This is a genomic window from Steroidobacter sp. (assembly GCF_036402275.1).
Taxonomy (GTDB): domain Bacteria; phylum Pseudomonadota; class Gammaproteobacteria; order Steroidobacterales; family Steroidobacteraceae; genus Steroidobacter.
Genome location: NZ_DASWTF010000041.1, coordinates 1 through 230686, shown reverse-complemented (window position 1 = coordinate 230686; position 230686 = coordinate 1). Strand labels below are relative to the sequence as shown.

Here is a 230686-nt window from a genome sequence, read left to right as displayed (position 1 = left end):
CCGTTGCGGTCCGATTCTCGGAAGCGCTCGCGGAACGCTTGGGATGGAGCAACCCTCACCACTCTTCGAATAGCATGTCGTCGCCATAGTGAGCGATTCGCCACGATGACGGGACTATGGAGTCCTAACCGTCTTGCCTTCCAGCTCGGTGAGATCGTCGACCAGGCGCATGAGCGCTTCGCCCCTGCGGTCGGTACGACTCACGTCGGTCTTGTATTTTCCGTTCACCAGTAGGGTCGGCAGCTTGGTGACTCGATAGTGCTTCAACAATCGCTCGGCGTTGCGCAGGTGCATTTCGACTTCATTCGAGCCGTACGCGTTCATGAACTGCTGCGGGTCGATGCCGTGCTGCCTGGCAAATTCCAGCTGCATCTGCAATGTCTGCTGCTCGTCGCTCGCGGCCAGCCTGTTGCCCTGGGCATGGATGGTGTCGAAGATGATCCCGTGGAGATCGGTGCGGCCCAGCACCTGCAACGTATAAAACAATCGGGCGTGCTGCGGACCGAGGTCCCCCCAGAGAGTAGGAACGCGCTGAAACTCGACGTTCCGCTGCTTCTTGCGATTCCACAAGGTCACATGCGGGTCCATCGTGTAGCAATGCGGGCAGCCGTACCAGAAGAATTCCACCACCGTGACCTTGCCGTTCGCGCCCGCCATCCCGGCGAGCGGCTCAAAGACTTCGTAATGCGTGCCGGCCTGCCACCGATCGTGTTTGCCAACGACGAATTCCGTAACGGGCGTGCTGTCGACCGGGGCGCGCTCACAAGCTGTCATGGCCAGGACCAGTGACATACACAGCAGTGTTCGGCGCAGTCCCATGGCTATTCCTTCAAGCCGCCGACCAGCTGTTGATCCAGGCTTCGGTGCTCAAGTGATAAACTAACAGTTCGTTAAGCTCTTCGCGCATCCGCGACCGCGGCGCGGTCAACGCCGCCTCGACTCGCCGCCGATCAAGAAGTTGCTGCTTGACCAGGTGACCGTCCAGCAGCATCGCTTTGATGTATTGCAGATTCCGTTCCCCCACCCGATGCAGATAAGAGTCCAGTCCGGCCTTCCCCCGGCGAGCCACGATGCTCTTCGGCAAGTCTTGCGCGAACGCCTGGCGTGCAACAGCGCGATCCCTGCCTCCCGCCGCCATGAAATAGGTCGGAGTACGCAGGCAGACCTCCATCACCGGCTGCGAGAACAGCGGATGCACGCGTTCGGCCGCGACCAGGCGTTGCAGCGGATCGTAGTAAGCGAATGGGTGGGACATGGCCCCGACATGCTGCAGTTTGCCTTCAGGAACACCGTCGATCGAGCGCAGCCATGGGTGAATCCAACGCTCGTTCCCACGCACGGCGGCGACGACTTCAGGCCTCACCAGCGGCTGAGGACGCCCCATATGCGCCAGGGGATCGCATGGACGCCGCAGCAGGCCGCGCGCCCATCCCGACTTGAGCACTGACCAGACTGATGTTCGTTCGGCGCGCGCGACGTGTCCCGAAAGCCGCCACGCGCTCAGCAATGCTCGTGAGTACAGATAGTCACTCACAGCCAGCTCGCCCTGCCCCTGAAAGAAAACCTGATCGCCGCCGATACCCTTGAAAACGGCCGAAGCGCCGGTCCGCACGGCCAGTTCATTCTCGAAGCTGCCCTGCTGGACGGAGTATTGGTAAACCGCCGGGCGCGGACACTTTGCCACGCCCGAGAGTGCCTCCAATTTCACCGACGACGCATCGAGCTGCCGCTCGATGAGCTTGCAATCGAGGTGGCTTGCGGCCGCCCTTGCGAACCTACGCTCATCCGTGTCGGTCGCCGCATCGTGAAAGTAGTGCAGGCACGTGATCGACGGTTGGGACGGCGCCGTGCGCAAGCAGCTGAGCACAATCGAGGAATCCAGCCCTCCCGACAGGGAATGCACGATGCCCGGGTAACAGGATGCCCACGCCCAGATACATGCGCGCGTGGTACCTCGCAGCTCCTGGACCGCGGCGTCGAAGCTCTCGAAGGGCTGTGAGCGGCTGATCTCCACGGGATTCCAATACAGCAGCGAGCGCGTGGCGCCGCCAAAGTGATGTTCCACGCATTCGCCCGGCGCCACCTCCGCGACTTCGTCAAGGCCGGTCTCGCGATTCTGCAACCGCCAGTTGCACAGGTACGCCGCAACGAACGACCAGTTGATCGAAAACCTCGGCAAGCCAAGGTCGAGACAATCGGCGTTGGAGAAATAAATATTCACGCCCTGAATGGTGTAGCGGAAGCACGGCAAATGACCGGTCGGATCTCGCAGCACGTATGTGCTGCGAGACTCGGGCTCGTGCAGAAATGCGACGTAGCGACCCCAGTAACGATCGATCAGCGCTCGCCCGCCGGAGGCGACGATGGCAGCAGCTCGTTGCTGATCGAGCTCGACTCGCCGGGCGACGTGGTGCGTGACATCCGGCTTCTGGAAAAGCCGACCGAGTATGACGCCGCTCTGATCGGGCAATAGGTGAATCTCACCTCGGTCGTCCCGCTCACTCTTGTAAAAAACCACCGCGCGCGGTCCGATGTGGACACTGCGCCAACCGGCCAAGGCGCTCAACTTCGAGGTGAGCCGCCCGCTGGCCTGCGCGGCGGATTCCGACCCGTCGCAAACCAATGCTATGAAACGCAACATGCCGCATTCCCTGCCTTAGGCTGCCATGATGGGCGTATACACGGACACACGATCGAGGCTGTCATTGAGCAGCGTCTCGCCGTGCTGAATCCAGGAATGCGCCATGAACGACGGCGAGCTGCGTACGCCGATCACCCATTGCGGCTGCAATCCCTCGCGCAACAGGAAATAGAGCATCGCGAGCGAGTCGAACAGGCAGGCGTCGTACGCGTTGTATGTGAACGCTCGCATGCGATCAAACAGACGCGCCCATTGCCGGATAGCGAGTTCGTGCTCGCCTTCACGACGGATGGCCCTTGCCCGCCGACGGCGAACGTCGTCCACGATCCATTCCATCGAACGAAAGCGCAGATGGAATCGAGCTGCCGTCACCGCAGCGACGAACGACAGCAAATGTTTCAAGCGCAGCGGTATCTCGCCTTCGTCGGCCGTATCGATCGCACTATCCGCGGGCACCGCGACCGGCGGCGGCGTCAGCTCCTTGCCCTGCGAACGCTCGCTCGTGAGCAGACCTCGCTTCAGCATACCCGCCGCTATTCGATTTCCGGCCTCGGCCGTCGGCAACGGCGCTCCCGTTGCAAGCTGGGGCCAGCCGGCCACCAGGCCAGCAAGCGAACGCGCGCGGCTCGCTTCGAGCGCCAGGTATCGATCCGCTTTGAGATCCAGCAGAACCATGCTGCCGCCGCTCAAGCAGGCAAACGCATGCTTGGATAGAAAGTAGGCCGGCCCCGGCACGAGTCGCACTCCTGTGGATCAACGCCGGTAGCAGGCTGTGTGACGCCCCCTGACTAACGAAGGCTCAAACAGCGCCGACGCGGCGAAGAGGGGTGTGCAGCAGCCGAGGCTGCCGCACACGATAGTAAGGACTCAGAACCTGGATTATGGACAGTAGACGCGGCCCGGCTCGCAGTCGATCCCCTCGGTCCTCAGCCACCCGTCGCCGCGGGTCTCTTTGGACATTGTGCCGAGATCGATCAGATCATCCCCGTCGAGCATCGTTTCCGCCTCGACGATTCCTACGTCTTCCAAAGCATGTTTCATAGCAGTCTCCTTCCGTGTCCATTGCTACATTGGCGCCTGCGCGGAGCGCAGCAATCCGAGTATGCCTCGCGGCTCTCGGCGCTTGCAACGTCAACGATATCAGCGATTGAAACGATCCTTCGCGGCGGAACTGTCTCGTTCGGAATATATCAAGATATTTTCAGCGACCTTGCGGTCTACTGGGTTGGCCGGGATCTACTCCGCGCCAACACCGAGGTTGCAGGAACAGCGGGTCTTATCTCACACGGATTCGGACCGCAAGCGCAGGAACAGCGTGTAGCGCTTCGCCGCAGTGATCCTCGCAACTATCGACGGTCGGGAGTCGGCGGCTGGCATTGCCCATATTGCCCCCATTAGTCACTCAGCCAGGCGAGGTAGACACACGAGGTGTGCGTCACCTCACAAGTATCCGCACGGGTACTGCAGGAATAGACCCAATCGCTTCTAGGCGATGATCAGGTGAGCGGACGCTCAGGGCCGAGAATGCCCTCTCGACCGGCCGAATATTTGCTGGGCGGCGTTCATTCCGTGTTAAGCCGTTATTCTTGATCATCCCGCCACAACGTCGACAAGGAGGACGTCATGAGAAAGGTTTCTTTGTTTGCATTCGTGGCACTCGCGGGTTGTGCGGCAACGCCACTGCAACCTGGCGCCGAGATGGTCCGGGTAACGAACACAGAACCGGGTTCCGAATGCGAATTTCTCGGCGACATCACGGCAAACCAAGGCAATTCATTCACCGGTCCTTTCACAACCAACGAGAACCTCGAGACTGGCGCGCGCCACGATCTCAAAAACAAGGCTGCGGCCCTTGGCGGTAATCTCGTCGTGCTACTCACCCAACGCGCCGGCCAGACGGGTACCTTGGGTGAAATAAGCTCGGTCGAGCAAACAAACGTCACGTTGAGCGGAAACGTATATCGCTGCCCGACGTGACGCGCAGCGGTTTGATGTCGCTCGACTGGAAGGGTCCCGGCGCGTTTTTGTGGAACCTTGGGCATGTCACGTTACAGATCTCTTTGAAGACGCGCGCGGAATGTATATCGCTCGTCGCGATGGCTGCTTCCTTGCAAGGATTCCAATGGAGTCTAGTGCGGCTTTTGCCCCTAGGCACCTCGTTTCGATCACCTCACGTACACTCGGAATAGTTGGAAGCATCTCGCCTTCCGTGTACCTTCGGATGCACAATTGTGTGCCCAAAGGCAAGGAAGTACGCTTGTCCAGCAAGAGGCAGTCTTTGATTTTCTGCGCCGCTGCCATAGCGCTCCTAGCGATGACCTCGGCTGCGTGCAAGCGCCCTGCTCCCGAGTCCTCGGCACCCGCCATAGAGTTCCTGACCGACAACTTCGATCTTGATGGCATTGGCTGGATGTCCGAACAGGCGGACGAAAACGGAGTCGATCTAAACGTGAGCGGATTGTGCGCGATCGATAGAGACGTCGCGTTTCTTTTCGGAGGCGTAGGCGTTGCCGCCGGCACGATCCGCTCGTTTCTGCTGCGGACCGTCGATGGTGGCAAGAGTTGGCATGAGGTGATGTCCCCCGTACTCGGCAGCGAGTTGACCCATGTCGCCTTCTCGGACCATCAGCACGGTTGGGCGCTGGCGCTGTGGAGCGTCGAAGGACCCGGCACCATGCTGCTTTTCGGTTCCACGGATGGAGGAAAAACCTGGCGTCAGCTCACTGAAGTCCAACGATCGCAAGGCCACGCTGTACCAGACGGTTTTCCTCTGAGCATGACCTTCACAAGCGCGCTGAATGGTGAGATCGAGCTCGCCTATGAGGGCGAATCTACGTCGATCGACGACACCCGGGAGGAGATAGAAACGCTCGCATCTGACGACGGCGGCGTGACCTGGAGTATGGTTCGACGCGAAACGCGCAATCGGCTGCCGGTGGAGACACCGGCAGCGCATCACGACTGCGGCTTCGAGAGCACCGATTGGGAGCTTCATACGCGCGCCGCCGGTGACTCGATCACCGTTCGACGGTTCGACCGTGAGCAAGGCCATTGGCGCGTCGTGACGTTGCCACGACATTTCCAATACAAGCGAGGGCGTGTCCTATCCTCACCGTAGATCGGTGGGCCAATCCTAAACAAACTCAAAACATCCCGTTCGGATTGGCCGCTTCCTCAGGGAGGACCTGCAGAACATCCCAATGCTCCACAATCCTGCCATCCTCATCGAGCCGAAAGATGTCGATGCCGGCATAGTCGTGATCGCCGGGCCAATGCTGGAAGCAGTGGAGGACGACAACGTCGCCCTCCGCCACGGCTCGCTTGACGATCGCCTGCTTGCCGGGCCACTCGCGCGCCATGCGTTCGAAATAATCGATGAAGCCGGCCTTGCCAGTCGGGACGTGCGGATTGTGCTGGATGTACTCGGCGCCCACGTAACGCTCGATGGCTTCACGCGGCCGACAATCGTTGAACATCAACTCGTAGAAGGCAATTACGTTTGTCTTGTTCCGATCGAGGTCGGCCATTTTTATCTCCTGCCGCTCAGCGGGCCATTTGCTCTGCGATCCACCGGTCGATGCGCCGGTCGAGCAGGTCGAGCGGCATCTGAGCGCGGCCGATGATCGTGTCATGGAAGCCGCGGATGTCGAACTTGCTGCCCAGTCGATCCTCCGCCCGCTTGCGCAGTTCCTCCATCTTGATCATGCCGATCTTATAACCGGTTGCCTGTCCCGGCATGATGATGTAACGCCGCACTTCGGCGCGGATCTGACCTTCGGCGGCTGGTGAATTCGCGAGGAAATATTCGACGGACTGCTCCTCGGTCCATCCCTTCGAGTGCAGCCCGGTGTCGATCACCAGACGGATCGCGCGCCAGATCTCGGTCGTGAGGCGGCCGAAGTCGGAGTATGGGTCCTGGTACGCGCCCATCTCCTTCGCCAGCTTTTCGGTGTAGAGGCCCCAACCTTCCTGATAGGCATTGAGGTACAGATATTTGCGGAAGTTCGGGATGTCGGTCAGCTCGCGTGCGATCGCGAAGTTCATGTGATGCCCTGGCAACGCCTCGTGATAGGCGATCACCTCCAGCTGCGGGATCGGCATTGCCCGCATATCCAGGAGATGTGCGTAAAACACACCCGGCCGCGACCCGTCCGGTGTGGAAAAGTAGTAGTGCTGAGGCGCGCCCGCGACCTCCCGATACGCTTCCACGCGTTTAACGACAACGTCGGCCTTGGGCAGGATGCCGAAATATTTGGGCAACTGCTGCTTCATGAATGCGATGTGCGCCGTGGCGGCGTCGATATAGGCTTGCCGTCCTTGGTCCGTGTTCGGATAGTAGAAGCGGTCGTCCTCTCGAACGAATTTGAAGAATTCCTGCAGCGAGCCCTTGAAGCCGACCTTTTGTTTGATCTGCTCCATCTCGCCCTTGATGCGCGCGACCTCGTCGAGGCCGATCCGGTGCACCTGCTCCGCCGTCAGCTGGGTCGTGGTCGAGCTGGCGAGCACCGCTTCATAGAAGGCTTTGCCATTCGGATTCTTGCCAACGCCGGTCGCGACCGTATCGGCCTTCGGCAGTTCGGACTCGAACCAGGCGATGAGTTGATCGTAGGCCGGCTGCCACTGCTCGAGCAGCACCTTGCGCGCCGCGGCCTTGTACGCATCGGCTTTGGCGGAATCGATCTTGCCCGCATTGACCAACCCGTCCACTTTATTCTGGACGTCAGTCCACACCGCACTGTTGCCTTCGCCAGCAAACGGCGCGCCGGTAATGAGCGCGCGCGCCTGCGGGATCATCGTTTCATAGGAGAAGCGCGGCACACGCGAGCCTGCGGCCGCATTCAGCTTGGCGATGTCGAGAAGCTGAAGCTGCGCTCGCGCAATGCCGCCGATGCGAGCGATATAGGCGTCCATGTCGGCCGGCTCGTCCACGCGGTGGATCTGCATCAGGAACTGCGGGATCCGAGTGTGCGGCCCGTACAGCTGGTCGAAGACATAGACGTTGCGCTTGAACTTCGCGAGCGACGCGGCATCTTCATACCGATAGATCCACAGATCGTAGGAAAGCTGCGCGTCCGGCGGCAGCTTCGCCCGGTCGAACTTCGCCTTCAGCTCCTCGACCGACTGGCGCTGCCATTCGAGCGCACGATCTCCCGCCGCTTCGGACATGTCGTCGATCTTGTCATAGTCCTTCTTGTCCCCTGCATAGGCTCGCTCCATCGGACTCAGATCGAGCTGTTCCTCATATTTCTTATCGAACCACGCGTTGATGCGCTTGGTCTCGGCGTCCTGCGCCGCTGGCGCGACCGCAACCGGTGCCGGCCTGTTCGCCGAAACCGCCACGCCCGCGCTTGCAGACGCCAGCAGGGACGCGCCAATCAACAATGCCTTCGAAATACGCATTTAGAAGTTCACCCTCGCTCCGACCCCAATCGTCCGCGGCCGCAGCGTTGTCGCCGTCGATGCGCCACCGGCACGACCGAAATCCAGATACGGTGTCTCATCCAGCAGATTGTTGACATACAGCCGGTACTGCCAGTCGCCCCGGAACACGGTGAAATTCATATTCACGATGTCGTAGGAATCCTGGACCTGGGCCATGTTGGCGACGTTAGCCGAGCTCCCATCCGGATACGTCACGAGCATGGTCGTATCGAACTGACGCAGGCTCGAGTCGCGGTATTGATATTCGGCGCGCAAGGTCGCATCCATCGTGGCGCTCAACTGGAATTTGTAGTCGCCGTAGACGTTGCCCATCCACTCCGGCGTGTCGAGCACGGACTGCCCCACTTGCGCCGACACTCCCGGCGAGGATTCCGTGATCTCGGCGTCGGTGTAGCTCGCGGTGCCGCCCAGCGTCAAGTGATCTGTAACCGCCGCTTCGATGGCAAGCTCGGCGCCTTTGATCTCGGCGGCGCCGACGTTGCCGACGAATTGGAAGCCGCACGTCGGCAGGCCCACCTGCTGCTGAATCTTGCTCCAGTCCGTGTAGTAGACGGCGGCATTCACGATCGCGCTACGGTTGAGAATCTGATTCTTGCTGCCGACCTCGTACGTCCACAATGTATCGGGGTCGAAGCTGGCGGGCACGCGATCGATGCCGAGGCGCTCGAAGTCCGGCTCGCATAGCGGGCTGTTGGTGTTGAACCGGTTCGGTCCGCCCTGGCGGAAGCCCTTGCTCGCGGTCGTGTAGAGCATGTTGTCCTCGGTCGCGCGCCACGTCAGCCCCACTTTCGGAGTGAAGCCGTCTTCCTTGCTCTTCATGTTGTCGACGGCGCTCGGGCCGCCGTTGAACAGGCCATCGAAGAGGCCGTTCACAGTCTGCTCGGCCTCGAAGTAGCGCAAGCCCAGCGTCAGATCCAGGGTCGGCACGATTTCGTACGTCAGCTCGCCGAAAGCGGCGAACTGTGTGCTATCGGTGCGTTGATCGCCAAAGTAAGCGATATCGACGCCCACGCCGGACGGCAAGCCGGAGCCGACGGTGGTGACCGTCTGCAGCAGACGGTCCTCCTGATCGCCGTAGAACACACCGCCGACCCACTGCAGCCGGCCGCTGAACGCGTCGCCGGACAAGCGCAACTCCTGTGTGAACGTCTCGGTCACGGTATCGGAGCTGTTGTAAGAGTTGAGCGGCAGGAAATCCGGAACCAGGAAGCCGATGAACAACGAGTAATCGTTGTCCATGTCGATCTCGCGATCCACGTACGCGCTAATCGAGGTCAAGGTCGCGCCGCCGAAGTCATTGGTGATCGTCAGGCTGTAGACACCGACGTCATCTTTGGTCGGCGACGCTACGCGATCGGATGTCGCGAACTCCGGCAGATTGGTAAAGAAAGAGTCGGGGGAATCTTTGTCGCTCTGTTGATAGTACGCCGCCGGCACGATAGTAAGCGTATCGGTCGGCGTGTACTTGGCCGACAGTCGCATCGCGAGCAGATCGCGCTCGTTGATATCGTCGCGATCGAGCGTACTGAGCGTGGAGTAACGTGTCGGCTCGATCGGCGCGGGTGGCATTGTGGTGCTGCGTGTCCACACTTCCGTCTGAGCGTTGGGCACATTGTCGACGTAGCCGCCGGTCCTACGATAGGAAACACCGCCACGCAAGGCGAGCTTTTTCGCCACGAGCGGGATGTTCGCGACGCCTTCGGCCTCATAAGTCAGGTCGCCACTGCGGGTGCTTGCCAGGCCGGCCGCGGTCGAGAACGAGGTCTCGTCGATCTCCGCCTGACGGCTCACATATTTAATGGCGCCGCCCATGGCGCTGCCGCCATACAGCGTGCCTTGCGGGCCTTTCAGCACTTCGACGCGCTCCATATCGAAGAACGCCGGATCGATGGCGCCGGCGAAGCCGGTGGAGATGGACACCAGCGAGATGTCGTCGAGATACACGCCCACCGTGGGGCTCGACGCCTCGGTGCTGACGCCGCGAATCGCGTACCGGCTCTGGCCAGGCTCGACACCGGCGAACGAAACGCCGGGCACGCTACGCAAGAGGTCCTGGAACTGCGTGATGCCTTGTTGTTCGAGCTGCGCGCCGGAGACGGCGGTGAGCGCCATCGGCACGTCTTGCAATTTTTGTTCGCGCTTCTGCGCGGTCACGACGATTTCTTCCAAAGCGCCGGCGCCCTCCTGTGCCCGGGAATGCAACGGGAATGTGCTGGCGATGACCGCGGCGGTGGCCGCTGCCGCAAACTGGGAGCGAGTGTTCACTGGTTGACCTCGGGACTGGACTCCGGCACGTGAGGCGCCGATTTGTGGGTGTTCTGCGCAGCTTCGTAGGCGCGCCATGCCGAATCGACGACGGCGGCGCGAATTTGCTGAGCTTCCGCGGGCGTGATCAAACCAGCGAACGAGCCCATGCCCTTCGCTGCACGCACGCCCTTCAAGACGACGTCTTCGAACTGCTGGTGAGTCTCCGCGCTCATCCAACGCAAATCGGGAATCGCGCCCGGCCCTTCGTTGGCGTGGCAACGAGCACAGTTGCGCTTCAACAGGGCGTTGCCTGCTTCGATGTCGGCCGACGAGCCGAAGCGCTCGACAGCGGGACGCCGCACTGAAGTCTCCCGACGCAATTCAGCCGGCTTGGGCACGGCGCCACCGTCGAGCTTGAATGTGACGATGCGGCCGGCGTTGCCATATCTCTGCGCAGCCGTACCGACAGGATGCACACCGCCCAATGCACCACCGAAGCCGGCCATGACGGCCACGTACTGCACACCATCCAACTCGTACGTCATCGGCGCGGCCATGATGCTCGTGCCGATGTCGATCGCCGCGATGGGATGACCGTCGGTGGCGCGATAGATATGCAGCGCGCCGGTGGATCGGCCCTGAAACACGAGATTGCCCGACGTGGTCATCGCGCCGCCGCCATTCCAGATCGCATTCATCTGGCCGGCCCACTGGCCCGACGTGTCGACTTCCCACGCGACTTTGTTCGCAACCGGATCCCACGCGCGCAGGAACCCACGAATCGTCGTATCGGGTTGACCTTTCGCGAGCTCGGAGAGCGGCGGCAGATGTTTCGTGTGCTCGGACTCCAAGCCCCAATCGCCCGCCTGCTGCGCTGGGAATGCGTAGATCGCGCCGATGTTGATGCCGCCTTTGGCGTATACGTAAGGCGCATCCGGAACCCAGAACACCGCGCTCGCTTCCAACGCCGGGATGTAGACCAACCCCGTGTCAGGATTGAAGGCCATCGGGTGCCAGTTGTGTCCGCCCGATGGCGCAGGAAACACCAGCTTCGGTCCCTTGCTGTAATCGCCCTGCTCCGTTTCGATGGGTCGTCCGGTTTTCTCATCGACGCCAGACGCCCAGTTCACGGGGACATACGGCTTCGCGGACAGCAACTCACCGGTTGCGCGATCGATCACGTAGAAGAATCCATTCTTCGGCGCCTGCATGAGAACCTGGCGCGTCCGGTCGCCAATCTTCAGATCGGCGAGGATCATCTTCTGCGTGGCTGTGTAGTCCCACTGATCGCCAGGCGTGGTCTGGTAATGCCACACGAGCCGACCCGTTTTCGGATTGATGGCGAGAATCGAGGAAACATACAGATTGTCGCCGCCACTCGGACTACGCAGCTTGCGCGGATACAACGCGGAGTTGCCTACCCCGACATACAGGAGATCCAGCTTGGGATCGTAGGCCATGCCGTCCCAAACGGTGCCGCCCAGGCCGACCTCCCAACGCGAGTTGGGATCCCAGGTCTTCGCCGCTTGCTCCAGCTCGGGATGTTCGAACGGACCTTGCGCGCTACCGGGTACAGTGAAGAAGCGCCATGCCAACGCGCCAGAGTCGACTCGATACGCACTCACGTAACCACGCGCATCCAGTTCGCCGCCCGAGTTACCGATGACGACCACGTCGTCGGCGACGTACGGCGAGCCGGTGACGGTGTAACCGCGCTCGTGATCGACGATAGTGTCGACCCGCCAGAGCGCTTTGCCGTCTTTGGCGTCGAGCGCCGACAGTTGGCCATCGATGGATGCCGTGAACACACGGCCTTCGGAGAACGCGAGGCCGCGACTGACGATGCCGCAACAGACTTTGCTGGTAATGGCATTGTCGACCTTGGGATCGAACACCCAGCGTCGCTGACCCGTGCGCGCATCGACAGCATGCACGAATCCCCAAGGCGCACTGGCATACATCACGCCGTCGACGACGACCGGCGTCGACTCCTGACCGTGCGTGGTCGCCAGATCGTAATCCCAGGCGAAGCCGAGTCGCCCGGCATTACTCTCGTCGATCTGTTTCAGCGGGGAATGATAGGTCTGCGCGGCATCGTGGCCGCCCGTGAGCCAACCCGCGTCAGTCGATTGTGTGGATGGCGATTGCTGCTTCGAGCAGGCGGATGCCAGCCCGACAGCGACGATTGCTAAAGTCAAAGCTCGCAACATCAGGCGTCACTTCCGTGCCGGCAGCGGCACTTCCTCGTGAGCCGGCTTGTAGATGCGGCCTTCTTGAAGCATCAACCGGCCGTTGACGAAGGCGGTGCGAACTTTGCGCAGCGCGTTGAAATCCTCGTCGGGATTGCCGTCCACCACGATGATGTCGGCCAGCTTGCCGACCTCGATGGTGCCGAGCCGATCGCCCATGTGCATGATCTCGGCGCTGGTCTTGGTCGCGGCCACCAATGCCTCCGCCTTGGTGAAGCCAATCTGGTTGAAGGATTCCAGCTCGTTGATATAGGCGCCGGGCATGAATTCGGGATACTGGACGATGAGATCGAGGCCGATGCCCATCTTCACCCCCGCCTTACGCATCTTCTGCGCCATCGCAACGATCGTGTCTTCGTTGAGCTCGAAGCGGCGCGAGGTGGAGCCGTAATAGCCGCCGCTGTTCCGCTGAATGATGCGATAGGTGACCAGCGTGGGCACCGAAGCGACGCCGCGCTTGGCCATCAGCGCGACGGCCTTATCACTGCGCGGCAGCGGGTGCTCGATCGAGTCGGCGCCCGCCTTGATCGCCATGTCGATATATTGTGTTTCCGCATCGACGGTCACCGGCAACCCCAGCGAATGCGCCTCGTCGACCGCGGCGGTAATCTCCTCCTGCGTGTATTCGCTCGCCAGCTTGATCACGTCCGCTCCCTTGGCGAACTGGATCCGCACCGCTTCGCGCCACTGATCGGGACCGGAGGCGATCCGGACCATGGCATTCGGATTGCCGTTGGCGACTTCGGGATAGCCGCTGGTGATCGCGTGCAACGCCCCATGCCCGCCGCTTTGAGTGATCAGCTGGCCGGCCGTGAAGATGCGCGGCCCTTGGATTTCGCCCGATGCCTGCAATCTCTTCAGTACGAACGGCGCATCGCCATGAGACGCCACGTCGCGCACGCTGGTGACGCCCGATTGCAAATGGATGGCCATGCGGCGCAATCCGCGCATCACGGATTCCGCGCCGCTGGCGTTTGCATTTGTATAGACGCTCATGTCATTGACATCGAGAAAGGTCAGATGCGTGTGCAGATCGATGAGGCCGGGCATCACAGTCTTGCCGGCGATGTCATGAACGACTGCATCCGCCGGCCAGTTGGTTTCGCCGGGCTTCAGCACCGCGGTGATCGTCTTGCCCTGGACCACGATCGACGCCGGGCGCGCCGGCGCGCCCGTGCCATCGAAGAGCCGGCCACCCACCAGCACGAACGATCCTTTGGGCGCGTTATGCTCGGCCGGTTGTGGGATACGCAGTACCTCGTCCGAGGTCGACACAGATTTCGGCAGCCACTGGTCACGGTTGTAGAGCGGACGTGCCTGCGGACCATCGTCGTCCGCGACGGCGGACGTCGCGATCAGCGGAACCAATATCAGCAGTCGCAGAATCCAGGGAACAAACCGGACCATCATTCATCGTTTCCTTTTTGCTTCATTGATTTCACGCCTCAGAAGCGATAGTTCGCGGTGAGGCCCCACGTCCGCGGACGGAACGTCTGGATCAGCAGGCGCTCCGACGGAGCGAAGTTGAGCCTGCCGACAATGTCTCTCGAGTCGAGCAAGTTGTTTACAAACAGCGAGACATCGACCGCACCTTTGCGCACACCGGCCCTGGCGGAGACGAAGTGCTGATCGTCCTGGGGGGCGGTCGCCGCGTTGTAGCCCTGATTGCCCGGATTGCTGGTCTCCCAGTCGCTCTTGAAGTCGTACTGCACGTGGCCGTAGCCCCGCAGTGCGCCGGAGCCAAGAGATGTTTCATAGTCCGCGGCGAAGTTCGCGACCCAGGGCGTCGCGAGCCGGTCGCCCTTGCGGGAAATGATCGGCTTTGGATTCGTGGCCACCGCGGCGTACAGCGTGTCCTGGAAGGTCGTGTCCTGATAGCCCACGCCGAGATCGAACGTCAGACCCGCGAGCGGGTTGAGCGTGATCTGTGCGTCGAAGCCGCGACTGCGCGCATCTCCCAAGTTGTCGATGAAGACCGCGCCGCAGGGCAGGAGCGTTCGCAGCTGCTGTCTGTCACTCCAATCGACGTTGAAGACACTGGTCGAGATCGTCACGGCGCGTCCGAAGCGGCCCTTGGCGCCCAACTCGTAACTCCAGACGCTGTCCGGTTGGTACGACGCGGGAACCTGCGACATGCCAAGCGCTTCCAGTTCGCTCACGCACGTGCCCTCACCCACCAGCCTGTTGGCGCCGCCGGGACGGAAACCCTCGGCCGCGCTGGCATAGATCAGCCAGCTCTCGCTCGGCTCGTACTCGATGCCGAATTTGGGCGTGACGGGTGTTTCCTCCGCTCGGCCCAACGCTCTGTCGGGAATCCCGGCGAATTCGCTCGTGCCCACGAAGTCGAACTCCATTCGAGAGATACGGGCGCCGGCACTGACGGTGAGTCGATCCGTCAGCTTGTAGTCCAGATTCGCGAACGCCGCGTATTGCTCGTCGCGTGTTCCGTCGAAAGCTATCGAGAACGCACCGTCCGGCGCCAGAGGAATGGGAGTGCCGACCGGAAGGCCGAACAGCGGCGCAACCACATTGGCTGAGAACACGTCGGGCACGACCGCCGAGTCGCGCTCCCTCACCGTCTGACGCAGGTTCTGATAGTACAAGCCGAACACGTAGCTCAGTTTCGAATCCGCGGCCGCGTTCGATTGCAGCCGCAGTTCCTGAGTGAAGGATCGCTGCGTCATCCACAGATTGATCGTGCTGCGTTCACCGCCGTCGGGGAACTGATCGGAGAACAGCGTGCGCCTCACGCCGCCCATCCCGTCAGGCCGCAACAAAGCGGGACCATAGACGTCGAGGATGAAGGCGGTGCCGTCATCCCGCGAGACGACCTCGCGATCCATGTACGACGTGTTGCTGATCAGGCTGACGCCGCCTGGATCGTATTCAGCATTGAGCGAATAAAGAACGGTTTTGTCCTCGCCCCACGAGGCCACGCCCTCGCCGTTGGTGAAGTACGGCAGCGGCTCCCGCGTGGACCCGGGCTTCCAGGTCCAGAACTGATCGGTGTCGTCCCGATCCACTTTCTGATAGAAAACCGCGGGCGTGATCGTGATGTCCTCGCTCGGTTCGAAGCCCAGCGACGCGTTGCCGACCAGAACGTCGCGCGAGTTCGAATCCTCTTCGGGCGTGCCGCGATGGGCGTAGAAGGGAACACGGTCGATGTAGCCACCGTCGTGACGATGATAGGCGCTGGCGCGAAAGCCAATCTTGTTCTCCACCAGCGGCCCGCCGATCGCCCCACCGACTTCCCTGCTCCAGTCGCCTCCCTCGGTGATCCCCACTTCAGTCCGCGCCGACGCCGAATATTCCGTTAGCCCTGGCTTTGCCAGAATGAAACGCACCGCGCCGCCCATGGCGCCGGCGCCGAACAGCGTACCTTGCGGGCCGCGCAGAACCTCGACGCGCTCGAGATCGAAGAGCGCCGGATAAAAGTTGGTCGACACGCTGAGCGAGCGCACCTGCACCGGAGTTTCATCGATATAGACACCGGTCGTCGTCGCGCCCCAACGCGACTCGACGCCGCGGATCGAGATGTATTTGATGCCCGAGAAGCCCTGCATGATCGACAGGCCCGGCGTGATGCGAGCCAGATCCTCGATGCTCCGGACACCCTTCTGATCCAGCGATTCCTGCGTGTAGGCAGCCATGCTGATTGGCACATCGAGAATCGTTTCCGCGCGTCGCGTCGCCGTGACGACGATCTCTTGCAGGGTGCCGCTCGCGGCAGTTTCATTGGGCGACCTGGTCTGCGCCATCGTCAGCGCCGGACACACCATCGCCAATGCCGACACCCCCACGTTCACGAGTTGGTGAAGTGACATGCATCCCTCCCCATTTGCCGAGTTGTTTCTAAGTTTTGGTCTGATGAGCGTGGAACAACGAAAGATGCGGCCGATTCTAGGAGGGACCACGCGCGGTCGTTACTAATAAGGCTAATGTGTCATATAAGAGTTTCTGAAGTGCCGGCGAACACGACCATAAAGAAAACCCAGAAAGCAAAGTTCATGAAGGAACATTGCTAGCGCTAGCCCTCCTCGCCGCTCTGGCGCCAACGGTTGTGGAAGACGAAGTCCTGCAGCGGCCGTCCAAGAGTCCAGCCTTGCAGTTCGAGCATGGGCGCCGGATAGAACGTTTCTACGTGGCCGAGGCATAGAATCGCGATAGGCTTCGCGCCGGCCGGCATGTGGAGCAGGCGCGCCAGCTCCGCGGGCTCGAACAATGAAACCCAGCCCATGCCCAGACCTTCGGCGCGCGCCGCGAGCCACAGGTTTTGAATGGCGCAGGCAACGGAAGCCAGATCCATCTCCGGCAGCGTGCGACGTCCAAAGATGTGCCGCTCGCGGTCGTCCGCGAGCGCTGCGATCAGAACTTCGCCGCATTCGAGCACGCCTTGGACTTTCAAACGCAGGAACTCGTCGCTGCGCCCGCCGAGCGCCGCGGCTGTTGCCTGGCGCTCGCGCTCGACCAGCTCATGAATCTGAACTCGTAACGAGCGATCTGTGATTCTTATCAGCCGCCACGGTTGCATCAACCCCACGCTGGGCGCCTGGTGTGCCGCATGCAACAGGCGTCGCAACGTCGCTTCATCGATCGGGTCACTGCGGAAGTGGCGCATATCGCGACGTTTGGCAATGGCGCGATACACCGCTTCGCGCTCTGCATCGGCGAAGCGATGTTCTACTGAAGTACTCACGTCGCTGTATCCCACCCGCTGGCGCCAGCCAGCTAACGGTTGACCATGCATCGGGCACGACAACACTCCCGCGAGTCCGGCGCGAAAGTTTGTTTGTTCCTGTCGCTCGAGTTGACTCGAAGGCTCGATTTCTCGCCGAAGACAGCTCTCATGTGCTTGCGGACGGTAAAATTCTAGTTACCATCGGAGCCTCACGACAGCTAATAGCTCTAATACGGGCGATAACGCAGGCTAATGGCTATGACTACTCAGCTCGACATCGATCTGCTGCGAAACTTTGCCGCCATCGCCGAAGCCGGCGTCATGAGCCGGGCCGCCGACCGGGTCGGCAGAACCCAGGCGGCGTTGAGCCAGCAGGTCAAGCGGCTGGAGATCGCCGTCCAGCAGACGCTGATGATCCGGACGGGCCGAGGAATCACGCTGACGCTGCAGGGAGAACGGCTACTCCAGCACGCGCAGAAGATCCTGCGCACGCATGACGAAGCCGTCGCGGAGCTGATGGGCGTGAGCCTGTCGGGGAACATCCGGTTCGGCTGTCCCGACGACTACGCGCGAATTTTTCTGCCGCCCCTGCTGCAAACCTTCGCCCAGCAGCACCCGCAGGTATTCGTCGAAGTCATCTGTGCTCCGACACCCCGGCTGCTCGAAAGGCTCAACGACCAGGTCCTGGACATTGCCATCGTCTCGATGCCGGACAGTCCGCAGCGCGACCAATTCCTACGCCGCGAGCCCTTTGTGTGGGTCGGAGCCAAAGGAGGAACCGCGTTCAACCTGGACCCGCTGCAACTGGCATTGTCGGACGTGGATACTCTCGATCATCAGGCTGCGACCTCGCGGTTGGAGCGAGTTGGCCGCAGCTATCGCATCGCCTACGCGAGCGGCAGCGTCACAGGACTGACGGCTGTGGTTCGCTCCGGTCAGGCGATCACAGTGCTGACTCAAACGGCCGTTCCACCCGATCTTCAGGTGCTGCCGCTCTCGACCGGCTTGCCCAAACTTCCTTCCGTGGGAATTACGGTGAAGACCGGCCCTGCCAAGTCATCGAGACTGCTCAAGAGCTTTGAAGCTCACGTTCGCGCGGTACTCCCTACGTTGTGAACCTCTGAGCGGGTCAACACGGCTTGCACAAGGTTGTATATCGCTTGCCACGCTCGTAATAGTCGCGAGCGCTGTCTCGGATCAGCTGTCGCTCAGCCTCTGTGAGCAACCGCTGCGGCTTCGCCGGACTGCCGAATGCAAGATAGCCATCGGGAATGCGCGAGCCCCCGGTCACCAGTGAGTTGGCGCCGATCACGCAGTCACGGCCAACCACCGCTCCGGTCAGCACGGTCGCGTGAATCCCGATCAGGCTGTCATCGCCGATGTCACAGCTATGAAGCACGGCGCCATGCCCGACGGTGACGCCCTTGCCCACGCGCAGCTCGTATCCCGGATCTGTGTGAAGGATGCATCCGTCCTGGATGTTCGATCGTTCGTCGACGACGATAGCCATGTTGTCGCCCCGCAGGACCGATCCAAACCATAGGGTCACACCGGTGTGAATGGTCACATCGCCGATCAGAACAGCGTTGGGCGCGATGTAGTGGTCGGAGCCCAGCACATGCACGCGCTTGTCGGGCAACTCGTAGATCATGACGCGCGTATTCCGTGCATCAAGGCTTGAAAATCCTCGGGGAACTCCGCCTTCGCCGCCTCCCACTGAGCCTTGAAGCGTACCGTCGACAGCAGCGTCCACAGCACGCTCGAGCAGCGGAGCCAGACATCCTCGGGGATCGCGCCGCTCGAGTGGCCGCGATAGATTTCATACACCTGATGCAGCAACTCGAAACTCCTCGATTCGTGCTTGGTGGTAGGCGGCGCGGTGTTTGGAGCGAGGTCCTTGTGACCGAAGGCGAACTCGCGCCACAGCTCGATCTTCTCGATGAGGGCAATTGCTCCGGTCAGCGAACTCACTTTGGGCACGCGTCCTTTGTCGCGATGACTGCTGGTACTCGAAGATTAGGCCCGAACCGATCTGGCGGAATGTGATTGTTCTAATGGCGGCCATTAGCCCGCCTTATATGTCCCCGCGCCCATCGAACAGAACCAATCTTTCTTATCTTCCCCATTAGAGAGATTTATCTCGCGGCCTGATGTCCCGCGGTAGCATCGGCTGCTCGAATCCAGAGCAACCAAATGTCACAGTCCGCGGAGAAAACGAACACCGCTCCTGCCTCACCCTGCGTCGGCATATGCAAGCTCGATCGATCGAACGTTTGCATCGGCTGCGGTCGGTTGCTGTCCGAAATCGCCGCCTGGTCGCGTATGACGAGCGGGGAACAACGGAACGTCTACGAGCTCGCGGCTCAGCGCCTGAAACAGAACCGATAAACCACGAAGCCATTGCCCTGCTCCCCTGACTCACCGGAGGTTGACCGATGCGATCATTTCGTAGAGCCACGATCCTGGCGTTGAGCATTGCAGGCTGCCTGCACGCCTCGGCGCAGGCCGCCAACTACAAAAGCTGGGAGGAGATCGAGGCTGACCTGGTGGAGAAAAAAATGCTGCATCGGGAGGTCCCCATGCGCGATGGAGTGAAGCTGGACGCGAGCATCTATCTGCCGCGTGGCAAGGGACCGTTTCCGACGGTGCTGTGGCGCTCGCCCTATCTGCCGGACATGTTCTTCACGCCCGGCGTGATGCCGCTGAACGATTTGAACGTCGCGCTGCTCGAGAGCGGTTACGCCATCGTGCATTCGAACGAGCGCGGCCGCTATTGGTCCGGCGGCGAGTATGAATATCTGGCGAACGCCGGCGACGACGGCTACGACACGATCGATTGGATCTCGAAGCAGTCGTGGTCGAACGGCAAAGTCGGCACCTACGGCTGTTCGTCGACCGCGGAGAATCAGCTCGAGCTCAGCACGGCGGCACACCCGGCCCATGCCGCTGCTATCGCGTTGGGCCCAGGCGCCGGCATCGGCAAAATCGGCCCGTACATGGAGCAAGGCAATACGTTCCGTGGCGGCGCGTTGCAATTGCTGTTCGCCTCCTGGTATCGCGGACTCATCTTCCACGGCAAGTACGGCGACCCGCGCCCGCAATATCCCGAAGGACTGAGCGCGGAGGACCGAGAGCGCCTGGGCGAGACTTTTCGCCTCCATCCCAATCGGGGTGACTTTGGCACGTCACCTGGCTTCGACTACGAGAAGTACTATCGACACCTGCCCGTGCCCGATCTCAACAAGGCCGTGAACGGCCCGGTGACCGACTGGGATCGCTTCTCGAGGCGCACGCCAGCAGATCCGGCATGGAAGGACATCGCGCTGTCGAACGAAGGCGATAAGTTCGGCGTGCCCATGCTCTGGGGCTTCTCCTGGTATGACGTTAGCGTCGCCCCGAACGTCGCTCTCTACAACTACGCACGCGACAACACTTCGACGGACCGCGCGCGCAATGCCCAGCAGATGTTCATCGGCCCCACCTCTCATTGCATGATGGGCGGTGAAAAGCGGCATACCATGGTTGGCGATCGCGATCTCGGCGATGCGCGTTATGACTACATCACGCGCTACATGGAATGGTTCGACTACTGGCTGAAGGGCGTCAGCAACAACGCGCTGAAGCGCCCGAAGGTCGACTATTATCAGATGGGCGCCAACAAATGGGTGAGCAGCGACAGCTTCCCCATGAAGGGCACCAAGCTCGTCGATCTGTATCTGACCAGTGGCGGCAGCGCCAATACACTGCACGGCGATGGCGTCCTGAGCTTCGAGCAGCCAAAGCAATCCGCGGCGGACACGTTTGTCTACGACCCGCTGCGACCAGTACAGACGCTCGGCGGCGGTGCGTGCTGCATGGGATCGATCAAGGCCACCGGCGCTTTCGATCAATCGACCCTCGAAATGCGCAACGACATCCTGGTCTACACGACTCCCGAACTGAAGGAGGAGCTCACCGTCGCGGGCTTCGTTGAAGTAGAGATCTATGTCTCCTCGGACGCCAAGGACACGGACTTCACGCTCAAGCTCCTCGACGTGAATCCTGAAGGGGTCGCCTACAACCTGGACGACAACATCTTCCGCGCGAGATATCGCGAAGGTTACGACAAGCAGGTGTTCATGAAGTCAGGCGAGGTCTACAAACTGACGTTCGCGCCGATGATCACCGCGAATACTTTCAAGAAGGGACATCGGGTGCGACTGGAGGTCTCCTCCAGCAACTTCCCACGCTATGACCGCAACTTGAACACCGGCGGCAACAACTTCGATGAGTCCAAGCCGGTGATCGCGCGTAACAGCGTGCACCACTCCAGCAAGTACCGATCTCGCATCCGCTTGCCGGTGACACCCGCGGGGACGCGTTAGCGCCCCCGACTCAACGAGCCCGCTCGGCGCTCATTTCTTGCCGAGCGGGCTACGATGGTAGCCGTAGAGAAAATAGACCACCGCGCCGATGGCGGTCCAGATGGCGAACCGGCCCTGCGCCAGCTTGGGCAGGCTCGAGAACAGATACAAACATCCGAGCACCGCCAGCGGCCCGACCAGCCAGAGCGTCGGGCAGCGGAACGGTCGCTGACGATCGGGCTGGGCACGGCGCAGGATCATCACCGAAAGGCTCACCACGACGAACGCGAATAACGTGCCCGTGTTGGACAGCTCGGCGATTTCGTCGACCGAGAACAAGCCTGCCACGACGGCAACGAAGAATCCGGTCACGGCCGTGATGATGTGCGGCGTGCGGAAGCGTGGATGTACGTTGCTCAAGCGATCCGGCAGCAGGCCGTCACGCGACATCACGAAGAGAATGCGCGTCTGCGCGAATATCATCATCAGCACCACGGTGGGAAGCGCGACGATGGCCGCCAGCGCCACGAAATTGCCCACCGTCGGAAAGCCCAGCGTGCGCAGGATGGAGGCCAACGGCTCAGTGTTGCCGGCAAGCTCCTGATACTGAGTCGTGCCCACCGCTCCGGCGGCAACGAGCACATAGACGGCGGTGCAGATGACCAGCGACCCGATGAGTCCGATGGGCACGTTCCGATTCGGATTGCGCGTCTCTTCGGCGGCCGTCGACACCGCGTCGAAGCCGATGTACGCGAAGAAGATCAACGCGGCGGCCGCCATGACTCCCTTGGCCACGCCATCCTCTTCAGTGGTGCCGAACCCGTAAGGCATGAACGGCTGGAAGTTGTCCCAATCGATCTGGGGCACCGCGATGAAAATGAAAGCGCCGAGCGCCAGCATCTTCACAAACACCAACGCGGACGTGAGTCGCGCGCTCTCGCGCGTGCCGAAGATGAGCAGCCCAGTGACCGCCATTACGGCGCTGACGGCGATGATATTCACGCCGCCACCTTTGACGGCGAACACACCGGCTTTGAGCGCCAGGGGCAGCTCGATCCCCATACTTTGTAGCAGCCCACTCATGTAACCGGACCAGCCGACGGCGACCGCCGCGCCCGCAACGGCATACTCCAGTATGAGATTCCAACCGACCAGCCAGGCGACGAACTCGCCAATCACCACGTATGAATAGGTGTAGGCACTGCCCGCCACCGGCACCATTGCCGCCAGCTCAGCGTAGGCCAGCGCCGCGAAGGCACACACCATGGCCGCGATGACAAAGGAAAGTAGCAGCGCGGGCCCTGCACGCTCCGCCCCGACCGCGGTAAGAACGAAAATGCCGGTGCCGATGACCGCGCCCACGCCGAGCAACATCAGTTGCATCGCGCCGAGCGTCCGATCCAGACCCTTGCGTTCAGCGCCCTCGATACAGGCTTCGACCGGCTTGATTCGTCGATTCATCTATGGTCCCTTCCGGTCGTGACGCCACAGCACCTCTGCGCCGCGTTCGTGACGCGACAACACGCGAGCGATGACAAATAACAGGTCCGATAGTCGGTTCAGATAGCGAGTCGCTTCGGGGTTGACGCTTTCCTGCGCCAGCGGCGCCGATGCTTCCATCGTCACCAAGGTCCATACCCTGCGTTCCGCGCGGCGCGCGATCGCGCGGGCCAGATGGCATGCCGCCGCCATCGGGCCGCCGCCAGGCAAAATGAAATCCTTGAGCGGCGGCAGCGGCTCATTGAACGCATCCAGTTCCTGCTCCAGTCGTGCAACCTGCTCTGCGGTAATGGCGCGGCTGCCAGGAATGCACAGCTCCCCACCCAGATCGAACAAGTCGTGTTGCGCCTCGGTGAGACACGAGCTCACTTGCGCAGGCAGTCCCGGCGTCGCGAGCAGCACTCCGATGGCGCTGTTGAGCTCGTCGACCGCGCCATAGGCTTCGACACGCTCGTGATCCTTCGCGATGCGCTGGCCATCGCCGAGGCCGGTGGTGCCGTCGTCACCGGTGCGCGTATAGATCTTGCTCAACCGATTGCCCATCGCCTCCCCCCGTTCGCGAAGTGTCGCGCGCTATTTTTTGATCTCGGGTCCCAGCAGTGCGTCCACCGCCCCGTAAGGATCGAGTTGCTTGTCCACGACCTGCGACACGACGCTCTCCAGGTGCTGCGGATCCATGCGATTCTCGAGCTCACGCAGTACGCGCCCGCGCATCAACGCCTGGATTTCGGTTCGCATCGCGTCGGCGTTGCGTTGTTTCGCTTCCCCGCCGTTGGTCGCCCACTCGCGATGTTTCTGGACCGCGCTCATCAGGTCTTCGATGCCGTTGCCGGTATTGGAGGACGTCTTGATCACCGGCGTGCGCCAATCGTTGCGGGGCGTGCCGAGGTTGAGCATCTGAATCAGGTCCTTCACGGCCTCGTCCGCACCGGGCCGATCCGCCTTGTTGACGACCAGCACGTCGGCGATCTCGATGATGCCCGCCTTGATGGCTTGAATGTCGTCGCCGGCGCCGGGGATGGTCAGTAAACAAACGGTATCGACGACGCGCACGACGTCGATCTCCTGCTGGCCCACGCCGACCGTCTCGACCAGGATCACGTCGAAGCCCATCGCATCCAGCACGCTGACGACACGCCTCGTCGCACGCGACAGGCCACCCGACTGTCCACGATTGGACATGCTTCGAATGAAGACGCCGGTATCGAGATAGCGATCCCGCATGCGAATGCGATCGCCGAGAATGGCGCCACCGGTGTATGGACTGGATGGATCGACGGCGACGACAGCCACGCGCGGCACGATCTTGCGATACGCGGCCGTCAAGGTAGACACCAATGTGCTCTTGCCCGCGCCCGGCGGACCCGTAAAGCCCACCTTGATCGCCCGACCGGTGTGCGGATAGGTCGCGCGTATGATCTCAGCGGCGCCCGGTTCGTCGTTCTCGACGATGGACAGCAACCTGGCAATCGCCGCGGTTCGTCCTTCGCGAGCGGCCGCGAGCAATTCCTCGACGGTCTTCATTTCTTTACCGCGCGCTGCTTCGGCACTGGAACGACGGCCACACAAGTCGCCTTCACGGCCAGCACTGGCTCAGCGAGCACGTCCGCCGCCGAATCTTCCGGCGTCACCAGCTGCGCGACCTTGTGAGCCGTGCACTCGATCTGGCGCGAAGACTTGCCAGTAGTCAGCAGCTTCGCGCGGATTTCCACATAGTCGCCGCTGCGCACCGGCGCCAGAAATTCGGCGTTCATGGTGCGCATCAGGCCTTCGTCGCCGTCGTTCTGAATCAGTACTTCGGTGACCGCATCGCTGATCAGCTGCAGGATCCTGGCGCCGTCGACCAGACCGCCAGCGTAGTGGCCATCGGCCGTGGACATGCGCAAACGAATCAGACTTTGCATCGAAACCTCTTTGTCAAATGACGCCAGACGCGAGCGCCCGCTCGCGAACCACGCGACGCGCGATCTTGCCGATGCCCGTTCTGGGCAGCTCGGCGACGAGGTGAATGACCTTGGGGCGTTTGTAGTTGGCCAGGCGTTCCTGGCAGTAGCCTTTCAGATCGGCGGCGGAAACGGTGGCGCCCGACGCCGGAATCACGAACGCATGCACGGCTTCGCCCCATTCCTCGTCCGGCATCCCGACCACGGCGACATCGCTGACGCCCGGATGTGACATCAGCGCGGCTTCGACCTCGTTGGGGATCACCGTCATGCCGCCGGACTTGATGATTTCCTTGACGCGTCCCTTCAGTCGCAAAAAGCCTTGGTCGTCGAACTGTCCGATGTCGCCAGTCCGCATCCATTGCTCGTGCATCACTTTCGAGGTGGTCTCGGGGTCGTTCCAGTAACCGGCAAACATCGTGGGGCTGCGCGCGACGATCTCACCGCTCTCCGAGCAATACAGCTGAGCTCCCAGCATCGGTCGGCCGACGGTATCGATCTTTCTGAGATGATCCGAGGCGCTCAGCACCGTCAGGCACAAATGCTCGATCATTCCGTAGAACTGCACGAAGCGCACGCCGGGCATGCGTTCGAGCAGCGCCCTGATCAGCGGCTCGGGCATGCGCTCGGATGCATATGAGATCATGCGCAGCGACGGAGGAATCTCCGCCGGCGCATCTTTAAGAATGCGGCGTAATGTGGTCGGCACCGCATCGAAATGCGTGACCTTCGCATCCCGGACCGCGTCCCATACGGCATGCGAGTCGAAGTGCGGCAGAATCACGTGCGTCGCTCGCGCCAGCGTGAGCGGCAGCAGATGTTCCAGACAGGACGAGAACAGCGGCAGGAAATGCAGCGTCCGTTCTCCATCCGCGAGGCCCAGTTCCAGGCACATCGTCGTGGCCGTGGCCATCAGGCCGCCATGCGTATGCACCGCCCCCTTGGAGCGTCCTGTCGATCCCGATGTAAACAAAATGATAGCGGGATCGCTCGCCGCGACCGGTGTGGAATGTTTCAGCTTCCCGGCATTCGAGATCGCATCGGCATACGATTTGAATTCGCTGCCTGCCGGCGGCGCATCCAGACACAACACATGCTCGATACCGACCTCGCGAAGCGCGGCACGCGACTCGGCGACGAGCGCCGCCTGTGCCGGTCCGACGATGAGCACCTTCGGGCGTATCTGCGTCAGAGCTACGGCTGCATCCTTCCAGCTCCACCAGAAATCCACTGGCGAACAGATCGCGCCCAGCTGCGGCACGCCAAAGAACACTTCGACGAACTCCGGTCGATTGGTGGTCCACAGCGCCACCCGATCGCCCTTGCGCACACCCAACTCAGCCAACGCGCCAGCGAGGCGACAGGCGCGCTCGTGGACCACCGAGTAGGTCCAGCTCAAGTCACCGAAGACGACGGCTTCGCGGTCTGGATCGGATAATGCGGCGCGCGCCAGAATCGCATCCAGACGCGGCACGCTGCCGTGCTCGACTCTGTTCATTGGGCAGCGTGCCACTTACGAACGAAGTCGATGATCGTGCCCGTCGGCGTACCCGGACCGAACACTTCGCCGACACCGAACCCCTTTACTTTCGGAATATCCGGCGGCGGCAGGATGCCACCCATGACCACCAGCACTTCCTTGGCGGCCTGTTCGCGCAGCGCTTTGCAGATTTCTTCGGCGAAGTGCAGATGCGCGCCCGACAGGATGCTCAGTCCGAGCACGTCGGCGTCTTCTTCGACCACGGTACGCACGATCATTTCGGTGGTCTGAAAGATGCCCGTATAAATGACTTCCATACCAGCATCGCGGAAGGCGCGGGCGATGATCTTCGCGCCCCGATCGTGGCCGTCCAGTCCCGGCTTCGCCACAACCACACGCAGAGGCTTGCTCATGATGTTCTGATCTCTAGATAATCTTGATTAGTAAACGAGCGGCGCGCGGTATTCGCCGAACACTCCACGCATCACATCGCAGATTTCGCCGACGGTCGCCTGCGCTTTGATGGCGCGAACCACTGCAGGCATCGTATTGATATCGCCCCGAGCCGCAGCCTCGATCTCCCTCAGCGCGCTGGCGTGTTCGCCCTGTGCGCGTGAACGCCGGATTCCCTGAGTGCGTGCGATCTGACGCTCGCCCAACCCCGGATCGAGCACGAACGGTTCGAACGGCAGCTCGCCTTCGGGTTCGACCTGGATGTTCATGCCCACGATGTATTCGCTGTGGTTTTCCAGTGCGCGCTGGTAGGCGGCCGAGGCATCGGCGATCTGCCGCTGAATGAAGCCATCCTCGATCGACTGCACCATGCCGCCGCGATCCAGCACCTGACGAATCAGCGCCTCGGCTTCTTCTTCGAGCCGCGAAGTCAGCGATTCGACGTAGTACGAGCCGCCGAGCGGATCGACCACGTCGGCGACGCGGTTCTCCAGCATCAGGATCTGCTGAGTGCGCACCGCGATCTTGATCGCGCCTTCCGACGGAATCTGATACGCCTCGTCCTTGGAGTTGGTGTGCAGCGACTGCGTGCCGCCGAGAATCGCAGCCAGCGCCTGGACCGCCGTGCGTGCAATGTTGTTGTCCGGCTGCTGAGCGGTGAGACTCACACCCGCCGTCTGACTATGAGCGCGCATCGTCCACGAGCGCGGATCTTTCGCGCCGACCCAGTCGCGCATCATGCGAGCCCACAGGCGCCGCGCCGCGCGCAGCTTGCAAATCTCTTCGAAGAAATCGTTGTGAATGTCCCAGAAGAACGAAACGCGTGGCGCGACGAAGTCGGCCGACATGCCGCGCTTGACGGCTTCGGTCACGTAGCAGTGAGCGCCGGCCAGCGTGAACGCCAGTTCCTGCACGGCGTTCGAGCCGGCTTCGCGGATGTGATAACCCGAGACGCTGATGGGGTTGTAGCGCGGCATGGTCTTGGCCGCGTACTCCATCGTATCCACCACCAATCGTACGGCCGGCGCCGGCGGATAGATATATTCGTTCTGCGCCGTATATTCCTTGAGGATGTCGTTCTGGCAGGTGCCGGTGATCTTCTCCTTGGGCACGTTCTGCTCTTTGCAGACCACTTCATACATGCCGATCAGCACGAACGCCGAAGCGTTGATGGTGTAGCTGGTCGACACCTCGTCCAGCGGGATGTCCTTCATCAGCAAGCGAACGTCGTCCACCGTGTCCACCGCGACGCCGATCTTGCCGATCTCCGGCACGGCGATGCGATGGTCGGAGTCATAGCCGAGCAGCGTCGGCAGATCGAAGTCGGTCGACAGGCCGGTTTCGCCGTGCGCGAGCAAATATTTGTAACGGCCGTTGGTGTCCTCGGCGGTGCCGAAGCCGGCCACCTGGCGAATCGTCCAGGGCCGGGCGCGAAACATGGTGGGGTGCACGCCGCGTGTGTACGGATACTCACCTGGAAAGCCGATGTCCTTCGCGGGGTCGATGTTCTCGATGTCCGCCGGCGTGTACAGCTCGTTGATCGGGAGGCCAGACAGCGTGGTGAACTGCGCCTGGCGCGCCGGCATCTTTTTGAGACTTGCGGCGAGCGTGGTGCTCTTCCAGGTTTCCACGTCGGCCGACGCCGGCGCCGCAGCTGTTTTGCTTGGATTGTCCACTCGCACTCCCCGATCAACGAATTCGATTTGGCCTGCGGTCTATATTGCCGCCAGCTCCGAAGTAACGATAACTAATAGCTCTAATACGGGGGATAAGCCGGAATAATGGCGCGCATAATATTGAGCATTAATTGGCGAGCGTTAATTGGCGTCGACCACCGGCAGTAACACCGCGCTGGGCTGGGCCTTGGATCGCAGCACGCCGATCTCCGCCTTTTTGTAGTCGCTCGCCTTGGCGTTGAAGATATTGGGCACGAACGTCTGCGGGTTGCGGTCGTAGATCGGAAACAGCGTCGACTGGATCTGCACCATGATCCGATGCCCCGGCTGGAACACGTGGTTGACGTTCGGCAGCTCGAATCGATACTGCTGCGCCTTGTTGGCCGGAATCGCGGTGGGATGCTCGAAGCTGTTTCGATAGCGACCGCGCAGAATTTCCATGGCGATGGGCAGCTGGTAGCCGCGCATCTTCGGATTGTTCGGGTAATCCGCCGGGTAGACATCGATGAGCTTGACGACGAAGTCGCCATCGGTGCCCGTGGTCATGGCCCGCAGATCCACGACCGGCATGCCTTGCACGCTCACTGGCGATGTGAGCACTGGCGTCTCGTAAGTGAGCACGTCGGGGCGGCCGTCCGCAAACCGCTGATCCGCGATCGGCGCTTCGCCCCACGACTTCCACGAGCCTGCCGCCATGTTGGAGAACGGATCGGGAATGGGCCGCGGGATGAATGGCACCGGCTTGGCCGGATCGCTGACGTAGCTGTCTAGGTCCTTCGCGTCCGTGGTCTTCGAGCCGGGGGGCTGCTCGAACGACAAGCCGAAGTTTTCCCGGAGATAGAGCGGCTTCATGCCGGTGGCGCAGCCGCGCTCGCAGGCCGAGGGCCAATCGTTGAGGTGCTCCCAGCGATTCTCGCCGGTGTTGTAGACGGTGACGCGAGGCAGCTTGTGAGCCGGGCCGTCACGCAGATAGTGCTCCAGGAACGGCAGCACCATGTCGCGGTTGTATTGTCTCGCCGTGTCACCCTCCCATTTCAGCGGCCCCGCCTCGTAACCCGTGCCGTTGATCTGACTATGAAACCAAGGCCCCATGACCAGCCAGTTGTTGGCGGAGCGCCCTGCTGCTTTCTGCGCCAGCCACGCACGGCTCGCTCCCCAGATGTCATCCGAATCCCAGAGCCCTTGCTCCCACAGCGTCGGCACCGACGACGGTTTGGCCGCGAGCAGCTTGTCGACGGCCTGCTCCTGCCACATCGCGTCGTAAGCGGGATGAGCCATCGTGCGCGCCACCCAAGGCAGCTGATCGAACCCATATTTACGCGCATAGTCGCCGGCCGAGCCGGCCCGCAAGAATGTGTCGTAGTCATCGTGCGTATTGCGGGAGGCGTCGCCGCCGAGCCCCGAATAAATGCCCGCCTCGCGGCTGGCGGTCTGCATATATATGTAGGGCATCATCATCTGGCGGTAGGCGCCGTTGTGGAACCAGTCGTCGCCCATCCAACCATCCATCAGCGGGCTCTCGGGCACCGCGGCCTTCAACGCCGGATGCGGGTCCAGCAGCGCCATGGCGACAGTAAATCCCTCGTACGAAGACCCGATCATGCCGACGCGACCGTTGGTTTCCGGCAGCTGCTTGATCAACCATTCGATGGTGTCCCAGGTGTCGGTCGCGTGGTCGGTCGAAGTCGTGTTCAACGGCCCGCGCGCCGGCCACGTCATCACATAGTCGCCCTCGGAGCCGTACTTGCCACGCACGTCCTGATACACACGGATGTAACCCGCCTTCGCGAACTCCTCATCGCCGAGCTGCACGGCATTCACCAAGGAAGCGCTGCTGGACCGCTGCGATCGCGCCGATGCGTTGTACGGCGTACGAGTCAGCAAGATGGGAGCATTCCTCGCTCCCTTCGGCACCATGATGAAAGTTTGCAGCTTGACGCCGTCGCGCATCGGAATCATCTCCACGCGTCGCGTGTAGTCGCGCTCGGCGGGTGGCGCCTTGAACTCTTTGGGAACGTCGTTTCGCGAGAACGGCTCGCCTGGCTTCGACGGCGCGTCCGCCATCGATGTCGTCGTGAGCATGCAAGCCCCGAACACGGCGGCGATGCGAATGAATTTCTGCTTTAGTCGAGACGTACTCATGAGTCGTTACCCCGCGAATCCGAGACGGGCATGACGTTGTCGTTCAAGTTGCGGTCGATGAAGGTGAGATACGGATCGACGCCCGCGTAGACCGGCTTGCGCTGGGTGACGATCCGGATCTGCTGCTCGCCCGAACGGATCGGCAGGCGCTGCATCGACACTACGTTCTCGCGACCGAAACCGCTGTCGCCGGGCTGCGCGGTGAACACGCCGACATTGACGTGCTCGTTGAACTCGGCCTGCCGTTCGTTGCCCTTGCCGTCGGCATAGGCTTTTGCGGCATGGATGGTGATCGTCGTTTCGAACCGACCGTCGGGCAGGCTGCGGACCATCGCCTGCTTCGCCCGCAGGTCATAGAGCGTGATGCGATAGAACTGATCGAGGATCAGCTCGCGCTCCTCCGGCGTGCGGGCCAGCGCCAGCAGGCCGTCCACGAGGTCGCTCGACCGCGGATAAGGCGCGGGCTTGAAGCGATAGCGGTCGAGCAGGCCGCGTAACACGGTGTTCACGCGCTCTTCGCCCAGATGCTCCTGGAGCAGGTACATCACGATCGAGCCCTTGTTGTAGTGGATGTAGCCCTGCTTGTTCACGCGCGCGAGCGGCTGCTCGTCCGCCGCTTCCTTCCGACGCCCCTGCAAGTAGTAATCGTGCTCGTACTTGAGGAACTGCCGGATCTGATCCGGCCCGTAGCGATGTTTCATCACCATCAGCGCCGAATATTGCGACAGGGTCTCGGTCAGGACTTCCGCGCCCTGCACGTCCGCCGGCATCACCTGATGAAACCAATACTGATGCGCCAGCTCGTGCGCGGTGACATAGGCCAGGAAGTCGAGCCGCTGCGGATCGCGGAAATCCATGGTGAAGCCGGCCTTTTCCGAATAGCCGACGGTGCCGGGCGCGGAGTTCGCGCCGCCGCCATAGTCCGGCCGTTCGATGATGCGAGCGTAGGAGTACTGATACGGCCCGAAATTCTTGCGGTAGTAATCGAGCGAATCCCGCATCACTGCCAGCATCCGATCGATGTTCATCGGATGTTTGGGGAAGTAGTAGACGCTAAGCTTTACGCCGTCCGCATCGGCGGTTTTCACGTCGTAGCGCGCCGACTGAATCGTGATGAAGTTGAGCGTGGGAATGGGCGACACGAATCGCGCCGTCCGACGTCCGTTGGCGACACTGTCCGATACCCGCGCGCCCGTCACCACCAGCGTCTGATCCGCGTCTGTCGTGACGGTGATGTCCGTGTTGACGCGATCCACGCCTACATAGCTCCAGGCCAACGCCGCCTCATCTTCCAGCTGCGGCGTCGGCAGCTCGGGCTCGAGCCCATACTTGCGGCGCAGGTTGTTCCCCTGCAGGAAGCCCGAGCGGTTCATGCCCAGGAACGGGGCGAATCCCAGGTTGGTCAGATAGGCGCCGTTCGGCGCCGGCTGCGCGTCGAACTCGTAGGCCCGTTTGTCGCTCGGCAAGGTCGCCAGGCCGCGCTTTTCGTACACGCTCTGGAAGGTCAGGCTGCCGCTCGCGCCCGGCTGCAGCGGACTGTCGAACTGGTAGATGCGATGATTGTTTACTTTGTCCTCGTGCACCAGCTTCGCCCCGGGCACCGACACTGAGCGCAACGGCACCAACGGAATCATCATGCGGACGTGCAGCGTCTCGATCGGCACGGCGGTCGCATTCACGAAGCGGTAGCTGCCATCGAACCGCGCCACGCGGCGCGACGGCTGCAGATCGACGTCGAGCTTGATATCGGTCAACGTCGGCTGCGGCAACCCGACGTACTGGGAATATTCCTTCTCATAGCGGGCAAGACGGTTCTCCTCTTCCTCCTGACTGACGAAATGATTGAGGATGTTCATGTTGTAGTAGAGGAAGCCGGCCATGACGATCGTGACGAGCAGCGCGCTCGACAGGAACGCCAGCGGCTTGCCGCGCAACCGCGCCGGCAAGGTGCGCCACTGGCCGTCGAGAGTGACAGCGGTTCCACGGCGCCACATCAGATGGCCGATCACGACCAGGATCGCGGCGAACATCGTCCAATAGGTGCGCAGCCACCAGCCTTCGGTGCCGCCATAGTTCGCGCCGTTCATGTCCGACAGCGGTACGGTCACTTCCGCATAGTTGAGCAGCGGATGATTGAGCCCCATGCCGGCGAATACCGTGCCGGCGATGAGATAGAGCAGCATGATCCCCCAGCCGACGAACTTGTTGGGGCTGACGGCCTGGACCACGATCGCCAGCACGGAAATCTGGATCACGTAGAGCGCGCTGGGCGCGACGAACCAGGCGAGCCACTGGCCGAATTCGATATCGGTGAGCCCGCGCGCCCACTGGAACAGGATCGATTCCAGCAACACGACCGCCACGCACAGTACCAGCAGCACGCCCGCGACACCGGCGAGCTTGGAAATGAGGAAGGCCCAGTTGGGCAGCGGGGTCGCATCGACGATCTCGTTGAAGCGGCGCTCACGTTCGCGCCAGACGACCTCGCCGGCGAAATAGATCGCCATCAGCAGCGTGATCAGGACGGAGGCGCCGCGGACCCCGTCGACAATCGCGAACGTGCGCGGCCACATCGGCACGTCATAGAAGCGTCCGGCGAGGTTCAGCGTCGAGAACAGGTTGAGCGCCGAGACCAGAGCGAGCACCCAGAAAGCCGGACTCTTGAAGATCAGCTTCATCTCGAACAGCGTGCGCGTCCGGAGCTGATGCCAGGCTGCCCGCTCAGGCGTGTTGGCCGGCAGTCGATCGACGATTACTGGCGTGACCGCAGCCAGCTTCTGCTCGCGCGCCGCCTGGCGTTTGGCGTCACTCTTCGAGACGCCGCGTTCGGCGAAACGGAAGCGCCACACCGCGATGACGACTATCGCCGCGGAGATCGCCAGCCACAGCAGGCGATTGCCGAGCAGCAGCGCGTTCAGCTCCAGCGCCTGTGTGTTCGCCTGGATCGGCGTCAGATAGCGGATGCCCAGACTGTAAGCGATCGAGCCGAACGGTTCGAAATACGCCGCGACCGACAGGTCCGGCCATTTCCTCAGCATCGCGGTCAGCGCGAAGTAGCCGAACATGAACAGGATCACCGTCAGGTAGCTGTACGTCACCGAACGCGTCCAGCAGGCGACGGCGAAAAAGATCGCCGAGGTGATCAGCAGATTGGGCAGCGCGAGGACGAAGTAGCCCCACAGATAGTCCTGCACTCGATTCGGGCCGAGGAAGTCGGGGTTGACCCACGGCATGAACGTGCCGATCCAGATCGCCAGCGGCACCGCCAGGAACGCGACCGCGGCGCCGAGAAACGCGCCGCTGAAACGACCGAACATATAGGGCAGCTTGCCGATCCTGGTCGAGCGGATGATGCTGCCGAAGCCGGTTTCATCGTCGCGCACCACCACGTTGCCGACGAAAGCCGTGGTCACGAACATGAAGAACAGCGACATGATCAGCTGGATCTGCGCCACCGCGGTGGGCGCATTTGTATGGATGTTGCCGCCGCTGCCGAGGCGAATCGACTCCGCCGTGGTCGCCCCGAAGGTCAGCAGGAAGAACATGACGGTGGCGACCCAGAACACCGGGTTGCCCACCTGATAGCGCAGCTCGAAGCGCGCGATGGTATGAAACATCGGGCTGCTCCTTAGGCGGCTCGCTGCGAGGCGCGGCGCGAGTGCGCCAAGGCCGAGAGATAAACGTCTTCGAGGCTACCCTCCACCGCCGAGAAACCGTTGCCCGGATCCCGCTCCGACAGCACGTGCACGACGGTGCGCCCTGCAAACAACCGTGTCGCGATCACGTTGTATGCGGCCTTCATTTCATCCAGGCGGTCGCGGTCGATCGTCGTGGCCCAGACAGTGCCACGGCTGCGTTGGATCAACTCGCCCGGCGCGCCGTCAAGCTGGATGCGCCCGGCCGCGAGCACCGCCATGCGTGGGCAAAGGTCGGCCACGTCTTCGACGATATGAGTCGAGAGGATCACGACGATGTTCTCGCCGATCTCGACCAGCAGGTTGTAGAAGCGGTTGCGCTCCTCGGGATCGAGGCCGGCGGTCGGCTCGTCGACGATGATCAGCTTGGGATTGCCGATCAACGCCTGCGCGATGCCGAAGCGCTGTCGCATGCCACCCGAAAAGCCGGCGACCGTCTTGGTGCGAACGTTCCACAGGTTGGTCTGGACCAGGAGCGTTTCCACCGTGGCGCGGCGGTCGGCGGCGGACGTGATGCCCTTCAGCGACGCCATGTGATCGAGCAAGTCATAAGCCGAGACGCGCGGATACACGCCGAAATCCTGCGGCAGATAGCCGAGCGTGGACCGCAAGCGGCCCGGCTCGGTCAGCACGTCGATGTCGCCGAACCGGATCTCCCCTGCCGTCGGCGTCTGCAGCGTCGCGATCGTGCGCATCAACGACGATTTGCCGGCGCCATTGGGGCCGAGCAGTCCGAACATTCCCTTGCCGATGGAGATCGTCACCCCGTCCAACGCCCGGGTCCCGTTCGGATACACATGCTCCACGCCTTTCAAGTGCAACAACTTCGTCCCTCCCCCTCTGTCGCTCGAAATGTTTGCTCTAGTGGGCCGACGCCAGCGCGTACAAAAACTCCACGTACCCCATCGTCGCCTCTCTCATGCCGGCGATCTTGGGATGGTTACTGTCGATGAGATAGAACTCGTCCGGCGCGTGCGCCTTGCCGCCGTAGCCGAGCCCGAATTGATTGAACGGTTTGCGCAGCGGCGCGCCGGTGTAGATGTAGCCGGGATACGAGCCGGCGATGCGCGGAGTGATCGTATGAGGAATGTTTCGCTGTTCGAGGAATGCCTGCTCGGCTCGCACCAGTCCGCTCGTTTCCGAAGTTTCGGTGGGATCGTAGCCACCGCTGACTTTGATCTCGATGTCGCCGAAGCCGCGCTTCTGCAGATGAGCGCGCAGCTTCGCCTCACAGTCCGCGGCCGTCATGTCGGGCACGATGCGGAAATCCAGCTTGGCCGTGGCGCGCCCTGGAAGAATGGTCTTGCCGCCCGGGCCGGTGTAGCCCGCCACCAGACCCTCGATGTTCACGGTCGGCTCCGACGCCAGCCGCTCCATCGCCTCTTGCAGCGGCATGTCATTCATCCAGCGCTTGAGGCCCAAGGCCGACTTGAGCTCGGCGTCGGTGGTGCTCGTATTGAGCTTTGCGATCATGGCGCGTTGCCGATCGGTCAGCGGGCGATAGTGCTCATACCAGCCATCGATGGCCGGCGTGTTGCCGCCATCTTTGACCAACGTAGACAACGCTTCGACCAGACGCCACACCGGACTGTCGACACTGGCCTTCATGCCCGAGTGGATGTCCTGCACGGGGCCGCGGCCCCAGCGCTCGCCACTGGCGATCAGCTCGCACTCGATGACGCCCTTGGCGCCGAGGCTGATCCCCATCTCGCCTTGCTGGCCTTGCATCGCCGTCGGCATGAACACGGCGTCGGTACGTTGCAACTCGGCGAGCACTTCCGCATCGTTCAGCGCGTTGCGAAGGTTGGGTGAGCCAATCTCCTCTTCTCCCTCCGCGAGCAACGCCAGATTCACCGGCAACTCCACGCCGGCAGAGCGGAACGCGTGGATCGCGGCGAGGAATGTTCCTTCCGGCCCCTTGTGATTGATCGCGCCACGCGCGCGCAGCGCACGCCCCAACGCGTGATCGAAGAACACCGGTTCGAGCGGCGGTGACATCCAATCCGGCTCATCGAATTGTTTGACGTCGTACATGAAGTACAAGCCCACCGTGTGCTTCGCGCCGACGTCGAGCACGCCGAACACGGCAGGGATGCCGCCCGTAGCCACTCTGCGCACGCGCTTGAAGCCCGCTTCGGTGGCGAGCTGCATCATGTAGTCGGCGCCCTGCTCGATGTTGAGCTGTTCGGCGGCCACCGTGGGCAGACGAATCCAATCCTGGATGCGACGAAGCGCCTGTTCGTGTCCAGCATCCACCGCGCGCCTGATCTCTTTCAGCTTGCCGCGAGGGGCTGAAGCGAACGCCGCGGCGGATGACAGTGTCGCCGCGGAAGCGATTGCGCCCTTGATCAACGTGCGTCGGTCGAGGCGCAGGCCAGAGTTTTCGTTCGTCATTCCTATTCTCCCCACGCCTTCTCATACACGCGCAGCCAGTTCTCGCCGAGCACCTTGCGCACGTCCGCTGCACTCCAGCCGCGATCCAGCAGACCTTGAGTGACCTTCGGCAGCTCGACGATGGTCTCGAAGTCCCTGACCATGTCCCAGGGCCAGTCGCTGTAGACATCCGCCGGCCACATGTCGCGATTCAGGCCCATCGCGTCCAGGTCCTTCCGGCCGGTCATGAAATCCGGTCCGATGCCGATGTGATCGACGCCGACCAGTTTCTTGAGGTAGTCGTACTGGTCGAGATGCTTGTCCAACGTCGCCTGCGGCGAGCGCGGTACGCCGGCATCCTTCTGGGCGCGCGTATGAAAGTCGCTGACCGAGGTGAGACCGACGACGCCGCCCGTCTTGGCGATAGCTTCGATGAGCCGGTCGGAAATATTTCGTGGGTTGTCCGTCAGCGCCCTGAGGTTCGTGTGCGAACAGATGACCGGAACGCCTTTGGAGACGCCGACCGCATCGAACGAGGTGCGCTCGCCGGTGTGCCCGCAAACGTCCAGCAACAAGCGTTGCTTGTGGATCTCTTCCACGTAGCGATGTCCGGCTCGTGTGAGCGGCACGTCCGGATCCAGGCAACCGCCACCGAAGATATTGGTGTTGTTATAGGCGATGCTGCAGATCCTGAGGCCCAGCTGACGATAGGCGCGAAGATTGCCCAGCAGCCCCTGCCCGTTCGCGTCCGCTAGCAGCGCATCGGCGGACTGCCAGCCGGAGACATGCGCGATCTTGCCCTGCTGGTGCGCCTGTCGGATTTCTTTCACGGTGCCCGCCTGCACCAGCGTGTCGGCGTTCGCGTCGAAGAACGTATGGAGCGCGGCAAACGATGCGAGTCCGCCGACGCTCTGGTGCCAGCAGTTCACGCCGCCGGCCTGCAACATGCCGAGATATTCTTTGGTGAGCGCGGAAGGATCCAGACCGTCCACCACCAGCGTCGAGCGTTGCACGTTCAGCGCTTCCTGAAACTTGCGCTGATCGATCGAGGTGACTGCCGGCGTCGAGACAGCCTGGGACGCTGCCCCGACTGTCGGAGCCATGGCCGCCGCCGATAAAGTTGCAAGCAGGTACTCTCGTCGATTCAAGTTGCAGTCCCCACTGCGACGTGATCCACGTCACGCCTGAATCGATAGTAGCCACCTGGTTCGGTCCGGTGACTAATAGATCTAATGTCGATGATTAGCGCGGCTTATCGGCGGTGATCAGTCGTTCGCGCACCAGACGACGCGCGATCTTGCCAATGCCGGTGCGTGGCAGATCGGGCACGATGTGGAAAGCTTTCGGGCGCTTGTAACCGGTCAGACGCTCACGGCAGAACAACTGCAACTCGGCCTCCAGCAGCGACGCGCCTGGAGAAAGCGTCACGACGGCATGGACCGCTTCACCCCAATGTTCGTCGGGCACGCCGATCACCGCCGCTTCCTTGACGGCCGGATGACCCAGCAGGATGCCTTCGACCTCGGTGGGAATCACTGTGAGACCGCCGGTTTTGATCATCTCCTTGACGCGCCCGTCCAGCACCAGGAAGCCATCTTCATCGAACCGGCCGAGATCGCCCGAGCGCATGCCCTTGTTCGTGACCACTTGCGACGTGGCCGCTTCGTCCTGCCAGTAGCCCGCGAACAGCGTGGGGCTGCGAGCGAAGATCTCGCCGGTCTCACCCGCTGCCACCGGCTCGCCGTCCGCATTCAAAATATGAAGCTGCGTGCCCAGCATCGGCCGGCCGACGGTGCCGATCTTTCGCAGCTGATCCGCGGGAGCGCTGACCGTGTGGCAAAGCTGCTCCATCATGCCGTAGAACTGCACGAAGCCAACCTTGGGCATGCGTTCGATCAGCGCCCTGATCAAGGGCTGCGGCATCGGCTCCGATGCATAGGTGATCGTGCGCAGCGAGGTCGGCACGGAGGCTGGAGCAACGTCCAGGATGCGACGAAGCGTCGTCGGCACCGCATCGAAATGCGTGATTTGAAAAGCCTCCACCGCCTCCCATGCAGCGGATGCATCGAAGTGAGGCATGACGACGTGCGTACCGCGCACCAGCGTGAGCGGCAGAACTTGCTCCATGCACGAGGAGAACATGGGAAGGAAGTGCAGCGTGCGCTCACCATCGTGCAGGCCGAACTCGAGAGCCGCCGTCGTGGCGGCCGCAAGCAAACTACCGTGAGTATGGACCGCTCCCTTGGAGCGGCCCGTCGATCCGGACGTGAAGAACACCACCGCCGGATCGCTGAGTGCGACCGGCGTCAGGCTGCGCAGCTTGTTCGCCGCGGCCAGTTGTTTCGCGTACGGATGAAATAATGTTCCCTGCGCGCATTCGTCGAGGCATAGGGCACATTGAATGCCAGCTGCCTGCAATGCGTCTTCGCGCCCGGTGACGTGCGCGGCCTGCGCGCCGGCGACGATGAGTACCTTGGGGCGAATCTGTTCCAGCGCCGCATGAGCATCCTTCCAGGTCCACCAGTGATCCAGCGGCGAGCTCATCGCGCCCAGCATCGGCACGCCGAACACGATCTCGAAAAACTCCGCTCGATTCCCCATCCAGAACGCGACCCGATCGCCCTTCTGCACGCCTAGCGCGGCCAGCGCGCCGGCGAGGCGACAGGCGCGATCGTAAACCTCCGCGTAGTTCCACGTCTTGCCCTGAAACACCACGGCCGCGCGGCCCGGCTCCGATATCGCCGCTCGCGCCAGCAGTGCATCCAACCGCGGCTCGCTGCCGTACTCGTGCGCGCTCATCGGGTTTCGGCTCGCAAAACGCGGGCGCGAGGAGCCAACGACCGGGACTCGTCAACGTGAAACATTCACATCCATCCTCGGCATCTGTGCCGCTGTCTGTTCTTGGAGCATTCCTGAAGTTGCCGGATCTTATCCAGCCGCCGCGGGTGGCGACTCTAATAGCTCTAATACACGGCATAAGGCCCCATTAATCCTCGCCGGGCGCCGGGGACATAAGCCGGATTTATCCGGCCCATTACCCTTATTCGCTGTGCCCGAGCTTCCGCCCGTCTAAGATTTTCGACCGATCCTCAAATCGAGCTTCAGGGCTACAGGCAGCGTATGACCTCCGACAACCTTCCGTCCGAGCCTGGCAACGCCACGGTAGCCATGGCCATCGCCCGCTTCGTCGCGGCCCAAGGCGTCAGCCGCGTTTACACCTTGCCGGGCTCGCATGTGAAGCCCATCTGCAGCGAGCTCGCGCGGCTCGGTATTCACATCGTTTCGGCACGACATGAATGCTCCGCGGTCCACATGGCGCACGCTGAAGCGGACCTCACCGGACGCATCGGTGTGGCGATCGTGACGACCGGGCCCGGCCTCACCAATGCAGTCACAGCGATCGCGAGCGCCTATCTCTCGCGCACGCCGCTGCTCGTCATGTCCGCGCGCGTCCCCGATCCGCAGGCTGGCATGGGAGCGCTCGAAGAAGTTCCGCAAGCTGCTCTCGTTCGTCCCGTGTGCCGATACGTTCGAGAAATCTCCGATGCTCGTCACGTGCTGTCTGGCCTGCACATGGCGGCGACGATGGCCTTGGGCAACGACGGACCGCCTGGCCCCGTCTATGTCGACTTCACGCCCAATCTGCTCAAGCAGCCGATCTCGGACTGGCATCTGGATCCGCATTGGTTCAACGCCGTCGTCCGTCATGCGCGCCCACCGCATGACGAAAGCATCGCGCGGGCGGCACAACTTCTTCGCAATAGCCGCCGGCCGCTCGCGATTGGCGGGCGCGGTGTGCTGGGCGCTGGCGCTGCGCTGGAAAAATTCCTGGAGACGTCCGGCTCTTTGTATCTGGACACACGCGAGAGCCGCGGCGTGCTTTCGCCGGAGAATCCTTACTCCGTCCCCGCCCTGCGCGGCCGAGCCATCGCCGAAGCGGACTTGGTGATAACCCTCGGCAGACGGCTGGACTTCGAGCTGGCCTACGGTTCGGGCGCGGTCTTCTCCGAGTCCGCGCGCTTCATTCGCATCGGTCGCAGTGTCGAAGAGCTGTCCGAGAATCGCCGCGGCGACATCGAAGTTTGTGCCGACGTCGACGCAACGCTGCAACGTCTCGTGACTCTCGACGCCAAACCGTCCAGGCCCGATAACGCCTGGAAGGACGAGCTCATTGGTATGAACGTCGAAAAAACTCGCGCCAGGCGGCCCGCGCGACCCGCGGGCGCCGACGGACGCATGCATCCGCTGACGCTCATCGATGCGCTCAACCAAGTCACAGACGACGCAACCGTTAGCATCGTGGACGGCGGCGACATCCTGTCGTGGGCCCGCGTCGGTCTGCGCGCACACACTTATCTCGACCTCGGTCCGTTTGGATGCCTCGGGTCCGGGGCACCGTACGCCGTGGCTGCGGCGCTGACGTTTCCTTCCCGCAGAGTGATCGCTCTCATCGGCGACGGGTCGTTCGGATTCGGCGCGATGGAAATCGAAACTGCGGTGCGCACTGGCGCGCGTGCGCTGTTCGTCGTGGCCAACAACGATGCCTGGAACATCGAGCGCCAGGATCAACTGATCAAGTATCCCGACCAGGAGCTCGGGACGACGTTGTCGCCGTGCCGTTACGATCTGCTCGCGAAGTCGCTCGGCGCTTATGGCGAACGCGTCGAGCATGCCGAGGATCTGGCGGCTGCATTTGAGCGCGGCCTCGCCAACCTGCCGGCGGTCATCGACGTGGCGGTGACACGCGATGCCGTGTCACCCGATCTGAAAAGCGGACTGGCCAATGTTCCGCCGCTCCACGCAACCCAGAGTTGGGAAGACGCCGAGCGGCGCATGTTGGAGCGCTCGAAACAGGCGCGCGAGTAGATTCGCGCTTTCTTGCGGCGAGAATCAGCTTTTCTTCGATTCGTAGTTGTAAAACCCGCGACCGGTCTTGCGGCCGAGCCAACCGGCGGCGACGTGGTTGCGCAGAATGGTCGCCGGGCGATACTTGTCGTCGCCCAGATCCCGGTGCAGCACTTCGGCGATGGCCAGGCAGGTATCGAGGCCGATGAGGTCGGCCAGCTGCAGCGGCCCCATCGGATGATTGAGGCCGAGCCGCGCGCCGGCGTCGATGTCTTCAGCGGTGCCGACGCCTTCTTGCAATACGAAGCAGGCTTCGTTGATCAGCGGAATCAAAATGCGATTGACCAGGAATCCGGGCGCATCGTTGCTCGTGACCACCGTCTTGCCCATGGCCTTGGCGAGCGCGACGGTCGACTCGTAAACGCCGTCGGCGGTGGCCAACCCGCGAATGATTTCGACCAGTTGCATGACCGGCACCGGGTTCATGAAATGCATCCCTACCACGCGTTCCGGCCGCTGGGTCTGCGCGGCGATGTTGGTGATCGAAATCGACGAGGTGTTGGTCGCGAGAATCGACGCTTGTTTGCAGGCCGCATCGAGCTTGGCGAACAGCTGCTTTTTCAGCTCGACATTCTCGGTCGCGGCTTCGATGACCACCTCACAAGCCGCGAGAGCGGTGAGCTCACCCACCGGGGTGATCCGCTCCAGGATGCCGTCGCGCGCCGTCGCGTCGAGTTTGCCTTTTTCCACGAGCTTGTTGAGCCCGCTGGCAATCTTCTGTTTACCGGCGCTCGCCGCGGCCAGCGAGATGTCGGCCAAAGCCACCGAATAACCGCTTTGCGCGGCCACTTGCGCGATCCCCGCTCCCATTTGACCGCTGCCAACGACACCGATGGATTTGAACTGAGTCATGCTCGCTCCCGCGTAAATCTTGCTACGTGTACCCGAATGACCGACGCTTCAGACGATCATCGGCTCCTCGTACGCGCCCCAGATCTCACGAAGCGCACCGCAGATTTCACCGAGCGTGGCACGCGCCTTGACGAGCTCGATCGTCTTCGGCAGCAAGTTTACATCGTCCTTGCGCGCCTGTTCCTTCAACTCTTGCAGAAGCCGATGCACGAGCTGACTGTCGCGCTTCGCGCGCACCGCGTTGAGCCGTTCGATCTGCAGCTGCGTGCACTGCTCGTCGTACGGATGAATCTCCGCCTTGATCGCGCTGGCCTGCTCATCGACGTAGCGGTTGACGCCGACCGAGATTTTCTCGCCGCTGTCGATCTTCTTGAAAATGGCATAGGCGGAGTCCGCCAGCTTCTGCTGGAACCAGCCCTGCTCCACCAGCTTGATCGCGCCCCCCAGCTGGTCCACTTCATTCAGCACTTTCCAGATTTCCTGTTCCATGTCCCAGGTCAGGCGCTCGACGAAGTACGAGCCGCCGAGCGGATCGACCACGGAAGTCACATTGATCTCGTCCCGAATGATCTGTTGCGTGCGGATCGCCAGCTTCATCGCTTCTTCCGTGGGAATGGCGAAGGCTTCGTCGAGGCCGTTGGTGTGCATGCTCTGACATCCGCCCAGCACCGCGCCAAGCGCCTGGATCGCCGTGCGCATCAGGTTGTTGTGATACTCGACCTTGGTCAGGCTCATTGCCGCGGTCTGCGTGTGGACACGCAATCGCATCGATTCCGGCTTCCTGGCCTTGAAGCGTTCCGACATGACCTTCGCATAGACGCGCCGCGCCGCTCTGAACTTGCAGATCTGCTCGAAGAAATCCTGATGGCTGATGAAAAAGAACGACAGACGGGGCGCGAAATCGTCGATGTCCATGCCGGCGGCCAGCACCTCCTCGCAGTACGCGATGGTGAACGCCATGATGAAGGCAATCTCCTGGATGGCGTTGCCGCCCACATCCGACAGGTGATAGCCGCTCAAGCTGATCGGATTGAGCTTCGGCGTCGCCTTGGTGCTGTACATGATGAGATCGCGCAGCAACCGCACCGCCTGGCGCACGGGATAGATCCATTCTTTCTGAGCGACGTATTCCTTCAACGGATCGGCCTGCAACGTGCCCGCGAGCTTCCGCAGGTCGCAGCCGCGTTGCTCGGCCACGCTGATGAACATGGCGTAAATGACCCACGCCGATGGATTGATGGTCAGCGAGACGGAAATCTTCTCCAGGTCAATGCCATCAAACAGCCGGTCGATATCCTCGATGGTGTCGATGGCCACACCGACCCGGCCCACTTCGCCGAACGCCATGGGATCGTCCGAATCCAGGCCGAGCAAGGTCGGCAGATCGAAGTCGGTCGACAGGCCCGTCTGGCCGGTTTCGATCATGTATTTGTAGCGGCGATTGGTGGCCTCGGGATTGCCGAAGCCGGCCACCTGCCGGATGGTCCAGGGGCGGCCGCGATACATGGTCGGATAGACGCCGCGCGTGAACGGATAGGCGCCCGGGAAGCCCAACTCTTCGGCGGGGATGTTTTCAACGTCGGCCGCGGTGTAGATCCGTTGCAGTGGGATGCCGCATTCCGCCTGAAACTCGGAACGCTCTTCGGCTCTACCCTGCAGCGCCGCGGCAAGCTCCTTCTGCTCCCACTCCGCTTGTTTCTTACGAATCTCCGCGATCGCCGCTTCCGAGAAAAGCTTCATCTCTATCTCTCTTTGTCCCAGCCCAGCAACACGTTAGCGGCGGTCCGGGGGTCGGACTCCCGTTTCATCACGGCTTGCAGCTGCTGCTCGAGGTTCTTGGGACCTTCATCGAACTGTTGCTGAAACAGGTGCCGGGCCATGTTGAAGATCCGCGTCCGGCAGTTGTTACGCTCGCGCTCGGTCGCTTCGCCGCTGTCCCGCAGATGTTTCCAGTGAGCGTCGACGGTCGCCACCAGGCTCTCCATGCGCTCGCCAGACACCGAGCTGACCGCGAGGACCGGCGCATCCCACGCCGAACTGAACTTGTTCGAGCTCTGCAGTGTCTTGCCGAGCGCGAGCATGCCTTTTATTGCCGCCACGGTCGCCGCGGCTTCTGGCTTATCGGCCTTGCTCACGACGTGCAGGTCGGCGATCTCCAGGATGCCTGCCTTGATCGCCTGGATGTCGTCGCCGAGGCCCGGCGGCGACAGCACCACGACCGTATGCGCCGCGCTGACGATCTCGACTTCGTCCTGACCGACGCCGACGGTCTCGATGATGATGGGCGAGTAACCGGCCGCATCGAGAATGTCGACGGCTTGCAGCGTCGAAGGCGCGAGACCACCGAGATGTCCGCGTGTAGCCATGCTGCGTACGAACGCCTGGTTCGCTTCGGCCACCTCGTTCATTCGCACGCGATCGCCCAGGATGGCGCCGCCAGAGAACGGGCTGCTGGGGTCGACCGCAACCACGCCGACCTTGTGACCGTTGGCGCTGAGCGCCTTGATCAACGAAGCCACCAGGGTGGACTTGCCCGCGCCCGGCACACCGGTGATGCCGATGATGTGCGCTTTGCCGGTGTGCTTATAAATTTCAGCCAGTGCTTCCGAGGCTTCCGCGTAGTTGCCCTCGGCCCGCGAAATCATGCGGGCAACCGCGAGCCGGGAGCCGGCCAGGACCTGCGGTACGAGCTCGAGCGACGGGATATACGCCGGGCGCTTCGCTCTGTTGAAAAGAGCGACGCCGGTCATATGCGGCCACGAGCCTCGACCATTGCCGTGATGGTCGACACGATCAGCTCGGCCCGCGCCTCCTGCGGAATGATCACATCCACGCCGCATTCCTTCAGGTCATCGTAGTCCTGTTCGGGAATCACGCCGCCGGCAACGACGAAGATGTGCTCGGCATTGCTCTGCTTCAAACATTTGCACAGCTCGCGGAACAGCGGCACGTGCGATCCGGACAGCAGACTGACGCCGATCACGTCGACGTCTTCCTGAATCGCCGCGTTGACCACCTGCGACGGCGTCTTGTAGAGGCCGGTGTAGATGACCTCCATACCGGCGTCGCGCAGGATCCGGGCGACGACCTTGGCGCCGCGATCGTGGCCGTCGAGCCCCAGCTTGGCGACCAGGACGCGGATCTTATTGGTAGAGCGTGTTTCGGTTGTCGGCACGGGACGGCTCATGAAACTTTGCGTTGTCTGTTCAAAGGCACCACGGCGACGTCCTTGAACCTGGCGACCAGGAGGGGCTCGGGCAGCACCTGGGCCGCCGAATCGTTCGGATCGATCAATGCGATGATCTTGTGCGCCGTGCACTCGATGGTTCGAGACGACTTGCCGACGGACACGAGCCGTGCTCGAATCTCCAGATAGTCGCCGGCGCGCACCGGCGCGAAGAACTCGGCTTCCATCATTCGCGACAGCCCTTCATCGCCATCGTGTCGAATCAGCAGCTCGGTCACGGCGTCGCCAAACAACCGCACGATGCGGGCGCCATCCACCAAGCCACCCGCGTAATGGCCGTCCGCGCTGGACATTCGCAGGCGAATGACGCCTTCTAACTCGCTGGACATTCGTCTCCCCTCTGAGCAGTCACGAAGGGATCTTATCCGCGCGTCAACCCGCATCGACAGCTAATAGCTCTAATACGGGAGATAAGCTCACGTAATGGCCCGCGACGCCGCCGGCATAAGGCGGCCTTATGAGCGGCATTAATCCAATTTTCTTTCGCTCACAGGGTGGCTTGCCTAGGATCGAACAAACAACCACAGGGGACGGATGATGACGATCAACAGACGACGGTTCATGCAGGCAAGCTCAGCGGCAGTGGCCGCTAGCGCGTCGCTCAGCTGGGCTTTGCCCGCGCTCGGCAGCTCCAAGGACGTGCCGGTGCTCATGAAAGAGGCCGAGGACCTGTACGCACGCTCCATCGTCATCGACATGCTCGCCGACGAGTACCGGGACGAGACCGGCGTGAAGTTCATCAAGGATAGCGGCGTCACCTGTATCAGCACCACGCTCGGCGTTCGCCGGCCGGAGAATGCGCAGGGTGCGTACATGATGAATGCGTTCCCGCTCGATGCGGCCGTCGAGGACTGCGTCGCCTGGAACCGGTTCATCAAGGAGCACAGCTCGATCCTGGCGCCGGCGCGCAGCATGGGGGACATCAGGCGCGCCAAGCAGGAAGGCAAACGGGCCGTGATGCTGAATTTTCAGAACACGCCCATCGACGGGCGCCTGGAAAATCTCGACATGTTCCATGCGCTCGGCGTCCGCACCATGCAGCTGACGTACAACGAACGCAACGCCATCGGCGACGGCTCGACCGAACGCACCGACGCGGGGCTCAGCACTTTCGGCCTGGCAGTGGTCGAGCGCATGAACGAGCTGCGCATCATGGTGGACTCCTCGCACTCCGGCCATCAAACCTCGTTCGATGCGATCGAGTTCTCCAAGCTGCCGTCGATCTTCTCCCACACCAACTGCGCCGCGCTGAACGAGCATCCGCGCAACAAGACCGACGAGCATATCCGCAAGTTGGCGGCCAAGGGCGGCGTGATGGGCCTGACCACGGTGAATGTGATGGTCAAGCGCGATCTGCCGGTGACCATGGAACATTTCATCGACCACATCGACCACATCGTGAAGCTGGTCGGCGTCGATCACGTCGCCCTGGGCAGCGATACCCTGGTGCGCGGCTGGCCGACCGATCCGAAATTGAAAGATGAGTTCCTCGCCGCCTACGGCGAGCCGCATTTCAAGAACAGCTATCGCTTCCGTTATCCGTTGGGCACGGAAGGCCTGAACGACGAGCACAAGTGGAAATATCTCACCGCGGGCTTGATCAAGCGCGGCTACAAGGAAGAAGCCATCGTCAAGATCCTGGGCGGCAACTGGCTGCGAGTGTTCGGCGAGGTCATTGGCTAGCACTCTGGGCTGACACTCTGGGCTGACACTCTGGGCTGACCCTCTGGGGCAAACAGGGCGAGCCGCCTCGCAGGGCGGCTCGCCCCCGATGCTTTGCCTACTCCACCACTGGCAACAGCACCGCCGAAGGTTGCTGCTTCGAGCGCAGCACAGTGATCTCCGCTTTCTGGTAGTCCGCCGGCCTGGCGTTGAAAATGTTCGGTACGAACGTCTGCGGATTGCGGTCGTACAACGGGAACAGCGTCGACTGGATCTGCACCATGATGCGATGGCCCGGCTGGAACACGTGATTCACGTTGGGCAGCTCGAACTTGTACTGCTGCGCCTTGTTGGCCGGGATGGCGCTGGGATGCTCGAAGCTCTCACGGTAGCGGCCACGGAAGATATCCATCGCGATCGGCAGTTGATAGCCGCTGACGGCCGGATTGAGTGGATCCTTCTTCGGGTACACGTCGATGAGCTTCACGACGAAGTCGCCATCGGTGCCGCTGGTCATGGCGCGAATGTCGGCGATGGGAATGCCCTGCACGCGCACCGCCTCCGTTAGCACCGGTGTCTCGTAGACCAGCACATCGGTGCGACCGTCGACGAAACGCTGATCGTGCACCAGCCACTTGCTCCACGGCTCGTATGAATTGCCCAGCGCGCCCGGCGTCAAATCGCCGAACGGATCGAGCACCGGGCGCGGCATGAACGGCACCGGCCTGGCCGGATCGCTGGTATAAACATCGCCGCCGCTGGCTTGAGTCGGCGCATCGAACGACAAACCGAAGCTTGCGCTCAAATACAGCGGCTGCATCGCTTTGGCACAACCCTTTTCGCAAACCTGCGGCCAGGTCTCGAAGCGGTCCCAACGCTTCTCGCCAGTGTTATAAGCCGTGACACGCGCGAGATTCGCGGGCGGCCCGTCACGAAGATGCTCGTTCAAGAACGGCATCAGAATGTCGCGTCGATACTGGCGCGCGGTATCTTCGCTCCAGACCATCGGTCCCAGCGAGCTGCCATCGGCTTTGACCTGGTTGTGGTTCCAAGGTCCGAGCACCAGCCAGTTGTTGGCTTCGTGCCCTGCCGCCTTCAGCGCGCGCCACGCGCGATTCGCACCCCAAATGTCTTCCTGATCCCACATGCCTTGCGTCCACAGCGTCGGGATCTTCGAGGGACGGGTTGCGAGCAGTCTATCGAGGGCCTGACCCTGCCAATAAGCGTCATAGGCGGGATGCGCCATCGTGCGTGCGATCCATGGCAACTTGTCCAGGCCGTGCGCACGCATGTAGTCGCCCGTCGAGCCCGCGCGCAGAAACTCTTCGTACTTGTCGTATGTGTCGCTCGGCGCGATGACGCCTGCGCCACGTTGGCCCGTCTGCATGTGGACGTAGCCGAGCATGATGTTTCTAAACGCGCCGTAGTGAAACCAGTCGTCTCCCATCCACGCATCGATCAGGGGCCCCTGCGGTACCGAAACTTTGAGCCCAGGATGCGGATCGAGCAATGCCATGGCGGCGGTGAAGCCTTCGTAGGACGAGCCGAAGACGCCGACGCGGCCGTTGGACTCCGGCACGTTCTTCACCAGCCAATCGATGGTGTCCCAGGTATCGGTGGCGTGATCGGAGTCTGTCGGATTCAACGGTCCGCGCGCCGGCCACGTCATGACGTAGTTGCCTTCCGAGCCGTATTTGCCGCGCACGTCCTGGTAGACGCGGATGTATCCGGCCTTGACGAAATACTCATCGCCCGCCGGCAGCGCGCCGAGCAACGACGTGCTGTTAGCGTCCCGTGTCGAACGACCCATCGCATCGTACGGCGTGCGGTTCATCAGCATTGGCGCGCCACGCGCGCCCTTGGGCACGTAAATGATCGTTTGCAACTTCACGCCGTCGCGCATCGGGATCATCACGACGCGCTTCGTGAAATCCTGCGCTGGAACCCGGGGTCGGAAGTCGTTTGGGATGTCGTTCAAGCTCACTGGCGACGTGGCGAGCGCCCACGCCCCGGCGACCGCGATCACACTCAGCATCGTGGAACTCATCTGCTTCGCCTCCAAAAAATAGACACGGACGCGCAGCACCGCAGCCCGTGTCCGAGGGATCCGAGGGGTCTGGATTCTCAGATTAGAATGCCATATTCACATTGAAGCCGACGGTTCTCGGACGCAGCCGGTAAGCGCGTTGCGCGGCAAACACGTTATCCACCCAGGTGAAATCGTCGGCGTTGGCGGCGTTCTTCACGAACACGCCGACATTGATGCTGTCGAACCGGATGCCGGCGCTGAGATCGACCAGGCCATAGTCGCCCGCGGGCGTGCCCACCGCCTGAAACAGGCTGTAGTACTCGCTGATGTAGGTGTAATCGCCGCGCACGAAGCTTTCGCGTCCACCGATGTCGAAGCGCTTCTCCAAGGCCAGCTTGGCGTTGTATTCGGCCGATCCAGGCAAACGGTCGCCCTCCTCGCCGAGCCCTGGCGACGCTTCCGACAACGTGGCGTCGACCCAGGAGCCGGACAGCTCCAGGATCAAGTCGTCGATCACTTCGGCGGTGAGCTCGAGCTCCACACCCTGCGAGCGCGCCTCGCCGGCGTTGAAATACAACGCCGCGCCCTGGAATGCTGTCAGCGACGGCACGACGGGAATGCCTTCCCAATCGATCAGAAAGCCGGTCAGGCTGCCCTGCAGCCGGCCGTTGCCCGATGAGAACTTGATGCCGGCCTCGTAGTTGTCCACCGTATCCGGATCGAGCAGGCCTTCGGTGACCTGACGCTCGATGCCATCCCGAAACTCGATCAGCCCGTCGTTGTCCATGTCGTATTCGGGCAGGATCTGGCCTTGAAAGCGCGGCTCCCGGAACCCTTGCGACCATTGCGCGAAGGCGAACAACCGGTCGCTGAACTTATAAGATACATTGAACTTCAGGTTCTCGCCGTCGACGCTGGCCTCTCTGCCTTCCGTCCTCGAGGGCACGCCCAAGGTTCGCGAGATCGGCAGGGCCTGTTCGAACTTGAAGTAACGTACGCCCGCGGTCAACGTCAGCGGCTCGAAGGGGTTGTACGAAAGCTCGCCGAAGCCGGCGATCTGCTTCTGCGTGTTCCTGGTCTGACTTTGACTGAAGAAGGCGGAAGGCGGCGCTGGCGGCCGGCCGTTCCAACGAATGGCCACATCGATGTCCACCGTTCTGTCTTCGTAGTACGCGCCGGCGAGCAACTGCACGGGACCGGCGAAATCCGAGGTGAAGCGCAGCTCGTTGACGAGCACTTCTTTCTCGTTTTCGTTGTAGGAGCCGCTGCCCGTGAACGGCGCACCGAGGAACGACAGTTCCAGGTCGCTCGCGGCTTCGCTCTTGATCAGCGAGGTGGAGTTCAGGAAGTTACCCCAGCCCACGTCGTATTGGAGGACCAGGTTGGCGATATCCAGCTCCATGTCGACGTACTCGTCGTCGAGTCCCATCTCGCCGACCTTGACGCGAGTCTGCTGATAACGGCCCCGCAGGTCGGTTTCCACCTCCCGGAAGCCATCCTGCTCGATCTTCTGATTCATGTACATCAGGGTGGCGGAGAAGTCGCCGGTCGGTTGCCACAGCGCGGTGACGCGCGCGCCGGTATATACATCGCCGCCAACGTGATCCCGATCCTGCGCGAAGGCGCCTAGGTTCACCGCATCGGCCACCTGTGGGTCCGGATTGCTAGCCGCCACGTTCCTGATGTAACCCTCGTTGTCGAAGCGATACGCCGCCATGCGCACCGCGAATTTATCTTCGACCAACGGCGCGTTGACCACGGCTTGCGCCATGTAGTTCTGTCCACCCTCTCTGGCCGTCATGGAATATTCGGTGCCGATACTCCCTTCGACCTGTCGCAGGTTCGGCGCCTTGGGAATGATCCGGAGCGTGCCGCCCATCGTGCCCGAACCATACAGCGTGCCTTGCGGCCCACGCAGCACTTCGACGCGCTGGACGTCGACCATCTTGATATCGGCGTTGCCCGCCTGATTGCCATTCACCTGCGGGCCGAGGCCCGTCACCGGAACTTCGCCGAAATAACTGCCGACGGGAGAATTGGCATCGAGCTGCGAACCCAGGGCGATCCCGCGAATAGTGATGGTGTTCGAGCCGGCGCCACGATCCTGATAACTGACGCTGGGCAATGCGGCCAGATAGTCGTCCATGCCCACCAGGTGTCGCTTCTCGATGGTATCCGAGGACATCACGCTGATCGCCGCGGCCGTATCCTGCAGATTGGTTTCGCGCTTGGTAGCGGTGACGACGACTTCTTCGAGACCTCGCCGGCGCGAGCCTCCCGAGTCCGGCTCTGGTTCGGCGGCCCACGTCAGCGTGGACGCCGAACACGCGGCCACGGTCAAGGCACAAAGAGTCACGGACTTCGGCTGCACTCGCATCGCTTCATACCCCTTGTCGTTCTGGCAGCGATCCCCACAGGAGCTTGATAGCCTCTTCGGGCCTTTTCCGAGGTTGTTGCCGATTCTTAGCGAGCCGCGGCGAGCGGCGCTAACTAATTACGCTAATGAGACATATAAGCGACGCTGAACAGCAGGCCTGCTCCCACGGATAAGCAGGAGTTATCAATCCCATTATCAGAAATGCACACCGCACCCCGGTCTGTGTGCTAACAGTTCGTCACTAATCAACGCACACGAGGGGCGCTGACATCTATGACTGGACCGGTCGTTCGCCGCGCTGCCTGGGCAGTCGCACTGTTCTTCGGACTCGTTCAGCCGCTGCTCGCCCAGGCACAGACACCTGACAACTGGGACGTGACCAAGCCGCGCGGCGCTCCAAAGAAAATCGACTTCACCACCGCCGAAGGCACCTGGATGTCGACCGACATCACGCCCGATGGACAGTGGACTGTCTTCAACCTGCTGAGCCACATCTACCGGGTGCGGGCCACCGGCGGTGTCGCCGAATGCCTCACCCAGAACAGCGGGATCGCGGTGAATTTCCATCCGCGCATTTCGCCGGACGGCCGCACCATCGCTTTCATCTCGGATCGACAAGGTCAGAGCAACATCTGGCTGATGGACCTGGATGGCGGCAATCCTCGTCCGGTGACTCGCGACACCGACGCTCGTTACATGGAGCCGACCTGGTCTGCCGACGGCCGCTTTCTGGTGGCGAGAAAAATCGGCGCGGCGAAGCTGCTGGACGTCTCGATCGTGATGGTGCACCGGGACGGTGGCCAGGGCGCGACGTTGGTGAAAATCGACAACAACATGTATCCGGGCGGACCGAAGCTCTCCTCCGATGGCCGATCCCTGTACTACGAAGTCATCGCCGGCCCGGTGAACGGCTACTACAACAAAGCCGACGTGCTTCAAGGCGACGCTCAGATCCGGCGACTCGATCTGGTGACCGGTCGCACGGATCACATCACCGCCGGCCGCATTGGCCAGCAGGACCGCGGCTCGAGCGGTGGCGGCTACGCCGTGGAACCCTCTCCCGATGGACGTTATCTCGCTTTCGCGCGCCGCATGCCCGACGGCGTTCTGAGCTACAAAGGCAAGCTGTTCGGTCCGCGCACTGCGCTCTGGGTTCGCGATCTCGAAACAGGCAGCGAGCGCCTGGTCATGGATCCGGTCGAATATGACTTCGCCGAAGGTCTTTTGCCGGTCGACCAGTCGCTGCCCGGCTATCGCTGGACGGCCGACGGACAATCGATCGTGATCTCGCAAGGAGGCAAGATCCGGCGGCTGGATCTTGCGTCCGGCATAGTGAGCACGATTCCGTTCAGCGCGCGAGTGCAACGAGTCGCGTCCGAACGGGTGAAGCCGTCGATGCGCCTCTCGGATGGCGCGTTCGAAACAAAGTTTCCTCGCTGGCACACCGTGAGTCCGGATGGGCGGACGCTCGCGTTTCAAGCGGTGGGCCGGATCTGGCTCATGGATCTTCCAGCGGGCGCCCCCCGCCGCCTGACCCCCGAGTCGTTTCAACCGTACGAGTACTATCCCGCCTGGTCGCCGGACGGACGTTCGATCGCGTTTGCGACCTGGGACGAAAAAGAGCGCGGCCATTTGTTTGTCGCCGCCACGAGTGCCGGACCGCCCAAGCAAATCACAACGCAAGGAGGTGAGTACCTCGCACCGGTATGGACGCCCGGCGGCCAATCGCTCGTGGTGGCGCGAGGCGCGGGAGCGACCGCGCGGGGACAGGGCCTCGTCCGCAGTCAATACTGGGATCTGGTCGAAGTGGGGATCAAAGGCGATGGCGCTCGACCCATCGCGCGCGTGGCAGGGCTCATTCCGCGAATCTCGTTCGCTAATGGCCGACTCTTCTACTACGAGCCGGCCGGGGCTGCACAGTTGCTGGTCTCCGTGGCCGCGGACGGTAACGATCGCCGCGAACATCTCAAGGTCACGAGCGCCGGAGAAATCGCCGTCTCACCCGACGCGATGTGGATCGCCTTCACCTTGGGAAGCAATGTTTTCATCGCCCCGATGGCGGCGACGGGCTATGCGGGCGCGCTGCCTGAGATCGGCAAGTCGGGCGGCGCTCTTCCGGTTACACGGCTGTCCACCGCTGGAGGACTCTTTCCTCGGTGGCGAAACGCGCAGACGCTGACGTTCGGCAACGGCAATCAGTTTGTTTCTTACGACGTCGCGTCCAAGCGGACAGAACCAACGACCATCAAGCTCAGCGTCCCGCGCGATCTGCCCCGAGGCGCCATCGCCTTCACCAACGCGCGAATCCTGACGATGGAAAACCAGCGCGTCATCGCTCAGGGGACGATTGTCATTCGTGCGGGACGCATTGCCTGCGTCGGCGATTGCAGCACCGCTGGGGTGGAGCGAACCGTCGACCTGGAAGGCCGCACGGTGATTCCCGGCTTGATCGACCTTCACGCGCATCATCATCGTGAACAGGAAACGATTCAGCCGCCGCACGATTTCGAGACGGCGATCTATCTCGCTTACGGTGTGACGACGACGTTCGATCCGACCACCAGCTCGCTCAATGCCTTCCCGACCGCCGAATTGATCGAAGCGGGCGGCATGATCGGGCCGCGAGTATTCACCTCCGCCGAGTTCATGGTCCCTCGAGAGACTGCGTGGACCAACGTGTACGCCACGCCGGCCGAAGCCTTCGACGATGCCGCGCGTCGTGTGTCGTGGGGAGCGGTGGGCCTCAAAGACTATATGCAGCCCACTCGCTATCAACGCCAATGGGTGGTGGAAGCTGGCCGGCGCCTCGGCGTGATGGTGACATCCGAAGGCAGCCTGGACATCGATCACAAGATCAGCATGGCGTTGGATGGGCATACGGGATTCGAGCATGCGACCGGGCATGTGCCTTTGTACTCCGATTTCACCACCCTCCTCGGCCGTCTCGGCTCGGCGTACTCGGCCACGCCGTCCATCGGCGGTCCTGGCGCGTGGGCCGAAGAATTCTTCTGGCAGGAAAGCGACGTCTGGAAAGATCCCAAGCAGCAACGCTGGCTGCCATGGCGGCAACTGATTCCCCATACTCGCCGGCGTATGCTGCGGCCACCGACCGACTATTCCATTCCGTTGCTGGCGCAGGGGGCCGCCGACATCGTGGCGGCGGGCGGCATCGCTCCGATCGGTTCGCACGGCCAGCAACACGGCATCGGCTCGCATTGGGACACCTGGATCTACGCCGAAGCGATGGGCCCGATGGGAGCGCTGGAAGCCGCGACTCTGCACGGCGCGAAATTTCTGGGGCTGGAACGCGACCTCGGCTCGATCGCCGTCGGCAAGCTCGGCGACCTGGTCGTGCTCAACACCGATCCGCTCGAAAACATTCGCAACAGCGCCGACATCCGCTACGTGATGAAGGCCGGCGTGCTGTACGACGCCGATTCGCTGGATGAGCTCTGGCCGAGACAGCGCAGCTTCGGCGACTACTACTGGTACAACTCCGACATCTATCGATCGGACGTCCGCCCGATCGATTATCACGATCGGCAACGATAACGAGTCCTGCGATGAGCACTCTCCCCTACCGCCCGCTGCTGGCGGAGTCGCGTGCCTACAGATCGGCCAGCGACCGCAGGTTGTCTTCCGGGTATCGGTCCACGTACTTGTTATAGGGATCGAAGCCGATGAACTTCGGTTCGCGATCGACAACGACATTCAGTGTGTGTTTTCCGCTGCTCACTGCGTGACGCTGCAGGTACAGGACGGCGTCTTCGGTGAAGCCCGGCTTACCCGGCTCGGCGGTGAACACGCCGATATCGATCGCATCCTCCAGTGAAGCTTCCGTCTCCGCGCCTTTCTCATCCGCGTACAGCTTCCGGGCTTCCACATCGATGGCCACGTTCCACTTGCCATTGGCCAGTCGAGTGGTGCGACCGCCGGTGACCTTCAGGTCGTAGAGCGTGATCTTCTCGAACAAATCGCTGATGAGCTGTTGATGCTCGGGCGCCGCCTCGGCGCGCAGGCGCTGGATCAAATCTCGCGAGGTCGGGTACGGCGCGGGCTTGAACGCATAGTCCTCGATCAAGGCGCGCAGCGCGCGATTCACCGCTTCCTCGCCCATCACATCCTTGAGCAGATACATAACCAAGCCGCCCTTCTGGTAGCGGATGTGCGCCTGGTTCTCGACGCGCTCTAGCGGCACTTCGCCGATGAGATCGCTGGCGCGGCCACGCAGGTAGCTCTCGAGCGAAGCCTTCAGGAAGCGACGGATCTCTGCGATGCCGTACATCTTCTCCATGACCATGAGCGCCGAGTACTGCGCCAACGTTTCGGATAGGACGGTCTGACCTTGCATGTCCGCGCCGATGACCTGATGAGCCCACCACTGGTGCCCCGTCTCATGCGCCGTGACATACGTGATGTGATCGATCCGATCCGGTTTGGTAGCGTCGAAGATGAAGCCCGCGGCTTCGGAGTACGGCACCGTGCCAGGGAACGCCTGCGCGAAATTGGAATACGCCGGGAACTCCACGACGCGCAGCTGATGGAACTGATAGGGGCTGAAGTTCTCCGAGTAGTACTCGAGCGACGCCTTCATCGCCTTCAGCATGCGATCGACGTTGTATACGTGCGGCGGATGGTAGAAGACCGCCAGCGACACGTCGTTCCATTTCTCCTCCTTCACCGCGTAACGCGCCGCCTGGATGGAAAACAAGTTCTGAATGGGCGACTCGGTCTTGAAGTTCGAGATCCGCCGCCCGCCTTCGACCTTGGTCCAGACCTGACGGCCGGGAGCCACGATGACGTGATCCGCCACGGAGGACACCGTTACATCGGCGTTGATCCAGTCGCTGTCGTGCCTCAAATAATGGTGCGCGCGACCGCTGTCATCCTCGAGCTTCGGCGGGCGGATCTCGTCGGGCAAGCCGAGCTTGCGACGCACCGTCCGGTCCTGCAACAGGATGAGCCGGTTCGCGCCAAGCAACGGACTGATCTGCCAATTGTCGATGAACGTGCCATTGGCGACGACCCGCATCTCGTTATTGCTGTTGCGGAAGCCGATCTGTTCGCGCACCGTCTCGAAATGAATCTCGGTGCGCTGTCCCGGCGCCAGCGGCTCGTCGAACGTATAGATCCGATAGTTCAGGTCGGGGAGCTCGCGAGTCATCCGGGCGCCGCGCACGTTGAGCGACTGCATGTGCAGCTCACCCACCACGATCGGTCCGAGAAACAACTTCAGCTCGATCGCTCGGGGCCAGCCGACGTGCACCTCTTTCATGGGCGCATCGGTCTTGTTCTCGACCACGTAGTGGCCACGCGTCACCACCTTCGGATCGTTCGGGTAGATGTCGACGTTCAACTTGATATCGACGATGCGCGGTTGGACGACACTGTCCAACTGCAGGATCTGTTTTTCGTATTCCGCCAGCCACGCCGTGCTGTCGTTGAAGGTGCGGAATTCGTTGAGCACGTTGGTGTTGTAGAAGATGTAGCCGCCCACCGCGACCATGACGGCGGCGGCGCTCGCGATGGACCAACCGGCCGGCCCTTTCAGCCGCGATGGCAATCGCTGCAACCGTCCCTTCAGCGGCGACGAGGCGCCTCGACGCCATAGCGCGTACGCGAGCACGGCGAGGATGGCCGCGAACGCTGTCCAGTAGAGCCGGTACCAGGCCGCGTACCTGGCGAACTCACCCTGCCCGTTCATGTCGGACAGCGGCACCGGCGAATGACCGGCGAAGTGATAGAGATTGTTCTCGAAGCCCAGCTTGGACAGACTCAACTGCGCCACCAGCACCAGCAACACCACCAGCAAACCGCCGAACTTGTGCGGCACCAGCATCTGGATGAACACCGCCAGCACGGCGTAGAGCACCATGTTGAGCAGCCATGGCAATACATACCAGGTCACATAGTGGCCGAGCTCGAAATCGAAGTAGCCTTTGAAGATCTGCACGCACAGCGCCGCGCCGACGCTGATCAGCGCCATGCTGAACAACACGATGGCGATGGCGACGATCTTCGGCGCTACGAACGCCCAATCGGCCGAGGGCGTGGCGTCCACGATCTCGTTTATGCGTCGCTCGCGGTCGCGCCACACCAGCTCGCCGGCGTAGTAAGCGGCGATGATCAACGGCATGAGCGTGAACTGCTCGATCAGCGTCTTGATCATGATGCGCGTGACCGGCCGGTTGATGCTCACCGAGTCTTCACCTGCGTACCACAGGCCCACCACGGTGTTCATGAAGGCGATGCCGAGCAGCACGATGAACGCCGGACTGCGCACCACGCTCAGCACATCGAACTTCGTCAATGCGGCGAGCGGTCCCCAGCCGAGCGACTGCGTGTCCTGCGACGGTCGCGGCAACGGGCCCGCTGCCGGCGCAGGTCGAGCGATCTCGACTTTTTCCTCCGCCGGTTTCTTGTTCGAATGTTTGGCTTCGGATCCGGCCTGCCGATTGAAGGTACGCCACGTGATCGCGAGCAGCGCGAAGGCGATGGCCAGCCACAGGATGCGATTCTGCAGGAAGCGGTCGGCGATCGGCGGCAGCAGCGTGTTGCGCTCGGCCGGGGTCCAATGCTGGGTCACGCTCCTGAAGCCCGACAGGCCGAAGGGATCCAGCACCGCCGCCATGTCGGCGAACTCCGCCCGCGCGAAATAGGTGGTGGTCAGCAGATACAACATGAGCACGACGATCGCCACCACGTACGTGGCCAGCATCGACCGGGTCAGCGTCGCCAGCGTGAAAAAGCTGGCGGCCAGCACGAACAGAGTCGGCACGCACAGCACGAGGTACACATATATATAGGCGCCCGGCCGGAACGGACCGACCGTTCCCGGATCGACCCACGGCATCATCGCGGCCACCAACGTTGCCAGCGGCACGGTCAGGAACACCAGGCAGCTGGCGGCGAATGCGCCGCTGAAACGGCCGAACAGATAATCGAACCTGGACAGCCGGGTCGAGCGGATGATAGGACCGAAGCCGCTCTCATCGTCGCGCAGGATCACATTCGAAACGAACGCCACCACGATGAAGATGGCGAAGATGGCCATGACCATGCACATGGTCGCGGTGGCGTACGGCGCATTGCGGGCGACGTAGCCGCCCCAGCCGATCCGCAAGTCATCGGAGATGGCCAGAGTCCAGGTCAGCACCAGGAAAATGAGGCTGGTGATCCAGAAAATGGGCGAAGCGAGCTGGTAGCGCAGCTCGAAGCGCGCAACTTGACTGAGCATGTCGGGGAGCCTCAGGCGGCGCGACGCAGCGACGACAGCGTCGAGAAATAAACATCCTCGAGACTGCCTTCGGCGGTAACGAATCCGTCGCCGGGATGAGAATCCGACAACACATGGATTACCGTGCGGCCGCTGGATAGCCGGGTCGCAATGACGTCATGGTGGGCGCGGTGCGCCTCGAGCTGACGCTTATCGACCGTCTTTTGCCAGATGCGCCCGCGCAAATCCGCGATGAGATCCAGCGGTGCGCCCACGCGCACGATCTTGCCGCCGACCAGCATGCCGGTTCGCGGACACAGGTTCGCGACGTCCTGCACGATATGCGTCGAGAGGATGACGACGGTGCTCTCGGCGATCTCCGCGAGCAAGTTCAGGAATCGATTGCTCTCCTCGGGATCGAGACCCGCCGTCGGCTCGTCGACGATGATGAGTCGCGGCTGGCCGATCAGTGCCTGAGCGATGCCGAAACGCTGCCGCATGCCGCCCGAGAACCCCGCCAGCGCTTTGTTTCGCACCGACCAGAGATTGACTTGATTCAGCAGACCCTCGACGACGGTGCGGCGCTCTCCGCGCGCCGCGTAACCTTTGAGCACCGCGATGTGATCGAGCATTTCGTACGCGGACACTCGCGGATAGACGCCGAAGTCCTGCGGCAGATAGCCAAGCGTACGGCGCAATGCTTCCGGGTTGGCGAGCACATCGATGTCGTCGAAACGGATGGCGCCGGAGGTCGGCGTCTGCAACGTGGCGATACAACGCATCAGCGAAGACTTGCCCGCTCCGTTCGGACCGAGCAATCCAAACATGCCCGGCGGCACCTCCAGAGAGACCGCATCCAGAGCGCGCGTACCGTTGGGATAAACGTGGGAGATATTTTCGATGTGAAGCACGGCAGTCCTCGCTGTAGCAGCGCGGCCTCCAGGCCGCACGCTGGATCGTTCGATCCGTTGTTTGCATGCGCCACGCGTGGCCACCACGCAGGCGTCCCCGGCAAATTGTTCTTACCGCCCGATTCTAGGCGCCGGCTTCGTCCCGGCGATATCAAATGATTGTAATGACGGCCATAAGCCGCACTAACGTCCCGCCAGAATCAACCGCCGCTTATGCCGACCATTAGAACCTTTAGTTACCGGCGCGCGGCGGGCGGTGCCTACAATCGATCGAACCTTCGTGACATCTCTGGAGGAAACATCCGTTCATCGCAGCGGCGCGCATGCGCCCGCATCGGATCACAACAACAACGCTTCGATTTGGGGATTTGCACCAACATGGGGAACATATGATGAGTCACGCCCACCGATCATCCTCGCACGCCCGCGTCACCGCAGCCGTGCTGATGGCGCTCTATGGACTGCCGCAAGCGGCAAGCGCGCAACAAAAAAGCGCCGCACAGCTGGAAACGCTCACCGAAGTCATCGTGACGGCGAGCCGCCGCAACCAGACGACTGAAGAAGTCCCATACAGCATCTCGGTGGTGAACCCGGTGCAGCTGTCGAACGCCGGCGTCACGGATCTCGCCGCGCTGGCTCGTCAGGTGCCTGGTGTGAGCATGTCCGATAGAGGCGCACGCTCCGCCTCGACGTCGTTCCCAATCATCCGCGGTCTCAACGCGAGCCCCGGCGCCGCCGGCTTCCGCACCTTCGAGCAAGCGCCGGTTGGCACTTACATCGGCAACTCCCCCATCGACGGATATTTCCAGTTCAACGACATCGAGCGCGTCGAAGTATTGCGGGGTCCACAAGGCACGTTGTACGGCGCGGGCGCGCTCGGTGGCGCACTGCGAATCATCCCGGCAGCTCCGAAACTCGGCGAGTTCTCCGGCAACGCCGAAGCGCGCATGGGCATGGTGGACGGCGCCGGCGATCCGAGCTATTCGACGTCGGCGACCGTCAATCTTCCCATGGGCGAGACGCTCGCCGTCCGTGCCTCCGCAACTACGAAGATCTGCCGGGATTCATCGACGCGCACGGGCTCATGCGAGTCGACGGCAATGGCGTGCCGATCCTGGCCGACCCTTCAGATCCTGTGGACAGCTCCGCGGTGTTCTACAGCAAGAAGGACTGGAACGAGCAGAAAACATTCACCGGTCGCGCCAGCCTGCTATGGCAGCCCACTGACAACTTCAACGCCCAGATCGCTTACATGTACTCCGACCTGGAGGGCATGTCCGGCCGCAACGTGATGTCGGAATTTCCGGGCGGCCCCTTCCCCGGCGATCCACGCATCATTTTTCCAGCGGGCGGCGATGACCAGCGCTTCGCGGGCGCCGAGGAACCGTACGATCGCAAGACGGATCTCGCAGCTCTCGACCTGAGTTACGACGCCGGCTTCGCAACGCTGTCCTCGACGACCTCGTATTTCAGGACCGAGGGCTCCAGCCAGAGCGAGTCGAGCTACACGCTGTATCGGCTGCCGCAGTACATCGGCTACTACACCGGCATCGCGCTCAATCCGCGCTTCATCCTCCCGCAGGTCTATGGCGACGAGGCCCGCACGTTCTCGCAGGAGGTGCGGCTGGTGTCGAACTCGCATCCCGATAACAAGTTCGACTATGTCGTCGGCCTGTTCTATCAAAAGCAGACCCGCATCGGCGATTGGATCGTCACCAACCCCGGCTCGGTGGAACGCGCGCTGGCCGCTGGCTGTACCGGCGGCTATTACTTCGGCGCGGAATTCCCGGACTGCATTCCGCTCACGGCGCCCGGTGGCGTCATCATCGATCAGAACGACCGGCAGCGGTTCGAGGACAAGTCGGTATTCGGCGAGTTGACCTGGCACTTCTCGGACCGCGCCCAGCTCACCGCCGGCTTCCGCCACTTCAAACAAGACTTCGACGACACGCAGTACCTGGAACTGTTTGCCTACGACCTGACGGTGCCGGCGGAGACGCGCACTTCGTCGGCTTCCAAGACCACTTGGAAGATCAACCCCTCGTACGAGTATGCGGACAATCATCGCGTCTATGCGGTCTGGTCGCAGGGCTTTCGCCGCGGCGGCTCCAATGCGTTGCCGCTGGTGGGGCCGTTCGCCGACAACCCGGAGCTCATCACCTATCGTCCCGACACTGCGGACAACTACGAGCTCGGCCTGAAAGGTCATTTCGCCAATGGCCTGAGCTACACGCTGGCGACGTTCAATATCATCTGGGAGAACCCGCAGATCGGCGGCACCACGCCGACCACCAACTTCGCGGTATGGAACGCCAAGGAAGCCGTGTCCAAGGGCATCGAGCTCGATATCAACACGCCGCTGTGGGTGGACGGGCTGAGCCTGTCGCTGAGCGGCGCCTATGCCGATGCCAGCTTCTCCGAGGATTACCGCATCTACTCCCCGTTCGGCGACATCGTCGGCTTCGACGGTCAGCAACTCCCCGGCAGCCCCAAGGAGAGCGCGGCCGCCACGCTCAACTACGAATTCGATCTCAGCAACGGCTATCGCGTGGCCATGTCCTTGAACGACACCTATCGTTCCAAGGTGCTGCTGTCGAACTTCGGCATCCTCGGCAACGCGCCATTGGCCTCGGAGCCGATGAACATCGTGAACGCTTCCGTGGCCGTCAATAACGACTCGTGGATGGTGGGACTGTATGCCACCAACTTGACCAACGAGCGAGTGCTGCTGTCGCCGGGCAACCTCGACGCGGTCACCAACAACCTGAGCACGACCAGCCTGGTCAATCAGCCGCGCGAGATCTTCGTGCGACTGCGCTACTCGTTCTAAGGATGAGCGGCGAGGCGCGTGTCCAATCCGGATACGTCGCCTCGTCGATCAAACGTCTTCACGCAATGAAATTCCTTCGCGACGCAGCGCTCGAATGAGCGGCTCCAGATGCGCTCGGTAACGACGCCAACGACCGGAGGATGAGCTGTAGATGGGTTGGCGAATCTGCGCCGCGCTCGCCGTGAGCGACACCGTCGTGCGCTTGTGAACTTCGACGGCGTGATCGTTCCATTCCAGCCCGCAGTGCGCGGCCACGCCGGCACCGACATGCGCGGGGTCCGCCACGAGATCTTCGTACGTGACTTCGTACAGCGCAGTGCCGAGCAACGCTCGCCAATGCGCCATCAAGCTTTCGTAGGCCGCGTAGTACTTCGCCAGTTCATCAAAGTCATAACTGAATGGATACGCTATGCCGAACAACGTTCGATACATGGCGAAGCAGCTGTCGACGGGGTGACGATTCACCAGCACCAGCTTCGCGCCGGGCATCGCACGATGAATGGCGCCGAGATACAGATAATTCATCGGCAGCTTCTCGATGACTCGGTCGCCCTTCGTAGCTCCACCTGCCAGTTGCTCGTATTTCGCGGCGACCGACGCTGGATCCGCGGCTGCGGCGCCAGCGAACACATCGCCTCGATCGCGCGGCGCCGCCGATAGCAGCGCTTGCGAGAAATGCTCGGTCTCGCCGTTCGATCGCACGCCGCTCAGGCCCATCAGTATATGTTCGAGCAGCGTGGTGCCGGATCGCGGCAGGCCGACGATGAAAATGTGCCGGCTCGGCTGAGCAGGCGACTGCTGCAATGGCGCGGTCTGAAACACTTCCTGGATGCGCTGGAGCTTGCGCTGATCCACGGCAATGTCATATGAGAGATGGCGACGGCGAATCGCGGAGGCGTCGCGCAGATGCTGGAACGCCTCGTCATAGCGCTTCAGATCGTCGAGCTCCTTGGCAAGCGCGTAGCCAAGAAACATTCGCGCCCGATCGTCGCGGCTATTCCGCGAAAGCTCACGCCGCAGCTCGTCCAGATGATTGGCATCGCTCGTTTGAACGCGCAGTTCCGAGCGCAACTGAAACGTTGCATAGCGCATCTGGTCGAGGGCGATGGCGCGATCGCAGGCGTCTTCCGCCTCCCGCAACCGTCCCAGGCTGCGCTCGCTCGATGCAAGGTTGTGCCAGAACCGAGGATCCTTCGGCGCCAGGTCGACCGTGCGCCGGTACAGTGCATTCGAGCGCTCATGCTGTCCCAGTAGTGCAGACACGTGCGCCAGCGCGTCGTATGCGTCGGCAGGCCCTTGCTGACATTCGAGCGCTCGGGCAATCACCGACTCGGCATCGTCACGGCGGCCCAACTGCAACAGTATCGTCGCAAGCATGCCATGCGTCGGCTGGCACATGCGCTGGCCCGCCACGGCGGCCTGCGCCCACGGCAGCGCGTCCGCGAATCGACCCGCCGACATCAGTTTGTGCGCTTCGATCTCCGGATGAGATGACATGAGACGACCCGTGCGATGCTCGGGCTTCGATTCTTAACACGTCGCCGATTTGGTCGAAAACAATTTCGGGTAATGCCGCTCATAACCGCGTCTTATGAGCCGGCGGTCAGCGCCCCGCCTTACCTTCACGCTTCAGGATGGCTCGAACCTCATCGTGCGGCAGACCGTAGACTCGATGTCCGTCGCGGCCGGTCATGGTCTTCGCCGCAACCATGGCATTGAGGATGGCTTCCTCGGTGGCCTGGACCGCGCCCTCGAAGATCGAGTTCAACAGCGGATTCGGGTAAGCAGCGACCGAGATGTTGTCCATTTGTTGGCTGTGCAGTTGCGGATTAGCAGTGGAGAACGCGACGAAAATATCACCGGAGCTTTCGCGCCCGATGTCGCCCAGGCGACCCATCGCATGAGCTGGACGCTTGGCGAGACGCTTGAGTTGATGCGGCAACAACGGCGCATCGGTGGCGATCACCGCGATCATGGAGCCGTCGCCCGGCTTCTCGGCGCCTGGCTTGCACTCGGGCAATTTTTCAATTCCCGAAGGCTGCGAGCGGCAAGCAGCATAGCGACCCTTGAGCTCCTGGCCGACCTGCGCCCCGGCGATCCGCAGGTCCGCCTGCAAGCCGAAGTTACATTGGACCAGCACGCCGACGGTGTATTGCCCCACCGTGGTGGTAACGATGCGGGATGACGTGCCGATACCGCCTTTGAAGCCGAAACACACCATGCCGGTGCCGCCGCCCACGCTGCCTTCGGCGACCGGACCGGATTTGGCGATCTGCAATGCATCCAGCGCATGCTCGCGCTTCACGTGGAAGCCGTCAGTGTCGTTGAGGAAGCCGTCGTAGGTCTCCGCAACCATCGGCGTGAACCAGGAGCCCGGCCACTTCTTGTCCACGATCCAGCCAACGACAGCATCGCGCACCACGCCGACGCTGTGCGTGTTGGTGATCATGATCGGCCCGTCGAGATAACCGCGCTCCTCCAGCCAGATCGTGCCGGTCATTTCGCCCGCGGCATTGCTGGTCTCCCAGCCAGCGTACACCGGCGCGGTGGAATCTTTGCCACGAGGAATGATGGCGGTAACGCCGGTACGCACCGGCCCCTTGCCGCGCTGAAGTGCACCCTCGCCACCGATCAACGTCACCTGTCCGATTTCGATGCCCGCCACATCGGTGATTGCATTGAGCGCGCCCGGCTTGCCCGCGAGCGGGATACCAATGTCACGGGCGCGGGGTCCCTCCGCAAGCGCGGGGCTCGAAGCGGCGAACAAACAAACGAACAGCAGGGCGAGCTTGCGTCGATTCATTGTGTTCTTCCCCAGTGTCAGGTCGATCGATTGTGCGTGCTCCTCGACCGGCCGGCCATAAATTTCCTTGATCCCCGCCATACGAATTCATTGATTGACCCTCGCACGCCGCGCCAGCATGCTTTGCGCACGTCGAGTTCCCACCGTGGTGGGATTGAAACGGGAACCGGGTGCGATACCCGGGCTGCCCCCGCAACTGTGAGCGGTATGTGCCGCGCCAGATACCACTGAGCCTGTCGGCTTGGGAAGGTGGCGCTGGAGTTGAGCCGCGAGCCAGGAGACCTGCTCGGCGCAAGTCGTCCATTCATCGGCCGGGGTGCGCCGAGCGAACGGGAGTTCCCGAGTGACGACCGGTGTGGGTCGCGCTCGCGAGCGAGGCGATCCCATGGGAGTCGCTTTGCATTGGAACTCTACTCATCATGCGTTCGGTCGATAGCACCGGCGGACTCGCGCAGTTCGCGCCCGCTCCCTTCACTCAGCACGGCGGCCGTCTGACTGACGCTCGCTCGCTGTGTCCCGATGCGCCGAAGCCGTGGATCGATCTGTCGACCGCGATCAATCCGAATCCCTATCCGGCGCCACGCGCGAGCGCACAAGCACGCGCACGACTGCCTGAATTTCAGGAACTGCAGAAACTCGAAGCAGCCGCTGCCCGTGCTTTCGGTGTCGACAATCCCGAGCGCATTCTTGCGACTGCAGGTTCCGAAACCGTGGTGAGATTGTTGCCCCATGTGCTGCCATCGGTGACCGAGGCCAAGATTGTCTGGCCGACGTACACTTCGCACACGGATTCGTGGCAAAGGCTCGGCGTGCCTGTCGGACGTGTCTACAGCATCGAGCGAGCGTCACTCGCACCGGGCACGGTAGTCACACTCGTCAATCCCAATAGTCCTGACGGTTCCATCACCCCGCGTGAGCAGTTGCTCGAAGCTCACGACAGGATTGCCGCGCACGATGGTTATCTCGTGATCGACGAAGCGTTCGCGGATGCGGACCCATCCTGTAGCGTCGCTGATCTCGCGGGCACCGAACGCTATCCGCGCATCATCGTGCTCCGCTCCTTCGGCAAGTTCTACGGACTGGCCGGCGTTCGACTTGGATTTACGATTGCAGCGCCGGCACTCATCGCACGGATTCGAGCAGCGCTCGGCGATTGGCCCGTTGCCGCCGATGCGATCGCCGCCGGGCTTGCGGCGTACACCGACCCGCTGTGGGCCGAGCGCACGCGCGTTCGATTGCGAAGCGCCGCTCGCAAGCTCGACGCGTTATTGATTCGCAGCGGCTTCGACATCGTCGGTGGCGCCAGCCTGTTTCGACTGGCGCGGAGCGAACTCGCGCCGGCTCGCTTCAATCAATTGCTACGAGCGGGAATTCTAGCGCGACCGTTCAATCACGATATCAAGCTGCTGCGCTTTGGCCTGCCGCACGGTGACGCAGCGTGGCGGCGCCTGCGAGACACGTTGAGGGCCAGGCCGTGAACCCGAGATTCGCACTGCTAAAGCACACAGGGCTCGGTCCTGAATCAACCACCCCGCAAACCAGCGCTACGGCCGTTCGCTGGGTCGGCTGCTACGAACTCGCGCCCCCCGCCCCGGCCCGCATCCCGCTTTGTTCAATCCCGCCAAAATCGGATACACACACGCCGCCGGGAACATCTGCGCACGGTAGATGTTGTGAAACATAGCTTCAGACTCGAGGCAGCAGACATGCATGAACAAGTCCCGACTGCTCGCTATGCAATCCTGGAGGCCCCCTCGACGTTTGGTTTGCGCTCTAGTGGCGTCGAGCAGCTTCCGGCCGTACTGCTCGGCCATGGGTTGGCGCAACGGCTGCGCGCTCGCGGGGCCGGACATGTCGAACCGGGCGTGCCGCGTAGTCCGGATCGCGACCCCGAAACCAAAGTAATGAACGCTGCCGCCATCGCCAGCTACACCAGGAAACTCGCGGATGCCGTGGGACCGCTGTTGAGCGACGGAGAATTTCCGATCGTGCTGGGCGGCGATTGTTCCATCGTTCTAGGCACTGCACTGGCGCTGCACCGACGCGGCCGGTATGGATTGCTGTTCATCGATGGCCAGGCCGACTTTTTTCAACCGGAGGCGGATCCCTACGGGGAAGCGGCATCGATGGACCTCGCGTTCGTCACGGGGCACGGACCTAGACTTCTTATCGACTTCGAAGGTCGTTCACCGCTCATCAAGCCGACCGATGCCGTGGCGTTTGGCTTTCGAGACGCTGAAGATCAAGCTGAATACGGCAGCCAGCCGCTGCCGAAGGAGCTGCGGTCATACGACCTGCCGACGATTCGCAAGATCGGCATCACCGCAGCAGCGCGGGAGGCAATCGCACACGTGAGCAGGGCCGAGCTGGACGGATTCTGGATACATGTGGATGCTGACTGTCTCGACGACGCCGTCATGCCCGCGGTGGATTTCCGACTACCGGGCGGCCTGCAACCCGAAGAGCTGGCGACGGTGCTGACGATGGCGCTCGCCAGCGGCCGCGCCGTCGGGCTCGAAGTCACCATCTACAACGCCGCATTGGATACCGATGGCCGCGCCGGAAAGGTCCTGGCCGATCTGCTTGTGAACGCGCTGGCAAGGCCAGTGGCAAGCGGCTAGCCCGACAGTTCTGTAATGCTTGATATAGAAAGGCTAGAATCATCGACCAGCGAATTCCTCCGCATATAGAGATCGATGCAGAAATCCGCGCGAACACCTCGCGTGAGCGAGCAAACACCAAGCCAGGTACGCGGGCGCCCACGAGCATTCGATAGAGAGACCGCGCTTGCTCGAGCTACACGCGTGTTCTGGGTCAAGGGCTATCAGGCGACTTCGATGGCAGACCTCACCGAGGCTATGGGTATTGGAGCACCTAGCCTGTACGCGGCATTTGGCTCGAAAGAGGCCCTCTACGCCGAGGCAATTCGTCATTACAGAGATAATTACGAGGGACTCTTCTGGACAAGATTCTATGCCGCGCGCACAGGGCGGGAAGCGATCGAGTGCCTTCTGCTGGATTCGGCCGCAGCCCTGAGCGGAGCTCGTGGCGACATCCCGAATGGATGTATGGTGGCGCTCTCATCTGTCGGGAGCGAGGGCAATGAGCAACTCGGCGAACTGGTACGTGCGGCGCGCGCCGGCGGATTGGACCGAGTGAAAGGTCGTCTGCGACAGGCGGTTGCGGACGGCGAGCTTCCGGCGTCTGCCGACCTCCACGCACTCGCTCGCTTTGTGCAAACAATCCAGGTAGGCATGTCGATTCTGGCGCGCGACGGCGCAACTCGCGCCGAGCTGGAAGCCGTCGCTCACACGTCGATGGCGAGCTGGGACGCGCTTATCAAAGTTCGTACAAACACTAAATCCACCTCCAGCCGCGCAAAGAAGTCGTCGCAAACTGCCGCGCGCTCCCTGAGCCGTGCACATCGCGGCGCTCCGAAGAAGTGACCCGGCCACCGCAGCGTAAAACGATTTCCTGATTTTTTGAATCGATCGCTACATAAAGCCATTGACTCTCGCGGTCCGCGCCTCTATCGTTTCTGTATCAGTCGTTACAGAAAGGATTTAGCGATGAGCGAATTGACAGGTAAACGCGCCCTCGTGACAGGCGCGTCGCGCGGTATCGGTGCGGCTATCGCATTGGCGCTCGCCGACAAGGGCGCGGACGTAGCAATCACATATGAACGTTCCGCCGATCGAGCCGCCGACGTCGTGCGCACAATCCAGAGCAAAGGCCGCAAGGCGCTTGCCATCCAGGCCGACGCCGCCGATCCAGCAGCGGTCAAGCGATCCGTCGACCAGGCCGCGGCCGCGCTCGACGGTCTCGACATTCTCGTCAACAACGCCGCAATCGCGCTTTACGCCTCGATCGCCGACGTGAGCGTCGCAGACATCGACGCGCTGCTGGACGTGAACGTGCGCTCGCCCGTGCTCGCTTCGCAGGCGGCCATTCCACATCTGCGAGCGGGAGGTCGCATCATCTCTATTGGCTCAGCCGGCGCCGAACGCATCGTTGGCGATACCGGTACGGTGTATTACATGACCAAATCCGCCCTTCACTCGTTCACGCGCGGCCTCGCTCGCGAGCTCGGTTCGCGCGATATCACCGTCAACCTGGTGCAACCGGGTTCCACCGACACCGATATGAATCCTGCGAATGGCGAGTTCGCTGAATTCCAGCGTTCCCTGATTCCTCTCGGTCGCTACGGTGAACCCAGAGATGTGGCGGCAGCCGTCGCCTTCCTCGCGAGCCCCGCAGCGAGGCACATTACCGGAGTCATTCTCAACGTCGATGGCGGCTTGAACACTTAACAGGAGCATTCCATGGCCCAGCGATCATTCGCGTCGATTGCCGAGAAGTTGCATACGCATGACCTTCACGCCGCCATCGGCGAGCTCAGGTAACTTTGCGAACCATGCCTGAACGTGAGGCGTGGCGTTGTGGGCCTCGAAGTCCGCTTGGCTGGCGAAGATCTCGTAGAAGATGAAATGCCCGGGCGCCTCGCGATTTTCATGCAGAAAGTACAGAAGATTGTTGGGCTCGGCACGGACCTTAGCCACCAGCGGGAGCGTAGCCTCGCGCAGTTCGCGCTCCTTGCCCGGCTTGGCGCGAACTTCCGCAACGATGGCAACGGCGCCCGCCGGGATTTCCTCATAGCGCACGACAGGGACCTCCGTCGCCATTGCCGACGCAATGCTCGCGATGCAGGTGACCAGGGCCAACATGACGGAACGGATCGACCATGAGCGATGCATGACGTTTCTCCATGGGCTTGTTGAATGACCTTTCATGAGTTCTGCAGCCAGTTGCCGTGGAAGCCCGGCGGCACGATGTGCGGAATGCGGATGCTGGCCTGAGGCGCATCCGCGAAGTTGCGGGCGTCGAGGATCGTCAGCTCGGTCGTCCTCGCCTTCGCATCGATGACGAAGCCGATCAGCCAGCCCTCGTCCTCCTCGGCCTGCGCGTGGGCGGGAACGAACATGAATTCGCATGGATGGCGTTGCGGCCCGAAGTCGTGGGTCTGGCGCGTGCCGGCCTCCAGGTCGTGTTTGTAAAGGCCCGATCCCAGAAACCAGCCGGTCATGGTCATCGTGTACGCATAGCGATAGGGCTGGCCTAGCCGCCGTTCATCCGGGCGGGGAAATTCCTGCGGGGTCGAATCGATCGTGACACGCTCGACTCGCTTCGTTGCCGGGTCGATCATCCAACGTTCCAGAGCACAGCGTTGCGAATCCGGGCCGGCTTTGATTCTGGAAAACATCCGGTCGTGGACGATCACGTCCAGAATGACGGAGCCATTGGCCGCGTCGTAACTGTTGACGGCGTGGAACACATAGCACGGATCGATTGAGCACCAGATGATATCCCGGGCTTCGCCTTCCCTCGGCAGCAGTCCCACGCGCGCCGCATGCGACGGGTTCCACCTATACGGAAATGGGTGGCGGGTGATGCCCGCCCACAGTGAAAACGTGACGGGTAAGTCGAGAATGATCGCGAAGCGCTTTGTGAACGCGCAGTCGTGGATCATCGGACCATGTTCGATGGGAATGGTCACTTCGCGACGGACCTTCCCTTCGTGCGTGACCACCACATAGCGGATCGCACGCCTGCGACTCACGTCGTAGCAGATGCCATGCATTTCGCCGGTCAGCGGATCGACATGCGGATGAGCTGTGAAACTGCCGTGAAGCGTGCCGCCGAAGTCCGTGTAGCGCAGCGTCCTGAGCCTCTCATCGATCTCGACGGGCGTGCTGCCGGCTTCGACCAGGCCGAGTGTCTTGCCGGCGAAGCGGACGACGTTGGTATTGACCGTGTCGAACGCATTGCGTGGTCCTTCGACCCGCGCTTCGCCAAGAGCTTTGCTCACCGCGGTCGAACGGATCCAGCGGTTGCGGTACCACACGGCCCGCCCCTTCTCGATCCGGATCCCATGGATCATGCCGTCACCCGAGAACCAGTGATACCGTGCCGGGCTCGGCTTCATCGGGTTCGGCCCCATCCGCAGGTAACGTCCGTCGAGCGCGGGCGGTATCGTGCCGGTGACGGGCAGATCTTCTATCGTCAGCTCCTTCTGCATCGGCGTGTGAACGCCGCTCAGGTAGGGATTGCCGGGGCCCGCGGAATGACGCATGTTCGATTTCCCTCGCGCGCGTTGCTACTGATTTGAGACAAACGTCAGCCGCGTTGTCGCCGACGGCCTGCCAGCGCGTTGTCGAATGTTTGCTTTACTGGCCCCAGCGCCTGGACGAACTCCAGTTGTTCGCCTTCGGAGCCCTTGCAATAGATCAGCCGCCATCCGTTCGACTTGCCTTCGGTGATGCCGTTGCTGTTTGCCTCCAGCGGCGCGGCCAGCCGCTCCTTCTCCGTGGTCACCGTGATCACGCGATTGGCGCGGACCTGTGTCATGCCACGTCGCGCCGCCTCAGCTTCCAGATCGGCGATGAACTGGTTGAAATCGACATCGTCGCGAATGTGAAAGCAGATATGCATCATGCGCGGGAAGGCGGGGCTCATGTGATCGAGAGGCTCGGCGAAGGCGGCGCCACTGCCGGCGGGCTGCTCCGAGTCGCGGTACTGCAGAAGCTCGATCACGACGTTGTCGAATTGTATGAAGCGAACATCGAGGCGCTGCGCGCCGCCTTTGAGATCCGGCACTCCCATCGTGCGCGGATTGACTCCGCGCGCACGCGCTTCGATTTCCTGATCGGTCAACAGCGTGTTGTGAATGCGTTCGCCGTGGAAGTCGCCATCTCGCATCACTTCTGTTCCGCCGAGCACTTCGGTGTAGAACGCAAAGGCGCGATCCATGTTTTGCACCGTGAGCCCGAAGTGCTGCACGCCCTGCAGGCGCATGCCGAGCGGCCCACCGGTTCGGGCCGTCCCGGCGATCGGACGCGAATCCGAGGCGGCATTCACCGTGCCGCCGGTTGCGGCCAGCAAACCACCCACTACCGCGAGCCCGGTGCCTTGGAGCAAAGAGCGCCGCTGGAAATCTGTGTCGTCAATGTTCTTGTGGTCGGACATGTTGTATCTCCTGGGATCTCCATAAACGGATGGTGGCGATGGATGCCTGTGTATATCCCGGCGGCTCGGTGTCTCCGCCGAAGCGGGCGCCGCTCGAGATGGTATTGGTCGTCAGCAGCCCGCCAACGAACGGCGCGGACAGACCGCTCAAGATGAGGTGACACCGGACTGGAAACAGGCCGCTCTCGGGAAAATCAATCGCGAGCGCAAGGCACTCGCCTGTGCCGCGGAAGGAAATGGCATCCAGCTGGACCTCCGCATAGAAATTTTGCCGCGCACGGTCTTGCGTCGGGCCGAAGCAGGCGCGGAGCTCAGCCACGCGTGTGTGCTTCGAATCGATGAGCCTTCCGTCGTCAGTGCGTGCACTGACACTCCAGAACGAGAAAGATCGCTCGGCGTCAGTGGAGAATGGCTCGAAGCCTGTCTTCGATGCAGCACACCCGTCGGTGACGGGCGTCCGCTGTTCTCGGATGCTGCGCAAGATATAAATATCTTCGAGCTGAGCAGCCATCGTCGAGTCACGTCGAACCCAGCCGATCGCTGGTGCGTGCAGGCTGTGGATGTAAAGCCGGTCCGCTGTCTCCGTGACGCCGGTCGTCTCAGGGTAGGCGCCCTCCGGATCCTGGAGATCCTCGGTGACACGGCCGCCTTCATCGAAGGCAAACACATGCCCGTAGGGCTCGCCCACCGGCAACATCGACCTCGGTAGCCTCAGCAACACCTTTCGTAGGAAAGGCTTTTGCGAGAGCGCGTCCGCCGCGGAATTACGCGGCCTGAACAGCCCCACCCAAATGCGCCCTTCACGCCCTCGCATCAAGTTGTCGGGATAGCCGGGTAGATTGTCTAGCAGCACTCTCGCCTGCTCGGAGCCGCTGCGCACATCCAGATCACGCGCTCCGCTATCGACCGCCCAGATGCGGTAACGGCCGGTCTCGGCGACAAACAAGGCGCGCCCATCGGACGACAAGACAATTCCGTTCGCGAACGAAAGCCCATGCGCCACGACGCGCGTGCTCGCGGTGACAGGATCGTAGGCGAGCACACGACCGGAGGCGGCCTGTTCGAGGATGTCGAGCACGCTCGCTTCATAAGTGCCACCCCATTGCGCGGGCGAGAAATGTGTAGACGAGTCGGTGAAATAAATATTCCCGTCCGGCGCGACGACGACTGAGTTCGCATAGCCCACCGGATCACCGTCGCCAACGCGCTCAGTCAGTAAGCGCACGCTCCCATCGGTGTCGATGGCGAGCAGTCCCTTCATGGCATCCGCCGCGATCATTCGACCCTCGGCATCGAAAGCGAACCCGAGCACTCGTCCACCGGTGTTGGCGAAGATCTGCTGATTGCTGCCGTCAGGCTCCATGCGCAGCAGATTGCCGCTGGTCATTGCCGCGTACAGCTTGCCGTCCGGACCGATCGCGATGTGCTCCGGGCCAAACTCTGTTTCGATGTCGATCGTGTGCAAGCCAGACAAGCGAGTGTTCGGCGCATGAGCGCCGGTATAGCCAGGCGGTGTCGAAGCCGGCCACGAGACCGGCTCCGCGGGAACGGGCCAGAGGCACAGGTACGCAACGACTCCCAACAACACGAGTCCGCCGGCGACCGTGAGTGTTCGAACAGTCATTGCGCTCACCTCCTGTGTTCCGAGATGTTTGCTATTGAGCGAGATAGCCGCCGTCGATCACCAGCTCCGCGCCGGTGACATAGCTCGATTCGTCAGAAGCGAGGAAAAGGCAACCGTATGCGACCTCGACCGGTTGCCCGCCGCGCTTCATCGGCGTCGCGGCGATGACGACCTGATTGAGCTCGGGCGCCTGTGTATCGGTGAGCGGCGTGTGAATGAAGCCGGGGTGTACCGAATTCACGCGAATGCCATCGCGAACGTACGTCATGGCTGCGTTTTTCGACATGTTGCGGACGGCCCCCTTCGCAGCGTGATAGGAATGCGCGCCTGCCACGGCCGAACTGCCCCAGATCGATGAGATATTGACGATGGAGCCTGATTTCTGCCTTCGCATGACACGAACGGCCTCGCGCATGCCGAGAAACACGCCGGTCTGGTCGACTGCGATCATCCGCAGCCACGCCTGTAGCGTGAGCTCGTCCAGCGGTTCGTAGGCGATGATGCCCGCGTTGTTGACCAGCACATCGAGCCGACCGCTGCGTTCGATCACTGCGTCGACGGCGTTCTCCCAGTCCTGCTCCTGGGTGACATCGAGGATCAATGACTGGACGCCCGGCGGATAGTCGTTGTTCGGCGCTGCTACGTCGCTCGCGAAGACCGTGGCGCCTTCCTTAGCAAAGAGATCTGCAATGGCGTAGCCGATGCCGCTCGCGGCGCCGGTAATCAGCGCGGTCTTTCCGGAAAGTCTCATTGGATACCTCGTGCCATTGCTTGAGCGCACGATAGGAATACTCCCGTGCCACAATCCCCTGCCAGTTAAACAAGGTTAAAAATGGGGTGGCAGCGTCGCTGACGCTTACCTGCCGCGGCCGATCGATGCCATGATCGCGGCATGGAAAACTCAGCAAACATTCGCGACACGGCGCTGGCCGCTTCGACGCCTTCGGCGTCGGCCGGCTGGTACGCCGTGGCCATGCTTTGCGCCGCGCTGCTGCTCTCGTTCACCGACCGGCTCATCATCAATCTGGTCGTCGATCCGATCAGAACTGACCTGAGCTTGTCCGATGTGAAGATCAGCTTGCTCCAGGGCGCCGGGTTCGCCGTGATCTTCGCGCTTGCGGGCTTGCCCTGCGGACGCCTGGCGGATTCGATCAATTGCCGCAACCTGATCGCGGCCGGCGTGACGCTGTGGTCGGGAGCAACGATCGCCTGTGGACTCGCGGTCGATTTCTGGAGCTTTTTCGCCGCGCGCGTCGCTGTGGGATTGGGCGAAGCCGCGCTGGTGCCCGCAGCATCGTCGCTCATCATCGACTTGTTCTCGCCCCATCGCCGAGGTCTCGCGCTTGGAATGTTTTCGCTCGGCGCGACCTTCGGTACCGGCGCCGCTCTCTTCATCGGCGGAGTGTTGTTGGGCTGGATCGACGCAGGCTGGTTCAGCTCGGTTCCTTCGATCGGCGCGTTGGCGCCGTGGCGCCTGTTGATGATTCTGGTGGGGCTCCCCGGCTTCGCCCTGCTCCCGTTACTGTTGCTGATTGCCGAACCGCCGCGGCGTCACACCACGGGCCTGCTGGCGCTGTCTGCCGTATTCGGACGATTGCTCGCCAACAATGCGACGGTGCTGCGCGTTTGTTTGGTGAAGGGTGTGCTTGGGGCCGGCGACTACGCATTGATCGCCTGGCTGCCGACATTGCTCCAGCGGGCATACGGCATGACGCCCCTCGAGGCCGGCAGCATGGTCGGCCTGGCAATAACGATCAGCGGTGTCACGGCCTCCTTGGCGGGTGGCGCTCTATCCGATGCAATCGCGCGCCGCTGGGGCATGCGGACGCGCGTGGTGCTGTTACTGGGGTGTTATACGTTGACGATCGCGGGGGCAGCTTCGATCTTGTTCGCCGACACCGGTCAGCAAGCCGCTCTGGCCTTTGCCATTTGGGCGCTGGGCTCGATTGGCGGATATGTGGTCGGACATGTGGTCATGCAGGAAAATGTTCCCAACGAGATGCGCGCCACCACTATTGCTCTGTCGCTGACCGTGACTGCATTGATCGGCATCGGTCTCGGTCCGACATTGGTGCCGCTGGTCGTGGCACATGGCTTCGGCGGCGACGGTAAGCTTCAATCGGCCATGGGCACGGTCAGTCTGGTGGCCTCGCTACTTGCCTTCATCGTGATCTGGCCGCCGATTCGCGACGGATTTCGATCAGCTCGCGCGCGCGTATGAGATCGCCCGTTGAGAACCCCTCGCGGAATTGGCCATACGCCGTTTGCAGCATGTCTTCGGCTTCATCGTCACCGCCATGACGCCGAAGTAGCTTCACCAGGCTGGCGGCGGACCGCAGCTCCCATGAAAGCGCATCGTCTCGACGCGCCCGATCGATCGACTGCCGGTAGCATTGCACTGCCTGCTCGACGGCGTCCGGCATCGCCGAGCAAAGAACATTTCCTTTGATCCGCAACATCTCAGGTATCCCTACCACTTGCCCGCGCTCTTCCGAGAGTGCGATGGCCTCATCGATACAGGCGAGCCCCCCACGCAAATCTCCCGCGCGCGCCAGCGCCTCGCCGTAGTTGGTCAAATAGTTGGGATATCGCATGCGGAATCCGCTCTCGCGCACTTCCGCCATCGCCGCGAGATGGGCGGCCAGATCGATGGGCCTGTGAGTATAAAGATTGAGACGGGTTTGCACGCAGGTCGCCATCGCGCGCCAGATGGTCAGGCCATGCCTGGTCGCGTGCCCTACGCCGCGATCGAGGTAATGGCCCGCGGCGACGTAATCACGCACGTAGAGAGAGACAACGAGCGAACCGTGCACGAGCGCGTAGCAGAGTGATACGGCATAGTTGGATGCCTCCGCCTCCGCGAGCTGCAGTCGCGCCATCTCCGTGGCTCGATCCGGGAATCCCTGCAGCCACAAGACCGTCGCGAGCGAACCGCGCGCCGTCAGCCGCTGATCGAATTCAAAGCGTGCGGCGCCGCAGCGCGGATCGGAATCGATCCGCCGATGGACAATGTTCTCGAGCCGCTGACGAGATGCGGCCAGGGCGCCGAGCCAGGACAACGCAGACCCGGCATGCGCATCGGCATCGGAGCGAGTTGCGCCGGGTCCACTATCCGCGATTGCGCCGATCTTCTCGGCAACGGCGATGGCCGAATGCGAATCGCCAGTCCAGAGCTCATATTCCGCAAGACCGCGCAGCGCTTGCAGCTGCGCCGTCATATCACCCAACGCCTCACTGATGGCAAGCGCCTCGGCGAACGACGACTTCACGCGAAGCTGAGGCCCGCGTGTGTGCAACAGTGTCGAGCCGAGCGCCAGCTTGAGCACCAGGTTCTGTCGGTCGGTGCGCACTGTCTCAAAGCGCTCTTCGAGTGCTCGCTCAACTGCCAGGCGACATTCCTCCAGGAGCGACAGTTGTCCCCAGAACGGAAATGCCGCGACCGTCAGATCGATGCCGAGAGCGGCATCGCGCGGACTGCTCAAAGCCCAATTGAGAGCATCGCGAATGTCATCGATCTTGGCCCCATAACAGTCGAGCCATTCATCCCTCCCGAGCATATCGATGCGGGCTTTCGCCTGCCTCGCGACCTCGAGGAAGTGGTTCGCGTGTCGCCTGCGCGCAGCGTCCAGCTCGTCGGCCGCGATCAGCTTTTCATATGCATAGGCGCGCGTGGTATCGAGCAACCGGAATTCCACTTCGGCATCGCGAGGGTCCGCGGCAACGAGTGACTTCTCCACGAGATTGGCCAGATCGTCCACCACCGTGTCCCGCTCGGTGGATAGATCGAGCGCGACGGCGCGCGCCGATGCGAGTACGAATGAGCCCGCCAGGACCGAAAGCCGCCGCATCGCTCGTTGCTCGCTCTCGGACAGCAGATCGTGGCTCCAGTCGATCGCCGCCATGAGCGTACGGTGACGTTCCGGGCCAGCCCGTCGCTGGATCGACAGATGAAAGCGCCGGTCGAATTGCTCGAGTACGCCGCCGATGCCGAGCATGTCGACCCGCGTCGCGACGAGCTCGATCGCCAGCGGCAGTCCATCGAGCCTTCGGCAGATGTCAGCGACGACGGGCGCGTCCGCGTCGCTGAGAACGAATGATTCCACCCTGTCGGTCGCACGCTCGACAAACAGCTGAACCGCCGGAAAGGCGAGCGCGTCGCTCGCCAGCAGGCCGGCCGAGTCCGGCGGCAAGTCGAGCCCCGGTAACCTTCTGACCCGCTCACCCTTCAATCGCAGCGGCTCCCGGCTCGTTGCCAGGATCTTCACGCCGGCGGTATCCGTCAGCAGGCGTTCCGCGCAGGCGGCAACAGCGTCGATGATATGTTCGCATTCGCAGCTATCGAGGACGATCAACATCTCACGATCGCGCAGATACTCACACAATGCGGCCAGCATGTTGGCCGAATGCGCCGTCAAGCCGATGGCGGCCGCGAGCACGTTCGCGACCAGCGATGGATCCTTCAGCGGCGCCAGTTCGACCAACCAGACGCCGTCCTTCATGGCCGCGATGCATTGTTCGGCGACGGCTAGCGCGACGGTCGTCTTACCGATGCCACCGGGACCCACCAACGATATGAGTCTGCAATCCGCCAGTTCGCGGCGGACAGCTTCGATCGCCTCCGTCCTGCCGACGACGCGCGTCGTCCCGTTTGGAAGGTTATGGTTGCGCTTGCCGGTGTTGCCGACGCCGGGCGGCGCACCGCTTCGGCCGAAGGCCCGCACGGGTGCTACGAAGCGATAGCCCCGCCCCGTCACCGTGGCGACATACTGCGTATCGGAGCCTTCGCGCAGCAGCCGACGCAGGGCCACCATGTTGACCTTGAGATTGTCTTCCTCGACGACTCTGCCTGGCCACACGCGCGCGAACAGTTCTTGCTTGGTGACGACCTCTCCGGGGCGCTCGACGAGCGCCGTCAGAATATCCAGCGCTCGGCTTCCGATCCGGACCGGCGTCTGTCCTTGCAGAAGCAGCTGGCGCTCGGGGAGCAGCACGAATGGACCGAACGCGTAGGATCCCGGCGCGCGTTCGCCCTGTCCATCCGTCACTGTCTCGTGCTCTCGTTTCAAAACCGATATCCAATCCCGACACCATACGTGCGCGGTTCGTTCATGACCTCGAACATCGACGCTGGCCCCACACGAGCGGCGAACTCGAGAAATCTGTCGTCGGTCAAGTTTCGGCCGTAGACAAAGAACTCGGGACCGTTGCGCATCTGGAATGCGATGCGTGCGCGTAACCTACCCCAACATCCGCTGCTTGCCACTTGCTCATTAGCGGCTCCGACATAAAACATGCTCGTGGAAAAGCCGTACGACGCGGTGGCGGTTATCCGGCCGGACCCCAGCTGAGTCTGGTGAGCGATTTCTACGCCACCCGACCAGGTCGGCGCGAGGTTCAGGCGGTTGCCGGATCGGTCCGCCAATCGAGGAGAGCATAACGCGTCGGAGCCCTGCGGCTCTGCTGCGCTGATCGGCTGGCAAAACTGCCGGTACCGGGCGTGCAGATAGGTAGCCTGGCTGCTGATCGAGAAACCTCCTGGCAGCTTCGCACTCATGCTCACTTCCGCACCCTGAAGCGCGGCTGCGGCCGCATTGTCGACCCGTGCGAGGCCCAGGCCGATGGTGCTTCGAATCTGAATGTCACTGTAATCATAATGAAACGCGGCGGCGTCGAACGTCACGCGTTGATAGAAGAGCCCAATCTTCGCGCCGGCTTCGTACGCCCACAACGTCTCCGCGGCGAACGTGTTGCTCGTCGTCGCAAGCGCGCCCGGGGCGAAGTTGAAACCCGGCGGTTGGTAGCCGCGACTGGCCTTGGCATAGAACATGACGTCAGGTTGCATTCGATACATCACGGTCAAGCTTGGAATGACCACATCGTCCTCGACCCGCCCCGATAACAACCGCCCGGGCGTCGGCGCTGCTCGGTAATCGATCGTGAAATCGCGACGCTCGTTGTCGTAGCGCAGACCTCCGACAACGGTGAGCTGCTCAGCAAGATCCGCCTCGAGTTGCGCGAACGCAGCCCAGGCCGTCAAGTCACTGGTATCGAGCAGATGGTCAAAGCTGGGACGCGTGCTGGGCGGGCTGGTTGAAAGCCCATAGCTTGCCTGCTCTTTGAACCAGTTCGCACCAGCTGTCGCGCGCACTCGACTACCAGTAAAGACCCCGCGAATCTCCTGGCTGTAGATCGCGCTCTCGTTGTCCGCTCCCGTCACAAAGAATGGCTGCTCGGAAGCGTCTGCATCGTAAACCGTGGCGGTGCCGATATCCCGCCAGCTGGAAATCGAGACGAGCTCGAGCGAGTCGAGAACCCGGCGGCGAAGTCTCAGCGCGACTCCTTTGTTGACGGTCCGGCGCATGGTTTGCGCCTCGCTGCTCGCGTCGCTGGCAAACTCCTCTGGATCGCCGAAGCCAACGAACGCTCCCGATGCCGCGAAGGCGTTCTTGAAGATGGGTGTCGCCTCGTCGCCAGTGTAGTCACCGGCCAGCACGGCTTCGAATGCGTCGTCGCGCGACTGATATTGGAATCTTCCGCGAACGGTATGAGCGTCGCGGCTGTTCGATAGATTGCCAGTGACGGTATTTCGTATGTAGCCCTCATGGCGGTGATAGCTCGCTGAAACTCCCGCGGAAAAGCCGCCGCCGAGCGGCGTCCGAACCGACCCGCGCGCGGAAACTTCGTCGAGACTGCCTACGCTCAACTCGCCGCCGCCCTCCATGAGCGAGCCCGGCGTCCGCGTGATGATGTTGATCGCGCCGGCGGTCGCGTTGCGGCCATAGAGCGTTCCCTGCGGTCCACGCAGGACTTCTATGCGCTCCACGTCGTCGAGCCCGAAGAAGGCTGCGTCCGGGCGGGAAAGGTAGACGTCATCGAGATAGATGGCGACCGGCTGCCCCGAGCCGATGGGAAGCACTTGACCTGCGACACCTCGGATGGAGACGAGATTGCTGGCATTCCCTCCCGTGAATCCCGCGATCGACAAACCGGGAACCGCGCCAACCAGGTCCGATAAATCCACCGTGTTACGTGCGGCAAGCGCATCGTCACCAATAGCCGTAAGCGCGATCGGAACGTCCTGCGGGTTTTGTTCGCGTCGCTGTACAGTGACGATCAGCGTTTCCAGGATTTCCGTCTCGGCCTGCCGAGCCGAGCCGATGGCCGCGCTTTCGTGAGCTACGAGTCGCTCCGGAACAGCGACCAGTGTCATGAGCGGCACGAGAATCGACCTGGCGCGGATGACGCTCCGGCTTGGAGTCATCCAAAGGACATATCGGCGCGGAAGGCTCGTTGACCGCTGCGTGATGGTCATGAATAGACCGTACGTGGAGAGTTTCCGATTCTCCACGGAGATGACGCGAAGGTCCACGCCGAACTGCCTTGCGAACCATGCCTGAACGTGAGGCGGGTAGTCCTGGGCGCGCCGGGCGCCCAGGAACCAGGCGGTGAATCAGTTCGTGCGGTGGGATCAGCGGGCGCTTGAAGGGAAACGGGTCCCGGTGATCTCTTCGCTGATCGTCCACAGACGGGCAGCAGTCGCTGCATCCTTCGCCGCGGCCGGAACGGTCGCTATGCCCAGCGGCCCACGAATTTCCTGCTCGCCAGTCGGGCCGTAGTAGGTACCGCCTCGCGCTTCGGGGGCAGTGGCCGCATACAGTGTCGGCACTGCTCCCTGAGCCGCGGTCTGCATGTTATTGCGCATGGCGGACCACTGACGGCCCTGTTCGCTGTCGAGGCCGGGGCCACGCGCAACCAGTTCAGTCACCGCGACGCCGGGATGGGCGGCCATGCTTTGAATTCCCCAGCCCGCGGCATCGCTGCGACGCTGCAGCTCGAGGGCAAACATCAGACACGCCAGCTTGGACTGCGCATAGGCTGCAAAAGGAACGTACGCCTGCGTCGATTGCAGATCGTCGAGGTTCATGCTGCCGCGATGAACCGCAATGCTGGACAGCGTGACCACGCGTGGAGAATCGCTCTTGCGCAGCAGTGGCAACAGTTCGGCGGTCAGAACGAAGTGTCCCGCGTAGTTAGTCGCGAACTGCATCTCGAGGCCGTCCGCGGATGTGCCACGCTGCGGCGGGGCCATGATGGCTGCGTTGTTGATCAAGACATCTAATCGCGGCAGCGTGGAGCCGAGACGTTTGCCCAGTGCGCGAACCGTGGACAGATCGGACAGATCGACACTTTCGAACTGCACCTGCGCGTTCGGCACTTCCTGTTTGATCCGCTCGATCGCTTCCTGCCCTCGCTGCGCGTTACGCGCGGCGATGACAACCTGTGCGCCCGCGGCCGTTAATGCCTTGGCGTCTTCAAACCCCATCCCGCTGGTTCCGCCGGTCACCAGGAAGATGCGCCCCTTCTGTGAAGGCATCTCGGCCACGCTCCAGTCGGGTTTGGGCGAGCCCTGCGCGAGCGCGCTGCCCGTGACGATAAGGCCGGTCATCAGCACACCTAACGCGCCGAGACGGCTTCGCCATCCGGAACGTGTCGCACGCGCGTTCTTGATTCGCAGTACGTCGATCATCCTTCTGTCCTCAATCTATAACGATGCTTCCGATCACGAAGGCTGCATTGTCTTGCTGGTGTGATTAATTCGAGTTTAAGGCGAAGGACGATTAAAGAGTTTTTAAACACCGAACCGGCAACATGTCCTCCATGACACGACAAGGGTCACCGAAAGGTTTTCAAGTCATGAATAAGTTGTCGTTCGTTTGCAGCCTGCTCGCGTTTCCCATCGCCGCCTCGGCCCAACAACACGATGCCTCCCGTTGGGGCATCGGCGCTGGCGCCGCCGCGATCGATAGTCCCTATGCAGGCGAAGACATTCGTATCCGCCCGATTCCACTGTTGAGTTACGAGGGGGAGAAGTTTTTCTTCCGCGGCCCGACCGGTGGATACCATTTCATCGATACACCGACGTTCTCTTTCGATCTCATCGGCGCCGCGCGCTTCGACGGCATCGACATCGAGGATCTGGGAGTCGACGAACTGGCCGCTCGCGGCGTAGATCGCCGTCTGCTCGAAGATCGCGACGATCAACTCGACGCGGGGCTCGGATTGAGCTGGCGTGGCGACTTCGGCGAAGTGCAGCTTCGCGCCGTCACGGACATAACGGATACCAGCGGCGGCCAGGAAGTGTCGCTGACTTACTCCTACCGCATGCAGATGGGATCATTCACGGTCACACCTCTGGTGGGCGTGTCTTATCTGTCCGAGGACCTTGCGGACTACTACTACGGCACCCTGGACGAAGAAGTTTCCCGAGGCGTCGTTGATTACAAACCCGGCGCCGCGGTGACTCATCAGGTGGGAGTCAACCTCATGCGGCCCTTCGGCGAGCATTGGGCAATGATGGGAAGCGTGCGCTACACATTGTTGCCCGATGAATTCACGGACAGTCCCTTGATCGAGTCCGACTCAGCCGCGTCCATGTTCCTCGGGCTGACTTACCGTTTCTGAAATCAAACAAAGCCCAATGGCTATGACGTACGACCGATTTTCCCACCGGGCGTGGAACCGCCTCGCGGCCCTGAATCTGGCGCTGTTCTTGGCCACCATGTTTGGAAACGCCTTCGCGCAGGACGCGCCCAAGCACGACTGGAGTTTGGCGGACATGGCATCGCAGAGAGGACGCATCTTCCTCGTCACAGGCGGGACGAGCGGCATCGGGTACGAAAGCGCGAAGGCCCTGGCAGCGGCGGGTGCGCAGGTCGTGATCGCCGCACGAAGTTCGGAGCGAGGCCAGGAGGCGATCGCGAGCATCCGACAGGAAACACCGAACGCGCGCGTGCAGTTCGAGGCGCTCGACCTGGCCAATCTCGCTTCGATCCGCGCGCTCGGCGAACGCCTCAACGCGACGCTGCCCCGTCTCGACGGCCTGATCAACAACGCGGGAATCATGGAGCCGCCGGAACGCGACACGTCGGCGGACGGATTCGAGATGCAATTTGCCGTCAACTACCTGGGCCACTTCGCCCTGACCGCGGAGTTGCTGCCGCTGTTGCAAAAGGCTACTTCACCGCGAGTCGTCACATTGTCCAGCATCGCCGCTGCGCGCGGCGCCCTCCATTTCTCGGATCTGCAATTCGAACAAGACTACGACGCGGGGTCCGCCTACGCTCAATCGAAGCTGGCCTGCCTGATGTTCGCCCTCGAACTGCAACGTCGCAGCGACGCTGCAGGTTGGGGAATCCAGAGCATCGCGTCCCATCCGGGTCTTTCGCGCACCAACCTGCAAGCCAATCACGGCTTCGTGCGTCGTAGTTTGAGGGTTCTGTTCCAGCCCGCTGCGCAAGGCGCGTTGCCGACGCTGTATGCCGCCACCGCGCCGGAGGCGCGAGGCGGGGCCTACTACGGGCCGACCGGCATGATGGAAGCACGTGGTCCGCTCGGCCTCGCCGAGGTGCCTCAATCCGCGATGGATGCCGAGGCTGCCGCCCGCTTGTGGAAGGTTAGCGAAGAACTCAGCGGCAAGCGATTCCCAACGCGCCTCGCAGACTGAATATTCCTCCCTCATGAACCGAACCATGACACCAGCGCCGCGTCGCCAACGCTTGCTGCAAGCCCTGTTCAACCTTCGTCACGAGGAGATCGGGCCGGTGCTGATCGCCGCCCTGTTCTTCTTCTGCGTGCTGACTGCGCTGATGCTGCTGAGGCCCGCGCGAGATGCGCTGGGCATGGAGCGCGGAATCGAGAGCATTCGTTGGCTGTTCATCGGCACTGCGGTGGTGACGCTGGCAGTGAACCCGTTGTTCGGCTGGCTGGTCAGCCGACTTCGACGCCTGCAGTTCATCGGCGCGACGTATGGTTTCTTCGTGCTGAGCCTGGTGGGCTTCTGGGCGCTGCTGATGTTTGCGCCCGGCGCGGTCGGCCAGCGCAGCGGGCAGGTGTTCTATGTCTGGTTCAGCGTGTTCAACCTGTTCGTCACCATGGTCTTCTGGGCGCTGCTGGCCGACCGCTTCAGCAGCGACCAGGGCAAACGCTTCTTCGCCTTGATTTCGGTGGGTGGCACGCTCGGCGCGATCTTTGGCCCCTGGCTCACGTCGCAACTGGCGCAGCCGTTGGGTACGCCCAACCTGCTGCTTGTCGCGGGCGGATTTCTGCTCGTGGCACTCGTTATGGCTTGGCTTCTGGTGCGAGTGACGCCGAATGTGGCGGACACCGCCAAGCCCGCCGAAAGGACTAACTTCACAAGCGAGGCCGAGCGCATTGGCGGTAGTGCTTGGGCGGGCCTGCGTGCTGTGTTCAGGTCGCCCTATCTCAGCGGCATCGCCGGTTACATCTTGCTGATGACCGTGCTCGCCACGTTCATCTACTTCACCCGTCTGCAGATGGTCGCAGCGGTGTCCGACAGCATGGATGCGCGCGCGGCGATTCTCGGCAACATCGACATGTGGACGCAGGTCGCGGTGCTGCTCCTGCAACTGACTCTGACTGGGAAGATCATCGAGCGCTTCGGACTCGGCGTGGCATTGGCGATCCTTCCTGCGGTTACTGCGCTCGGCTTCATAGGATTGGCAATCTACGGTTCATTCGTGGTTCTGATCCTTCTCGAGGCCGCCAACCGCGCCGTGCAGCGTGGCATCACCCGGCCGGCGCGGGAGGCACTATTCACCGTGGTCAGCCGTGAGGAGAAGTATAAGGCCAAGGCCTTCGTCGATACCTTCATGTACCGCGCAGGCGATGTCGTCGGCGCGCAAACCGAAGGTGTACTCGGACGGCTTGGGCTGGCGTTGGGCGGACTGGTTAGCGTGGTCGTACCGCTGGCGCTGATGTGGGCGGCGCTGGGCCTCTGGCTGGGGCGCGCGCAGGCGCGACGTGCGGTACTGCCACCGGCCGGCGCTGCGTCAGCGGCAGAGGCAATGTGAGTTTCCAAACTCATCCAGAGGCTCGACGTTGAAAGCTGGGCGCCGTGCTCCTTCGTTGTTGTCGCAGCTCCTAGCGACGATAGTCGCGGTAGCTCTATGCGTTCCGCTGTTGCATTTCCTCGTTGTTCTACTCGTTCAACCGGCTCCGCCTGCGTATTCGCTCGACGCGATTGCATCGGCGTTAGGCTCGGGCATTGCGATCGGGAAGTTGGACGTGCAACTCACGTCGCCGCCACCGGCCTCGCAGCAGGATCGGGCGTTGAGCCTGGCTCTCGCGGACAGGTTAGGCGTCGAACCCGGCGCGGTGCGAGTTGTCGTCGCAAAGCAGGCAGGAAACGATGTGCACCACGCGGTGAGTGCTATGGAGGAGATGCCGGATCAGATCGTGGGTGACTTCACCGCGGCGCTGCGCATGGGGGACGGGAGGTGGCGTGTGGTTCGGCCCATCACGTGATCGTCACGCTTTTGGAAAGCTCAGGGTGACCGCAAATCCACGACCGGCGATACCTTCCGAAACCTCAATCGACGCGCCATGCAACTGCGCAATTCGCGACACCAGCGATAAGCCGATTCCGCTACCGCGCTCGCTGGATCCAGGCACCCGGTAGAAGCGATCGAAAATTCTTTCACGCTCTTCGGCAGGCACGCCCGGACCGTCGTCGGCCACTCTCAATCGCACCTCTTGCGCACCGCCAGCCGCCGTCGCGTTCTTACAAGCGATCTCGATACGCCCGCCCTCGCCCGCATAACGAACTGCGTTGTCGATGAGATTGCGGACGAGAATGCCGAGCTCGTCGATGTATCCCTGCATCGTGCACGGCTCGATTTGCAAGGACAACGTTTGCTGCTTCTTGCTCGCCATGACCTCGAAGTCACGCGCAACCAACAGCACGAGCTCGTGCAGCTCAATGGAATGCGAGCCGCTCGCTTCCGGACGCGAGTCGATGCGGGCCAGATCCAGCAATTGCTCGGACAATCGGCCGCTGCGCTTCACAACGGCCATGAGGTTCAACAGCGCCTCGCGCTCGCTGCGCCCATCGCGGGCGTTGAGCGCCAATTCGGCATGCGCCGTGAGCGCGGCAAGCGGCGTGCGCAGCTCGTGAGCGGCGTCGGCAATGAAACGCCGCTCGCCTTCCAGTGCAGCGCTGAGTTGAACCAGCAACCGATTGAAAGAATCCACGAGCGGCTGAATCTCGCTGGGCACCTTGGTATTCGGTAGCGGCTCCAGGTCGAGCGAGTGACGCGCCTGGATAATGGCTTGCAGGCGATCGACCGAGCGAAGCGACAAACAGATGACGAGCCAGATCGCCAAGGTCAATAGCACAAATGTAACGATGGCAGCTAACAGCGCGAGCTGCATCTGATAGCGGGCCGCCGCATCCAATTCGCTCTGCGGCTTGCCAATTTGCACTTGGATTATATTCTCGGCGTCCGACAACGCGAACACACGCCACTCTTCCTCGCCGATGAGCACCATCGCGCGACCGTCTCGAAAATCCGGCTTGAGCGGTTTGCGGTCGATGGCCGGCGAGCCGAGCAATAAGCGCGCGCCGTCCTTCAACCAGACTTGAAAGGCCATTCGATGCTCACGCAGCCGCGGTTCGGCCGGCTCGGGCATGCGAAAGCCGGGCGGCTGGGATGTAAGCTCCAGATCTCGCGGCATGGATGTGATGATTTTCTCGGCGGTATCGCGCGAGATCTCGTCCCAAGCGGTTTCTTGTTGCTGCCTGGTTTGCAGTACCTGACAGCCGAACCAGGCGACCCATACCAACGAGATCACGATCAGGATCGTGAGCAGCAGTCGCCCGTGCAATGAAGCTGTCATTCTTTCGCATCGCCGACGCGATAGCCGTAGCCGTGTACGGTATCGATGAAATCCTCGCCGAGCTTGCGGCGAAGCTGATGAATGTAGACCGCGATGGTGTTGCTCTCGATCGTACCGTCACCGCCGTAGACCGCGTCTTCCAGTTGGCTACGCGAAAGCGCACGGCCGCGGTTCTCCATCAACGTCAGTAAGGTGCGGTACTCGTGCATGCCTAGCGGCACCGATTCACCCCCTCGCGTCACGACTCGCTTGGCGAGATCTATCACGACATCGCGATGGGCCAGCACCGGCAACACACGCCCTTGGCAACGGCGAAGCACGGCCCGAAGGCGGGCCGCCAGTTCGTCCAACTGAAAAGGCTTGACGAGGTAGTCGTCGGCGCCCGCGTCGAGTCCGCTGATGCGCTCGCTCAATTTGTCCCTCGCCGTGAGAATCAGCACCGGGGTGGTGTCGTAGCGCGACCGGGCAAACCTCAGCAAGTCCAGCCCATGCCCCCGCGGTAGCCCTAAATCGAGCAAGACCGCGGTGTAACTATGATCCATGAGTGCGAGGCGGGCACTCGCCGCGTCCGCGAGCCAATCGACACGCCACTCATGTTGCTCGAGGCCAGTTCGTACAGCCTCGGCCAACATCACGTCGTCTTCGATCAACAAAATGCGGACTGCGGCTTCCATGGAGGCGAGTTTGGCACGAGAGCGATTAAAGAGTTTTTAAAGACCTGACTGGCAAGGTGCGTCCATGACACGAGGAATCCTACCTCAGGCAAGGCTCATGGCGAACTGGACCGTTTCCGATATCCCCTCGCAACGCGGCCGTACGGCGGTCGTCACCGGCACTGGCGGCTTGGGATTCCAATGCGCGTTGGCGCTGGCTCATGCCGGTGCAAGCGTGATCGTCGCGGGTCGAAACGCATCGAAGGGAGCGAAGGCCGTCGAGCAGATTCGCCAAAGCGTGGTGCAATCGAACGTAAGTTTCGAAGCCCTGGATCTCGCCAGTCTCGCATCCATCGAGGCATTCGGCCACAGGCTGCGCAGCTCGCGGCGCAGCCTCGACCTGCTGATCAACAACGCGGCCGTGATGTCGCCGCCGAAGCGACTGGCGACTGCCGACGGCTTCGAGTTGCAGTTTGGCACGAACTATTTGGGCCACTTTGCCTTGACCGCTCAACTGCTGCCACTGCTCGGCAAGAGCAATGAGCCGCGCGTGATCAGTCTCTCGAGCCTCGCCGTCCGGGACGGCGCCATCGATTTCGACGATCTCCAATCGGATCGCCGCTACCAGCCGATGGTCGCCTACAGCCAATCGAAACTCGCCTGTCTGATGTTTGCGTTCGAGTTACAACGCCGTAGCACTGCTGCCGGCTGGGGCATCCAGAGCATCGCCGCCCATCCAGGCATTTCGCGCACCGATCTATTGCCCAATGGCGCCGGCGCATGGAGCGTCGCGGGCATGGCACGTCGCTTCTTATGGTTCCTGTTCCAGCCGGCCGCGCAGGGCGCGTTGCCGGCGCTGTTCGCTGCCACTTCGAGGCAGGCGCGAGGCGGCTGCTATTACGGCCCAGATCGGCTTGGCGAAACCCGAGGCCATCCCACCGTTGCCAAAATTCCCCCGCAAGCACTGGAGACGAGCCACGCTGCAAGGCTATGGATTGAGTCGCAACGCCTTACCCAAGCGATCTATGAAGTCTGACCGCATCGACATGACACGGCGGCAAATGACCGCCATGCTGCTGCTGGCCCCGCTCGCCATAACGCACTCGTCATCGAGAGCGGATCAGGCAGACCCGCCCTATTCGGCCATCGATTTCGACTGGGTCGACCGAGCTCGTTCGCGCCCGGTGCCTGCCCGCCTCTACTGGCCGACGGCTGCATCGTCTGAGATGCCGGTGCCACTCGTAGTGTTCTCCCATGGCATTGGCGGCTCGCGGCAAGGTTATAGCTATCTCGGCAAACATTGGTCAACCCACGGCATCGCCAGTCTGCACGTCCAGCATGTCGGCAGCGACGCGGCGCTTTGGCGGGGCAATCCGTTCGGCGTGATTGGCCGTCTGCACGCCGCCGCTCAGGAACAAGAGGCCATCGCACGCGCCGCCGATGTGCGCTTCGCGCTCGATCGAATGCTCTCAGGCGAAGCCGGCCACCATGCTGCTGCTGTAAACCGTCAGCGCCTGATCGCGGCGGGTCACTCGTACGGCGCGAACACCACGCTGCTCACGATCGGGGCGCAAGTCGTGAGAAACGGTCAGACGATCGACTGCCTGGATCCTCGCTTCTCCGCCGCGGTCGTGATCTCCGCGCCGCCGTTCTACGGCGAAACCGATCTGCCGGCCGTGCTGAGGAATGTTTCTGTCCCGACCCTGCACGTGACTGCGACCGACGACGTGATCGAGATTCCGGGCTATCACTCCGAGGTGGCGGATCGGCTGGCCATCTTCGATGCGATCGCCAGTCCGCAGAAACTGCTCGCTGTGTTTCGAGGCGGCTCACATAGCATGTTCACCGATCGTCCGTTCACCGGCGGCCTGTCACTCAACGCCAAGGTCAAGGCCGCCACCGCGGATCTCACGTTGGCCTTCTTCGCATTCGCCTTCGAGCGTAACAACGCAGCGCTCACGCAATGGCAAACGAACTGGCGGCCTATCCTGGCGCAAGCGCCCGCTACCGACCTCGCGCCGTTGGTGAACATGGCGCCCGCCAGCGTGAGTTTATAACATCGGCCCCTGAAGCGACGCCAAATTCAGCTGGCCACGCGGATCACGATTTTGCCGAAGTGACGTCCGGCTTTCAGGTGCTCGTAAGCGAGCGGCGCCTCATTGAAAGCAAACTCACGATCGATCACCGGGCGGATCTGCGACACCTCTAGAAAGCCCATGAGATCTTCCAGCATGGCACGGCTGCCGACCATGATGCCGCTGAGCCTCTTGATGCCTCGAATCAGCGCGATCGGTTCGAGCGGCGTATTGCCAAAGCCGGTGAGGCCCCCGATGACTGACACCGTTCCACCCATGCGAGTGGCGTCCAATGCACGTCGTAGCGTGCCGGAGCCACCCACTTCCACGGTGAGATCGACACCACGTCCGCCCGTGAGACGCAGTACTTCATCCTGCCACTCCGGCGTGGTGCGATAGTTGATCGTCGCCTCTGCGCCCAACGAGCGCGCGCGTTCCAGCTTCTCGTCGCTGGACGACGTGATGATGGCCCGCAGTCCCGCAGCCTTCGCCAGCTGCAGGGCGATAATCGAAACGCCGCCTGTTCCCTGCAAGAGCACTGTCGCGCCTGGCTTGAGGCCGCCGTCGACAAATAACGTGTTCCAAGCAGTCGTGCCCGCGCATGACAGCGTCGCGGCCTCGCTGTAGCTGAGATACGCAGGAATACGAACCACCGCGTCTTCATGCGCGACGAATGACTCCGCCAGCGCACCATTGATGTGAGTTCCGAACGTGACCGCTGTTTTGTGTGGATCGGGGACCCCGTCGATCCAGCCTGGAAAATAGCTATGCGTGACGCGGTCGCCCGGCTTGCATCTCGTGACGCGCGCACCGACCGCGATGACTTCGCCTGCGCCATCGCCGAGCGGCACCAGCGGCGCATCCTTCAAGTTGATGTAGTCGCCTCGGGCATACATCAAATCCCGGTAGTTCAGCGAAGCCGCGTGCGTCTTTACGAGTACTTCATGCGGAGCGGGCGCCGGCGTCGGAATGTCCGCGAGCCGCAAGCCCGACGACCCCTCACCGGGGCGCAATTGATAAGCCTTCATGCAAGTTTCCTGTGAGAAGCGACGTAGGAATCGCGAGTTGCTACGATATCGGAGCGCTGCTGTCCCCATTGCGGAGAAATCGTCCGCGCACTGGCGCCTCATAGGAACCAATCAGAGACCAAGTTCGTGAACGATCGATTGAATGGCGTGGCGGTCTTCGTCGCCGCCGTCGAGGCGGGCAACTTCGCCATGGCGGCCCAGCGTCTTGCGGTGACTCGCTCGGCGGTGGCCAAGACCATCGCGAAACTGGAACAGCGCCTGAAGGTGCGGCTGTTCAATCGCACCACTCGCCAGCAAAGCCTGACCGATGACGGCCAGGCGTATTACGAACGTTGCGTTCGCGCCCTGGCCGAGCTGGACGCCGCGGAGGAATGTTTTGAAAGTGGCCGCAGAGAACCTAGCGGAACGTTACGCGTCACCGCGCCATTGCTGTTCGGACGGCGTTGCGTGGCGCCGATCCTGCTGGAGCTGACTCAGCGATATCGCAAACTGCAGCTCGAGATCAGTTTCAACGATCGTGTGGTCGATCTGGTCCAGGAAGGGTTCGATCTCGCGGTCCGCATCGGTGAGTTGCGAGACAGCTCGCGACTGGTCGCGCGACAATTGGGTATGCAGCGCATGGGCATCTGCGCGGCGCCGGAGTATCTGGATCGCAACGGTCGCCCGACGAACGCGTTCGAGCTCAACGGGCACGCCGGGATTGCATACCTCAGCTCGGGTCGGCCCGTGCCGTGGCGAGTCTATGGCGATCGCGGCGACGTATTCCTTCCACGTATGAGCACGCGCGTCGGCTTCGACGACGTACAGGCCATCGCTGATGCTGCCATCGGCGGCGCAGGCCTCGCGTGGTTGCCATGCTGGATGATCGGGCCCGAAGTAAGAAATGGCCGGCTGGAGCTCATCATGAACAGCGAGCGCGTGCCGGCGACTGAGATCCACGCCGTCTGGCCCCGCATGAGGCATCTGCCGCTCAAAGTGCGAGTTGCGGTCGATGCACTCGTCAAACAGGTGCCCGAGTTGCTCAGCTAGCATCCACAGTCTGGTCCACGACTACCGCCTCGACGCAGCGTCGATCAATTCCTCGCTCTTCGCCCAGAGCTGCTTGGCTTTGTCGCCATCGAGCGCATATGCCCGCGCGCCATCGGCAAAAGGGTTTGGCGTGTCGTTGATCGGCGCGACCGCGCAATCTTCGATGTAACGTCCGCCGATCGCGTCCTTGTCAGCCACGACTGCAACCCACACCGAGGTTGCCGCAGCCTGCGCGATCTCTTTGAGCTCCGCTGGCGGAAGACCCGCATCGGCGCGAGCTTTGCCAACGGTTGCGAGAAGACCATGAGTCCAAGGTCGGACTCCGGACGTGAGGGCTCACCGATGTTCCTCCTCAGCGCTTGGCCTGCTTTTGCTGCTGTATCGGCTGATACGAGTCGCGGCGGATACAGTAGACGCCCGTTGGATTGCGAATCCAGACAATGTCACCTTGGTCGGCGATGAGATTTCCGATCTGCTCGAAATCGAACCGCGGCACCAGGAAGGTGGACTTGAACTTCACCTGCTGCTCTTTCGCTGCGCTCGCTGCGGTGTCGTTCGCCATCATCGTCAGTATCGCGGCGTAACCCGCCTCCAACTCTGTCTCCAGCCTTGTGTTGGCGGAGTCGTCGAAAGCCGCCACCGAGTCTAGTGTGTACTTGCCGGGCAGCTGATACATATATTTATATCGCCATTGCGGCTCCAGCGGTGCACCCTTGCGCTTCGCCGGCTTGTCCGACGGTGACTCCACGATCAAGGCGGCAGCGATCGCCAGCGACTCCGGTTCGTCGTGCGTCTTGACCACATACACATAGGGCGTGGTCCGAGATGCCGTTGCGTTCGGCTGCTCATGGAAGGCAATGCCGGAACGCGCTACCGCCGATTTGAAGGCGCGGATCGGGTCCGATCCGATCCTACCCTGCAGAACCTCGACGTCCTTATTCGTGGTCGAGTCGATGGCCTTGATGTTGGCCGCCACGCCAAGCGGCCCCAGCAGGAGCCCGGCGGCCGCGCCGCCGCCGCCGAAGTTCTGGAAGTACACGACGTTCTTGTTCGCGTCCAGATGCTTGGACATGTGATTTGTTTGGTCCAGAGCGGCCGTGCGCGCCAATGCCAGGTCACTATTGGCACGCTGACTTGCAATCGGGCCTTGATTCCCGGGTGCTGAAACGCATCCACCCAGCGCCAGCGCGCAAATACCCATGAGCGCAGTCAATTTGAAGCGCACGACAACTCCCCTTTGCTCCGTGGTTCGCCTTGTAGTTGGCCTTATTGTTGGCCCGCTGTTAAAAGTTATGGCGGGAGAGTAACAGCGACGAAACTGCGCGTCGACTCCGTTTCCAGCAAATACGAGTGTCGCGAACAGATACGGAGCGTTCGAACGCACTATTCCGGTCGCGCGGAGTCCTGCAATACACTGTCCTTCCACCACACAGGAACGATCCCATGGACCGGAGAACTTCTCTCTCGCTGCTCACCGTCGGACTAGCTACGGCAGGGGTCAGCGCCGCTGCGACTGCCCAGGACACCGGTGGGATAAAGCTTATGGTTCTTTACGGTCAGCCGCCGAACCCCGAGGAATTCGAGAAATATTACCTCGGCGTCCATATGCCGCTGGTCGCCGCCGTCAAGGGTGCACGCAGGGTGGAAGCGGCCAAATGTCTGCCGCAAGCCGACGGTTCGCCGCCAGCGTTCTATCGGGTGTTCGAAATGTGGTTTGACAGCCCTGAACAGATGGCCGCTGTGTTCGATACGCCCGAAGGAAAAAAGGTGCGAGCGGACGTCCCAAACTTCACTTCGGGAACAACCGTTACACGACTGGTTTGTAAGCTGGACTGAACTGGAAGATCCGGTTCGGCGCTGACCCTTCACGAGCGTCAGCGCCGCAACAGTCAGAGCTTGAACCCGCCGCTCGCTTCGATCACCTGGGCGGTTACCCAACGGCCTTCGTCGGAGGCCAGGAACGCCACCACGGCGGCATTCATGTCTGTTCTTATCCAGCCGGGCGCGACGGCATTGGGGTCGCGCAGCTGCCTCCTTTCATGGCTGAGCCGTTTGTGGCGGATGGCACGTTGTCTCGCGTGCTTCCCGGCTGGTCAGAGATCCCGGCTCCTGTCCACGCCGTATTCGCGTCGAGCCGCTACATGGATCCCAAAGTGCGCAGCTTCGTGGATCTCTGCCGAAGCGCATTCAAGGGCAACGACGGCAGCTAACACATCGACTCCTCGCATGGCCGCGCCGACAACACTTCGTCGTTTCGAGGTTCCGGACGGCGCGGCTTCCAAAAAGATCTTTCCGGATACCGGTAAGTCATTGATACATCGGCAATCCAAAGACTTTCTATTCCTCGCCGATCAATCAGGAGGCCAACCCATCCTCTCCCAGTTCACCGTCGGCATGTGGCCAAAGCAGCCACATCGCCAGACACTGGAGGAGCGATGCAATGATCAGCGACAACACTCACGCCCCCGCCACGATCCGCGTGGAGGGTCATCGCGTCCAGGCTGCAGAGATCGCGGCCGTGTGTCACGGCCACGTCCGCTATTCACCCGCTCGATCCATATGGTTCACGATTATGTTTATTGGGACTGTGGTGGGCGGCGTCGCGACGGCCACGCCTTCGGCAGTCGCATTGTTCGGGATCAGCACGGCCGTCGTTCTGCTCTTCGGACACTCGCTCGGCAGTCACCGCAAGCTGATCCACAACAGCTACCAGTGTCCGCGCTGGCTGGCCTACCTGTTCGTCTACTGCGGGACGATGGTCGGTTTGTCAGGGCCGATCGCTCTGTTACGACAGCATGAATTGCGCGACTACGCGCAGCGGCTGCCGAGGTGTCACGACTACCTCCGTCACGGTAGCGGGTTCTGGCGCGACGCCTGGTGGCAATTGCATTGTGATCTGCATCTCGATGCGCCGCCCGAAATTCACATTGAAGCCGCAGTGGCCAACGACAAGTTCTACTGCTTTCTCGAACGCACCTGGATGCTGCAGCAGTTGCCATGGGCGCTGGCGTTTTATGTCTGGGGCGGATGGAGTTTCGTCTTCTGGGGCGTATGTGCGCGTGTGACCGCCGGTGTGCTCGGACATTGGTTGATCGGATACTTCGCCCACAATCACGGTGAGATGCACTATCGCGTGCGTAATGCGGCGGTCCAGGGACGGAACATCCGCTGGACCTCTCTGCTCACCATGGGTGAGTGCTGGCACAACAACCATCACGCGTACCCAGGCTCTGCGAAACTCGGCCTGTTCGACGGCGAGTGGGACCCAGGTTGGTGGGTACTGGTCGCACTTAGAAGAGTTGGGCTCGTCTGGGACGTGCGACTGCCCGAAGACCTGCCGCCGCGACCCGAACTGATGCCGCTCGATTCATCAGCCGGCCTGCAGTTCGACAGCAGGCTTTGGCGCCCCATGCCGCAACTTCCGATGAGCGAGCCGCGATGATGCCCTCCCCTCTACACATCGCAGTCGTTGGCGCCGGTATCGCCGGCATGAGTGTCGCGATCCTACTTGGCCGGCAAGGTCACCGCGTCACCGTGTTCGAACGCCGTCCACCATCGGCACCTCAAGGCGCCGGAATGCTGCTGCAACCGGTCGGACTGGACGCATTGCGAGCGCTGGGCCTGCTCGCCACGATCGAATCGCAAGGGAGCCGAATCGACCGCATCTACCGGGTGGATACGGCCAACGCAGCCACCTTCCGCCTGGTCTATCCATCAGGCTTGCACGATCACGCCGTGGGCATTCGCCGCTCCGTGCTTTATCGAAGTCTTTGGGGCGCACTCACGAACACGTGCGCCGATGTCCGATCTGGCGTGTGCGTTCAAGATATCGTAACGAGCGGCGCCGCAAGCTGGCTCACTCTGGACGACGGCGAAACATCCGGTCCTTATGACGTCGTCGTCATCAGTGACGGCGTCCATTCTCGATTGCGCCTTCATGTAACACCGGCGGTTGAAGTTGCACGCCGCGAACGGGGAGGACTAAGCGTCGACGCGCTCTTGCCATCAGGATGCGACCCGGGCCAACTCCTGCAGATCCATCGGGGACACGATGAATACCTCGGCGTGCTCCCAACCGGTGTCGATGAACGAGGCCAACACCGCGCGACGCTGTTCATCAACAAGTCGCAGTCCCAGGTCGAGGCACTCGAGCGAGGTGACTTCGACGCTTGGCGAAGGTCCCTGGGCTTGAAGTATCCGGAGCTACGCAGCTCGCTCGACGAGTTGACGGGATTCGATGCCCTTCAGCATTGGTCGTTCGCAGAAGTCAGAATGCGGACTTGGCACACAAAGCATCTCGTCTGCATCGGCGACGCGGCGCATGCGCTCGATCCGCAATTGGGCATGGGCGCAAACATGGCGTTGGCAGATGCAATCACTCTGGCCGCGGTACTGCGCGATGTAACGCCGCCGCAAGTGCCCAATGCGCTCGCCACCTATCGAGCGGCACGCGAATCCCAACTACGAACCTACGAAACAGCCAGCCGCACTCTCTCCACACTCACGAAATCGGAGGGAGCATTCGGCGCTGCCGCCAACCGGATCGCGAGCGGCTTTGGCAGCAAATTGCCGTTCGTCAGACGCCGAATCGTCGACGCAGTCTGCGGTTACGCAGGACTCGACGTGCGGCAGTGGCAGCGAACTATCGAGACCGCATCGATGACGGGGCTGCGGTTGCACGGGGATCGGGAACTCGTTGCGACATGACCTGTCATCTGGATGGACCCCGCGCAAATCGTCAGATGAAGTCAGCGCGGTCCGCCGATCCCGAACAACATCAACCCTGGAAGTGGCGCTACCGAATGCGAAAGACTCACTGGATGGGACAGGCCGCACTCGTCATCTCGACATTACTCGTTGCAGGAGGCGCATTGGCGGCTCCGGCCGCGGAAAATCCGATCCGTCCCCAGGCGATTCGGGCGCACATGAATTTTCTGGCGGACGATTTGCTGGAAGGCCGAGAAGCCGGCACGCGCGGCTATGACATCGCGGCAAAGTACGTCGCGGCGCAGTTTGCGACGCTAGGTCTCGAGCATGGCGCAGGCAATGGAAGTTATTTTCAGAACGTCCCCTTGCGCAAGAGCACGCTACTCGCGGAGAGTGCGCGGCTCACCATCGAGACGCGTTCGGGCCGCAAGACCTATGCTGAAGGCCAAGGCGTCGTGATCTATCCGAGCCTGAAAGAGACAGATCAGGCGTTGCAAGCATCGGTTGTCTTTGCGGGATTCGGGGTCGTGGCTCCGGAATTCGGTCTCGACGCTTACGCAGATCTCGATGTCAAAGGGCGAATCGTCGCGCTGTTAGCGGGCCCACCGCCCGGGATTCCCATGGAGGCCGCAGCACACTACGCATCGCAGAAGGCGCGCACCGCGCTGTCCCGAGGTGCGCTCGGCATTCTGCTGATTTACACGCCGGCACGAGAAGCCTTGTTCGCATTCGATCGCCTGCGGAGCACGATTGGAGCGACGGTCTCATGGATCGGACCCGACGGGCAGCCCCGCGAGGGCACGGATTCAAGCGCGTACGTCGGCATCATCAACATGACTACGGCGAAAGAATTGTTCGCCAGCGCGCCGCGGAGTCTCGATGAGGTGGTGACCGAAGCGAACACCCGCTCGCCCAAGGGATTTCCGCTCGACGCCAGGATATCGCTGACCCGCCGTAGCACCCACGAGGCATCCGTGAGCGCGAATGTTCTGGGGCTGCTGCCCGGCAGCGATCCAGCCCTTTCCCGGCAGATCGTCGTGATCTCCACCCATCTCGATCATGTGGGAATCGGAAAACCCGTGAACGGCGACGCGATCTACAATGGCGCGCTGGACAACGCCGTGGGTGTTGCGAGCACGATCGAAGTCGCACGCGCCCTCGTCGAGGGCTCACCCCGGCCGAAACGCACGATACTGTTCGCGGCTGTGACGGCTGAGGAAAAAGGTCTGATCGGATCGGACTACTTCGCTCATCATCCGAGCGTGTCCAAAGATCGCATCGTTGCGAATGTCAATTTCGATGGCGCGTTGGCGCTGTTCGATTTCGCGGACATCGTCGCTTACGGCGCGGAGCACTCCACGTTGGGTCAAAGCGTCGAGCAAGTGGCGGACCAGATGGGACTCCTCCTCAGTCCCGATCCTTATCCAAACCGAGGCACGTTTACCGGGTCCGACCATTACTCGTTCGTACAGCGGGGCGTGCCGGCCATTTTTCTTCTACAAGGCGTGGGTAAACAGGCAGACGGCCGGTTGGGCAAGGACGTGTGGGACTCGTGGATGAGCACTCATTATCATCAGCCCTCGGATGACATGAAGCAGGCCATCGATTTCGGAGCGTGCGCGAAGTTCGCGGAAGTCTATCGCCGCCTGTTATTGCAAGTTGCAAATGCCACGGACGCGCCCCGCTGGTATGCCGGCGATCTATTCGGCGAGCGGTTCGCTCCTGATGCGCCGAAAGCACCGCGTCGATGACGGGCTGAATTGCGCTTCGCCGAAATCTCCTGCTCCATCGCTAGCACGTCGAAGTGCCGCCGCTCAACCGGATCGGCGCTCCGAGCTGCGAGCGCATGACCGCCAAGGGCTTGAGGTCGAATCTCGCTCGATCTTCGTCGGTGACGGCGTCTTCGTCCACAGGGTACAGCACGGTCGGCCGGCCGGACTCATAGACGCACTTTGTGCCGTACCATTGCGGCTTGTTCTGTTTCATCATGAATCGATCCCAGCTCGATGCCACCATGTAGAGATGGTCTTTGTTCGAGGGGTCCAGTGTCATGCCCATCCACGCAAGCGACGTAGCCATACGATAATGATCGAGGGTTTGACCATGATGAAACACCACGGCCGCGCAAAAGAAATCGTGCCCAGTACGCAGTTGACCGGCGGCGAGCAGAGCTAGAACTTCGGCTCTTCGCTGCTCATCTCTTTGGAGCAGCCGCTCGGACGTCATTTTGTGATCCTCCGCATACATCGTGACAAGACGGGGATTGTCCGCTGGCGGATCTGCTGCATGACTCAGCCCAACAAAACCGCAAGTAAACAGGAACACCCAGAGCACGGCTGCCGAATGGCACATTGACTCACCCGAGGCGAGGATTTCGAGAAAACATAGTACGCCTGCCGGCCAAACGCCAGCCGCTTCGGCTCAACGAGGCGTCAGTCTCAGCAGCCGTCCTCCGGAGCCGCCCTGCTGATCTTCGAGCACCCAGATCGCTCCGTCCGGACCTTGTTCCACTTCCCGGATGCGCTGGTTCAGATTGATACGCTGTACCTCACGCGCGGTAGCGCCGTTGATCTCTACTCGAATGAGTGCCCGGGCGGAAAGCCCACCGATGAACGCGTTGCCGCGCCATTGCGAGAAGAGATTGGCGTCATAAATAATGAGGCCCGCGGGTGAGATCACTGGATTCCAGGACACTTCGGGGGCGTTGAATTCCGGTCGGGTGTTGTGATCTGGAATCACCCTGCCGTCATAGTGATCGCCATTCGAGACGATGGGCCAGCCGTAGTTGGAGCCGCACGAAATGATTGGGCCCCGTTACCTTCGGCGCCTGTCGCCAGAGGACCTGGACGTTCGACAATGAGCCGCCTCCCTGCGGACTCAATGTCAGCCTCGCCCTTGCCACCGCTGTTCCGCGCGTGTTGTTCGCACCGGCTTCGGCGAAACTGAAATAAATCAGATTGTTTGCCGCGAACCCGGGGTGCAATACGACATCTGCAAGTCCGCCCTGCCCTCCATACGACACGGTGGGCACGCCTGTGATATTGGCTGTCGAACCGCCGACCGTATATACCTTCAGCTGTCCTCTCTTTTCAGTGACCAGCAGCCGGCCATCGGGCAGAAACGTCATTGCCCAGGGCTCACTGAACTGCGCCATGGGAGTCGCCACGACTGCTTGCGTTGCTATCAAAGGCGCCGCTGTGGCCTTACTACCGACAGCGCCGCAGACGGCGAGAAGCACGATGGCGGGTGCGAACCCTGCGACTTTTTTCAGGTTCATTTCCAACTCCTCCGTGAGATTCCAACAGGGACCCAGCGGGAGTGACCGGGCCGACGCGCAAGTTCCGCCCACGCACGCCGGTCGCGGCTCGCAAACTCCACTTCGCTGTTGGGCGCGGCGTTTGCGAGCGCCGAGGACATCTTGACGACAGAGGATTTCGCGGAAGGCGTCCAGGCGTTCCGAGAAAAGCGCCCGCCGGTTTATCGCGGACGCTGACCGGCAGCGATTCGTACGCCTTCGAGGATGCTCGCTTTCAGCTCCTCTGTGGTGAAAGCGTCTTGCCGAAACAGAGGCCGCTCCCAGTCGCCCTGCTGAACGACGCACACCACGAAGTTGCCCGTTGCAGCGAATTCCGGATACCAGCCGACATCCAGAACGATGCCCGCCGGGTATTCGATCTGCGCGAGATCTTCCTTTAAGTCTTCTGTCTGGTCCGCTAGCGGCCGAGACTCATCGATGGGGTCGAGATCCCAGAACGCCACTGTGCCTGTTTTCCAGTCGAAGTTGCCGGAGATCATCGAGGAGTCGTCAGTTTGATGGATCAACTATATCTAGAGTGAACAGCGGAAGTTGCTCAAGCAGGGAAACCCTGAAGTGGCTTCTCCAGCCGTCGCAACCGTGGCTCACCGGGAGAGCAACACAATACAAAATTTTGGTGCTATCGTCCCGGCCTGTTCCGACCATCTTCTAGAATCCGGGTGCGAACAAGAACACTGATACAGCTCGCATGCACCATGATCGTGCTCATCGCGCCAACGGCGCGCGCTCGATCCGACCCGCGAGATCTCGCAACACTCCCACACTGCATGGACCATCGAAGTCCTTCGGCGCATCGCCGAAGGAGACCGCAATCGCGACATCGGCGAACGCCTCGATATTTCCGAAGAGACCGTGAAGGCGCACATCAAGCACATCATGGACAAGCTCGGCGCGAAGGATCGCACGCAGGCCGTCGCCATCGGCGTTCGACGCGGCATCATCCAGCTTTGATGAACCTACCTTCTCCAGAAGCTTCGGCTCGTCAAGTCTTCACCCGTCCGTCGAGACCGTAACGCTCTCCCATGCACGGATCTCCTCCTCCAATGCCGACAACTTGCCGCGCACGAGTCCGAGTGCATCGCTGCCGAGCAGAAGATGTGCGGGTGGGCAGTCGGCAGCGATCGCTGCGAGCATCGCGCGAGCAGCTTTCTCAGGATCTCCCAGTTGCTTGCCGCTTTTCTCCTCACGAGCTTTGCGGATGGGATCGAAGATATCGTCGTAATCGGGAATTGAGCGCGGCGTGCGCGTCATGGAGCGGCCAGCCCAATCGGTGCGGAACGAACCCGGCGCTACGGCTGTCACCGCGATACCGAACGGCTTGACCTCTTTGCCGACGGCTTCCGAGATGCCTTCAAGCGCGAACTTGCTCCCGCAGTAGTAAGCGATGCCCGGCATCGTGATGTAACCGCCCATCGATGTGATATTCAGGATGTGGCCACGGCGGCGCGCACGCATGAAGGGCAAGACCGCCTTCATCATGGCGACCGCTCCAAATACATTCACATCGAACTGGCGGCGCATCTCCGCTAGCGGCGACTCTTCCATGATGCCTTCGTGGCCGTAGCCGGCGTTGTTGACCAGCACGTCGATGGGACCCACGCTCCTTTCGATCTCCGACACGACACCGTCGACGGCATCGAACTCGGTCACATCGAGCACACGACCGAATGCGGCAATCGCAGACAGCGACTCGAAATCGCGCTTTGCCTGTGCACTCCTCACCGTACCGACAACTTTGTGACCGGCCGCAAGCGCCTCTTGCGCGAGCGCCCGACCGAAGCCGCTGCTGACGCCAGTGATGAGCAGAGTCTTGCTGGATGTCATCGAAGCACTATCCCGAATGTTTGTGGAGAGTGCATACTGGTCTGACGAGCGAGGCCAAGGAAGCGCCATTTCGCTACTTTTCTTGCATAAACCTATGAGACCGAAGCGCGCCTCCACCGAGCATCCCGGGCTATCCTCTCGGAACCAGCAACGCATCGCTTCCCTGCTGCGCACGTTAGCTCCCGATGAGGGCTATAACCTCACGCCACTACCAAGCGTCCGCATCCTGCGTTCGAACCGACCGTTGTCGCGCACACCGGTGCTGTACGACCCTGGCATCGTGATCGTTTGCCAGGGCCGCAAGCGAGGTTACTTCGGCGGCCAACTCTATCTCTACGATGAGCATCATTACCTGGCCGTGTCCGTGCCCGTACCGTTCAGCATGGAAACCGACGCAACGCCGGAGCGGCCGCTGCTAGCGTTGTATCTGCATCTCGATTTCACATTGGCCGCTGAGCTTGCGGCGCAGATCGACCGCGAAGGCGCCACCGAACGTATGCAAGCGCCTCGGAGCATGACGTCGACACCGATGGATGAGACGATGCAGATGTCCGTGCTCCGTTTCCTCGAGGCGATGCACAGGCCGCTGGAAGCCGCCGTATTGGGCCCAAGCTTGTTGCGCGAATTGTATTTCCGTGTGCTCACCGGGGCTCAGGGACGCTCGATGCGGGAAGCTTTGGCGATGCGCGGGCAGTTCGGAAAGATTGGCAGATCGCTACGACTCATCCACTCCAGCTACGCGCAGTCGCTCGACGTAACGCAGCTTGCCGAGGAAGCCGGCATGAGCGTTCCAAGCTTTCATAGCCACTTCAAAGCGATCACGCAGGTATCGCCGATGCAGTACGTGAAATCGACGCGTCTGCATCAGGCTCGCCTGTTGATGGTGCGCCAGGACCTGACCGCGGAAGCCGCGGGCCTCGCGGTGGGTTATACAAGCCCATCCCAGTTCAGCAGAGAGTTCAAGCGGCTTTTCGGATTGGCACCAGCCGCTGAGGCGAAGCGTATGCGTGAGAGCTTCGCGCTTCCGGCGGCGTTCGCCGATGCAACATATGTCTCGTCGCACTGAGCCTGAGCTCAAGACGCCAGGGCTTTCAGTGGAATGCTTGTATCAGCGAGCAATGCCACATCAGCGATGATTCTCTCCACCACGAGCTTTCGCCCTTGCACGTAGTCCTTGGCCGCGTTCACGCAGTCGAGCGCGATCACACGACCCTCTCGAAGATAGATCAGGGAGAAGCTGCGCGCGCTGAAATCGCCGCGCACTATCATTGCGTCGTGACCGGTCGACAAACCCACCGTCTGTAGCTTCAGCTCGTACTGGTTCGACCAGAACCAAGGCACTGCGTCGTAGGCGACAGCCTGACCCACGATCGTTTTTGCCGCGACCACGGCTTGGTCGGTGGCGTTCTGCACAGATTCCAGTCGGACGGGCACATCGTTCGCGAACCGATTGGCGTGCAGCGCGCAGTCACCGATAGCGAAGACGTCAGGAAGCGAGGTGCGACATTGGGCGTCGATCGAGACTCCATTACCGCCTTCGGCGCCCGCCGCGAGCAGCGGTTCGACTTCGGGAACGATACCGATACCCACGATCACCATGTCGGCCGCCAGTCGTTCGCCACCGGCCAAGCGAACGCCCGCTACTTTGCCATTCGAACCTTCGATGCAGTCCACCGCAGAGCCCAATCTCACATCGACATCGTGCGCCCGATGCTCGGCCTCGTAGAATCGCGACAACGGCTCGCCGGCGACACGAGCCAACACCCGATCCAGCGCCTCGACCAGCACGACGTGCTTGCCGAATTTTGCCAGCACCGCAGCCGCTTCCAATCCGATATATCCACCCCCGATCACTACCGCGCGACTCACGTGTGGCATTTCGCCGATCATCCGATCGACGTCGGCGCGCGTGCGCACGGTGTGAACGCCCTGCAGATCATGGCCATCGCAGCGAAGGCGCCTCGCAGAGCCGCCAGCCGCCCAGATGAGCTTGCTGTATCGAATGGCCATGCCATCGGCAGTGACGATCCGATAGCGCTCGGGCTCGACGCTCGTCACCCGGCGACCGAGCACCATTTCAACGCCCCGCTCCTCCCAAAAATTCGGCGGCCGGATCAGGATGCGTTCGAACGGCTTCTCACCTGCAAGATATTCCTTCGACAAAGGCGGCCGTTCATAGGGTAATAGCGGCTCGTCGCCGACGATGGCGATGCTGCCGTCGAAACCAGCCTGGCGCAGCGAGATCGCGGCCTGAGCGCCACCGTGTCCCGCGCCCACGATCACCACGTCGTACCGGGGGATGCCATTCTCGCCGGAACGTGTCATCTTCAATCTTCCGGCGCAATCGCCACGCGCAGGCCATCGAGCGCCGTAGTGATCGGAATCTGACACGCAAGTCGCGAACGTTCATCGCGGCGATCGCTGCTGTCGAGTAGGTCGTTCTCCAACTCGCTCATCGGCGGCAGCGTCTCCAGGAAGGCCGGATTGACGTGCACATGGCACGTGGCGCACGAGCAGGAACCGCCGCATAACGCCATCAACTCGTCGAAACCGTTGTCGCGGATCGCCTCCATAAGTGACGTGCCGGGCTCCGCTGTCACCGAGCGCTCATTGCCGGCGCGATCCTGAATGAGGATGTCGACCAACTGTGTCTCCACTGCTTTCATTGCCGCCAATGCACCATGGGCAACCCGGCGACGGGACTGCGGAAGAAAGGAATGTCCGTCGCACGAAGTCCGCCGAGATAAACCGTGGATAGATCGGCGCCGCCGAATGTCACGCTGGCGAGCCAATTACAAACAGGGCCCCCGCACTCGAGCAAGACGTCGAACGGCACCGGCGCGCCCGTAGCGAAGGCTGCTTCGAACTGCGCCGTGGCCTCGGGATCGCCGTCATCGAGCAGTTCGAGCAAGTCGCCTTCCGGCGTGATCGCCACCAGCCGGTCGGAAAAAATCATGGTCGCCCACAAATTCCCGTAAGCATCGAACGCGATGCCATCGATCACACCCGCGCCCAGATTGGAGGGACCGAAGACCTCACGGTCGGTGAGCGATCCGTCGGGGCGTACCCTAAAGCGGGTGACCCGCTTTCCCGTGGTCTCCGCGACATAGAGCCATTCCTCGCGTGCATCGAAGCGGATTTCGTTGGTGAACCGGAACCCGTCCGCGACGACTCGCGCGCCCTTCTCATCGAGAAGCACGATCGATCCGTCCGCAAGCGTCGAATTGATAGCCTCGCTCCACGGGTTGATCATCGTCGACACCGTGATCCAGATGCGGTCGCGACTGTCGCGCAATACAAAATTGACCTTGCCCAGCGGCTGCCCGTCGATTCGATCGAGCAAGACGGAGGTGGCGCCAGACCGAGTCATTCGCTCCAGCCGGTCGGTGCCGAAATTCGAGATCAGGAAGTCGCCGTTGCGCGCAAAGGCAAGACCGTTGGGCAATGTTCCTTCGAGCAAGCTGTGTGCCGACGATTTCGACAGATCGAAATGTGGGTCAGGCGTCTGGCAGATCATCTGCTGCGAACCGTCGGACGCGATCCGCACAACACCGCCGCGTGCGTCGGCTGCCCAAAGCGTGCCGTCAGGTTCGGCGAGAATACACTCGGGCCGCCGCAGCTCGCGCCCGATCCGGCGGATCGATGTTCGATCGACCTGAAATCCGCGCAGGGGATTGGGGCCGGCGCTGCTGCGGATCAGCGTCATCGCGACTTCGCTCCTGCTGCGAACCGGTCAGCAATCCAGTCGGCGATGTAACTCAACACCGGCTCCATATTATCGGCGCTGACATGTTCGACGCCGCCCTCCGCCTCGGTGAAGATCTTGAGCTCGAGATCCGGACTGTTGACGGCCTCTGCCCGGCTCCGTTCGGCATAGGCGAGCGGGATCTGCCGATCGTTCGCCCCATGAGTAATGAGGAACGGGACCTTGATGTTCTGAAGGTGCCCCACCAACGTCACGCGTGGCACGAATGCCTTGAAGCTGTCGAGGTCCGATTGTCCCCAGACCCACATGACGTGATCCCAATAATGCGGAACCGGAAGGTCGCCCTCGCGCGCGAGCCGACGTTGTTGTAACTCACCCCAATTGTGATTGGCGCCCCAGGCGACGCACAGCGCGAACCGCTTCTCATAGGCGGCAGCACGCGGTGCATAGTAGCCACCCAATGACCATCCCATCATACCGATTCGAGCCGAGTCCACGTCGGTGCGAGTCTCGAGATAATCTACGGCGGCGCTGGCCCATCGCTCGGACTCGACGACTGCGTTCAGTCCTCGCAGACGCAACGCCTCTCCGACGCCCGGCTGATCGACCATGAGGCAGGAGATACCTCGCCGCGCAAGCGTGTCGCGCACGACAAGAAAGATCATTTCCTTGACGCTGTCGAGGCCGTTGCAGAACACCATGCACGGGCGCGGCCCTTCGCCATGACCACGCACGAAGAGCGCGGGATAGCTGCTGCGCTGATATGGAATTTCAACTCGTTCGCAGTTGAGACCACCAGCTGCGATGGCGCGCGACATGGTTTCGAGCATCGTTGCATACATCGCTTTTCGTGGCGTGTAGCTGCGACTCTGCATGCGCTCGGCGGTAATGTAATAAGCCGTCGCGCGACAATATTTCTCTGCCGCACTCAGTCCGTGTCCGGCGGCTTCCGCGCGTTCGCCCTGGATGTAGAGCCGATCAGCCATCTCGCCCCAAGCGGCAAAGAACGCCTCGGTGCCGTGGTCCTCGCCCTCCTGCGCCGCTCGTCGGACCTTGGCGTTGGCGGCGTCGATCTCGCCCATGACCCCGCCCATGCCGAGGCAGATGTTGACCGACAGGTTCCAGACGTAGTTTCCGGGAAAGGGCTCGTACATCATCTTTCTCTCAACAAGTCTTGCTCAGAAGCTCACGCGCTCGCCGCCCTTCAGCCCGAGCATCGCGCGAGCCTCAGTGGGCGTCGCAGGCTGATGGCCCATCTCGGCCAGGATCCGGCACGCCTTCTCCACCTGCTGCGCGTTGGACACCGCCAGTGTGCGCGGCTCTATGAACAAACTGTCCTCGAGTCCGACGCGCACATGCCCGCCCATCAGCGCCGCCTGCGTGAGGAACGGCATCTGATGTTTGCCCGCGGCCAGCACCGACCATCGAAAGCTGTCCTTGCCGAACAGCCGGACGGCGGTCTGTTGCATGAACATCAAATTGTCCAGGTGGGCGCCGATTCCACCGAGGATGCCGAAGATGAGCTGGATGAAAAACGGAGGCTTCACCAGAGCGCGGTCGACGAAGTGCGCCAGGTTATAGAGGTGACCCACGTCATAGCACTCATGCTCGAATTTCGTGCCGGCGTCCGCCATCGTTTCGAGAATGTATTGAATGTCGCGGAAGGTATTGCGAAACACATAGTCGTCCGAGTTGACGACGTACGCTTGCTCCCAGTTATGTTTCCAATGGGTGATCCGGCGCGCCGCCCCGAAGAAAGCGAAGTTGATCGAGCCCATATTGAGCGAGCACATCTCGGGCTTGAACTGCGCGGCCGCCGCCAACCTCTCCTTCGCTGGCATGATGGCGCTGCCGCCAGTGGTCAGGTTGATAACGGCATCGGTCCGTTCGCGGATGCTCGGAAGAAAGCGCGCATACACGTCCGGATCGCCAGTGGGCATGCCGTTCTCTGGAACCCGCGCATGCAGATGCAGGATCGCCGCGCCCGCCTCGGCGGCGGCGATGGACTGCTCGGCAATTTCCTCCGGCGTGACCGGCAGCGCATCCGACATCGTCGGTGTGTGCGCCGATCCTGTGATGGCGCAGCTGATGATGACCTTGGCCATGACAAAACAACTCAGAAAAAGAACGAAAGGTTTTTAACGGTCAAGGTCGTCTGATCGATGATGATCTTGCGCTTGCAGATCTTGAAACTGCTTCCTACCCGGCGCAGCGTGTCATGCCGGCGGCCCGCGAGGAACGCGGTCTCGGTCTCCATGCGGTTGCGATGAACCAGAAAGTGAGATTTCACAAGAATCTCCGCGCCCTCGACATCCCGATACTCGCCTTCGATGCGAATGTTCGAGATGAGATGCGAGACGCGCGACAACGGCTCTTCGGCCCAATGCACGCCGGTCATGATCTGATTGACCCGGCTCTGCAGGGTCTTGCGGTTGTCGTCGAACCAGGCGGTCTCGTGATCGCCGGAAATGTCGCGCTCGCGATTCTTGAACGACAGGTTCTTACGGATCGGCATCCAGTAGCGGATGTCGTCGCTGAACAGTTCGAGCCAGGCGTTGAACTCCCGTTCGTCCAGCAAGTCGGCTTCGCGGTACAGAAAGTCTTCGATCTCGCGCATCAATAGCAGATGCGCGAGTTTGTCTTGCCCATTCATTGGACCAGTCATTGGCGTGCTCATCGGGCATCCTCGAAACGCAGATCGTCCCAGCTCTTGGCGTCCATGAACTGCTGCCAACGCGTGTAGAGCTGGCGTGCGTTCTGCTCGCTCCAGAACTGATCGCTCACATTGCCGGGAATCAGTGGATCCTGATGCGACTGACCCATCGCCGCGCCATAGTGAAACTGCAGAGATCTGCCGGTGCCGCCGCAGGCTTCGGTTGCATAGGCCCAGTTCTCCATGTCGTCCTGCTCGGTCATGCCGGCGGGTCCTGCGTAACTGATGTAGTAGCGACGCAAGAAGTCCTTGACCGCCGGTGGCGCGGCCTTGTCCACCAGGAACACTCGCCACAACTCGGTTTCATTCGGGCCGCGCGGGTGCGCGGCCACGATGGTGCGTGGCTGGCCGACGTGGAAGCCGCTGCTTGGAAAGATGTTTCCCAACACCGGCGCATTGCCCGCCCGCTCGCCCAAACGCTCGACGCGCTTTTTCCAAGTCATCTGAAAGTAAGCAGCGGTCTCGGGCGACGATGAGTAGTGTTCGCGCGGCGCATGGATGTCGAACTTTTCATAGAGCAATCCATGGCCTTCGCGATGGTGAGTCAGATACAGCTTGCCGAAAGGATCGCGACGGCCGACGCCCTCGCCGGGACCGATACGCGCCAGATCGACCGAGCGATGGCTGATGTCGTGCAACGTGTCGCCCGCGCAATTCTCGGCGACGATTTTCCAGTTGGCTGGGATGATCCATTTCTGCACGCCGCTGATGACTTCGACCTCGCCGTCACCCGCGTCCCACGGGCCGAGCCCGACGCGCAGCGCATCCGCGGCGCCGCCCAGATATTCCTCGAACGGTGGCGCATTCGGATCCCAGGTCGCCCAGATCGTGCCCTTGAACGTGGCCACCTGCGCCACCTGCACCAGGCCCCATTTGCTCTTGTCGAAGGAGGCGTCGTAACTTTCTTTCTGCGCCGGCAGACCCACGAGACGACCGTCGAGGCCGTAGGACCAGGCGTGATATGGGCAATAGAACAGTTTCGTATTGCCCTCGTCGTAACGGCATACCTTCATGCCGCGATGGCGGCAGCTGTTGAGCATCACCCGCGGTTTGCCCTCCTGATCGCGGGTCAGGATCATCGAGTCCTCGCCCATCTTGGTCAGAAAGAAGTCGCCCACGTTGGGGATCTGGCTTTCATGCCCGACGTAGAGCCAGGCGCGGCGAAAGATCCGCTCCAGCTCCTGTTGGTAGATATCCGCCGAGCTGAAGATGTTGCGATCGACGAACCAATTCGTCGCTCCGCCCACGGTGATCGCAGATTTCATGTCACTTGTCCTTCTCGATACGCGGCAGGATGTCGGTCAATAGTTGTTGAGCGAGCGCCGACGCCGGCAAGGCAACGTCGACGACGTGTCCGAGCGACAGAGCAGCGCTCAAATCTTTGTAGAAGATGGGCGTCGCGCGCGGATGAAGATCCAGACCCGCCCACATCTCGCTCGCCCGGCTGCCGGCAAAGCCGCCGTTGAAAACTTCGAGCAAGATGTCCCTTGAAACGCCGGCCGCCTGGCCAAGCTTGAGCCCTTCCGCCACGGCCATCATGTTCACGCAGCAAACCAGCTGATGAGCGATCTTGGCCACGGTCGCGGTCCCAACCTCGCCCGTCAGCGTGATCGTCGGGCCGGAGATGCGGAAAATGGGCAGGCACTTTTCGACCGCGTCGCGCGGGCCGCCGACCATGAACGACATGGTCTTTTGCTCGGCGCCTTTGGCGCTGCCGCTGACCGGTGCATCGACGAGTTGGGCGCCTCGCTCGCTGGCCATCGCCGCGGCGGCCTTCATCGTCTCGGGCGAGATCGTGCTGTGTACGACGATGGTCGTGCCGGGCGCCACACGCGAAAGCACGCCGTCCGCGCCGGCCAGCACATCGATCACCTGCTTGTCATCGACCACGCAGATGATGATCAACTCGCTGGCCGCCGCCACCTCGGCACAGGAGGTGGCGACCTTCGCGCCAGCGGCCGCAAGCTCGTCGAGCGGCGGCTGACGCACGTCGTAGACGGTCAGCGCATGTCCCGCCTCGACGATATTCCGCGCCAGGGGTTTGCCCTGGACGCCGAGTCCTATGAATCCCACACGCAAGTGGCTTGCCACTGTGTTCTCCCCCTCGTTTGCATTGACGTGTCTACTGCCGGCAAACCTTCATCCAGCAGGATCCGCATATTCGTAGCGCCATTCGGGCGCGTGCATCAAGAAGTGCGGCAGGTTGTGAGTGAAATGCGCATAGCCGAACAGGGGCAACGTCCAGCGCCGCGGCACCCAGTTATCGTCGACGTAGTCCGAGTCCGCCCCATATTCGGCTTCGCCACCGGCGGGACACGGCAGGTAGTAAAACAGGGCCGAATCGATGCGATGCCTGCCCAGGCCGATCTTGGAAGGCTCCCAGCCCTGGCGCTGCATGTGGTTGGCGCCCAGCATGATCTCGTCCAGATCTTCGACGCCGAAGTTGGCATGATGGAAACGAGTCTTGCCATCGCAACCGGGCAGCGAAGCATTGGCGTTCAGCAGCAGCAAATTGTGATGATTGATGGCGCCGGGGGCGCGCAAGTACATGCCGAAACTGTCCTGGATGTCGGTGACGCGAAAGCCGAGCCGGTCGCGCATGAACGCGGTCGCCGCTTCGAACTGGGGCGTCTGGAACACCACATGCTGAAGCACCTTGGGGCGGGCCCGCTTGCGCCATTTGCGATGGGTGTTGAGGCGGACCACATGGCCGGGCGCATTGGCGGGTTCCGGCGCAGAGACGACCGTGTTTTTGGCAAAGACCCGCAGCGCCATCGGTATACCGAAGGAAGGAACGAAGTGCACCGCCCCGTCGGCGCCCGATCTCACGTCGTGGTCCCTCGCCAGATTGTCCGAAAGGCGGGCGAGCGCCTCGGCGGAGCTCACTCCCCAGACCACTTCGTGCACACCGTCGCCTTCGATAGCGCCCGAGGGGACGGGGCTCTTCGGTCCATGCAATTCGATGCCAGAGCCTTCGTCCAGGCTATAAGCAATCGCCTGGTCCGAGCTCGCCGAGCGCGTCAGGCCGAAATCGTCGAAAAATCTGCCGCAGGTCGCCACGTCGCCGACGCGATATCGAAGCGTCATGATCCCGTTGATTGCCATTTCGGTCGCTCTCGCCTGCTGATCCACCGCCGTCGTAGCCTCAAGCTTTGCCGGACCGAAGAAAAATCGTTTGCTCTTATGGCTGCTATCAGGCCAAACGATTTTTTCTGCGCCCCGCATCGGCATATCAAGTGAGGGCGCGCCGAAATAAGGCGGCTCCAGGCGCGCAGCCGCACTCATCAGGGGGGAAAACCATGCGACTCGCGCGTTTTCAATCGACATTGCTGGGAGGCGCCGCAATCTGCGTGCTTGCCAACCAGGCGCAGGGACAGACTCAGGAGCCGGCCACCGCAGGCAGCGCAGACGACAATCAACCGGGTATCCAGGAAGTCGTCGTCACGGCGCGGAAGATGAGCGAATCCGTGCAGGACATCCCGCTTGCGATCGACGTGCTTGACGCCGCAACGCTGGCCCAGCGCGGCATCGTGAACGTCCAGTCGCTGCAGGGACAGTTGCCGAGTATCGCGATCGGCGAAGTCAACGGAATCGCGCAGATCACCAGCCGCGGCCTCGGCAACGACAATTTCGCGCCGGGCTCGGATCCGTCGGTGGGCCTCAATGTCGATGGCGTCGTCGTGTCACAGCCGGGGGCCCAGCTCGGCGCGTTTTTCGATCTCGAGCGCGTCGAGGTGGTCCGCGGTCCCCAGGGAACGCTGTACGGTCGGAATACGACTGGCGGCGCCATCAATCTGGTCACCCGCCAGCCGACCGCCGACTTCAGCGGCTATGGCACATTGTCCGCCGGCAACTACGGTGCGCTCACCGCTGAAGGGGCCGTGAGCGGCCCGCTTGCCGGGGACAAGGTCCGCGGACGCGTGGCGTTCAAGGCGGACCGCCACGATGGTTACGGAAACAATTTACGCACCGGAGATGACATCGACGATGCGGACAAGAAGGCGGTTCGCGCCAGCTTGTTACTGCTCCCCACCGACAAGCTGAACATCGCGCTGAGCGGCGAATACACCAGCGAGGACGACGCCAACTATCAGATCAAATATGGAGAAGACTCGTTCCCTGGCGCAACTTCGCCATCGCTCATTCCGCCCGGGCCACAGGCGGGCGGCTCGTTCGCGACCGATCCACGCGATCTCAACACCGACATCGACCCGCTCAACGATCGCGAGACCGTCAGCGCCATCGCCACTCTCTCCTATTTCGCGACTGACGATCTGACCTTCAAGTCGATCTCCGGTTACCGGCACTACGAGGCCAACTCGCTGCGCGATTTCGACGGCACCGATGCGGCTTTGGCGGGGGCGGCGATCCCGATGCAGACCGATCAATACACACAGGAATTGCAGCTCGCCTACCAAAGCGAAGCGCTCAAGGCGGTGGGCGGCCTGTATTACTACAAAGAGGATCTGGAGAGCGACATCCGCATCGGGGCCAACCCGTTCGGTCCCACCAATGCGCTGACCATCAGCCAGAATGGTGCGGTCGATACCGAATCCGTCGCCGGCTATGCCAATGTCACTTACTACGTGACCGACGAGCTCGGCCTCAACGTCGGCGGCCGGTGGAGTTGGGAAAAGCGCATCGGCGATGCGAACTTCACGCGCCTGGGAACGCTCTTCCCGTTCCACACCGAGGGCAGCGTCACTGACTTCACCCCGCGCGTGGGCCTCGAGTGGCAGCCAGATCAGGACGTGCTGCTCTATGCTTCCTATTCGGAAGGATCCAAGAGTGGCGTCATCGCCTCCGGATCGACGACACCGATTCTGCGGCCGGAAGAAGTCACTGCGTACGAAGCGGGCGTGAAGTCGACGCTGTTCGCCCGGACGCTGCAGGCGAACCTCTCGCTCTATCGCTACGACATCGAGGACTTGCAGGTGTCCCGCACGCTTCCGGGCAGCACTCCCGGCAGTTTCGTGAGCGTCTTCGAGAATGCCGCCACCGCGCGCTCTCAGGGCGTCGAGCTGGAGCTGGTCTGGCAGCCGATTGCCGGCCTGCAGGTATCGTCCATCACCGGTTATTCCGATGCCGAGTTCACCGATTTCTTGACGGTCAACCCGCTCGATGGTCCCACTGGCGTGCTCGAGAACCAGGCTGGCAACCGGCTGGTGCAGACGCCCGAATGGTCGTCCACGCTGGGCCTCGAGTACCGCTTCGATATCGGCCCCGGTTCACTGACCGCCAACGCCCAGGCGCAGTATCAGAGCCGTGTGTACTTCACTCCGTTCAACGAGAATCGCACCAGTCAGGAGCCCGTGACTCGATACGACGCAAGCTTGCGCTTCGATCCACACGACGGGCGGTGGTATGCGAGTCTCTGGGGGCGGAACCTCGGCGACGAATTGGTGGCCACCACCAAATTCGTGATTGCCAGCGGCCGCTTCATCTCGGGACAGTACACCCCACCGCTGACCTACGGGGTGACCGTGGGTTATAACTTCTGATAAGGAGATTTCAAGGCGCCGCCGGCGCGGCGCCTTGTTTCATCGACTGCGCTTCGGCGACGAACTGCTCACGCAGCCAGCGATGCGCCGGGTCCGCTTCATACCGCAGATGCCAGCTGAGTTTTTCCTTGAGGATCGGCAGCTCGATCGGCGGGTGCAATGACTTCAACCCGATCAGCGACTTCAACATTTCGGCGACTCCCGCTGGCACGGTCGCGATCAATTTAGTCGCTGGCAACTGAAACAGCAGCGAGGAAAAATTCGGGACCTGCACCTGCGTCTGCGAAGCAACGCCCGCCTCGTCATAAGCCAGATCGTAGATGGTCACCATGGTGTCGCCGAAAAACGCTTTCGCGTGCGGATAGGACTCGTACTCCTTGAGCGTGAGGCTGCCGCTCAAGGGATGATCCGCGGCCACGACACACACGAACCGATCCTCATAGAGCGGTTGGTCGAGCAACATTTCCGGATGCATGGGTGTTCCGAGCGAGCGTCGCTCGTCCGGGATGACGCAGAGGTCGAGATCGCCCGATTCGAGTCGACGGATACTCTCGGGTCCGACCGGCTCGACCACGACACCGATGCCGCTGGCCTCGCGCGCCAAGCGTCTGACCAGCCGCGGCAGCAACGTGATCGCGCAATAGTCCGACATCGAAATACGGAAGGTGCGTCGCGCCGTCGCAGGCTCGAAATCCTGGCGAAGATTCAGCACCTGCTGAATGTTGACGAGTGCATCGTGGACCGGCGCCGCAAGCGCTTTCCCGCGCGCCGTCACCTCCATCTGGCGGCCGACACGGACCAGCAGTTGATCGTCGAAGATCTCTCGCAGCCGTTGCAGCGAGGCGCTCACGGCAGGCTGCGAGACGAACAGCCGCTTCGCCGCCTTGGTCACGCTTTGCTCGGTCAACAGCGCATCCAGCACCAGCAGCAGGTTCAGATCGAAACGGGAAACGCTGATGCTCATGGCGATTGGCTCCTGAATAACCCAGAACGATCCGAGCCATCATCGCAAACGATTTTAGCCCCGAACGCAAACGCCCTAGTCTGTACCAGAGTCGCCATGCCTGTACACGGGCGAGTGCAGGCAGGGTCGAAGGAATTCCGAACGCAGGAGGGGGAGTGTGCAAAGCGTCGAGGTAAACGGTTCGATCGCGAACGACACGCGCGAGCAGGAAGGAAGACTCACACCCCACTGGGTGTTGCTGCTGATGACGTTGACCTACACGTCCAGCTTCATGGATCGCACCATCCTGTCGATTCTCCAGAATCCGATCAAACAGGAGCTGCATCTGAGCGACACGCAGCTCGGTCTGCTCGGCGGCTTCGCGTTCGCTCTTTTCTATTCCACGCTGGGAATTCCGGTTGCGCGGCTGGCGGAGCGAATGGATCGGCGCCAGCTGATCGCCGCTTCCCTCGTGATCTGGTCAGTGGCGACAGCGGCAAGCGGCCTCGCAGTGGGCTTTGTGAGCTTGTTTTTGTTCCGGGTCGCGGTCGGTGTCGGAGAGGCGGGCGCGAGCCCGCCGGCGCATTCGCTGATCACTGACTTCTTCCCGCCATTGAAGCGAGGCACGGCGTTCTCCATGTACTCGCTGGGAGTCCCTGCGGGCGTGCTGATCGGATCCGTCCTCGGCGGCTATGCGGCCCAGCAGTTCGGATGGCGCGTGACGTTCGCGATATTCGGCTTGCCCGGTGTCGTGCTCGCCCTTCTCATTCCGATGACGATCCGCGAGCCCGCTCGCGGACGTCTCGACACCGGTCAGCCCTCGGAACAGCAAGCTCCGGCGTTCTCAGCAGTCCTCAAGCAGTTCGCCGAACGGCCGGCGCTTCGATACTGTGTCATGGGCGCAAGCGTCGCTGCCTTCGCAGCCTACTCCATCCTCACCTTCTCTGCTCCGTTCTTCATCCGAACGTATCAGGCGAGCTTGCCGGAAGCGGGATGGTTTCTCGGCATGACAGGCGGTGTCTCGGCAGGCATCGGTATATTCTTCTCCGGCATGCTGACGGATCGACTTGCACGACGCGATCGACGCTGGGCGGTGTGGGCGCCCGCGATCGGATTGCTGCTCGCCGCGCCGCTGTACGTCGCAGGCTTCCTGGCGCCGACCAAGGCAGCCGCGATGGCGATCCTGCTGGTGCCTCCCGCCCTCCAATATATCTATCTCGGGCCGACCATGGGTCTGATGCACAACATGGTCACGCCCCGAATGCGCGCAACCGCCACCGCGTTGCTTTATCTCTCAGTGAATTTGTTCGGGATGGGCCTGGGACCGACGGTCACCGGGTTGTTGAGCGATCGATTCGCGGCGGCACAATTCTCTAGGCTTCTTCCGGAGAGCCATTACGACCTGCAGTGTCCCGGCGGGCTTGCCGAGCCGAATGCTACAGAAGCGTTGAACATGGCGTGCGCCTCGGCAGCCGCCTATGGAATTCGTTGGGCTCTGATTGTCACAACGCTGGCGCTCGTCGTGAGCGCAATGCTTTATCTTCGCGCAGCGCGGACGCTGCGAAAGGATCTGTTGTAATCGACGCGCGGCGAACGGCCGAAGTACGCCTTGTAGGCGCGGCTGAACGCCGCTTCCGACTCGTAACCGATCGCAATGCCGACCTCCCCGACGCGAGCGCTGCGCTTCGCCAGCATGTCTCGCGCCAAGGTCAAGCGCCACTCGTTCTGATATCGCAGCGGCGAACGTCCCACGAGCGCAGTGAATCGCTCGCTGAAACTCGACCGCGACATCCCGGCGACCCCGGCAAGCTCGTCGATGCTCGAGCGTTGCAACGGTTGCTCATGGATCTTCCTTAACGCCCGAGCTACGCGCACGTCGGAAAGCCCGCCGAGCCATCCGGCCGCGCGGCCCTGATGAACCCAGGTTCGCAACGTCCGAATGACGATGAGATCGATCAGGCGCGAGATCATCAACGCCCCTCCCGGTTGCCCATCGTTGGCTTCGAGCAGCAAGTAATGCACCAGACCTTCGATCCAAGCTGCGGCGTCAACCCGTCTGATGTGAATGAGCCAGGGCAAGGCGAACAGCATCGCTCGCAAACTACTGGCGTCGAACCAGAAGCGGCAAACGACCAACGAAGCCGGCTCATCCACCGCCGTGATGCGCAGTTCTTCCGGATCGCGCGGTAGCAAAAAGAGATCGCCTGAATCGATCGTCGCCGGAGGCTCGCCGGCCCTGGTCACTTTCAAGCGCCCCTGCTCGAGCACACAAACATGGGCGGCCCTTCCTTCCAGCTCCATGCGCCCCTTGGCCTGCAATTGGCACGAATAGACACGATCCCCCGTCAGGCGGATCTGCGACAGCACCTGCGACAACAGGTCGCCCGTCGCGATGCCTTGAATCTGCAGCTCCGGACGAACGATCAAGTCTTGCAGCGATTTCATCATGTCGATGCGGGCGGCCTGCCTCTAAATTAGCGCCTGCAGTATAGCGACTATCGCGCCGTTGTCAGGACCACACGATGTTTGGAATCTCTCCGTTGGGCTGGGTGCATACACTCGGCAGCTTGCCCGCCATTCCTTTGGCCTTCTATATGTTCGCTCGCCACGGCCGCATCGTGCCTCGATCCCGGCCGGGCGCGATCTATTTCGTTTCCATGTTCATAGGAGCCGCCACGGTTTTCCTGGTAGCCCATCAGCCGGTAAGCAACGCGATCGGTGTAGTCACTCTGATTCTGCTGCTCGCAGGTTACGGCGTCGGGCTCACGCAGCGCCTCGGGCGCGCTGGCGTCTACATAGAAACCATCTGCCTGACCCTCACCGCGTTCTTGTTGATGGTTCCTACTGTCAGCGAGACTCTGCGTCGCGTGCCGGACGGCCATCCCTTGGTCACGGATCTGAAATCGCCGCTGCTCTTAGGCGCGCAAGCAAGCCTGCTCCTCGCCCTCATCGTCGGGATCACGGCGCAGGTGATCTACTTGCGGAGGCAGAGGGCGACCTGAGTCGCGCCCGAATGTGAACTCCGTCTCGGATTGCACCGATGAGCCGCAAGGCGCGAGGTACGCACTTCCCATGATTCGGGTTGGCGCTTCAAGATTGCGTAGCAATGGAAGCCAACACGGGAAGCTTCGATGCATCAGATCTTCGCCATCCTCATCCATGTCCTGATGCTCGCTGCTCTCGCGGTCACGTTCTTCAAGATGCGCCAGGCGCGGCGGCGGCAAGATCATCTGTTGGCCGAGCTGCGGGACACGCCGAATTGGACGCGCATCTATATCAACCGGCCCGCTCACTCCGCGCGTCTGTTGAAGCTGCTGCCGTATGAGGCGCGCGGCCTGCTGGTCGACGAAGGCGAAACAGTGCGCGTTCTGGGGGAGATTTCCAGCGGCGGTCGCATCGATCGTCGCTATTCGAAAGCCAACATGAGTTTGCGATGGGTGGGGAATGCAAGACTCGCCGATGGCAACTTGCATTGGATCGCCATCGGAGACGGAGCGGACGCACTGACGATCTCGGCCGACACGGGTCTCAATCCGGCGGCATCGCGGGACGCTTCAGCGGACATCGTCCGGCGCCTCGCGCCGGACCTGGAGCTACCGCAATCCGCAAAAGGGGAGTTCGCACTCGAAACGAATCGACGCTCGCTCGGCGTCGTCATTGCGTTCTTCGTCCTCGGCGCTTTCGCGCTGTTCGATGGCGCCATGCTCAACCACAACGTGCTGTTGAACGGCGACTCGATCATGGTGATGGCGCCGTTCATCGGCCTGCTCGCACTCACGTGTTACCCGATATTGACGCGAGGTGGTGTGCCAGCGCGCGAGTCGTGGGCGATCTCGTGGCTCTTGGGCATGGCGCTCGGGTTTGCCTTCGTGCCGCTCGTCAAACGAGCAGATCAATGGGCGGCTGGAAACTCGACCCAAACCGTCGTCTATGAGTTGCAGGCACGAGGTCGACTCATCCCGGTGAATAGCGCCGCTCCCCCGATCGACTACGCACAATTTCACGAATTCTGGGACCAATTCGAACGCGGATCCTCGCACGAGCTCCAGCTGATTCATGGCCCCTTCGGCCTGTGGCAACTCGATGAATCCGACCTGCGCCCCCGGATGCGAGCCTTCTACGAAAAGCGCAGACGCACCAGATCGTAAGGCCATCCTCGCGACCGTTGCGAGTCAGGGAGCGCTGCGCCCGTCCCTTTCGAACTCATCGAGCATGGCAGCGAGCCTGGCCGTCAGATCAGGCATCTTCTCCGCCAGATTTTCCCGCTCGCCCGGATCGCGCGCGAGATTGTAAAGCTGGTGCTTCGGTAACGTACCGATCTCGTTGCCATGGAACTCATGCGGCTCGACGCTGCCGCGGATCAATTTCCAATCGCCACTTCGCAGCGCGAGGATCCGCGCTCCGCTGCTCGCCACCGTGGCGCCAGTGGTCACCATGAGCTTCGTATCCTCCACCACGAACTCGCGACCTCGTTCGCTTCGACCCATCAAAGGGGCAAGCATGTCGAAACTGTCGACCGCGGCGTCGCGCGGCAGCTTCTGCCCTACCAGCGCCGCGAGCGAGGCGACGAGATCGACGTGGTCGATGAGCGCCTTCGAAACATGACCTGCGCGAACATGCCCCGGCCAGCTGACGATCATCGGCACACGCGTGCCGCCTTCATAGATGCTGTACTTGCCGCTTCGATAAGGGCCGGACGGCGTGTGGTCGCCCGCACGCTCGACGGCCTGGTCGTTATAGCCGTCGAACAATATGGGGCCATTGTCGCTGCTGAAGATGACCATCGTGTCATCGGCGATGCCCAATTCCTCGAGCTTTTTCAGCAACGCGCCGACGGTCCAGTCGAACTGCACGATGGTATCGCCGCGCGGGCCCATGCCCGATGAGCCGACGAAGCGCGGATGCGGCGCCCGCGGAACATGCGGCTCGTTCACCGGGAAATAAAGGAAGAACGGTTCTTCCTTCCGCGCTGTTACGAACTCGATCGCCTTGCCGAGCAACTGATCGCTAAGTTGCTCGTCGGTCCAGCGGGCGGCCTTGCCGCCCGTCATGTAACCGATACGGCTGATCCCGTTGACGATCGTGTTCGAATGTTCCGGATCGGCGCCGAACTTCAGCAGCTCGGGATGTTCCGCGCCGGTCGGTTCGGACCCGACCTTCCGGCGGTAATCGACTTGAATCGGATCGGAAGGATCGAGGTTCACCACGCGGCGGTTCTCGATCAGCACGGTGGGAACGCGGTCGAGCGTCGCCGGCATGAAGAAGCCATAGTCGAAACCGATCTCGAGCGGCCCTGGCGCGATCTCGCCATTCCAGTCGACCTTGCCGTTGCCGAGCCCCAGGTGCCATTTGCCGACGATGCCTGTTGCGTAGCCCGCCTTCTTCAACATCATCGGCAGCGTGAAGTGGCCCGGCCGGATGAGCGCGGGTGCGTCGCCGGGCAATATCTGCGTCCCCGATGCACGCCAGGCGTAATCGCCCGTCAGCAACGCATAGCGAGAAGGCGTGCAGGTGGCCGACGGCGCATGCGCGTTGACGAAACGAGTTCCGCTCGCGGCCAAGCGGTCGATGTTAGGCGTGCGGATCGTCGTCACGCCATAACTGCTGAGATCGCCATAGCCGAGATCGTCGGCGTAGATGACGACGATATTGGGCTTGCGCTGCACGGTGGAGGCAGCTGTGCCCTCTTTCTGCAGCGCCTTGAAATCGTCGATCCACGCATAGTTGGCGGCGGCGCTGCCATCGGGATTGGCCTTGACGGTCCGTGGCGCGAACACGCTGTTGAGCAGCCACGGCGTCTTCTCAGGGCCGAAGTTGTTCGACATCGAACTGCCCTGCTTGAAACCATAGGTTGCGACCGCGAGGCGTCCGGTGTCACGGAACATCTTCATCTGGTTGCGAAGATAGTGCTTGCGGCTCTCGAACCAGGGGCTCATTGAGAGGAAATCGTCCCACTGCTGCTTGGCTACCGGCTGCTGGAGCGCCGCCTTGATCGCCTGCCAATTCTGCTCGGTGGCAGGCACGCCATATTTTTTCGCGTAAGCCGCCGGGATCGGCTTGGTGAGATTCTGTTTCCACCACCATACGAGCGAGAACTCAGTCACCAGAAATTTCTGCTCGGCCCGCATCCGCGGCAGGATGTAATCGAGAAACGGCTTCGACGCCTCGATTGAATCGATGTGCGGATGAATATCGACACCCTCGATCTCCGGCGTCGCACGGACATATTCCATCCAGCGATCGGCCGACTGGGTGAGGTTCTTCTTCAGATCCAGCCGGTTGAGCGCGCCCATGTAGAGACGCGTTTTGCAGCCCTCGCCGCACTTCTGCGCACGATAGTCGATCGCGCGCGCGGCCATCGCCTCGTAAAACGTGTTGAGATCGAGATCCCGGTCGGCTTCCCGGCTTTCGATATAGGGCTCGTTGCCGATGACGAGGATGTCGACCTTGCCCATGACGAGCGGCAGAACGGTATCGAGCCGCGCAAATTCCTGTTTCATCTCGGCGCTGCCCGGCTTCGGGAAATCGTGCTTCGGGAAGGGCCACTTGAGCGACAGAATGGTTCGGTAGCCGCGGCTTCCCGCATCGAGCGTCGTGCGAACGACGCCGTGCTCCGCGGCCCCGCGATCGAGCTCGGGCATGGTCAAAAAGATGCGGACCCAGCTCGCATCGGCCTTTTCCAGGTCGCGGTAATCGACGTCCTCATAGTGTTCGTTGTAATTCGCGCCCAGCGCTCCCTGCGCCTGGGCCACGCCGGATAGACAGACGATCGCCGCGCAGGCGGCGAGAAATCGGCGCATTCATGCTCTCCGTTGAGATCCAGGCCGAGGCTTTTATCATATTAATCGGCTTATCTGAACCCCAGGGTCAGCGCGATCCGCCTCAGCGAAGAGCGAAGTCCTCCCGAGTCAGCGCCCGGTTGATACCGAACGCGGCCTTGGTCCCCTCTGCTGCCGCGACGATCGCCAACTGCACGTCGCGCGTGATATTGCCGGCGGCATAAACCCCGGGAACGCTCGTCTCGGAATACTGGCCGCACTTCACGCCGCCATCGCTCTCATACTCACACCCGATGGCTCGCGACAGGGCTGATTGTTCGGAGGATGGCGTATCGAAGAACAATGCATCTCGCGGCAACGCATCGCCATTGCGAAAGACGATCTGTGTCAATTGACCGCGCCGCCCTTCGAGCCGAGCGATGCGAGCGGTGCGAAGTTCGATGCCGTTACGCTGCAACTGTCGTTGAGCCGCGCGAGTCAAGTGCGAAGCGCCATCGGTGCATAGGACGATATCGCCGGTCCAAGCCGTCATCGCGCGCGCCATTTCAAAGCCTCGCTTGCCGCGACCGTACACCGCCACCGCGCGATCGCGAAATTCCCAGCCGTGACAGTACGGACATTGGAAGACGCTGACGCCGAAACGCTCTTCGATACCCTGAACTGGCGGTAAGTGATCGAGTACGCCGGTGGCGAGAAGCAACTTTCGCGTACGCACCTTCGAGCCTCGCGCGAACCTCACAGTGAAGCCCGCGCCCGCCGCGAGTGGCGATGCTCCTACTACTGCTTCTAAACGCAGCTTGACCTGCTCGTAGCGAGCGATCTCCTGATAGGCCAGAGTCCGGAATTCCTTGGGATCGATGCCGTCCCGGGTAACGAAACCGTGCAGGCGCCTGGATGCCCAATTGCGCGGCGTTCCCTTGTCACATAGGAGCACGTTGCGCCTCGCACGTCCCAGCACGAGCGCCGCGCTCAAGCCTGCGGGACCGGCGCCAACGATGACTACATCCCAATCCCTTGCCACACTCATCGCTCGGGTTCCCCGTGTTTATCAAGCAACGAGAGAACCGCGCGCAAGTTCCAGACTGAGCGGCGCCGAGCCCGGAGGCAAATGCCTCCGAGCCCGCGTCGACGACGGGCGGCGATCCTAGGTAGGCCGTCGGGTGCGAGGCTTCGTACCTTTGGTTCCCGCAGGATCGCGGGTCGTTGTGGTGTCGCGAGTGTCCTCGACATCCACTTCAGTGTGGCGGACGGTGTCTTCGACGGTTTCGGTGCGATCGTCAGCCGTCTTGCGCACCACCACTTCCTCCTTCACCACCGCATCCTTCGCGACCATCGCTTCCTCGCCGCGCTCGCTGACTTCGATGGTCTGATCGCGGAACATTTCGGGGCTGGCGGCCGCCTGACCGGGTCGTCTTTCGATCTCGACGCGTTCCTCTCGCAGAGACACGTCTTCGCGCACGGGCTCCTCGACGATGTAGGAACGTACGCGCACTCCACCTCGATCGACTTCGCGTTTGCCGACTCGCAGCCGCTCCTCGACGATCGGGATCGACCGCTCGTCGCGGGCGCCGACTTCACCCGTTGATAGCCTGGCGTCATCTTCGAGGTAGTCCCCGCTCGAACCAGACCACCCCTCGGCACGCCACTGCTCCGTGCGCTGGTCCAAGTCGACTGCGTTCGTGCCTTCGAGCACGGCGATCGCTTCGTCGCTGCGCTCATCCGTCACCCGCGCCGTGAGTAAACATCCTCCGCGACGCAGTCCTTCGGAATACATCGGCCGATCGTCATCCCCGACAAAGAAATCTTTGATCGACTCCCAAATGCCCCTGTCTTCGCCCGCGTCCGTGCCCACGCGCGTGGAAGTCAGCTGCTGACTCACAATCCGCACGTCGCCGTCGTCCAGGCCGTGGTCGAGCAGCTGCGCTCGCGCTGCCTGCGCCTCCGACTCCGAGTCGTAGATTGCAGTAATCGTTCGTGTAGTCATGATCCTCTCCGAAAGCATTTCACGTTGGCTCACCGCTCGGTGAGTTTTCTGATTCCACGGAAACCTCGGTCGAGTGAAGACGGACCGGAACCTCCACGTTCTGTTGCACGACTTTGCGTTGGACGTGCAACTCCTCTACCAGTATCAACTGTTTGACCAGCACCGCGCGCTCCTCGACGATGGGAATGACGATCACGTCGCCCTCCTCGCGAACCTTCGGCACGGCGTCGATCTCTCGATTCACAGGCACGCGGCGGATGTCCACTTCTTCGTGGCGCAGGGTATCCGACAAGATTTGCTGGCTTTCCTTGGTGGCCGTCCGAATCCTGACGACCTTGCGCTCCACCACGCGCTTTTCGATGCGAGCTCGCTCCTCCACCACCGGAACGCGCCGCTCTTGCTCATCACTCACGATGTTCTCCGCAGGGCTGTCTACTAACCGCCCGGCTGCGGAAGAGTTCCTGCGAATCCCGGTCGCATTCGTTGAGGGAGCAACTGGAAAGGCTCTGACGGCGATAGCGCACAGCTCTGGCTGCCGGCTCGACAGTAGCCCCAGCGCTCGGGCGGTCGAACCGATACCTTGGTATCAATGGCGGTTGCCGCATTGGAAAGCGATGATGTGCGAACTGAAAACACCCACTCATCGGCCGCGGGAGGCACCGATGCGCAAGATCGGCGTGAAAGGCCGGAGTGCCCCATGAGCGCTGCGAACGATCTCGAACTTCAGCACGTCATCGACTCCATTCCAGCAATGGCATGGTCGGCGCGCGCCGATGGCACCGGAGAATTCTTCAATCGTCATTATCTGGACTACGTCGGCCTCACGCTAGAACAGGTGTGTGATTGGCAATGGGCGAGCGTCATCCATCCAGACGACGTGAGCTCGCTGATGGCGGCATGGGAGAACCTGCGGGTCGCCCCGGCGGCCAGCGATCTCGAAGCTCGAATCCGGCGTCACGACGGCGCGTATCGCTGGTTCTCGGTCCGCGCGAACCCGGTTTGCGACGGCAACGGAACTGTCATCAAGTGGTACGGCGTCAACGTCGATATCGAGGAGCAGAAGCGCTCGGCCATCATGATCGAGGCCGAACGGCAACTGCTGGAGTCGATTGCGTGCAGTCGTCCGCTGCGCGAGGTGCTGAGCGCGTTGTGCCAGGTGGTCGAGCAGACTCTTCCCATCTGCCATTGCGAAGTGCGAGTCGTCGACAGGACCCGAACGCTTTTCGAACACGCCTTCGCCCCTTCGCTTCCGCCAGACTTCAGTGCCGCGGCAGTTGGAGCAGCATTGACGGCGGACCTCTCGCCCTCCGGCATGGCGGCCAGCGGAAAAATCCCGGTGATAGCCGAAGATCTGCAAACGGACCCTCGCTGGGACGAGACACTGGCGCAGGCCCAGCTTCTGGCGTGCGGACTGAGATCGGCGTGGAGCACGCCGTTCTATTCGAGCGGCGGAACCGTGCTCGGTACGCTTTGCATCTATCGCCGCACACCCGCGCGTCCGGAAGCCGATCATCACGGCATCATCGAACGCATGGCGCGCATCGCGAGCATCGCGATTGAACGCTTGCGTGCGGAAGATGAGCTACGCCGCAGGCAATATCTGCTCGAGACCGCCGAACGGATCAGCGAGACCGGCTCCTTTTCCTGGGACATGAACAACAACAAGCTGGTCTGGTCGAAACAGATGTATCGAATCCACGAGCTCGATGAGAACCTGGAGCCTGTGTACCCGAACCTGCTGGCCACCGTTCACCCCGACGACGCCCAGAGGATCTACGAAGACACGGTCCGGGCATTCAACGGGGAAGCCAGCCCCGAGGGCGGGTATCGCCTGGTCATGCCCGATGGGCGGATCAAATATCTGAGTACCGCATTCCAGGTCGTCAACCACGACGACGGGCGCCGGGAAAGCGTCGGCGTGGCGCAAGACGTAACGCGGCGCCGGCTCGCCGAAGACGCGCTCGACAAGGTCAGGTCCGAGCTTGCTCATGTGACGCGTGTGACGAGCCTGGGCGAGTTGGCTGCATCGATCGCGCACGAGGTCAACCAGCCGCTCTCCGGCATCATCACCAACGCGAGCGCCTGCCTGCGCATGCTCACAGCAGGCCACCCCGATCTCGAGCGCGCGATCAAGGCAGTAGAGCGGATCATTCGCGACGGCAACCGCGCCTCCGAGGTGATCAAGCGTCTCCGGAATCTATTTCGTCGCCAGGACTTCTCTGCCGAGCCGTTCAATTTGAATGAAGCGGCGCAAGAGGTCATTGCGATCTGCTCGCACGATTTGCAGCGGCGCCGGATCGCGCTCAGCGTGGAACTCGATCCAAAGCTGCCGTCCGTGGTTGGCGACCGGATCCAGCTCCAGCAAGTCATCCTCAACCTGGTACTGAACGCCGCGGACGCGATCGGCGCCAGCGATCGCCAGCCGCGCCAGATTGCCATTGATACAGTGCAGCTCACGACCGGCGTGGCACAGCTCACTGTTCGAGATACCGGCTGCGGGATCGCGCCTGACGATCTCAACAAGATCTTCGAGGCGTTCTATACGACCAAGCCCAACGGCATGGGCATCGGCTTGTCCGTGAGCAAGTCCATTGTCGAGCGCCACGACGGCAAGCTCTGGGCGTGCGCGAACGAAGGGCCCGGCTCGGCATTTTCCTTTTCTCTTCCCTGCGCGCCTCGTGGGAGGGGTGACGCGCACCAGGAAGCTCAACGGATCGATGAGGTGCAAGATGAATCGAACATTCAAAGCCGTTGGCGACACCGCCCGAAGCGCGGCCCTGTTCGCGATGACACTGCAACCGTTCTCCGCGGCGCTGTCCCAGGAGGCGGCGCTAAGCGAAGAAGTCATTGTGACCGCCCGCAAGCGCGAGGAGGAATCCTTGCGGGTTCCGGTCGTTGCCTCGGTGCTACACGCGGAAGAGATGGACAACAGACAGGTCAATGATCTCTTCGACGTCGCTGCCTTGACGCCGGGACTGCTGCTCGGCGCGTCTTCCATAGAAGTGGGCACCGAGATTTCGCTTCGCGGTGTCGGCGCCAGCTTGCTCGATCCCGGCATCGACCAGTCCGTCGCGCTGAATCTCGACGGCCTGCAGCTGGGACAAGGAGCTGCCTATTCCGTCGGTGTCTTCGACATGGAAAGGATCGAGATACTCAAGGGACCTCAGCCTCTGTTCTTCGGAAAGAATAGTCCGGGTGGCGTGGTGGCGATTCGGACGGCGGATCCTGGCGAGAAGTTCGAGGTCATCGGCCGGGAGGCCTATGAGAACGCGGCCGAGGAATGGCGTACGGATCTCATCCTCTCCGGCCCGGTGAGCGATGCACTGGGGCTTCGGCTGTCATCGCAATTCACTTCCGGTGAAGGCTATTTTCGCAACACGGCGGTGGCGCTGCCCGAAACCGGAGGCCGCCAGCCCGATGATCGTATTGGAGAGAAACGTTCGCACTACCATCGGCTGACCGCGGTCTATCGACCTGCCGAAGCATTCTCTGCGCGGCTCAAGCTCAACGCCACGCACGATCGCGTCCTTGGCGGCGTGCCGGCGCAACTGGTCTATTGTCCGGACGGGACGCGCAACTATCTGCCCGATGTAGGCCTCCCCTTGCCCTCGCTATTCAGCCCGAACGAGAACTGCCGGGCGGACCACAACGTCAATACCATCGATCTGGACCCGCGCAACTTTCACGGCGTGCCCAATAACGGAGTCGGGTTCACCGACACCGATCAGCGTTTCGGCACGCTGGAGATGAATTGGACCCTCGCCCCTGATGTCACATTGACTTCGTTGACGGGCTACTACGACCTCGATCTGGACGGGTTGCAGAACGGTCCCTGGGCCGGCGGCGCAGCGCCGCCGCTGTCGGTCATCAAGGTGTTCGGCAGAGAGGAAGCGGCTCAGGAAGTTCGCTTGAACGCGGAACGCGGCGCTTTTGGCTTCACTACGGGCGCATTCTTCCAGGAAGCCAATATCGAAAGCGAAACGACCGTGCCGGGCAACCGCTCCTACGGCTTACCGCCGACAGTCCTGAAAGGATCGCACGATCTGGACATCCGCTCGGTGGCGCTGTTCGGTCAACTCCGGTTCCGGCCCGTGCAGACATTGGAATTGGCCGGCGGCGTGCGTTGGACCGATGAGAAGCGCAACGATCACGCGGTGATCTACGATGTGACCGGCGCTCAGACCGGCGTCCAGGACACTCCCATCGCTCCGCCGCTGCCCCGCCTGCATTCGAGCAACTGGTCGCCGGAGCTGACCGTTTCCTGGTTGCCGAATGAAAATCTGACGGTCTTCGGCTCGCTCAAGCAGGGCTACAAATCCGGCTCCTACAACATCAACTTTCCGCTCAATCCCGGAGAGGACAATTCGTTCGGCGACGAGCGCGGCCGCGGCGGCGAGATCGGCTTGAAGGGGTATGTCGGCGGCCGAGAGCTGTTCTTCGATCTCGCGGCTTATCGCTACAAGTACACCGGGCTGCAGGTGGGACTGGTCCGAGTCGCAGCCAGCGGCATCCCCGGGCTGAAAACATACAACGCGGGAGAAGCCGAAGTGTACGGAGTGGACTTCGCCTTGCGTTACCGACCCAATCGAGTCGAGGGGTTGAGCCTCTCCGGCGCAGTGAACTGGAACCATGGCCGCTTCACCCGCTTCTTGAACGCGCCCTGCTATCCCGGGCAAACCATCGCCGAAGGCTGCAATCTGCAGCCCTCACTCGTCACCGATCCGGCGGAGATCGCGGCGGGCTATTACGCCAACGATCCAGTGCAGGGCCTTCCGGTGCGTTACAACGGCCAGGACCTTTCGGGCACTCATCTTCCCCGCGCACCCTCCGTGCAAGCGAATATCGGCGTCGACTATGACATTCCCGTCGGACAGAGCCTCGACCTCGGCGTTGGCGCCGGCGTGCAATATTCCTCCGACTATCTGGTCGACATGGGCCGCCGCCAGCACGGGTTCCAGGACGATTTCACCAAGCTATTTGCAAATGTCCGGCTCAAGACACGGGACGCTCGCTGGGAAGTGGCGCTCATCGGTAACAACCTGACCGATCAGCTCACCACCGGCGGTTGTTACGACATCAATTACCCCGCCGGCGCCGCGTTCCCGGGCATGGTCTCCGGCGCGCCGATTCGGGGTCCGGCCGGATCGGGCGAGATTCTCTGCGCGTACGGGCAAGGTCGCGAGATCTGGCTGCGGCTCGCTGTTCGCCCGTTCGATCGTTAGGCGGAAATGACGACACAACGAGACTTCGCGCTTCAGGGCGTCATCGATTCGATTCCGGCGATGGCCTGGTCGGCGCGCGCCGATGGCGCCGGCGAGTTCTTCAATCGACAGTATCTGGACTATGTCGGCCTGTCGCTCGAGCAGATGCGCGACTGGCAATGGATGAGCGTCATCCATCCTGATGATGTCGCGGCCGTCACGGCGGCCTGGGAGCAATTTCGCATGGCCGGGTCCGGCGGCGAGGTGGAAGCAAGAGTCCGGCGCCACGACGGCATCTATCGCTGGTTCTCGTTCCGATCCAGTCCGGTGCGCGATCCGGACGGCAATATCCGCAAGTGGTGTGGCGTCATCGTCGATATCCACGAACGGAAACTCGCAGCCATCGTACTGGACGGTGAACGACGCCTTTTCGACTTGATCGCACGCGGCCGCCCTTTGAACGAGACTCTGGCCCTGTTGTCCGAGGTGGCCTTGCAGGCGTCGTCAGATTGCACTGATCAGCACGCCATCGCCGAGCGTCTGGCGCGCATCGAGAGCATCGCCATCGAGCGCTCTCGGGCGCGCGACGAACTGCGGCGCAGAGAATCTCTGCTCGAAAGCGCCGAGCGCATCAGCGAGACCGGCTCTTTCTATTGGGACGTGATCAACAACAAACTCATGTGGTCCCGGCAGGAGTACCGCAATTGGGAGCTCGACCCGAGCCTCGAACCCATGTCTCTAAACCTGCTGCCGCAAGTTCATCCGGACGACCGCCCCATGGTCGAGGAGAGAATCAGGCGCATCTTCAGAGGGGAGGACATTCCTGACAATGAAGAGCGGCACATCATGCCGGACGGCCGGATCAAATACATGAGGGGCTCGACTCGTGTGTTCCGTTATGAGGACGGGCGCATGGAGTGCGTGGGCGTAGCACAGGACATCACGCGCCGCCGCCTCACCGAGCAAGCGCTCGACAAAGTGCGGTCCGAACTTGCCCATGTGACGCGCGTGGCGAGCCTCGGCGAGTTGGCCGCGTCGATCGCTCATGAAGTCAACCAGCCGCTCTCCGGAATCATCACCAATGCGAGCGCCTGCCTGCGCATGCTCACTTCCAGCCAGTCGGATCCTGAGCGCGCGATCAAGGCAGTGGAGCGGATCGTTCGTGACGGTCACCGGGCGTCCGAAGTGATCAAGCGTCTCCGAAACCTGTTCCGCCGCCAGGACTTTTCCGCCGAGCGATTCAACTTGAATGAAGCGGCACAAGAAGTGATCTCGATCTGCTCCCACGATCTGCAGCGCCGCCGGATCGCGCTCAGCGTGGATCTCGATCAAGCGCTCCCCTCAGTGGTGGGCGACCGGATCCAGTTGCAGCAAGTTATCCTCAACCTGGTCTTGAACGCAGCCGATGCGATCGGCGCGAAAGATCAGCAGACGCGCCAGATTACAGTCAAGACAGTGCAGTCCACTCCCGGCATTGCGCAGCTCACGGTTGAAGACACCGGCTGCGGGATCGCGCCTGACGATCTCGACAAGATCTTCGAGGCGTTCTATACGACCAAGCCCAACGGCATGGGCATCGGCCTGTCCGTCAGCAAGTCCATTCTCGATCGCCACGGTGGCAAACTCTGGGCGTGCGCCAACGAAGGGCCCGGCTCGGCATTCTCCTTTTCCCTTCCCTGTGCTCCCGCCGAGCGCACCGACACCATCGTGTAATCGCTGGCGCTGCTCGCCTCTGCTGTGATCTTCCCGCACACAACGAGGAGATCGATCATGATACGAATCGCAATTATCACGGGCAGCACCCGGCCCGGGCGCCTCAATGAATCCGTCGCTCGCTGGGTACTCGACGTTGCATCCCTGCGAACCGACGCCGAGTTCCAGCTCGTCGACATCGCCCAATACGACCTGCCGCTGCTCGATGAGCCCATTCCACCGAGCCTCGGCCGCTACACGCATGAGCACACGAAAAAATGGGCCGCAACGGTCGCGTCTTTCGATGCTTACATATTTGTTGCGCCCGAGTACAACCACGGCATTTCGGCGGCGTTGAAGAACGCCATCGATTTCGTCTACGCCGAATGGAATAACAAAGCCGCAGGGTTTGTCAGCTATGGGAGCGCCGGTGGCGTACGTGCTGTGGAGCACCTGCGTGCCGTCATGGCGGAGCTGATGATCGCCGACGTGCGTGCGCACGTCAGCCTGTCATTATTCACGGATTTCGAGAACTTCTCCGTGTTCAAACCCGTGGCCCGACATGAAAGCGAGGTCAACGCATTGGTCGATCAACTGGTCGCGTGGGGCGGCGCGCTGAAGGCCCTCAGATCTGCGGCGGGTAAATAGGACTTCGCGCGGCAGGTCGACCTGCCGCGCGTCCGTCCGAGTCGTGCCGATGTCTCACTTTGGCAGTGGCGCCTCATGCCCGGGCAAGCGAGCGGTGACCTCCTGAAAGAACCAGCTATTGCCGTCAGGGTCCTTGAAAGAGGCGTATGTGCCATAGCTTCGGCGTTGTGGGTGCGCTGCATGGACCCTGCTTTGCCCGTCGATGTGATGGAACACTCCTCTCGAATCGTGGAATGGCTCGCTGACCTCCACGCCTCGCTCGCGCAGCTTGCTGCACGTTGTCCCGACGTCCGCGACGATCAGATGTAAACCCTGAGCGGAACCAGGCGCCGCGGTCGTGATTCCCGCGCCGAAAATTATCGAGCAGGACGAGGCCGGCGGAGTGAACTGGATGACGCGATAACCATCGTCTGCAGCGAAGTCCAAGTCGAGTCGCCAGCCCAGATCGGCATAGAAGCGCTTGGCTCGATCGACATCCGACACTGGAATCACCACGACCTCCAGCATCATCTCGCCGATCGGCGGTTCGAGATACACAGGCGGAGCTTCGAGAGGATTGGCGGCTTTGCTCATAGGTCGATCTCGCGTAGTTGGTCGAAGGAGTTCCAATGCGACGCCCTCACGTGGGCAACGGCTTTCCAGTGTGTTCCGCCAGCATGTACGCGGCGTACCACTCCGGCCAATCGTCGTGCTTCTGACCGGGCGTTCGCTTCTCGTGCTCGCCGTGCGCGGTGGCGGCACGTTTCAGGGCATTCGTAAGCTCGGCGGCGGAGGTAAACGTCACAGCGTCGGGACCGACTCGTCCAGGCAGTCGCGAGCTGATCTCCTGCAGCAACCATTTGTTGCCGTCTGGATCGCTGAACGTCGCAAACGAGGAGTAGCTGGCCCGTTGCGGATGCAGACCGTCGGCGGCGGGCTTGCCCGGTGCGACGCGATGGAAGATGTTGCTCGCTTCGACGCCGCGCTCTATCAACTCGGCACGCGCCGCTGCAATGTCGGACACCACAAGATACATTCCCTGCGCGGACCCCGGCTGCGCCGACGTCAAGCCGCTTCCGAAATGAACCGAGCACGGCGAGCCGGGAGGCGTCATCTGAACCACGCGGAAGCCACCCTCGGCCGAGAAGTCGGCATCGAGCCGCCAGCCCAGACTGGTGTAGAAACGTTTGGATCGGTCCACGTCCGCGACGGGGATGACGACGACTTCGAGTTTGAAATCCTGTGAGGGCGTAGCGCTCATTTCGAGCTCCTGATGAATGGCTGATGCCGCCGTGAGCACCAATAACAGCAGAGCGGCCGTTCGATCTCGATTACACCAAGGTATCGGCGTCACGGATCGCTTTTGCAAAGTCCTCCGGCGCCTCCTGAGGCAGGTTGTGTCCTACGCCACCGCCGATCGTGCGGTGTTGGTACTTCCCGGTGAATCTCTTGGCGTAGACGCTTGGGTCGGGATGCGGCGCTCCGTTCGCATCGCCCTCCATCGTGATCGTCGGCACACTGATGTCGGGAAGCGCGGCAAGCTTGCTCTCGATTGAATCGAAACGCGCCTCTCCTTCTGCCAGGCCGAGCCGCCATCGGTAGTTATGAATCGCGATCGCCACCTGATCGGGGTTGTCCAGCGACACCGCCGACCGCTCGAACTCCGCGTCGCTGAACTTCCACCGAGGCGAGGCCAGCTGCCAGATCAATCGCGCGAACTCGCGCGTGTACTTCCGATAGCCGGCCTCGCCTCGCTCCGTCGTGAAATAGTACTGATACCACCACTGCAGCTCCGCGCTGGGTGGCAGTGGCGCTTTGTTGGCATCGCGGCTTCCGATCAAATAGCCGCTCACTGAGACCAGCGCCTTGCATCGCTCTGGCCAGAGCGCCGCCATGATATTTGCGGTGCGGGCGCCCCAATCGAAACCGGCCACAATGACCCTATCGAGTCGAAGTGCGTCTAACAGCGCAATGCCATCGGCCGCCAGTGCGGCTTGTTGGCCATTGCGTGGCGTCGCGGCGGACTTGAAGCGCGTTCCACCATAGCCGCGAAGGTGCGGAACGATGACGCGATAGCCGGCCTTCGCGAGCAATGGCGCCACGTCCACGAAGCTATGGATATCGTAGGGCCAGCCGTGTAACAGCAGCACCGGCTTGCCGTTGGCGGGACCTTCCTCCGCGTACGCAACCTCCAGCTCGCCGGTGTCGATGCGCTCGATCGACGCAAACGACCGTAGCGACGACGAGTCCGCTCGGGCAGATGAAACGCCGGCGATCGGCGCGAGGGCCGCTCCGAGCATGGTAGCGCCGAGCAGATCGCGCCTGGTTCGAACGATGTTACCGAACATATCTCACCTCATTGAGTCGCACCGATCTGATCAGCTGATCGTCGCGGCGTCGATTAGACGTTCGTATCTGCAGCCCGCGGCTGAAGCTTGCCTCGACCGACACCTTCGTTTAATCGACCGCCTCGCTCGCGGCTCGTTACAGTCAATTCTCCCCTATTGGAGAAACAGGAAATGAACATGCTTGCCAGTAGATATGCGAGTGTCGCAACTGGACTGCTGCTCGCCGCGAACGCGTGGGCGCAGGACGTCTCATCGCTCGTCGTGCCCGCCGAGGACGAACCGCCGCCCAAGCTGATCGTCGAGCAGCCCCTTCCCGGACCGCTCGCCAATGGCGTCGCATACATTCCCTATCGCGTAGAGAACTTGCGCATCCTGCCCATCGGCGGTCCCTCGTCCCGCGAGGTGTCTCCTCGCGTCGGGCATCTTCACATCACTGTCGACGACCTGCCGTGGCAGTGGGCGGATTACGGCCAGAGCAACACCATCATCCTGATCAATCTGCCGAAGGGCGAGCACAAGGTGCTGATTCAGGCGGTGGATACCGAAGGCGGCGTGCTCACCTCGCAGACGGTGACGTTCAAATCGCCGGGCAAGTCGACTCGTTTGTAACAACCCACCGAGGATCAGCCATGAAACGCACTATCAAACTCACCATCGCGACATCGACCGCGTTGCTCGGCGCACTCGCGGGCGTGGCCATTCACGCTCAGGGCGCGCAGGACAAGTACTCGCTGAAGTCACCGAGCGGAATCGCATTCGCGGATTTCAAGGGCTACGAGGATTGGGCGGTGGTCTCCTCCGCCCGCACCGACGAAGTGCTCAAGGTCATCGTGGGCAATCCCACCATGATCAAGGCATACAAGGCGGGCGCGCCGGGCAACGGCCAGCCCTTCCCCGATGGCTCCAAGATCGTGAAGCTGCAGTGGAAGCCGAAGAAGAGCACGGAGGCGCCGTTCGTCGTGGATGTGCCGGACGTCTTCACGCAGGCCTTCGTGATGGAAAAGGACGCCAAACGGTTTCCGAAGAGTGGCGGATGGGGTTATGCGCTGTTCAACTACGACGCTCCGTCCGACAAATTCTCCGTCGATCCGACCGGCGTCGCCGATTGCGGGAATGCGTGCCATACGGCGGTGAAGAACAAGGACTATATCTTCCACCCGTACCAGAAGCGTTGATGGCAAAGCGAGCGCGTCGCTGGATCGAAGCGGCGCGCTCCAGCAGGCTAGAACTCCGCTGACAGTTTCACGCCAACGATCCAGATATCTTCGGCGTCACGGTGGCCACCGGCATCTCCAACGTATTGCAGGCTTGGCATCAACACGAAACCCCGCGGACCGGCAAAGCTATAGTTCAGCTCAACCGGCTTCTCTGCCCCGAAGCCACGCAGGCGCCCACTCACCCGGTTATGCCCGAGCGCCAACCCGACCCGATCATGAGGCCTCGAGGGAGTGATCCCGGTGTACCAGAGGCCCAGCGACCAGAGACGATCCACCTTGTTCACGTCACGGTCGGAATGCGAGAAGTTGGCGAACACACTGAGACCTCCACCCGCTCCATCGTTCGCCAGCTGCTGCTGGACGAGCGCGTAGTAGCCGGAGGAAGAATCAGGTATCACGGGCGAGCCATCCTCTGCGAGCAGCAGATCCGGATAGCCGGTGCTGTTGCGCCAGTATCCGATTCGATATGAACCCGATAGTTCGCCCTTGAGCTGCGGCAGCCAGCCCGCCTCGACGTTCGCCAACGTGCCCCGTTGAGGATTGTCCCGGGTATGCAGACGCAAGCCCTGATCGCCGTCGAGATTGCGTGGATTAACGTCGTTTGCCCCTGCCTTCACATAGAACCCGGCCCCCGGCTTGATCGTCACGTTGGCAAAGTACTGGCCGATCGGCCAGGTGTACCAACCATTGCTGTGATATCCCGGCAGAGCGCCGCAGAAGCTGATGTTGATGAAGTCGCACGAGAATGGAAAGAAGTCGACATCACTACGGCCCGCCTTGAATGTCACACGACCGCCGAGCAAGTCCTGTTGCAGATAAAAGCGAGTCAGCCGCGTGTAGTGCCCGCGGCCGAAGATCTCATGCGTCTCGAGCAGCGTGCCGAGACCGGCCTCGGCATCGAGCTGCGGGCCGTTCCGGTTAGTGATGACGAGGTGGAGCGATCCACCTGGCCATCCAAGCAAGGACTCGAAATCGAGATCGGCACCGAACGCTATCTGATCGGCATAAGCGGTGGTGGAACGTTCGCCGCCGCTCGCATTGTGCACCCACTCACCGACATAGCCGAGCGAGAGATTCAAGCCGCCTTCGGCAAGCAACGTGCGCATTCCACGCCAATCGCCCGTGATTCGATGGTCGAAGCCGCCAGCGTCGTCGGCGCGGGCCTGGATGGCGCATAGCACCGCCACCGCCGACGCCAGCAGCTTATACTTGGGAGCACTCACAGCAGATTCACTTGGCCGAATCGCCGAGCGTGCCCGTGTAATCGGCCAGCCGCTTCTCGACATCCGCATTCTTCTGCAGGCCACGCTCCATCAGTTGTTTGATTCGCTGCTGCGCCTGAGGGCGCTGCACCGAGCTGATGAACCCCTCCCAACCCGCGCCGATCTGCTCGTCAGACGGCAACGACACGACATCGACCAGATGTTTGATGTCGCGGATGGCTTGCTTGTCGAACCTGGCAATGCGACGGGCCATCGCATCGACGAACCGGTCCAGCTCTGCATCGGGCAGCGCGCGGTTCACGTAGCCGTAGCGCTCGGCAAGCTCCGCATCGATGTCGTTGCCGGTAAGCAATACTTCCAGCGCACGCCCCCGCCCCATGAGTGACGGCAAGCGCGCCATCGGACCACCGCCTGGCACCAGCGCTGCGCCAATCTCCCATTGCGACAAGAGCGCTTTCTCGCGGCTCGCAAAGCGCATATCGCTTGCCAAGGCAAGCTCGCTGCCCACGCCCGTCGCTCGTCCGCGAATCGATGCGATCGAGACCACCGGCGCCTTGCTGAGTCGCACGAGCATGTCCGGCAGCGGCGGCAAACCCGTCGGCCCGTTCGGCAGACTCGTCGTGTCGGTCAGCGGCGGCACGAAGTCGTAATGAGTCAGGAAGAAGTTGGGTACGTCGCTGTCGAACACGACCACCTTCACTTTGGGATCGCGCTCGATGGCCGTGATCGCTTCGTTCAACTGACCGATCGATTCCGGCCCGAAGATGTTGAATGGCGGGTTGTGAAAAGTAACGCGCCAGTACTCTGGAGTGACCCGCGCGAGCAAGACCTCCTGTTTCGCGACGGCTCGCGGCGAGCCTTTGGAGGTTGCTTCAGCCAGCACGGGCACCGACGTAGCGATGCCGAGCGACAGGACGGCCGCGACGAGCAAACGAATCTTCATGACGAATCTCCGATCTGTGGTTCACTCAAGTTCAATCTCGAGTGACATCAGACCAAAGAGCGCGAGCGCAATCGATTACACGATGGTATTGCGCAAGCCGATTCGTGCGCTTCAAATCTTTGCGAGCGGAATTCTCACGGTGAAGCGGCTTCCGAAGCCGATACCCGCGCTGCGTGCCTCGATGCGGCCGTTATGTTCCTCCACGATCTGTTTCGCGACCGCGAGCCCGACGCCCAAGCCTCGCGAGCTGCCAATCATCGGTGTGCCACCTTGCACGAACAGATCGAATATTCGCGGCAGTACGTCGGCCCGGATGCCGACGCCATTGTCTTCCACCATCACGACGGCCACTTCGTGCCAACTCTCCATCGCGACACCGATACGGCCGCACGGCTCGCTGTACTTGACCGCGTTATCCAGAAGATTGGCGAATACCTGCGTGAGTCGCAGGGGATCGGCGTTCACGAGGACTGGGGCCATTCCCATCGAAATGCTGAACTCGTGTCCGCCTGCATCGATGCGCTGGCGACAGGCGTGAATCGCGCCCTGCAACAGCTCCGTGAGATCCACGCGCTGCTTTTGCAACGAAAGTCTCCCCGATGTCACGCTCGCCACATCCACCAGGTCGTCGACGATTCTTGCGATGCATCCAAGCTGCCGCTCGATCAATGGCAAGGCTTGTTTTATCTCAGGCGTGCAAGGCGTGGTTCTTCCCAACATACGCACAGCGCACCACGCCGCGGCTAGAGGATTGCGCAGCTCATGAGCGACGATGGCCAGTTGTCGCATTTCAATCGTCTCTCGCGATTCACTCGGAACGAGCATGCTCTTCCCCTGTCGAATCCCATTGGAACATTCCTATGTCGGCCGCAATTGAAGCACGACCGCCTGGTTGTATCGTTTAGACGAAGGTGTTTATGCCGCACGCGGCCCGATATCGCACGATCGAGATCGACGGGCTCTCGATCTTCTATAGAGAGGCGGGTCCGCCGGGCGCACGCACCTTGCTCCTGCTCCATGGGCTTCCGTCGTCCTCGCGGATGTTCGAGCCGCTGTTGCAGCGACTCTCGAACCGGTATCGGCTGGTGGCGCCCGATTATCCGGGCTTCGGTCATAGCGACTGGCCTGACCCACGGCACTTCAGCTACACGTTCGATCGCTACGCGGAGCTGATGAGCAGCTTCACCCAGAAGCTGGGGCTCGGACGCTACTCTTTATATATGCAGGACTATGGCGGGCCGGTCGGCTTCCGCATGGCGCTGTCGCATCCGGAACGGATCGAAGCGCTCATCGTTCAGAACGCCGTTGCTCATGACGAGGGGCTGGGCGACAACTGGAAGGCTCGCCGGGCATTTTGGGCGGATCCGGCCAACAACACGGCTGCGCTCCGGGAGAATCTGCTCTCATTGGCAACGACACGCGCGAGGCACGTTGGCACGGATCCCGATGTCGAACGCTATGACCCCGATCTTTGGACGGACGAGTTCGCGTTTCTGAATCAGCCCGGCCAGGCGGACATCCAAACCGGGCTCTTTTATGACTATCGGCACAATGTCGAGTCTTATCCCCTCTGGCAAGCCTGGCTGCGCGCCAGGCAACCGCGCCTGCTCGTGCTTTGGGGGAAGTACGATCCGTCGTTTCGAATCGTCGAACCCGAGGCTTACAAGCGCGATGTGCCTGACGCCGAGATTCACATGCTCGATGCGGGACACTTCGCACTGGACACTGCGGCCGACGACATCGCCGGCCACGTCGCGAAGTTCCTCGGACCCTGATCGGGCCCGAGGTCGTCGGCGTCAATCGATTCGCAGGCTCTGCTCCATCGCGTAGCACTGATCCCAGATATAAACATCGTACGCGGCTAACTGCGTCGACCACTTGGGAGTCAGCGAATTGACGCATTGAATGACCACACGATCGATGTAATCGTCGAAGACCGCCCAGGGATTGTCGCGGATGGTTGCCGGATCCATCCCCTCGCCCGGCTTCGTGGACGCGAGCGCCGAGGATGCCGCCGCCTTCAGGTCCGTCATGAATTCCCACTGACGATCCACATCCGCAGGAGTCCCGGTGCGCGCCACGTGCCCGCCCACGAACGTCTTGAACGGGATCTCGCGAATCCGCTCCACTTGAGCGAAATGACCGGGCACATCGTGGGCAACGGCGAATCGCCGCCACGGCATCCAGCCCGGGAACACCACGTCGACCACCATCAGCGTCTGCTGGGCTGGCGCGTAAATGAAGATGTTCCCTGGCTCGTGCGCATCGCCGTGGTAGGAGAGCTCCAGCACCTGGCTCCCAACTTTCAGGGTGTACTTGTCTTTGAACGTCACTGTCGGCAGCGGGCGTTGCGGATCGTTATCCCGTAGCAGCAGGCGCTTGGTCTCCTCGTGGGCAATGATCGTCGGCACCTTGCCAAGGTCGTTCGTGCCAGCGATGTGGTCGGTGTGGGAATGACTGTAGACCAGGTGTGTGATCGGCTTGTCCGTGATCTCGCGGATGCCCTTGACGATATGCGCTGAGTAGGTCGGCGGCGCATCGACCACGACCACACCCGACTCGTACACCATGAACATCGATTGATAGGCGCCCTCGCTGATCATGTAAAGGCCCTTACCCAGCTCCTGCAGGCGATATCCCTTTGCAGGGTCGACCGGCGGTCCCTTCGCCTGTGCCGGAATCGGCAAATGTTTGTCGATGCGTACTCCAATGGGTGCGATCTCGGGCATGTTTGCATACGGCGCACCCGGTGCACTGACATCGTCGGCACGAACGCTCGGCTGGCACAGCAGCGCCGTCACAAACAGCATCGCGACTATTCCTGGATTCATGAAGCTTCTCCTCTGTGAGTAGGTGTCTCGATCGCGAGCATCAGAACAGCCGACAGAGATCGCTTCGATAGGACGATGGTATATGCATACGTTCGTGCGATGGGCGCGCGTCAGCATTCGTGATTGCATATCTTCAACGCAACCATGACGGAGAGCTTCAGATGCCGCGGTCCATTCAGTCCCTTACTCTCGCCGACGCCCGACGAATCATCGCAGCGGGCGAGCAAAAGGCGGCCGAGCTCAGGGTTCCGTACAACATCGCCGTCGTGGATGCTGGTGGTGAGCTGATCGCGCACGCCCGCATGGATGGCGCGTGGTTAGGCAGCGTGAGTATCGCTATCGATAAAGCCTGGACGGCGCGTGCATTCGATCGAGCGACCGATGAGTTCTCTCAGTTCGCGCAGAGCGGCCAGCCGGCATTCGGCATCCACACCACCAACTCATCTCGTGTCGTTATTTTCGGCGGCGGCATTCCCATCAAAGTCGATGGCGTCGTGATCGGCGCGGTCGGTGCAAGCGGCGGCAGCGTGCACGACGATGTGATCGTCGCGCGCGCGGCCGTCGCCGGATTCGAGCTGTCGTTCCTAGAATCTTGCGGATAAGCTCACACCGTACGTCGCCGGCTGTCCGACGAAGCGTGCAATGGCGTTGCCGTTGGCGAAGACGTTGTTCCAGTAGTACTCATCGGTGACGTTCTTGCCCCAGGCCCACACCCGATAGCGTCCCTTGTCGAGCTCGACGCCCGCGCGCAGATCGAGAAGATTGAAAGCGTCGATGCGGAGTGCGTCGATGGCGCCAACGCCCGCGTAGGTCTGGCTGTTGTATGTCAAGGACGCGCCAACGAAGCCCGTCACGGCGCCGTCGATGGGGAATCGGTAATCGGCGTTGGCATTCGCCTGCCATTTCGGCGCAAAGGGAAACGGAGTGTTGGACTGGTCGCCGAACTGCGCCTGGGCGTCGAAGCCCATGAACTCGTCGATTTCGGCATCCACATAGGTGGCGGCTAAATCGAAGGTGAGCCCATCGATGGGGTGCGCGATCAACTGCATCTCGGCGCCAACGACGTGCGATCGAGGAATCGAGACCAGCGCTTCGGCCTGGCCGAAGGTCGGATCGAGCAATGTGCCTCGCAGTTGCTTGTCTTGGTAGTCGTAATAGAACACCGAAGCATTCAACTGAGCTCGACGATCGAACAAGCTCGCCTTGACGCCGGTCTCGTATGCCAGCAGCGACTCCTGCGTCACGGGCGTGAATTGCGTCACCGTAGACGCCACCAGCACGGGAACGGCGCCTGCTTTGAACCCGCGGCTGACGTTTGCATACAGCAGAACATCAGTGCGCGGATTCCAGTTGATGCCGGCCCGCCATGACGTGCTGTTCTCGTTCAACGTGCGGTGAACGACATCGACCGGTCGCAGTTCATCGGCCGGGTCGAGCACGAAGCAGTCGCCGACCTCGGTCGCAGGCTGAGCGCCGCCGCGAAACAGATTCCAGAATCGCGCGAAATGCTCGGAGACAGCGATACCGCAGTTGTCGTAGGTGCGACGGTCGACATTGTACCGCACGCCCCCTTCGATCATGAGTCGATCGCTCAGCTGATATTCGAGCCGACCGAAGACGGCATAGGTGGTCGCGTCCATATGGCCCTTCTGCAAGCTTTGGTCGCCATAGGCCAGCGGATCCAAGGCTTGAAACAGACGGCCGACGTCGTTATCCGCGAACAGCGCGTGCGGTTCATCGTCGACGTCATCCTGAGTGTAGTTCACGCCCAGCAACCAGCCGCCCCACTCGTGGCGTCCCGAGACGCGCAGCTCTTGATAGAAGTCCTCGACGCGCCCCGATTCATCGACGACCTCGGTAATGTGGAACGGCGTACCGTCCGAGTCCTGACCGTACGCCGTGTCCAAATGCGCATATGACGTAAGCGAGGTCGCGGTGATGGCGTCGCTGATCCGGTACTCGTTGCGCCAGCTGCCGTGATAAAGCGTCGTGTCGTTGGCATAGGGAAACGGCGCCTGAGTGTCGAGTCTCACCGGCGTCCAATCGGCGGCGCGAGAGTTTGTGACGATAGGAAATGTCAGCAGTCCCGGCGGGACGAAATCAGGAAACTTGGTCACGGGCGCGACGAACTGCGCCGCCAGGCTGTCGGATCTGTCCTGAGTCACAGTGACGGACAGGGTCGAAGTAAAAGATTCGGAGGCAAGCCACTCGAGCACGGCGCGACCTTGCAGCTCGCGGATCCTTCCCAATCGATCGTTCGGTCGACTGATGCTTTCCTGCCATGGATCGCCGCGACGGCCCTGCACGACAATTCGTCCTCGCACTCGTTCAGCGATGGGACCGCTTACGAACGCCGAGAGCTGCGTACGATTGAAGCTTCCGTAGCTCGTGTCGACGCCCGTCTGCAGAGTATCCGTAGCTTTCGCCACGATGTAGTTGACTGCGCCGCCCGTCGCATTCTGTCCGTAAAGTGTGCCCTGCGGCCCTTTCAACACCTCGACTCGCGATACGTCGAATGCAGCGAGCTTCGCCATCGCCGCATAGGGCAACGGCGCTTCATCCACGTAAACGGTCACGGCGGGCGTCGTCGAAAGATCGCTGTTGAAGAACCCGACGCCGCGCAACGTGAAGGAGGTGGAATTGTAATTGCTCTCCTGAATGGTGAAGCCCGGGACCAGCCGGGTCAGGTCGGCGACAGAATCGATGCCGCGGGTCTGCATCACTTCCGCTGTACCAACCGTGATGGGCATTCCCACGGTGTTGGCGGACTGCGCCCATTTCTGCGCGGTGACTATGATCTCCGCCACCTGATTCGAAGAGGCTTCACCAGAACCTTCCCCCATCGCCGTCAAGGGAAGCGCCAGAGCCGAAAGACAAAGAGCGGGAACGTTGGTCAAGTCCATAGTGACACCGATCAGTTGTGCTCGCGAGGCAGCTCGCGAGGAATCGTGAATGTGAAGGTCGCGCCGTGCTGCTGGTTGTCGCTGGCCCAGATGCGACCTTGATGACTCTCGACGATCGAACGGCTGATCGACAGTCCCACCCCCATGCCATGGGCCTTGGTCGTGTAGAACGCGTCGAACAGTTTCTCCGGATGCTCGATGCCGAGGCCCACGCCGGAGTCGCTCACCGACATCGAAACTGCATTGCCTTCCACCAGTGACGTCGCGACCAGCAGATCACGCGGCCGGTCGTCCACTTCGCGCATGGCATCGATGGCGTTGACGATCAGGTTCAGAATCACCTGTTGCAGCTGTACGCGATCGCCGCGCAGTAATGGCAGCCCACCATCCAGGCTCGTCCGCAGCCTCACTCTGCCGCGATGAAGCTCACTCGCCAGCAGAGTCAACACTTCACGCGCGGCGTCGTTGAGATCCACCGCATGCATCGCAGGCTGTTTACGGGCAAACAATGCTCGTAGTTGTTTGATCACCGCGGACGCGCGATTCCCGTCGCGCAATGTGCGCTGTGTGGTGATGCGAGCGCCTTCGACATTCGGCGGGTCGGCTGCCAACATGCTCAGACAGGTGCTGGCATTGGTCATGATGCCCGCGAGCGGTTGATTGACCTCGTGCGCGATGGATGCCGTCAGCGCTCCTAGTGACATCACGCGCGCCAATTGGGTGAGCTCCGAGCGCGCCTTGTGCAAGGCCTCGTCGGCAATCTTCCGCTCCGTGATGTCGCGGAGAGCGCCGACGAACACCAGGCGCCCTGCAAACTGGTCGCTGCGATGACCGGCCACGTGAGCGTGCTTGATCGCGCCCGTGGACGTACGAATTCGAAACACGACATCGAAGTCGCTGCCTTCGGCGGCGCGGCCGATCACCGCCTCGATGGCTGGCATATCCTCGGGATGAATGGCCGCCTGGATCATGGGCAGGTTCACCGGCATGCCCGGCTCGAAGTTGAAAATCCGGTAGATCTCGTCCGACCAGATGTGCTCGTCGGCGTGAACGTCCCAGGTGAAGCTGCCGGTCTGGCTGATCCGCTGGGCTTCGATCAGCTGCATGTGCGCACGTTTCAGCGCCGTCTCGCTCGCCCTTAGCGCGGCGTCGGCCTGGGCGCGCTCGATGGAGATGCCGGCGATTTTCGCGAACCTGTCGATGAGCTCCCGCTCGCCACTCAGGCAACTCGCGCCCTTGCGATAATGAATCGACAGAAAGCCGAGGACTTCGTCGCGACTCGACAGGATCGGCATGGAGGATTTCGATGTGAATTCGCTCGACGGCGGTTCCGGATCGACACCCACTCGAAGATCCGAGCCGTCGGTATCGACCAGGACGACGCTGCAAACACACTGATCCGCCAGTTTCTCCACCAGCCGGCACAATGCGTCGAGGATCTGAGTCAGCGGGCGGCCCCGGGCCACCATCTCCAACAGCTGCACTTCGCCCGTGAGCAGCGTCTCCGCCTGTTTCAACTCGTGCACATCGGTCTGCACCGAGCAATAGCGGACGATGTTCCCATGAGCATCCCGCGACGGCAGCATGCGAGACCGGAACCATCGATACACGCCGTCGCCACGACGCATTCGATTGTGAGAGTCGTACGGCTCGCCGTAGGCCAGCGTCCGTTGCAGTCGGGCGAACTCGCGCGGCAGGTCCTCGCGATGGATGACGTCGGAGGTGGCCCAGTCCTTGAGCTCTTCGAGCGACTTGCCGTAGTAATCGAGGACCTCGCGATTCACGTATTCGAGCTCGCCGGCAGGCGTCAGGAAAATCATCTGCGTGGGCAAGCCTTCGACGAAGCGGCGAAGTCGGCCGTCCGGGCCGGCCAAGCCCTCCTGTTTGCCTCTTTCATCGGCGTCGCACGCGATCACACACAATTGGCCGACGCGGCCCGCGTCATCGAGCAGGCGGCTGATGCGGAGCAGGAACCAACGGTATTGGCCATCGGATCGACGTAAGCGCGCCTCGTGCTCGCCCACTTCCGCGTCGATGTCGAGCGACCAGTCCGTCTCGTCGAGTCTTTTCCGATCGTCAGGATGAATTGCCGCGCGCCATTCGTCACCGAGGGCAGTGGACACGCCGGTGTACTCGCGCCAACGGCAATTGACGAACTCGGCCCGGCCATCCGGCAGCACGGTCCAGATCAACGCGGGTAGCGCGTCGACGATGCGACTGAGCTCGATGTTCACTCAGCGCCACTGCCTCCCATGTCACAACGCCCCTGACAATCACTGCCGCGATCTCAGCAGATGGCGGCGAGCGCGGCGATGACACCATGGTATCGGTGAGCGGCGATCAGAACTCCTGAGCGGTCGGCCGGATCACGATTTCGTTGATGTCCACCGTCGCGGGCTGCTCGATTGCGTAGGCAATGGCGCTGGCGATGCTGTCCGAAGGAATCGCGATCTTGTAGAAGTCCCGTAAGTGCTGACGGGTCGCTTCTTCCGAACTGCTCTCCGGCAGCTCGGTCGCGACCACACCCGGCGAGATCGCGGTCGTGCGAATGTTGTGCGTCTTGAGCTCGACTCGCAGCCCTTCGGTGATCGCCCTGACTGCAAACTTGGTTGCGCTGTAGACAGTGCCGCCCGGTGTGAGCACTTTGAATCCGAGCACCGATGCGATGTTGATGATATGGCCGTGCCCTTGCTTCTGCATTGCCGGCAGTACGGCGGCCACGCCATAGAGCAGTCCCTTGATGTTGACGTCGATCATCCGGTCCCACTCATCCACTTTGAGCGCGACCAGCGGTGCGATCGGCATGATTCCGGAGTTGTTCACGATCACATCGACGCGATCGAACTTCTTCAGTGCAGTCTGGACCAGCCCTTCTACATCCTTGCGCACGGTGACATCCGTCTTCACCCCTATCGCTTCGCCACCAGCAGCCGCGATGTCACCAACCACCGTGTCGATGCGATCCATGCGCCGGGCGCCGATAACGACTTTCGCACCCTGCGCCGCGAGCAGACGGGCAGTGCTCTCGCCCAAGCCGCTGCTGGCTCCGGTGATGACGACGATTTTGCCCGCGATGTTGGACGTGGCCATGACGTTTGCTCCTGTGTGAGTACCGATCGAGCCGACCGGGACTCATGGCACCAAAGGAACGACCGCCAGACGATTAGACGATGGTATTCACAGCGACCTTGGTATCGGTCGCTCGCAGGGCACACGAAAGCAGAACGAAGCGCCGTGCCAGGCATTCGGCGTGGCCCACAGCTCGCCCTGGTGGCTCTGGATGATGGAGCGACTGACCGACAAGCCGATGCCCATGCCGCCGGTTTTGGTGGTGTGGAACGCGACGAACATTTTCTCCGCGTCTTCCGGCTTGAAGCCGACGCCGTTGTCCTGCACGGTGACGCGAACCGAGCCGGGCGTGTCTAGCTCCGTTCTGATCAGCAACTCTCGCGGCCGGTCCTGGACACTCGCCATCGCGTCCGAGGCGTTGCCGATCAGATTCAAGATGACCTGTTGCAGCTGGACCCGATCGCCGCTCACGGGCGGCAGGTCGTTGGCAAAATCCAACCGGAGCACGACCCGGTTGCGCTCCAGATCGGCGTTGCACAGCGCCAGCACTTCGCGAGCGGCATCGTTCAGGTCGACGGCCTCGGCGGCAATCTCCTTCCTGGCGAACAGCGCGCGCAGCCGCTTGATAACGTCGGAAGCCCGGTTGGCGTCTCGGATAGTTCGTCGCACTGTCTCGCTCGCGCCCGTCACATTGGGCGGGTCGCCAGCCAGCATGCGCAAACACGTACTCGAGTTTGTGACGATTCCCGCCAGCGGCTGATTGAGCTCGTGCGCGATCGATGCCGTCAACTCTCCGAGCGTCATCACTCTGGCCATGTAGGCCAGCTCCCCTTGGGTTGCCCGCAACTCCTCCTGCGCCTGTTTCCAGTCGTGCATGTCCACGACCGTGCCATACCACTTGAGAATGTTTCCTCGCTCGTCGTAGAGCGGCAGCGCGTCGGTGACGCACCATCGATACGTTTGCTCCGCGGCGAAGTAAGTGCGCACCTCCACCCGATACGGTGCTCCAGTTCTCACACATTCCAGCCATATCGGCACCGTGCGCGGCACATCGTCCGGGTGCAGCAGCTTGACCCAGTTAGTCCCCATCACCTCATGGGGCGCAAAGCCGGCGTAGTCGAGCAGCCGGCCATTGCAGTAATCGATCATGCCGTCGGGCGTGGCGCTCCAGAGCATGCCGGGAATGGTCTCGATCATCCGCTGCAGGCTCAGCTCGCTGGCTCTTGCCTCCTGCAAGGCGATCGCCGCCTGGTTCGCGGCAACGGTCAACAGCAGCGATTCGGTCTGGAGGGGAAAGTCCGGTCGACGACAGCCGGCGACGAGCACGCCAGCCTCCGTCAGCAAGCCCAGGCGCAATGGGAAGAGCGTGAGGTCCGCGCCGTTGACTTGCGCACGTCTCGGGGCCCACGCCTGCGAGTTGTCTTCGAACCAGGCGTCCAGCTGCTCGCTCAGGTTCGGAGAAGAATCCAATGCTGGAACAGCGTGAAGAATGGCCGTTGGCGCGCCATTCGACGGGCCGATGCGCGCGTAGACGAAATCGAGATCGAGCATCCTGCTCAGCGTCTCGACCAACAGTCTCACGATCTTTTCGGGCGACGCTCCCGCCCATAACGCGGGCAGCGTGACCACACTTACCAGATCGTTGATACAACGCTGCAACGATCTCACGTCCGCAGCGAGTTGCGCCGGCTCCGCCACGTCAGATCACGGCGGGTCGCCGGGCCCGGCGCTGGCGCAACTCCGGCAGGAACTGTTCGGGGGGAATGAAAAAAGGATTGTGCTGCAAAACGCCGCCGATGATGACCAACGGATGAGTGCGCAGGATGTCGATGACCGTATCGGCGCCGAATTTGGACAGATGATAGGTGCAAATGACCGCGTCGTCATGACGACACCACACCTCGTTCACCCGCGACTCGAATTCGACCAGCTGTTCCACGTGCGAGCCGCTATCCACCGCCCAATCCATGCGGCAAAGGATGCGACTCAGGGGGAAGCCATGCGCGGCCCGGCCGCTGGCCAGCGCTTCGAAAGCTTCGAGCATGCGATCGGGATCGAACCGGCCTTCGCGCAGATAAGTCTCGACATTGTTCCTGATCTCGAGCTGCTCGTTGGCTTGCGCGGCGGCCACATCGACGCCGGCGGCGCTCAAACGACCGAGATGATCGGCGCGCTGATCCGGATTGAGGACGTGAACTGCCTTGTCGCCGCGGTCGAATCCTTCCTTTATAAAAGGCAGCAACACTCGATACTCTTCGTCGGCGCTGTTGAAGAACGCGCAGACGTGCCGGGGCACGGCAAGCGGGGAGCCGGCTATCGTGATCGGAACCGCGGGCGTCACTCTGTGGTCCTCCCCCGCTCCTGGCCTCGGATGGGGATTGGTAAAGATGCGCTAGTTATACACTGATGTATATGCAACCTTGGTATTGGCCCGATGGCCATGCAGCATCCATGCCACCGGTCGTGACCACCGTCGTGCCGGGAGCCTGCCATCGACCGACACCATGGTATCAACACGTCTACGTCTAAAGAGGTGCATGCTCTTTGCGTGACCCAGAGGAGACCCCAATGGAAAGCCAGAATGGACCCAGGATCGGGCGCCCCGGTATGCGCATGCGTCCTGCGGAGTATCGATGAAGGATCCGAGCAAGCTGATCGCGGTCGTCGATGACGACGAGTCGGTACGCGAGGCGTTGCCTGACCTGTTGCGAGAGTTCGGATTTGCCGCGATTTCGTTCGACGCCGCCGAAGCCTTTTTGTCGAGCGATATGCTCGACCGCGTCCGCTGCCTGATCCTGGACATCGCGATGCCGGGCATGACGGGTCCGGAGCTGCAGCAGGAGCTCGTCAACAGAGGGCTGCGCATTCCGGTGATCTTCATCACCGCGCACGCCGATGCCAACGTGCGCGCGGGGCTGCTGCAAAAAGGCGCCGTCGAGTGCCTGTTCAAGCCGTTCGGCGATCAGGATCTGCGGGCCGCGCTCGACCGCGCGCTCGCGACCAGCTGAAATACCGTAGGACTTGTGCGATGACCCGGCGGGAGATATATCGATGAACGCGGCGACCGAGCCCCTAGCTCAGCTCAAATCGTCCATGTCGGATCTCACACCGATCGTTTACATCGTCGACGACGACATCTCGGTCCGGGAGTCGCTCGAAGCCCTGGTCGCCAGTGCAGGCTGGCGCCCGGAGGTGTTCGTGTGCGCCGAAGACTTTCTCACGCATGCCCGCAAGGCGGCGCCAGGATGCCTCGTCCTGGACGTGAGCCTGCCCGATCTGAATGGTCTCGAGCTGCAGAAACAGATCGGCGCCAACCAGGCGGAGCTGCCGATCATCTTCATCACCGGCTTCGGCGACATCCCGATGACGGTACAAGCGATGAAGGCCGGCGCGGTCGAGTTCCTGACCAAGCCTTTCGACACCGATGCTCTCTTGGCCGCCATCGAGGCAGCCGTTGCGCGCAGCCGGACCGAACTGGCGCAGGACGCGGATCTGCAGCTCCTGCGCAAGCGCCTGGAGTCCCTGAGCCGGCGTGAACGCGAAGTCATGGAGCTGGTGGTTCGCGGCCGCCTCAACAAACAGGTCGGCGCGGCTCTCGACATCAGCGAAATCACGGTGAAGGCTCATCGCGGCCGCATGATGAAAAAGATGCGTGCGCGCTCGCTCGCCGATCTGGTGAACATGGCCGCCCGCCTCCAGTTGCCCACTGCGCACGAACGTTAGTTCTTCCCGCGGCGATACCATCGTGTTATCGCCCCGCCAATAAGTCTCTGTTGTGATCTCCACACGCCGATGTGAGGAGATCCAACGTGACAGCCCGCCAGATCCGCCTTGAGCAGCGCTCTTCCAGCTACTGGAAGGCGACGTTCGATCACCCGCCCATCAACCTGATCGATCCGGACACCGTCAGCGAATTGTCCGCGCTGATCGCCTCGATGGAAACAGATCCGCAACTGCGCGTGATCGTGTTCGAGAGCGCCGATCCGGATTTCTTTCTTGCGCACTACGACGTGCGCACCACCTCCACCCAGCCTTCGACCAAAGCGACGCCGACCGGCCTACACCCCTGGCTCGATGTATTGGTCCGCTTGAGTCGATGCCCGGTGGCTTCCATTGCGCTCATTCGTGGGTGCGCTCGCGGCGCCGGCAGTGAATTTGCATTGGCCTGCGACCTCCGTTTCGCAAGCCGCGAGCGCGCCCGGCTGGGACAGTTCGAAGTCGGTGTCGGCGCGGTGCCGGGCGGAGGTCCCATGGCTCGTCTTGCACGTCTCGCCGGTCGCGGCCGAGCGCTCGAGATTTTGTTGAGCGCCGATGATTTCCCGGGCGAACTGGCCGAGCGCTACGGCTATGTGAATCGCGCCCTTCCCGACACGCAGCTCGATGAGTTCGTCGAGACACTTGCGCAGCGCCTGTCGAAGTTCGACAAGCGCGCACTCGCCGAGACCAAGCACTTCGTCGACATCGCCAGCCTTCCGACGAACCAAGAGCTTGCCGACGGATTGACGGCCTTCTTCGAGTCCATCCGCCGACCGGAAACGCAGGCGCAAGTGGCGAGCTTATTGAGCGCGGGGCTACAGCAGCGCTCGGACATCGAGTTGCAACTCGGCCATCACGTCGTACCTCGCGCGGCCGCCATCACTGCGTGATTTCTTCACCACCAGAGGACCTTCAAATGGAAGAACATATCATCGTCGATTCGAGTTTCTCCGCCCCCATCAATGCTCCGCTCGAGCTGATCGATGTTCCTGCATGGTGCTTCAGCCTGCCGGATCACGAGTATCAAGGTTGCTCGCCCGCGCACTTCGCGGCGGGTTCGACCACGTCACGCGACGGCCGACGCATGTCTATCAACGTCGAAGTCATCGGCGGCACGCCGATGGTGCAGCACTACATCGAGCAAGTCGCCGAGAAACATCACCTCGTGCTGGAGTCGGTCTCCGATCTTTTCACCACATCGGGCCGGACCAGCATCGTCGTGATGTGGGAGCTGAGCGTCAGACAAATCAGCGCCGGGACGTGTGATCTCACGAACCGTGTGCGCACGCGCCCCACCGAGCAGTTCTGGGACTATCTCAATCGCCAGGGCATCCCATTCGAGGTGTTCCAGGCGCAGCGCGCCCCCATCAGCACGGCGCACAACCGGCAGGAAACGCCGTTCTTCGCGGCGAGCCTGGAGCGACATGCACTTCGTCGCTTGAACGCCGCCTGAGTGCGCGTGCGGTCCGATATCTACTGAATCCCGGAGCAAGTCATGGCCAACGAGATCTACCAACCCCACATCACCGCGCTGCTGGTCATCGATCCCTACAACGACTTCATCTCCGAAGGCGGCAAGATATGGGACCGCATCCGCGCTGTCGCGGAAGCGAACAACTGCATTCCGAACATGCTCGCCATCCTGCACGTGGCACGCAAAGCCAAGCTGCCGGTCTTTTACGCCATGCATCGCCGCTATCGCCCGGGCGATTACGAAAACTGGAAGTACGTCGCTCCGGTGCAGCGGGCCGCGTGGCGCCGCAGGTCCTTCGAATATGGCACGTGGGGCGGCGAGATCCGCACCGAGTTCGCGCCGCTGCCCGGCGAGACCGTGGTCGGCGAGCATTGGTGCTCCAGCGGCTTCGCCAACACGGATCTGGATCTGCAGTTGAAGCGCCAGGCGATCCAGAAGCTCATCGTCATGGGGCTGGTCGCGCACACCTGCGTCGAAGCGACAGTGCGCTTTGCCGCCGAGCTGGGCTACGACGTGGCGGTGGTCAGAGATGCGACCGCCGACTATTCAGAGAAAGAGATGAGCGCTGCGCTGGACATCAACCTGCCCAGCTACGCCAGCGCCATCGTCACCACCGACGAGGTGACCGCCGCGATTGGCGGCGGTGCGTGACACTCACGCCGGCGGGTGACACGGCGTCACCGGTATCTGGAATCCGAACGTGGCGCCGCCAGCGTCACGTTCCGCCCAGAGTCGCCCGTTGTGACTTTCGATGATGGTGCGGCTCACCGACAGGCCGATGCCCATTCCCGTGCTCTTGGTGGTGTAGAACGCCTCGAACATCGCCTCTGCGCTCTCCAGCTCGAAGCCATTGCCGTTATCCTGCACGGTGAGTTGCACATGGTCGTCACCGACGCCCATCGTGCGGATCACGGCCACCCGCTGACGATCGTGGACATCGCTCATGGCGTCGCAAGCATTCCTCAACAGATTCAATATGACCTGTTGCAGCTGGATCCGATCCGCGGTCACCTTCGGCAGATCGGTCGCAAGCTCGGTCTGCACGATCACCCGGTTACGTTGCAGGTCGCTCGACAGCAACGTGACGACCTCCGCGGCAGCCTCGTTGAGATCGACATCCGGGTTTCTCGTCGTGTTCCGCGAAAACAGCGCCCGCAATCGAGCGATGACTTCCGCCGCTCGCCGGGAGTCACGGATATTTCGGTGCGCGATCTCTAATGCGCCAGTCACGTTGGGAGGATCGGCGCTGAGCATGCGGACGCAGGTGCTGGAATTGGCCACGATTCCGGTCAAAGGCTGATTGACCTCGTGGGCGATCGAAGCGGTCAATGTGCCAAGACTGAGGCTGCGCGTCAGGTGCGCCAGGTCGGATCTGACTTTGTCCAGCGCGTCTTCGGCGAGCCGCCGCCGGGTCACGTCCTGCATGGCGCCGATACACTCCAATCGTCCGTCCTGGTCATAGACGACCTGCGAAAACGCGCGGACATATTTGACGCGGCTGTCAGGCATGACCAGGCGGATTTCGTACTCGGGACTGCCCTGGCCACTGAGAACATCGGCCGCCGTCGATTCCAGAAGCGCCAGGTCGTCCGGATGAATGCGCTTGCGGATGGCTGCGATCGAAACCTCGGCCGGTTCGTTCAATTCGAAGATTCGCAGCAGCTGTTCGGAACAGGTGATCTGGTCCGTGCTCACTCGCCAGGCGAAGGAGCCCGTCAGGCTGACGCGTTCGCCCGCAGATAGATAATATTCCCTGCGACGCAGCTCCTCTTGGGACTGCAGACGCTCGATCGCGATGCTCGCAATATGGGTGGCTCGCCCGACGATGTCGCGATGATCCGCTGCGAGGCTCGTCGGGCGCCGCTGGTGAATGCAAAGCGTCGCCAGCAGATTTCCAGCGCGCGAACGGATCGGCGTTCTCGACACCGCCCTCATTCCATCCGTCAGAGCGTGGGCGCGCACGGACCAGGCGGCGCCGCTGCGATCCACGACGTGGACGTCGCAATGAAACCCGGGCGCAACGCCTTCGACCATCTCGCACAGCGCGCCGAGAACGTCGCGCAACGATCGGCCCGAGGCGACCATTTCGAGCAACTGCTTCTCGCCCGCCAGCAAGGTTTCCGCTCGTTTGCGATCCTCGATGTCGGCGTTGACGCCGAACCATTTGACGATATTGCCGTGCTCATCGCGCAATGGATTGGCGCGAAAGAGGAACCAGCGATATGCGCCGTCATGACGCCGGACTCGCGCTTCGACTTCGCCCCCCTTACCCGCAGCGCGGAAGCTTTCCCATGCTTGCATGATGACGCCGAGGTCATCCGGATGAACTACGTTCCTCCACTCCCAGTCGCGCACCTGCTCTAGTGAGGCGCCCACATAGTCCAGATAGTGTTGATTGAAGAAATCGCCGGTGCCATCCGTGTTCGCGGACCAGGCAAGCGCCGGAATCGTGTCGATGGTGAGCCGCAGAGTGCGCTCGCTTGCTTCGAGCGCCCGTTCCGCGCGTTTGCGGTCGTCGATGTCGATCAAAAGCCCATACCAACGCACGATGCGACCGTCGGCGTCTCGATGCGCCTGCCCTCGGATCTGAAACCAACGATACGCTCCATCGAAGCGCCGGACGCGAGTCTCGAAATCGTACGGCTCGCCAGTCGCGATCGAATGCAGGAAGGCGTTCAACGACGTGGGCAGATCCTCGGGATGCACGTTGCCGTTGGTCGCCCACTTCCGAGCCTCCTCGAACGGCTGCCGGAGGTAGTCGAGGAATTGCTGGTTGGCGCCCTCGAGTTGGCCGTCGGGCGTGAACAGACAGATCAATCCCGGGATGGTATTGATGATCAGCCTGAGATCGATCTCGCTCGCCCGCAGCGCCTGCTCGGCTTTTCTTCGTTCCTCGACGTCGGTCAACAGCACGTACCAGCGCAGGATATGACCGGCGTCGTCTTTGACTGGAATGCCGCTATTGCCGAACCAACGATACATGCCGTCGAAACGGCGCAGGCGCTGTTCGATGTAGTAAGGAATGCCGGCCTGCATCGACCTGCCGAACACCTCGGCGACGTGCGGCATATCTTCCGGGTGCACCGTACCGTTCGTGCCCCAGTTCCGCAGCTCCTCGACGGTCTGGCCGCAATAGTCGAGGATCCGGCGGTTCACGACTTGCACCATTCCGTCGGTTCCCAGGATGGCCACGAAACCCGGGATGCCGTCGACGATGCCGAGCGCGTCGCCGTCCCTCTCTCGCGCCTGCCGGCATCCGGCCAACTCGAGCTCCATTGCCTTCAGGCGATGCTCGAGATCTTCGATCCGCTGCGCGGCGCTGTCTGTCCCCTTGACCATGCTCAGCACGCAAGGTGCGCCAGGTTCGGCTCCACAGCTATGCTACCTTGGTATCGGTCTGGCGCAGATCGGACCGACGCGACGGATGTCGCGCCGGACTCATCGACTTCTCAGAACTTGAAGCCGATGCCCACGGTGGTCTCGAACGTGTTCAAGGAGTCATCCAGGCGATCGACGATCTTGTCCAGATAGCGGTAGCGCAAGTCCAGCCGCAGCGACACCAGGTCGCTCACAAACCATTTGGCGCCGACTCCCGCGTTCAACGTGAAGCCATTGTCGTCGTCGATGCGGACGGTCCCCATCCCCGGCGCGGCACCCGTAATCGGCCGATCCAGATCGCCATCGACGTAGCCGACGCCAGCGAGCACATAAGGCACGAAGCTCTCGCTGGAGTTGAAGTGATAAATTCCATCGACATCGAAGGTCGTGAGATCGAAATCGATGTCCCGACCGGCCAGCTTCGTCACCGCGGTGTTGGTGCGGCCCAGCGACAACTCGAGCCCCCAGGCTTCCGTGAAGTTGAATCCGTAGCGCAAGCCGAAAGTCACATCGTCATCGAGCTCCGGCATGCGGCCGGATATCCTGCGATCCGTCAAGTCGTCGCCGAATGCCTCGCCGACATACACGTGAACTTCCTGGCTACTCGCGGTGACCTGCGCCTGCGCGGGCAAGGTATTGCCAGCCAGGGCGCCAACGGTCGCCAGTCCGATGAGTGTCTTCTTCGTCAACATTACTTTCGCTCCTGAACAAACATGGTTTCCCAAGATTGGCGCCGACCATCGACGGCGCCGATGACACAGACTCACTATCGCCTGTATGTTCCTGACCCGCCTCGGCGTCGCAAACAGCGGTAACGACGCCGGTCAGCCACAAAGTGGGTATCGATCTATCCATACGTCACCCCGAGATTGCGTTTACGCCATGCGGACGGCGACTCCGCAACGGCGCGTCTAAACATTCGCGTGAGATGTGAGTGGTCGCTCATGCCGCAGCTGGCCGCGATCTCGGTCAGCGTGGCTTGCGTCGTCAGCATCAGCTGCTGTGCTCGTTCGATACGCCGTTGCACGACGTACTGGTGCACGGTGACGCCGAACGTTCGTTTGAAACAGCGGCAAAAATGCGCGCGACTGGCGCAGGCGACCCGCGCCAGTATGTCCGTGTCCAATCGATGCTCGAGATTCGCCTCGATATAGAGGCGCACCCGTTTCGCCCGCCAGGAGGCGAGAGACACGCCACCGAGTTGAAAGGTTGGCGATGACGCCATCACCGTGCGCGCAACCCCTGCACGCTCCGCGGAAATAGTTTCGAATGACGTGCTCATGGCGTAACCGCCGCGAGCACGCCTTGCTGCGTCATCTGCTTCGCCGCTTGATCCGCGAGCCGTGCAACGAACTTCTCCACATTGTTTGGGTTTATCGTTCGACTCGTGCCTGCCCAGAGCAATTCATCGCGTTCCACCGAATACACGAGCGTTTCCACGCGGAGCTCCGTGGCCGTAGTCACACGCGTCGGCTCGTACGGATATCCCCAGCCGTAGCCCCAATACCCAGAGAAGCTCCAGTACGGATCGAACGCCGGGCTGGGACCCGCGAGAGTGATCGTAGTTTTTTCCCTTTCGTCGATCACGCGCACAGTGAGCACGCCATCGACGCCGGCTTCCGCCAGCCGCTGCTTGACGAAGCTCATGTTGCTGAGCTCCGCGCTTGGAATCAGGGAATAGGTCGCGACGCCCTGCGCGCCGTGTTCGGCCAGCTTTCGGACCAGAACGTCTTCGGCAACGTGGCGGCCCGCTTCATCGGAGCTGATGAACACAGCCGCGATCTTGTGTCCTCTCGGGTCGAGCGCCTGTGCATCGGGCGCTTTCCAGGTCGAAGTGAACGTCGTCGAAGCACAGGCCGCGACAGTGGTCACCAGGCTGACCGACAACAAACGAAACGTCGATTTCATGATCGAAGGCTCCCTCTTGCTGGGGAGTCATGTAATCAAAACACGTCCTTAAACGGCGATTACACGATGGTGTTACTCGATACGTTGGTCGCATGCGCGCGATCGTCGGCTGGTGTGAGGTGGAATCCGGTCTGCGTTGGCAGCCCATGCCAGAGATCACGGTTCGTGCGAAGTACTCCGAAATATTCCGTGCGCCGAGTCTGTTCGAACTCTATCAGTCGCGTGCAGTCGAGGTGAGCACCGGTTTCGATCCGTGCGGCAATGAGCCGACGCCCACACAGCAGGTGAATTGCGCAGCCAACGGCGTGCCGGGCGGCACGTATGTACAGGCAGACGAAAATTTCGGCGTCGTGCGAGAAGGCAATCCTGACCTTCAGCCCGAGACGGGACACAGCCTCGGCGCGGGCATCGTCTACACGCCGACGTGGGCGCCGGGTCTGTCCGCGAGCGTCGATTTTTTCAATATCGAGCTCAGCGGATTCATCGGGCGTCCGGACGTCGACACGGTGCTCTTCGAGTGCGCCGAGCGCGGCAGCCCCGAAGTATGCGCAGCGATACGTCGTTTCCCGGACGGCCGCCCTGCCCTGGTTTCGACCGTCGGTCGCAACGTGGGACGAGTCGAAGCCAGCGGCATCGACGCCGCCGTGAATCTGGACGCGATGACGCGCTTTGGAAACATCGACATCGGTCTCGTCGCGACATATCTCGAACAGTGGGACGAGCAACCGTTCCCGGATGGCGAGATATTTCAGCGCGCCGGCCAGATCCGCCTCATCGATCTGCCGAGCGCCCTGCCTCGCTGGCGCTCGTGGGGTCATGTCGATTGGCGTGGCGCGTGGCACGCCGGCTATGCCGTCGAGTACGTGGGGAGCTTCAGCGAGCCAGTCATCGGCAACCTTCCCATCTTTGGCATCGTGTTCGATCCCTACATGAGGGAAGTGGATTCCGCACTCTTCCACGATCTCGAGGGTGGATACGATTTCCGCGGCGGACTGTCGTTGCGGACGGCCATCACGAATGTCACAGACGAGGATTCGCCGTTCGTCGATAACGAATTGAACGCCAACACCGACGCGGGCGCCTACCCGCTGTTGGGACGAACCTACTTCGTAGAGCTGCGCTTTGCATTCCGCTGATGGGCATCAACACGGCGTCGGGCTCGCACTAGCCGGCCGACGCGGCACCTCGCCCCGCTCGCGCATCTGCTCGAGCAATTTGCGCTGTGTAGCCGCCCGCATTCGAGCCTTCGCGGCGAGCGCTTGAAAGCGCGGATCGCCGCGCAGCGATTCGAATGCAGGCTCTCGTTCGAACGTGTACCACCAGCGTCGCCCGCCCTGCTCGAACGTCTGCGCCAGACGATCGATCGCCGCCTCGTGCTCACCGAGGATTGCAAACGCCATCGCCTGCGCAGTGGTGCGCACCGGATGAGGGTCGAGATCGAGCACTTTGCGCGCCAGCCTTTCTGCTTCCCGCTTATCCCCCAAAGCGAGGCTGAGTTGCGCCTGAACCATCGTCTTGGCCGCGCCATCCTCATGGTAGAGCGGCGCAAGCTCGCCTTTTGCCTTAGCGAGACGCCCGCTGAGAACAGCGGCATCGCGAATCACATACGCTTCAACATCCTCCGACAAGCCGTCGGACCAACGCTCGGGGTGTGCACGAAGAATCTCGGCAGCGCGCTCCGGCTTGCGCTCGTAGAGACAGATGGGCAGCCATAACGCCCAGCGCACCGATTCCGCCTGTTCCACTGCAAACCTCCGGGCCGCTTCAACGTCCTCGAGTTCCAGATAAAAATGAACGGGGCGCGTCACGATCCACGGCTGGCGCGGATCGATGGCAACAGCCTGCTCGGCGAGCGCCGCACTTTCGGCGAGGCGGCCCTGCGCAGCGCGCACTACGGCCAGGCGCGCGAGGGCGGGATGGAAATTCGGAGCGACTCGCAGCGCTTGCAGGAGCAGCGCCTCACGTTCTGCGAGCGGGCCGTTGATATCGGCCAGGATCAAGGATTTGATGTAGTGGTTCCTGGGCGAGAGTGGATCGATGCGTCGCGCCTGATCGATCTCGACCAGTGCTTCTTCCAAGCGTCCTTGCTGGGACAGGAAATCCGCGAGGTGCTCATGCCCGACGGCATCGTTCGGGCTGAGCTCCAGACCTCTGCGATAGTCAGCTTCCGCGCCTTTGTCGTCTTTTTCGAGCTGCTTCAAATTGGCGCGGGCGATGTACGCCTCGCCGAGGGATTCATCGAGCTGCAAGGCGCGCGTGAGCAGGGCCTGTGCCCGATGCTGTATAGCAACCGTGGCGTCGGATTCAGTGCCGAGCACTCCATTGATGAGCGCGAGATGCATGTGAGCGTCGGCGAGAGCCGCATATGCTGCCGCGAAATCGGGCGCGAGCTCGATGGCGCGCGAGAAGCTTTCAATCGCAAGCTCGGCATCCGCTACCTTGCGCGTCGCAACCAGCGCTTTACCCCGCAGGAAGGCCAGATAGGCATCGATGCCGAAGCGTGCAAAGGGATGCGTTCCCTGCGTGAGGCTGACCTCGAGCGCGCCAGCTACGCTGTGGGAGATCTCATCCTCCACCGCGAAGATGTCATCCATCGTGCGATCGAAGCGCAGCGACCACATCTGTACGCCGGTGGCCGCGTCAATGAGCTGTGCGCTGACGCGGAGTCGGTTTTCTCGGCGTTGCACGCTGCCTTCGACCAGATATCGTGCGTTGAGCGCGAGCCCGATCTCGCGGGCATCTGCGGGCTTGCCGCGTAATGAAAACGACGATGTTCGCGCGATCAGTGTGAGGTCACGGATCGCCGCGAGCCGATGCAATACTCCCTCGGCGATACCGAGCGCGACGAACTCATCCTGCGCGTTGTTGCTTAAATTCGCGAACGGCAAGACAGCAACGGTGTGGTCCGGCAGCGCCGACACCGTGACGGATGTCGGCGTCTCTTTGGATGACTCCACCATACGCGTGATCACGAAGGTGGCGGCCGCCACCAACAGCACAATGGTTCCGATCGTTGCGACTGGAATCCAATGCCGCACACGCGTGGACGAGCGAGGCTCTGACAGTTCGGGCGCGGACACCGGGGGTTCGCCCGCCTGTTCGGCGGGACCCGACGCAATCTGCGAAACCGGCGCGATCATCCGGTAGCCGCGGCCGCGAAGTCCCTCGATGTATCTCGGCGCATGAGGATTATCGCCAAGCGCGTCTCGCAACAGTTTCACACGCTGACTGACGGTCTCGGGATTCACGACGAGATTGGGCCACACCTCGTGCATCAGTCCGTCGATTGAGACGAGATTGGGTGCAGCGCGGGTCAGTGCGAGCAGCAGGTCGAAGGAAAGTTTCGGCAGCGGGATCACGTCGCCGCCGCGCGTGACCCGCTGAGAGCCGAGATCGATCGTGAGATCGCCGACACGATACTGGGCGGCTGCCAGACTGACCGATGGATGAGACGCCAATGACATTGCCGCTACTGTCCAGGAGCCCTCGCCGCGAGCTTACACCGTAGCTTCGCCATTGCTTCAAGCGGCAGTGGATCCCTTCGCGAAATCTTGGGCTGATATTGGACCGCGCTTCATGCACGGCGGACCGCCTTTCTTCACATTCATTCCATCGCCGGAACGCGCATCGAGCGCAACTGGCGAGGGCTTGAACCCTTCGGACAAATCGAGGAGACGGTCATGAACGCCAAATCCCACATCTCGACTCGCATCGGTCTTCACACTGTATTCACGGCGCTCGCCTGCGGTGTCGCACTGACCGCTCCTGTAAAGGCAGACCCGAGCAATGGTGAGCCACTGACGAAGGTCGTGAGCTATGCGGATCTCAACATGAATAGCGACGCCGGCGCCCGAACCCTGTACGGCCGCCTGCGCATGGCGGCGACCACGGTCTGTGCGCCGTTCAAGGACGGCAAGGGGATGCAGAGAGCCCAATGGCGCACCTGCTTCAACCAGGCGATTGCGCAGTCCGTCGAAAAGATCGACCAGCCCGGGCTCACTGCCTATCACCTGAGCCGGACAGGCAAGACCGAGCCACTGTCGCGGGTGGCAAAAGATCAGTGAAGGCCGGACCCGACCGGCCTCGACGCCGCCCCGCGCCAGACAGCTGCGAATGTTCGGCGCGGGGCCGGCGGCTGAAGCTGTCAGGACTGGCAGGTCAGGACAACTTTGCCAATGGTTCGGCCGCTCGCAACGAAACGTTGGGCCGCCTGCGCTTCCGCGAGCGGAAAGGTACAGTCGATGTGGGGCGTCAGGCGCCCGCTTTGAACGAGGGTCGACAATATTCCGAGCGCCCCACCATTCGGTTCCACGAGGTACCAGCTGGCGCGCACTTTCAATCGCTCGGCTTCGGTATGAAGCTGAGGTGCCCACGCCGCTTGTGCGCTGACGAGCAAACCTCCAGGACGCAGCGCCTTGAGCAGTCGCACGCAGGTCTCGCCGCCGACCAGTTCGATCACGACGTCGACATCGCCGATGCTTTCCGCCGGGTCGGCGATTGTGTAGTCGTGTACCTCATCCGCGCCCCACTGACGCAGTAACCGGTGTTTTTCCGATCGCGCCGTCGCGATCACCCAGGCGCCCAGACTCTTGCCGATCTGAATGGCGAGATGCCCGACACCGCCCGCTCCGCCATTCACGAGCACGCGCTGACCCGCTTTCACATGAGCGACATCGTGCAACATCTCCCAGGCGGTCAGGCCCGCAAGAGGCAGCGCCGCGGCTTCCAGGTGACTCAGCTTCTGTGGCTTCAATGCGAAGTGTCGCGCTGGCGCGGTCACATATTCCGCGTAGGCTCCCGCCTGTCGAGGGAACCACGGCATTCCAAACACTTCATCTCCGACACGAAAACGCGTGACCCCGTAGCCCACCGCCTCGACGATGCCCGAGACATCCCAGCCCGGAATGTGCGGAAGTGATAACGCACGCATATACGCGCGACCTTCTCGCGTGAATATATCGACAGGATTCACTCCCGCCGCAATCACGCGCACCAACACTTCCGTAGGAAGCGGCGCCGGCCGGTCGATGTTGACCAGCTTCAGCTCTTCGGGACCGCCCCAAGCCTGCTGCTGAATCGCACGCATTTGAACGGATGGCATGGCTGCTGACATCGGCGATCTCCATTCCTTTTCGACCTTGACATAGATACAGACCTGTCCGTATTGTTGTCAACAACAAAACACGCCAGAGGCCGAGCCAAGGAGACCGAAGATGAGTGTGTTGCAAACATTGCCGGTTGAGCAGATGAAATCCATCGTCAGCAAATTAGCGGCCGTGAAAAGCCGGCAGGATCTCGAGGCCGCCCTCACCATCTATCATGCGGACGGAGAGTTACTGTCGCCGCCCGTCCTCTCTCGCGCCAAGGGCCACGCAGCGCTGAGAAACAGTCTGGCGACGTTTTTTCGTTTCGCGCCGGACTACGAGGTCGACCTTCACGGCCAGGCGGCGGATGGAGAGACGCTCTGCTCCTGGGGCGAGATCCGATTCACTCCGGCCTATTCCTTTCGCGGCGATCCACCGAATGGCAAGAGGATCCGCACTCCGGTCTTCATCTTGTTCCGCTTTCGCGATGAGAAAGTGTTCTGGGAAAGCTTTCACTTCGATCTCGCGGATGTCGCCCGACAGGCCGGACTTCCCGCGGAAGCGTTTCAGCACACTGGCTGAAACCCTCAACGGCGACGCGGCACCGCGGCGTCGATCAAAGCTTTCCCCGCCGCTGCCAACAAGCTGGCGGGACCCGACTTGCCCAGCACCTGCGCGTTTGCGAACGCTCCATCGATCAAGAGCAGCAGCTGATCAGCCAGGAGTCGAGGTTCCTTGACCCGCGCCTGCGTGCAGAGTTTGAGCAGCCGCTCCGATAATTTCTGTTTGTTGGCGATACACACTTCGCGACCAGGATGGGCGAGGTCCGGAAGCTCGGCGGCGGCATTGATGAAAGGACAGCCGCGATATTTGGGGCCACTGACATATCGCGCGATCCATCCCAACTGGGCATCGAGCTCGGCGCGCGGATCTTCCTTGTGTTTCGCGGCAATCCGATCCCACTGCGCCCAGAACTGGGCATTCCGGCGCTCGAGAAATGCGGCGATCAAGGCATCCTTGCTCGGAAACCAGCGGTACAAGGTGGTTTTCGCCACGCCGGATTCTGCGATGAGGGTGTCGACGCCGACAGCGCGCAGCCCTTCCCGATAAAACAGTTCATCGGCCATCGAAAGAATCTTCTCTCGGACAGCCAGGCCGCGAACCTGGGGAACACGCTCGCTCATGACGCTCGGCACCCTGCTCATGTAGACAGGTCTGTATTTTTCCCGCCCGCATCGCGAACTGCAAGTGTCCCTGCTCAGGTGCGCTCGTAATCTCTGAGCCGGAGGGATGCCACTTCACGCAAGCCGCGCAGCGCCCGTCGGGGAATCAGTGGCACACAGCGACGCACACAGGGCGGCAAGCCACGCACGAACGACGCGATATGCATGCCCAACGAGATTTCTATCGACCGTCGTGGAACCAGCGCCCGAATGAGTGAAGGCCCCACATGACGACTTGCCTCCACTGCGGATGCGATCTCACGCTCATAGCTCTGTAACGCGGCAGCGTAGTCGCCGCCTGCCCGCGCCATTTCACCGCTTAGGATGTACGCCGCGATGACGGCCAAGGTCGTACCGCCTCCAACAGCAGGTGCCGGACAATAGCCCGCATCCCCGACGAGCACGACACGATTGCTCGAGTAGCGTTGCATCCGGATCTGGCTCACCGGGGTGAAATAGAAATCGTGCGCCTTCGGTAACTGCGCGAGCAGGCTCGGCACATGCCAGCCCTCTCCTGCGAATACATCGCGCAGCAACTGCTGTTGACGTTCGATGTCGTCATGCTCGATCCGAAGCTCCGTCGGGCGGCGAAACAGAAAGCCCACCGCAAGCTCGCCACTCTGGCGAATGGGAGCCAGGGTCACGGTTTTTGCTGGGGCGACATAGCGCGCGAGATGGCCGCTCGGCACCCAGTCATTGGGCAACGAACACCCGGCGATGTACGCCCCCAAGTAGCGGCTGAAGTGCGATTCCTCTCCGAACACGAGCCGCCGCACCGTCGAGTGCTGCCCATCGGCGCCGACGATGAGGTCGAACGTTTGGGTGGGCGCACGCTCGAAGCTTGCTCGGACGCCATCCGTCCGCATTTCGATTGCGCGGATGCTGTCGCCGAACAGGCACTCAACCTCATCGCGGGTACGCTCGTAGAGCAGTTTCACCAACGTGCCACGCATGACTTCGGCATGCCGGTCGGCAATACGCACGGCAAGATCGGCGAGTGACATCTTGAGCGGCTCGCGCCCCGGCACAATCGTGATGCCGGTGTCATTCAACGTACGTGCGGTCTCCACGGCGGATAGCAAACCCATTCGCTCGATGACATCGACCGCCGATCCCCACAGATCCACGGCATGACCGCCGGCCCGCAATTCGGGCGCCCGCTCCACGACTGTGGGATTGAAACCATGGCGTTTCAGCCAGTATGCCGTGACCAGCCCCGCAATACCCGCGCCCGAAATCAGAACGCGACGATCTCCTGCGCTCATCTAGTTCGCAGCCACCGGTCAAGCCATGCGAGCACCTCGTGTTGCCATTGCAGCTGGTTACGCGCCTGGAGAATGAAGTGTGTTTCGTCCGGAAAGATCACCAGTCGACTCTCGATGCCGCGACGCTGAAGCGCCGTGAAGGTTGAAATGCCCTGCTCATAAGGAACGTTGAAATCCTGCTGGCCATGGCCGACCAGCATGGGCGTGTTCCAAGACGAGACGTGGCGCAACGGATTGTGTTTCTCATAGCTGGCTGGCACGCCGAACTCAGGTCCGCCGAGCTCGAACTCATCCAGCCACATCTCGTCGGTCTGGTAGTACATGCCACGCACATCGAACACACCGGCATAGTTCACGAGACAGCGGAAGCGATCGGACCACTGACTTTCAATCCAATTCATCATGTAGCCGCCGTAGGAGGCGCCTAACGCGCAGACGCTTTCGCGGTCCAGCCAGGGGTATGTCGCCATCGCGGCAGCCAAGCCGATCCGCAAATCCTCGAGCGGTTTGCCGCCCCAATCGCCAGTGATCGAATCCGTGAATGCCTGGCCATAACCGGTCGAGCCGTGATAGTCGATGAACACCACCGCGTACCCTGCGCCCGCGTACACCTGTGGATTCCAGCGATAGCTCCAGCCGTTGCCGAAACTGAGTTGCGGACCGCCGTGCACGATCAACAGAACCGGATACTTTCGTCCCTTCTCGAATCCATAAGGTTGCATCACATAGCCATGCACGCGCTCGGCGTTCCAGCCGAGGAAAGTGAACTGCTCGAAGGGACTGATCCGGAGCTGCTCCAAACGACTCGCATTCAACGTGGTCAGGCGCTCGGACGTTCCGTCGCGATTCAAAAGATACAGATCCGCGGGGCTGTCGAGCGCTGAGCGTGCGTACACGATGTTCTGCCGCGCGACGCCGAATTCGGTGACCTGCCCTTCTGTTTCCAACAGCTTGACCGCACCACTGCGCGCGTCGATCTTCCACAGCACGTGCTGTCCGAGGTGATCCGTCGTCGCAAGGATGTGGCGTCCGTCGGGCGAGAATGCGAACCGATCCACTGAGCGGTCCCAGTCGGCTGCGAGCGTTCGAACATTGCCGGAGCGTACATCTTTGAAGACCAGCTGAAATCGATCTGCCTCGTTCTGCGGCCGCCGCATCGCCTTCCAGGCGAGCACGCGACCGTCCGGCGAATAGGTCGGTGCTGAGTCCCACGCCGGATTGTTTGATGTGAGATTGCGAGGCTCGCTGCTGCCATCGGCTGCGACTTCATAAACATCGAAGTTGGTGGACCACGCCTCCGTCTTTCCTTTGATGCGCGCGGTGAATGCCACACGCGAGCCGTCGGGACTGAAATTGAATTCCTCGTCGCCGCCCCGCGGCTTCGAAGGCACGTCTGCATCGAGTGCACGCGTGAGATCGACTGGAGCCTCGGCCGTCCCGGCGGAAGTAAGCCGCAGGCTATATAAATGAGACTGCCTTCCGTCCTTCCATCGGTCCCAGTGGCGAACAAACAGCCTCTCGTAGACTCGGCCCGTGCCGCGCGGCTCAGGAGTCCTTTGCATACGACGAGCCGAGCAGTCCAAGTCGGCGCAGTCCGGAAAGACCTCGAGCGCGATCAACAAACGATCGCCGCGTGGCGCTACCTTCAACGCCTGTACATCGAGCGGCAGGCGTGTGATCTGAGTCGCCTCCGCCCCATCCAGCTTCGAGCGCCACACCTGCACGCTGCCGGAACGATCGGAAAGAAAGTACAGTCCGCGACTGTCAGGCATCCAGCGCGCGTTCCATTCATCGTGATCACTCACGCTGACTTGGCGCGGACTGCCCGTGGGCGCCTGCGGATCCAGCAGCCACAGGCTGGTGCCACTTCGATTCGTCTCGATGTCCGTTTCGCTGACGGTGAATGCGGCGTATCGACCATCGGGCGACACCTGCAGATCCGAAAGGCGCCGGAGCCGGAGCAGATCCTCCACCGTGAAGGCCGAGCGCTCCTCGGCGCACGCGACATCGTGGCTCGCGATAAAGGCTGTCGTGGCGACGAGCGCCACGACACCCGACAAGACTGTCCGTTTCATTCCCTGGTTCCGATTCGTGGTCCTTACCGGAACGAGTATATCGCCACGCTGCGCTCACCGTTGACGCCTTCAACGATCACGTGGATGTCCACACCCGTGATCGCATGCGAGCCCCAGTCAGCTGGGATGGCGAGCTGCGCCGACGTGGCGGTCGACGGAAGCAGCGGTTTCTTCTCTGCGTTCGAGAACGCCTTCCCGTCGAAGCCGTTCAGCATATGCATGTAGCGCACGAGCGTCACCGTCTGAACCTCATAGCTCGCCGGCAACGTCCATTCGATGTCGAGCGTCCGGCCCAGCGCGTCGGCGAGTGCGTGACTCGTCAGATTGGTGATCGCAATACGTTCCGTCGTGACCGCGTTGCTGCTGAGCTGATACGTCACGGTGGGCCCTTGAAACTCCTCCACCGTCATTGCGAACGGCGTTCCCGCGGGCACGGGTATGCTCAAAGGACCGCTATCCCGCTCGTATGTCAGATAGATCAAGCCCGGTACGATATTCAAGGGAGCGTTGTTCCACAGCTCGCCCCCACTCACCATGGAGGCCGTCACGTGGTGGCTCGCAACCTGGACGTCGTCGGTGAGGCGCGCGACCACCGTGGTACCCGAGCCGTTCGTGACAGCGCCCTGATACGTGCGTGCTTCCGCTTGCACGGTGACTCCAGCGATCCGCTGATCTCCGTGGAACAACCAATTGGCGCCGTACCGCTTGAAGGAGTGCTGCACTGTCTCGGTCTGTGTGGGTATCTCTTGGCCACTCACCGTGCGATCGAGTGTCAGCGTCATTTCTCCCGCCGCCGTGTCGATGTCATCGATGCTACGAAGCCGATACGAGACATCGCAGCCTTTGAACGGTCGGAGCAGATAGCCTACATCGAAGACCGTCTCGCGCCCCGCATTCAAATAGTCCTCAGCGTAGAACGCCATGACGCTGTCGCGATCCCTATATTCGTCCTCGACGGCGGCGATTGCCTGGCCGAACTGGACCAGCATTGCCTTCACTGCGTTCACCGCCGCCTGCTCGTCCGCGCTCAAAGCAAGGACGGTGCGCGCCACCGAGCTGTTCGTGCCGTGAGGACCGGAAACTTCAGTCCGTACTGTCAGCGAAGCCTGTGTGGCGTCATAGGCCAATGTGCTGCGCTGAGTGGTGACGCCGTCCGTGATCACGAGCGTGCCGCTGCTCACGGTCGTCCGGTCCAAGACTTGATCGACGCCCGTTCCATCCGCATCGAAAGCGGTCGCGATCAGATTGAACGAAGATACATCCACGCCCGACTGCTCGAGCCAGCGCTGCAAGGTGGATAGAACGATGGAATGTACGGTCTGCAACGATTCCGGCGAGGCTACGGGGCTGCGCGACGGGTCCTGGAACGCGACGTCGATGGATACATTCCGTGCGCCGTACCACGAACGCGCGATTACATCGGTGAATGGCGTGATGTTGATGACGCCGCTTGCATTGCTATCGATACTCACGCTGTACAGCGGCGTGCTGCCCGTTCCCAGCGGTGGGACCCGGACCAGAAAAGGCGGCTGCAGCCCGGTGGTGTTAATGATGAAGAGCCCATCCGCGCCGGTCGTCGCTGTACGCTGGATGCCTTGCCGATCCTTAAGCGTGACTGTGGCGCCCACGATCGGTGCTCCGATCGCAGCTGTGCCCGTGATCCGAGTCGCTGGCACCACCGTCACCGAAACGGGCGCACTGGTGACGCCTTGCGCGCTCGCCGTGATGTTGCTCGTACCAGGCGCGACGCCGGTCGCGACGCCATCGCCGCCAATGGTCGCGATGCTGGCGTTGCTGGAAGACCAGGTGAAAGTCACACCGTTCACGGCATTGCCGCGACTATCTCGCGCCGTCGCAGTAAAGCTCTGCGTGGTCGCCGTGCCGATCGTGAGGCTGTCTGCCGTCACAGCAATAGACTCGATGGCTCCGGACGAACCGTCGTCGCCGTCCCCACCGCAGCCCGAAAGCAATAACAACCCGACACAAACAATGACGAACGCGATCGAACGTCTCGCGAATTCCATGATGTCTCTTCCGTTAGTGATGAAAAGTTGAGCGTGTCCGCGCGCCAGCTGTGGCTCAGGCGAGCAGGTACATCCGGTAGTCGACTTCCAGCCGCTGCAAGTCCGCCTGCACGGACGCCGCGCAAACCGCGCGGTTCAACCAGCCGTACTGTGCCCCGCCGGTGTGGTAGCGAGCAGCCACCTTGCCGGGAAGCGATGCGGAGCGCTGACCGCTGAGGAAGCGCTCATAGCCGCGCTCGCCGAACTCGAGCAGGCCGAGGTGCTCGCCGAAGATCAGCGCACCATCGTGTGTTTCGATCGTACAGCGCACGTTCAGAAGGCCGACGCCGTCCGGACGTAGCACGAACCAATCCCCGCCTCCGCGGCGCAGGCGACCTCGCACCTTGGGGCCGACACATTCGCCTTCATCGACGAACAGATGGATGCGAAGCCCTTCCGGCGTGGATCCCACCTGCTCCACCTCTTTACGTAATTTGATGTGCAGATCGAAAAGCGGCTCGAGATTCAAAAACGGCGCGGTCATCCGTGCTCCTGCCAATACGAACGTCCGCACTCTAATCGAACGATCGTTCGTACGTCAAACCTTGCTAAGCTAAAGTCATTATGAAAAGAACTCCTCCTGCCAAAACGAGCAAGGCCCCGCCGCCGACGGATCGCCGTCGTGCGCACGGCGCGAGCACACGCCGCGAGATCCTGGATGCCGCGCGTCGTATCGCCGCGGCGGACGGGCTGGAAGCGCTGAGCATCGGTCGGCTTGCAACTGAAGTAGGCATGAGCAAAGCGGGACTGTTTGCTCACTTCGGCTCGAAAGAATCGCTGCAGATCGCAACGATCGATTCCGCGTGGGACGTCTATCGCAGCGAGGTCCTTGAACCGACGACGGCGAGCCCGCCCGGTGCGCCACAGCTACGTGCGTATATGGAGCACTACTTCGAGTACGTGCAGCGCCACGCGATGGACGGCGGATGTTTCTTCACCGCGGCCTCTTCCGAGTTCGACGATCGAACCGGCCCGGTGCGCGACCGGGTATTCAAGAGCACGGCGGAGCGCAGCGCCTTTCTAGATAATGTATTGCACGACGCCGTGGCGGCGGGACATCTGCCGAAGAACACCGATGTCGCGCAAATGAGCTTCGAGATCATGGCGCTGGTGACCGGCACGAACCTGCTGTTCCAGCTTTACAAGGACCCGCAGATCTTTCAGCGCGCCCGTCGCACCCTTCGGGCAATGCCGCCGCCGAAACGCTCGAGCAAAGGCGCCGCTGACTAATACAGTCCGCTCAGCCTTTGCGTGTGGCAACGATGCCGTGCAAGAAAGTTGCAACCGCCTTGGAGACGAAGGCGTGCAGCTCCTCTGGCGCTGGCGCCGGCCGGATGCGTAACACAACCGCAAGATGCAGGTTGCCGCGAATCATGCCGACAAACTGATCGGCGGCAGCCTGGCAACCGGTCACGTCGATTTCCTTCGCGCCTCGCCTCTACGTGCAGCAGTGCCTCGCCTCGCATGCCGGCCCGATCATCGCAGCCAGTGACTATATGCGAATCTTCGCGGATCAGATCCGGCAGTTCCTGCCAGAGCGCCGCAGCGCTGCCGTTCAGGTGAGCGACGCCATCCAAAGGTATGGCATCGACGTCGAGACCGCCGTTGCCCCGCAAGAATCGGAGGGCGCCGAACGTTAGAACGAAGTTACGGTCGCGCCTCGTAGTTCTGGCGGGGAGCCGATGTGAGAGCGCGGACCGGGGTCAAAGGATTGACGTTCCTGATGTTGTCGATGCTGGCCGAGCACGCCGGCGCGCAAGCGACCGCTAATGCGGTCGCCGTTGCCGAAGATGCCTTCGGCTCCAGCGAGGGCGACGAATCCGTCGGCATCTACGATCAGACTTCGGTCCGCGGATTCAGCCTCGAAGCGGCGGGCAACTATCGAATCAACGGCCGTTACTTCGTGAAGAACGGCGGCGTCAGCAGCTTCTTCCTGGAGAAGTCCGTCGTCCGCATCGGTTACAACGCCCTGGCGCTGGATCATCCCGGTCCCTCCGGGGTCGTCGACTACAAGCTTCGCGACCCATCGCGCGACGAGCCCAGCCTCGTCACCGTCGGCGTCGACTCGTATGAGCAACCGTTCAGCGAGCTGCATTTCAAATATCGCAACCAGGCCGACACGTTCTCCACGTCGATGGGCGCGAGCCGGCGGTTCCAATGGGCCGACGAACAAGGCGGAGAAGGCAGCGACCTGCTGCTGGCCGGCACGTTGCGAGCCACGCTCGCCAATGCCCGCTTGCAGTTGTTCGGCGGCGAGTATCGCTACCAGCGCAATGGGAGATTCCGTGTGAGCCTGGCGCCGAACGCAACAGCATTGCCGGCTCAGATCGAGCGTGGGCGTTACCTTGGACAATCGTGGGCGAGCGAGGCAGGCGCCCGACGCATCGTGGGCGCATTGGCGGATCTCGATCTCGACGAACACTGGACGTTACGAGCCACTGGCGTGTTTTCGCAGGAAGCGCCGGACAACAAGTTCACGCAACTGTTCTCGAACGTCGCAGAGGATGGGCTTGCGCAGAGCAGTGTAGTCGTCTCGCCAGAGCAGCGTTCTCGCTCCTATTCCGCCGAGGTGCGCATCGGCAGGATCATCCAAACTGGACACGTGGCTCACAGTATAGCCATGGACGCACGGCTGCGGGATTCGCAGAGCCGCTTCGGTGGCGAACGTGTAATTACCGTAGGCCAGACCCTGTTGGGGCAATCCGCGCAAGCGGTAGCGGCACCCGACATGGGAGCGAGCGCCGCCCGGCTGCGCGACACGATCGACCAGCATGGCCTCGGCCTGAGCTACCAGATCGCGCTACCGGGACGCTTGCGAATCAGCAGTGGGGTTTTGTATTCCGATTATTCCAAACAGTTCACAAACGACGCGGGCACCGTCCACTCCAATGAGTCGGCGCCGTGGTTGTACAACCTTGGCGCGGTGTTGACTGTCCGGGACAGGTTGGAGTTGTACGGCAGTTACACTCGCGGCCTGGAGGAAGCCGGCGTAGCGCCTTCTACGGCTGCGAACGCGAACGCCGTGCTGGAGGCCGCGATAGCTGACCAGCGGGAACTCGGCTTGCGTTATGCTCTCGACGACGTGACGTTGATCGTGGCCGGTTTCGAAACGCGTAAACCTCACGTCGGAATCGACGCGGTCACCGATTCATTCTCTTTTCTGGGTGAAGTGACCCATCGTGGTGTGGAGACGTCCTTGTCCGGCTCGCTCCTGCCCAATCTGTCCGCGGTCATCGGCGCCGTCTATACCGATGCGCGCGTCGTAGGGCCCAGTGTCGATGCCGGGTCGATCGGCAGTCGGCCGCCAGGTGTTCCCGAAATGCGGGCCGTTGCCGCCCTCAACTACCAGCTTTCACGGCAGCTGAGCTTCGATGTAGCAGTCGAGCATCTCGGCGAGCGGGCTGCGCGCTCCCGATTGAATGCCGCGACCGGCACGCAGCTCGAAACTGAAGCTTCGACTGTAGTGGACCTGGGCGCTCGTTACAGCCTCCAAGCTTCGGGCCGCCCGGTTGTCGTGCGCGCTCAGCTATTGAATGCTTTCGACACCTTCGCATGGAAGCCTGCGCCAGGCGAGACTCTGGATTACGTGCCACAACGTTCCATTCGTGTGTTACTCACAATGCAGTTCTGAACGGCGCCGATGATGTGGCATATTCGCAGCAGCGATGCCAGCCGACGACTCACTCCTGCAAGGACCGCCCGATGACAGCGAACGCCGATATCGAAATGCGCTGGGTCGAAGCCTGGAACGATGTGTATGAGATTGCCGGGCAGCAGCGCGATATTCCCTGCCAACTCCCGGACTGGACCGTCGTCACGCTGGACGACTGCCTCGCCTGGCTGCAGGAGTCGGTGTACGCCGGATACCGCGTTCGAGTCGAAGCCGGATGGGTAGGCCACCGCCGCGGCATCATCGTGAATCGTGACCAGTTATTCTAGAAGCTCCCCGAGTGAGTCGTGCAGAGTGGTGAACAGCTCCATGTGGCAAAGCGCAGACAGATATCCATAACTGTCAACGCTTTGACACATTAACCCGCATCTATCTCGGAAGCTCCTACGGCAACGTCCTGACCACCCGAAATCCCAGCGTGTTATTCCGTCTGGTCGGGTCGTCGCCCGCGTATCGCAATGCTGAGCGGACCGCTTCCGGTTTGTTATACCAGCCGCCGCCACGATCGAGACGCCTGACACAGTCGCCAGTTAGCCAGGCGCGACCGTCGGTGGGAGCACCTTCGTAGGAGGGGTTGTAGCAGTCCGCCACCCATTCCCAAACATTGCCGACGGTGTCGTGCAAGCCGAAGCCGTTCGGCTTGAAGCTGCCCACCGGCGCTGTTTTCGCGTAACCATCGTTGCAGTCGTGCCGGGGCCACTCCGGGTGTTCCTGCTTCACCGACTCATCGCCGACGTTCGCGAACTCGCAGGCGCGCTTCGAATCCTCGCCCCAAAACCATCGCGTTGTCGATCCAGCGCGAGCCGCGTATTCCCACTCGGCCTCGCTCGGCACGCGATACTGTTTGCCCGTTTTCTGGGTCAGCCATTTGGCATAGCCCATCGCCATTTCGAAGTTGACGTAGAGCACGGGCCGGCGGCCACGGCCCCACCCGTCGTCCCCCACCGCCTCGCATGCTTTCGCGGCCACGCATGCGTCCCATTCGTCGAACGTGACTTCGTACTTGCCGATCGCGAATGGCTTGGCGAACGTCACCGTGTGCAACGCGCCCTCATGAGTGCTGCGACCTTCCTCATCATCGGGAGAACCCATCTGAAATTTTCCCGCGGGCACGACGACCATTTCGGGACAGTCGGCGCAGTCCCGCTTGCCGGGACCCGAGAACACAGGCTTATCGGCTGCAGCAGCCCATGAAATGCCGAGAGCGAACATCGCGGAGCCCCACCAGAATCTTTTCATCACTCAACCCCTCCCACCGTCGCCTCGTCACGAAATTTTCGATACACCGCGCGCGCCTCGTCGAACTGCGCAAAGACATGTTCCTTTTCCCGCTGCGATCGCCAGCCCGGCCATGCCTCCGCCATCTGCTGCAGCTTGTCGATCCATCGCAAACAATACGCCGCTGCCGCCGCGTTGCGCACCGGCTGGTCGCCGACCGTCACCCACACCGGATTGGTGAAGGCCTGTGCGAACTCGGCATCGAGCGGATAGCGTTCATTCCGCTTACCTTCAGCACGCAGGTGATACCAACCACTACGCGCGACCTTGAGGTTCTTACTCAGCTGCGCACTCCTGCGATCCGCAGACAGCGGAATCTTCTCGACGACCTCGCCGTTCCACACGAGCGTGACGCTGTCGAGTGGCGTGATCGATTGCACGCGCGCCTCTACGCTGACTTCGCCTCCGACGGCCGGCAGTCTGACGTCTTCGCCGGGCATCCGTCCATTCACCGTCAGGTCGACGAGCGGCCCCGTGGATACGAACGCATGGCCCTTTCGCAAACCTTCGAACCAGGCATCGGCGTCGAGTCCGCGACCGCCCGTGTGCACGTACGTTCGCGTCGAGCCCACAAGCTTGGAGATGTGCATGCTGCTGATCGAGTCCTCGCCGCCGACGGCCGTCACGCGCAGCCCGTTGTTCAGCGTCGCATACCACGGATAGAAAGTGCCCATGCCGGGGTAAGACCACTCGAGCGCATCGGTCGTCCCGAGCGCAGCGTCGACAATGTAGCCCTTGGCGCCGCCGAGATTGGTGCTCAGCGGATCTTTGCTGCCGAACGCGTGCACGTATCCGACCGTCGCACCCTGCGCTTTCGCTTTCCTCAGCATGTCCGTGTTGCTCGGGTACAGGCTCTCGATCGCAGTGCCTTCGTAGCCGGTTGTGAACGGACTGATCAAATGATCGTGCAGCTGGAACATGAAAACGTGCCCGTAGAATGCCGGCCGATACTCCTGCCCCACGACGAGCAGTCGATCGGGCGTCGAGATCGGGTGCGGCTTGCCGCCGGGAATGAAATGGTCGTAATCGAGGATGCGATTGTCTTTGTTCGCGACCTGCGTGTTGACCATGTCTTGATCTTCGGCGGCCGACATCATCATCAGGTTCGCGGGCGTGTTGTGCAGATTGCCCGCGTAGTTCATGTGGACGTGCGTGGACCCGTTGTACCAGCCGCGCGCCGATAGATCGGTCAGCCGCTGCAGCTTCAGATCGATCTGCACGACTTTACCGGCGAGCGCCTGCACAGTCGTCTTCACAGGCGTGTACTCGAATCCCTTGACGGCCTCGATGGTCACGGGACCCACGGGAACTTCGACTCGAAACGTTCCACCCTGATGGAAGATGCGATCACCTTCGCCGGTGACGCGTGCGTATGCATCTTCCGGCGCGTACATCTTGCCGTCCGACGCGGTGAGATGAATACGCGCCGCTGTCGGACGACCGGTCGCTGCGTCCACTGTCCTGACCGATACCGCGGTCATGGGCCGCTTCCAGCGTCGCTCCGTGATGTGGACCTTTCTCAACGCCCCGCCGTAAGTCTCCAGCAGTTGCAGCTGTGGAAGACCCTCTTCGTTAGAGATGAATGCAATCCACTCGCCGTCCGGCGACCAGCGCGGATGGAACGCGTCGTGCCGGAAGAAGGTCAGCTTGTACGGCTCACCGCCCGTGGTCGGTTGCACATACAGATTGTTGAACTGATCTGCGGCGCCGCGCGTCGACGAATAGACGAAGCGTTTGCCGTCGAGCGAAACATGCGGTCTCGTGCGAAAGAGCGTCTGTTCCGCAAGCACCGTGGTCGCCTGGTCGATGCCGTTCGCCGTCGCCGGCATGCGCAGCACGTTGCCCGAGCCGAGCGGCACGTTTCGATTCGAAACGAGCAGCAGCTCTTTCCCATCCGACATCCAGGTTGGCGCGATGTGCATGTCCATTGGCCCGAAGTAGAGCCGATCGCGACCGAAGTCGTTGTCGCGCGTGACGGCGATCTCATCGCCCACGAACTGCCCGTCCTTCAACGCGCGGACGAAGACGTTGAAGTTGCCATTCGACTTCGTCGAAACGTAGGCGAGCCGCCTCCCATCGGGAGAGAACGCGGGATCCATGTAGATCTGATTGTCGGAGGTGAGCGGCCGACTCTTCCCCGTCTCGACCTCGACGATCTCCAGCTGAATCGTCCCGCCGCCATCGTCAGCCACGTACACGATCCAACGTCCGTCGGGAGACCAGGCCGGCATCGAGTGGTACTTGCGAGAGTAAGTGAGCTCGCGCGCGCCGCCCGAGCTCGGATCGACGATCCAGATGGAGCCGCTCATGGCCACTGCGATCTTCGAACCGTCGGGCGACCAGGCCGGCGCGCACGGTGTCGAGCTCGGCGCAGGCCCGAAATAGTAGTTGTGCGTGTAGAAGCCGCCCTGCGCGGACGACGGATAGGGAACGTTCTGGGCAGCGCTCTCGATGCCAACTAATAGCAGACCGGCAGCAATGATGCTGATGATGCGGCCCATTCCCGACTTACCCCGTGTTGTAGTGTGCAGTATCCGCGCCGCCTTGCCTGCCAGAAAAGTTATAAGGCGATGCAGGCAGCGATGTCGCTATGGCGACTGATTCGTCTCGCTCACCCAACTCTTCAGGCGCACTGGCACGTGGCGCTCGAGTGCGGGATGGCGGTCGATCGCGCGGTCGATACTCGATGCATCGCCATCGCGTACATGCGCATCCAGAAAGGCGAGAACCAGATCGCCGATCGCGGACAACGCCTCGTCACCATCGATCTCGCCCACGCGTTCTTTCCGCTTCGGCCCATTCAGCAGAGTCACAAGGTCCGTGAATCCCATGTGACGGATGCCCTCCAGACGGACGCGCACCACGTCACCGCCCTTCCCTGCCTCGCTCCATGATTCGTACGCGAGATCGTTCGGGCTGAAATCCGCTTCGCGGGGCTGACCTTCGAACACGTTGTAGCGCGTCCAATCGCTCAACATCAGTAGCAGCGGCCGCTCGACGGGCCGATCATAGAGATCCGGATCGAAATTCTGACCGTCGAGGTTCACCGCCGCGCGGCAGGCTTTCACCAGCTTGCATGTCGTGGCCGAAGTCGCCCCGCCGAAGGACATGCCCGCGAAGGCAAGACGACTGCGATCGGCGGCGGCCAGCACGTCATGCAAGGCATGAGGCTCGTTCCCATCGAGGATCGCGTCGGCAACGAACAGCGTATCGTCGCGCCATTCGGCGAAGGAACGGCCGATCCGTGTCGCGGGAAGCGCTTTGGCATATCCGGTCAGCGCCTCGCGGCGTGCTTCGAGGTTCGCCCCTCCGACCAGAACCTTGAACGCCTCGGCAAACTGTGGAGCGTCGCCAGTGCTGGCGAGCTTGGTGGCGACGATGCGTCCATCCTCGAGACGCACGTCCGCGGCGTCCCCTGGATGTGCTATCGACACCACGATGTAGCCATGACTGGCCAAGCGCGAGGCGAGCGCGCTGTTCTGCTCGGGATATAAAAAGAAACCGTGGCTGAACACCACGACCGGAAATCCCCGCGAATGCCGCGCCGGAGACGCTCCCGATCGAACGTCCATGCGCGCGACCGTCAAGGGGTGGAGTTCTTCTACTGCGAAACCAAAATTGCGCGCGATGGCCGGTAACGTGACCGTCGCCCTGTCGCCTTCCAAGTAGGCCGCGCCCCCGCGACCTTTAGTCGGATACCAGACAACGGCGGGCAACCGTCTCGGTCCGCTGGCCGGATCGTGAGCATCGAGCGCTCGTGACGCATCGACGAACTCAGCCTTGATCACGCCGACGTTGTGCTTGCCATCCAGCATCGGCATCGCCGCCACTGGCAACGAAGCGAACGCCGCAATGGCAATCATCAGTGAAGATCGGCCCATCCAACCCGGCATCAGTAACACTCGACTCTCTTGCCCTCGGCGAACGCAGCAAGTCCTCGCTTGGCATCGGCGCTCGTGAACGCCAGCTGCCCGAGCACGGCTTCGCGACGAAACGCTTCCTGCAAAGGCAAATCGCTCAGTTCTCGGACCGCTCGTTTGACGACCTTGAGCGCCGTGGGACTCAACCGGACGAGTCGCTCGGCCAGATGAGTCACCGTTTGCGATAGCTGCTCTGGGGCGACCACTCGATTGAGCACGCCGACGCGCAACAGATGTTCGCTGCTGAAGCGTTCACCGGTCATCAAGATCTCCATGGCGGCAGCGTACCCGATCTGCCGAACCAACCGCACCAGCGTGCCACCCGCGGGCACGATGCCAAGCGACACTTCAGGAAGGCTGAACACAGCCGTGCTCGACGCGACACGCAAGTCGGTCGCGAGCATGATCTCGAAGCCGCCGCCCATGCACAGCCCGTTGACGGCGCAAATGACGGGCTTGTCGATGTTGAAGTTCTTCAGATGCGCCGCGTCCCATGCGGAGATGTCGATGTCGTTGCGCGCCAGGGCGGGAATGGACTCTTTGAGGTCCGCGCCGACGCAAAACGCGCGCTCGCCTGCGCCAGTGAGGATCACTACGCGAACGCGATCGTCTTCAGCGGCCGCATTGAATGTAGCGCCCAGCTCGTCGTACATCGCGAGCGTCAACGCGTTGAGCTTCTCCGGCCGGTTGAAGCAGATTCTCGCGATGCCATCCTGGACGTCGTAAGCGATGGACATGTCAGATCACCTTGCTCTCGCGAAGAGATTCGAAGGCGCGCCGGTCAAGACCGAGCCAGTTCAGATACACGGCCTCGTTATGCTCGCCAACGAGCGGCACTCTCGGCTCCGCGTCGCTAGGCGCTCCAGACAAATGCACGGCCGAGCCGAACACTTTCACCTTGGCGTCTCCGTAGGTCACGTCGACCAGCATGTCCCGCGCCTGCATGTGCGGATCCTCGACGACCTCCGCGATGTTCTTGATCGGACTCAATGGAAAGCGGTCGGACGCAATGGCTTCGAGCTCCTGCTTGGTCTTATCCGCAAACCAGCGGCGAATGATCGGTTCGACACGGCGTGCGTAGACACCTTGGTCGAAGCGCTTCTCCATGCTGTCGATCTCGGGATCGCTCGCAAGTTCGGGCGTGCCGAACGCGGTGCAGGCTTCTTGCCAGAACTTGTCCGTGTACGCGCCGAAGAACACGTAACCGTCCTTGCACTCGTAACGACCGTAAGGCCGCACGAACGGATGGTCGTTGCCCAGGGGCTGTGCAATTTTGCTCTGAGTCGTGAAGTTGACGACGGCGTTCTCGGTCAGTGTGAATACGGCGTCCTGTTGTGAGATATCCACGAGCCTCCCCACTCCCTTGGCCTCGGCTTCGCGTAACGCTGCGACGGTGCCGAGAGCAGCATACAACGATGCCGCGAGATCCCCGATGATGGTGCCGACCCGCTGCGGCTCGTTGGGCGTTCCATTCATCGACCATAGTCCTCCGCTCGCCTGCGCGGAGTTGTCGTATGCGGGACGCGCTGAGTTCGGGCCGCTTTGTCCGAAGCCGCTGATCCCTGTGTAGATCAGCCGTGGATTGACTCGATGCAGCTCATCGAACCCCAAGCCGAGTTTGCGCATCGTGCCCGGCCGAAAGTTTTCGACGACCACATGCGCCTTTCTGACCATGTCGAGAAACAGCTCGCGCCCCTGAGCGGACTTCAGATCCAGAGTCACGCCCAGCTTGTGTCGATTGTATTGGGCGAAAAATCCGCTGAGTCGTTCCTCGCCCTGCTGCACCATCGGTGGAAACGTTCTCACGTAGTCTGGATCCTGCGGATTCTCGATCTTGATGACGGTCGCCCCGAGATCGGCCAGCATCATCGTGCAATACGGCCCGGCGACCACGCGCGTGAGGTCCAACACCAACACGCCATGCAGCGGCCCAAGCGCGGGAGCTCGTGGAACTTTGTTCTCTAAAGCGCTCACGGCGATGCCCTCACTGACGCGCTTTGGCAAGCAACTCGACGGCCAGATCCATCCGAACGTCGCGCAACTCGACCATGCGCTTGACGACTAAATCCACCTCAGACCCAACAGCGCCCGCCGCGACAGCGATGTTGCGAGCGTGCAGGGCCATGTGCCCACGCTGAATTCCTTCGGTGGCGAGCGCGCGCATCGCGCCCATGTTCTGTGCAAGCCCGACGGCCACGATGATTTCGGCAAGCTCCTGCGCGCTTTTTACTTGCAGGATCTTCAATGCCAGTCGGGCCAGGGGATGCGTCTTGGTCGCGCCGCCGACCAGACCCACCGGCATCGGCACTTCGATCGTGCCGATGAGATCGCCGTTGTTCGCGCGCTCCCAAGTGGTCAGCGAGGTGTAGTGACCGTTGCGAGCCGCATACGCATGCGCGCCCGCCTCCACTGCACGCCAGTCGTTACCCGTGGCAACGACGATGGGATCGATGCCGTTCATGATCCCTTTGTTATGAGTAGCGGCGCGATACGGATCGACAGCGGCGAACGTATATGCATCGAGCATTCCTTCGATCACACGTTCACCGGAGTATTCCGATGTCGCGAGAACCGCGGGCGACACGCGCAGGCTTGCTCTGGCGAGACGCAAGTCGGCGAGGTTGGACAGGATGCGAAGGCGGACCGAACCTCCGGTGAGCTTTTCGATCCTGGTCGCCACGGCCTCGGCCATGGTGTTCACGGTGTTGGCGCCCATGGCGTCGCGAACATCGACGATCAAGTGCGCGACGACCATCGGACCGCGCGGCGTGTCAGGAAATACGTGCACCTCGATGTCTCTGCAGCCGCCTCCCAGTCCGACCAGCACTTTGTCACGACCGTTCGCAAGCTCGATCAACTCCGCACGAGCGCGCAGGATGGTCTGACGCGCACCGTGGGGATCGGCGACGCCCACGATCTGAATTTGAGATCGCATCAACGGCGGCGTACTCGACGTGAAGAAGCCGCCCGACTCGCGCACGAGTTTCGCCATGTACGACGCTGCCGCGACGATGGAAGGCTCTTCCACGACCATCGGGACGACAACGTCTTTGCCGTTGACCAGAAAATTGCTCGCTACCGCCAGCGGCAACTCGAACGTGCCGATGACGTTTTCGATCATGCCGTCCGCCGCGGCGCTCGGCAGTGCGCCGGGCTTGGCGAGTAAATCGAGGTCGCCCTCCGGGACGAAGCCGGCTGCAGACAGCGCGCGCAAACGCTGCGCGGGAGCCAACGAGCGGAAGTTCGGGAGTCGGGAGTCGAGTGTCATGAGCGTCTCGCCAATATTTATCGACAGGTCAGAACGCAGAACCAAACAAAGCACGAAAGTCCTGCTCGCTGGTGTAGCGTGGATTGAAGTCGTTGCAGTCGGCGGCAAAGCTCCGCTGGGCCAGTTCATCGAGCCGATCTTCGGTCACGCCGATATCGCGTAACCGCGGCGGGATCCCAAGATCGCTACAAAGCGCACGCAAACCGTGAATAGCCTGCGCTCCATCTTGCGCTTCACGTCGGCTGCTGCCATCGATCCCTAGAATCGCAGCGATCCGCGCATACCGTTCAGGATTCGCAGGCACGTTGAACGCAGCCGCATGCGGCAGACAAACGGCGCTGGCCAACCCATGCGGAACGGGAAACAGCACGCTGACCGACGTCGCCATGCAATTCACGTTGCCCCGCCCGGTCACAGCGAATGACATCGCCGCCATTGACGATGCGCACAACATGTCCAACGCCGCCCACACATTGTTCCGATCCGCGACGAAGGCACGAATGCTGCTCGCGATCAGAGTCATCGCATGTAAATTCACCGCGTCGGAAAAAACCGTGGCTCGTTTCGATAGATACGCTTCGAAGGCGTGGACGAACGCATCGATGCCGGCGTACGCCGCATCTTGCGCCGAAATGGCGCCGACGGAGAGCGGATCTAAAATCGCGATTGCACAGGCGCCCGTCACCGCTGACCTGGCGCCGTCCGTCGTCGGGATCGCAATCAGCGGCGACGACGGCATCAACCTGCCGACCTCCTTGGCCACTTCGATCGTGCCGCCACCGCCGATAGCTAATAATCCGTTCGCACCATGCTCGCGACTCGACTTGAATGCGGCCTGCACCGTGCTGTCGTTCGCATTGGAGTCGGTGGCGCTGAAGACGGCCGAAGCGACATCGTTTTGCGCTAGGACGCCGGCCACCTTGCGGTGGATGACGCTGTTCAACAGTGCAGGATCGATCAACACCAGCAAACGTTCGATCGCTCGCTCTCCGATCAGATCGGCGAGCCGTTCATGAGCGCCGAGGCCGAAGATGATCTTCGTCGGGCACTGAAACGAGGAAATGCCGACGTCAGGCCACATGGACGCGGGCGCCTCGCTCACGGAGTAGCACTGAACGCAGGAACGCGACACCGTCGTCGACCGCTTCGTTGGCGACACGTGAGACAGCGACCGCCTCGATGAAGCTGTGTGGAGCGCCGGGATACACTTTCGCCTGCACTTGCACGCCCGCTTCGAGCAAGCGCCCCGCCATCAGCAGATTTTGTTCCGCGAGGATGTCGCATTCGGCGATCACCAGAAACACGGGCGGCAACCCATGCAGTGGCGCATAGGCGGTCGCCGCATACGGATCGCGCCGATCACCGACGTGGCCGATGTAGTTGTCCCAGAACGTGTCGACCTCCGCGGCAGTCAACATGTCTTCGTCCGTGCCATAGCGTTGTCGCGAGGCCGGTGAGCAATCGGGCGTCGAGCCGCCGTAAATACTCAATACTGCTTTCACCAGCTTCGGATGACCGGCGTCTCGCAATCGAAGCGCCGCGCCCATCGAAAGATTGCCGCCAGCGGAGTCGCCGCCGATGGCAATCCGTTCGCCGTCGAGCCCGAACATGCGACCTTGTTCGTGCAGCCAGTGCACGAGGGCGACCACCTGATTCAATGCCGTCGGATACCGAACCTCCGGCGAGAGCGCGTAGTCCACACCGACAACAGCCATGCCGCCGCGGTGAGCAAATTCACGCATCACTCGATCGTGCGTGTTCAGACTGAACAACGACCAGCCGCCGCCGTGCATGAAAACAAATGTTGGTTTGCTGTGACCCGGCGATGGATCGTAAATGCGGAGCCCGACGGGACCGGCCGCCGTCTGGGCAACGACGTTACGAGTTTCTGCAATCACTGGACCGCCTCGGACCCAGGGCGCGCGCGTCACTTCGCAGATTTCGCGACGCTGCGGCCAAGTGAGCTCGCGCCCCGCAGTCAGCTGTCGTCCCTTGGCGATCACGTCGTCGATGAACCGCTTGATCTCCGGATCAAGCGCGCGCGGCGGCGGCTGACTTGCGGGCAACGCCTGTGGCGATCGGGATCCGGCGAAGCGGCGCATCCATTTCGCCAACGGCGCCTGGTCCTTGATGTCGAGCGCACGCAGGATGTCCGCAAACACATCGTCACGCTCGTCCTGGCCCAGCTTGAAACAGCTTCGCGTCGCGAGGATGCGCGCTTCGAAACCGACAATGCCGGTCACGAGCTTCTCGTAACGCGCGCCCAACTCTTCGGGCACCCACGCAGCGGGACGGTTCGCTTCCATCTGCGTCACCAAGCCACCGAGCAAACGATCGGCATCCGCGCGCTCATCCCGAAACTGCACTTCGACATCGAACACAACGGATGCGTAATTCCACGTCGGCGCCCAATTCCGATTGCGCATCCACGACGGTGAAATGTATCCATTCGGGCCGAGCAGCAGGACGGTGGCTCGTGAGCTTGCGGCGAGCGCCTTCACCTGCGGATTGCTCCTGGCGAAATGGCCCAGCAAAGTTATCGGTGTGCCATCGTCATCGCACACGAGTTGCACCGGCAGCGGCGTCGCTTGCTGCGCGCCCGGTGCGCCGGAGACGATCCATGCTAAGGGTTGCTCGTGAACCAGCGCACGAATGTCGTCGGGGTTACGGGGTTCGAATCGGTCGCTCATGAATGATCGTCGGCTATAACTTATGAATTGAAAGTGGCGACGCTGTGCTTCGGCCAGCGCTCCGCCCAGGGCAGCGCGGCTTCGAGTTCGAAGGCCAGCGCGAGCAGCATGTCTTCCTGCGCGCGATCGGCGGCAAACATGCTGCCGATGGGCAATCCCTCGCTGCTCTGGAACAGCGGCAGCGAGATGGCCGGCGTGCCCGCCATGTTTTGCAACGGCGTGTAGGCGACCCAGTCGAACATGGACGACATCAACTGCTCGGCGTTCACCGTCGGTCCATAGGTGCCGAGCAACGGCGGCGGCGCGCTCACCACAGGGGAGAGAACAACATCAAACTTCGAGAAGAAATCTTTCAGCTGAGCAGGCAAACGAGCAATCTGCCGATACGCGCGCTCCAGTGCTGACGTTGGCAGGCGTTCGGCGCGCTGACCTAAGGCCACCGTCCACGGCTCGATTGCATCTTCCAGACGACCGCCACCTGGCAGCGCGCGAGTCGCATCGACACAGTCCGCACTCAAGTGCGACCAGAGATCTTCGAAGGAACTAAGAAAGGCATGTCCGTCCAGCGGCCAGGGGGTCCGCTCGACTTTGTGTCCCAGCGTCGCGCAGAGATCCGCTGTAGATGCAATCACGCGCGCGACGTCGGCATGCGGAGCGTTCCCGCGCAAGCCATGGTCGATCACGGCGATGCGCAGGCGTCGTGACGATGAGCCAGTCACAACGGAACGTTTTGGATCGGGATGAGCAGCAGCGAAGCCCCATGCGACGTCGCGAACGCTGCGTGAGTGCAGGCTGTCCGCTACCAATAAATCTTCGACGAGGTGACGGGCACGCACACGCACGGTGCTGTCGCGTCCAGGTTTCAGTCCAACCACGCCACAACAAGATGAGGGCAATCGAATCGAGCCGCCACCGTCACTGCCGTGTGCGAGCGGCACGAGCCCGGCCGCAATCGCGGCTACAGCGCCACCGCTGGAGCCGCCCGGTGAATGTTCGAGCGACCACGGATTGCGCGTCACCGGCCCTGCGAGCGGCTCGGTGGACGCCAGCAATCCGAACTCCGGCATCGCCGACTTTCCAAGCGCCACCAATCCGGCCTGCTGCAACCGTTGCACGTAGGGATAGCCGTGTTGGACCGCTCTGCGGCTTCGGCTACGCGAACAGGAAGTCGTCGGCATGCCGGGATAATCGAGCGAATCTTTTGGCAGCCACGGCACGCCTCGCATCGGGCCGTCGTTTGCTAGTAGCCCACGTGCTTCAGCGCGCGCCAGCTTCGGATCGTAGTGACTCAAAGCGCGCACAGTCGGATCGAGCGCTTCGACGCGCAGGATAGCGGCCTCGGTCAACGCCTCCACGGGTAGCTCGCCATCCCTGACGAGTCGCGCCTGGTCGTGCGCATCCAAGCGACCGAGCGCCAGCGCCTCGGACAGAGAAACTTCGCGAATCGTCATCAGTTCAGACTTCCTGAAAGCTCGGCGGTGACCGTCGCCTGCTGGCTTTGCGCACGGGGCTTGCCGTACCACCTGTAAATCGCCAGCCCGATCGCCAGGTAAGTGAGCAACAAGCAACCGGGTAACCATTCGCCATGGCGGATCTGACTCACCAGATCGAGCAGCACGGGCAACGTCATCAAGAAGCTCACGACGATGGCGAGCACGGGCACCGTGCCGAACCAGATGCCGTTGATCCAGACGCCACCCAACGGCACCCGAAAGCGCCCTGCTTGCTCCGGCTCGCGACTACGCAGCTCGATGAGGGCAAGCGCCACCATCGCGAACGTGAGCGCCACGCCCAGTGAAATCATGTCGGCCAGCACCGAGATCGGCAGCAGCGCCGCGCCGAGCGCCGCGAGGCTGGCTAATGTGAGATTGGCCTTCCACAGACTGTTGCGCTTCGGGTGCACTTCCGAAAACAGTCGCGGTAAAAAGCCGTCGTTGGACATCGCGTAACACACACGCGAATGACCGAACGCGTTCGCCAGGAGCACGGAGCCCAGGCCGGCAAGCGCACCCACTTTGATCAACGTGGCGATGATGGGCCAGCCGATGCGATTGACGGCGAGCGCGATGGGATCGGCGACGCCGAGCTCGCGGAACGGCACCAACCCGGTCAGCACCGTCGCGACCGACACATATATCAAGGCGCAGATCGCCAACGACCCGAGAATCCCCACAGGCACGTCGCGATGTGGATTGCGCGTCTCGGCGGCGGCGGTCGAGACCGTTTCAAAACCCAGGAATGCGAAGAACAGCAGCGAGGCGGCGCGCGCGATGCCTTCCCATCCGTAGGTGAATCCGCCTTCATTGGACGGCACGTACGGTTGCCAGTTCGCCGGGTCGACCGCGTGCATGCCGGCCAGCACGAATCCGACCAGCACCGACACCTTGATCGCCACCAGCACTGAGTTGACGAGCGCCGATCGCGAGATGCCGAGCGCGAGAATGATGCCGGCGCTGAGACAAGCCGCGGCCGCGACCAGGTTTGCGCTGTGACCCACACCGAATTGAAAACCTACGCCTTGAACGAGCGTCGCGGTCACCGCAGAGCTCGACACACTGGCCGGCACGTGAATGCCGAAGTCGGCGAGCAGACTCACCAGATATCCGGCAAAGCCCAGGCCCAGCATCGATGCGGCGATGCTGTATTCCAGGAACAGCAGCCAGCCGAGCGCCCAGCCCGGCAGTGCGCCGAACGTGCGTCGGCAGTACGTATAAGAAGAGCCCGACTCCGGCAGCCTCGATGCCAGCTCCGCGTAGCACAGGCCAACCAGCAGACACGCGAAACCGGCGAGCACGAACGAAATGGTGACCGCTGGGCCGGCGAACGACGCAGCGGCGGTGCCGGTCATCACGAACACGCCGGCGCCGAGGATCTGGGCGACGCCCAGCATCAGCAGGCCCGCCCAGCCGAGCGTGGGTCGCAGCGACGCTGAAGATTGCGACTCGCGAGGGATCCCTTGATGTGTCATTGCTTCGGCGGAAGTTCGTGTGTGGCGTGACGCGCGCGACTAAATATGGATATAGTCGAGGCGAACGTCCAGCCATCCGCCACGGCGTCAGGCAGGTGCACAGCCCTTGATGTGCAAGGCTTTTTCCTTGGGGCCACGCAACAATCCGCGCGCCGGGCCGGCAAAAGACGCAGATCCTTTACCGGCATGTCGGACAGATTGATAGGATCGATCGCAAGCCCCACGTCCCCACAACAGGGCCGCTTCAGCAGGTACGTGCCATGACCGCCCCGCACGAGAAAAAAGACGCGACGAGTTTCGAAGATGTGGATCAGATCGACCTCAAGATCATGGAGGTCCTGCAGCGGGATGCTCGTATCACCAACCAGGCGCTCGCCGATCGCGTTGCTCTGTCGCCCAGCGCCTGTTTGCGACGGGTGCGCGATCTCGAGACACGCGGGCTGATCAGTGCGTATCGAGCGCAGATCCAAGTCGATCGGATCCGCAGCGTGACCGTCGTGATGGCGCACATCACCTTCTCGCAGCACACGATCAAGAACCTGGGCGATTTCGACGCCTGCATCGAAAACATTCCGGAGATCGTCGAGTCCTACCGGGTCAGCGGCAACGTCGACTACATCCTGCGGGTGGTCGTGCCCGACATGCACGCCTGGAAGCGGATCATGACCGTGCTGGTGAACGGCGGCTTCGGCGTGGAGAAAATCGTCTCGCACTTTCTGATGGATCAGATCAAGACGTTCAAGGGCTACAAGCTGCTGCAAAAACCGGGCGACAGCGTGTGACGCGTTTTCAGCGCTCGATGGGCAGCTCGATATAGCTTGCGTCCGGGCCCGCCACGACGACCTGCTGCGAGGCCCTCACGTAGTCACCCGGCTTGGCGAAAAAGATGTTCGGCACGAACGTCTGCGGGTTGCGGTCGTAGAGCGGGAACCAACTCGACTGCACCTGGACCATGATTCGATGGCCGGGCAGAAACACGTGATGCGCGTCGGGTAACGCGAACTCGTAACGTAGCGGCACATTGGGTGCGAGCGGCTCGGCGTGTGACAACGAGTTGCGATAGCGGCCGCGAAAGATCTCCATGGCGACCGGTAGCTGATAACCACTCATCGTTGCGTCTTCCGTCACCCGATCCGGATAGACGTCGATGAGCTTCACGATCCAGTCGCTATCCGTGCCGCTGGTCGATGCCGTGAGTTTCACTTGCGGCTCGCCCGCGATGCTCATCGCTCGGTCGAGCACTTCGGATGTGAATGTGAGAACGTCAGGCCGCGCGGCACTGTTGCGCTGGTCGCTCGTGAGCCAGGACTCCCACTGCTCGCCGTCATTCACTCGCATCGGACGCGGCACGAACGTCACCGGGTGCGTCGGATCGGAAATGTAATCCGCGGTTTGCAGCGGGCCTGCAGGCTCATCGAAACCCACCTCACCCTTCGGCTTCAAATAGAGCTTCGCACTCAAGGGTGTCGGTGGCCAACGTTCGAGGCGTCGCCATTCGTTGCTCCCTGACCGGAACGCCGTGACCGGCGCCACATCCATCGGCGCGCCTTTCAAATGATGCGCGAGAAATGGCGCGAGCACATGCTGCCGCCACCATTTGGCCGTGTCGTGTCCCCAGCGAATGTTTCCAACGCGGCTGCCGTCAAACAGCGCCTGCACGTGATGCCAGGGGCCCAAGCTGAGATAGACGAGCTTGCCGCTGTGGTCCTTGGGCTCGATCGCTTGATAGAGCGCGGTCGCTCCGTAGATATCTTCCTGGTCCCACAGCGAGCCAACCACCATCACTGGCACGTTCAACGGCCGGCTCGCGAGAATTTTGTCCACGGCCTGCGACTTCCAGAAATCATCGTACGCAGGATGCTCGACGATGTTTCGCCAGAACTGAACTTTGTCTGTGCCGTGCCGACTAGCCAGTTCTCCGACGGAGTCGGCGCGCATGAATGACTCGTAGAGATCCGCGCTCTCCCAAGGAAACTGCGTGCTGTTATCGCGTGACTCGCTGCCGTGAATGGCCGCGATGGCGTATTGGCGAAAGGCGCCGTTATGAAACCAATCGTCGCCACGCCAGCCGTCGACCATCGGATCCATCGGCACGGCGACTTTCAGCGCCGGATGCGGCTTCACCAGCGCCATCAACGCCGTGAAGCCGTTGTAGGAGGAGCCGAGGACGCCAACTCTGCCGTTGGCTTCGGCGATATGCTTCACGAGCCAATCGATGGTGTCGTATCCGTCCGTCGCCTCGTCCACTGACGTGCGATTGAACGGCGTGCCCGCGAGCGGCCGAGTCATGACGAACTCGCCGCCGGATCCGTGCTTGCCCCGAATGTCTTGGACGACACGAATGTATCCGCCCTCCACGATCACGTCGGCGGCGTTGTCGAAGCCTTCGAGCAGCGCGCGCATGTCGTTGCTCTCCGCCTGCCGCGTCATGGTCTCGGCGTTGTACGGCGTGCGCGTGAGCAAGATGGGTGCGTTCTTCGCACCTTTTGGAAGCACGACCACCGTGTGCAGCTTCACCCCATCGCGCATGGGGATGTCGAACACACGGCGCTCGTAATTAGCCGCAGCGAGATTCGGTTGGTCCGCGCTGGCGAGCGCACTGATAAACAGCATCACAATCAGCGCGGACCGTCTCATCGTCAGAAACGCCAGTCCAGGCTCACCGAGTAGTTGCGTGGGGCGCCGTAGTAACCCACGTCATACAAGCTGGTGATGTACTTCTCGTCGGTGATATTTCCAACATTGGCGCGCACCGTGAGATTCCGCTGGATTGCCCAGGCTGCGAATCCATTCACAAGGGCATAGCTATCCTGGTCAACCCGGTGGAAGGTGTAGGCCTCCTCGCCGAACACACCGCTCTGCCACTTGCCGCTGACGCCGAAGGACAGCGCCGTGAAGCTCGGCACTCGCGCGCTGATCGTCATATTGGCGGTACGCCGCGGCACCCAGTGATAGGTATCCTCGCCGCGGTCGCCATCCATCCTCAGATAGGTATAGCCGAGCAACACGTCGACGTGTTCATTGAGCTTGCCGGTAGCCTCGAACTCGATGCCCTCGGATTCGACATCGACTTCAGCATGGTAGGCGTAGGCGAAGCCGTCCATGAACCGCGTGTCGACGTACGTCGCCAAGCCGTCCTGCTTGGCCTTGAACAAGGCAAACGTGGTCAACAGGCGCTGGTCCAGCCACTCGACTTTGACGCCGGCCTCGTAGTTCGTGCCCTTGCTCGGCCCCAGATAGTTGCGGTCGAAGTCGACCTGCTCCTGCGGCTGGAAGATGTACGAATAATTGAGGTAGCCGAGCACCTTGTCGGTGAAGTCGAAGGTCAGGCCGGCATACGGGCTGAGCTCGCGATCGGTCTTGTTGGTGCGCTTGCCTTCGTTGTCGACGGCGTCGAGCTCGTATTCGGCCCAGTTGAAGCCGACGATGGCCTTGAGCCGCCAGGTCAGCGCCAGACGGCTCGCGCCGAACACGCGCTTCATCTTCTGATCCATGGTCGTGTACACCTCACGCTCGCCCCAGACCGGCTCGGGGATCGCGTCGCCGGCAAACGGGAAGGCCGGCAATGCACCGAACTGAACGCCCGTCGTGTCGGTGGGGTTGTACCAATCGGTGCCATCGCTCGTCGCCCAACTCACGCCGAGCATCGCCTCATGCTCGCGGCCGAACAGCTCGAACTTGCCGTTGAGCTTCACGTCCGCCAGATGAGCTTCGGTTTCGTACGGACTCTTGTAAGCCCAGCCATACAGCCCCTCGTGAGTGACCGGATCGAGGCCGGTGAGCGAATAGGCCATGAATATTTTGGAGTCGTGGTCGTACAGGCGGTAGTTGTAGGACGTCTTCAGTTGCCAGTTCTCGCCGAGCTGATGGGTGTAGTCGACGAAAGCGGCATGCGTGGTCGAATTCCAGTACGTCCAGTCCTGCGTGGCCGAGGCGCTGCGAGACCAGTCGAGCCGCTCTCCATCAACGGTCGTGAACGTCAGCGCGCCCCACATGCCGTGATTGGTGTTGGCCTCCTGCCAGGAATAGCCCAACGCCAGCGTGCCGTTCTCGCCGATCTGACCGTCGATCACGCCGTAAACGTAGCTGCGCTCGGTCTCGAAATCGCGCAGGTACGAATCGCTCTCCTCCGTCGCGACCACGACGCGGCCGGCCCAAGTGCCCGCGTCGTTGAACGGCGTTGAATAATCCGCCTCGACGCGCCGGCGATCCCAGGAGCCGCCGGTCACACCGAAATGGCCCTGCGCTTCGTTGGTCGGTCGCTTGCGCACGTAGTTGATGGTGCCGGACGCGTTGCCCACGCCGGTCAGCAGACCGTTCGCGCCGCGGATCACTTCGAGCTTCTCGAAGCCGAAGGAGTCCATCGCGTTGGTGACCAGACCCCAGCCGTTGGGCAGACCCACGCCGTCGATCTGCGTGTTCTTGATTTCGAAGCCGCGCGCCAGAAATTGAGTGAGGTTGGTCGAGACCTGCTCGACCTGAATGCCGGTGGCCATGCGCAGCGTATCGTTGATGTTGTCGGCGCCGAACTGCTCGATCTGTTCCTGGCCGATCACGCTGATCGACTGCGGAGTTTCCTTGATCTCCATGTCGAGGTTGGTTGCGCCGCTGCTCACGCGCCGGGCGCGCTGGGCAACCACCATCACCTCCTCCAGCTCCGTGGCGCCAGTGTTCGTTGTAGCAGTGTCGGCGCTCGTCGTCTGAGCGTTGACAGTACCGGCGAACGCGCTCGCGACGAGAGCTGCCGTGGACAGAACAGACTGGCGCCGAGGCGCCGCAGGTCTAAGCTTCATTGATACAGGTCTCCCAGCCATTTCTAATCAGCCATTGCGATCCCCAGGGACAGAATATGGAATCGTCGCGCGCTGCCGTCCATCCACGCACAAGCTTCTGCCGACAACGGCTGTGCATTGAAACTAAAAGATTTTTCTCGCATCGAGCGCAAGAATCCGCGAGCCGTGCGGCACAAATGCGCAGATCCGCGCGGGCGTCTCGCGAAGAAAGATAGGATCGGCGCAGCCGGATCCGCGCGGTTTACATCCCGGACCCGATTAAATATGATAAATCGGAGCAGGTTGCCCAAGCAGCCGCCGCGCATGTCGAGGGGGATCCGTTCTGAAAAAGCCGCGCAGTATCGCCCGCACTCTTCTGCGTTCCGCTCCCGTCCTGCTCGCGATGCTCGCGCCGCTGAGCGCTGGCTGTGCAGAACCATCACCGGCAAAAGCGGGACCCTCGCGGCCGAACATCGTCGTGATCCTGCTCGACGATGTGGGTTTTTCGGACATCGGCAGCTTCGGCAGCGAAATCGCCACGCCCAATCTGGATGCACTCGCGCAGGGCGGCCTCCGCTTCACTCAGTTCTACAACAGCGCACGCTGCAGCCCGTCGCGCGCCTCGCTGCTGACGGGAACCTATCCGCACCAGGCAGGCCTGGGACATCTCGAGGCGATCTCCATCGAGGGTTCGAAAGGATTGCACGGCAAACTCTCCGACCGTGTCGTCACGCTCGCGGAGGTCATGAAATCGGCCGGCTATTACACCGCCATGGCAGGCAAGTGGCATATCGGCATGTCCCGCGGCGTCGCGCCGTGGCAGCGTGGGTTCGAGCATTCGCTCACTTCGGCGATCGGCGAGCTCTATTACCCTAACCAGCCTCAGCCTGCGGCCCAGAATGTATATATCGACGGCCGCGAGGTTCGCGCGAACTCGCCCGAAGTCGCCGCTGGCAATTGGTACTCGTCCGACCTGTTCGTCGATTGGCACACCAAGTTCATCGAAGACGCCGAGAGTCAGCGCAAACCTTTCTTCCTCTATCTGCCCTTCGTCGCCGCGCATTTCCCGATCATGGCGCCGCCTGAAGAAGTGGCGAAATTCAAAGGCAAATACTTGCGCGGCTGGGACGTCCTGCGACGCGAGCGCTTCGAGCGGCAGAAACAGTTGGGCATCCTCCCGCCAGAGACCGGGTTACCCGAACGGCTGAGTAACACCTATGACTGGGACAAGCTTTCGGCCGAGGACAAGGAACGTTTCGACACCATCATGGCGGTCTATGCAGCGAACATCAGCCGCATGGATCGCGCGGTGGGCACGCTGATCGAGCGATTGAAGCAGTCGGGCAAGCTCGACAACACACTCATCGTGTTTCTTTCCGACAATGGCGGCAATGGCGAGAGCGGCCCGGATGGTCGCCTACGCGGCAGCGATCCCGGTGGGCCCCAGTCGGTCGTGTTCGCCGGGATGAACTGGGCGACGTTGCAGAACACACCCTTCCAGTACTTCAAGCACTACACCGAGGAAGGCGGCATCGCGACGCCCTTCATCGTCCATTGGCCCAAGGGTATCGCTGCCGAGCTACGCGGCAGCCTGGTGCGAGAGCCGAGCCATTTGATCGACGTGATGCCGACGCTCGTCGAATTGAGCGGCGCGACCTATCCCAAAACTTTCAACGGCCGCGAGATCATTCCTATGCAGGGCCGCAGCCTGACGCCGGCCTTCCGAGGCAAATCGCTCTCGCGCGCCGAACCGATTTTCTTCGAGCACGAGGGCAACCGGGCCGTCCGCGATGGCAAATGGAAGGTCGTCGCACGCTTCGAGCAGCCTTGGCAGTTGTTCGATATGTCGGTCGACCGAGTCGAGCTTCACGATCTCGCGGCCACGCAGCCCGAGCGCGTGCGACAGATGGCCGCACAGTGGGACGCTTGGGCTCAGCGTAGCCATGTCGATCCCTGGCAGCACGCTTACGACCCCTACTTGAAAGGCAAGCCGCGCCAGAACTGGGGCGGAGGCGAAACTCCAGAACGCCCGTGGGCAATGAAGCGTTAACCGCGCAAAGAGGAAAGCAAACGATGAGAAAGATGACGAGGCTGGCGGCGGGGATCCTCGCCGGCGTTGTAACTTTGTGCGGTCCCGTGACCGCCCAGAATGCGGGCCCCGGCTCCAGTTACGTCGGCCCGATCGTCACCAAATGGGGCAAGGCCGTAACGCCGGAGAATGCCTGGCAAAGCTATCCCCGTCCGCAACTCGAACGTTCCGACTGGCTCAATCTCAATGGCTCGTGGGACTACGCGATCACCAAGGCAGCCGCCGCTCAGCCGAAAAAGATGGACGGCAAGATTCTGGTCCCGTTCGCCGTCGAATCGAAACTCTCGGGGGTGGCGCGCAAGGTGCTGCCGAATGAGCGCCTCTGGTATCGCCGCAGCTTCACCGTCCCTGCGAAGTGGAAAGGTAAGCGCACGATCCTGCACTTCGGCGCGGTCGACTACGAATCGCAGGTCTTCGTCAACGGTGCACCCGTCGGCGCGCATCGCGGTGGGTCCGACCCGTTTAGCTTCGACATCACCGAGTTTGTGAAGTCAGGAGCAAACGAGCTCGTCGTGCACGTCTCCGATCCGACGTCCACGGGCGATCAGCCGCGCGGCAAACAGACACTCAAGCCTGAAGGCATCTGGTACACCGCCGTCACGGGCATCTGGCAGACGGTGTGGCTCGAGGCGGTTCCCGATCTCTATATCAAGGACGTGCGTGCGACACCCGATATCGATCGCGGTGTGGTCTCGGTGGAAGTGGCGCTCAACAACGCCACCAGCGCCACCGATGCAGTCCGACTCGTCGCTTCGGCGAACGGCAAGGTCGTCGCCTCTACCCTCATGCGCGGCAATCGCCGCACGACGCTCGCAATCCCGGATGCGCGTCTTTGGTCGCCTGAAGACCCGTTTCTATACGACCTGACCGCGGAGCTGGTAAAGATCGCGGATCTCGGCGTAACGAGCGGACGCGATGCACGCATTGCGCCTCTCACCACCAAAGAGCAGAACGCCTATGCCGCCGCGAAGGTGCAGTCCGATGGCGGCGACAAAGTCACGACCTACTTCGGAATGCGCAAGATTTCGGTGGGCCCCAACGTGCAGGGTCGCCCCGTGCTGCTGCTCAATAACAAGCCGCTGTTCCAGAACGGCACGCTCGATCAGGGCTGGTGGCCCGACGGTCTGCTGACGCCTCCCTCGGAAGAAGCTGCACGCAGCGACATGGTTTTCCTCCAGAAGGCCGGGTTCAACATGCTCCGCAAACACATCAAGGTGGAGCCCGCTCGTTATTACTACGATGCCGATCGGCTGGGCATGTTGATCTGGCAGGACATGCCCTCGGGTTCGATGGCCGATCAGTCCGTGCGCCGGCAGAGCGATCACGAGGCGACGTTCTCCTCCACCGCGATGGCCGACTATCAAAGCGAGCTGGCGCGAATGATCGGAGCGTTGCGCGCGTTTCCGTCAATTGTGATGTGGGTGACCAACAATGAAGGTTGGGGTCAGTACAACGCACGGATGATCGGGCAGCTTGCGAAAAACATGGATCCGAGCCGGCTGGTCAACGCGGCAAGCGGCTGGATGGATGTCGGCGATGACAGTTCCGACGTCTTCGATATCCATACGTACGAGGAAGTGCCGAACACTCCCGATGCGCACGGCTCTCGCGCGCTGGTGCTCGGTGAGTATGGCGGGGTCGGACTGGCGGTCCCCGGCCATCTCTGGTTCCCTGACCGCGATCTCAAAATCTATCAGGTGGCAAAGACCCCGGAGGACTATCTCGCCCGCTACAAGCGCAAGTTCGAGGAAGTGATCCGTCAGGCGAAGGAAGCAGGCGTCAGCGCCGCTGTCTACACCCAGACCACCGACGTCGAAAGCGAGCTCAACGGATTGCTCACCTACGACCGTGAAGTCGAGAAGTTTCCAGCGGCGACGTTCGCGGAAATCGCCAAGCCGCTATTCGATACGGAGCGCGCCGCAAGCGGTAACGAATGATCGATACCGAGTAACGCCGCCTTTTGCGGCGTTACTCGGCCCTCCATAAAACCGGCGTCAGGTCTGCCCAGGCAGCTTCGCGATCACCTTGATCTCGAACTGGAAGCCGTAGAGCCACGTGACGCCGATGGCAGTCAGCGTCGGGTGAGGCGCGTTGCCCCAGTACCGCGGGACCACCTTCCAGATCCTTTCGAAATGCTCGGCCGGGTCGACCATGAAGACGGTCACGTCGATCACGTCGTCGAACGTGCAACCCGCGCTGGCCAGCACGGCGTTCAGATTCTCGAAGGCGAGCGCGACCTGCTTCTCCAGATCCGGTTCCGGCGAACCGTCCTCGCGGCTGCCTACTTGTCCCGAGACGAATAGAAAGCCGTTCGAGCGGATCGCCGGCGAATAGCGATTGCGCTCGTAGAGCGCCTGACGGCCGCTGGGAAAAACCACGTCACGTGTGGCCATGTAGCACCTCCTCGATGCGTTGAAGCTGATCTTGCAGCCACGATAGAGCGACGTGCGTTCCGGATAAACGAGCAACCCCACCCATCACTGTTTGTATAATCCAAACAATCCTCGCCGCCTCCGGAGCTCAGATGGACCGTTTCGACGCCATGCAAGCATTCGCCCGCGTGGTCGAAACCGGCAGCTTCACCAAAGCGGCCGATACGCTTCACATGAGCAAGACCAGCGTCACGCAACTGGTGCAGCAGTTGGAGGCCCGACTGCGCGTCAAATTGCTCAACCGCACGACGCGTCAGGTCAATGTGACCGCCGATGGCGCTGCCTATTACGAACGAGTGGTACGCCTGCTGGCCGACATGGACGATGCCGAGACCAGTTTGTCGAGCGCATCGGCCTCGCCCCGGGGCCGACTGCGCGTCGATGTGCCCAGTCCGTTCGCTCGCATGATTCTGGTGCCGGCCTTGCCTGCGTTCTACGCCCGATATCCCGATATCCAGCTCGACATGGGCGTCAGCGATCGCATCGTGGACTTGATCGACCAGAACGTGGACTGCGTCGTGCGCGGCGGCGAGATCACCGACCAATCGTTGGTCGCGCGACATGTGGGCGATCTGCAGCTTGGCGTCTTCGCCGCGCCCAGCTATCTGCAACGCGCCGGCGTGCCCACACATCCGCAGGATCTGGAGAACACGGATCACCGCATCGTTGGCTTCCTATGGTCGCGCATCGGGAAGCCCTTTCCGTACGCCATGCGCCGTGGCGACGAAAGTATCAACGTGCATGGACGCTATGCCTTGGCCGTCGATGACGGCAATGCCTACCTGGAAGCCGGTTTAGCCGGCCTGGGCGTGCTTTGGCTGCCGGACTACATGTCCAAGGCACATCTCTCGCGGGGCGAGCTGACGCCGCTGTTCGAAGACTGGCGTCTCGACCCGATGCCGATGTATGTCGCCTATCCTCCGAACCGGCACGTCAGCGCGAAGCTGCGTGTGTTCATCGATTGGATCGCTGAACTGATGAAGCAGCATGCGCCTCTGGCCGCGGCGTAGCCGCCCGAATGGCCCCGGGTAGGGTCTGCCCGATCCAAGGCGAGGCCCGTTCATATGCGTGGCCGACTTGCAGCACGGCCAGGTCGGCATGGTTCGGTCCGATGATCTGCATCCCGATCGGCAGATTACGCGGGCCGCCGAATCCCGCGGGCACTGACAACGCCGGCAGACCGGCCATGGTCACGGGCAAGGTCACTTCCATCCAGCGGTGATAGCTGTCCATGGTCCGATTCGCGATTTGCGTCGGCCAGCGCAGTTCGGCATCGAACGGGAAAACCTGGGCGCTCGGCAGGACCAGGAAATCGAATGCCTCGAACGCCTTGCGGAAGGCTTCGTAAATACGAGTGCGGCCCATCTGTGCCTCGGTGATGTCACGAGCGCTGAGCTTGCGATAGCCCTCCACTTCCCAGATCGCTTCGGGCTTCATCATCGCGCGCTGCTCGGGCTTGTCCGCGAACGGGAGCAGATCGGCGCCGACCGACCAATGGCGCAGCGTCACGGCCGTCCGCCACATCGCGTCCGCCGGCTCGTCTAATCGGGCCGTATCGACGGACATGCCGATGGCGCGAAAGGCATCGAGCGCCTTTTCGCAGGTGTCGAGCACGCCCGGCTCCATCGGCAACGCGCCGGCCAGGTCGCCCAGCCATCCAATCCGCTTTTGTTTCCATTCGCGGTCCAATGGTTTCGTGAATACGGCGGGATCGTCCTTCAACGAGAAGGGTGCGCGCGGGTCCGATCCCGCCTGCACCGACAGCAATAGCGCCGTATCGCGCACCGTCCGCGCCATCGGTCCTGATGTCGCGAAGGTCTGGCCGAACACATCGCTCGAAGGCGCCGACGGCACTCGCCCGAAGGAAGGGCGGAAACCGAACACGTTGTTCCAGGCGGCCGGGTTGCGCAGCGAGCCACCGAAATCGCTACCGTCAGCCAGCGGCATTAACCGCAACGCCAGCGCCACCGCGCCGCCGCCCGAACTGCCACCGGCCGACTTGCTCGGGTCGTAGGCATTGCGCGTCACACCGAAGATTGGATTGAAGGTATGCGACCCCAACGCGAACTCCGGCACATTGGTCTTGCCGGTGAAGATCGCGCCCGCCGCCCGCATGCGCGCGACGACCAGCGAATCCGTCGTCGCGATATTGTTCCGAAATATCGGCGAACCCCGGGTATGCGCGATGCCCTGCGCCGGGGCGGTGTCCTTCACCGCGTGCGGAAAGCCATGCAACGGCCCGCGAAACAAACCTTTCGCCGCATCCTCATCCTGAGCCGCGGCCTCTCGCAGCAGCTGATCGCCGTCCACACGCGATACGATGGCGTTGAATTTTGGATTGAGCGCATCGACTCGGGCCAGATGCGCCTTCATCACCTCCCGGCTGGACACGTCGCGCCGCCGGATCGCCGCCGCCAGATCGACGGCTGTCATGGCGAGAATGTCGCTCCCCTTCTCCGCCCCGCGTGCCTGCCCGCTCACCGATTGAGTGGCGATCGCCGCCACCGGTGCAGCCATGAGCAGCTCGCGTCGTGTCATCTTGATCACTGGTTGAAGTTCCAATTCAAGGTGATGCCAAACGTGCGCGGACGAGTGATGAACTCGTTGCGGCCGGTGCCGGTGGCGGAAATGCCATAGCCGAACGTGACAGCGCGCCGGTCCGTGAGGTTGGTTACAAACAAACCGAGATCGAAGCGCCCCAGGTCGAAGTTCGTGCGCACGTCGAACTGGTTGTATCCGGCCACGCGAACGTTCGGCTGCTGCAGCGTTTCCGGCGCATCCGACAAATAGCGATGCGACAGGATCACGCTCGGCTCGAGCACAGTATCGAAGTTGTATGTGAGCGTGTTGGCAATCTGCCATTCCGACGCGCCCGGCAGCTGCGTGCCATCGAGCAGCGGCGGCGAGGCGATGGCGACCGTTTCTGTCAGCTCGGAATCCAGGTAAGTAATATTGGTGGTGAAGGTCAGCGGATCGATCGGGCGAACCGCCGCGGCCAGTTCCACGCCGCGACTGCGAGCGGTGCCCGCGTTCGTGCCGTAGGTGAGATTGTCGGGACGCACGAGCCGCACCTGGATGTCCTTCCAATCGATGTAGAACACGCTCGCATCGATTTGCAGCAGGCCGCCCATCAGTAAGCTGTGCGAGCCGAGCTCGTAATTCCACAGTTCGTCGGAGTCCCAGCTCGTCGGCGTGTCGAAGCCTGGCAGGTCCGCCACGGTGTTCGGATTGCCGAAACGAAACCCTTTGGAAGCGAGCGCATAGATCGTGTGATCCGAATTGGGACGGTAGGCGAGCGAGATCTTCGGCACGAAGCCGTCGCCCAGAGCTTCACGCTCGGGAATGAACACGGGGCCGTTCGGCGCCTGAATGCCATAACGTTCGAGTCGCAATGCATAGCGCGTGTCGAACAGCCGACCGCCCAGCGTCAAGGTCCAGTCCTGTGCAAACGTCAGGCTCGCTTCGCCGAACAGTGCTTTCTCATAGCCGTTGCGAAAACTGTAGCTGCGATTGAACAGGTCGCCCTGAAGCAGCGCCGGGTTGTAACGCGCGGCCAGGGCGTCGGCGCCGCCCGGCGCGATCGACAGAGTCGCGACCTCAGACTCGGTATCGGAGTACATTGCGCCGAACACCCACTTCAGCGCGCCGCCATCTTTGGACGACAGCCGCGCCTCGATGGTTCTCATGGTGGTAGTGAAATCCTCGCGCGACAGCACACCATTGGGCACGAAGTTTCGTACGGCGTTCGACAGCGACACGTCGCTGTCCAGAATGTGATCCTTGTCGTGGGTGGAAGCGAGCACGGTGAGATTGGCAAAGCTCACGTCCTGATCGAGACGCAGCGAGTGCAGCTCGATGGTGTATTCCGACGGCACGGGAAAACGCGTCGAGCGGTGGTACGGCCCGAACGTGCTCTGCACGGTTTGAAAATCCTCGAGCTGATTTTCCTGATACAGGCTCAGCAACGAAAGCGTGGTCATCTCGGAGGGCGAGAAGACGACGGATGCGCGCACGCCGTTCACTTCGGTATCGTTCGAGCCTTCGACACCGGTACCGACGTTGTCGACATAGCCGGCGTCGTTGCGGGTCGATCCGACGATACGCATAGCCAGCTTGTCCGCGATCAACGGCAGATTGAACATCGCCCTGGCGGTGTAGCTCAGATCGCCGCCGGAATGGTCGATGCTGCGCAGGGTTGTTTCGGTCGCCGCATCGAACTGCGCGGGATCGGCGGTCTTGACGATGTAATTGACAGCGCCGCCGAGCGAGGACGAGCCGAACAGCGTGCCCTGCGGCCCGCGCAACACCTCGACGCGATCGATATCGAAGGTATCGATGTCCGGAATGCCGGACGCGTAACTCGGCTCGGACAAAGGCACTTCATTGATGAAATAACCGGTCGGCCCCTGGCCCTGGTCGACGCCGGCAGTCGTGCCGACGCCTCGGATGGTCACGCTCGACTGTCCGGAGGTGCCCTCATTGAACACAACGCCGGGCAGGCGGCCCAAATAATCCGCGTTGCTCTGCGCGCCGATGGCTGTGAGCTGAACTCCCGTAGTTGCCGATGCCGCGCCAGCCAGGTCGCGCAGACGTTCTTTACGCTTGGTCGCGGTGACGACGATTTCCTCCAGACCCGTCGCGCCGGTCGTATCGTCCGGCTCATTCGCCGCTGTCGGGCCCGCCTTGTCCGCGATCAACAGCGCGCCGCTTTCGCCCACGATCAACTTGAGGTTGGTGCCCTCGAGCAACTTCATCACCGCCTGCTCCGCGGTGTACTCGCCTTGCACCCCATTGGTATGCACGCCCTTCAACCGATCCGCGGAGTACATGAACTCCGCGCCGGATTGTTCGGCGAGCCTCTGCAGAGCGGAGGTGAGCTCGCCCGCGGGAATATCCACCGGGCGCGGTGTGTCCGCCATGACAGGCATGCAGAGCGCCATCGAGCACGCAGCCGCCAAGAGGGTCGAACGAAGGGCCAAAGTCTTCAGCATGCCATCTCCCCTGCGACGTAGTTGTAGTGTCGCTTTAGTACGGAGACGAAGCACCCTGATTATTCCTGCGGGGCCGATTGTCCCTGCGGGGCTGGGCCTGCGACGAACGAACCCCGGAAATCCTGCATCTTTTGCCGCCAGCCGCGGTTGGGTTAATGTGCCGGCCTTGCCTCACGGAAAGCGCTGTGTTCATAACTTCCGAACTGGATCGCTGGTTCGCACGGGAGATCCTCGCCCACGAGGCGGCGCTCACGCGCTATCTGCAACGCGCCTGGCAGCGAGCGACAGACGTTCCGGATCTGCGGCAGGAGATCTACGTCCGCGTGTACGAAAGCGCCGCCAAGGCGCTCCCCTCCTCGCCCAGGGCGTTCCTGTTCCAGACCGCCCGCAATCTGATCGTCGACAGGGTGCGCCGTGAGCGCGTCGTTTCCATCGACTACACGCAGGATCTGGACGCCTTGAACGTCTTGATAGATGAAATTTCTCCGGAGCAGCGCTTGAGCGCGCGGCAGGAGCTGAAGCGACTGTCGGCGGCGCTCGATCAGCTGTCGGACGATTGTCGCAATGTGATCTGGTTGCGACGGGTCGAAGGCCTGTCGCAAAAGGAGGCGGCCGCCCGGTTGCGCTTGCCGGAGGGCACGTTGGAAAGTCATCTGTGCCGCGGGATACGTGCACTGATGAAGATGGTGCTGGGAGGCGGAACGCCGGACCAGCCACGGGCGAAAGCGAGAGGTTTGGACAATGAAAGCCAGCATGGATAGCGACGTGCCGGAGAATGAGCGCATCGAGGAAGCTGCCGCACGCTGGTTCGCACGTCAGCATGGCGACACGTGGACCGATGCCGATCAGGCACAGTTCGAAACGTGGCTCGATGCGTCCACTGCTCATCGAGTTCAATACCTGCGTGTCGTCACCACGTGGGATCAGTCGGCGCGCATGAAGGCGCTGAGCGCGGGGGTGTCTCCATGCGCCATTCCTTTGCGGGAGTCGTGGGGAGATCAGCGTTTTCCCGTTGGATCGACGACGCAGGCAGAGACGACTGGCGGCGCGCTTGACAGTGCCAGCCGACCGACGCGCTATAACCTGTTGAACTGGCGCTACGCAGCGGCGGCGCTGATCGCAGTGGCGCTGGGAGTCTATATGCTGGCCGTCGCTCCCCGGTTCGCAGCGGATCGCTACAGCACCACGCTCGGCGGCGTGGAGGACGTGTCTCTCAGCGATGGCTCGAAGATCACGCTCAATACCGACACCAGCATCCGCGTTTCCTTCTCCGACCACGAGCGCACCATCGAGCTCGACAAGGGCGAGGCATTCTTCGATGTCGCGAAGGATAAGACGCGACCGTTTGTCGTCTACGCTGGCAACAAACGAGTGATGGCCGTGGGAACGCGGTTCTCGGTGCGTCGTGACCGCAATGACGTTCAGGTCGTGGTCGCCGAGGGGCGAGTAAATCTTGCGGGCTCCGCGGAGCAACTGCTCGCCGCTCCCATGCCTGGCACCTTCCTGGATGCGGGCGCTGTTGCCCGCACATCGAACGCCGCCGTGTTGGTGCGCCCCGATGCCGGCGCCGAGATCGAGAAATTGCTGAGCTGGCGCAGAGGCTACGTCTATTTCGATAACGTCCCGTTGGCCGATGCCGTCGCGGAGTTCAATCGCTACAACACGCGCAAGATCGTCATCGAGGATCCCGAAATTGCCGCGCTCCGCGTCGGCGGCAACTTCCGCTCCACCAACATCGATGCGTTCCTGGAACTGATGCAAAGTGGTTTTCCGATCGCCGTCCACGATGATGGCGATCGCATCGTTCTGAAGGGCCGGTAGGCCCGCTCATTGTGGGGCAGCGTAATGCTGCCCCAGATACTCGACGATCGAACTCACTTCCTGCTCGGCCACGGGCGCTCCGAAGACGTCGATCATTTTCCGAACGCTCTTCTCCCACGCCGCACGATTCATCACCGGCGCGACCATGGAGATGTAATCGAGGCTGTGACAGACGGCGCAACGCGCCGTCGTCACGTCGCGACCGACACCTTCCTTCAGCCGTATGTTTTCTTCTCCCGCGCGCGACGGGCTTGCCGCGAAGGCGCAGAGCGTGAGTGCGAACGCCAGCGCATGCTTTCTCATACGACCTCCAGGTGCAGCGTCTGGATGAGGTTGTGGTGATAACCCGAAGGGTTCGGCGTGAGCTTGTCCGTCTGCTGAGTACCGTTGCGGCTCGTGGCGCGCACCGAGACTGTGATTGGGCCAGCCTTCGTGGTATCGAGCGGAAAGTTGAAGCCTCGCCATGCGAAACGTCCGAGGTCCCGGCCCAGCGTCGTATCTCGCCAGGATCGGCCACCGTCCTGCGAGAACTCGACCTTGGCGATCCCCGCACCGTTGTCCCATGCCCACCCGCTGAGCTCGACGCGACCGCGAGTGAGACGAGCGCCGGCTTCGTGACTCGTCACGAGCGAGTTGACGAGAATGTCCGTGATCGGCGTCGTCTCCGACCCCTCCTGACTTTGAAAGCGCGCGCCGGGGAAAACGTTCGTAGGCACGCGATACGCCTTCTGCATCCAGAAGCCATCGAAGGCCTTGGGCACGATGCGGATCCCGGTGAGATGTTTCATCCAGTAAGTGGCCGTCCATCCGGGCACGACCAGCCGCGCCGGCGCGCCATTCCAGTGGGGCAGCGGTCTGCCGTTCATCTCGAACGCGACGAGGGTGTTCTCGTCGAGCGCGCGTTCGACCGGCAAACTCTTCACGAAGTCCGGCGTAGCTGGCAGCAGCGCGGTGTCCGCACCGTCGAAGACGACCTCGACTGCATCCGGGCCGACGCCGACCTTCCGCAGCACATCGCGCAATCGCACGCCAGTCCACGTCGCATTGCCAATCGCGCCGTACTGCCACTGCACTCCCGGCACCCGCGGTGTAAACATTCCACGCCGATTTCCCGAACACTGGTTGATGGCAGCCACGCTCACCCTTTCGAAGCCGCGCTTGAGATCGTCGAGCGACCACTCTTGCGTGCGGCTGTCACCTCCGACACGCAGCCGCCAGGTGCGCACGTCCACCTCGGGAATGTGTGCGAGGTGGTAGCGTACGAAGAACGCGTCGTTGGCCGTGAACTCGGAGCGCAGATCCGCGAGCGGAGTTTCGAAGTTCGGTGGCCGGAACGTGTGCTTGATCAGCTGCTTTTTGCGAGGCAAAGCGAACAGTTCGGGGTTCGCCGCCTCGGCCGCCAGCGCAGGGCCACCGATGTCTGCAAGCAGGAGGGATCCGCCCAAGCTGGCAATCATCCGGCGACGCGTGATCATGTCCGATCTCCGACTGTGGAGTACCTGGCAATGGTACTCTGTCTGCTCATCGCTGGCGCCCGCGAATCGAAACCGTATGTACTTGCCGCCCCATTTCGCCGAATCCCGGCCCGAGCAGCTCTTTCGCCTCATCCGCGAATATCCTCTGGGAATGCTCGTCACGCATACGTCCAGCGGCTTGGAGGCCAACCACCTTCCCTTTCTGCTCGATGAGGAGCGAGGCGCGTTCGGCACCCTGTTGGCACACGTGGCACGCGCCAATCCGATATGGCAGGAGGTCAACGATGGCGCCGAGGTGTTAGTCGTGTTCCGTGGAGCCCACGGTTACATCTCGCCCAATTGGTATCCGAGCAAGCAGGAGACTCATCGACATGTGCCTACCTGGAACTACGAGGTGGTGCATGCCCATGGCCGGATTCATGTGCGTGAGGACGAGAAGTTCGTCCGGGGCGTGGTGGCGCGCCTGACCCGGACGCACGAGGCCGGTGAGCCACGCCCTTGGAAGATGAGCGATGCGCCAGAAGATTACATCGCCGAGCTATTGAGCCACATCGTCGGCATCGAGATCGAGCTCACGCGAGTCGAAGGCAAACGCAAGCTCAGCCAGAACCGCGACGCTCGTGACTTTGAGGGCACGGTCCGCGCTTTGGAAGATCGAGGCCGCACGGATCTCGCATCGGCGATGAAACGCGCCGCCGATTGAAACGCATGCTCAAGCCCAGTTCAGGGCAACGGCGGTCAACAGCAGATATCGCCCCACCTTGGCCAACGTGACGAGCAATAGGAAGACGGGCAGCGGCTCACGCAAAACCCCTGCGATGACGGTCAGCGGATCTCCGATGATCGGCATCCAGCTCAACAGCAACGACCATCTGCCGTAGCGCTGATACCAGCTTCGATAGCGCTGCAATGCCTCCGGGCGAACAGGAAACCAGGAGCGCTCGCTGAAGCGCTCGAACAATCTTCCCAGCCCCCAGTTGACCGTCGCTCCGAGCACATTGCCTATGCTGGCAACCGTGACCAGCAGCCACGCAGGATAGGCATCGGTCAGCAGCAACGCGACCAGCGCGGCCTCCGACTGCATCGGCAGAAAAGTGGCGGCCAGAAAACCGGCGAAAAATAGTCCCGTGTAGATCGCCAGATCCGGCATGTAGGCGCGAAGAGATACGACGTCCATCGATCCTGTCACGTTCACACCCCGGGCCGCAATAGTTGCATGGAACCGGATCAGAACGCTTCGTCGAAGGCGACCTCTCCCTGCACGCCCACCTGATAAGCCGAAACGCGGCGCTCGAAAAAGTTCGTCAGCTCCTGCACGTCCTGCAGCTCCATGAACGCGAACGGATTGCGAACGTTGTAGCGCGTCGGCAAATGCAACGCCCGTAGCCGCTGGTCGGCCACGTACTCCAGGTACTGCCGCATCTCGTTACGCGTGAGGCCAACGACACCGCCTGATAGCACGTCTTCAGCGAATGCAGCCTCGCACTCCACCGCCTCTTCGATCATCGTCTGCACCTGCCGAGCCCACGAAGCGTCGAACAGATGCGGCTCCTCACGGCGCACCGTGTTGATCACCTCGAACGCGAACGCCATGTGCGCGCTCTCGTCGCGGAACACCCAGTTGGTGCCAGCGGCCAGTCCGGGCAGCAGTCCGCGCGAGCGAAGGAAATACACATAAGCGAACGCACCGAAGAAGAACAATCCCTCGATGCAGCTGGCGAAGCACGTGAGGTTGAGCAGGAAGCGGCGCTTGTCGTCGTCGCTGGCGATGCGCTGCAAATCGAACACTGCATCGGTCCATTTCTGGCAGAACTCAGCCTTACGGCGAATCGAAGGAATGTTCTCGATGGCCGCGAACGCCTGAGCGCGCCGCTGCTGATCGGGCACATAGTTGTCGAGCAGCGTCAGATAGAACTGAATGTGCAGCGCTTCCTCGAACAGCTGGCGCGACAGATACATCCGCGCCTCTGGCGAATTGATGTGCCGGTACAAGCTGATGACCAGATTGTTCGACACGATCGAATCGCCAGTGGCGAAGAACGCCACCAGCCGCTCGATCAGGTGCCGGTCGGCTGGCGTCATTCGCTGCGACAGATGGCCAAGGTCGATCTGGAAGTCGATCTCTTCGACCGTCCAGGTGTTCTTGATCGCCGCCCGGTACATGTCGTAGAAGCGCGGGTAACGCATCGGACGCAATGTGAGATCGAAACCGGAGTCCAGCAACGACGATTTACCGGAAGTCATGACGGCGCTCACTGGCAGGCCTCGCACATTTCAGGGTTTTCCAATGAACACACCACTGCGGCTGTGTCGCTGACTTGCGCCTGCGTCGCCTGCACCGTCGTCTTGGCGATATTGGTCGCCGGGCGCGAGCGCAGGTAATACGTCGTCTTCACTCCACTCTTCCACGCGTACATATACATGCTGGAGAGCTGTCCGATCGTGGGGTTGGCGATGAACAGATTCAGCGACTGGCTCTGATCGATGTACGCGCCACGAGACGCTGCCAGGTCGATCAGTGCGCGCATCGGCACTTCCCACGCCGTGCGATAGATCGCACGCAGCGCCTCGGGAATATCAGCAATGCCTTGCACCGAACCGTCGGCGAGTTTGATCCGATTGCGGATCTCATCGGTCCACAAGCCGAGTTGCTTCAGCTCGTCCACGAGATACCGGTTCACCTGCAAGAAGTCACCCGAGAGCGTCTCCCGCTTGAACAGATTGGAAACCTGTGGCTCGATACACTCGTAGCAACCCGCGATGGATGCGATCGTGGCCGTCGGCGCGATGGCGATCAGCAGGCTATTGCGCAAGCCGTGCGCCTTGATTTCATCGCGCAACGCATTCCACTGCGCCACATCCGATGGCGTGACACCCCAGCTGTCGAACTGCAACTCGCCGTCGGCCGCGCGCGTGTCCTTGAACGCATCGTGCGCGCCAAGCTCGCGGGCCAGCTCCATCGAGGTGCGGAGCGCATGGAAGTAAATCGTCTCGGCAATGCGCGTCGACAGCTCCTTCGCCTGCGGACTGTCGAATCCCAGCCGCATCTGGAAAAACACGTCCTGCAAGCCCATCACGCCCAGTCCGACCGGCCGCCAACGCATGTTCGAGGCCCGCGCCGTCCCGATCGGATAGAAGTTCAGATCGATCACGCGGTCCAGCTGGCGCACGGCCGTCTGCACCGTTTGCGCAAGCTTGTCGAAATCGAACGAACCGTCGACCACATGCCGGCCGAGGTTGATCGAGCCGAGATTGCACACGGCGGTCTCGCCTTCGCTGGTGACCTCGAGAATTTCCGTACAGAGATTCGACAGATGAATCACGTTGCCGGCGCGCGCCGTCTGGTTGCCCGCGCGATTGCACTTGTCCTTGAAGGTCATCCAGCCGTTACCGGTCTGCGCCAGCGTGCGCATCATCCGGGCATACAGATCGCGTGCACGGACTGACTTGCGAGCCATGCCCTGCGCTTCGGCCTGGATATATGCCGCTTCGAATGCTTCGCCCCACAAGTCGGGCAGCTGCGGCACGTCCTTCGGATCGAACAGCGACCACATCTCGTCCTCTTCCACCCGATGCATGAACAGATCGCAGATCCAGTTGGCGAGGTTGATGTGATGCGTGCGACGGCCCTCGTCGCCGGTATTGTCGCGCAATTCCAGAAACGCCTCGATGTCCGCATGCCACGGTTCCAGATAAACGCAAGCCGCCCCTTTGCGCTTGCCGCCCTGATTTACCGCCGCGACCGACGAATCGAGCGTCTTCAACCAGGGCACGATGCCATTGGACAAACCATTGGTGGCGCGAATCAACGAGCCTTCCGAGCGCACCCGGTGCCACGCCACGCCGATGCCGCCGGAGAACTTGGACAGCAGTGCGATGTCCTTGTACTTGTCGTAAATGGATTCGAGCGAGTCAGCCGGAGAATCGAGCAGGAAACAACTCGACAGCTGCTCGTGCCGGGTGCCCGCGTTGAACAGCGTCGGCGAACTGGGGATGTAATCCAACGACGAGAACACGTGATAAAGGTCGATAGCTTCGTGCACGTTGGTGCTCAACGCGCAGGCGATGCGCATCCAGAACTGTTGCGGCGACTCCAGCGCGAGCCGGCGCGTCGGATGTTTGAGCAGATAACGGTCGTACAGCGTCTTCAGGCCGAAGTACTCGAACTCCTGCGTACGGCGCGCGTCGATGGCGTCGTTCAACTTACGCGCATTGCTCTCGACAAAGCTCATCACACGTTCGTTGATCAGCCCCACATCGAAGCCGAGGCGGATGGACTGCGAGAACGAGTACACGCCCTGCCCCTGCACTTCCTTGTCGATGAACCCCGCCAGTAACCGCGCCGCGAGTCGCGAATACTCCGGCTCCTCGAACGTGAACGAAGCGGCCGTGCGGATCGATAACTCATCCAACTCGCGCGTGGTCGCGCCGTCGTAGAGACCCGCGATTGTCTTCAGCGCCACTCGCATGGGATCGACTGCATCGAGGCTGTCCGCACAACGCGAAACAGCGCGAACGATCTTGTTGACGTCGACCGCTTCGCGCTCGCCATTGCGCTTGGTGACGCGCATCTGCGTGCGAGCCGAATGCGGCGGCGTCAAATGAAAATCGGCCTGATGAGAATCGGCGAGCGTTGCCATCATGTTCTTGTCCCCGAATCGATGGGGCTCGCGGACAAAAGACGACGAACAGCCCGCGCGCTCGGCACGAACCGTTACGACGGCCTTCGCTCCCGCGAGCGAGATCGGGTTATCGATGGAGGAATGCGGACAACGGAGACGCGCTTGCCTGCGAACGCAGCGACGCGAACATCCGCCTGCCCTTTCCCACGAGAGCCCGACAGCCTGTGCGCGCCTCGTCGACGCGCGATCCTCGGCAGGTCTTCGGGCTCATGGGCTTCGGTTACTTCTCGTAGCCGACCTACTTGGCGCCGCTTCCCAGGCTTCGAAGCCCAGTGCATTTCACGCCGTTCGTTCCCAATTACCGCTGCGGGGCAGCCCCGGAATGCGCGCCATGGCTAGCGCGGTCACCGGGTTCCCTTTTCAGCCTGCTCCAAAATACTGGGGCAGGCACCGAGGATGGACACAAGATATTGTGGTTCTCGGCGGGCGTCAACACCGACGACGCGACCGAACTAAAAGCTGGCGCTGAGTGTCACCCGAACCGTGCGCGGCTCGACGGGGTGGAAATGAATGTCTTCCACCGGCTCGGTCTCGTTGGCGAGCTGCGATTCATAGAAATACGTGATGTCGTTATCTTCGCTATCGAACACGTTGTAGACGGCCGCGCTGATTTTGTACCGCTGCCAGAACCGATAGCCGGCCTCCAGGTTCACGAGCGTGGTCGAACTCGAACGCACGCGATTGTCTTCGATGAGCGGCGCCGAGCCGAAGTGACGGAAGCGCGCGCCGCCGAACCAGCCCCTAGGATGATCGATGGCCAATCCCAGCGACGCGACGTTTTCGACGGCGCCTGGAATTCGGTCGCCTGCAGGGTCGTAGTCACCGAAGCGTGCGTGTGACCATGCGAGGTCCGCGTCAACGATGAACCAGCTCAGTGGATTCCAGATCACGGCAGCTTCGATGCCACGGCGCTCGCTGGCCCGGCTGGCTTCGGTCGTCCCGGCATCGCCGACGAACAGCAACTCGGAATCGAGCTTCAAGCTCCACAACGACACGCTGAACTGCGTGTTGGGCACCAGCGCCGTGCGCACTCCAACATCCAATCCGGTAGCACCCACGAGCGCATCTACCCTCTCCGCCGGTGTGACGCCGTCGGTCGGGTCGACCTGAATGGTCGTGCCGCGCGCGTCATTGCTGTGAAAGCCTTTGCCGGCGTTGAAAAAGAACTCCGTCTTGCTCCAAGGGCCGAGCACGAGCGAGAACTTCGGGCTTGCGATGGAATCGCTCTCGTCGCCTGAGTTTTGCGGGAGGCTCGCATCCACGTCGAACTCGAAGCGATCCGCGCGCAGCCCCACCGTCGTCCGCACATGGTCGCTCCAACGAGTGTCCAGACTACCGTAAACGCCATAGCTCGTTTGCCGAACGGCGTCCTCGCGCGTCGTATCGATTCGCTCCCGAGCGACCGTGCGATACAAGCCCACTTTGTCGATATCGTCGTGACGAACCTGCAAGCCGGAAGAAAATTTCTGCGATCGCCCCAGCCAGTCGAAGTCCCGATTCCAGGACCACTCGCCGCCGTAAACCCGGCGCTGATCGACCTGTTCGAACTGATCGCCGTTCTCGGGATCGGTGAAATAAGAAAAGTTCGAGATCAGATCCAGGTCGTAATCGATTGCATACAACAGCGTCTTGGATTGGCCCCCGCCGAGCGCAGTCGTCCAGTCCGCGGACAAGCTGTAACGATGCGAATCGCCACCGTCGGTGGGATCCACGGTGCCGAAGCGATCGATCGATCCGCTCTGCACGGCACGCAACGGAATTTGATCCGTGGAGCGCCACTCGCCTTCGTAACCTTGCGCCGTGATGCTGAAAGACCCGCCGTCAGTATCGCGGCTATAGCGCAACAGGCCATTGCGTTTGCGATAGTTCTCTTCGAGCTGCCACGGTCCGTCGATCAGCGCGTACTCGAAGCCCATCAACAATTGACCGCCGCCAACCTCAGCGGAGCCGGCGATCAGGCTGCGCATGTAATTGTCCTCGCCGCCTTCGAGCACAATCATCGGCGCCGCCAGCGCATGGCGATAGCGCATCTCCACCGCACCGGCGGCCGAGAAATTTCCCGTCTCGGCGTAGTAAGTTCCTTTGCGATACTCGATCGATTGCACGAGCTCAGGAATCACGAAGTTGATATCCGTGTAGCCCTGGCCGTGACCGTGCGTCGGCATGTTGACCGGCACGCCGTCGACGCTGGTTGCCAGGTCCGTACCGTGATCGAGATTGAAGCCGCGCAGGAAATATTGATTCGCCTTACCGTCGCCGCTGTGCTGAGTGACGATCAACCCAGGCACGACTTCGAGCAATTCGCCGGCCCGCAGCACCGGCCGTACGTCCAGTTGCTCGGCCCCGACCACGCCCTGACTCGCCGAAACCGGCGCGCCTTGCAAACGATCCAGCCTGCCAGTGACCACCACTTCCTCGATCACGCTGGTCGGCAGGCCGCCCGCGAAGCTCCCCAGTGGCGCTGAAATGACGCCGAGCCCGACCAGACTGCAATGCCAAAGGCTCGACCGTACCATTCGCGTCAACTCCACATGAATAACTGGCATGAAATCAGCCGAGGACCGTGCGTTATCTGAAAATAACGACCGGACGGCAGTGCGGGGGAACCCGAACGCTGCGACCATAGCCATTACGGTCGCAGTTGTTCTCCGGATGCACTCGGGATTCCAAAATCAGCAACGAGGGAGCCGCACCGAGACCTACGGTGCAGCATTCCAAGCTATTCGGCTGTCAAAATCTTTCGTAACGCTAGAGAAGCCAGGTTACTGTTGTATGACGGCTTACGTTTTGCGCGGCGGCACTGATGGAAAGCACCACAATCACGAGTCACTGCACCTTTGAGCGGCGCCTGATACTCGCGAGGGCAGTTGCGAACCGATCGATCTCGCCAATCGATGTGTACAGATGGCACGACGCCCTCGCCGCTTCCGTCACACCGAATCTTTTCAACAACGGCAGCGCGGATAGGTCGCCCGCGCGAATCGCGATTCCTTGTGAGTTGAGTTGTCGCAATACCTCTCGCGGCGTGGTCCCGGCCAGGGTGAAAGAGAAGACCGGGATGCGCCGCTCGGCCGTTCTCGGTCCCAACAAGCGCAGCCCCGGCACGTCGGCCATTGTTTCCAGCATGTGTGCCGTCAAGGCGGCTTCGTGACGTGCGATAGGCTCGCGTCCGAGGGAATGGATGAGATCGATCGCTGCTGCCAGGCCTATCGCGTCGGCGACGTTGGGAGTGCCCGCGCCAAACTTATGCGCGCCCCGCTCCAACACCTCTCCTTCTATATCGACCTCGTGCGCCATATTGGAACCCGCTTGATACGGCGACATCTCTTCCAGCATGTCAGCGCGGGCCCAAAGGATGCCGATGCCCATCGGGCCTAGCATCTTGTGACTCGAGAAGGCCAAGGCGTCACAACCCAACGCCTGCACATCGAGTGGAATGTGCGGGGCTGATTGGGCCGCATCGACAAACACTCGCGCGCCAGCTCTGTGAGCACGCGCACTAATCTCCTCGACCGGATTGATATACCCGACCACGTTCGACACATGGCTGAACGCCACGATTCGCGTCCGGGCCGACAGCTTTCGATCGAGGTCCTGGAGCGATATCCGCCCCTCCTCGTCCACATCGACGAAACGAACCCGAGCGCCCGTTGCTTCGGTCGCAAAACGCCAGGGTAGAAGATTGGACGCGTGCTCGGCGATCGTCAGCAGAATCTCGTCATTACGTCGCAAGTAGGCGCGAGCCCAGGCAGTGGCGACGAGGTTCACTCCTTCCGTGGTCCCTCGAACCCAGACGATCTCCTCGGCGCTAGCCGCATTGAGAAACTTCGCCACCGTTTGCCTTGCGCCCTCATAGCGCCGACGAGCACGCTGAGCCAACTCATGCAACGCCGCGCCTGGGTTGGCGTTGTCGTGCCGATAGAAATCGATGATCGCATCGAGCACTGGGGCAGCGCGTTGCGTGGTCGCCGCGCTGTCCAGGTAAATCAGAGGTTGGCCTTGCACACCTTGATCGAGGCCAGGAAACAGGGACCGCCAGTTCTCAGGTTGAGCGCGCGAGTTGTCGATTCCCAGAGCGGCCGAATCGCCGAGGCGCGCTGCCAGAGCAGTCATCACGGCGAGCCGGCCGAAACGGCGACGTGTGACGAGCGTGTTCATGTGCGGACGTTACGCCTTGACCGAAGGTCAAGGTCAAGACGCGTTCACACCGCGGCGCGCTTGGCCACCTCGTCCCAATTCACATTCGCGAAGAACGCATCGATGTACTTCGCGGCAGCCGCGCCGAAATCCATGTGATAGGCATGCTCGTACATATCCATCACCAACACCGGCCGCGTATGCGGCGGATTGTGCGCGTGGTCGGCCAGCCAATAATTTTCCAGCAGCTGCAGATGCTCGTTATAGCCGAGCACGACCCAGCCCGAGCCGCCGCCGAGCCCTTGGGCGATCTTGCGAAACTCGCTTTCCCAAGCATCGAACGTGCCGAACGATCTGGCGATGGTGGACCTGAGCTGCGCGGGCGCTTTGCCATCGCCGCCGAGGTTGGCGAAATACAACTCGTGCAACACCACCGAGCCGGTGCGGATGAGATGCTCACGCTTCAGATCGTTGTAAACATAGGGCGGATCTTGCGACGCCAGCTGAGATCGGAGTCTTTCTCGAACGGTATTCAGCGCCTTGACGGCGCCTGCGTAATTGTTCTCCCAATGAGACACGACCAGCTTCTCCGAAAGCCCGTTGAGGCTCTTGGCGTTAAAAGGCAGAGGCTTCGGCTCCAGCGCGCGAGACAACGCGGGACCCGCAGCGCCTGTACCCTCCTGAGCAGCAGCATCGGTGGCGGCGAGCATAGTGACTCCCATAGGTACTGAAAGAGCGGCTGTTTGAAGGACTTGCCGACGAGTGAGGTCAGTCATGCATTCACTCCGATACGAAGATTCCACGATCCACCATCATACATCGAGCAGTGGGTCGATCGTCACGCTGGCACGCCCTTGGTCTGCGGCCACGAATGAGTTTCATCGCGCGCCGTCTTGCACCACGCATAGAGCGAGTCGTAAACAAACATCGCTTGCTCCAGCAGCAGGATGTCATCGCGAATCGTCGCCGACATGCCTAGCGAGATCGCCAGCAGACCGGGCGCCTCTCTCGAACGTTCCAGTGTAGCGGTGTCCGCGGCCCGCACGATGTCGGCGAGTTGGTCCAACACCGGATCGTGCAGGCCAAACTCATCCAGAAAAGCATCGAAGCTGCATCGTGGGCCGCGATGCGAGAAAGTTACATCGGCGATGTCGTAAGGCTCGGCGGCGAGTCCCGCCGCCTCAGCGCGCACCGCCTGCGCAGGGACATAAAAGAACACTGCATGCGGATCGATGAAGCGGCGAACGAGCCATGGACAGGCCAGGCGATCGATCTTTGGCCGCTCACGCGTAACCCATCGGGACGAACCGGGAACACGGTATTCGGGACGTATTCTCACGGTCGGTAGACCCTTGCGTCTCCACTCGTGGAATCCGCCGGTGAGCGTTCCGCACGAAATCCCCCGCGATTCGAGCTGCGTCGCCATCGCATTGCTCGCGGCGTCGTCCGAGCTGTACATCGCGACTTGCCGATGCGTCGTGAGCCGTCGGCACCACCGCTCGATGCCGTCAGGCTCGACGCGAACGGCGGTTGGAATGAACTCTCCCGAGTGCTCCAGCTCCGCCGCCGTGCGCAAATCCACGATGAGAGGGCCGTCTTGCAATCCAAGCTGACCATAGAGCGTAGTTGGGTCGAACGCCTTTGACATGACGCACCTCACCTCGATTCGAACGCCCACAGCACCCGATAGCGCGCGTCCTCGCTCTCGCCGATGCGCACCATCGGCGTATCGACCGCGAACGCACCTTGACGATCGAACCAATCGAACAGAGCATCCACCGCGGCTGTCAGAGTGGATGGGTCCGCCGAGGGGAGCCGAATTGCCGCGTATCGGCGCACCGGGATCGTGCGCGTCGTGAGTGGAAGATTTCGATCTGGGTCGATGAGCGGGACCACGAGTTCCAGGCGACTCTCGTCCTGACTGAGCGGTTCCAGCAGCAGGCACGCCGACCAGTCAGCGAACTGCTGTTGTAGTTGAAGCAATTGCCGCCGCGCTTCGTGCAACTCCGCGAGGTAGCGCTCGATGAACGTACTTCGGTCGGCGCTGAAGCCATGGACGAGCACCACCTGCGCCGTCATCGAGAGTTCTTCGATGGATACAGCAGGGGACGGTCGAGAATGGCGCAACAATCCAAGCGCCGCTTGATAGGCGCGCCGCTCGCGTGCGTATCTCTGCTCCGCTTCTATCAGGAATTCCCGAAGCAACATCTCCGCCTGGAAGGTCTCCGCCTCCAGCACTCGTGCGATCTGCGCGAGCGACAAGTTCATATCCCGCAGGGATCGGATCAATCTCCCTACAGCGACCTGCTCGAGGCCGTAGACGCGATAGCCACTGGCTGTATTTCTGGCCGGCCGTAGCAATCCGTGTTCGTCGTAAAGACGCAGGGCCTTGGGCGTCAGCTGCGTGGCCGCCGCAAACTCGCCGATGCTCAAGGTTTTCGAGTCGTGCGGCTCTCGTTGCATGACCGCACTCTACGCGTTCACCTTGGGTGAAGGTCAAGCGCAGCGCTTCCATGATCGGAATCTGGCAGCTTGCCCCTTTCAGGCGGCTCTATTCGGCTCACAGCACGGCTTGTTTCGCCGAGGTGCGGCCCCGTGCGTGGTGCTTTCACCCGTCGTAAGAAACGTTTCCCATTTGACGCCTTGCGGATCTTCGATCCAGCTTTTTTCGCTCTCGGCATAACAACACGTTGTTGCGCCTTCCTCGAGAATGGGAGCCTCGGCGCGTTGCAAGCGCGAGTACACGTCCGCCAGCTCCGCACGGTCCTCGACTTGAAGTCCCAGGCGCCGAATACCCGGTTCGCCACCGCGCTGGCTGATCGCGAAGTTGACCCGCGGATCCTCGATCATCCATTTCGCATAATCGCTCTTGGTCACCGTCGGTTCGGCGGCGAACAAGGTGTTGTAGAACTCGATGGATTGGACCAGGTCGTCGACACTCACGTGCACATGCAGGCGTTTCATGGCATTCACCTTGGATCAAAGATGTTTGGATAGAAATGCCGAGCTCGCTGGACACAAGGAAGCGAACTCTCTTGACGATCGAATATCTGGCGGAGCGCTGTCTCGTGGTGTCGCGACATAGCCGTTCGACAGGAAGAAGCGCTCAGCCGTCGTCGTCAGCAGATACATGGTGACAGCGCCATGTTCGCAAGCATGAGCTTCAGCATGCTCGACCAACTTCCTGCCCAGCCCCTGCGACCGACGCTCGGGACTGACAACGAGAGAACGCAGCAGAGCGTCGGAGCCGTGAAGCTCCACACCCACGATTGCATCCGGCGATTCCGCCGAACCGATGTAAAAGAAGTGCTCCATGTGTGCGTCCGTCAGATCGGACGCCGGAAGATGCGCGCTTTCCAATAACGCGACAACTGCCCCGCGAGTGGGCACTGAATGAACCGCGGCGCTCATGGTACGACTAAGCTACGAGGTATATGAGCAATGTCAATGCGTGGCGGATGCGCCGCGTTACAACGCAGTCACATCGTGGGCCGTTATGGCCACATTCGGATTGATTCGTTCTGCGCATGAAGCCGGTGCCCTAGTCTGAGTCGCACCTGAGAACGGTATGACTTCGATGGCCGTGGAACGATCTGACAACGTGATTCTTCTCGCCCCGTATCGCATGGCGCGGCTTGCGCGCCGCCAGCCGGTACGGCCCAAGGTAACGTGGTATTCGAACGTGCCGTCGAAGCCAGTTGCTCCGCCCGCCCGGATTCATCCGCCGCGCCAGCCGTCGTCGGCGCATGTCACCACATTGGAACGTGCGCGCGACTGACCTCATGACTTGCCCCAGGTAAATTGAGTCGAATCTCCTCCAGAGGGACGAGACGGACGATGTTGTATTCGTGGGTTCAGTGGCGAGCCAGTGTGGTCGCCATCATTCAATATGACTTTGGCGACGTGCTTCCGGACGTAAGCGATGGCGATATCGACTGGGAGGCATGGCGGCCGTTATACGACGAGGGCCGCTCGCCGCAATGCGCGGTGGATCGCGCCTTCGTGCGTGATCTAAGGAAGTCATCGCCAGCATAGAGGCAGGACCCTGCTCAGTTCACTCGACGAGAACTTCCCCGAAGGACCGCGGGTAAGACGTCGTAGTCCACTCGATCAGCCCTCACCCGCTGTCGCCGTGAATCGTTTGTACAGATAATTGGCGGGCAATCCCATGCGCCGACTGGCCAGGGTCGGCGCAGTGCCTGGAATGGGCAGCCGCTCGAACACCGCTCCCAGCCTCTTGAGCATCCGATGTTCCCACGGCTTCAGACGCCATCGCTGCCCCTGCAGGCCGAGCCGCTCGATCAGCCATTCCGGCAACAGCTGGATGCCGGCTCGAACCATGGTCGTTTGCAGCGGCCGAAGAATCAGCGAGAGCGCGGACGTCCGCTGCACGATGTCCAGGAACTGCAGAATGATCGGATGCGGCTCCAGATGCGGCCGCATCCGTTCGAACTGTTGCCGTTGTTCCGCTAACGACTGAGGCGCGCCATGCGCCAGAAACAGCCGGGCCGACACCATCGACTCTCGATAGAAATGATCGCGCTGTGCATCCGTGAGTGGCCGACAGTAGCCGGCATAAGCTTCCATGAAGCCATAGCTCGCCGTGCACTGAACCCAGTTCAGCAACTCGGGATCGTTGGCTCGATACTGTGTTCCCTTCGGGGTCGTGCCATGAACCCGCGAATGCATCGACACCACGCCCCGAATCAGCTTTTCCGCCACTGCGACCGGGGCATAAACGCTGACGTGAGTCATCAGTCCGGTACGTTGCATCCGGATGAGTGGATCCGTAGGAAAGGTCGAATGCTCCCAAACGCCCGTGCGCACCCGTTCCTCGGCCAGCTCCAGGAGCACGGCGGCGATCCCGCCGATGAACAATGACACCGGGTTCTTGAAGACCTGCCAGGCGAGCGAATCGGGCGCATACAAGGCGGGTGCGCCGTGCGGATTCAGGAAATCCACGCTGGGAAGCGCTCGTCGAGGCGAGCCGGCAGGCTCATCGTTCATTTGCCACCCTTCATATAACGCTGAACGCGCATGCAGGATGGTCGGTTCGGACGACCTTTCAGACCCGCTCGGGGGCGCAGCAGGAAATTGCGGATGCGAGCACAGATTGTGGCGGGCGACGGCCACTACGCTGTGCAACCTGGCAGGGATTCCCACTTGAACGAACGGCAGTCGAACACCACGGCCATGGCGGGCCAGCTCGCCGTCGGCCTCACCATCGTCTCGTGCCTCTGGATCGGGGTGCTCTGGTTGGTGCGAGAGCCGTTCGCACGGGCGCCGGTGTTTTTCGCGAGCGTGTTCTGGCTGGTCGGGCTCATGCTGGTCGTGTGTGCAGTCCTGCAATGGCGCGAGCGGCTGCGAGCCGGTGGGGCAACCCTGCGCCTGACGCAGGATCCGTTGCCCCTGGGCATCCCATTGAATATTGCAGTTGAGTTTGCACGGGAGCCGGCTGCGGGCGACTGGCGAGCCAAGGTGTATGTCAGGCGTCAGCTGCTTCGGGAAGAAGATCCGAGGATGGCATGGCGCACCGAGCTCGCCATCTCGCAGCCCGTCGGAAATCGCGCCACGTTCACGCTTCAGCTGCCGGCAGATGTCCCTGATACCGTCGGCGGTTCTAGAGAGAAAAGCGTCGGCTGTGAGCTTCACATTCACGGCCCGCGCGGAGCATGGGCCTTTAGACTCGCGACTCGCCCGGCCACCGAACGTGAGCTTGCCGAGCATGCTCTACCGCACGCCACCAACGTGGCCGACCCTGGGCCGAGCGATGCACAGCGACGTAGGGGCCGGGCGTTACTCTTCGGTGCAACCGTTCTGGGAGGACTGCTCCCACTCGGAATGTTTCTGAGCGCGACAGGATTCGACACCGGCATCGCCATCGGCCCGTCGTACGCGGTCCCTGCTGAGATGCCGCCATTTGCGTTTCGCATCTCCAACTGGCGGGACAATCGCTGGGGCGTCCAGGCGCACCTCGAAGGCACGGCGCGCGTGACTGGGCGAACGCTCGAGGTCAGCGACGCAAGGCTGCAGTTGCGAGGATTCCTACGCTGCGCGAAGCAGACTCAGTGCCAGATCGAATCGGCATCGCTGCTGTTGGCGCGTGACGGCGATACTCATTTCACCACCCTCACCGAATCGGAATCGACGCCGCTCAACCTGCAGCTGCGCGGGTATGAGATCGCTGAAGCACAATCACTGAACTTTCGTTTGGAGCTTCCGGAGAAGATCGCGCGAGACGGTGTCTACATCAAACTCGCGTTGCGAACCGCCGGTAACGCAGAGATCTATATCGATTCGCAGAAGCTGACGTTGCAGCGGAAACTCGCCGCGCATGAAAGAGCAGTCGATCCGTGCACGAAAGTGAAACGAATGGACGACGCCGTGCGCAGCGGTTGTCCTGCCGCGAATGCGCCGTCACTCGTGGGGAGCAGGCTCGCTGGGATCGGCAACGCGCTGAGCTCGTTCGGACGAACGCTGGGCATCGTTCGCTCGCCCGCTCCGCTATCGCTGGATGCGACACTCATCCTGGCCTTGCGGCTTGAAGCGAACGACTGGATTCCCGCACTGATCGCCGCAGGCGCCAATCCAAACGCGCGCGACCCAAGCAACCCGCAGCTCACTGCCTTGGCGCTGGCGGCTGAATTCGATGATGTCGAGCTGATGGACCTGTTGCTCGAACGCGGCGCCAATCCGTCTCTCGAGACCACCAACGAGCTTGGACAGACAGTGACGCCGCTGAACCGCGCGCTCCGCCGCGATTCAGCCCGCGCTGTGGCCAAACTACTCGCAGCAGGCGCCCCGCCGATCCCGCCAGACGCCACTGGCTGGAGCACGATACACGTAGCAGCGTACGAAGGTGCCTCGATGTCGCTGCGGGCGTTGGTGCATGCAGGAGCTGATGTGAATCAGCGCTCGATACCGCGCGCGCAGAATCAGACGCCGCTCATGACCGCTATCCAACACGCGAACGGCGCCACGATTCGCCAATTGATCGAGCTCGGCGCCGACCCGCGCTTGCAGGACTCGAATGGCCACGACAGCTGCGACTGGGCCAAGCGCTTCGAAAAGGACTCCGAAGTCATTGCGCTGGTTTGCGCAGAGACGAACAACGCACGGCATGAGTGATATGCCTCTGGCGGGGCCAAAGTCCCGCCAGAGGTTTTATATCTACGGGAGTGCACCGACAATCCTGCGGAACTCCTCTTCCGTAAAAGCACGGAACGTCTCGGTTCGCACGTTGCCACGAGACCCTAACGCCAAAGAAACCTTGGCCACCGCGGCCTCGTCATTGGCTTCCAGAATGACGATCGCATCGTACTGACCGCACACCAGATAAAAGTCCTTGATCCTGGCGCCGAGTTGCTCGAACGCCTTGCGCGCGGTATCTAGTCGGGCAGGGCTATCCTTGATTTTCTCGATGCCCTGTTGGGTGTATCGCAGCAGAGAGATGTAAGTCGCCATGGCCTTCTCCTTATAAAAGGAATGTGCCGGATCTGTGACAGCGAACCGTGGACCTGCATCACCTCCCCTGCTTCGGAATGTTCGACCGTGGATTGGAGGGTATCGACATGAACCTCGTCACCGTAAAAATCGACAAGCCGGAGTCGATCAATTTCATTCTGGGCCAGACGCATTTCATCAAGAGCGTCGAAGACATTCATGAGGTGCTGGTGGCGGCCGTGCCGGGAATCAAATTCGGGCTGGGTTTCTGCGAGGCATCGGGCCCGTGCCTGGTGCGCTGGTCAGGCACCGACGCCGGCCTGGAAGAACTGGCGCGTCGCAACGCGATGGCGCTCGGCGCGGGTCACAGCTTCATCGTTTTCCTGGGCGATGGCTACTTCCCGATCAACGTACTGAATTCGATCAAGATGGTGCCCGAGGTGTGTCGCATTTTCTGCGCAACCGCCAACCCGACTGAGGTCGTGCTCGCCGAGACCGAGCAAGGGCGCGGCATTCTCGGCGTGGTCGACGGCTTTCAGCCGAAGGGAATCGAGAACGACGAGGGCATTCAGTGGCGCCGCGGTCTGTTGCGGAAGATCGGGTACAAGTTTTGAGTAGACGCGAAGACCTTACGTCGCCGCCCAAAGACTCGGGTGAGCCGCGCTGGTCGGCTCGCTGAATGAGCCGTGCCGTTCGTTGCCCAGCAGCGCCAGGTAGTCGCGAGTGCTCAGGTGCACCAGATGGGTGTGGTCGCCCAGCTCGAAGTACAGCTCCGGCTCCTTCATGAGCTCGTCGTCCCAAATGCTCTCGATGCCGTACGCGGGTCCCAGCGGCGGCACCGCGCCGAGCACGCAGTCGTCGAACACCTTTTCGATTTCTTCGCTGGTCGCCAGTCCGACTTGAGCCTGCAGCTGCCGCCGCAACTCGCCGAGATTGAGATGACAATCGCCCCGCGTCACCGCGAGCACATACTTGCCATCCGCATTCAGCAGCACGCCTTTCGCAATTCGCTCCGGCGGGATGTGCGCCGCCCGCGCTGAAGCCAGGCTGCTGTCGGTGCGGTCGTGCTCCACCTTTTCATAGGCCAGGTGATGACGATCCAGGAAGTCTTCTACGGTCATTGCACGAGCCATGGCGCTTCTCCTGCAACATCGGGCCGGTTATCTCCAGGTGAATGCCCGACGCCATTTGAAGTTCCGGCCTGGCCCGTTTCCGACAAAGTGGCCAGCGCACGTGAGTTGCAGTCAGTTGATGATTCCCATGAACCCGGAATAGATTTCCGTGGCCTCGATGAAGCCGTAGCCATTACGCTCGGCGAGCACGACGGGCTCCAGAATCTTCTTGTAGTCCCCCGAGATCTCTTCGATGTTCCTCTCCGCCACCTGCTCCGGCTCGATCCACGCAAGAATCAACTCGCGCTGGTGCTTCTGGAGCAGCGCTCGCAAAGTGGGCACGTTTTCGGGCCTGACATAGCCACCCAAGCTGTAGTTGGAAACGATGGTGGTATTGAAACTTTCCTCGATGGCTGGGAAGGCGCGCACCAGAGGCTCGAACAACGCGGTGGGTGTTTCGAAAATATGCGACACCGGCACGCCGATCTTCTCGAATAGCTGAGTGGGCCAGACATAGCCGCGGCCCATCCATCCCGGCAGCACTTGCGACGCGAAATTCAGCAGCATATACGGCGCTCCCTTGGCGAGATCCGCAGCCTCCATGGGTTCCTCCAGCATCTCGCTCTCGATCATGCGATCGGTGCTTCGCTGGGCCCACGCTTCTTGATTCACCTCGAGCATGGACTGCAGACGGCCGCGGGTCTCGTCCACGGTCGGGTTGGGTTGATCGTCCGCATCGGGAAGGTTGTTCGCGAGAGGATAGACGGCGTCGACAATCGCCGCGGCGGCGGCATGTTTATCGCGCGGTAAGAGCGACCGCTTGGCATCCAGTTTCGCGAGCATCGAAACGGCGATACGATCGACCGCATCGAGGTTGTTATGCGTGCATTCCATATAGCGCGCAAAGGCGGCGAGCGACTCATCGACCGTGTCCGCGACGATGAAGAACGGCCGGCCCCATACGCTCAGATCCGTATCGAATCCAGGCACGCCCAAGACCTGTTCGATGCCCGCATCGTCCTGCTTCATCAACAGATCATTGCCGAGCTGGCTGAGCCGGAACCCCCACCGATTCGCCTGGCTGGCAACCACCGACAGACTGGCCGCGCGATCCAGTAGATCGCCTATGGATGCCTGGCGCAGCAGCGCCGGAATCAATCGTTCGGTGATCAACCGCGTGTCGACCGCGTGATTGCTGATGTCGAAACCCATGGACGCCCTCCGTGACCGCGAAGCGGCGTGCAGGATAGTCGAAGTCGATGAACCTGGCGAGAACGTTACGCCACGCTCGAAGACTTCGCGACAAGCTGCCCATCGAACGAGTACGCGCGCACATTGACGCGATACACGCCGCCGCCGATGAACCCGTACCACTTGAACTCGCTGTTGCAAGCTTCGTGGATCAGCTTGGGCGCCAGAACGCCATCCTGGACGTCGAAAGGTTGCAACTCCGTTGCACCACAGGTGAGACATCGGGGACGCGAGCCACGGCGCGACAAGTGCTCGAAAAGTCGTCCGATCGCTTCGATCGTGAGCTTCAGTAACTCATCGTCGATGGGCGGCCGCTCGTTCTCGGGCAGTCGGAGGATGGCCGCCGCGGTCATGAACTCTTGCATGGCCGGCAGCCTCTCGGCCAGAACAGGTTTGTTACAACCGAGGCACCAGGCCCGTTGCCTGAGCACCGGGAGGAATGCCGCCGAGCTCTCCAGGTTTTCGTGGCTGAGATCCGTATCTCCCTCCGTGTAGAGGTGGACGGGCCCCAGTGGCAGCGAGTACTCCGCATCGCAGCCCTCGCATTTCAGTTTTTCTGCTGTATAGAACACTCGTGGCTCCGATCCCTGGACATTTAGCGCCTGAGTCTACTAGATGCTTTAGATGCACCACCCGCCGTCGATCACGTGAATCTGTCCTGTGGTGTAAGTCGCCGCTGCGAGATACACCGCCAGATCGGCTATCTCTTCCGGCGTACCGAGGCGCCCGATGGGCTGGCGCGCGATGAAGGCGGCGCGGCACGCCTTTGATGCTACTGGCGACGGATGACATATTGATGATGGAGCCGCCGCCGTTCCGGATCATGCCCGGCAGCACGGCGCGGCTGACCAACAGCCGGCTGCACGACGCCGGCACGGTCTGCATCAGCCCGTGGCCGAGTTGCACTCAGTCCGGCAATACGAACTGCTGAGCTGGTTGACTTTCGCGCCGGGGCACGTTCCCCGACGCACTTTTTTCGCACGCGATACACTCCGCCCTCCAGCAAGACTGTTCGGGAGAAGGCTGCAGATGGGTGGAGTGCAATCGGGCCGGCGTGCTCGCGGCATGATGGTGGCGGGCTTTGCCCTTGCCGTCACTTTGGGCTTGGGCGCGTGCGCGGAAATGACGCAGATTCTGCAGCAGTCGGGAGCTGGAGTTGCAGGCGGTTCGAACCAATCCGCTTTGACACGCGCGGTCAAGGAGTCGCTCGAGCTGGGCAGTACTCGAGCCGCGGACCTGCTGTCGAAGACCGGCGGCTATCAGAACAGCTCGCTGTACCGCATCCGATTGCCGGAGCCGGTCCAACCGATCGCGTCGCGGCTGCGACAGTTCGGCCTGGGTGGGCAAGTCGACCAGATCGAGAAGCTCATGAATCAGGGCGCCGAGCGTGCCGCGGTCGAAGCGAAAGGCGTTTTCATCAACGCGGTGCGCGCCATGACGATTACCGACGCGATGGGCATCGTGCGCGGAAGCAACACTGCCGCGACCGACTACTTCCGCCAGCACACCGAAGCGCAGCTCCGCCAGAAATACCTGCCGATCATTCAGAACAATCTGCAGCAGATCGGCTTCTACAAGCAGTACCAGCAACTGCTGAGCGCTTACAAACAACTGCCGTTGACCAACAAGCCCGATCTGGATCTGGAACAGCACGTGCTCACCCAAAGTCTGAACGCGCTGTTCACCCAGGTCGGCGAGGAAGAAAAAGCGATTCGCAAAGATCCGCTCGGTCGCGGCAGCAGCGCGATCGCCGCCGTATTCGGTCGTTAACCGGGCCGCGTTAGTTAAGGTGCATTCAGGAAACGGGGAGCAATATAGAGCGCGTCCCCGACTGCACCGAATCTTTCCATTGACGGAGAGTCCCATGCGCGCGCTCTGGCCAGTGTCTGTCGTGATCGTCGGTTTGCTCTCCGCCGCTTGCACCAGCCAACGCGGCACAATGTATTCGAGACACGATGCGCAACGTTCCTGGACGGTGCGTGATGCCACTGTGGTGCAAGTGGTCGAGGCCACCATCGAAGGCCAGTCATCCGTCATCGGCACTTATGGCGGCGGCTACATCGGCCACTCCGTGTTTCGAACAGTAGGCTCGGGTTCCGGATCGAGTGTAGCCGGCGCGGTGGGCGCCGTTGCGGGCGCCGTCGCCGGACGCCAAGCCGAGAAATCGCTGACGCAGAAAAAGGCTTGGGAATTACTCGTCGAGATGAGCGGTAGCGGCGAGACGCTCGCCATCGTGCAACCCGCGGACCAGGATTTCGCCGAAGGAGAAAAGGTCCGCGTCTACACCCGTTCCGACGGCTCTGCCCGCGTCGCGAAGTTGTAGCAAACAACGGCCCCTTCAGACGGCCGAAGCACTGTCGCCCGCGCATTCCCCGCGAGCGACGGTTATACATTTATCAGGGAATTGTCATTGCCTCTGTCCGGTAAGCCTCGCACCCTAGTCCCCGCCTGAGTGGATCGACTCCACCGGGTTGAAGAAAAGAACCAGCACCGGGCGACAGGGGGATCGATGAAGATCAGATTCGCGTGTTTGGGGTTATCGCTTGGCTTCGTGCAGCCGACCTTGGCGCAGACCGTGGCCGAGCCCGATCTCACCGTGATCACCGTAACCGCAACACGTATTACCCGCGATGGTTATTCCGCGCCGACGCCTCTCACCGTGTTTGGCGAAGAGGATCTGGAGCGCGCAGGTCAGATCAACGCGTTCACGGCGGCCAACCAACTACCATCGCTCGCCGGCAGCAATTCAACTTCGACCTTCGGCACCACGCAGAGCACGGGAACGGGCGGACTCAGCACGCTGAACCTGAGAGGTCTCGGCACCAATCGAACGTTGACGCTGCTCGACAATCAGCGTGTCGTCGGCGCGTTGAACATCGGCGTGACCGACGCCGGCGCATTTCCGCAGGCCCTGGTGAAGCGCGTCGAGATCGTCACTGGCGGCGCGTCGGCGTCGTGGGGCTCGGACGCAGTGGCTGGCGTGGTCAACTACGTGCTCGATCACGATTTCACTGGCGTGAAAGGCACCGTCAACGGTGGCGTCACGACCTATGGCGACGACGAGCAGTACATTGTTTCGCTGACCGCAGGCACGAAGTTCGCCGATGACCGCGCGCACTTCATCATCAGCGGCGAATATCAGAACAACGACGGCATTCCCCGCGGCATCGGCGACCGCGATTGGTACGACGGCACGCGCATTCTCCAGCGCACGATTGCGGGAACACCGCCGGGACAGCCGCAATACATCGTTGCTCCCAATGTCGTCGACATGCGGCTTGCGCCCGGTGGCTTGATCACCGCCGGCCCGTTGATGGGCACCGCGTTCGGACCGGGTGGCGCGCCCTACACTTTCCAATATGGCTCGCTGATCGCCAGTCCGAACATGTCCGGCGGCGATCAGAGCGGCGACGTGGGCAACAACTCCAACCTGGACTCGACACTGGAGCGCGAAACGCTCTATGTGCGCCTCGCGTACGACCTGACTCCAAACATGAACGTGTACGCGACGTTCAATCATGGCGGCGTGGAAACGACCGCTCATTCGTTCCCGGGCCAATATCGCACCGGCAACCTGACCATCCAGTGCACGAACGCGTTTCTGCCCGCCGAGATCGCCGCCGCATGTGCGAACAACTATCCCACGGGTTCGATGCAGTTTGGCAGTTTCATCGCCGATCTTCCGGATAGCGTGGCCGTCAACGAGCGCACGATGGATCGTTTCGCGGTCGGCCTCGATGCAGAGCTCAACGTCTTCGACAGGGACTGGAATCTCAACGCGTACTATTCGAACGGAACTACCGTCACGGACAGCACCATCGAGAACGGCACGCTGAACCCCCTCATCTTTGCGGCCATCGATGCAGTTCGCGCACCCGACGGCTCCATCGTGTGCCGCTCCGAACTGGCGCGAGCCAACGGCTGCGTGCCGCTCAATATCATCGGCACAGGCGTTGCTTCGCAGGCGGCCATCGATTGGGTGAGCGGCGCGCCCTTCCTGCACACTCGACTGAAGCAAGAAGTCGCTGCCGTCAGCGTGTCGGGCGACGTGTTCGACAACTGGGCTGGTCCAGTTTCTCTCGCGCTCGGCGCGGAGTATCGGCGCGAATCCTTCAGTCAGCGCGCGGACGCCGCCTCGACGGGCAACGCCGGCAATCCCTTGTTGTCCGCCAATGGAAACAACTGGTTCACCGGAAACTTCCGGCCCTCCGAGGGTGAGTACGATGTAGTGGAAGGTTTCGCTGAAACCGTCCTGCCGATCGTTGACACCGATGCCGCAGGTAAAGCCGAGCTCAACCTCGCCGCGCGCGCCACCGAGTACAGCGAAGCAGGCTATGTGACGACGTGGAAAATCGGCGCTACGTGGGAGACGCCATTGACCGGGCTGCGGCTGCGCGCCCTGCAATCGCGTGACATTCGCGCGCCCAATCTGAGCGAGCTGTTCCGCGCTCCGCAGAACCTGACGGGCACGGTGATCGATCGCTTCGCTCCCTACGAAGGTCAATCGTTCACCGTGAATCAGGCGACGCTGGCCAATACCGACCTCGAACCCGAGCTCGGCACGACCAAACAAATCGGCGTCATCTACCAGCCGGAGTGGCTGCCCGGCTTCAGCACTTCCGTCGACTACTATCGCATCAGTGTCGAGGACGCGATCGGCACCATCACCGCGCAGCAGGAGATGGATCTGTGCTTCCAAGGCAACCAGGAGCTGTGCGATTTCATCGTCCGCGACGCGACCTCTCTGGTCACCGAGATTCAACTCAAGCCGGTGAATCTGGCGTCGACCTTGACCGATGGCGTGGACATCGAAGCCTCCTATCGTACGGCGCTCTCGAATATCTTCACCGGCGCCCCCGGCGATCTGACGATTCGCGCGCTGGCGACTCACGTGATCAAGTTCGACACCGATTCTGGCATTCCGAACGCGATCATCACTGAAGCCGCCGGCCAGAACAGCGGCAACATTGCACGCTGGCGCATCTACGGCACACAGACGTACAGCACCGACCGCTACAGCGTCACGTTGACCCAGCGCTACGTCAGCCCCGGCGTGATCGCGAACAACTGGATCGAATGTACGTCGAACTGCCCGGCGCCCACGATCAACAACCCGACGGTGAACAACAATCACATCAAGGGCGCGCTGTACTGGGATCTCGGCGGCAGCTACGAGGTGGGAACGGCCGCCAGCGATTTCCGGAGTCAGGTCTATTTCAAGATCGACAATCTGTTCAACCTCGACCCGCCCAAGGTGCCCACCGCCGGCATCAATCCGTACCTGGTGCGCTCGACCAACTCGGCGCTCTACGATCTGTTGGGCCGCACCTACCGGCTCGGCGTCCGCTTCTCGTTTTGAACAGGGGTTCGATGATGGCCGCGAGCTTGGCAAAAATCCGATTCATGTTGCTCGGAGCAGGATGGGCGCTCGCGACCATGGGCGTCGGCGCACACGCGTCCGACGCCGTCGCGCCCCGCCACGGCTCCGTCGTCATCAAGCGCGATAGTTATGGCGTGCCCAGCATCCATGCCGAGGATACCTATAGCCTCTTTTACGGCTATGGCTACGCGTTGGCGGAGGACCGGTTGTTCCAGATCGAATCGACCCGGCGTTCCTCTCAGGGGCGGGCGGCCGAGGTGTTCGGCGCTGGCTATTTGGAGAAGGACAGAGACGTTCTCACCAACTACGATCCTGAAACATTGCGACCGCAGCTCGCGGCCCTGAAAGGCGAGCATCGCGTCGCCGTCGACGGCATGGTCGCCGGCATCAATGCTCGCATTCGCGACGTGCTGGCCGATCCCGAGCATCTGCTGCCGAAACAGTTCAAGGACTTCGGCTTTCAACCGGAACGCTGGACGGATCTGGATATTGCGATGTCGTGGGTCGGGCAGTTGCTGTTCCGCTTCTCCGACTACACCTCGCAGATCTCGAACACCGCGCTGCTGGCAGAGCTGACGGAAGCCCATGGCGAAGTCGAAGCACGAAAGATCTTTTCGTCACTGCGCTGGCGTGACGATCGTTCTTCGCCGCTGACGGTGCAGATCGAAGATCAGGAGTCTGGTCGCGCCGGCAAACCCGGGCGAGCCTTCAAGCCGGTGGAGATGTCGTCTCTCCTGCCGCTATCGCCTGAAGCAGCGTTGGCCGAGGCGCGCCAGTCGATCACGTTGTGGGGTGGCAGCGGACCGGACCATACGCCGCACTCGAGCAATACATGGCTCGTTAATCGAAGCAAGCTGGTCGACGCGGATGCGGTGATGATCAGCGGACCTCAGGTCGGCGATCACGTGCCCACCATGATCTGGGGCGCATCGCTGCACGGCGCCGGGCTCGATGTCACTGGCCTCACTTATCCGGGTCTGCCCTATTTCCACTTCGGCACCAACGGCACGATTGCCTGGGGGCGCACTGCGCTCGCCGGCAGCATCATCGACGTGTATCAGGAGCAGCTGAACCCGGCGAATCCGCACGAGTACCGTTTCAACGGGAAGTGGGTCGCGATGAAGAAGCGCACCGTCACGATCAAGGTGCGGGATGGCAAGCCGGTGACGCTCGATCTCTATTCGACCGTTCATGGGCCGGTGATCGCGTTCGATGAGAAAAACCGCACCGCCTATGCCAAGCGCCGCGCTTGGGCGGGCCGCGAGATGGAATCGATGTTCGCCTACTACGATGAGATGAAAGCCAAGTCCTTCAGCGAATGGTCGGCGGCGATCGCTCGCAAGTCGAACAATCAGAATCAGTATTACGCCGATCGCTTCGGCAACATCGCTTACATCCAGGCGGGCCGCTACCCGATCCGGCCCAAGGACTTCGAAATCCAGTTGCCCACGCCGGGCATCGGTGAGCGTGAATGGCAGGGCTTCCAGCCGGCCGCTGACAATGCCCGTGTGATGAACCCGAAGCGGGGCTACATTTCCAACTGGAACAATCGCCCGTCCATCGACGTGCTCAATACCGACACGCTGCTGTGGTCGCGGCTCAATCACAACGACGCGATCACGCAGCAACTCGACGCGAAATCCAAACTGACCGTGGCCGAAGTGTGGGACGTGAATCGCAAGGCTTCATATGCGAGCGAGCAGCAGCCCTACTTCGTTCCGCTGATCCGAGCCGCGATTGCGAGCGAACCTGGTAAGAGCCGCGTGCGCGCTATCGGCGAAGCCATTGCGGGATGGGATGGGCAGGAAGACGATGCCGCCCGCTCCGGCCGCTATACCTCGCCCGGCGTCGCTGCCTATTACGAGTGGATGGCCACCGCGCTCACACGCTTCTATTCGCAGGACATCCCCAAGAAATATCTTGGTGGCTGCGAATCCGAGCGCTCAGCACTGAATTGCCCTTGGGGTCAGCCGCTCGGCGCGCAGGTGCTGTATTTCGCGCTCGATCGCGGCCGTACCGGCAGTCCTATTCCGCCCTTCGATTTCTTGCACGGCATGGAGCCGGGTGCGTTCATTCGGGCCACGCTCGCCGAAGCCGAAGAGAAGCTGAGTGCCCGCTACGGCGCCGATCCCGCTCAATGGTTGCTCGAAACGAAGCCGAAGACCTGGAGCACGCTGAGTCCGGGTGATGCCGCTCCGTGGAGCAGCCCTGATGAAAAGATCGTGTCCAAGCCCAACCAGAAGCGCGGCTCGATGAACGCCATCTACGTATTCAAGAACGGCAAAGTCTCCATGTGCGACGCCGCGCCCCCAGGCCAAAGCGGCTTCATCGCCCCCGACGGCACGCCCAGCCCGCACTACCGCGATCAGTGGCAGCTCTACACCAGCTTCGATTGCAAACCTCGCGCCGTCACCGCCGCCGAAATCGACGCAGCTACGGTGTCCCAAAAGGAGCTGAAGTTCTAAGCTTCATAACGCCGCCGCAGAGATTTTTTTTGAAGTTGAAAGATAAAACAACAAAGTGCCGTAGCCGATATCCGTGGCCATTTCAAAGGTGCCACGATTCCGACTCCGTGGGGTTTCAAATTACCACGGTCCTGTCTCTGCGCGGTCGGGACGGGCGGACATTTGGCGGACGCCGCCGCGCGCCGGTTTGCGGTTCGGCGGCTGGTGACGTGGGAACGCTGAGCTGACACCCGTGACGCCGAACCCTCCGGCGCGCAAGGCTCGCCAT

At 61.8% G+C, this 230686-nt stretch carries 189 protein-coding genes, 5 pseudogenes and 2 riboswitches; of the genes and pseudogenes, 67 read left to right on the top strand and 127 right to left on the bottom strand.

Going from position 1 to position 230686, the window contains the following annotated elements; genetic code table 11:
• Positions 1 to 114: 114 nt before the first annotated feature.
• From VGD45_RS26300 to VGD45_RS26285, 4 genes are all read right to left on the bottom strand, one after another.
• Entirely contained in the window at positions 115 to 819 is a 705-nt protein-coding gene (locus VGD45_RS26300; protein WP_331158351.1) for a thiol:disulfide interchange protein DsbA/DsbL, read from the bottom strand.
• A gap of 10 nt (positions 820 to 829) precedes the next feature.
• Positions 830 to 2641, bottom strand: a complete 1812-nt coding sequence (locus VGD45_RS26295) for an asparagine synthase-related protein (RefSeq protein ID WP_331158350.1) — start codon at positions 2639 to 2641, stop codon at positions 830 to 832.
• 15 nt (positions 2642 to 2656) lie between these two features.
• Positions 2657 to 3376: a lasso peptide biosynthesis B2 protein gene (locus tag VGD45_RS26290; protein WP_331158349.1), complete on the bottom strand. Its 720-nt coding sequence runs from the start codon at positions 3374 to 3376 to the stop codon at positions 2657 to 2659.
• A gap of 144 nt (positions 3377 to 3520) precedes the next feature.
• Positions 3521 to 3682, bottom strand: coding sequence for a hypothetical protein (locus tag VGD45_RS26285; RefSeq protein WP_331158348.1), 162 nt, complete (start codon positions 3680 to 3682; stop codon positions 3521 to 3523).
• Between the two features lie 582 nt (positions 3683 to 4264).
• Here VGD45_RS26285 and VGD45_RS26280 point away from each other — a divergent pair.
• Entirely contained in the window at positions 4265 to 4618 is a 354-nt protein-coding gene (locus VGD45_RS26280; protein WP_331158347.1) for a DUF4156 domain-containing protein, read from the top strand.
• Positions 4619 to 4898: 280 nt separating this feature from the next.
• The gene (locus VGD45_RS26275; RefSeq protein WP_331158346.1) at positions 4899 to 5759 is read left to right on the top strand and encodes a hypothetical protein; all 861 of its coding nucleotides are present in this window, start codon (positions 4899 to 4901) and stop codon (positions 5757 to 5759) included.
• 25 nt (positions 5760 to 5784) lie between these two features.
• Here VGD45_RS26275 and VGD45_RS26270 read toward each other — a convergent pair whose 3' ends face one another.
• From VGD45_RS26270 to bluB, 7 genes are all read right to left on the bottom strand, one after another.
• Positions 5785 to 6168 (bottom strand): nuclear transport factor 2 family protein, encoded by a 384-nt coding sequence (locus VGD45_RS26270; protein ID WP_331158345.1) that lies wholly within the window; start codon positions 6166 to 6168, stop codon positions 5785 to 5787.
• A gap of 16 nt (positions 6169 to 6184) precedes the next feature.
• Positions 6185 to 8041, bottom strand: a complete 1857-nt coding sequence (locus VGD45_RS26265; protein WP_331158344.1) for a DUF885 domain-containing protein — start codon at positions 8039 to 8041, stop codon at positions 6185 to 6187.
• Positions 8042 to 10348 (bottom strand): TonB-dependent receptor, encoded by a 2307-nt coding sequence (locus tag VGD45_RS26260; RefSeq protein ID WP_331158343.1) that lies wholly within the window; start codon positions 10346 to 10348, stop codon positions 8042 to 8044.
• Positions 10345 to 12540, bottom strand: a complete 2196-nt coding sequence (locus VGD45_RS26255) for a PQQ-dependent dehydrogenase, methanol/ethanol family (RefSeq protein WP_331158342.1) — start codon at positions 12538 to 12540, stop codon at positions 10345 to 10347. The genes VGD45_RS26260 and VGD45_RS26255 overlap by 4 nt, the downstream gene beginning before the upstream one ends.
• A gap of 6 nt (positions 12541 to 12546) precedes the next feature.
• Entirely contained in the window at positions 12547 to 13989 is a 1443-nt protein-coding gene (locus VGD45_RS26250; RefSeq protein ID WP_331158341.1) for an amidohydrolase family protein, read from the bottom strand.
• 35 nt (positions 13990 to 14024) lie between these two features.
• Complete coding sequence (locus VGD45_RS26245) at positions 14025 to 16403, bottom strand: TonB-dependent receptor (RefSeq protein ID WP_331158340.1); 2379 nt, start codon at positions 16401 to 16403, stop codon at positions 14025 to 14027.
• 203 nt (positions 16404 to 16606) lie between these two features.
• Positions 16607 to 17275 carry a 5,6-dimethylbenzimidazole synthase gene (gene bluB / locus VGD45_RS26240; protein ID WP_331158339.1) on the bottom strand — a complete coding sequence of 223 codons (669 nt, stop codon included), beginning with the start codon at positions 17273 to 17275 and terminating at the stop codon, positions 16607 to 16609.
• 240 nt (positions 17276 to 17515) lie between these two features.
• Here bluB and VGD45_RS26235 point away from each other — a divergent pair, with 240 nt between their 5' ends.
• Positions 17516 to 18373, top strand: coding sequence for a LysR substrate-binding domain-containing protein (locus tag VGD45_RS26235; protein ID WP_331158338.1), 858 nt, complete (start codon positions 17516 to 17518; stop codon positions 18371 to 18373).
• 13 nt (positions 18374 to 18386) lie between these two features.
• Here the strand turns inward: VGD45_RS26235 and VGD45_RS26230 are convergent, their stop codons facing one another.
• Positions 18387 to 18908 (bottom strand): gamma carbonic anhydrase family protein, encoded by a 522-nt coding sequence (locus VGD45_RS26230; RefSeq protein WP_331158337.1) that lies wholly within the window; start codon positions 18906 to 18908, stop codon positions 18387 to 18389.
• Positions 18905 to 19237, bottom strand: a complete 333-nt coding sequence (locus VGD45_RS26225) for a hypothetical protein (protein WP_331158336.1) — start codon at positions 19235 to 19237, stop codon at positions 18905 to 18907. Before VGD45_RS26225 ends, VGD45_RS26230 begins: the two co-directional genes overlap by 4 nt.
• Before the next feature lie 213 nt (positions 19238 to 19450).
• Here VGD45_RS26225 and VGD45_RS26220 point away from each other — a divergent pair, with 213 nt between their 5' ends.
• Positions 19451 to 19645 carry a DUF1289 domain-containing protein gene (locus VGD45_RS26220; RefSeq protein ID WP_331158335.1) on the top strand — a complete coding sequence of 65 codons (195 nt, stop codon included), beginning with the start codon at positions 19451 to 19453 and terminating at the stop codon, positions 19643 to 19645.
• Between the two features lie 47 nt (positions 19646 to 19692).
• Positions 19693 to 21621 carry a CocE/NonD family hydrolase gene (locus tag VGD45_RS26215; protein ID WP_331158334.1) on the top strand — a complete coding sequence of 643 codons (1929 nt, stop codon included), beginning with the start codon at positions 19693 to 19695 and terminating at the stop codon, positions 21619 to 21621.
• Positions 21622 to 21651: 30 nt separating this feature from the next.
• Here the strand turns inward: VGD45_RS26215 and VGD45_RS26210 are convergent, their stop codons facing one another.
• The 13 genes from VGD45_RS26210 to VGD45_RS26150 form a co-directional block, all read right to left on the bottom strand.
• On the bottom strand, positions 21652 to 23061 hold the full coding sequence (locus tag VGD45_RS26210; protein WP_331158333.1) for an amino acid permease: 1410 nt from the start codon (positions 23059 to 23061) through the stop codon (positions 21652 to 21654).
• On the bottom strand, positions 23062 to 23643 hold the full coding sequence (locus VGD45_RS26205) for a cob(I)yrinic acid a,c-diamide adenosyltransferase (RefSeq protein WP_331158332.1): 582 nt from the start codon (positions 23641 to 23643) through the stop codon (positions 23062 to 23064). It lies immediately after the preceding gene.
• Between the two features lie 30 nt (positions 23644 to 23673).
• Positions 23674 to 24624 (bottom strand): methylmalonyl Co-A mutase-associated GTPase MeaB, encoded by a 951-nt coding sequence (meaB, locus tag VGD45_RS26200; protein ID WP_331158331.1) that lies wholly within the window; start codon positions 24622 to 24624, stop codon positions 23674 to 23676.
• Positions 24621 to 25004 (bottom strand): hotdog domain-containing protein, encoded by a 384-nt coding sequence (locus tag VGD45_RS26195; RefSeq protein ID WP_331158330.1) that lies wholly within the window; start codon positions 25002 to 25004, stop codon positions 24621 to 24623. The genes meaB (VGD45_RS26200) and VGD45_RS26195 overlap by 4 nt, the downstream gene beginning before the upstream one ends.
• A gap of 13 nt (positions 25005 to 25017) precedes the next feature.
• Positions 25018 to 26541 (bottom strand): class I adenylate-forming enzyme family protein, encoded by a 1524-nt coding sequence (locus VGD45_RS26190; protein ID WP_331158329.1) that lies wholly within the window; start codon positions 26539 to 26541, stop codon positions 25018 to 25020.
• A complete protein-coding gene (locus VGD45_RS26185) occupies positions 26538 to 26936 on the bottom strand; it encodes a cobalamin B12-binding domain-containing protein (RefSeq protein WP_331158328.1) in 399 nt (132 codons plus the stop codon). Before VGD45_RS26185 ends, VGD45_RS26190 begins: the two co-directional genes overlap by 4 nt.
• A 27-nt stretch (positions 26937 to 26963) precedes the next feature.
• The gene (locus tag VGD45_RS26180) at positions 26964 to 28652 is read right to left on the bottom strand and encodes an acyl-CoA mutase large subunit family protein (protein ID WP_331158327.1); all 1689 of its coding nucleotides are present in this window, start codon (positions 28650 to 28652) and stop codon (positions 26964 to 26966) included.
• A 141-nt stretch (positions 28653 to 28793) separates the two neighbouring features.
• The gene (locus tag VGD45_RS26175; RefSeq protein ID WP_331158326.1) at positions 28794 to 30794 is read right to left on the bottom strand and encodes a CocE/NonD family hydrolase; all 2001 of its coding nucleotides are present in this window, start codon (positions 30792 to 30794) and stop codon (positions 28794 to 28796) included.
• Positions 30791 to 34411 (bottom strand): ABC transporter permease/M1 family aminopeptidase, encoded by a 3621-nt coding sequence (locus tag VGD45_RS26170; protein ID WP_331158325.1) that lies wholly within the window; start codon positions 34409 to 34411, stop codon positions 30791 to 30793. The genes VGD45_RS26175 and VGD45_RS26170 overlap by 4 nt, the downstream gene beginning before the upstream one ends.
• Before the next feature lie 11 nt (positions 34412 to 34422).
• On the bottom strand, positions 34423 to 35313 hold the full coding sequence (locus tag VGD45_RS26165) for an ABC transporter ATP-binding protein (RefSeq protein WP_331158324.1): 891 nt from the start codon (positions 35311 to 35313) through the stop codon (positions 34423 to 34425).
• A 37-nt stretch (positions 35314 to 35350) separates the two neighbouring features.
• Positions 35351 to 36883: a M20/M25/M40 family metallo-hydrolase gene (locus VGD45_RS26160; RefSeq protein ID WP_331158323.1), complete on the bottom strand. Its 1533-nt coding sequence runs from the start codon at positions 36881 to 36883 to the stop codon at positions 35351 to 35353.
• A gap of 2 nt (positions 36884 to 36885) precedes the next feature.
• The gene (locus VGD45_RS26155; RefSeq protein WP_331158322.1) at positions 36886 to 37965 is read right to left on the bottom strand and encodes a dipeptidase; all 1080 of its coding nucleotides are present in this window, start codon (positions 37963 to 37965) and stop codon (positions 36886 to 36888) included.
• Positions 37966 to 38104: 139 nt separating this feature from the next.
• On the bottom strand, positions 38105 to 39661 hold the full coding sequence (locus VGD45_RS26150; protein ID WP_331158321.1) for a class I adenylate-forming enzyme family protein: 1557 nt from the start codon (positions 39659 to 39661) through the stop codon (positions 38105 to 38107).
• Positions 39662 to 39982: 321 nt separating this feature from the next.
• On the opposite strand from VGD45_RS26150, the gene VGD45_RS26145 reads away from it, so the two are divergent.
• Entirely contained in the window at positions 39983 to 41728 is a 1746-nt protein-coding gene (locus VGD45_RS26145; RefSeq protein WP_331158320.1) for a thiamine pyrophosphate-binding protein, read from the top strand.
• Positions 41729 to 41752: 24 nt separating this feature from the next.
• Here VGD45_RS26145 and VGD45_RS26140 read toward each other — a convergent pair whose 3' ends face one another.
• Genes VGD45_RS26140 through VGD45_RS26120 form a run of 5 tightly spaced genes read right to left on the bottom strand, consistent with a single transcriptional unit; the run spans position 41753 to position 46195 of the window.
• A complete protein-coding gene (locus tag VGD45_RS26140) occupies positions 41753 to 42619 on the bottom strand; it encodes a 3-hydroxybutyryl-CoA dehydrogenase (RefSeq protein ID WP_331158319.1) in 867 nt (288 codons plus the stop codon).
• Between the two features lie 48 nt (positions 42620 to 42667).
• On the bottom strand, positions 42668 to 44359 hold the full coding sequence (locus tag VGD45_RS26135; protein ID WP_331158318.1) for a methylmalonyl-CoA mutase family protein: 1692 nt from the start codon (positions 44357 to 44359) through the stop codon (positions 42668 to 42670).
• 2 nt (positions 44360 to 44361) lie between these two features.
• Entirely contained in the window at positions 44362 to 45369 is a 1008-nt protein-coding gene (gene meaB, locus VGD45_RS26130) for a methylmalonyl Co-A mutase-associated GTPase MeaB (RefSeq protein ID WP_331158317.1), read from the bottom strand.
• Positions 45366 to 45806, bottom strand: a complete 441-nt coding sequence (locus VGD45_RS26125) for a cobalamin B12-binding domain-containing protein (protein WP_414717609.1) — start codon at positions 45804 to 45806, stop codon at positions 45366 to 45368. The genes meaB (VGD45_RS26130) and VGD45_RS26125 overlap by 4 nt, the downstream gene beginning before the upstream one ends.
• Positions 45803 to 46195, bottom strand: a complete 393-nt coding sequence (locus tag VGD45_RS26120; RefSeq protein WP_331158315.1) for a hotdog domain-containing protein — start codon at positions 46193 to 46195, stop codon at positions 45803 to 45805. The genes VGD45_RS26125 and VGD45_RS26120 overlap by 4 nt, the downstream gene beginning before the upstream one ends.
• Positions 46196 to 46400: 205 nt before the next feature.
• Here VGD45_RS26120 and VGD45_RS26115 point away from each other — a divergent pair, with 205 nt between their 5' ends.
• Positions 46401 to 47549, top strand: coding sequence for a dipeptidase (locus tag VGD45_RS26115; protein WP_331158314.1), 1149 nt, complete (start codon positions 46401 to 46403; stop codon positions 47547 to 47549).
• 97 nt (positions 47550 to 47646) lie between these two features.
• On the opposite strand, the gene VGD45_RS26110 is transcribed toward VGD45_RS26115, so the two are convergent.
• Both VGD45_RS26110 and VGD45_RS26105 read right to left on the bottom strand, forming a co-directional pair.
• A complete protein-coding gene (locus VGD45_RS26110; RefSeq protein ID WP_331158313.1) occupies positions 47647 to 49575 on the bottom strand; it encodes a CocE/NonD family hydrolase in 1929 nt (642 codons plus the stop codon).
• Between the two features lie 82 nt (positions 49576 to 49657).
• Positions 49658 to 51928: a TonB-dependent receptor gene (locus tag VGD45_RS26105; RefSeq protein ID WP_331158312.1), complete on the bottom strand. Its 2271-nt coding sequence runs from the start codon at positions 51926 to 51928 to the stop codon at positions 49658 to 49660.
• Between the two features lie 279 nt (positions 51929 to 52207).
• Here VGD45_RS26105 and VGD45_RS26100 point away from each other — a divergent pair, with 279 nt between their 5' ends.
• Positions 52208 to 55486, top strand: coding sequence for an amidohydrolase family protein (locus VGD45_RS26100; protein WP_331158311.1), 3279 nt, complete (start codon positions 52208 to 52210; stop codon positions 55484 to 55486).
• Positions 55487 to 55541: 55 nt separating this feature from the next.
• Here the strand turns inward: VGD45_RS26100 and VGD45_RS26095 are convergent, their stop codons facing one another.
• Together VGD45_RS26095 and VGD45_RS26090 are read right to left on the bottom strand one after the other, a co-directional pair.
• Positions 55542 to 59171 (bottom strand): ABC transporter permease/M1 family aminopeptidase, encoded by a 3630-nt coding sequence (locus VGD45_RS26095; RefSeq protein ID WP_331158310.1) that lies wholly within the window; start codon positions 59169 to 59171, stop codon positions 55542 to 55544.
• A gap of 11 nt (positions 59172 to 59182) precedes the next feature.
• Complete coding sequence (locus VGD45_RS26090) at positions 59183 to 60061, bottom strand: ABC transporter ATP-binding protein (protein ID WP_331158309.1); 879 nt, start codon at positions 60059 to 60061, stop codon at positions 59183 to 59185.
• A 389-nt stretch (positions 60062 to 60450) separates the two neighbouring features.
• Here VGD45_RS26090 and VGD45_RS26085 point away from each other — a divergent pair, with 389 nt between their 5' ends.
• Positions 60451 to 61353 (top strand): TonB-dependent receptor plug domain-containing protein, encoded by a 903-nt coding sequence (locus VGD45_RS26085; protein ID WP_331158308.1) that lies wholly within the window; start codon positions 60451 to 60453, stop codon positions 61351 to 61353.
• Complete coding sequence (locus VGD45_RS26080) at positions 61314 to 62891, top strand: TonB-dependent receptor (RefSeq protein WP_331158437.1); 1578 nt, start codon at positions 61314 to 61316, stop codon at positions 62889 to 62891. Before VGD45_RS26085 ends, VGD45_RS26080 begins: the two co-directional genes overlap by 40 nt.
• Before the next feature lie 48 nt (positions 62892 to 62939).
• Here VGD45_RS26080 and VGD45_RS26075 read toward each other — a convergent pair whose 3' ends face one another.
• Together VGD45_RS26075 and VGD45_RS26070 are read right to left on the bottom strand one after the other, a co-directional pair.
• The gene (locus VGD45_RS26075) at positions 62940 to 64388 is read right to left on the bottom strand and encodes a tetratricopeptide repeat-containing sulfotransferase family protein (RefSeq protein WP_331158307.1); all 1449 of its coding nucleotides are present in this window, start codon (positions 64386 to 64388) and stop codon (positions 62940 to 62942) included.
• 106 nt (positions 64389 to 64494) lie between these two features.
• Positions 64495 to 65694 carry a P1 family peptidase gene (locus VGD45_RS26070; protein ID WP_331158306.1) on the bottom strand — a complete coding sequence of 400 codons (1200 nt, stop codon included), beginning with the start codon at positions 65692 to 65694 and terminating at the stop codon, positions 64495 to 64497.
• A 117-nt stretch (positions 65695 to 65811) separates the two neighbouring features.
• Positions 65812 to 65998, top strand: a riboswitch (cobalamin riboswitch).
• Between the two features lie 115 nt (positions 65999 to 66113).
• Between VGD45_RS26070 and cobD the strand changes: the two genes are divergently transcribed.
• The 4 genes from cobD (at position 66114) to VGD45_RS26050 (ending at position 70004) form a co-directional block, all read left to right on the top strand.
• Complete coding sequence (gene cobD / locus VGD45_RS26065) at positions 66114 to 67172, top strand: threonine-phosphate decarboxylase CobD (protein ID WP_331158305.1); 1059 nt, start codon at positions 66114 to 66116, stop codon at positions 67170 to 67172.
• A 228-nt stretch (positions 67173 to 67400) separates the two neighbouring features.
• On the top strand, positions 67401 to 68315 hold the full coding sequence (locus tag VGD45_RS26060; RefSeq protein WP_331158304.1) for an arginase family protein: 915 nt from the start codon (positions 67401 to 67403) through the stop codon (positions 68313 to 68315).
• Positions 68316 to 68390: 75 nt separating this feature from the next.
• Positions 68391 to 69140, top strand: coding sequence for a TetR/AcrR family transcriptional regulator (locus VGD45_RS26055; RefSeq protein WP_331158303.1), 750 nt, complete (start codon positions 68391 to 68393; stop codon positions 69138 to 69140).
• 123 nt (positions 69141 to 69263) lie between these two features.
• On the top strand, positions 69264 to 70004 hold the full coding sequence (locus tag VGD45_RS26050; protein ID WP_331158302.1) for an SDR family NAD(P)-dependent oxidoreductase: 741 nt from the start codon (positions 69264 to 69266) through the stop codon (positions 70002 to 70004).
• A gap of 24 nt (positions 70005 to 70028) precedes the next feature.
• Here VGD45_RS26050 and VGD45_RS26045 read toward each other — a convergent pair whose 3' ends face one another.
• The 5 genes from VGD45_RS26045 to VGD45_RS26025 all read right to left on the bottom strand — a co-directional run bounded on the left by VGD45_RS26045 (position 70029) and on the right by VGD45_RS26025 (position 75092).
• Positions 70029 to 70418 (bottom strand): putative quinol monooxygenase, encoded by a 390-nt coding sequence (locus VGD45_RS26045; RefSeq protein ID WP_414717611.1) that lies wholly within the window; start codon positions 70416 to 70418, stop codon positions 70029 to 70031.
• 62 nt (positions 70419 to 70480) lie between these two features.
• Positions 70481 to 71824 (bottom strand): carotenoid oxygenase family protein, encoded by a 1344-nt coding sequence (locus VGD45_RS26040; protein WP_331158300.1) that lies wholly within the window; start codon positions 71822 to 71824, stop codon positions 70481 to 70483.
• Between the two features lie 44 nt (positions 71825 to 71868).
• Positions 71869 to 72717, bottom strand: coding sequence for a VOC family protein (locus VGD45_RS26035; protein ID WP_331158299.1), 849 nt, complete (start codon positions 72715 to 72717; stop codon positions 71869 to 71871).
• Entirely contained in the window at positions 72695 to 74341 is a 1647-nt protein-coding gene (locus VGD45_RS26030; protein WP_331158298.1) for an SMP-30/gluconolactonase/LRE family protein, read from the bottom strand. Before VGD45_RS26030 ends, VGD45_RS26035 begins: the two co-directional genes overlap by 23 nt.
• A gap of 31 nt (positions 74342 to 74372) precedes the next feature.
• Positions 74373 to 75092 carry an SDR family NAD(P)-dependent oxidoreductase gene (locus VGD45_RS26025; RefSeq protein WP_331158297.1) on the bottom strand — a complete coding sequence of 240 codons (720 nt, stop codon included), beginning with the start codon at positions 75090 to 75092 and terminating at the stop codon, positions 74373 to 74375.
• 141 nt (positions 75093 to 75233) lie between these two features.
• Here VGD45_RS26025 and VGD45_RS26020 point away from each other — a divergent pair, with 141 nt between their 5' ends.
• Positions 75234 to 76562: an MFS transporter gene (locus tag VGD45_RS26020; RefSeq protein ID WP_331158296.1), complete on the top strand. Its 1329-nt coding sequence runs from the start codon at positions 75234 to 75236 to the stop codon at positions 76560 to 76562.
• Here VGD45_RS26020 and VGD45_RS26015 read toward each other — a convergent pair.
• From VGD45_RS26015 to VGD45_RS26005, 3 genes are all read right to left on the bottom strand, one after another.
• Positions 76504 to 79407: an ATP-binding protein gene (locus tag VGD45_RS26015; protein WP_331158295.1), complete on the bottom strand. Its 2904-nt coding sequence runs from the start codon at positions 79405 to 79407 to the stop codon at positions 76504 to 76506. The genes VGD45_RS26020 and VGD45_RS26015 overlap by 59 nt on opposite strands.
• Entirely contained in the window at positions 79404 to 81551 is a 2148-nt protein-coding gene (locus VGD45_RS26010) for a TonB-dependent receptor (RefSeq protein ID WP_331158294.1), read from the bottom strand. The genes VGD45_RS26015 and VGD45_RS26010 overlap by 4 nt, the downstream gene beginning before the upstream one ends.
• A gap of 258 nt (positions 81552 to 81809) precedes the next feature.
• On the bottom strand, positions 81810 to 82868 hold the full coding sequence (locus tag VGD45_RS26005) for an SDR family oxidoreductase (protein WP_331158293.1): 1059 nt from the start codon (positions 82866 to 82868) through the stop codon (positions 81810 to 81812).
• A gap of 167 nt (positions 82869 to 83035) precedes the next feature.
• Here VGD45_RS26005 and VGD45_RS26000 point away from each other — a divergent pair, with 167 nt between their 5' ends.
• From VGD45_RS26000 to VGD45_RS25985, 4 genes are all read left to right on the top strand, one after another.
• Positions 83036 to 83803, top strand: coding sequence for a MipA/OmpV family protein (locus tag VGD45_RS26000; RefSeq protein WP_331158292.1), 768 nt, complete (start codon positions 83036 to 83038; stop codon positions 83801 to 83803).
• 97 nt (positions 83804 to 83900) lie between these two features.
• Complete coding sequence (locus VGD45_RS25995; protein WP_349263370.1) at positions 83901 to 84845, top strand: SDR family oxidoreductase; 945 nt, start codon at positions 83901 to 83903, stop codon at positions 84843 to 84845.
• A 25-nt stretch (positions 84846 to 84870) separates the two neighbouring features.
• A complete protein-coding gene (locus VGD45_RS25990) occupies positions 84871 to 86211 on the top strand; it encodes an NTP/NDP exchange transporter (protein WP_331158290.1) in 1341 nt (446 codons plus the stop codon).
• 214 nt (positions 86212 to 86425) lie between these two features.
• The gene (locus VGD45_RS25985; protein ID WP_331158289.1) at positions 86426 to 86665 is read left to right on the top strand and encodes a hypothetical protein; all 240 of its coding nucleotides are present in this window, start codon (positions 86426 to 86428) and stop codon (positions 86663 to 86665) included.
• A 3-nt stretch (positions 86666 to 86668) separates the two neighbouring features.
• Here the strand turns inward: VGD45_RS25985 and VGD45_RS25980 are convergent, their stop codons facing one another.
• Both VGD45_RS25980 and VGD45_RS25975 read right to left on the bottom strand, forming a co-directional pair.
• Positions 86669 to 88036, bottom strand: coding sequence for an ATP-binding protein (locus VGD45_RS25980; RefSeq protein WP_331158288.1), 1368 nt, complete (start codon positions 88034 to 88036; stop codon positions 86669 to 86671).
• Positions 88033 to 88710, bottom strand: coding sequence for a response regulator transcription factor (locus VGD45_RS25975; RefSeq protein ID WP_331158287.1), 678 nt, complete (start codon positions 88708 to 88710; stop codon positions 88033 to 88035). The genes VGD45_RS25980 and VGD45_RS25975 overlap by 4 nt, the downstream gene beginning before the upstream one ends.
• A gap of 97 nt (positions 88711 to 88807) precedes the next feature.
• Between VGD45_RS25975 and VGD45_RS25970 the strand changes: the two genes are divergently transcribed.
• Positions 88808 to 89725, top strand: a complete 918-nt coding sequence (locus tag VGD45_RS25970) for an SDR family oxidoreductase (protein WP_331158286.1) — start codon at positions 88808 to 88810, stop codon at positions 89723 to 89725.
• Positions 89715 to 90746: a hypothetical protein gene (locus VGD45_RS25965; RefSeq protein WP_331158285.1), complete on the top strand. Its 1032-nt coding sequence runs from the start codon at positions 89715 to 89717 to the stop codon at positions 90744 to 90746. The genes VGD45_RS25970 and VGD45_RS25965 overlap by 11 nt, the downstream gene beginning before the upstream one ends.
• A gap of 26 nt (positions 90747 to 90772) precedes the next feature.
• Here VGD45_RS25965 and VGD45_RS25960 read toward each other — a convergent pair whose 3' ends face one another.
• Positions 90773 to 91792, bottom strand: a complete 1020-nt coding sequence (locus VGD45_RS25960; RefSeq protein WP_331158284.1) for an NAD(P)-dependent alcohol dehydrogenase — start codon at positions 91790 to 91792, stop codon at positions 90773 to 90775.
• A gap of 126 nt (positions 91793 to 91918) precedes the next feature.
• Here VGD45_RS25960 and VGD45_RS25955 point away from each other — a divergent pair, with 126 nt between their 5' ends.
• Entirely contained in the window at positions 91919 to 92821 is a 903-nt protein-coding gene (locus tag VGD45_RS25955) for a LysR family transcriptional regulator (protein WP_331158283.1), read from the top strand.
• A 21-nt stretch (positions 92822 to 92842) separates the two neighbouring features.
• On the opposite strand, the pseudogene VGD45_RS25950 reads toward VGD45_RS25955, so the two are convergent.
• Both VGD45_RS25950 and VGD45_RS25945 read right to left on the bottom strand, forming a co-directional pair.
• Positions 92843 to 93124, bottom strand: a pseudogene (locus tag VGD45_RS25950) (shikimate dehydrogenase); the annotation flags it as partial.
• Positions 93125 to 93173: 49 nt separating this feature from the next.
• On the bottom strand, positions 93174 to 93893 hold the full coding sequence (locus VGD45_RS25945; RefSeq protein ID WP_331158281.1) for a hypothetical protein: 720 nt from the start codon (positions 93891 to 93893) through the stop codon (positions 93174 to 93176).
• A 371-nt stretch (positions 93894 to 94264) separates the two neighbouring features.
• On the opposite strand from VGD45_RS25945, the gene VGD45_RS25940 reads away from it, so the two are divergent.
• Entirely contained in the window at positions 94265 to 94657 is a 393-nt protein-coding gene (locus tag VGD45_RS25940) for an EthD family reductase (protein WP_331158280.1), read from the top strand.
• 53 nt (positions 94658 to 94710) lie between these two features.
• Here the strand turns inward: VGD45_RS25940 and VGD45_RS34220 are convergent.
• A pseudogene (locus VGD45_RS34220) lies at positions 94711 to 94836 on the bottom strand (short-chain dehydrogenase); the annotation flags it as partial.
• 24 nt (positions 94837 to 94860) lie between these two features.
• Between VGD45_RS34220 and VGD45_RS25935 the strand changes: the two are divergent.
• From VGD45_RS25935 to VGD45_RS25920, 4 genes are all read left to right on the top strand, one after another.
• Complete coding sequence (locus VGD45_RS25935; protein ID WP_349263364.1) at positions 94861 to 95031, top strand: LysR substrate-binding domain-containing protein; 171 nt, start codon at positions 94861 to 94863, stop codon at positions 95029 to 95031.
• A 230-nt stretch (positions 95032 to 95261) separates the two neighbouring features.
• Complete coding sequence (locus VGD45_RS25930; RefSeq protein ID WP_331158279.1) at positions 95262 to 96263, top strand: acyl-CoA desaturase; 1002 nt, start codon at positions 95262 to 95264, stop codon at positions 96261 to 96263.
• Entirely contained in the window at positions 96260 to 97528 is a 1269-nt protein-coding gene (locus VGD45_RS25925) for an NAD(P)/FAD-dependent oxidoreductase (protein WP_331158278.1), read from the top strand. Before VGD45_RS25930 ends, VGD45_RS25925 begins: the two co-directional genes overlap by 4 nt.
• Before the next feature lie 95 nt (positions 97529 to 97623).
• Positions 97624 to 99279: a M20/M25/M40 family metallo-hydrolase gene (locus VGD45_RS25920; protein ID WP_331158277.1), complete on the top strand. Its 1656-nt coding sequence runs from the start codon at positions 97624 to 97626 to the stop codon at positions 99277 to 99279.
• 40 nt (positions 99280 to 99319) lie between these two features.
• Here the strand turns inward: VGD45_RS25920 and VGD45_RS25915 are convergent, their stop codons facing one another.
• The 3 genes and pseudogenes from VGD45_RS25915 to VGD45_RS25900 form a co-directional block, all read right to left on the bottom strand.
• Positions 99320 to 99754 carry a hypothetical protein gene (locus VGD45_RS25915; protein ID WP_331158276.1) on the bottom strand — a complete coding sequence of 145 codons (435 nt, stop codon included), beginning with the start codon at positions 99752 to 99754 and terminating at the stop codon, positions 99320 to 99322.
• A gap of 195 nt (positions 99755 to 99949) precedes the next feature.
• Positions 99950 to 100805, bottom strand: a pseudogene (locus VGD45_RS34215) (PQQ-dependent sugar dehydrogenase).
• Between the two features lie 200 nt (positions 100806 to 101005).
• A complete protein-coding gene (locus VGD45_RS25900; protein ID WP_331158274.1) occupies positions 101006 to 101350 on the bottom strand; it encodes a hypothetical protein in 345 nt (114 codons plus the stop codon).
• A 238-nt stretch (positions 101351 to 101588) separates the two neighbouring features.
• On the opposite strand from VGD45_RS25900, the gene VGD45_RS25895 reads away from it, so the two are divergent.
• Positions 101589 to 101795 (top strand): response regulator transcription factor, encoded by a 207-nt coding sequence (locus tag VGD45_RS25895; RefSeq protein ID WP_331158434.1) that lies wholly within the window; start codon positions 101589 to 101591, stop codon positions 101793 to 101795.
• 39 nt (positions 101796 to 101834) lie between these two features.
• On the opposite strand, the gene VGD45_RS25890 is transcribed toward VGD45_RS25895, so the two are convergent.
• Complete coding sequence (locus VGD45_RS25890) at positions 101835 to 102668, bottom strand: oxidoreductase (RefSeq protein WP_331158273.1); 834 nt, start codon at positions 102666 to 102668, stop codon at positions 101835 to 101837.
• 94 nt (positions 102669 to 102762) lie between these two features.
• Between VGD45_RS25890 and VGD45_RS25885 the strand changes: the two genes are divergently transcribed.
• A complete protein-coding gene (locus VGD45_RS25885) occupies positions 102763 to 103734 on the top strand; it encodes an AraC family transcriptional regulator (RefSeq protein WP_331158272.1) in 972 nt (323 codons plus the stop codon).
• Between the two features lie 8 nt (positions 103735 to 103742).
• On the opposite strand, the gene VGD45_RS25880 is transcribed toward VGD45_RS25885, so the two are convergent.
• Genes VGD45_RS25880 through VGD45_RS25840 form a run of 9 tightly spaced genes read right to left on the bottom strand, consistent with a single transcriptional unit; the run spans position 103743 to position 112192 of the window.
• Positions 103743 to 104993 carry an NAD(P)/FAD-dependent oxidoreductase gene (locus VGD45_RS25880; RefSeq protein ID WP_331158271.1) on the bottom strand — a complete coding sequence of 417 codons (1251 nt, stop codon included), beginning with the start codon at positions 104991 to 104993 and terminating at the stop codon, positions 103743 to 103745.
• 2 nt (positions 104994 to 104995) lie between these two features.
• On the bottom strand, positions 104996 to 105334 hold the full coding sequence (locus tag VGD45_RS25875; protein ID WP_331158270.1) for a 2Fe-2S iron-sulfur cluster-binding protein: 339 nt from the start codon (positions 105332 to 105334) through the stop codon (positions 104996 to 104998).
• The gene (locus tag VGD45_RS25870) at positions 105331 to 106374 is read right to left on the bottom strand and encodes an SMP-30/gluconolactonase/LRE family protein (protein WP_331158269.1); all 1044 of its coding nucleotides are present in this window, start codon (positions 106372 to 106374) and stop codon (positions 105331 to 105333) included. Before VGD45_RS25870 ends, VGD45_RS25875 begins: the two co-directional genes overlap by 4 nt.
• Positions 106371 to 107531: an alpha/beta hydrolase family protein gene (locus VGD45_RS25865; protein ID WP_331158268.1), complete on the bottom strand. Its 1161-nt coding sequence runs from the start codon at positions 107529 to 107531 to the stop codon at positions 106371 to 106373. The genes VGD45_RS25870 and VGD45_RS25865 overlap by 4 nt, the downstream gene beginning before the upstream one ends.
• 21 nt (positions 107532 to 107552) lie before the next feature.
• Positions 107553 to 108479 carry a 3-keto-5-aminohexanoate cleavage protein gene (locus tag VGD45_RS25860; protein WP_331158267.1) on the bottom strand — a complete coding sequence of 309 codons (927 nt, stop codon included), beginning with the start codon at positions 108477 to 108479 and terminating at the stop codon, positions 107553 to 107555.
• Between the two features lie 11 nt (positions 108480 to 108490).
• Positions 108491 to 109039: a 3-phenylpropionate/cinnamic acid dioxygenase subunit beta gene (locus VGD45_RS25855; RefSeq protein WP_331158266.1), complete on the bottom strand. Its 549-nt coding sequence runs from the start codon at positions 109037 to 109039 to the stop codon at positions 108491 to 108493.
• 8 nt (positions 109040 to 109047) lie between these two features.
• Entirely contained in the window at positions 109048 to 110352 is a 1305-nt protein-coding gene (locus tag VGD45_RS25850; RefSeq protein WP_331158265.1) for an aromatic ring-hydroxylating dioxygenase subunit alpha, read from the bottom strand.
• A 1-nt stretch (position 110353) separates the two neighbouring features.
• Complete coding sequence (locus tag VGD45_RS25845; RefSeq protein WP_331158264.1) at positions 110354 to 111178, bottom strand: NAD(P)-dependent oxidoreductase; 825 nt, start codon at positions 111176 to 111178, stop codon at positions 110354 to 110356.
• A 48-nt stretch (positions 111179 to 111226) separates the two neighbouring features.
• A complete protein-coding gene (locus VGD45_RS25840; RefSeq protein ID WP_331158263.1) occupies positions 111227 to 112192 on the bottom strand; it encodes a VOC family protein in 966 nt (321 codons plus the stop codon).
• A 194-nt stretch (positions 112193 to 112386) separates the two neighbouring features.
• Between VGD45_RS25840 and VGD45_RS25835 the strand changes: the two genes are divergently transcribed.
• Positions 112387 to 114588, top strand: coding sequence for a TonB-dependent receptor (locus VGD45_RS25835; RefSeq protein WP_331158262.1), 2202 nt, complete (start codon positions 112387 to 112389; stop codon positions 114586 to 114588).
• Positions 114589 to 114598: 10 nt separating this feature from the next.
• Here VGD45_RS25835 and VGD45_RS25830 read toward each other — a convergent pair whose 3' ends face one another.
• A complete protein-coding gene (locus tag VGD45_RS25830) occupies positions 114599 to 115552 on the bottom strand; it encodes a LysR family transcriptional regulator (protein ID WP_331158261.1) in 954 nt (317 codons plus the stop codon).
• Between the two features lie 157 nt (positions 115553 to 115709).
• On the opposite strand from VGD45_RS25830, the gene VGD45_RS25825 reads away from it, so the two are divergent.
• A complete protein-coding gene (locus VGD45_RS25825; protein ID WP_331158260.1) occupies positions 115710 to 117110 on the top strand; it encodes an MFS transporter in 1401 nt (466 codons plus the stop codon).
• Here the strand turns inward: VGD45_RS25825 and VGD45_RS25820 are convergent.
• The gene (locus VGD45_RS25820; protein ID WP_349263363.1) at positions 117068 to 117979 is read right to left on the bottom strand and encodes an AraC family transcriptional regulator; all 912 of its coding nucleotides are present in this window, start codon (positions 117977 to 117979) and stop codon (positions 117068 to 117070) included. The two genes, VGD45_RS25825 and VGD45_RS25820, sit on opposite strands and share 43 nt — an antisense overlap.
• A 74-nt stretch (positions 117980 to 118053) precedes the next feature.
• Between VGD45_RS25820 and VGD45_RS25815 the strand changes: the two genes are divergently transcribed.
• Both VGD45_RS25815 and VGD45_RS25810 read left to right on the top strand, forming a co-directional pair.
• On the top strand, positions 118054 to 118533 hold the full coding sequence (locus VGD45_RS25815; protein ID WP_331158258.1) for a hypothetical protein: 480 nt from the start codon (positions 118054 to 118056) through the stop codon (positions 118531 to 118533).
• A gap of 129 nt (positions 118534 to 118662) precedes the next feature.
• Complete coding sequence (locus VGD45_RS25810; protein WP_331158257.1) at positions 118663 to 119679, top strand: hypothetical protein; 1017 nt, start codon at positions 118663 to 118665, stop codon at positions 119677 to 119679.
• Between the two features lie 24 nt (positions 119680 to 119703).
• On the opposite strand, the gene VGD45_RS25805 is transcribed toward VGD45_RS25810, so the two are convergent.
• From VGD45_RS25805 to VGD45_RS25790, 4 genes are all read right to left on the bottom strand, one after another.
• Positions 119704 to 122331: an arylsulfatase gene (locus tag VGD45_RS25805; protein ID WP_331158256.1), complete on the bottom strand. Its 2628-nt coding sequence runs from the start codon at positions 122329 to 122331 to the stop codon at positions 119704 to 119706.
• Between the two features lie 82 nt (positions 122332 to 122413).
• Positions 122414 to 123337, bottom strand: a complete 924-nt coding sequence (locus VGD45_RS25800) for an NAD(P)/FAD-dependent oxidoreductase (RefSeq protein ID WP_331158255.1) — start codon at positions 123335 to 123337, stop codon at positions 122414 to 122416.
• Between the two features lie 117 nt (positions 123338 to 123454).
• The gene (locus VGD45_RS25795) at positions 123455 to 124294 is read right to left on the bottom strand and encodes a YsnF/AvaK domain-containing protein (RefSeq protein ID WP_331158254.1); all 840 of its coding nucleotides are present in this window, start codon (positions 124292 to 124294) and stop codon (positions 123455 to 123457) included.
• Positions 124295 to 124313: 19 nt separating this feature from the next.
• Positions 124314 to 124763, bottom strand: coding sequence for a YsnF/AvaK domain-containing protein (locus VGD45_RS25790; RefSeq protein WP_331158433.1), 450 nt, complete (start codon positions 124761 to 124763; stop codon positions 124314 to 124316).
• A gap of 228 nt (positions 124764 to 124991) precedes the next feature.
• Between VGD45_RS25790 and VGD45_RS25785 the strand changes: the two genes are divergently transcribed.
• The 4 genes from VGD45_RS25785 to VGD45_RS25770 are packed head-to-tail and all read left to right on the top strand — an operon-like array spanning position 124992 to position 131835.
• A complete protein-coding gene (locus tag VGD45_RS25785; RefSeq protein WP_331158253.1) occupies positions 124992 to 127238 on the top strand; it encodes a GAF domain-containing sensor histidine kinase in 2247 nt (748 codons plus the stop codon).
• The gene (locus VGD45_RS25780) at positions 127216 to 129516 is read left to right on the top strand and encodes a TonB-dependent receptor (RefSeq protein ID WP_331158432.1); all 2301 of its coding nucleotides are present in this window, start codon (positions 127216 to 127218) and stop codon (positions 129514 to 129516) included. The genes VGD45_RS25785 and VGD45_RS25780 overlap by 23 nt, the downstream gene beginning before the upstream one ends.
• Positions 129517 to 129522: 6 nt before the next feature.
• Entirely contained in the window at positions 129523 to 131208 is a 1686-nt protein-coding gene (locus VGD45_RS25775; RefSeq protein ID WP_331158252.1) for a PAS domain-containing sensor histidine kinase, read from the top strand.
• A 57-nt stretch (positions 131209 to 131265) separates the two neighbouring features.
• Positions 131266 to 131835 carry an NAD(P)H-dependent oxidoreductase gene (locus VGD45_RS25770; protein ID WP_331158251.1) on the top strand — a complete coding sequence of 190 codons (570 nt, stop codon included), beginning with the start codon at positions 131266 to 131268 and terminating at the stop codon, positions 131833 to 131835.
• A 54-nt stretch (positions 131836 to 131889) separates the two neighbouring features.
• Here the strand turns inward: VGD45_RS25770 and VGD45_RS25765 are convergent, their stop codons facing one another.
• The 3 genes from VGD45_RS25765 to VGD45_RS25755 form a co-directional block, all read right to left on the bottom strand.
• Positions 131890 to 132408 carry a VOC family protein gene (locus VGD45_RS25765; RefSeq protein ID WP_331158250.1) on the bottom strand — a complete coding sequence of 173 codons (519 nt, stop codon included), beginning with the start codon at positions 132406 to 132408 and terminating at the stop codon, positions 131890 to 131892.
• 46 nt (positions 132409 to 132454) lie between these two features.
• The gene (locus tag VGD45_RS25760) at positions 132455 to 133075 is read right to left on the bottom strand and encodes a VOC family protein (protein ID WP_331158249.1); all 621 of its coding nucleotides are present in this window, start codon (positions 133073 to 133075) and stop codon (positions 132455 to 132457) included.
• A 70-nt stretch (positions 133076 to 133145) separates the two neighbouring features.
• Positions 133146 to 134162, bottom strand: a complete 1017-nt coding sequence (locus VGD45_RS25755; RefSeq protein ID WP_331158248.1) for an alpha/beta fold hydrolase — start codon at positions 134160 to 134162, stop codon at positions 133146 to 133148.
• 177 nt (positions 134163 to 134339) lie between these two features.
• Here VGD45_RS25755 and VGD45_RS25750 point away from each other — a divergent pair, with 177 nt between their 5' ends.
• Positions 134340 to 134771, top strand: coding sequence for a DUF6130 family protein (locus VGD45_RS25750; RefSeq protein ID WP_331158247.1), 432 nt, complete (start codon positions 134340 to 134342; stop codon positions 134769 to 134771).
• 20 nt (positions 134772 to 134791) lie between these two features.
• The gene (locus VGD45_RS25745; RefSeq protein ID WP_331158246.1) at positions 134792 to 135337 is read left to right on the top strand and encodes a cytochrome P460 family protein; all 546 of its coding nucleotides are present in this window, start codon (positions 134792 to 134794) and stop codon (positions 135335 to 135337) included.
• A gap of 47 nt (positions 135338 to 135384) precedes the next feature.
• Here VGD45_RS25745 and VGD45_RS25740 read toward each other — a convergent pair whose 3' ends face one another.
• The 3 genes from VGD45_RS25740 to VGD45_RS25730 all read right to left on the bottom strand — a co-directional run bounded on the left by VGD45_RS25740 (position 135385) and on the right by VGD45_RS25730 (position 138370).
• The gene (locus VGD45_RS25740; RefSeq protein WP_331158245.1) at positions 135385 to 136602 is read right to left on the bottom strand and encodes a carbohydrate porin; all 1218 of its coding nucleotides are present in this window, start codon (positions 136600 to 136602) and stop codon (positions 135385 to 135387) included.
• 7 nt (positions 136603 to 136609) lie between these two features.
• Complete coding sequence (locus VGD45_RS25735; protein WP_331158244.1) at positions 136610 to 137545, bottom strand: enoyl-CoA hydratase/isomerase family protein; 936 nt, start codon at positions 137543 to 137545, stop codon at positions 136610 to 136612.
• A 111-nt stretch (positions 137546 to 137656) separates the two neighbouring features.
• Positions 137657 to 138370: a HAMP domain-containing sensor histidine kinase gene (locus VGD45_RS25730; protein ID WP_331158243.1), complete on the bottom strand. Its 714-nt coding sequence runs from the start codon at positions 138368 to 138370 to the stop codon at positions 137657 to 137659.
• A 92-nt stretch (positions 138371 to 138462) separates the two neighbouring features.
• On the opposite strand from VGD45_RS25730, the gene VGD45_RS25725 reads away from it, so the two are divergent.
• Complete coding sequence (locus tag VGD45_RS25725; RefSeq protein WP_331158242.1) at positions 138463 to 139320, top strand: alpha/beta hydrolase; 858 nt, start codon at positions 138463 to 138465, stop codon at positions 139318 to 139320.
• Between the two features lie 21 nt (positions 139321 to 139341).
• On the opposite strand, the gene VGD45_RS25720 is transcribed toward VGD45_RS25725, so the two are convergent.
• Complete coding sequence (locus VGD45_RS25720; protein ID WP_331158241.1) at positions 139342 to 140376, bottom strand: MBL fold metallo-hydrolase; 1035 nt, start codon at positions 140374 to 140376, stop codon at positions 139342 to 139344.
• 161 nt (positions 140377 to 140537) lie between these two features.
• Here VGD45_RS25720 and VGD45_RS25715 point away from each other — a divergent pair, with 161 nt between their 5' ends.
• The gene (locus tag VGD45_RS25715) at positions 140538 to 140978 is read left to right on the top strand and encodes a heme-binding protein (protein ID WP_331158240.1); all 441 of its coding nucleotides are present in this window, start codon (positions 140538 to 140540) and stop codon (positions 140976 to 140978) included.
• On the opposite strand, the gene VGD45_RS25710 is transcribed toward VGD45_RS25715, so the two are convergent.
• The 5 genes from VGD45_RS25710 to VGD45_RS25690 form a co-directional block, all read right to left on the bottom strand.
• The gene (locus tag VGD45_RS25710; protein ID WP_331158431.1) at positions 140961 to 143219 is read right to left on the bottom strand and encodes a TonB-dependent receptor; all 2259 of its coding nucleotides are present in this window, start codon (positions 143217 to 143219) and stop codon (positions 140961 to 140963) included. The two genes, VGD45_RS25715 and VGD45_RS25710, sit on opposite strands and share 18 nt — an antisense overlap.
• A gap of 71 nt (positions 143220 to 143290) precedes the next feature.
• Entirely contained in the window at positions 143291 to 145513 is a 2223-nt protein-coding gene (locus VGD45_RS25705) for a PAS domain-containing sensor histidine kinase (protein WP_331158239.1), read from the bottom strand.
• A gap of 106 nt (positions 145514 to 145619) precedes the next feature.
• Complete coding sequence (locus VGD45_RS25700; protein ID WP_331158238.1) at positions 145620 to 146369, bottom strand: SDR family oxidoreductase; 750 nt, start codon at positions 146367 to 146369, stop codon at positions 145620 to 145622.
• Between the two features lie 87 nt (positions 146370 to 146456).
• Positions 146457 to 148046: a sensor histidine kinase gene (locus tag VGD45_RS25695; RefSeq protein ID WP_331158237.1), complete on the bottom strand. Its 1590-nt coding sequence runs from the start codon at positions 148044 to 148046 to the stop codon at positions 146457 to 146459.
• Position 148047: 1 nt separating this feature from the next.
• On the bottom strand, positions 148048 to 148689 hold the full coding sequence (locus VGD45_RS25690; protein WP_331158236.1) for an MEDS domain-containing protein: 642 nt from the start codon (positions 148687 to 148689) through the stop codon (positions 148048 to 148050).
• 292 nt (positions 148690 to 148981) lie between these two features.
• Here VGD45_RS25690 and VGD45_RS25685 point away from each other — a divergent pair, with 292 nt between their 5' ends.
• From VGD45_RS25685 to VGD45_RS25665, 5 genes are all read left to right on the top strand, one after another.
• Positions 148982 to 149356, top strand: a complete 375-nt coding sequence (locus VGD45_RS25685) for a response regulator transcription factor (protein WP_331158235.1) — start codon at positions 148982 to 148984, stop codon at positions 149354 to 149356.
• A 43-nt stretch (positions 149357 to 149399) separates the two neighbouring features.
• The gene (locus VGD45_RS25680; RefSeq protein WP_331158234.1) at positions 149400 to 150071 is read left to right on the top strand and encodes a response regulator transcription factor; all 672 of its coding nucleotides are present in this window, start codon (positions 149400 to 149402) and stop codon (positions 150069 to 150071) included.
• 86 nt (positions 150072 to 150157) lie between these two features.
• Positions 150158 to 150994 carry an enoyl-CoA hydratase/isomerase family protein gene (locus tag VGD45_RS25675; protein ID WP_331158233.1) on the top strand — a complete coding sequence of 279 codons (837 nt, stop codon included), beginning with the start codon at positions 150158 to 150160 and terminating at the stop codon, positions 150992 to 150994.
• Between the two features lie 26 nt (positions 150995 to 151020).
• Entirely contained in the window at positions 151021 to 151557 is a 537-nt protein-coding gene (locus VGD45_RS25670; RefSeq protein WP_331158232.1) for a hypothetical protein, read from the top strand.
• 42 nt (positions 151558 to 151599) lie between these two features.
• Positions 151600 to 152229, top strand: coding sequence for an isochorismatase family cysteine hydrolase (locus VGD45_RS25665; RefSeq protein ID WP_331158231.1), 630 nt, complete (start codon positions 151600 to 151602; stop codon positions 152227 to 152229).
• Between the two features lie 3 nt (positions 152230 to 152232).
• Here the strand turns inward: VGD45_RS25665 and VGD45_RS25660 are convergent, their stop codons facing one another.
• The 4 genes from VGD45_RS25660 to VGD45_RS25645 all read right to left on the bottom strand — a co-directional run bounded on the left by VGD45_RS25660 (position 152233) and on the right by VGD45_RS25645 (position 156864).
• Positions 152233 to 154917, bottom strand: coding sequence for a PAS domain-containing protein (locus tag VGD45_RS25660; RefSeq protein WP_331158230.1), 2685 nt, complete (start codon positions 154915 to 154917; stop codon positions 152233 to 152235).
• Positions 154918 to 155027: 110 nt separating this feature from the next.
• A complete protein-coding gene (locus VGD45_RS25655) occupies positions 155028 to 155648 on the bottom strand; it encodes an outer membrane beta-barrel domain-containing protein (RefSeq protein WP_331158229.1) in 621 nt (206 codons plus the stop codon).
• Between the two features lie 155 nt (positions 155649 to 155803).
• Positions 155804 to 156238, bottom strand: a complete 435-nt coding sequence (locus tag VGD45_RS25650) for an AraC family transcriptional regulator (protein ID WP_331158228.1) — start codon at positions 156236 to 156238, stop codon at positions 155804 to 155806.
• Positions 156235 to 156864: a hypothetical protein gene (locus VGD45_RS25645; RefSeq protein ID WP_331158227.1), complete on the bottom strand. Its 630-nt coding sequence runs from the start codon at positions 156862 to 156864 to the stop codon at positions 156235 to 156237. The genes VGD45_RS25650 and VGD45_RS25645 overlap by 4 nt, the downstream gene beginning before the upstream one ends.
• Positions 156865 to 156956: 92 nt before the next feature.
• Here VGD45_RS25645 and VGD45_RS25640 point away from each other — a divergent pair, with 92 nt between their 5' ends.
• Positions 156957 to 158000, top strand: coding sequence for a TonB-dependent receptor (locus VGD45_RS25640; protein ID WP_331158226.1), 1044 nt, complete (start codon positions 156957 to 156959; stop codon positions 157998 to 158000).
• Positions 158001 to 158006: 6 nt separating this feature from the next.
• Here VGD45_RS25640 and VGD45_RS25635 read toward each other — a convergent pair whose 3' ends face one another.
• The gene (locus VGD45_RS25635; protein WP_331158225.1) at positions 158007 to 160328 is read right to left on the bottom strand and encodes a TPR end-of-group domain-containing protein; all 2322 of its coding nucleotides are present in this window, start codon (positions 160326 to 160328) and stop codon (positions 158007 to 158009) included.
• A gap of 216 nt (positions 160329 to 160544) precedes the next feature.
• Here VGD45_RS25635 and VGD45_RS25630 point away from each other — a divergent pair, with 216 nt between their 5' ends.
• Entirely contained in the window at positions 160545 to 160928 is a 384-nt protein-coding gene (locus VGD45_RS25630) for a UrcA family protein (RefSeq protein ID WP_331158224.1), read from the top strand.
• An 80-nt stretch (positions 160929 to 161008) separates the two neighbouring features.
• Here VGD45_RS25630 and VGD45_RS25625 read toward each other — a convergent pair whose 3' ends face one another.
• Positions 161009 to 161977 (bottom strand): NADP-dependent oxidoreductase, encoded by a 969-nt coding sequence (locus VGD45_RS25625; protein ID WP_331158223.1) that lies wholly within the window; start codon positions 161975 to 161977, stop codon positions 161009 to 161011.
• Positions 161978 to 162077: 100 nt separating this feature from the next.
• Here VGD45_RS25625 and VGD45_RS25620 point away from each other — a divergent pair, with 100 nt between their 5' ends.
• Entirely contained in the window at positions 162078 to 162530 is a 453-nt protein-coding gene (locus VGD45_RS25620) for a nuclear transport factor 2 family protein (RefSeq protein ID WP_331158222.1), read from the top strand.
• Between the two features lie 5 nt (positions 162531 to 162535).
• On the opposite strand, the gene VGD45_RS25615 is transcribed toward VGD45_RS25620, so the two are convergent.
• From VGD45_RS25615 to VGD45_RS25595, 5 genes are all read right to left on the bottom strand, one after another.
• Positions 162536 to 163132 carry a TetR/AcrR family transcriptional regulator gene (locus VGD45_RS25615; RefSeq protein ID WP_331158221.1) on the bottom strand — a complete coding sequence of 199 codons (597 nt, stop codon included), beginning with the start codon at positions 163130 to 163132 and terminating at the stop codon, positions 162536 to 162538.
• A gap of 74 nt (positions 163133 to 163206) precedes the next feature.
• Positions 163207 to 164436, bottom strand: coding sequence for an FAD-dependent oxidoreductase (locus VGD45_RS25610; protein WP_331158220.1), 1230 nt, complete (start codon positions 164434 to 164436; stop codon positions 163207 to 163209).
• A complete protein-coding gene (locus VGD45_RS25605) occupies positions 164433 to 166511 on the bottom strand; it encodes a S9 family peptidase (RefSeq protein WP_331158219.1) in 2079 nt (692 codons plus the stop codon). The genes VGD45_RS25610 and VGD45_RS25605 overlap by 4 nt, the downstream gene beginning before the upstream one ends.
• A 23-nt stretch (positions 166512 to 166534) precedes the next feature.
• Complete coding sequence (locus tag VGD45_RS25600; RefSeq protein ID WP_331158218.1) at positions 166535 to 168535, bottom strand: Ig-like domain-containing protein; 2001 nt, start codon at positions 168533 to 168535, stop codon at positions 166535 to 166537.
• A gap of 55 nt (positions 168536 to 168590) precedes the next feature.
• A complete protein-coding gene (locus VGD45_RS25595; protein ID WP_331158217.1) occupies positions 168591 to 169058 on the bottom strand; it encodes a DUF3237 domain-containing protein in 468 nt (155 codons plus the stop codon).
• Between the two features lie 80 nt (positions 169059 to 169138).
• Here VGD45_RS25595 and VGD45_RS25590 point away from each other — a divergent pair, with 80 nt between their 5' ends.
• Positions 169139 to 169804: a TetR/AcrR family transcriptional regulator gene (locus tag VGD45_RS25590; protein ID WP_331158216.1), complete on the top strand. Its 666-nt coding sequence runs from the start codon at positions 169139 to 169141 to the stop codon at positions 169802 to 169804.
• Positions 169805 to 169814: 10 nt separating this feature from the next.
• Here the strand turns inward: VGD45_RS25590 and VGD45_RS25585 are convergent, their stop codons facing one another.
• On the bottom strand, positions 169815 to 169988 hold the full coding sequence (locus tag VGD45_RS25585; RefSeq protein WP_331158215.1) for a TetR/AcrR family transcriptional regulator C-terminal domain-containing protein: 174 nt from the start codon (positions 169986 to 169988) through the stop codon (positions 169815 to 169817).
• A gap of 16 nt (positions 169989 to 170004) precedes the next feature.
• On the opposite strand from VGD45_RS25585, the pseudogene VGD45_RS34450 reads away from it, so the two are divergent.
• The 3 genes and pseudogenes from VGD45_RS34450 to VGD45_RS25575 all read left to right on the top strand — a co-directional run.
• Positions 170005 to 170130, top strand: a pseudogene (locus VGD45_RS34450) (pyruvate dehydrogenase); the annotation flags it as partial.
• Between the two features lie 128 nt (positions 170131 to 170258).
• Complete coding sequence (locus VGD45_RS25580) at positions 170259 to 172205, top strand: TonB-dependent receptor domain-containing protein (protein ID WP_331158214.1); 1947 nt, start codon at positions 170259 to 170261, stop codon at positions 172203 to 172205.
• A gap of 71 nt (positions 172206 to 172276) precedes the next feature.
• Positions 172277 to 172513: a hypothetical protein gene (locus tag VGD45_RS25575; RefSeq protein WP_331158213.1), complete on the top strand. Its 237-nt coding sequence runs from the start codon at positions 172277 to 172279 to the stop codon at positions 172511 to 172513.
• A gap of 115 nt (positions 172514 to 172628) precedes the next feature.
• On the opposite strand, the gene VGD45_RS25570 is transcribed toward VGD45_RS25575, so the two are convergent.
• The 10 genes from VGD45_RS25570 to VGD45_RS25525 form a co-directional block, all read right to left on the bottom strand.
• Positions 172629 to 173483, bottom strand: coding sequence for a formylglycine-generating enzyme family protein (locus tag VGD45_RS25570; protein ID WP_331158212.1), 855 nt, complete (start codon positions 173481 to 173483; stop codon positions 172629 to 172631).
• Entirely contained in the window at positions 173483 to 176023 is a 2541-nt protein-coding gene (locus VGD45_RS25565; protein ID WP_331158211.1) for a CehA/McbA family metallohydrolase, read from the bottom strand. The genes VGD45_RS25570 and VGD45_RS25565 overlap by 1 nt, the downstream gene beginning before the upstream one ends.
• 87 nt (positions 176024 to 176110) lie before the next feature.
• Positions 176111 to 177385: a hypothetical protein gene (locus tag VGD45_RS25560; protein WP_331158210.1), complete on the bottom strand. Its 1275-nt coding sequence runs from the start codon at positions 177383 to 177385 to the stop codon at positions 176111 to 176113.
• A gap of 29 nt (positions 177386 to 177414) precedes the next feature.
• Complete coding sequence (locus tag VGD45_RS25555) at positions 177415 to 178179, bottom strand: enoyl-CoA hydratase/isomerase family protein (RefSeq protein WP_331158209.1); 765 nt, start codon at positions 178177 to 178179, stop codon at positions 177415 to 177417.
• Between the two features lies 1 nt (position 178180).
• Positions 178181 to 179416, bottom strand: coding sequence for a CoA transferase (locus VGD45_RS25550; protein ID WP_331158208.1), 1236 nt, complete (start codon positions 179414 to 179416; stop codon positions 178181 to 178183).
• Between the two features lie 10 nt (positions 179417 to 179426).
• The gene (locus VGD45_RS25545) at positions 179427 to 180710 is read right to left on the bottom strand and encodes a hydroxymethylglutaryl-CoA reductase, degradative (RefSeq protein WP_331158207.1); all 1284 of its coding nucleotides are present in this window, start codon (positions 180708 to 180710) and stop codon (positions 179427 to 179429) included.
• Positions 180711 to 180738: 28 nt separating this feature from the next.
• Positions 180739 to 181791 (bottom strand): iron-containing alcohol dehydrogenase, encoded by a 1053-nt coding sequence (locus tag VGD45_RS25540; protein ID WP_331158206.1) that lies wholly within the window; start codon positions 181789 to 181791, stop codon positions 180739 to 180741.
• Entirely contained in the window at positions 181781 to 183400 is a 1620-nt protein-coding gene (locus VGD45_RS25535) for an alpha/beta hydrolase fold domain-containing protein (protein WP_331158205.1), read from the bottom strand. Before VGD45_RS25535 ends, VGD45_RS25540 begins: the two co-directional genes overlap by 11 nt.
• Positions 183401 to 183420: 20 nt before the next feature.
• On the bottom strand, positions 183421 to 184851 hold the full coding sequence (locus VGD45_RS25530) for an amidase family protein (protein ID WP_331158204.1): 1431 nt from the start codon (positions 184849 to 184851) through the stop codon (positions 183421 to 183423).
• The gene (locus VGD45_RS25525; protein ID WP_331158203.1) at positions 184851 to 186368 is read right to left on the bottom strand and encodes an amino acid permease; all 1518 of its coding nucleotides are present in this window, start codon (positions 186366 to 186368) and stop codon (positions 184851 to 184853) included. Before VGD45_RS25525 ends, VGD45_RS25530 begins: the two co-directional genes overlap by 1 nt.
• Positions 186369 to 186628: 260 nt before the next feature.
• Between VGD45_RS25525 and VGD45_RS25520 the strand changes: the two genes are divergently transcribed.
• Positions 186629 to 187150 (top strand): Lrp/AsnC family transcriptional regulator, encoded by a 522-nt coding sequence (locus VGD45_RS25520; RefSeq protein WP_331158202.1) that lies wholly within the window; start codon positions 186629 to 186631, stop codon positions 187148 to 187150.
• 7 nt (positions 187151 to 187157) lie between these two features.
• Here the strand turns inward: VGD45_RS25520 and VGD45_RS25515 are convergent, their stop codons facing one another.
• Together VGD45_RS25515 and VGD45_RS25510 are read right to left on the bottom strand one after the other, a co-directional pair.
• The gene (locus VGD45_RS25515; RefSeq protein WP_331158201.1) at positions 187158 to 189005 is read right to left on the bottom strand and encodes a CocE/NonD family hydrolase; all 1848 of its coding nucleotides are present in this window, start codon (positions 189003 to 189005) and stop codon (positions 187158 to 187160) included.
• Positions 189006 to 189007: 2 nt separating this feature from the next.
• Positions 189008 to 191161 (bottom strand): TonB-dependent siderophore receptor, encoded by a 2154-nt coding sequence (locus tag VGD45_RS25510; RefSeq protein WP_331158200.1) that lies wholly within the window; start codon positions 191159 to 191161, stop codon positions 189008 to 189010.
• 457 nt (positions 191162 to 191618) lie between these two features.
• On the opposite strand from VGD45_RS25510, the gene VGD45_RS25505 reads away from it, so the two are divergent.
• Together VGD45_RS25505 and VGD45_RS25500 are read left to right on the top strand one after the other, a co-directional pair.
• Positions 191619 to 193190, top strand: coding sequence for an arylsulfatase (locus VGD45_RS25505; RefSeq protein WP_331158199.1), 1572 nt, complete (start codon positions 191619 to 191621; stop codon positions 193188 to 193190).
• Positions 193191 to 193213: 23 nt separating this feature from the next.
• Positions 193214 to 195166 carry a glycoside hydrolase family 2 protein gene (locus VGD45_RS25500; RefSeq protein ID WP_331158198.1) on the top strand — a complete coding sequence of 651 codons (1953 nt, stop codon included), beginning with the start codon at positions 193214 to 193216 and terminating at the stop codon, positions 195164 to 195166.
• Between the two features lie 57 nt (positions 195167 to 195223).
• Here the strand turns inward: VGD45_RS25500 and VGD45_RS25495 are convergent, their stop codons facing one another.
• Positions 195224 to 195622 carry a RidA family protein gene (locus tag VGD45_RS25495; RefSeq protein ID WP_331158197.1) on the bottom strand — a complete coding sequence of 133 codons (399 nt, stop codon included), beginning with the start codon at positions 195620 to 195622 and terminating at the stop codon, positions 195224 to 195226.
• Between the two features lie 131 nt (positions 195623 to 195753).
• Here VGD45_RS25495 and VGD45_RS25490 point away from each other — a divergent pair, with 131 nt between their 5' ends.
• Positions 195754 to 196671, top strand: coding sequence for a LysR substrate-binding domain-containing protein (locus tag VGD45_RS25490; protein WP_331158196.1), 918 nt, complete (start codon positions 195754 to 195756; stop codon positions 196669 to 196671).
• Here the strand turns inward: VGD45_RS25490 and VGD45_RS25485 are convergent.
• Both VGD45_RS25485 and VGD45_RS25480 read right to left on the bottom strand, forming a co-directional pair.
• Positions 196616 to 198178 (bottom strand): amidase, encoded by a 1563-nt coding sequence (locus VGD45_RS25485; protein WP_331158195.1) that lies wholly within the window; start codon positions 198176 to 198178, stop codon positions 196616 to 196618. The two genes, VGD45_RS25490 and VGD45_RS25485, sit on opposite strands and share 56 nt — an antisense overlap.
• A 26-nt stretch (positions 198179 to 198204) precedes the next feature.
• Positions 198205 to 200652, bottom strand: coding sequence for a TonB-dependent receptor (locus tag VGD45_RS25480; RefSeq protein WP_331158194.1), 2448 nt, complete (start codon positions 200650 to 200652; stop codon positions 198205 to 198207).
• Between the two features lie 185 nt (positions 200653 to 200837).
• On the opposite strand from VGD45_RS25480, the gene VGD45_RS25475 reads away from it, so the two are divergent.
• Together VGD45_RS25475 and VGD45_RS25470 are read left to right on the top strand one after the other, a co-directional pair.
• Positions 200838 to 201413, top strand: coding sequence for a sigma-70 family RNA polymerase sigma factor (locus VGD45_RS25475; protein ID WP_331158193.1), 576 nt, complete (start codon positions 200838 to 200840; stop codon positions 201411 to 201413).
• Positions 201394 to 202473, top strand: coding sequence for a FecR family protein (locus tag VGD45_RS25470; RefSeq protein WP_331158192.1), 1080 nt, complete (start codon positions 201394 to 201396; stop codon positions 202471 to 202473). The genes VGD45_RS25475 and VGD45_RS25470 overlap by 20 nt, the downstream gene beginning before the upstream one ends.
• Positions 202474 to 202479: 6 nt before the next feature.
• On the opposite strand, the gene VGD45_RS25465 is transcribed toward VGD45_RS25470, so the two are convergent.
• Together VGD45_RS25465 and VGD45_RS25460 are read right to left on the bottom strand one after the other, a co-directional pair.
• On the bottom strand, positions 202480 to 202776 hold the full coding sequence (locus tag VGD45_RS25465) for a hypothetical protein (protein ID WP_331158191.1): 297 nt from the start codon (positions 202774 to 202776) through the stop codon (positions 202480 to 202482).
• A complete protein-coding gene (locus tag VGD45_RS25460; protein ID WP_331158190.1) occupies positions 202773 to 203948 on the bottom strand; it encodes a molybdopterin-dependent oxidoreductase in 1176 nt (391 codons plus the stop codon). The genes VGD45_RS25465 and VGD45_RS25460 overlap by 4 nt, the downstream gene beginning before the upstream one ends.
• A gap of 76 nt (positions 203949 to 204024) precedes the next feature.
• Here VGD45_RS25460 and VGD45_RS25455 point away from each other — a divergent pair, with 76 nt between their 5' ends.
• A complete protein-coding gene (locus tag VGD45_RS25455; RefSeq protein WP_331158189.1) occupies positions 204025 to 204651 on the top strand; it encodes an FMN-binding negative transcriptional regulator in 627 nt (208 codons plus the stop codon).
• A gap of 9 nt (positions 204652 to 204660) precedes the next feature.
• Here the strand turns inward: VGD45_RS25455 and VGD45_RS25450 are convergent, their stop codons facing one another.
• The 10 genes from VGD45_RS25450 to arsN2 all read right to left on the bottom strand — a co-directional run bounded on the left by VGD45_RS25450 (position 204661) and on the right by arsN2 (position 216178).
• Complete coding sequence (locus VGD45_RS25450; RefSeq protein ID WP_331158430.1) at positions 204661 to 205098, bottom strand: YqaA family protein; 438 nt, start codon at positions 205096 to 205098, stop codon at positions 204661 to 204663.
• A 77-nt stretch (positions 205099 to 205175) separates the two neighbouring features.
• A complete protein-coding gene (locus VGD45_RS25445) occupies positions 205176 to 206192 on the bottom strand; it encodes a ribonucleotide-diphosphate reductase subunit beta (RefSeq protein ID WP_331158188.1) in 1017 nt (338 codons plus the stop codon).
• 8 nt (positions 206193 to 206200) lie between these two features.
• The gene (locus VGD45_RS25440) at positions 206201 to 208591 is read right to left on the bottom strand and encodes a ribonucleoside-diphosphate reductase subunit alpha (RefSeq protein WP_331158187.1); all 2391 of its coding nucleotides are present in this window, start codon (positions 208589 to 208591) and stop codon (positions 206201 to 206203) included.
• Positions 208592 to 208805: 214 nt separating this feature from the next.
• Positions 208806 to 209040, bottom strand: a riboswitch (cobalamin riboswitch).
• Between the two features lie 42 nt (positions 209041 to 209082).
• Positions 209083 to 211146, bottom strand: coding sequence for a TonB-dependent receptor (locus VGD45_RS25435; RefSeq protein WP_331158186.1), 2064 nt, complete (start codon positions 211144 to 211146; stop codon positions 209083 to 209085).
• A gap of 310 nt (positions 211147 to 211456) precedes the next feature.
• On the bottom strand, positions 211457 to 212788 hold the full coding sequence (locus tag VGD45_RS25430) for an aminotransferase class V-fold PLP-dependent enzyme (RefSeq protein ID WP_331158185.1): 1332 nt from the start codon (positions 212786 to 212788) through the stop codon (positions 211457 to 211459).
• Positions 212789 to 212832: 44 nt separating this feature from the next.
• Entirely contained in the window at positions 212833 to 213477 is a 645-nt protein-coding gene (locus VGD45_RS25425; protein WP_331158184.1) for a Fe-Mn family superoxide dismutase, read from the bottom strand.
• A gap of 128 nt (positions 213478 to 213605) precedes the next feature.
• Positions 213606 to 214415, bottom strand: coding sequence for a chromate resistance protein ChrB domain-containing protein (locus VGD45_RS25420; RefSeq protein WP_331158183.1), 810 nt, complete (start codon positions 214413 to 214415; stop codon positions 213606 to 213608).
• Positions 214416 to 214423: 8 nt separating this feature from the next.
• A complete protein-coding gene (locus tag VGD45_RS25415) occupies positions 214424 to 215230 on the bottom strand; it encodes a MerR family transcriptional regulator (RefSeq protein ID WP_331158182.1) in 807 nt (268 codons plus the stop codon).
• Positions 215231 to 215308: 78 nt separating this feature from the next.
• Positions 215309 to 215731 carry an ArsI/CadI family heavy metal resistance metalloenzyme gene (locus tag VGD45_RS25410; RefSeq protein WP_331158181.1) on the bottom strand — a complete coding sequence of 141 codons (423 nt, stop codon included), beginning with the start codon at positions 215729 to 215731 and terminating at the stop codon, positions 215309 to 215311.
• Positions 215732 to 215746: 15 nt separating this feature from the next.
• Positions 215747 to 216178 carry an arsenic resistance N-acetyltransferase ArsN2 gene (arsN2, locus tag VGD45_RS25405; RefSeq protein ID WP_331158180.1) on the bottom strand — a complete coding sequence of 144 codons (432 nt, stop codon included), beginning with the start codon at positions 216176 to 216178 and terminating at the stop codon, positions 215747 to 215749.
• A gap of 426 nt (positions 216179 to 216604) precedes the next feature.
• Here arsN2 and VGD45_RS25400 point away from each other — a divergent pair, with 426 nt between their 5' ends.
• The gene (locus VGD45_RS25400) at positions 216605 to 216802 is read left to right on the top strand and encodes a hypothetical protein (RefSeq protein WP_331158179.1); all 198 of its coding nucleotides are present in this window, start codon (positions 216605 to 216607) and stop codon (positions 216800 to 216802) included.
• 75 nt (positions 216803 to 216877) lie between these two features.
• Here the strand turns inward: VGD45_RS25400 and VGD45_RS25395 are convergent, their stop codons facing one another.
• Positions 216878 to 217774: an oxygenase MpaB family protein gene (locus VGD45_RS25395; protein ID WP_331158178.1), complete on the bottom strand. Its 897-nt coding sequence runs from the start codon at positions 217772 to 217774 to the stop codon at positions 216878 to 216880.
• A gap of 93 nt (positions 217775 to 217867) precedes the next feature.
• On the opposite strand from VGD45_RS25395, the gene VGD45_RS25390 reads away from it, so the two are divergent.
• A complete protein-coding gene (locus VGD45_RS25390; protein WP_331158177.1) occupies positions 217868 to 219895 on the top strand; it encodes an ankyrin repeat domain-containing protein in 2028 nt (675 codons plus the stop codon).
• Positions 219896 to 219937: 42 nt separating this feature from the next.
• On the opposite strand, the gene VGD45_RS25385 is transcribed toward VGD45_RS25390, so the two are convergent.
• Entirely contained in the window at positions 219938 to 220231 is a 294-nt protein-coding gene (locus VGD45_RS25385) for a GYD domain-containing protein (protein WP_331158176.1), read from the bottom strand.
• Positions 220232 to 220338: 107 nt separating this feature from the next.
• Here VGD45_RS25385 and VGD45_RS25380 point away from each other — a divergent pair, with 107 nt between their 5' ends.
• The gene (locus tag VGD45_RS25380) at positions 220339 to 220824 is read left to right on the top strand and encodes an adenosine-specific kinase (RefSeq protein WP_331158175.1); all 486 of its coding nucleotides are present in this window, start codon (positions 220339 to 220341) and stop codon (positions 220822 to 220824) included.
• Positions 220825 to 220839: 15 nt separating this feature from the next.
• On the opposite strand, the gene VGD45_RS25375 is transcribed toward VGD45_RS25380, so the two are convergent.
• From VGD45_RS25375 to VGD45_RS34210, 4 genes and pseudogenes are all read right to left on the bottom strand, one after another.
• Entirely contained in the window at positions 220840 to 221343 is a 504-nt protein-coding gene (locus tag VGD45_RS25375) for a YbaK/EbsC family protein (RefSeq protein ID WP_331158174.1), read from the bottom strand.
• A 111-nt stretch (positions 221344 to 221454) separates the two neighbouring features.
• Complete coding sequence (locus VGD45_RS25370) at positions 221455 to 222534, bottom strand: hypothetical protein (protein WP_331158173.1); 1080 nt, start codon at positions 222532 to 222534, stop codon at positions 221455 to 221457.
• Between the two features lie 65 nt (positions 222535 to 222599).
• Entirely contained in the window at positions 222600 to 223145 is a 546-nt protein-coding gene (locus tag VGD45_RS25365) for a hypothetical protein (RefSeq protein ID WP_331158172.1), read from the bottom strand.
• A 48-nt stretch (positions 223146 to 223193) separates the two neighbouring features.
• Positions 223194 to 223434, bottom strand: a pseudogene (locus tag VGD45_RS34210) (SDR family oxidoreductase); the annotation flags it as partial.
• A 168-nt stretch (positions 223435 to 223602) separates the two neighbouring features.
• Here VGD45_RS34210 and VGD45_RS25350 point away from each other — a divergent pair.
• The 4 genes from VGD45_RS25350 (at position 223603) to VGD45_RS25335 (ending at position 230418) form a co-directional block, all read left to right on the top strand.
• Entirely contained in the window at positions 223603 to 224343 is a 741-nt protein-coding gene (locus VGD45_RS25350) for a DUF4197 domain-containing protein (RefSeq protein WP_331158170.1), read from the top strand.
• A 94-nt stretch (positions 224344 to 224437) separates the two neighbouring features.
• On the top strand, positions 224438 to 224896 hold the full coding sequence (locus tag VGD45_RS25345) for a hypothetical protein (RefSeq protein ID WP_331158169.1): 459 nt from the start codon (positions 224438 to 224440) through the stop codon (positions 224894 to 224896).
• Positions 224897 to 225082: 186 nt separating this feature from the next.
• The gene (locus VGD45_RS25340; RefSeq protein WP_331158168.1) at positions 225083 to 227932 is read left to right on the top strand and encodes a TonB-dependent receptor plug domain-containing protein; all 2850 of its coding nucleotides are present in this window, start codon (positions 225083 to 225085) and stop codon (positions 227930 to 227932) included.
• Between the two features lie 44 nt (positions 227933 to 227976).
• Complete coding sequence (locus tag VGD45_RS25335; protein ID WP_331158167.1) at positions 227977 to 230418, top strand: penicillin acylase family protein; 2442 nt, start codon at positions 227977 to 227979, stop codon at positions 230416 to 230418.
• Positions 230419 to 230686: the final 268 nt, after the last annotated feature.

Bases quoted from the DNA above. Each gene is read 5' to 3' on its own strand.
- VGD45_RS26210 (WP_331158333.1), bottom strand. From the start codon at position 23,061: ATGAATCGACGAATCAAGCCGGTCGAAGCCTGTATCGAGGGCGCTGAA.
- VGD45_RS25615 (WP_331158221.1), bottom strand. From the start codon at position 163,132: ATGAGCGAGCGTGTTCCCCAGGTTCGCGGCCTGGCTGTCCGAGAGAAG.
- meaB (WP_331158331.1), bottom strand. From the start codon at position 24,624: ATGAAGACCGTCGAGGAATTGCTCGCGGCCGCTCGCGAAGGACGAACC.
- VGD45_RS26230 (WP_331158337.1), bottom strand. From the start codon at position 18,908: ATGATCTACGAGTTGCCCGACAAGCGCGTGCATGTGCTGGGCTCCGAC.
- VGD45_RS25795 (WP_331158254.1), bottom strand. From the start codon at position 124,294: ATGACTACACGAACGATTACTGCAATCTACGACTCGGAGTCGGAGGCG.
- VGD45_RS25460 (WP_331158190.1), bottom strand. From the start codon at position 203,948: ATGATCACGCGTCGCCGGATGATTGCCAGCTTGGGCGGATCCCTCCTG.
- VGD45_RS25465 (WP_331158191.1), bottom strand. From the start codon at position 202,776: ATGAGAAAGCATGCGCTGGCGTTCGCACTCACGCTCTGCGCCTTCGCG.
- VGD45_RS25770 (WP_331158251.1), top strand. From the start codon at position 131,266: ATGATACGAATCGCAATTATCACGGGCAGCACCCGGCCCGGGCGCCTC.
- VGD45_RS25710 (WP_331158431.1), bottom strand. From the start codon at position 143,219: ATGGGGGAAGGTTCTGGTGAAGCCTCTTCGAATCAGGTGGCGGAGATC.
- VGD45_RS25780 (WP_331158432.1), top strand. From the start codon at position 127,216: ATGGACAACAGACAGGTCAATGATCTCTTCGACGTCGCTGCCTTGACG.
- VGD45_RS25470 (WP_331158192.1), top strand. From the start codon at position 201,394: ATGAAAGCCAGCATGGATAGCGACGTGCCGGAGAATGAGCGCATCGAG.
- VGD45_RS25410 (WP_331158181.1), bottom strand. From the start codon at position 215,731: ATGAAACGCCTGCATGTGCACGTGAGTGTCGACGACCTGGTCCAATCC.
- VGD45_RS26045 (WP_414717611.1), bottom strand. From the start codon at position 70,418: ATGTTGGCCCTGGTCACCTGCATCGCGAGCATTGCGTCGGCAATGGCG.
- VGD45_RS25610 (WP_331158220.1), bottom strand. From the start codon at position 164,436: ATGAGCGCAGGAGATCGTCGCGTTCTGATTTCGGGCGCGGGTATTGCG.
- VGD45_RS25665 (WP_331158231.1), top strand. From the start codon at position 151,600: ATGGCCAACGAGATCTACCAACCCCACATCACCGCGCTGCTGGTCATC.
- VGD45_RS25660 (WP_331158230.1), bottom strand. From the start codon at position 154,917: ATGGTCAAGGGGACAGACAGCGCCGCGCAGCGGATCGAAGATCTCGAG.
- VGD45_RS26270 (WP_331158345.1), bottom strand. From the start codon at position 6,168: ATGGCCGACCTCGATCGGAACAAGACAAACGTAATTGCCTTCTACGAG.
- VGD45_RS26020 (WP_331158296.1), top strand. From the start codon at position 75,234: ATGGAAAACTCAGCAAACATTCGCGACACGGCGCTGGCCGCTTCGACG.
- VGD45_RS26070 (WP_331158306.1), bottom strand. From the start codon at position 65,694: ATGAATCGACGCAAGCTCGCCCTGCTGTTCGTTTGTTTGTTCGCCGCT.
- VGD45_RS25630 (WP_331158224.1), top strand. From the start codon at position 160,545: ATGAACGCCAAATCCCACATCTCGACTCGCATCGGTCTTCACACTGTA.
- VGD45_RS25565 (WP_331158211.1), bottom strand. From the start codon at position 176,023: ATGGGCCGCATCATCAGCATCATTGCTGCCGGTCTGCTATTAGTTGGC.
- VGD45_RS25455 (WP_331158189.1), top strand. From the start codon at position 204,025: ATGTACTTGCCGCCCCATTTCGCCGAATCCCGGCCCGAGCAGCTCTTT.
- VGD45_RS25515 (WP_331158201.1), bottom strand. From the start codon at position 189,005: ATGAGACGGTCCGCGCTGATTGTGATGCTGTTTATCAGTGCGCTCGCC.
- VGD45_RS26005 (WP_331158293.1), bottom strand. From the start codon at position 82,868: ATGATCGACGTACTGCGAATCAAGAACGCGCGTGCGACACGTTCCGGA.
- VGD45_RS25545 (WP_331158207.1), bottom strand. From the start codon at position 180,710: ATGACACTCGACTCCCGACTCCCGAACTTCCGCTCGTTGGCTCCCGCG.
- VGD45_RS26120 (WP_331158315.1), bottom strand. From the start codon at position 46,195: ATGTCCAGCGAGTTAGAAGGCGTCATTCGCCTGCGAATGTCCAGCGCG.
- VGD45_RS25875 (WP_331158270.1), bottom strand. From the start codon at position 105,334: ATGAAAGCAGTGGAGACACAGTTGGTCGACATCCTCATTCAGGATCGC.
- VGD45_RS25450 (WP_331158430.1), bottom strand. From the start codon at position 205,098: ATGCCGGATCTGGCGATCTACACGGGACTATTTTTCGCCGGTTTTCTG.
- VGD45_RS25625 (WP_331158223.1), bottom strand. From the start codon at position 161,977: ATGTCAGCAGCCATGCCATCCGTTCAAATGCGTGCGATTCAGCAGCAG.
- VGD45_RS26175 (WP_331158326.1), bottom strand. From the start codon at position 30,794: ATGAGTACGTCTCGACTAAAGCAGAAATTCATTCGCATCGCCGCCGTG.
- VGD45_RS25510 (WP_331158200.1), bottom strand. From the start codon at position 191,161: ATGAAGCTTAGACCTGCGGCGCCTCGGCGCCAGTCTGTTCTGTCCACG.
- VGD45_RS25600 (WP_331158218.1), bottom strand. From the start codon at position 168,535: ATGGAATTCGCGAGACGTTCGATCGCGTTCGTCATTGTTTGTGTCGGG.
- VGD45_RS25870 (WP_331158269.1), bottom strand. From the start codon at position 106,374: ATGACGCTGATCCGCAGCAGCGCCGGCCCCAATCCCCTGCGCGGATTT.
- VGD45_RS25535 (WP_331158205.1), bottom strand. From the start codon at position 183,400: ATGAGCGACCGATTCGAACCCCGTAACCCCGACGACATTCGTGCGCTG.
- VGD45_RS26280 (WP_331158347.1), top strand. From the start codon at position 4,265: ATGAGAAAGGTTTCTTTGTTTGCATTCGTGGCACTCGCGGGTTGTGCG.
- VGD45_RS26095 (WP_331158310.1), bottom strand. From the start codon at position 59,171: ATGCTCAGTCAAGTTGCGCGCTTCGAGCTGCGCTACCAGCTCGCTTCG.
- VGD45_RS25500 (WP_331158198.1), top strand. From the start codon at position 193,214: ATGAGAAAGATGACGAGGCTGGCGGCGGGGATCCTCGCCGGCGTTGTA.
- VGD45_RS25595 (WP_331158217.1), bottom strand. From the start codon at position 169,058: ATGACCGCGCCGTTTTTGAATCTCGAGCCGCTTTTCGATCTGCACATC.
- VGD45_RS25380 (WP_331158175.1), top strand. From the start codon at position 220,339: ATGAACCTCGTCACCGTAAAAATCGACAAGCCGGAGTCGATCAATTTC.
- VGD45_RS25880 (WP_331158271.1), bottom strand. From the start codon at position 104,993: ATGACACGTTCCGGCGAGAATGGCATCCCCCGGTACGACGTGGTGATC.
- VGD45_RS25575 (WP_331158213.1), top strand. From the start codon at position 172,277: ATGACAGCGAACGCCGATATCGAAATGCGCTGGGTCGAAGCCTGGAAC.
- VGD45_RS26190 (WP_331158329.1), bottom strand. From the start codon at position 26,541: ATGAACAGAGTCGAGCACGGCAGCGTGCCGCGTCTGGATGCGATTCTG.
- VGD45_RS25440 (WP_331158187.1), bottom strand. From the start codon at position 208,591: ATGATGGCAACGCTCGCCGATTCTCATCAGGCCGATTTTCATTTGACG.
- VGD45_RS26075 (WP_331158307.1), bottom strand. From the start codon at position 64,388: ATGTCATCTCATCCGGAGATCGAAGCGCACAAACTGATGTCGGCGGGT.
- VGD45_RS26245 (WP_331158340.1), bottom strand. From the start codon at position 16,403: ATGTCACTTCACCAACTCGTGAACGTGGGGGTGTCGGCATTGGCGATG.
- VGD45_RS26035 (WP_331158299.1), bottom strand. From the start codon at position 72,717: ATGTCCGACCACAAGAACATTGACGACACAGATTTCCAGCGGCGCTCT.
- VGD45_RS26265 (WP_331158344.1), bottom strand. From the start codon at position 8,041: ATGCGTATTTCGAAGGCATTGTTGATTGGCGCGTCCCTGCTGGCGTCT.
- VGD45_RS26050 (WP_331158302.1), top strand. From the start codon at position 69,264: ATGAGCGAATTGACAGGTAAACGCGCCCTCGTGACAGGCGCGTCGCGC.
- VGD45_RS25965 (WP_331158285.1), top strand. From the start codon at position 89,715: ATGAAGTCTGACCGCATCGACATGACACGGCGGCAAATGACCGCCATG.
- VGD45_RS25425 (WP_331158184.1), bottom strand. From the start codon at position 213,477: ATGCTCGCCGCCACCGATGCTGCTGCTCAGGAGGGTACAGGCGCTGCG.
- VGD45_RS25390 (WP_331158177.1), top strand. From the start codon at position 217,868: ATGCGAGCACAGATTGTGGCGGGCGACGGCCACTACGCTGTGCAACCT.
- VGD45_RS25915 (WP_331158276.1), bottom strand. From the start codon at position 99,754: ATGACGTCCGAGCGGCTGCTCCAAAGAGATGAGCAGCGAAGAGCCGAA.
- VGD45_RS25945 (WP_331158281.1), bottom strand. From the start codon at position 93,893: ATGTCCAAGCATCTGGACGCGAACAAGAACGTCGTGTACTTCCAGAAC.
- VGD45_RS25995 (WP_349263370.1), top strand. From the start codon at position 83,901: ATGTTTGGAAACGCCTTCGCGCAGGACGCGCCCAAGCACGACTGGAGT.
- VGD45_RS25785 (WP_331158253.1), top strand. From the start codon at position 124,992: ATGAGCGCTGCGAACGATCTCGAACTTCAGCACGTCATCGACTCCATT.
- VGD45_RS26205 (WP_331158332.1), bottom strand. From the start codon at position 23,643: ATGGGCAATCGGTTGAGCAAGATCTATACGCGCACCGGTGACGACGGC.
- VGD45_RS25430 (WP_331158185.1), bottom strand. From the start codon at position 212,788: ATGAACACGCTCGTCACACGTCGCCGTTTCGGCCGGCTCGCCGTGATG.
- VGD45_RS25525 (WP_331158203.1), bottom strand. From the start codon at position 186,368: ATGACACATCAAGGGATCCCTCGCGAGTCGCAATCTTCAGCGTCGCTG.
- VGD45_RS25350 (WP_331158170.1), top strand. From the start codon at position 223,603: ATGGGTGGAGTGCAATCGGGCCGGCGTGCTCGCGGCATGATGGTGGCG.
- VGD45_RS25415 (WP_331158182.1), bottom strand. From the start codon at position 215,230: ATGCAACGAGAGCCGCACGACTCGAAAACCTTGAGCATCGGCGAGTTT.
- VGD45_RS25765 (WP_331158250.1), bottom strand. From the start codon at position 132,408: ATGAGCAAAGCCGCCAATCCTCTCGAAGCTCCGCCTGTGTATCTCGAA.
- VGD45_RS26100 (WP_331158311.1), top strand. From the start codon at position 52,208: ATGACTGGACCGGTCGTTCGCCGCGCTGCCTGGGCAGTCGCACTGTTC.
- VGD45_RS25935 (WP_349263364.1), top strand. From the start codon at position 94,861: ATGGCTGAGCCGTTTGTGGCGGATGGCACGTTGTCTCGCGTGCTTCCC.
- VGD45_RS25815 (WP_331158258.1), top strand. From the start codon at position 118,054: ATGTTTGGAATCTCTCCGTTGGGCTGGGTGCATACACTCGGCAGCTTG.
- VGD45_RS26010 (WP_331158294.1), bottom strand. From the start codon at position 81,551: ATGACACTGGTCGCTGTTCCGGAGCGACTCGTAGCTCACGAAAGCGCG.
- VGD45_RS25570 (WP_331158212.1), bottom strand. From the start codon at position 173,483: ATGAAAAGATTCTGGTGGGGCTCCGCGATGTTCGCTCTCGGCATTTCA.
- VGD45_RS25930 (WP_331158279.1), top strand. From the start codon at position 95,262: ATGATCAGCGACAACACTCACGCCCCCGCCACGATCCGCGTGGAGGGT.
- VGD45_RS25700 (WP_331158238.1), bottom strand. From the start codon at position 146,369: ATGGCCACGTCCAACATCGCGGGCAAAATCGTCGTCATCACCGGAGCC.
- VGD45_RS25980 (WP_331158288.1), bottom strand. From the start codon at position 88,036: ATGACAGCTTCATTGCACGGGCGACTGCTGCTCACGATCCTGATCGTG.
- VGD45_RS26285 (WP_331158348.1), bottom strand. From the start codon at position 3,682: ATGAAACATGCTTTGGAAGACGTAGGAATCGTCGAGGCGGAAACGATG.
- VGD45_RS25800 (WP_331158255.1), bottom strand. From the start codon at position 123,337: ATGAGTGTGGCAAGGGATTGGGATGTAGTCATCGTTGGCGCCGGTCCC.
- VGD45_RS25650 (WP_331158228.1), bottom strand. From the start codon at position 156,238: ATGAGCACGTCATTCGAAACTATTTCCGCGGAGCGTGCAGGGGTTGCG.
- VGD45_RS26000 (WP_331158292.1), top strand. From the start codon at position 83,036: ATGAATAAGTTGTCGTTCGTTTGCAGCCTGCTCGCGTTTCCCATCGCC.
- VGD45_RS25370 (WP_331158173.1), bottom strand. From the start codon at position 222,534: ATGGGTTTCGACATCAGCAATCACGCGGTCGACACGCGGTTGATCACC.
- VGD45_RS25605 (WP_331158219.1), bottom strand. From the start codon at position 166,511: ATGAAACGGACAGTCTTGTCGGGTGTCGTGGCGCTCGTCGCCACGACA.
- VGD45_RS26135 (WP_331158318.1), bottom strand. From the start codon at position 44,359: ATGAAGCTTTTCTCGGAAGCGGCGATCGCGGAGATTCGTAAGAAACAA.
- VGD45_RS25395 (WP_331158178.1), bottom strand. From the start codon at position 217,774: ATGAACGATGAGCCTGCCGGCTCGCCTCGACGAGCGCTTCCCAGCGTG.
- VGD45_RS25885 (WP_331158272.1), top strand. From the start codon at position 102,763: ATGAGACCGAAGCGCGCCTCCACCGAGCATCCCGGGCTATCCTCTCGG.
- VGD45_RS26145 (WP_331158320.1), top strand. From the start codon at position 39,983: ATGACCTCCGACAACCTTCCGTCCGAGCCTGGCAACGCCACGGTAGCC.
- VGD45_RS25420 (WP_331158183.1), bottom strand. From the start codon at position 214,415: ATGTCAAAGGCGTTCGACCCAACTACGCTCTATGGTCAGCTTGGATTG.
- VGD45_RS25620 (WP_331158222.1), top strand. From the start codon at position 162,078: ATGAGTGTGTTGCAAACATTGCCGGTTGAGCAGATGAAATCCATCGTC.
- VGD45_RS26085 (WP_331158308.1), top strand. From the start codon at position 60,451: ATGATGAGTCACGCCCACCGATCATCCTCGCACGCCCGCGTCACCGCA.
- VGD45_RS25725 (WP_331158242.1), top strand. From the start codon at position 138,463: ATGCCGCACGCGGCCCGATATCGCACGATCGAGATCGACGGGCTCTCG.
- VGD45_RS25335 (WP_331158167.1), top strand. From the start codon at position 227,977: ATGTTGCTCGGAGCAGGATGGGCGCTCGCGACCATGGGCGTCGGCGCA.
- VGD45_RS25820 (WP_349263363.1), bottom strand. From the start codon at position 117,979: ATGATGAAATCGCTGCAAGACTTGATCGTTCGTCCGGAGCTGCAGATT.
- VGD45_RS26125 (WP_414717609.1), bottom strand. From the start codon at position 45,806: ATGAGCCGTCCCGTGCCGACAACCGAAACACGCTCTACCAATAAGATC.
- meaB (WP_331158317.1), bottom strand. From the start codon at position 45,369: ATGACCGGCGTCGCTCTTTTCAACAGAGCGAAGCGCCCGGCGTATATC.
- VGD45_RS25520 (WP_331158202.1), top strand. From the start codon at position 186,629: ATGACCGCCCCGCACGAGAAAAAAGACGCGACGAGTTTCGAAGATGTG.
- VGD45_RS25920 (WP_331158277.1), top strand. From the start codon at position 97,624: ATGCGAAAGACTCACTGGATGGGACAGGCCGCACTCGTCATCTCGACA.
- VGD45_RS26160 (WP_331158323.1), bottom strand. From the start codon at position 36,883: ATGACGAACGAAAACTCTGGCCTGCGCCTCGACCGACGCACGTTGATC.
- VGD45_RS26080 (WP_331158437.1), top strand. From the start codon at position 61,314: ATGTACTCCGACCTGGAGGGCATGTCCGGCCGCAACGTGATGTCGGAA.
- VGD45_RS25640 (WP_331158226.1), top strand. From the start codon at position 156,957: ATGCGCGCGATCGTCGGCTGGTGTGAGGTGGAATCCGGTCTGCGTTGG.
- VGD45_RS25990 (WP_331158290.1), top strand. From the start codon at position 84,871: ATGACACCAGCGCCGCGTCGCCAACGCTTGCTGCAAGCCCTGTTCAAC.
- VGD45_RS26040 (WP_331158300.1), bottom strand. From the start codon at position 71,824: ATGCGTCATTCCGCGGGCCCCGGCAATCCCTACCTGAGCGGCGTTCAC.
- VGD45_RS25635 (WP_331158225.1), bottom strand. From the start codon at position 160,328: ATGTCATTGGCGTCTCATCCATCGGTCAGTCTGGCAGCCGCCCAGTAT.
- VGD45_RS25850 (WP_331158265.1), bottom strand. From the start codon at position 110,352: ATGAAATCTGCGATCACCGTGGGCGGAGCGACGAATTGGTTCGTCGAT.
- VGD45_RS25830 (WP_331158261.1), bottom strand. From the start codon at position 115,552: ATGAGCATCAGCGTTTCCCGTTTCGATCTGAACCTGCTGCTGGTGCTG.
- VGD45_RS25555 (WP_331158209.1), bottom strand. From the start codon at position 178,179: ATGTCCATCGCTTACGACGTCCAGGATGGCATCGCGAGAATCTGCTTC.
- VGD45_RS25970 (WP_331158286.1), top strand. From the start codon at position 88,808: ATGGCGAACTGGACCGTTTCCGATATCCCCTCGCAACGCGGCCGTACG.
- VGD45_RS26115 (WP_331158314.1), top strand. From the start codon at position 46,401: ATGATGACGATCAACAGACGACGGTTCATGCAGGCAAGCTCAGCGGCA.
- VGD45_RS26185 (WP_331158328.1), bottom strand. From the start codon at position 26,936: ATGAGCAAGCCTCTGCGTGTGGTTGTGGCGAAGCCGGGACTGGACGGC.
- VGD45_RS25495 (WP_331158197.1), bottom strand. From the start codon at position 195,622: ATGGCCACACGTGACGTGGTTTTTCCCAGCGGCCGTCAGGCGCTCTAC.
- VGD45_RS26030 (WP_331158298.1), bottom strand. From the start codon at position 74,341: ATGACTGTTCGAACACTCACGGTCGCCGGCGGACTCGTGTTGTTGGGA.
- VGD45_RS26235 (WP_331158338.1), top strand. From the start codon at position 17,516: ATGACTACTCAGCTCGACATCGATCTGCTGCGAAACTTTGCCGCCATC.
- VGD45_RS26170 (WP_331158325.1), bottom strand. From the start codon at position 34,411: ATGTTTCATACCATCGCGCGCTTCGAGCTGCGCTATCAGGTGGGCAAC.
- VGD45_RS25745 (WP_331158246.1), top strand. From the start codon at position 134,792: ATGAAACGCACTATCAAACTCACCATCGCGACATCGACCGCGTTGCTC.
- VGD45_RS25760 (WP_331158249.1), bottom strand. From the start codon at position 133,075: ATGAGCGCTACGCCCTCACAGGATTTCAAACTCGAAGTCGTCGTCATC.
- VGD45_RS25590 (WP_331158216.1), top strand. From the start codon at position 169,139: ATGAAAAGAACTCCTCCTGCCAAAACGAGCAAGGCCCCGCCGCCGACG.
- VGD45_RS25805 (WP_331158256.1), bottom strand. From the start codon at position 122,331: ATGCGCCGATTTCTCGCCGCCTGCGCGGCGATCGTCTGTCTATCCGGC.
- VGD45_RS26140 (WP_331158319.1), bottom strand. From the start codon at position 42,619: ATGACTCAGTTCAAATCCATCGGTGTCGTTGGCAGCGGTCAAATGGGA.
- VGD45_RS25485 (WP_331158195.1), bottom strand. From the start codon at position 198,178: ATGGCTGCACCGGTGGCGGCGATCGCCACTCAATCGGTGAGCGGGCAG.
- VGD45_RS25340 (WP_331158168.1), top strand. From the start codon at position 225,083: ATGAAGATCAGATTCGCGTGTTTGGGGTTATCGCTTGGCTTCGTGCAG.
- VGD45_RS26110 (WP_331158313.1), bottom strand. From the start codon at position 49,575: ATGAGTTCCACGATGCTGAGTGTGATCGCGGTCGCCGGGGCGTGGGCG.
- VGD45_RS25925 (WP_331158278.1), top strand. From the start codon at position 96,260: ATGATGCCCTCCCCTCTACACATCGCAGTCGTTGGCGCCGGTATCGCC.
- arsN2 (WP_331158180.1), bottom strand. From the start codon at position 216,178: ATGAGCGCCGCGGTTCATTCAGTGCCCACTCGCGGGGCAGTTGTCGCG.
- VGD45_RS25385 (WP_331158176.1), bottom strand. From the start codon at position 220,231: ATGGCGACTTACATCTCTCTGCTGCGATACACCCAACAGGGCATCGAG.
- VGD45_RS26055 (WP_331158303.1), top strand. From the start codon at position 68,391: ATGCAGAAATCCGCGCGAACACCTCGCGTGAGCGAGCAAACACCAAGC.
- VGD45_RS25670 (WP_331158232.1), top strand. From the start codon at position 151,021: ATGGAAGAACATATCATCGTCGATTCGAGTTTCTCCGCCCCCATCAAT.
- VGD45_RS25490 (WP_331158196.1), top strand. From the start codon at position 195,754: ATGGACCGTTTCGACGCCATGCAAGCATTCGCCCGCGTGGTCGAAACC.
- VGD45_RS25750 (WP_331158247.1), top strand. From the start codon at position 134,340: ATGCTTGCCAGTAGATATGCGAGTGTCGCAACTGGACTGCTGCTCGCC.
- VGD45_RS26150 (WP_331158321.1), bottom strand. From the start codon at position 39,661: ATGAGCGCGCACGAGTACGGCAGCGAGCCGCGGTTGGATGCACTGCTG.
- VGD45_RS25375 (WP_331158174.1), bottom strand. From the start codon at position 221,343: ATGGCTCGTGCAATGACCGTAGAAGACTTCCTGGATCGTCATCACCTG.
- VGD45_RS25865 (WP_331158268.1), bottom strand. From the start codon at position 107,531: ATGATGTACGAGCCCTTTCCCGGAAACTACGTCTGGAACCTGTCGGTC.
- VGD45_RS25940 (WP_331158280.1), top strand. From the start codon at position 94,265: ATGGACCGGAGAACTTCTCTCTCGCTGCTCACCGTCGGACTAGCTACG.
- VGD45_RS25735 (WP_331158244.1), bottom strand. From the start codon at position 137,545: ATGAAGATTCGTTTGCTCGTCGCGGCCGTCCTGTCGCTCGGCATCGCT.
- VGD45_RS25855 (WP_331158266.1), bottom strand. From the start codon at position 109,039: ATGACTGGTCCAATGAATGGGCAAGACAAACTCGCGCATCTGCTATTG.
- VGD45_RS25560 (WP_331158210.1), bottom strand. From the start codon at position 177,385: ATGATTGCCATTGCGGCGTTCGCTTCGTTGCCAGTGGCGGCGATGCCG.
- VGD45_RS25840 (WP_331158263.1), bottom strand. From the start codon at position 112,192: ATGGCAATCAACGGGATCATGACGCTTCGATATCGCGTCGGCGACGTG.
- VGD45_RS26195 (WP_331158330.1), bottom strand. From the start codon at position 25,004: ATGCAAAGTCTGATTCGTTTGCGCATGTCCACGGCCGATGGCCACTAC.
- VGD45_RS25890 (WP_331158273.1), bottom strand. From the start codon at position 102,668: ATGACATCCAGCAAGACTCTGCTCATCACTGGCGTCAGCAGCGGCTTC.
- VGD45_RS26300 (WP_331158351.1), bottom strand. From the start codon at position 819: ATGGGACTGCGCCGAACACTGCTGTGTATGTCACTGGTCCTGGCCATG.
- VGD45_RS26250 (WP_331158341.1), bottom strand. From the start codon at position 13,989: ATGATGGTCCGGTTTGTTCCCTGGATTCTGCGACTGCTGATATTGGTT.
- VGD45_RS25645 (WP_331158227.1), bottom strand. From the start codon at position 156,864: ATGAAATCGACGTTTCGTTTGTTGTCGGTCAGCCTGGTGACCACTGTC.
- VGD45_RS25680 (WP_331158234.1), top strand. From the start codon at position 149,400: ATGAACGCGGCGACCGAGCCCCTAGCTCAGCTCAAATCGTCCATGTCG.
- VGD45_RS25480 (WP_331158194.1), bottom strand. From the start codon at position 200,652: ATGCTGAAGACTTTGGCCCTTCGTTCGACCCTCTTGGCGGCTGCGTGC.
- VGD45_RS25530 (WP_331158204.1), bottom strand. From the start codon at position 184,851: ATGACGATTCGCGAAGTTTCTCTGTCCGAGGCGCTGGCGCTCGGTCGC.
- VGD45_RS25720 (WP_331158241.1), bottom strand. From the start codon at position 140,376: ATGAATCCAGGAATAGTCGCGATGCTGTTTGTGACGGCGCTGCTGTGC.
- VGD45_RS26220 (WP_331158335.1), top strand. From the start codon at position 19,451: ATGTCACAGTCCGCGGAGAAAACGAACACCGCTCCTGCCTCACCCTGC.
- VGD45_RS25445 (WP_331158188.1), bottom strand. From the start codon at position 206,192: ATGACTTCCGGTAAATCGTCGTTGCTGGACTCCGGTTTCGATCTCACA.
- VGD45_RS25755 (WP_331158248.1), bottom strand. From the start codon at position 134,162: ATGTTCGGTAACATCGTTCGAACCAGGCGCGATCTGCTCGGCGCTACC.
- VGD45_RS25775 (WP_331158252.1), top strand. From the start codon at position 129,523: ATGACGACACAACGAGACTTCGCGCTTCAGGGCGTCATCGATTCGATT.
- VGD45_RS25835 (WP_331158262.1), top strand. From the start codon at position 112,387: ATGCGACTCGCGCGTTTTCAATCGACATTGCTGGGAGGCGCCGCAATC.
- VGD45_RS25810 (WP_331158257.1), top strand. From the start codon at position 118,663: ATGCATCAGATCTTCGCCATCCTCATCCATGTCCTGATGCTCGCTGCT.
- VGD45_RS25730 (WP_331158243.1), bottom strand. From the start codon at position 138,370: ATGCTCGTTCCGAGTGAATCGCGAGAGACGATTGAAATGCGACAACTG.
- VGD45_RS25715 (WP_331158240.1), top strand. From the start codon at position 140,538: ATGCCGCGGTCCATTCAGTCCCTTACTCTCGCCGACGCCCGACGAATC.
- VGD45_RS25685 (WP_331158235.1), top strand. From the start codon at position 148,982: ATGAAGGATCCGAGCAAGCTGATCGCGGTCGTCGATGACGACGAGTCG.
- VGD45_RS25975 (WP_331158287.1), bottom strand. From the start codon at position 88,710: ATGGAAGCCGCAGTCCGCATTTTGTTGATCGAAGACGACGTGATGTTG.
- VGD45_RS25960 (WP_331158284.1), bottom strand. From the start codon at position 91,792: ATGAAGGCTTATCAATTGCGCCCCGGTGAGGGGTCGTCGGGCTTGCGG.
- VGD45_RS26215 (WP_331158334.1), top strand. From the start codon at position 19,693: ATGCGATCATTTCGTAGAGCCACGATCCTGGCGTTGAGCATTGCAGGC.
- cobD (WP_331158305.1), top strand. From the start codon at position 66,114: ATGCGTTCGGTCGATAGCACCGGCGGACTCGCGCAGTTCGCGCCCGCT.
- VGD45_RS26155 (WP_331158322.1), bottom strand. From the start codon at position 37,965: ATGGCTCCGACAGTCGGGGCAGCGTCCCAGGCTGTCTCGACGCCGGCA.
- VGD45_RS25655 (WP_331158229.1), bottom strand. From the start codon at position 155,648: ATGTTGACGAAGAAGACACTCATCGGACTGGCGACCGTTGGCGCCCTG.
- VGD45_RS25345 (WP_331158169.1), top strand. From the start codon at position 224,438: ATGCGCGCGCTCTGGCCAGTGTCTGTCGTGATCGTCGGTTTGCTCTCC.
- VGD45_RS25860 (WP_331158267.1), bottom strand. From the start codon at position 108,479: ATGGCCAAGGTCATCATCAGCTGCGCCATCACAGGATCGGCGCACACA.
- VGD45_RS26060 (WP_331158304.1), top strand. From the start codon at position 67,401: ATGCATGAACAAGTCCCGACTGCTCGCTATGCAATCCTGGAGGCCCCC.
- VGD45_RS26255 (WP_331158342.1), bottom strand. From the start codon at position 12,540: ATGTTGCGAGCTTTGACTTTAGCAATCGTCGCTGTCGGGCTGGCATCC.
- VGD45_RS25435 (WP_331158186.1), bottom strand. From the start codon at position 211,146: ATGGTACGGTCGAGCCTTTGGCATTGCAGTCTGGTCGGGCTCGGCGTC.
- VGD45_RS26295 (WP_331158350.1), bottom strand. From the start codon at position 2,641: ATGTTGCGTTTCATAGCATTGGTTTGCGACGGGTCGGAATCCGCCGCG.
- VGD45_RS25400 (WP_331158179.1), top strand. From the start codon at position 216,605: ATGTTGTATTCGTGGGTTCAGTGGCGAGCCAGTGTGGTCGCCATCATT.
- VGD45_RS25540 (WP_331158206.1), bottom strand. From the start codon at position 181,791: ATGTGGCCTGACGTCGGCATTTCCTCGTTTCAGTGCCCGACGAAGATC.
- VGD45_RS26025 (WP_331158297.1), bottom strand. From the start codon at position 75,092: ATGAGACTTTCCGGAAAGACCGCGCTGATTACCGGCGCCGCGAGCGGC.